At 64.8% G+C, this 230686-nt stretch carries 196 protein-coding genes and 3 riboswitches (2 of these 199 only partly in view); of the genes, 70 read left to right on the top strand and 126 right to left on the bottom strand.

Annotation, left to right across the window (positions count from 1 at the left end; all coding sequences use genetic code 11):
* A protein-coding gene (locus ABIA90_RS02125) for an O-antigen ligase family protein (protein ID WP_354117119.1) crosses the window boundary here: on the bottom strand, positions 1 to 1249 show its 5' portion. The gene continues 38 nt to the left of window position 1, outside the view; only the first 1249 of its 1287 coding nucleotides appear in the window; the start codon lies at positions 1247 to 1249; its stop codon lies off the left edge, out of view.
* 230 nt (positions 1250 to 1479) lie between these two features.
* On the opposite strand from ABIA90_RS02125, the gene ABIA90_RS02120 reads away from it, so the two are divergent.
* On the top strand, positions 1480 to 2616 hold the full coding sequence (locus ABIA90_RS02120) for a GNAT family N-acetyltransferase (protein ID WP_354117118.1): 1137 nt from the start codon (positions 1480 to 1482) through the stop codon (positions 2614 to 2616).
* Positions 2617 to 2644: 28 nt separating this feature from the next.
* Here the strand turns inward: ABIA90_RS02120 and ABIA90_RS02115 are convergent, their stop codons facing one another.
* Entirely contained in the window at positions 2645 to 3868 is a 1224-nt protein-coding gene (locus ABIA90_RS02115) for an FAD-dependent oxidoreductase (protein WP_354117117.1), read from the bottom strand.
* 472 nt (positions 3869 to 4340) lie between these two features.
* Between ABIA90_RS02115 and ABIA90_RS02110 the strand changes: the two genes are divergently transcribed.
* The 3 genes from ABIA90_RS02110 (at position 4341) to ABIA90_RS02100 (ending at position 8655) form a co-directional block, all read left to right on the top strand.
* The gene (locus ABIA90_RS02110) at positions 4341 to 5687 is read left to right on the top strand and encodes a lipopolysaccharide biosynthesis protein (RefSeq protein ID WP_354117116.1); all 1347 of its coding nucleotides are present in this window, start codon (positions 4341 to 4343) and stop codon (positions 5685 to 5687) included.
* A 227-nt stretch (positions 5688 to 5914) separates the two neighbouring features.
* Positions 5915 to 7090, top strand: a complete 1176-nt coding sequence (locus ABIA90_RS02105; protein ID WP_354117115.1) for a glycosyltransferase family 4 protein — start codon at positions 5915 to 5917, stop codon at positions 7088 to 7090.
* 29 nt (positions 7091 to 7119) lie between these two features.
* The gene (locus ABIA90_RS02100) at positions 7120 to 8655 is read left to right on the top strand and encodes a glucosamine inositolphosphorylceramide transferase family protein (protein ID WP_354117114.1); all 1536 of its coding nucleotides are present in this window, start codon (positions 7120 to 7122) and stop codon (positions 8653 to 8655) included.
* A gap of 79 nt (positions 8656 to 8734) precedes the next feature.
* Here ABIA90_RS02100 and ABIA90_RS02095 read toward each other — a convergent pair whose 3' ends face one another.
* The 5 genes from ABIA90_RS02095 to ABIA90_RS02075 all read right to left on the bottom strand — a co-directional run bounded on the left by ABIA90_RS02095 (position 8735) and on the right by ABIA90_RS02075 (position 14848).
* Positions 8735 to 9682, bottom strand: coding sequence for an ABC transporter substrate-binding protein (locus ABIA90_RS02095; RefSeq protein WP_135215839.1), 948 nt, complete (start codon positions 9680 to 9682; stop codon positions 8735 to 8737).
* 102 nt (positions 9683 to 9784) lie between these two features.
* Positions 9785 to 10798, bottom strand: coding sequence for an ABC transporter permease subunit (locus tag ABIA90_RS02090; protein WP_502916622.1), 1014 nt, complete (start codon positions 10796 to 10798; stop codon positions 9785 to 9787).
* Between the two features lie 13 nt (positions 10799 to 10811).
* Entirely contained in the window at positions 10812 to 12335 is a 1524-nt protein-coding gene (locus ABIA90_RS02085; RefSeq protein ID WP_354117112.1) for a sugar ABC transporter ATP-binding protein, read from the bottom strand.
* A 130-nt stretch (positions 12336 to 12465) separates the two neighbouring features.
* Positions 12466 to 13911 carry a xylulokinase gene (xylB, locus tag ABIA90_RS02080; protein ID WP_354117111.1) on the bottom strand — a complete coding sequence of 482 codons (1446 nt, stop codon included), beginning with the start codon at positions 13909 to 13911 and terminating at the stop codon, positions 12466 to 12468.
* 13 nt (positions 13912 to 13924) lie between these two features.
* Positions 13925 to 14848 (bottom strand): LysR family transcriptional regulator, encoded by a 924-nt coding sequence (locus ABIA90_RS02075; protein WP_028147172.1) that lies wholly within the window; start codon positions 14846 to 14848, stop codon positions 13925 to 13927.
* Positions 14849 to 14956: 108 nt separating this feature from the next.
* Here ABIA90_RS02075 and ABIA90_RS02070 point away from each other — a divergent pair, with 108 nt between their 5' ends.
* The 11 genes from ABIA90_RS02070 (at position 14957) to ABIA90_RS02020 (ending at position 25839) form a co-directional block, all read left to right on the top strand.
* Positions 14957 to 15280, top strand: coding sequence for a Dabb family protein (locus tag ABIA90_RS02070; RefSeq protein WP_028147171.1), 324 nt, complete (start codon positions 14957 to 14959; stop codon positions 15278 to 15280).
* Positions 15277 to 16356, top strand: coding sequence for a maleylacetate reductase (locus ABIA90_RS02065; protein WP_354117110.1), 1080 nt, complete (start codon positions 15277 to 15279; stop codon positions 16354 to 16356). Before ABIA90_RS02070 ends, ABIA90_RS02065 begins: the two co-directional genes overlap by 4 nt.
* Positions 16357 to 16360: 4 nt before the next feature.
* Complete coding sequence (locus ABIA90_RS02060; RefSeq protein ID WP_354117109.1) at positions 16361 to 17734, top strand: amidohydrolase family protein; 1374 nt, start codon at positions 16361 to 16363, stop codon at positions 17732 to 17734.
* A gap of 21 nt (positions 17735 to 17755) precedes the next feature.
* Entirely contained in the window at positions 17756 to 18658 is a 903-nt protein-coding gene (locus ABIA90_RS02055) for an NAD(P)-dependent oxidoreductase (protein ID WP_354117108.1), read from the top strand.
* Between the two features lie 14 nt (positions 18659 to 18672).
* Entirely contained in the window at positions 18673 to 19557 is an 885-nt protein-coding gene (locus ABIA90_RS02050; RefSeq protein ID WP_028155718.1) for an intradiol ring-cleavage dioxygenase, read from the top strand.
* A gap of 54 nt (positions 19558 to 19611) precedes the next feature.
* Positions 19612 to 21006 (top strand): FAD-linked oxidase C-terminal domain-containing protein, encoded by a 1395-nt coding sequence (locus tag ABIA90_RS02045; protein ID WP_354117107.1) that lies wholly within the window; start codon positions 19612 to 19614, stop codon positions 21004 to 21006.
* Entirely contained in the window at positions 21003 to 22529 is a 1527-nt protein-coding gene (locus ABIA90_RS02040) for a sugar ABC transporter ATP-binding protein (protein ID WP_354117106.1), read from the top strand. Before ABIA90_RS02045 ends, ABIA90_RS02040 begins: the two co-directional genes overlap by 4 nt.
* A complete protein-coding gene (locus ABIA90_RS02035; protein WP_063984397.1) occupies positions 22522 to 23472 on the top strand; it encodes an ABC transporter permease in 951 nt (316 codons plus the stop codon). Before ABIA90_RS02040 ends, ABIA90_RS02035 begins: the two co-directional genes overlap by 8 nt.
* A complete protein-coding gene (locus tag ABIA90_RS02030) occupies positions 23469 to 24446 on the top strand; it encodes an ABC transporter permease (protein ID WP_014496503.1) in 978 nt (325 codons plus the stop codon). The genes ABIA90_RS02035 and ABIA90_RS02030 overlap by 4 nt, the downstream gene beginning before the upstream one ends.
* Before the next feature lie 42 nt (positions 24447 to 24488).
* Positions 24489 to 25463, top strand: a complete 975-nt coding sequence (locus ABIA90_RS02025) for a sugar ABC transporter substrate-binding protein (protein WP_354117105.1) — start codon at positions 24489 to 24491, stop codon at positions 25461 to 25463.
* Between the two features lie 88 nt (positions 25464 to 25551).
* A complete protein-coding gene (locus ABIA90_RS02020) occupies positions 25552 to 25839 on the top strand; it encodes a YciI family protein (RefSeq protein ID WP_354117104.1) in 288 nt (95 codons plus the stop codon).
* 6 nt (positions 25840 to 25845) lie between these two features.
* Here the strand turns inward: ABIA90_RS02020 and ABIA90_RS02015 are convergent, their stop codons facing one another.
* The 13 genes from ABIA90_RS02015 to hydA (ABIA90_RS01955) all read right to left on the bottom strand — a co-directional run bounded on the left by ABIA90_RS02015 (position 25846) and on the right by hydA (ABIA90_RS01955) (position 41397).
* Positions 25846 to 26823 carry an ABC transporter ATP-binding protein gene (locus tag ABIA90_RS02015; protein ID WP_014496506.1) on the bottom strand — a complete coding sequence of 326 codons (978 nt, stop codon included), beginning with the start codon at positions 26821 to 26823 and terminating at the stop codon, positions 25846 to 25848.
* Positions 26820 to 27809, bottom strand: coding sequence for an ABC transporter ATP-binding protein (locus tag ABIA90_RS02010; RefSeq protein WP_028148435.1), 990 nt, complete (start codon positions 27807 to 27809; stop codon positions 26820 to 26822). Before ABIA90_RS02010 ends, ABIA90_RS02015 begins: the two co-directional genes overlap by 4 nt.
* Before the next feature lie 19 nt (positions 27810 to 27828).
* Positions 27829 to 28752, bottom strand: a complete 924-nt coding sequence (locus ABIA90_RS02005; RefSeq protein ID WP_135215851.1) for an ABC transporter permease — start codon at positions 28750 to 28752, stop codon at positions 27829 to 27831.
* Positions 28749 to 29690 (bottom strand): ABC transporter permease, encoded by a 942-nt coding sequence (locus ABIA90_RS02000; RefSeq protein WP_071915430.1) that lies wholly within the window; start codon positions 29688 to 29690, stop codon positions 28749 to 28751. The genes ABIA90_RS02005 and ABIA90_RS02000 overlap by 4 nt, the downstream gene beginning before the upstream one ends.
* A 17-nt stretch (positions 29691 to 29707) precedes the next feature.
* On the bottom strand, positions 29708 to 31309 hold the full coding sequence (locus ABIA90_RS01995) for an ABC transporter substrate-binding protein (protein WP_354117103.1): 1602 nt from the start codon (positions 31307 to 31309) through the stop codon (positions 29708 to 29710).
* 141 nt (positions 31310 to 31450) lie between these two features.
* The gene (gene nikE / locus ABIA90_RS01990) at positions 31451 to 33121 is read right to left on the bottom strand and encodes a nickel ABC transporter ATP-binding protein NikE (RefSeq protein ID WP_354117102.1); all 1671 of its coding nucleotides are present in this window, start codon (positions 33119 to 33121) and stop codon (positions 31451 to 31453) included.
* A complete protein-coding gene (locus ABIA90_RS01985; protein ID WP_354117101.1) occupies positions 33118 to 33966 on the bottom strand; it encodes an ABC transporter permease in 849 nt (282 codons plus the stop codon). The genes nikE and ABIA90_RS01985 overlap by 4 nt, the downstream gene beginning before the upstream one ends.
* Positions 33963 to 34997 (bottom strand): ABC transporter permease, encoded by a 1035-nt coding sequence (locus ABIA90_RS01980; protein WP_063984406.1) that lies wholly within the window; start codon positions 34995 to 34997, stop codon positions 33963 to 33965. Before ABIA90_RS01980 ends, ABIA90_RS01985 begins: the two co-directional genes overlap by 4 nt.
* Positions 34998 to 35025: 28 nt before the next feature.
* Positions 35026 to 36645, bottom strand: a complete 1620-nt coding sequence (locus tag ABIA90_RS01975) for an ABC transporter substrate-binding protein (protein WP_354117100.1) — start codon at positions 36643 to 36645, stop codon at positions 35026 to 35028.
* 107 nt (positions 36646 to 36752) lie between these two features.
* Positions 36753 to 38189, bottom strand: a complete 1437-nt coding sequence (locus ABIA90_RS01970) for an NAD(P)-binding domain-containing protein (protein ID WP_354117099.1) — start codon at positions 38187 to 38189, stop codon at positions 36753 to 36755.
* Positions 38186 to 38935 (bottom strand): SDR family oxidoreductase, encoded by a 750-nt coding sequence (locus ABIA90_RS01965; RefSeq protein ID WP_354117098.1) that lies wholly within the window; start codon positions 38933 to 38935, stop codon positions 38186 to 38188. Before ABIA90_RS01965 ends, ABIA90_RS01970 begins: the two co-directional genes overlap by 4 nt.
* 1 nt (position 38936) lies before the next feature.
* Complete coding sequence (locus tag ABIA90_RS01960) at positions 38937 to 39911, bottom strand: NAD-dependent epimerase/dehydratase family protein (protein ID WP_354117097.1); 975 nt, start codon at positions 39909 to 39911, stop codon at positions 38937 to 38939.
* 16 nt (positions 39912 to 39927) lie between these two features.
* Positions 39928 to 41397 carry a dihydropyrimidinase gene (gene hydA / locus ABIA90_RS01955; protein WP_354117096.1) on the bottom strand — a complete coding sequence of 490 codons (1470 nt, stop codon included), beginning with the start codon at positions 41395 to 41397 and terminating at the stop codon, positions 39928 to 39930.
* 56 nt (positions 41398 to 41453) lie between these two features.
* On the opposite strand from hydA (ABIA90_RS01955), the gene ABIA90_RS01950 reads away from it, so the two are divergent.
* The gene (locus tag ABIA90_RS01950; RefSeq protein WP_354117095.1) at positions 41454 to 42116 is read left to right on the top strand and encodes an aspartate/glutamate racemase family protein; all 663 of its coding nucleotides are present in this window, start codon (positions 41454 to 41456) and stop codon (positions 42114 to 42116) included.
* Here the strand turns inward: ABIA90_RS01950 and ABIA90_RS01945 are convergent.
* The 12 genes from ABIA90_RS01945 to ABIA90_RS01890 all read right to left on the bottom strand — a co-directional run bounded on the left by ABIA90_RS01945 (position 42113) and on the right by ABIA90_RS01890 (position 60227).
* Entirely contained in the window at positions 42113 to 42781 is a 669-nt protein-coding gene (locus tag ABIA90_RS01945) for a flavin reductase family protein (RefSeq protein ID WP_354117094.1), read from the bottom strand. The two genes, ABIA90_RS01950 and ABIA90_RS01945, sit on opposite strands and share 4 nt — an antisense overlap.
* A gap of 5 nt (positions 42782 to 42786) precedes the next feature.
* Positions 42787 to 43719, bottom strand: a complete 933-nt coding sequence (locus ABIA90_RS01940; protein ID WP_354117093.1) for an N-carbamoyl-D-amino-acid hydrolase — start codon at positions 43717 to 43719, stop codon at positions 42787 to 42789.
* A gap of 106 nt (positions 43720 to 43825) precedes the next feature.
* Complete coding sequence (locus tag ABIA90_RS01935; RefSeq protein ID WP_354117092.1) at positions 43826 to 45508, bottom strand: long-chain-fatty-acid--CoA ligase; 1683 nt, start codon at positions 45506 to 45508, stop codon at positions 43826 to 43828.
* Entirely contained in the window at positions 45505 to 46800 is a 1296-nt protein-coding gene (locus tag ABIA90_RS01930) for a class-III pyridoxal-phosphate-dependent aminotransferase (RefSeq protein WP_354117091.1), read from the bottom strand. The genes ABIA90_RS01935 and ABIA90_RS01930 overlap by 4 nt, the downstream gene beginning before the upstream one ends.
* Before the next feature lie 10 nt (positions 46801 to 46810).
* Positions 46811 to 48391 (bottom strand): hydantoinase B/oxoprolinase family protein, encoded by a 1581-nt coding sequence (locus tag ABIA90_RS01925; RefSeq protein WP_354117090.1) that lies wholly within the window; start codon positions 48389 to 48391, stop codon positions 46811 to 46813.
* A complete protein-coding gene (locus ABIA90_RS01920; protein ID WP_354117089.1) occupies positions 48388 to 50397 on the bottom strand; it encodes a hydantoinase/oxoprolinase family protein in 2010 nt (669 codons plus the stop codon). The genes ABIA90_RS01925 and ABIA90_RS01920 overlap by 4 nt, the downstream gene beginning before the upstream one ends.
* A gap of 425 nt (positions 50398 to 50822) precedes the next feature.
* Positions 50823 to 52370, bottom strand: coding sequence for a MocR-like pyridoxine biosynthesis transcription factor PdxR (gene pdxR, locus ABIA90_RS01915; protein ID WP_354117088.1), 1548 nt, complete (start codon positions 52368 to 52370; stop codon positions 50823 to 50825).
* Between the two features lie 153 nt (positions 52371 to 52523).
* Positions 52524 to 53957 (bottom strand): NAD-dependent succinate-semialdehyde dehydrogenase, encoded by a 1434-nt coding sequence (locus ABIA90_RS01910; RefSeq protein ID WP_038934240.1) that lies wholly within the window; start codon positions 53955 to 53957, stop codon positions 52524 to 52526.
* Between the two features lie 179 nt (positions 53958 to 54136).
* Positions 54137 to 55546, bottom strand: coding sequence for a dihydropyrimidinase (gene hydA / locus ABIA90_RS01905; RefSeq protein WP_354117087.1), 1410 nt, complete (start codon positions 55544 to 55546; stop codon positions 54137 to 54139).
* 12 nt (positions 55547 to 55558) lie between these two features.
* Positions 55559 to 56299, bottom strand: a complete 741-nt coding sequence (locus tag ABIA90_RS01900) for a maleate cis-trans isomerase family protein (protein WP_354117086.1) — start codon at positions 56297 to 56299, stop codon at positions 55559 to 55561.
* Between the two features lie 121 nt (positions 56300 to 56420).
* On the bottom strand, positions 56421 to 57842 hold the full coding sequence (locus tag ABIA90_RS01895; protein ID WP_354117085.1) for a PepSY domain-containing protein: 1422 nt from the start codon (positions 57840 to 57842) through the stop codon (positions 56421 to 56423).
* A 12-nt stretch (positions 57843 to 57854) separates the two neighbouring features.
* Positions 57855 to 60227: a TonB-dependent receptor gene (locus ABIA90_RS01890; RefSeq protein ID WP_354117084.1), complete on the bottom strand. Its 2373-nt coding sequence runs from the start codon at positions 60225 to 60227 to the stop codon at positions 57855 to 57857.
* Positions 60228 to 60342: 115 nt separating this feature from the next.
* Positions 60343 to 60544: riboswitch (cobalamin riboswitch) on the bottom strand.
* A 71-nt stretch (positions 60545 to 60615) separates the two neighbouring features.
* Here ABIA90_RS01890 and ABIA90_RS01885 point away from each other — a divergent pair.
* Positions 60616 to 61188 carry a histidine phosphatase family protein gene (locus tag ABIA90_RS01885; RefSeq protein WP_354117083.1) on the top strand — a complete coding sequence of 191 codons (573 nt, stop codon included), beginning with the start codon at positions 60616 to 60618 and terminating at the stop codon, positions 61186 to 61188.
* 6 nt (positions 61189 to 61194) lie between these two features.
* Here ABIA90_RS01885 and cobT read toward each other — a convergent pair whose 3' ends face one another.
* From cobT to cbiE, 8 genes are all read right to left on the bottom strand, one after another.
* Positions 61195 to 62247 (bottom strand): nicotinate-nucleotide--dimethylbenzimidazole phosphoribosyltransferase, encoded by a 1053-nt coding sequence (gene cobT / locus ABIA90_RS01880; RefSeq protein WP_354117082.1) that lies wholly within the window; start codon positions 62245 to 62247, stop codon positions 61195 to 61197.
* Positions 62248 to 62257: 10 nt separating this feature from the next.
* On the bottom strand, positions 62258 to 63007 hold the full coding sequence (gene cobF / locus ABIA90_RS01875) for a precorrin-6A synthase (deacetylating) (RefSeq protein ID WP_354117081.1): 750 nt from the start codon (positions 63005 to 63007) through the stop codon (positions 62258 to 62260).
* A gap of 46 nt (positions 63008 to 63053) precedes the next feature.
* The gene (locus ABIA90_RS01870; RefSeq protein WP_063984424.1) at positions 63054 to 63731 is read right to left on the bottom strand and encodes an energy-coupling factor ABC transporter permease; all 678 of its coding nucleotides are present in this window, start codon (positions 63729 to 63731) and stop codon (positions 63054 to 63056) included.
* Positions 63732 to 63768: 37 nt separating this feature from the next.
* A riboswitch (cobalamin riboswitch) is annotated at positions 63769 to 63986 on the bottom strand.
* Positions 63987 to 64031: 45 nt separating this feature from the next.
* Positions 64032 to 64763, bottom strand: a complete 732-nt coding sequence (gene cobA / locus ABIA90_RS01865) for a uroporphyrinogen-III C-methyltransferase (protein ID WP_063984425.1) — start codon at positions 64761 to 64763, stop codon at positions 64032 to 64034.
* Positions 64760 to 66070, bottom strand: a complete 1311-nt coding sequence (locus ABIA90_RS01860; RefSeq protein ID WP_354117080.1) for a cobyrinic acid a,c-diamide synthase CobB — start codon at positions 66068 to 66070, stop codon at positions 64760 to 64762. Before ABIA90_RS01860 ends, cobA begins: the two co-directional genes overlap by 4 nt.
* Positions 66070 to 66852, bottom strand: coding sequence for a precorrin-4 C(11)-methyltransferase (gene cobM, locus ABIA90_RS01855; RefSeq protein WP_354117079.1), 783 nt, complete (start codon positions 66850 to 66852; stop codon positions 66070 to 66072). Before cobM ends, ABIA90_RS01860 begins: the two co-directional genes overlap by 1 nt.
* Positions 66849 to 67217: a cobalamin biosynthesis protein gene (locus ABIA90_RS01850; RefSeq protein WP_354117078.1), complete on the bottom strand. Its 369-nt coding sequence runs from the start codon at positions 67215 to 67217 to the stop codon at positions 66849 to 66851. The genes cobM and ABIA90_RS01850 overlap by 4 nt, the downstream gene beginning before the upstream one ends.
* Positions 67214 to 68395 carry a precorrin-6y C5,15-methyltransferase (decarboxylating) subunit CbiE gene (gene cbiE / locus ABIA90_RS01845; protein WP_354117077.1) on the bottom strand — a complete coding sequence of 394 codons (1182 nt, stop codon included), beginning with the start codon at positions 68393 to 68395 and terminating at the stop codon, positions 67214 to 67216. Before cbiE ends, ABIA90_RS01850 begins: the two co-directional genes overlap by 4 nt.
* Between cbiE and ABIA90_RS01840 the strand changes: the two genes are divergently transcribed.
* Entirely contained in the window at positions 68394 to 69140 is a 747-nt protein-coding gene (locus ABIA90_RS01840; RefSeq protein WP_354117076.1) for a cobalt-precorrin-6A reductase, read from the top strand. The genes cbiE and ABIA90_RS01840 overlap by 2 nt on opposite strands.
* On the opposite strand, the gene cobJ is transcribed toward ABIA90_RS01840, so the two are convergent.
* Genes cobJ through ABIA90_RS01805 form a run of 7 tightly spaced genes read right to left on the bottom strand, consistent with a single transcriptional unit; the run spans position 69116 to position 77038 of the window.
* Positions 69116 to 69850, bottom strand: coding sequence for a precorrin-3B C(17)-methyltransferase (cobJ, locus tag ABIA90_RS01835; RefSeq protein WP_354117075.1), 735 nt, complete (start codon positions 69848 to 69850; stop codon positions 69116 to 69118). The genes ABIA90_RS01840 and cobJ overlap by 25 nt on opposite strands.
* The gene (locus tag ABIA90_RS01830) at positions 69847 to 70578 is read right to left on the bottom strand and encodes a precorrin-2 C(20)-methyltransferase (protein WP_071915457.1); all 732 of its coding nucleotides are present in this window, start codon (positions 70576 to 70578) and stop codon (positions 69847 to 69849) included. The genes cobJ and ABIA90_RS01830 overlap by 4 nt, the downstream gene beginning before the upstream one ends.
* Positions 70579 to 70580: 2 nt before the next feature.
* A complete protein-coding gene (locus tag ABIA90_RS01825) occupies positions 70581 to 71210 on the bottom strand; it encodes a precorrin-8X methylmutase (protein ID WP_071915458.1) in 630 nt (209 codons plus the stop codon).
* Entirely contained in the window at positions 71210 to 72373 is a 1164-nt protein-coding gene (cobG, locus tag ABIA90_RS01820) for a precorrin-3B synthase (RefSeq protein ID WP_354117074.1), read from the bottom strand. The genes ABIA90_RS01825 and cobG overlap by 1 nt, the downstream gene beginning before the upstream one ends.
* The gene (cobN, locus tag ABIA90_RS01815) at positions 72370 to 75618 is read right to left on the bottom strand and encodes a cobaltochelatase subunit CobN (protein ID WP_354117073.1); all 3249 of its coding nucleotides are present in this window, start codon (positions 75616 to 75618) and stop codon (positions 72370 to 72372) included. Before cobN ends, cobG begins: the two co-directional genes overlap by 4 nt.
* Positions 75618 to 76667: a cobalamin biosynthesis protein CobW gene (cobW, locus tag ABIA90_RS01810; RefSeq protein WP_354117072.1), complete on the bottom strand. Its 1050-nt coding sequence runs from the start codon at positions 76665 to 76667 to the stop codon at positions 75618 to 75620. Before cobW ends, cobN begins: the two co-directional genes overlap by 1 nt.
* Positions 76664 to 77038 (bottom strand): DUF1636 family protein, encoded by a 375-nt coding sequence (locus ABIA90_RS01805; protein WP_354117071.1) that lies wholly within the window; start codon positions 77036 to 77038, stop codon positions 76664 to 76666. The genes cobW and ABIA90_RS01805 overlap by 4 nt, the downstream gene beginning before the upstream one ends.
* A gap of 96 nt (positions 77039 to 77134) precedes the next feature.
* Positions 77135 to 77356, bottom strand: a riboswitch (cobalamin riboswitch).
* A gap of 40 nt (positions 77357 to 77396) precedes the next feature.
* On the opposite strand from ABIA90_RS01805, the gene cobO reads away from it, so the two are divergent.
* Together cobO and ABIA90_RS01795 are read left to right on the top strand one after the other, a co-directional pair.
* Positions 77397 to 78032: a cob(I)yrinic acid a,c-diamide adenosyltransferase gene (gene cobO / locus ABIA90_RS01800; protein WP_028148472.1), complete on the top strand. Its 636-nt coding sequence runs from the start codon at positions 77397 to 77399 to the stop codon at positions 78030 to 78032.
* Positions 78033 to 78055: 23 nt separating this feature from the next.
* Complete coding sequence (locus ABIA90_RS01795; protein ID WP_354117070.1) at positions 78056 to 79504, top strand: cobyric acid synthase; 1449 nt, start codon at positions 78056 to 78058, stop codon at positions 79502 to 79504.
* Here ABIA90_RS01795 and cobD read toward each other — a convergent pair.
* The gene (cobD, locus tag ABIA90_RS01790; protein ID WP_354117069.1) at positions 79493 to 80458 is read right to left on the bottom strand and encodes a threonine-phosphate decarboxylase CobD; all 966 of its coding nucleotides are present in this window, start codon (positions 80456 to 80458) and stop codon (positions 79493 to 79495) included. The two genes, ABIA90_RS01795 and cobD, sit on opposite strands and share 12 nt — an antisense overlap.
* Positions 80459 to 80469: 11 nt before the next feature.
* Positions 80470 to 81411 carry an adenosylcobinamide-phosphate synthase CbiB gene (cbiB, locus tag ABIA90_RS01785; RefSeq protein ID WP_354117068.1) on the bottom strand — a complete coding sequence of 314 codons (942 nt, stop codon included), beginning with the start codon at positions 81409 to 81411 and terminating at the stop codon, positions 80470 to 80472.
* 121 nt (positions 81412 to 81532) lie between these two features.
* Here cbiB and cobU point away from each other — a divergent pair, with 121 nt between their 5' ends.
* The 3 genes from cobU to bluB are packed head-to-tail and all read left to right on the top strand — an operon-like array spanning position 81533 to position 83455.
* Positions 81533 to 82039 carry a bifunctional adenosylcobinamide kinase/adenosylcobinamide-phosphate guanylyltransferase gene (cobU, locus tag ABIA90_RS01780; RefSeq protein ID WP_063984439.1) on the top strand — a complete coding sequence of 169 codons (507 nt, stop codon included), beginning with the start codon at positions 81533 to 81535 and terminating at the stop codon, positions 82037 to 82039.
* Positions 82036 to 82818, top strand: coding sequence for an adenosylcobinamide-GDP ribazoletransferase (gene cobS, locus ABIA90_RS01775; RefSeq protein WP_354117067.1), 783 nt, complete (start codon positions 82036 to 82038; stop codon positions 82816 to 82818). The genes cobU and cobS overlap by 4 nt, the downstream gene beginning before the upstream one ends.
* A gap of 4 nt (positions 82819 to 82822) precedes the next feature.
* Positions 82823 to 83455 (top strand): 5,6-dimethylbenzimidazole synthase, encoded by a 633-nt coding sequence (gene bluB, locus ABIA90_RS01770; protein ID WP_354117066.1) that lies wholly within the window; start codon positions 82823 to 82825, stop codon positions 83453 to 83455.
* 165 nt (positions 83456 to 83620) lie between these two features.
* Here bluB and ABIA90_RS01765 read toward each other — a convergent pair whose 3' ends face one another.
* From ABIA90_RS01765 to ABIA90_RS01755, 3 genes are all read right to left on the bottom strand, one after another.
* Positions 83621 to 85315, bottom strand: a complete 1695-nt coding sequence (locus ABIA90_RS01765; RefSeq protein ID WP_354117065.1) for a ShlB/FhaC/HecB family hemolysin secretion/activation protein — start codon at positions 85313 to 85315, stop codon at positions 83621 to 83623.
* Between the two features lie 11 nt (positions 85316 to 85326).
* A complete protein-coding gene (locus ABIA90_RS01760) occupies positions 85327 to 102357 on the bottom strand; it encodes a leukotoxin LktA family filamentous adhesin (RefSeq protein ID WP_354117064.1) in 17031 nt (5676 codons plus the stop codon).
* A gap of 71 nt (positions 102358 to 102428) precedes the next feature.
* Positions 102429 to 103184, bottom strand: a complete 756-nt coding sequence (locus ABIA90_RS01755; protein ID WP_354117063.1) for a hypothetical protein — start codon at positions 103182 to 103184, stop codon at positions 102429 to 102431.
* 295 nt (positions 103185 to 103479) lie between these two features.
* On the opposite strand from ABIA90_RS01755, the gene ABIA90_RS01750 reads away from it, so the two are divergent.
* Both ABIA90_RS01750 and ABIA90_RS01745 read left to right on the top strand, forming a co-directional pair.
* Positions 103480 to 104511: an ABC transporter substrate-binding protein gene (locus ABIA90_RS01750; RefSeq protein ID WP_354117062.1), complete on the top strand. Its 1032-nt coding sequence runs from the start codon at positions 103480 to 103482 to the stop codon at positions 104509 to 104511.
* Entirely contained in the window at positions 104508 to 107198 is a 2691-nt protein-coding gene (locus tag ABIA90_RS01745; protein ID WP_354117061.1) for a hybrid sensor histidine kinase/response regulator, read from the top strand. The genes ABIA90_RS01750 and ABIA90_RS01745 overlap by 4 nt, the downstream gene beginning before the upstream one ends.
* Before the next feature lie 131 nt (positions 107199 to 107329).
* Here the strand turns inward: ABIA90_RS01745 and ABIA90_RS01740 are convergent, their stop codons facing one another.
* Together ABIA90_RS01740 and ABIA90_RS01735 are read right to left on the bottom strand one after the other, a co-directional pair.
* Positions 107330 to 107935: a hypothetical protein gene (locus ABIA90_RS01740; protein ID WP_354117060.1), complete on the bottom strand. Its 606-nt coding sequence runs from the start codon at positions 107933 to 107935 to the stop codon at positions 107330 to 107332.
* Positions 107932 to 108846 carry a LysR family transcriptional regulator gene (locus tag ABIA90_RS01735; RefSeq protein ID WP_354117615.1) on the bottom strand — a complete coding sequence of 305 codons (915 nt, stop codon included), beginning with the start codon at positions 108844 to 108846 and terminating at the stop codon, positions 107932 to 107934. Before ABIA90_RS01735 ends, ABIA90_RS01740 begins: the two co-directional genes overlap by 4 nt.
* Positions 108847 to 108975: 129 nt before the next feature.
* On the opposite strand from ABIA90_RS01735, the gene ABIA90_RS01730 reads away from it, so the two are divergent.
* Together ABIA90_RS01730 and ABIA90_RS01725 are read left to right on the top strand one after the other, a co-directional pair.
* Positions 108976 to 109914 carry a ring-cleaving dioxygenase gene (locus ABIA90_RS01730; protein ID WP_354117059.1) on the top strand — a complete coding sequence of 313 codons (939 nt, stop codon included), beginning with the start codon at positions 108976 to 108978 and terminating at the stop codon, positions 109912 to 109914.
* Entirely contained in the window at positions 109911 to 110537 is a 627-nt protein-coding gene (locus tag ABIA90_RS01725) for an alpha/beta hydrolase (protein WP_354117058.1), read from the top strand. The genes ABIA90_RS01730 and ABIA90_RS01725 overlap by 4 nt, the downstream gene beginning before the upstream one ends.
* Before the next feature lie 54 nt (positions 110538 to 110591).
* Here ABIA90_RS01725 and ABIA90_RS01720 read toward each other — a convergent pair whose 3' ends face one another.
* Both ABIA90_RS01720 and ABIA90_RS01715 read right to left on the bottom strand, forming a co-directional pair.
* On the bottom strand, positions 110592 to 111770 hold the full coding sequence (locus tag ABIA90_RS01720; RefSeq protein ID WP_354117057.1) for a glycosyltransferase: 1179 nt from the start codon (positions 111768 to 111770) through the stop codon (positions 110592 to 110594).
* Positions 111771 to 112258: 488 nt separating this feature from the next.
* Positions 112259 to 112786: a cupin domain-containing protein gene (locus ABIA90_RS01715; RefSeq protein ID WP_354117056.1), complete on the bottom strand. Its 528-nt coding sequence runs from the start codon at positions 112784 to 112786 to the stop codon at positions 112259 to 112261.
* Between the two features lie 581 nt (positions 112787 to 113367).
* On the opposite strand from ABIA90_RS01715, the gene ABIA90_RS01710 reads away from it, so the two are divergent.
* Positions 113368 to 115152 carry an adenylate/guanylate cyclase domain-containing protein gene (locus ABIA90_RS01710; RefSeq protein ID WP_247309116.1) on the top strand — a complete coding sequence of 595 codons (1785 nt, stop codon included), beginning with the start codon at positions 113368 to 113370 and terminating at the stop codon, positions 115150 to 115152.
* A gap of 132 nt (positions 115153 to 115284) precedes the next feature.
* On the opposite strand, the gene ABIA90_RS01705 is transcribed toward ABIA90_RS01710, so the two are convergent.
* Complete coding sequence (locus tag ABIA90_RS01705; RefSeq protein ID WP_354117055.1) at positions 115285 to 116859, bottom strand: winged helix-turn-helix domain-containing protein; 1575 nt, start codon at positions 116857 to 116859, stop codon at positions 115285 to 115287.
* 159 nt (positions 116860 to 117018) lie between these two features.
* On the opposite strand from ABIA90_RS01705, the gene ABIA90_RS01700 reads away from it, so the two are divergent.
* Positions 117019 to 117261, top strand: a complete 243-nt coding sequence (locus tag ABIA90_RS01700) for a DUF1127 domain-containing protein (protein WP_354117054.1) — start codon at positions 117019 to 117021, stop codon at positions 117259 to 117261.
* A gap of 246 nt (positions 117262 to 117507) precedes the next feature.
* On the top strand, positions 117508 to 118530 hold the full coding sequence (locus ABIA90_RS01695; RefSeq protein WP_354117053.1) for a methyltransferase: 1023 nt from the start codon (positions 117508 to 117510) through the stop codon (positions 118528 to 118530).
* Positions 118531 to 118745: 215 nt separating this feature from the next.
* On the opposite strand, the gene ABIA90_RS01690 is transcribed toward ABIA90_RS01695, so the two are convergent.
* Positions 118746 to 119447, bottom strand: a complete 702-nt coding sequence (locus ABIA90_RS01690; RefSeq protein WP_354117052.1) for an alpha/beta hydrolase — start codon at positions 119445 to 119447, stop codon at positions 118746 to 118748.
* Between the two features lie 153 nt (positions 119448 to 119600).
* Between ABIA90_RS01690 and ABIA90_RS01685 the strand changes: the two genes are divergently transcribed.
* The gene (locus ABIA90_RS01685) at positions 119601 to 120503 is read left to right on the top strand and encodes a LysR family transcriptional regulator (protein ID WP_354117051.1); all 903 of its coding nucleotides are present in this window, start codon (positions 119601 to 119603) and stop codon (positions 120501 to 120503) included.
* A gap of 74 nt (positions 120504 to 120577) precedes the next feature.
* Here ABIA90_RS01685 and ABIA90_RS01680 read toward each other — a convergent pair whose 3' ends face one another.
* From ABIA90_RS01680 to ABIA90_RS01650, 7 genes are all read right to left on the bottom strand, one after another.
* Positions 120578 to 122218: an amidase family protein gene (locus ABIA90_RS01680; RefSeq protein ID WP_354117050.1), complete on the bottom strand. Its 1641-nt coding sequence runs from the start codon at positions 122216 to 122218 to the stop codon at positions 120578 to 120580.
* A 262-nt stretch (positions 122219 to 122480) separates the two neighbouring features.
* Positions 122481 to 123977 (bottom strand): ABC transporter substrate-binding protein, encoded by a 1497-nt coding sequence (locus tag ABIA90_RS01675; RefSeq protein ID WP_354117049.1) that lies wholly within the window; start codon positions 123975 to 123977, stop codon positions 122481 to 122483.
* Positions 123978 to 124031: 54 nt separating this feature from the next.
* Positions 124032 to 125036, bottom strand: coding sequence for an ABC transporter ATP-binding protein (locus ABIA90_RS01670; protein WP_166351601.1), 1005 nt, complete (start codon positions 125034 to 125036; stop codon positions 124032 to 124034).
* The gene (locus ABIA90_RS01665) at positions 125033 to 126046 is read right to left on the bottom strand and encodes an ABC transporter ATP-binding protein (RefSeq protein ID WP_354117048.1); all 1014 of its coding nucleotides are present in this window, start codon (positions 126044 to 126046) and stop codon (positions 125033 to 125035) included. Before ABIA90_RS01665 ends, ABIA90_RS01670 begins: the two co-directional genes overlap by 4 nt.
* 2 nt (positions 126047 to 126048) lie before the next feature.
* Positions 126049 to 126942, bottom strand: coding sequence for an ABC transporter permease (locus ABIA90_RS01660; protein WP_354117047.1), 894 nt, complete (start codon positions 126940 to 126942; stop codon positions 126049 to 126051).
* Positions 126939 to 127889 carry an ABC transporter permease gene (locus ABIA90_RS01655; protein ID WP_354117046.1) on the bottom strand — a complete coding sequence of 317 codons (951 nt, stop codon included), beginning with the start codon at positions 127887 to 127889 and terminating at the stop codon, positions 126939 to 126941. The genes ABIA90_RS01660 and ABIA90_RS01655 overlap by 4 nt, the downstream gene beginning before the upstream one ends.
* A gap of 84 nt (positions 127890 to 127973) precedes the next feature.
* Positions 127974 to 129395, bottom strand: a complete 1422-nt coding sequence (locus ABIA90_RS01650) for an amidase (protein ID WP_354117045.1) — start codon at positions 129393 to 129395, stop codon at positions 127974 to 127976.
* Between the two features lie 134 nt (positions 129396 to 129529).
* Between ABIA90_RS01650 and ABIA90_RS01645 the strand changes: the two genes are divergently transcribed.
* The gene (locus ABIA90_RS01645) at positions 129530 to 130417 is read left to right on the top strand and encodes a LysR family transcriptional regulator (RefSeq protein WP_354117044.1); all 888 of its coding nucleotides are present in this window, start codon (positions 129530 to 129532) and stop codon (positions 130415 to 130417) included.
* Between the two features lie 12 nt (positions 130418 to 130429).
* Here ABIA90_RS01645 and ABIA90_RS01640 read toward each other — a convergent pair whose 3' ends face one another.
* The 15 genes from ABIA90_RS01640 to ABIA90_RS01570 form a co-directional block, all read right to left on the bottom strand.
* On the bottom strand, positions 130430 to 131365 hold the full coding sequence (locus tag ABIA90_RS01640) for a carbohydrate kinase family protein (RefSeq protein ID WP_354117043.1): 936 nt from the start codon (positions 131363 to 131365) through the stop codon (positions 130430 to 130432).
* Positions 131366 to 131370: 5 nt separating this feature from the next.
* Positions 131371 to 133017 carry an FGGY-family carbohydrate kinase gene (locus ABIA90_RS01635; RefSeq protein ID WP_354117042.1) on the bottom strand — a complete coding sequence of 549 codons (1647 nt, stop codon included), beginning with the start codon at positions 133015 to 133017 and terminating at the stop codon, positions 131371 to 131373.
* 38 nt (positions 133018 to 133055) lie between these two features.
* Positions 133056 to 133829 (bottom strand): SDR family NAD(P)-dependent oxidoreductase, encoded by a 774-nt coding sequence (locus tag ABIA90_RS01630; protein WP_354117041.1) that lies wholly within the window; start codon positions 133827 to 133829, stop codon positions 133056 to 133058.
* Between the two features lie 40 nt (positions 133830 to 133869).
* A complete protein-coding gene (locus ABIA90_RS01625) occupies positions 133870 to 134877 on the bottom strand; it encodes an ABC transporter ATP-binding protein (RefSeq protein WP_354117040.1) in 1008 nt (335 codons plus the stop codon).
* A 15-nt stretch (positions 134878 to 134892) separates the two neighbouring features.
* Positions 134893 to 135723: a carbohydrate ABC transporter permease gene (locus ABIA90_RS01620; protein ID WP_063984465.1), complete on the bottom strand. Its 831-nt coding sequence runs from the start codon at positions 135721 to 135723 to the stop codon at positions 134893 to 134895.
* Positions 135724 to 135727: 4 nt separating this feature from the next.
* Positions 135728 to 136600 carry a carbohydrate ABC transporter permease gene (locus ABIA90_RS01615; RefSeq protein ID WP_063984466.1) on the bottom strand — a complete coding sequence of 291 codons (873 nt, stop codon included), beginning with the start codon at positions 136598 to 136600 and terminating at the stop codon, positions 135728 to 135730.
* Between the two features lie 95 nt (positions 136601 to 136695).
* The gene (locus ABIA90_RS01610; protein WP_502916621.1) at positions 136696 to 137949 is read right to left on the bottom strand and encodes an ABC transporter substrate-binding protein; all 1254 of its coding nucleotides are present in this window, start codon (positions 137947 to 137949) and stop codon (positions 136696 to 136698) included.
* Between the two features lie 346 nt (positions 137950 to 138295).
* On the bottom strand, positions 138296 to 139246 hold the full coding sequence (locus tag ABIA90_RS01605; RefSeq protein ID WP_014496591.1) for a sugar-binding transcriptional regulator: 951 nt from the start codon (positions 139244 to 139246) through the stop codon (positions 138296 to 138298).
* Between the two features lie 6 nt (positions 139247 to 139252).
* The gene (locus tag ABIA90_RS01600) at positions 139253 to 139915 is read right to left on the bottom strand and encodes an HAD family hydrolase (protein ID WP_354117038.1); all 663 of its coding nucleotides are present in this window, start codon (positions 139913 to 139915) and stop codon (positions 139253 to 139255) included.
* Positions 139916 to 139989: 74 nt separating this feature from the next.
* Positions 139990 to 141909 carry a nitric oxide reductase activation protein NorD gene (locus ABIA90_RS01595; protein WP_354117037.1) on the bottom strand — a complete coding sequence of 640 codons (1920 nt, stop codon included), beginning with the start codon at positions 141907 to 141909 and terminating at the stop codon, positions 139990 to 139992.
* Between the two features lie 10 nt (positions 141910 to 141919).
* Positions 141920 to 142732 (bottom strand): CbbQ/NirQ/NorQ/GpvN family protein, encoded by an 813-nt coding sequence (locus ABIA90_RS01590; RefSeq protein WP_354117036.1) that lies wholly within the window; start codon positions 142730 to 142732, stop codon positions 141920 to 141922.
* Between the two features lie 59 nt (positions 142733 to 142791).
* Positions 142792 to 144138, bottom strand: coding sequence for a cbb3-type cytochrome c oxidase subunit I (locus ABIA90_RS01585; RefSeq protein ID WP_085399419.1), 1347 nt, complete (start codon positions 144136 to 144138; stop codon positions 142792 to 142794).
* Between the two features lie 67 nt (positions 144139 to 144205).
* On the bottom strand, positions 144206 to 144658 hold the full coding sequence (locus tag ABIA90_RS01580) for a c-type cytochrome (protein WP_014496596.1): 453 nt from the start codon (positions 144656 to 144658) through the stop codon (positions 144206 to 144208).
* Positions 144659 to 144768: 110 nt separating this feature from the next.
* The gene (locus tag ABIA90_RS01575; RefSeq protein ID WP_085399417.1) at positions 144769 to 145029 is read right to left on the bottom strand and encodes a cytochrome C oxidase subunit IV family protein; all 261 of its coding nucleotides are present in this window, start codon (positions 145027 to 145029) and stop codon (positions 144769 to 144771) included.
* Positions 145030 to 145031: 2 nt separating this feature from the next.
* Positions 145032 to 145607 carry a cytochrome c oxidase subunit 3 family protein gene (locus ABIA90_RS01570; protein ID WP_354117035.1) on the bottom strand — a complete coding sequence of 192 codons (576 nt, stop codon included), beginning with the start codon at positions 145605 to 145607 and terminating at the stop codon, positions 145032 to 145034.
* 172 nt (positions 145608 to 145779) lie between these two features.
* On the opposite strand from ABIA90_RS01570, the gene ABIA90_RS01565 reads away from it, so the two are divergent.
* Positions 145780 to 145935: a hypothetical protein gene (locus ABIA90_RS01565; RefSeq protein ID WP_085965373.1), complete on the top strand. Its 156-nt coding sequence runs from the start codon at positions 145780 to 145782 to the stop codon at positions 145933 to 145935.
* A gap of 29 nt (positions 145936 to 145964) precedes the next feature.
* Here ABIA90_RS01565 and ABIA90_RS01560 read toward each other — a convergent pair whose 3' ends face one another.
* The 17 genes from ABIA90_RS01560 to ABIA90_RS01480 all read right to left on the bottom strand — a co-directional run bounded on the left by ABIA90_RS01560 (position 145965) and on the right by ABIA90_RS01480 (position 165494).
* Positions 145965 to 147170 carry a sensor histidine kinase gene (locus ABIA90_RS01560; protein WP_354117034.1) on the bottom strand — a complete coding sequence of 402 codons (1206 nt, stop codon included), beginning with the start codon at positions 147168 to 147170 and terminating at the stop codon, positions 145965 to 145967.
* A 471-nt stretch (positions 147171 to 147641) separates the two neighbouring features.
* Complete coding sequence (mmsB, locus tag ABIA90_RS01555; protein WP_063984477.1) at positions 147642 to 148832, bottom strand: multiple monosaccharide ABC transporter permease; 1191 nt, start codon at positions 148830 to 148832, stop codon at positions 147642 to 147644.
* Positions 148829 to 150406 (bottom strand): multiple monosaccharide ABC transporter ATP-binding protein, encoded by a 1578-nt coding sequence (gene mmsA / locus ABIA90_RS01550; RefSeq protein ID WP_247308658.1) that lies wholly within the window; start codon positions 150404 to 150406, stop codon positions 148829 to 148831. Before mmsA ends, mmsB begins: the two co-directional genes overlap by 4 nt.
* Positions 150407 to 150507: 101 nt before the next feature.
* On the bottom strand, positions 150508 to 151581 hold the full coding sequence (gene chvE, locus ABIA90_RS01545) for a multiple monosaccharide ABC transporter substrate-binding protein (RefSeq protein WP_166098133.1): 1074 nt from the start codon (positions 151579 to 151581) through the stop codon (positions 150508 to 150510).
* 73 nt (positions 151582 to 151654) lie between these two features.
* Positions 151655 to 152533, bottom strand: a complete 879-nt coding sequence (locus tag ABIA90_RS01540; protein ID WP_354117614.1) for an SMP-30/gluconolactonase/LRE family protein — start codon at positions 152531 to 152533, stop codon at positions 151655 to 151657.
* Positions 152533 to 153609 carry an aldose epimerase family protein gene (locus ABIA90_RS01535; protein ID WP_354117033.1) on the bottom strand — a complete coding sequence of 359 codons (1077 nt, stop codon included), beginning with the start codon at positions 153607 to 153609 and terminating at the stop codon, positions 152533 to 152535. The genes ABIA90_RS01540 and ABIA90_RS01535 overlap by 1 nt, the downstream gene beginning before the upstream one ends.
* A gap of 2 nt (positions 153610 to 153611) precedes the next feature.
* Positions 153612 to 154538: a Gfo/Idh/MocA family protein gene (locus ABIA90_RS01530; protein WP_354117032.1), complete on the bottom strand. Its 927-nt coding sequence runs from the start codon at positions 154536 to 154538 to the stop codon at positions 153612 to 153614.
* Positions 154535 to 155287 carry a FadR/GntR family transcriptional regulator gene (locus ABIA90_RS01525; RefSeq protein ID WP_028150313.1) on the bottom strand — a complete coding sequence of 251 codons (753 nt, stop codon included), beginning with the start codon at positions 155285 to 155287 and terminating at the stop codon, positions 154535 to 154537. Before ABIA90_RS01525 ends, ABIA90_RS01530 begins: the two co-directional genes overlap by 4 nt.
* Entirely contained in the window at positions 155284 to 156264 is a 981-nt protein-coding gene (gene yjfF / locus ABIA90_RS01520; protein WP_071915510.1) for a galactofuranose ABC transporter, permease protein YjfF, read from the bottom strand. Before yjfF ends, ABIA90_RS01525 begins: the two co-directional genes overlap by 4 nt.
* Positions 156261 to 157253, bottom strand: coding sequence for an ABC transporter permease (locus tag ABIA90_RS01515; RefSeq protein ID WP_354117031.1), 993 nt, complete (start codon positions 157251 to 157253; stop codon positions 156261 to 156263). The genes yjfF and ABIA90_RS01515 overlap by 4 nt, the downstream gene beginning before the upstream one ends.
* The gene (locus ABIA90_RS01510) at positions 157250 to 158785 is read right to left on the bottom strand and encodes a sugar ABC transporter ATP-binding protein (protein ID WP_354117030.1); all 1536 of its coding nucleotides are present in this window, start codon (positions 158783 to 158785) and stop codon (positions 157250 to 157252) included. Before ABIA90_RS01510 ends, ABIA90_RS01515 begins: the two co-directional genes overlap by 4 nt.
* A gap of 118 nt (positions 158786 to 158903) precedes the next feature.
* Positions 158904 to 159869, bottom strand: coding sequence for a galactofuranose ABC transporter, galactofuranose-binding protein YtfQ (ytfQ, locus tag ABIA90_RS01505; RefSeq protein ID WP_071915513.1), 966 nt, complete (start codon positions 159867 to 159869; stop codon positions 158904 to 158906).
* Between the two features lie 458 nt (positions 159870 to 160327).
* Entirely contained in the window at positions 160328 to 161500 is a 1173-nt protein-coding gene (locus ABIA90_RS01500; protein WP_354117029.1) for a fumarylacetoacetate hydrolase family protein, read from the bottom strand.
* A 132-nt stretch (positions 161501 to 161632) separates the two neighbouring features.
* On the bottom strand, positions 161633 to 162610 hold the full coding sequence (locus tag ABIA90_RS01495) for a HEAT repeat domain-containing protein (RefSeq protein ID WP_354117028.1): 978 nt from the start codon (positions 162608 to 162610) through the stop codon (positions 161633 to 161635).
* A 2-nt stretch (positions 162611 to 162612) separates the two neighbouring features.
* On the bottom strand, positions 162613 to 162846 hold the full coding sequence (locus ABIA90_RS01490) for a 4Fe-4S dicluster domain-containing protein (RefSeq protein ID WP_008141081.1): 234 nt from the start codon (positions 162844 to 162846) through the stop codon (positions 162613 to 162615).
* 31 nt (positions 162847 to 162877) lie between these two features.
* Positions 162878 to 164620, bottom strand: a complete 1743-nt coding sequence (locus ABIA90_RS01485) for a fumarate reductase/succinate dehydrogenase flavoprotein subunit (RefSeq protein ID WP_354117027.1) — start codon at positions 164618 to 164620, stop codon at positions 162878 to 162880.
* Positions 164621 to 164720: 100 nt separating this feature from the next.
* A complete protein-coding gene (locus tag ABIA90_RS01480) occupies positions 164721 to 165494 on the bottom strand; it encodes a ferredoxin--NADP reductase (protein WP_354117026.1) in 774 nt (257 codons plus the stop codon).
* A 207-nt stretch (positions 165495 to 165701) separates the two neighbouring features.
* Between ABIA90_RS01480 and ABIA90_RS01475 the strand changes: the two genes are divergently transcribed.
* The 5 genes from ABIA90_RS01475 to ABIA90_RS01455 all read left to right on the top strand — a co-directional run bounded on the left by ABIA90_RS01475 (position 165702) and on the right by ABIA90_RS01455 (position 170371).
* Entirely contained in the window at positions 165702 to 165998 is a 297-nt protein-coding gene (locus ABIA90_RS01475) for a gamma-butyrobetaine hydroxylase-like domain-containing protein (protein WP_354117613.1), read from the top strand.
* A gap of 235 nt (positions 165999 to 166233) precedes the next feature.
* Positions 166234 to 167007, top strand: a complete 774-nt coding sequence (locus ABIA90_RS01470; protein WP_354117025.1) for a Crp/Fnr family transcriptional regulator — start codon at positions 166234 to 166236, stop codon at positions 167005 to 167007.
* A gap of 165 nt (positions 167008 to 167172) precedes the next feature.
* Positions 167173 to 168594 carry an ABC transporter substrate-binding protein gene (locus tag ABIA90_RS01465; RefSeq protein ID WP_354117024.1) on the top strand — a complete coding sequence of 474 codons (1422 nt, stop codon included), beginning with the start codon at positions 167173 to 167175 and terminating at the stop codon, positions 168592 to 168594.
* Entirely contained in the window at positions 168591 to 169502 is a 912-nt protein-coding gene (locus ABIA90_RS01460; RefSeq protein WP_176400458.1) for an ABC transporter permease, read from the top strand. The genes ABIA90_RS01465 and ABIA90_RS01460 overlap by 4 nt, the downstream gene beginning before the upstream one ends.
* Positions 169499 to 170371 carry an ABC transporter ATP-binding protein gene (locus tag ABIA90_RS01455; protein ID WP_085400672.1) on the top strand — a complete coding sequence of 291 codons (873 nt, stop codon included), beginning with the start codon at positions 169499 to 169501 and terminating at the stop codon, positions 170369 to 170371. The genes ABIA90_RS01460 and ABIA90_RS01455 overlap by 4 nt, the downstream gene beginning before the upstream one ends.
* 205 nt (positions 170372 to 170576) lie before the next feature.
* On the opposite strand, the gene ABIA90_RS01450 is transcribed toward ABIA90_RS01455, so the two are convergent.
* From ABIA90_RS01450 to ABIA90_RS01420, 7 genes are all read right to left on the bottom strand, one after another.
* Positions 170577 to 171635, bottom strand: coding sequence for a YeiH family protein (locus ABIA90_RS01450; protein ID WP_354117023.1), 1059 nt, complete (start codon positions 171633 to 171635; stop codon positions 170577 to 170579).
* A gap of 110 nt (positions 171636 to 171745) precedes the next feature.
* Positions 171746 to 171964: a hypothetical protein gene (locus tag ABIA90_RS01445; RefSeq protein WP_063984492.1), complete on the bottom strand. Its 219-nt coding sequence runs from the start codon at positions 171962 to 171964 to the stop codon at positions 171746 to 171748.
* A 163-nt stretch (positions 171965 to 172127) separates the two neighbouring features.
* Positions 172128 to 172841: an ABC transporter ATP-binding protein gene (locus ABIA90_RS01440; protein WP_063984493.1), complete on the bottom strand. Its 714-nt coding sequence runs from the start codon at positions 172839 to 172841 to the stop codon at positions 172128 to 172130.
* A complete protein-coding gene (locus ABIA90_RS01435) occupies positions 172838 to 173593 on the bottom strand; it encodes an ABC transporter ATP-binding protein (protein ID WP_354117022.1) in 756 nt (251 codons plus the stop codon). The genes ABIA90_RS01440 and ABIA90_RS01435 overlap by 4 nt, the downstream gene beginning before the upstream one ends.
* Before the next feature lie 2 nt (positions 173594 to 173595).
* Entirely contained in the window at positions 173596 to 174615 is a 1020-nt protein-coding gene (locus tag ABIA90_RS01430) for a branched-chain amino acid ABC transporter permease (RefSeq protein ID WP_354117021.1), read from the bottom strand.
* The gene (locus tag ABIA90_RS01425) at positions 174612 to 175514 is read right to left on the bottom strand and encodes a branched-chain amino acid ABC transporter permease (RefSeq protein WP_063984496.1); all 903 of its coding nucleotides are present in this window, start codon (positions 175512 to 175514) and stop codon (positions 174612 to 174614) included. The genes ABIA90_RS01430 and ABIA90_RS01425 overlap by 4 nt, the downstream gene beginning before the upstream one ends.
* 90 nt (positions 175515 to 175604) lie before the next feature.
* Positions 175605 to 176864, bottom strand: coding sequence for an ABC transporter substrate-binding protein (locus ABIA90_RS01420; RefSeq protein ID WP_354117020.1), 1260 nt, complete (start codon positions 176862 to 176864; stop codon positions 175605 to 175607).
* 173 nt (positions 176865 to 177037) lie between these two features.
* Here ABIA90_RS01420 and ABIA90_RS01415 point away from each other — a divergent pair, with 173 nt between their 5' ends.
* The 4 genes from ABIA90_RS01415 to ABIA90_RS01400 all read left to right on the top strand — a co-directional run bounded on the left by ABIA90_RS01415 (position 177038) and on the right by ABIA90_RS01400 (position 181790).
* Positions 177038 to 178531: an AMP-binding protein gene (locus ABIA90_RS01415; protein WP_354117019.1), complete on the top strand. Its 1494-nt coding sequence runs from the start codon at positions 177038 to 177040 to the stop codon at positions 178529 to 178531.
* A complete protein-coding gene (locus ABIA90_RS01410) occupies positions 178528 to 179169 on the top strand; it encodes a TetR/AcrR family transcriptional regulator (RefSeq protein WP_354117018.1) in 642 nt (213 codons plus the stop codon). Before ABIA90_RS01415 ends, ABIA90_RS01410 begins: the two co-directional genes overlap by 4 nt.
* Positions 179166 to 181076: a flavin-containing monooxygenase gene (locus ABIA90_RS01405; RefSeq protein WP_354117017.1), complete on the top strand. Its 1911-nt coding sequence runs from the start codon at positions 179166 to 179168 to the stop codon at positions 181074 to 181076. The genes ABIA90_RS01410 and ABIA90_RS01405 overlap by 4 nt, the downstream gene beginning before the upstream one ends.
* A gap of 78 nt (positions 181077 to 181154) precedes the next feature.
* Positions 181155 to 181790 carry a 2-hydroxychromene-2-carboxylate isomerase gene (locus tag ABIA90_RS01400; RefSeq protein WP_354117016.1) on the top strand — a complete coding sequence of 212 codons (636 nt, stop codon included), beginning with the start codon at positions 181155 to 181157 and terminating at the stop codon, positions 181788 to 181790.
* A gap of 3 nt (positions 181791 to 181793) precedes the next feature.
* Here the strand turns inward: ABIA90_RS01400 and ald are convergent, their stop codons facing one another.
* Positions 181794 to 182909, bottom strand: coding sequence for an alanine dehydrogenase (gene ald, locus ABIA90_RS01395; RefSeq protein ID WP_354117015.1), 1116 nt, complete (start codon positions 182907 to 182909; stop codon positions 181794 to 181796).
* A gap of 141 nt (positions 182910 to 183050) precedes the next feature.
* Between ald and ABIA90_RS01390 the strand changes: the two genes are divergently transcribed.
* The 6 genes from ABIA90_RS01390 (at position 183051) to ABIA90_RS01365 (ending at position 190430) form a co-directional block, all read left to right on the top strand.
* The gene (locus ABIA90_RS01390; protein WP_014496633.1) at positions 183051 to 183530 is read left to right on the top strand and encodes an Lrp/AsnC family transcriptional regulator; all 480 of its coding nucleotides are present in this window, start codon (positions 183051 to 183053) and stop codon (positions 183528 to 183530) included.
* A 143-nt stretch (positions 183531 to 183673) separates the two neighbouring features.
* The gene (locus tag ABIA90_RS01385) at positions 183674 to 184165 is read left to right on the top strand and encodes a (2Fe-2S)-binding protein (protein WP_354117014.1); all 492 of its coding nucleotides are present in this window, start codon (positions 183674 to 183676) and stop codon (positions 184163 to 184165) included.
* Positions 184162 to 185178 carry an FAD binding domain-containing protein gene (locus tag ABIA90_RS01380; protein ID WP_354117013.1) on the top strand — a complete coding sequence of 339 codons (1017 nt, stop codon included), beginning with the start codon at positions 184162 to 184164 and terminating at the stop codon, positions 185176 to 185178. Before ABIA90_RS01385 ends, ABIA90_RS01380 begins: the two co-directional genes overlap by 4 nt.
* 7 nt (positions 185179 to 185185) lie before the next feature.
* Positions 185186 to 187390 carry a xanthine dehydrogenase family protein molybdopterin-binding subunit gene (locus tag ABIA90_RS01375; protein WP_354117012.1) on the top strand — a complete coding sequence of 735 codons (2205 nt, stop codon included), beginning with the start codon at positions 185186 to 185188 and terminating at the stop codon, positions 187388 to 187390.
* A gap of 97 nt (positions 187391 to 187487) precedes the next feature.
* Complete coding sequence (locus tag ABIA90_RS01370; protein WP_208085830.1) at positions 187488 to 189845, top strand: Orn/Lys/Arg family decarboxylase; 2358 nt, start codon at positions 187488 to 187490, stop codon at positions 189843 to 189845.
* A gap of 6 nt (positions 189846 to 189851) precedes the next feature.
* On the top strand, positions 189852 to 190430 hold the full coding sequence (locus ABIA90_RS01365) for a GNAT family N-acetyltransferase (protein ID WP_354117011.1): 579 nt from the start codon (positions 189852 to 189854) through the stop codon (positions 190428 to 190430).
* A gap of 3 nt (positions 190431 to 190433) precedes the next feature.
* Here ABIA90_RS01365 and ABIA90_RS01360 read toward each other — a convergent pair whose 3' ends face one another.
* The 3 genes from ABIA90_RS01360 to ABIA90_RS01350 form a co-directional block, all read right to left on the bottom strand.
* Positions 190434 to 190646 carry a hypothetical protein gene (locus tag ABIA90_RS01360; RefSeq protein ID WP_028150282.1) on the bottom strand — a complete coding sequence of 71 codons (213 nt, stop codon included), beginning with the start codon at positions 190644 to 190646 and terminating at the stop codon, positions 190434 to 190436.
* A gap of 140 nt (positions 190647 to 190786) precedes the next feature.
* Positions 190787 to 191236, bottom strand: a complete 450-nt coding sequence (locus ABIA90_RS01355) for a flagellar basal body rod protein FlgC (RefSeq protein ID WP_354117010.1) — start codon at positions 191234 to 191236, stop codon at positions 190787 to 190789.
* 117 nt (positions 191237 to 191353) lie between these two features.
* Positions 191354 to 192403 (bottom strand): hydroxyacid dehydrogenase, encoded by a 1050-nt coding sequence (locus ABIA90_RS01350; protein ID WP_354117009.1) that lies wholly within the window; start codon positions 192401 to 192403, stop codon positions 191354 to 191356.
* A 244-nt stretch (positions 192404 to 192647) separates the two neighbouring features.
* Between ABIA90_RS01350 and ABIA90_RS01345 the strand changes: the two genes are divergently transcribed.
* From ABIA90_RS01345 to ABIA90_RS01335, 3 genes are all read left to right on the top strand, one after another.
* Positions 192648 to 193214, top strand: a complete 567-nt coding sequence (locus ABIA90_RS01345; RefSeq protein ID WP_354117008.1) for a decarboxylase — start codon at positions 192648 to 192650, stop codon at positions 193212 to 193214.
* 8 nt (positions 193215 to 193222) lie between these two features.
* Positions 193223 to 193819, top strand: coding sequence for a thiamine pyrophosphate-dependent enzyme (locus tag ABIA90_RS01340; protein ID WP_354117007.1), 597 nt, complete (start codon positions 193223 to 193225; stop codon positions 193817 to 193819).
* 77 nt (positions 193820 to 193896) lie between these two features.
* The gene (locus tag ABIA90_RS01335) at positions 193897 to 194259 is read left to right on the top strand and encodes a VanZ family protein (protein WP_354117006.1); all 363 of its coding nucleotides are present in this window, start codon (positions 193897 to 193899) and stop codon (positions 194257 to 194259) included.
* A gap of 60 nt (positions 194260 to 194319) precedes the next feature.
* Here ABIA90_RS01335 and ABIA90_RS01330 read toward each other — a convergent pair whose 3' ends face one another.
* The 11 genes from ABIA90_RS01330 to ABIA90_RS01280 all read right to left on the bottom strand — a co-directional run bounded on the left by ABIA90_RS01330 (position 194320) and on the right by ABIA90_RS01280 (position 207451).
* Positions 194320 to 194703: a DUF1236 domain-containing protein gene (locus ABIA90_RS01330; RefSeq protein ID WP_354117005.1), complete on the bottom strand. Its 384-nt coding sequence runs from the start codon at positions 194701 to 194703 to the stop codon at positions 194320 to 194322.
* A gap of 112 nt (positions 194704 to 194815) precedes the next feature.
* Positions 194816 to 195703 carry a 2-hydroxy-3-oxopropionate reductase gene (locus tag ABIA90_RS01325; RefSeq protein ID WP_354117004.1) on the bottom strand — a complete coding sequence of 296 codons (888 nt, stop codon included), beginning with the start codon at positions 195701 to 195703 and terminating at the stop codon, positions 194816 to 194818.
* 12 nt (positions 195704 to 195715) lie between these two features.
* Complete coding sequence (gene hyi / locus ABIA90_RS01320) at positions 195716 to 196501, bottom strand: hydroxypyruvate isomerase (RefSeq protein ID WP_354117003.1); 786 nt, start codon at positions 196499 to 196501, stop codon at positions 195716 to 195718.
* A 13-nt stretch (positions 196502 to 196514) separates the two neighbouring features.
* Positions 196515 to 198305: a glyoxylate carboligase gene (gene gcl / locus ABIA90_RS01315; RefSeq protein ID WP_354117002.1), complete on the bottom strand. Its 1791-nt coding sequence runs from the start codon at positions 198303 to 198305 to the stop codon at positions 196515 to 196517.
* Between the two features lie 152 nt (positions 198306 to 198457).
* Complete coding sequence (locus tag ABIA90_RS01310) at positions 198458 to 200260, bottom strand: adenine deaminase C-terminal domain-containing protein (protein WP_354117001.1); 1803 nt, start codon at positions 200258 to 200260, stop codon at positions 198458 to 198460.
* Between the two features lie 85 nt (positions 200261 to 200345).
* Positions 200346 to 201146 carry an NYN domain-containing protein gene (locus ABIA90_RS01305; RefSeq protein WP_354117000.1) on the bottom strand — a complete coding sequence of 267 codons (801 nt, stop codon included), beginning with the start codon at positions 201144 to 201146 and terminating at the stop codon, positions 200346 to 200348.
* A 54-nt stretch (positions 201147 to 201200) separates the two neighbouring features.
* Positions 201201 to 202700: a tripartite tricarboxylate transporter permease gene (locus ABIA90_RS01300; RefSeq protein WP_354116999.1), complete on the bottom strand. Its 1500-nt coding sequence runs from the start codon at positions 202698 to 202700 to the stop codon at positions 201201 to 201203.
* The gene (locus ABIA90_RS01295; RefSeq protein ID WP_354116998.1) at positions 202700 to 203182 is read right to left on the bottom strand and encodes a tripartite tricarboxylate transporter TctB family protein; all 483 of its coding nucleotides are present in this window, start codon (positions 203180 to 203182) and stop codon (positions 202700 to 202702) included. The genes ABIA90_RS01300 and ABIA90_RS01295 overlap by 1 nt, the downstream gene beginning before the upstream one ends.
* Entirely contained in the window at positions 203179 to 204147 is a 969-nt protein-coding gene (locus ABIA90_RS01290; protein WP_354116997.1) for a Bug family tripartite tricarboxylate transporter substrate binding protein, read from the bottom strand. The genes ABIA90_RS01295 and ABIA90_RS01290 overlap by 4 nt, the downstream gene beginning before the upstream one ends.
* 115 nt (positions 204148 to 204262) lie before the next feature.
* Positions 204263 to 205105, bottom strand: coding sequence for an IclR family transcriptional regulator (locus ABIA90_RS01285; protein WP_354116996.1), 843 nt, complete (start codon positions 205103 to 205105; stop codon positions 204263 to 204265).
* Between the two features lie 216 nt (positions 205106 to 205321).
* The gene (locus ABIA90_RS01280; protein WP_071915547.1) at positions 205322 to 207451 is read right to left on the bottom strand and encodes an acetate--CoA ligase family protein; all 2130 of its coding nucleotides are present in this window, start codon (positions 207449 to 207451) and stop codon (positions 205322 to 205324) included.
* 347 nt (positions 207452 to 207798) lie between these two features.
* Between ABIA90_RS01280 and ABIA90_RS01275 the strand changes: the two genes are divergently transcribed.
* The 3 genes from ABIA90_RS01275 to frc all read left to right on the top strand — a co-directional run bounded on the left by ABIA90_RS01275 (position 207799) and on the right by frc (position 211646).
* Positions 207799 to 208494, top strand: coding sequence for a GntR family transcriptional regulator (locus ABIA90_RS01275; protein WP_166105920.1), 696 nt, complete (start codon positions 207799 to 207801; stop codon positions 208492 to 208494).
* Positions 208495 to 208568: 74 nt separating this feature from the next.
* A complete protein-coding gene (gene oxc, locus ABIA90_RS01270) occupies positions 208569 to 210302 on the top strand; it encodes an oxalyl-CoA decarboxylase (protein ID WP_354116995.1) in 1734 nt (577 codons plus the stop codon).
* Between the two features lie 66 nt (positions 210303 to 210368).
* Positions 210369 to 211646 carry a formyl-CoA transferase gene (gene frc, locus ABIA90_RS01265; protein WP_354116994.1) on the top strand — a complete coding sequence of 426 codons (1278 nt, stop codon included), beginning with the start codon at positions 210369 to 210371 and terminating at the stop codon, positions 211644 to 211646.
* Positions 211647 to 211961: 315 nt separating this feature from the next.
* Here the strand turns inward: frc and bioB are convergent, their stop codons facing one another.
* The gene (gene bioB, locus ABIA90_RS01260) at positions 211962 to 212948 is read right to left on the bottom strand and encodes a biotin synthase BioB (RefSeq protein ID WP_354117612.1); all 987 of its coding nucleotides are present in this window, start codon (positions 212946 to 212948) and stop codon (positions 211962 to 211964) included.
* 305 nt (positions 212949 to 213253) lie between these two features.
* On the opposite strand from bioB, the gene ABIA90_RS01255 reads away from it, so the two are divergent.
* Positions 213254 to 213436, top strand: coding sequence for a hypothetical protein (locus ABIA90_RS01255; RefSeq protein WP_063984522.1), 183 nt, complete (start codon positions 213254 to 213256; stop codon positions 213434 to 213436).
* Between the two features lie 206 nt (positions 213437 to 213642).
* Here the strand turns inward: ABIA90_RS01255 and ABIA90_RS01250 are convergent, their stop codons facing one another.
* From ABIA90_RS01250 to ABIA90_RS01240, 3 genes are all read right to left on the bottom strand, one after another.
* On the bottom strand, positions 213643 to 213867 hold the full coding sequence (locus ABIA90_RS01250; RefSeq protein ID WP_028151477.1) for a hypothetical protein: 225 nt from the start codon (positions 213865 to 213867) through the stop codon (positions 213643 to 213645).
* A 54-nt stretch (positions 213868 to 213921) separates the two neighbouring features.
* Entirely contained in the window at positions 213922 to 214164 is a 243-nt protein-coding gene (locus ABIA90_RS01245; RefSeq protein ID WP_247308555.1) for a transcriptional regulator, read from the bottom strand.
* A 97-nt stretch (positions 214165 to 214261) separates the two neighbouring features.
* Positions 214262 to 214471 carry a cold-shock protein gene (locus ABIA90_RS01240; protein ID WP_028151479.1) on the bottom strand — a complete coding sequence of 70 codons (210 nt, stop codon included), beginning with the start codon at positions 214469 to 214471 and terminating at the stop codon, positions 214262 to 214264.
* Positions 214472 to 215013: 542 nt separating this feature from the next.
* Between ABIA90_RS01240 and ABIA90_RS01235 the strand changes: the two genes are divergently transcribed.
* The gene (locus tag ABIA90_RS01235) at positions 215014 to 215703 is read left to right on the top strand and encodes a hypothetical protein (protein WP_354116993.1); all 690 of its coding nucleotides are present in this window, start codon (positions 215014 to 215016) and stop codon (positions 215701 to 215703) included.
* Between the two features lie 148 nt (positions 215704 to 215851).
* Here the strand turns inward: ABIA90_RS01235 and ABIA90_RS01230 are convergent, their stop codons facing one another.
* Together ABIA90_RS01230 and ABIA90_RS01225 are read right to left on the bottom strand one after the other, a co-directional pair.
* Positions 215852 to 216094 carry a helix-turn-helix domain-containing protein gene (locus ABIA90_RS01230; protein ID WP_071917595.1) on the bottom strand — a complete coding sequence of 81 codons (243 nt, stop codon included), beginning with the start codon at positions 216092 to 216094 and terminating at the stop codon, positions 215852 to 215854.
* Positions 216095 to 216105: 11 nt separating this feature from the next.
* Positions 216106 to 216672: a DUF2975 domain-containing protein gene (locus tag ABIA90_RS01225; protein WP_063984524.1), complete on the bottom strand. Its 567-nt coding sequence runs from the start codon at positions 216670 to 216672 to the stop codon at positions 216106 to 216108.
* A gap of 138 nt (positions 216673 to 216810) precedes the next feature.
* Between ABIA90_RS01225 and ABIA90_RS01220 the strand changes: the two genes are divergently transcribed.
* Both ABIA90_RS01220 and ABIA90_RS01215 read left to right on the top strand, forming a co-directional pair.
* Positions 216811 to 217248: a DUF2147 domain-containing protein gene (locus ABIA90_RS01220; RefSeq protein WP_354116991.1), complete on the top strand. Its 438-nt coding sequence runs from the start codon at positions 216811 to 216813 to the stop codon at positions 217246 to 217248.
* 181 nt (positions 217249 to 217429) lie between these two features.
* Positions 217430 to 217873 (top strand): SRPBCC family protein, encoded by a 444-nt coding sequence (locus ABIA90_RS01215; protein WP_354116990.1) that lies wholly within the window; start codon positions 217430 to 217432, stop codon positions 217871 to 217873.
* 42 nt (positions 217874 to 217915) lie between these two features.
* Here the strand turns inward: ABIA90_RS01215 and ABIA90_RS01210 are convergent, their stop codons facing one another.
* Entirely contained in the window at positions 217916 to 219247 is a 1332-nt protein-coding gene (locus ABIA90_RS01210) for an Hsp70 family protein (RefSeq protein ID WP_354116989.1), read from the bottom strand.
* Positions 219248 to 219594: 347 nt separating this feature from the next.
* On the opposite strand from ABIA90_RS01210, the gene ABIA90_RS01205 reads away from it, so the two are divergent.
* The 12 genes from ABIA90_RS01205 to ABIA90_RS01150 all read left to right on the top strand — a co-directional run.
* A complete protein-coding gene (locus ABIA90_RS01205) occupies positions 219595 to 219732 on the top strand; it encodes a hypothetical protein (RefSeq protein WP_166098301.1) in 138 nt (45 codons plus the stop codon).
* A gap of 245 nt (positions 219733 to 219977) precedes the next feature.
* Entirely contained in the window at positions 219978 to 221270 is a 1293-nt protein-coding gene (gene oxlT / locus ABIA90_RS01200) for an oxalate/formate MFS antiporter (RefSeq protein ID WP_354116988.1), read from the top strand.
* A 260-nt stretch (positions 221271 to 221530) separates the two neighbouring features.
* The gene (gene oxlT / locus ABIA90_RS01195) at positions 221531 to 222868 is read left to right on the top strand and encodes an oxalate/formate MFS antiporter (protein WP_354116987.1); all 1338 of its coding nucleotides are present in this window, start codon (positions 221531 to 221533) and stop codon (positions 222866 to 222868) included.
* A gap of 179 nt (positions 222869 to 223047) precedes the next feature.
* Positions 223048 to 223476, top strand: coding sequence for a CBS domain-containing protein (locus ABIA90_RS01190; protein WP_063984529.1), 429 nt, complete (start codon positions 223048 to 223050; stop codon positions 223474 to 223476).
* A 98-nt stretch (positions 223477 to 223574) separates the two neighbouring features.
* Complete coding sequence (locus ABIA90_RS01185) at positions 223575 to 224594, top strand: 2-dehydropantoate 2-reductase (RefSeq protein WP_063984530.1); 1020 nt, start codon at positions 223575 to 223577, stop codon at positions 224592 to 224594.
* A gap of 11 nt (positions 224595 to 224605) precedes the next feature.
* Positions 224606 to 225379, top strand: coding sequence for a fumarylacetoacetate hydrolase family protein (locus tag ABIA90_RS01180; protein ID WP_354116986.1), 774 nt, complete (start codon positions 224606 to 224608; stop codon positions 225377 to 225379).
* Between the two features lie 615 nt (positions 225380 to 225994).
* Positions 225995 to 227401 carry a hypothetical protein gene (locus ABIA90_RS01175; RefSeq protein WP_354116985.1) on the top strand — a complete coding sequence of 469 codons (1407 nt, stop codon included), beginning with the start codon at positions 225995 to 225997 and terminating at the stop codon, positions 227399 to 227401.
* Between the two features lie 271 nt (positions 227402 to 227672).
* Positions 227673 to 227876: a hypothetical protein gene (locus tag ABIA90_RS01170; protein ID WP_354116984.1), complete on the top strand. Its 204-nt coding sequence runs from the start codon at positions 227673 to 227675 to the stop codon at positions 227874 to 227876.
* Positions 227877 to 227935: 59 nt separating this feature from the next.
* Positions 227936 to 228586 (top strand): hypothetical protein, encoded by a 651-nt coding sequence (locus ABIA90_RS01165; protein WP_354116983.1) that lies wholly within the window; start codon positions 227936 to 227938, stop codon positions 228584 to 228586.
* 184 nt (positions 228587 to 228770) lie between these two features.
* Positions 228771 to 229331 (top strand): hypothetical protein, encoded by a 561-nt coding sequence (locus ABIA90_RS01160; RefSeq protein ID WP_166098330.1) that lies wholly within the window; start codon positions 228771 to 228773, stop codon positions 229329 to 229331.
* Between the two features lie 271 nt (positions 229332 to 229602).
* Entirely contained in the window at positions 229603 to 230598 is a 996-nt protein-coding gene (locus ABIA90_RS01155; protein ID WP_071915559.1) for an NAD(P)H-dependent flavin oxidoreductase, read from the top strand.
* 25 nt (positions 230599 to 230623) lie between these two features.
* A protein-coding gene (locus ABIA90_RS01150) for a quinone oxidoreductase family protein (protein ID WP_354116982.1) crosses the window boundary here: on the top strand, positions 230624 to 230686 show its 5' portion. 906 nt of this gene lie beyond the right edge of the window; 63 of the gene's 969 nt are visible here — the first part of the coding sequence; its start codon is at positions 230624 to 230626; its stop codon lies off the right edge, out of view.

The raw sequence follows: 230686 nt of genomic DNA, 5'->3' as shown, positions 1-230686 counted from the left end.
GGAGGAACGCCACGAGGAGCACCGACGTGAACATGGTCGAACGAAGGAACGTCGTCTCGGTGAAATTGGTCTGAAAGCTGAGGGCGACAAATCCGATGATGAGGGCGCAGTGCGCCCGGTGGATCGATCGTGCGGAAATCAAATAGAGAACCTTGTTCGAGAACAGAAGAACACTCGCGGCGAAAAGCACGTAGCCCAGGAACCCTGTTTCCATCAGAATCGCGATATAGCCGCTATGATAGTTGTCGAGCACCCAACCGTGGTTCTGCTCGAAATAATCGTAGATCGACGGGATCGTCCAGAAGCCGTTGATTCCGAAGCCGAGCAGCGGCGCATCGTCGAAATGGCTTATCGCGTAGTGCCAGATGAAGGTCCGCTCGGTGAAATTCACGGTCGCATCGCCAATGTGGATGGCGTCGTATCCCGTCGCGTAAAAATAGACGATCAAGAGGCCGGCCAGAATGCACATGACGAAGGGCAGGATTGCATAGAGCCTCATGCAGCCGACCGACCACATCGACGTCACGAGCAGCGCGCAAGCCGCCAGGGCGACAGCACCGGCGCCGCGCGATTCCGACGCGAGAACGCAGGTCGACGCCAGCAGGAACGCGACGAGGAACGCCAGCCACCCCTGCCCCGTCATCTTCCGGTAGCAGGAGAAAAACATCAGATACGCGCCGACAAAGCCCAGCGTCTGCTTCGATTCATAGACGCCCTGCCATTGACCATTGTGCATCCAGCTATGGTCTACTCCGATATCGGGCACGGCGAGTGCGCAAAGCGCCGATGCGGCGACCAATATGAAGAGCCCGGAGGATGTCGCCTTCACGACATCGTCGATATCGATCCGCGTGATCATACAGAACGCGCCGAACGTCGTCATTGCAAGAGCGGCGCTCTTCATGATGGCTGCGGCATTCAGAGTGGTCCACAACACCGAGACGACCGCCAGCGCGTAGAATGCAAGGAGCGCGATCAGATCCGGGTTGAACGCCAGCTGCAGGCGCGGGCGTACGAACGCGCTTGCGTAGATCAGGACGCTCCACATCAGCAGGGCGACCGCCTGTTGCAGATAAGTCAGTCCAGCCGGCAGTATCGCCGTATTGAATGTCCCCATCGACGCGACGACATTGACGGTGATCGATACGCAGATGGCGAGCCTGGCGATCTTCTCGACGCCGGCACTGCGCGTCTTCCAGATCGCGCTCGTGAGTGCCTCGGAGTCTCTCTCGGTCTGCAGGATGGTCATGCGGTGACTTTCCCTTAAGCTTGGTTAATTATCTACTACTGCGGGTTGATCTCCCGGGCCCCGGCACCACGAAATCTCGAAACTTCGGGGATTGATAACGATACGGCCCCTGCTCGATGCGTTAATGCAAATCGCACCCCGCTGGTGCCTCGGCCGTCACGACCCTGCTATACAAGCGTGGGATCCGGCTCGATCGACTTCTCCGGATTATCTGGTTTCCGTGGTCACGCATGAATAAGCCGAGCAATACATTCGATATCGCCATCGAGCAGGCGTTCGACTTCCTGTCTCCGGAATACGCGGCGCTGTTCGACAGCTCTGCCGCGACCGCGTTTCAGCATCCGCTCTGGCTGGACAGCCTCTACGCCAGGCTCGCATCCCATGCAGGCGCGACGCCGCTGGTCGTCGTGGTCCGCCGCCGTACAACGGGGGCGCTGGCGATGGTGCTGCCCCTGCTCCGAATCCGCCGCGGCCCGATCCGCACTATCGAATTCGCCGATCTGCGCGTATCCGACTATCTGGCGCCGGTCTGCAGTCCCGAGGTGTTTGCCAGCCTGCTGGAGGACGAAGCGGCCTGCGCGGAGATCCGGCGCCTCGTCCGCCCGTTCGATCTGCTCCGCATGACCAAGCTGCCCGACGGACGGCTTCCGATCGAAAGCCTCCTCGGCGCGCCACGCCGGGTCTCGATGGAGACAAACGCCTACGCGACCGTTCTCGTCGCCCCGTTCGAGCAATGGCGCGCCAGCGCGCTGGATCGCTCCTATCAGAAGGAGCTCGCCAAGAAATATCGCCAGCTCCAGAAGAAGGGAGCATTGAGCTTCTCATGCTGCGACGACAGCGCCTCGATCTCCGAGGCGATGGACGCGATGAAGCAATATCGCGGCCCGCGCTTTCACGCCCAGGGCGACGGCGACCTGCTCCAGCGCCCCGAATATTACAGCTTCTATTCTGACGTGGCGGCCCGCGGTCTCGGCTCGTTCGTCCGACTCTACGCCATGAAGATGGACGGCGGCGTGATCGCCGCCGTGCTCGGACTGCGCCATCGCGGCAGCTTCCTCGTCATCATGAGCGCCTTCGATATCGACGGCTACAAGAGCCAATCCCTGGGCTCTCTGATGTTCGAGCAAGTGGCGCGGGATTGCATCGAGCGCGGCGATCAGATGCTCGACTTCACGATCGGCGACGAGCCGTACAAGAAATTGTTCGGCGGCCAGCCTTCGCCGATGTGGATGGTCACGCAGGCCGGCAGCACCGCGGGCGCCATCAGCCTGTTCGCGCTGAAGCAGGCTCCCTGGCTCAAACTGGCGGCCAAGCGGCTGTCGGATTTCAGGCTCCTGCCGGCCCGCACCCCGACGCCCACGCGCTAGCTGAAGCGCAAGCGAGGGAGCTCAGAGCTCAGGCGCGGAGCGCGCCGCGGACGCGGCCGAGCCAGCCCGGATGCATCTGATCGACACGATGCGTGAGACTGCGCCGCAGGAAGTGCAACCGGCGTCGCACATCCCATTCGATATCGTTGCGGGATGTCAGGGCCTGACGGAAGCGCGCCATTTTCAGCGACCGCTGGTCTGCCGCGAGCTTGTCGGGATCGGAATAGAACTGCGAGATCCTCTCCGTGCCCATGCCGGCGCTTGCGAGCCAGCGCGGTGCGTACTCCGTGCAAAGGCGGTCGACGTCCACCAGGAGGCGGGCGACGCCCGTGCCGGCGGCGGGACAATTGGTCTGGAACGCATCGCCGATGAGAACGATTCCGGGCTGAAGGTGTCCCTCCACCACGGTCAGATCCATCACCCAGTTCTGCACCTTGTCGGTCACGTGGAAATCGCCGAGGTAAGGCCGCAGTCCCGGCAGCAGCCGCAGGACGGTCGCTTCCGGTTCGCGGCGCAGCTCGCGCATGATCGGATCGGTCGGGTCGCGGAACATGAACAGATTGGCCCGCATGCCTGATGGCACCGGGAACAGGCTGAGATAGTCGATGCCGTCAGCGGTGCGCTCGCCGTAACAGGTCAGCGCCTCGAAATCGAACGGCGCGCCATCGCGGCGGGCGATCGTGAAGCCGAACGACACCGAATGGCGCTCGGCCAGCACACGCCGCTTGATGCCGAGCTTGTAGCCGAGCGCTCCCGCCATGCCTGTGGCGAGCACGACGAGCCGCGCGTCCAGGCGCCGTCCGGACGCAAGCTCGATATGCTGGACATCGTCGCTGGGTCTGATTGCGGTGACTTCGTCGACGATCAGATTGGACGGATCAGGCAGCTGGCCGCGCGCCATGGCAACGAGGCCGGCATAGGAAAACCCGTAAGCCTGGCCGACGCTGACATCGACGACCTTGCCTTCCCGGATATTGAGCACCCGGTCATACCGGCAGGCGACGTTCTCGAGCGCATGGAGGAAGCCCAGCTTGCGGAACATCTCGAGCTGCTGGCCACCGAGCTTCTCGACCCGGAATTCGTCCGGATGCACCGCGCGCTTGTCGACGAGTGCGACGCGATGCCCCGCCCGCGCAAGCACGGACGCGGCGAGCGATCCCGCAAGGCCGCCACCGACGATCGCGATGTCTGCGACGATCGCCGCAGTCGCAGCTGCAGCGCTCGGCTCGGTCACGGGTCTATCCGTCGTCATGGTTTAGGGCTCCACGGTTAACGGTGGTTCCATGTGCAATTCCCTCGCCTGATGTCGTATCGCAGAGCCAAACGCGATCATTTCCGGCGATTGAGGTTAACGGGTCGCCGGACACATCCGTCCCGGCACGCGCCTTGCTCAGAACGACCTCGAAATACTGCTGTCTCGCCAGACCAAGCGTCCGAATTCGTTCCAGAGAGGCCATTCCAATGCTCGAACAGCCGCAGGCTGGCCGGCTTCGCCCCGCACCTAGCACCGGCACGACATCGCGCCGCTTTTCGGTCGAGCCGGTGCCCGCTCAATCTGGCACATCACGGACGCGGCTGTTCCGCAGTGAAGCAGCGGCGTACGACCTTCGTCGACGACAGACGACGGGACCTGAAGACCGCGCATTAACACTCGCATTTTTCCGGCATGCTAGGCTCTCGCCGTACTTGCAACGCCCATCTTCGGGGAACGCTCAGCATCTTCGATGATCGATTCCATTGTTCAATTTCTGCGGCGTGACGTCACGCGCGGTGTCGTCGGGACCATCCTCCTCAAGGTTGGCAGCGGCGCGCTCGCGTTTGCGTTGTTCTCGCTGGCCGCGCGAACAATGACACCCGACGGATTCGGCATCTTTGCGACCTGGCTTTCGGTTGCCCAGATCGCCGCAGTCGTAGGACTGGTCGGTCAGGAAGCATTGCTGGTGCGATTCCTGAACGAGTATGAGGTCGGCGACAGGCCCGACCTCACCAAGGGCCTCCTGCTCTCCAGCTTCAGGATTTCCGCCATCGCGATGCTGATCGCGATCGCCGCAGTTGCGCTGGTTGCGCACTTCAGAGGGGATTTGTGGCTGCTGATCCTCGCCGTCTCGGCCTACACCGCCGTGAGCGCCGGATTGATGCTCGGCAGCCAGATCGCGCGCTCGCTGGTCAGCATTATCATGGGCGAAGGCAACCGCGAGTTCTTCTGGCGGGTTTTCGTCGTGCTGTTTCTGCTCGCCATGCTGTTCGGGCATCGGCAGCTCGATCCCGCCGAGCTGATCGCCGCAATGACGATTGCGATGTCGGTGGGCCTCGTCGCACAGATCATTGCGATTGTACGGGTGCTGCCGGATTTGCGCACGACAGCAGCGAATTCCGAAGCATCGCGCTGGCGATCGAGCGCGCTGCATTTCTGGCTTGCGTCCATCCTTGAAGTCGCGAACCAGTATTTCGACGTCATTCTGGTCTACTGGATGCTGGATCCGGCGACCGCCGGCATCTACTTCGCGGCGTCACGCCTCGCCAACATCTTCGCCATGCTCTCCGCCGCGCTCTACTCGTTCGGCGCGCGCCGGCTTCCTTCGCTCTACTTCAGCAAAAATCACCAGGAATTCGAGCGGACGCTGCAGCTCATGGCGGAAGTGACCGCGCTTTGCGTGGTCGCAGGCCTCGCCATGATCTGGATCGGCGGCCCCTATCTCCTCAACCTATTCGGGCCTCATTTCACCGAGCAGCACTCGGTGCTGATCGTGCTCGCGATCGGAACGGCCATCCAGGCCGCGGGCGGTCCGTCGGCGGCGATCCTGCAGTTGACCGGCCATGAACGCATCTACGTCCCCGTCGTCGCCGCAAATGTCGCATTGAGACTGGTCGGATTCCTCGTCCTGATCCCCTGGCTCGGCGTGCTTGGCGCGGCAATTGCGGCCACCGTGTCGCTGGCGCTCACGACCATCGCGCTCAATATCTTGTGCCGCCGGCGAACCGGGGTCGATCCTTCGGTTCTCGTGCTGTTGCGCTTCTCGGCGTGGCGACGCGGCCGCTATGCGGTTCGCGGCGCCGACTCCGCCGAATAGGCGTCAACCGTACGAACGGCCTGGTTGATCCGCGACGGCGCGCGCGTCCCGTTGGTTAACGCGCTCGCTGCGCACCATCCGGGAACCGGCAGAATTCCCGCGAGAACGCGGCAATCGGCGGCTCGCGCATTAACTCCGTTTGTTGCTAGTCGGTGTCTGCCCGATGCCTGCATGATAGGTACGGGGTTAAGAAGGTGAAGATTTCGTTTCTTTAGCGGTCGGGATCCGTGCTCCACTACCAGCCGAACAAGGAATTGGGCGAGACGACCGCGACAGAACTCGCGCGGCTGAACGGCAGCGAACGAAAGCTGCACGTCCTTCTCGTACAGACCCAGGCCGAAAACGCGGGCGCGCAGGAGATCTCCAGGCTTCTCGGCGCCGGCCTCTCCGCGCGCGGCCATCGCGTCTCCAACCTGTTTTTCTTCCGCAAATCGGATTCGTTCGACGAGCCGCCCGAGACGTTCTATTGCGCATCGAGCCGGCCGGGCAATCCGGTTGCGCTGCTGCGGATGCTGTGGACGCTTGGCGGTCATATCAGAGCCACGCGGCCCGACGCCGTCCTGACCTTCCAGCATTTCGGCAACGTCATCGGCGCGGGCGTGACGCGCCTCGTCAGCCGCGCCCCTGTCGTCGCCAATCAGGTTTCATCCGCGCTGTCGATGAGCTGGCCGATCCGCACGGCCGACATCGTCATGGGCAGCGTCGGCTTCTTCGACCGCATCACGCTGAACTCAAAGGACATGGAGCGCGAGTATTCGCGCTACCCGCAGGCCTACCGGTCGCGCATGGTGCATGTCCCGCACGGCTTCGAGGACAAGGCCCTCATCCTGCCGAAGAGCGCCGCACGACAGAAATTCAACCTGCCGCCGGACCGCGTCCTGCTCGGCTGCGCGGCGAGGCTGCATCCGCACAAGCGGCTCGATGCGGCGATACGCCTCCTGCCGGACGAGCCGTCGTGGCACCTTGCACTCGCCGGCCAGGGCGCCGACGAAGCGCGACTGCGGCAGCTTGCGGACGATTTGAAGGTCTCGGACCGATTGCATCTGCTCGGCGAAATCGCGCCACGCCAGATCGCGGATTTTCTCGCCTGTCTCGACATATTCGTGTTTCCGACGCAGGCCGAGACCTTTGGCCTCGCCGCCGTCGAGGCCGCCAACGCCGGCGTTCCCTCGGTCGTCACCGATCTTCCCGTGCTGCGCGAGGTGCTGTCCTTCGAAGGAAAGCCCACTGCCCTCTTTGTCGATGCTTCAGATCAAGCGAAGCTGTCGGCTGCCGTCTCCAGACTTCTGACCGACCAAGCACTGAGCGACGAACTGCAAAAGAATGCCAAAGGCCTGAGGTTGCGCTATTCGGTCGATGCGATGGTTGAGGAATACGTTCAAATCCTCAACCGGGTCGTCTGAGCCGATGCGTTGGAATAGGTTGGCTCGACATGATCATCGAGTTTCGCTGCGAACGTGACCATGCGCGGCGGTGGATGCACCGCCAGACGCTGTCGATCGACGGCCGGGACGTTCCGGTTCAAATCGCGTTGACTGCGACGGCGGAGCCACGGCCCGCGGGGCTCGACGCCCTGTTCGAGCTTGAGCGCGTGGTGCTGCGTAAAGGCAGGCACAGCGGCGCCGACGGGCTGAAGATCGATCCGGAACAGACGCAGGCCCGCACCGGCACGGCCGATGTGATCGTCGATTTCACGAGCGCCGCGCGCGATCCGAACTGTTCGGCCCCGCTGTATCTCCGCCCGTTGTTCAACGGAACTGCAGGTGAAAACGCGGCACTCGCCGCGATTCTCGCCGGCGACCTGCCCGTCATCGAGATCGTCAACGAGGTCGACGGTGCGGTGATCGATCGCGGCCATCCCTCCGCAGAAATCGCGGCCGGTTTGAGCGGTGGGCTCGAAACGGTCATGGCGCGAACCCTGACCATGGTGGCGGCCATCCTGTCGGGACGGCCGCGTATCGTGCCGCAGCTGGCACGCCAGGCCCGAGCCGGCAACGGCCGGCCGGCTGCGGCCTACGTCGTGCGCGGCCTCGCCGTATCGATCGCCAAGGAGATCTACCGCCTCTGCTGCTATGCGCCGCATTGGCATGTCGGATGGCGCTTCAATGATGGCGCGGGCGTCTGGCAGACGGGAGATCTCTCCGGGCCTGGCTGGAACGTTCTCGCCGATCCCGGAAATCATTTCTACGCCGATCCCTTCCCGATCACATGGCAGGGACGAACATTCGTCTACTTCGAAGATCTCGATCATCGGGTTGGAAAGGGCATCATTTCGGCAGTCGAGTTCGGCGACGCCGGCCCGGTCGGCGAGGTCGTGCCCGTGCTGGAGGAGCCCTGGCACCTGTCCTATCCGTTCCTGATCGAGGACAATGGCGAGTTGTGGATGATCCCGGAGAGCTCGCTCCACGGGGACGTCGCGCTCTACAAATGCGTTCGGTTTCCGGACAAATGGGAACGACACGCCACGCTGCTCTCAGGCCTCGAACTGGCCGATGTGACCATCACGCAGCACAACGGTCTGAACTATTTGTTCGGAGCCTGGCGAGACGGAACCGGCGGCTATTCGGATTCGCTTGCGATCTATTACGCCGAGCACCTGTTCGGCCCCTGGTTGCCCCATGCCAGCAACCCGGTCCTGATCGATCGCGCAAGCGCGCGACCCGCGGGGAATTTCGTCACCATCGATGGCAAATTGTGGCGGCCGGTGCAGGATTGCGCCGACGGATATGGCGCAGCGCTCGGCCTCGCGGAAGTGATCGAACTGTCTCCGACGACGTTCAAGCAGGTCGTCCGCCACTCCCTCAGACCCGGACCGGCATGGCCCGGCAGAAAGCTGCACACGCTGAACCGCTGTGGCCGGCTCGAGGTGATCGACGGATCGCGTGTTCAACCCAAGACCCGGGCCTTCGCAAGCAAATTTCCATCGGTCGTCTTGTCCCCGCGAACCAGTCCCCACACCGCCTGCTAGCGCGTGGCACGACGGACGGCGTGGATCACAACGCCGCCCGTCATCTCGTGTTCCGACCGCTCCCGCTGGAGGCGGCGTTCTACTGAGAACGATCCGAGGTCCAGCCCTTGTACTCGGCGACGTTGTCCCGGGTCACGAGCTTCGAGGGCAGGAGCTCGACGGTCGAGGCCGGCTTCTGGCCATTGAGAATGCCCACGCCCACCTGCACCGCGCGCCGCGCCATGAAGAACGGGTCCTGGGAAGCGGACGCCTGGACCTGCGGCGCCGCCGGATCCTTCAGCGCGGCCTCGATGTCGGGCGCGCCATCGACCGCGGTGATGACAATGCCGCTGCGGCCTTGCTGGCGCGCCGCGAGATCGGTGCCGATCGCCTGCGGATCGTTGATGGCGAAGATGGCGTCGATCTTGGAAAAGCGCGTCAGATAGCCCTGCGCGATGGTGAGACCGCCTTCACGCGAGCCTTTGCCGTCCTGGTCGCTGGACAACACCTTGATCCCGGGATTCTTCGAGAGAACGTTCTTGCAGCCGACGACGCGGTCGATCACGGCCGAGACCTGCGGCCCGTTCTCGATGATGACGTCGCCCTTGCCCCCCAGCTTGTCGACGATGTACTGACATGAGATCTCGCCGGCCTGCACGTTGTTCGTGGTTATGGTGGCGTCGGCGCCTTCGGCCGCGGTGTCGACCGCGACAACCACGATGCCCGCCGCCTGCGCCTTCTTGATCGCCGGCCCGATCGCCTTGGGATCGCCGGGGTTCAACAGGATCAGGTCGACGCCGGCAGCAATGAAATTGTCGATCTGGGTGACCTGCTTGCCGAGGTCGTATTCGAAGCCGACCGTCGTGATCTTCACATTGGGATTGGTCTTCCTGGCCTCGAACTCGGCGCCCTTCGACAGCGCGACGAAGAACGGATTGCCCATCGACCCCAGCGAGACGCCGATCGACTTGAGTTCCTTGGCGAAGGATGGCGCGGTGCTTAGGGCAAGCGCCATCGCGGCGCCGGCGAGCGTGATCGTCTTCAACATTGGCTTCCTCCCTGGTCTGTATTCTTATCCGGCACGGCAGACCAGTTGCCGCAGCGGAAATTCGCATCACACCATGCGCACTCAGGTGCGCGCCGAACCCATTCAGGTTCTGGCGGAGCCCTGCAGCCGGTAGCGGTCCAGCGCCACGGCGCCGATGATCACCAGGCCCTTGATCACATATTGCCAGATGTCCGAGACGCCGACGAGGATCAGGCCGTTCGACAGGACGGCGATGATCAAGGCGCCGACCAGCGTGCCCCAGATCGAGCCGATGCCGCCGACGAACGACGTGCCGCCGAGGATCACGGCGGTGATCGCATCGAGCTCGTAGGACTGGCCGAGCTGGAGACCGTTGGCCGCATAGAGCCGCGCCGCCTGCATGGCGCCGCCGAGCCCGGCGAAGAGTCCCGAGATGCCGTAGACGAAGATCAGCACGGCCCAGACCTTGATGCCGGCAAGCCGCGCCGCGCTTTCATTGCCGCCCACCGCATAGATGTGCACGCCGAGGACGGTCCGGCGCAGCACCAGCCACGAGACGAGGATGACGAGCAAGGCGATCACCGAGAGCCACGGGATCGACGCGATGCCGGGAACGAGCGTCAGCGAGCCGTTGCCGATGAAGGCGTAGGGAATGGAAGGATTAAAGACGGTGGTGTCGGCCCCGAGCAGTCGCGCCAGGCCGCGTACGGCGGTGAGAGAGCCGAGCGTGACGATGAAAGGCGGCAGGCGGAGGAGCGCAATCAGCGCGCCGTTGATGACGCCGAAGCCGAGGCCCGTGAGCAGCGCGGCCGGCAGCCACAGCATCCCGAGCTCCGGCACCTTGGAGAGCGTCAACCCGGCCATCGCAGACGCCGCCAGGATCGAGCCGACCGAGAGGTCGATGCCGCCGGTGAGGATGACGAAGGTCATGCCTGCGGCGAGCACGGTGTTCACTGCGGCCTGCTGCAACACGATGCCGAGATTTTGTCCGGTGAAGAAGCGGCCCTCCGACAGAAAATGGAAGCCGCCGCACAAGATCAACAACACCGGCAGCATGCCGGCGGCGCGGATCAGAAGCCTTATGCGCTGACGCTTCGTCTCTTGTGCGGCCGCGAGGCCCGCGGCGGCGGTGTCCATCTTTGGAGAGCCGTCATGCATCGAGTTGCTCCATCCCCGTGGCGAGCGCCATGATGTCTTCCTGCTTCAGGGGCGACGTCGCGCCACGCTCGATTTCACCGGCGATATGTCCTGCCCGCATGACGACGACTCGGTCGCAGATGCCGATGATCTCGGGCAGATCGGACGAGATGACGAGGATTGCGGTGCCGGATTTGGCAAGATTGTCGATGATCGAATAGATCTCGGACTTGGCGCCGACATCCACGCCGCGCGTCGGCTCATCGAGGATCAGGACCTTTGGCGTGGTCGCAAGCAGGCGCGACAGCAGCACCTTCTGCTGGTTGCCGCCGGACAATGCGCCGACGGTGACGTTGATGTCGGCGGCACGAATGCCGAGCGCCGCGAACGCCCTGTTGGCGCGGTCGCGGGCCTTGTCGCGGTCGAGGACGTAACCGATCCGGGCGTCCCTTCCGAGTACCGCGAGGTTGATGTTGTCCAGGCATGACATGTCCAGGAACAGGCCGAGCGCCTTGCGGTCCTCGGTCAGATAGGCGACGCCGATGTCGAGCGCCTCACCCGGCGTGCGGATGTCGACCGGGCGTCCTTCCAGCTCGACACGGCCGGAGGTCCTGGGCGCCGCGCCAATGATGAGATGCGCAAGCTCGGTGCGACCCGCGCCGATCAGGCCGGCGAGGCCGACCACCTCGCCCGCATGCACGGTCAGCGAGCACCCCTTGACGCGCCGGCCATCGGCCATGTCGATCGCTGCGAGCACGGGATGCCCCCGCCCCGCCTCCGGATCATGATCCTTCTTGTAGAACGAGGAGACGTCACGCCCGACCATCAGCCGAACGATGGTGTCGGCGCGGATGTCCTTCTTGTCGAGCGCCCCGACCAGCCGGCCGTCGCGTAGCACGGTGACGCGGTCGCCGAGCGCATAGACCTCGTCCATGCGATGCGAGATGTAGATGATGGCAAGCCCCTCGGCGCGAAGCTGGCGGATCAGCGCGAACAGCCGCGCGCTCTCGCCAGCCGACAACGCGGTGGTCGGCTCATCCATGATCAGGATTTTTGATCTGACGTGCAGCGCACGCGCGATCTCGACCAGTTGCCGCTGGCCCATGGAAAGGTGCGCCACCAGCGTCGACGGCAGGAAGTCCGCGCCCAGCCGTTTCAGGATGGGGCCGACGCCCTCGCGCATGGCGCCGCGTGCCAGCAAGCCTGCTCGCGATAGCTCCCGGCCGAGATAGATATTCTCGGCAACACTGAGATTGGGAGCCAACGACAGCTCCTGGTAGATGATGGAGATGCCCGCCGCGCGGCCGCCGAGCGGACCTTCGATCCGTACCGGGCTTCCTTTGATCCGGATCTCGCCGCCGGGATCGGGCCTGTAGGCGCCGGACAAGATCTTCATCAAGGTCGACTTTCCGGCGCCGTTCTCACCCATCAGGGCATGAATTTCGCCGGCATAGACGGTGAGATCGACGGAACGCAGCGCCTTGATGCCAAAGAAGGATTTTGAGACCCCACGCATCTCGAGGATCGGATCGTTCATCGTGCCTCCCGACGCACAATGCGTTTCCTACCCGCGTCTCAATGATTTTGTCAGCGCGGTTCACGCATTAAACAAAAGGCCGCGGCGCAGAGCAATACCGAACACACGGGAATGCAACGTCAAGGCGATGCTAGTGGCGCGGCCGATACAGTTCACGCCACGCGGGAAGCCGCTCGGCATAGGCATCGACCAGCCTTGCGTCGGGTTCGAACGTCTCGATGCGCCGCGGCCGCGTGCACACGGCGGCGATCGCCTCACCGGTGACAGCAAGCCGCCCCAATCTCGCCGCACCGAACGCCGCGCCGGTCTCGCCTCCCGCAAAGCGATGGACCGGAACATTCAGCACGTTTGCCAGCACCGAGAGCCAGAACCCGGACCGTGAACCACCGCCAATGGCGTCGACTTCCGTCATCGCAATGCCGGCATCCGCGAGCGCGTCGCGGCAATCGGCAAGCGCGAAGGCAACGCCCTCGAGCACCGCCTGCACGATCGACCCGCGATCGGTGCCATGGCTCAAACCATCCAGCATGCCGCGCACGGCGGGATCATCGTGCGGTGTCCGCTCACCCGCCAGATAAGGCAGGAAGCTCACAGGCGACGGCGCCTGCGGGCGCAATCCAAGCGGCGCCAGCAACTCGGCCTCGGTGGCGCCGAACAGGCGCGCGATCCAGGCCAGGCAGGAGGCGGCCGAGAGGATCGCGCCGGCCTGAATCCACATGCCGGGAATGGCGTGGCAGAACGTGTGCACCGCGCGGTTCGGGTTGGCGGCGATTCTGCTGGTCGGTGCCAACAAGGCGCCCGAGGTTCCCAGCGACACGAACGCGGTTCCCGGCCGGATCGCGCCGATGCCGACGGCGCCTGCCGGATTGTCGCCGGCACCGCCCGCGATCACCGGCTGTCCGGTCATGCCCCAGCGCCGCGCCAACTCGCCGCGCAGCGTGGTCGCGGGCGCGCATCCCTCGACCAGACGCGGCATGTGATCGCGCGACAGGCCGGTCGCCGCCAGTGCTGCGTCCGACCAGTCCCGGCGCGCGGCGTCGAGCCACAGCGATCCCGACGCATCCGAGACGTCCTCGATGGCCTCGCCGCTCAGCACCAGGCGCAGATAGGCCTTTGGCAGCAGCACGAGTTTCGTCGCCGCAAAGATGTCAGGCTCGTGCGTCGCGATCCAGAGCAGCTTCGGCGCGGTGAATCCCGGCATCGCCTTGTTGCCCGATGTCGCGCGCAAGTCGGGCCAGCGTCGTTCCAGGACTTGGCACTCGGCGGCGGAGCGACCGTCGTTCCAAAGGATGCAGGGCCGCAACGGTCTCGAGCTCGCATCGAGCAGCGTGGCGCCATGCATCTGGCCGGACAGTCCAATACCCTCGACGGCCGCCAACTCGCCGGCATGCGTCGCCTTCAAGGCATCCAGCGTGGCGAAGGTTGCATCGATCCACTGCGCGGGGTTCTGCTCGAAATAGCCTGATAGCGGCGACGCCGTCGTCAACGGCCGGCTCTCGCTCGCAATCACACGCTGGGCGCCGTCGACGAGAACGGTCTTGACCGCCGAGGTGCCGAGATCGATGCCGAGATACATGGCTGCTACCCGCTCACTTCGTCGCGTCCATCCAGATGCCCGGCTCCGAATGCTCGCGGATGTGGGTGACGAGGAAGTCGGAAAAGGCCCTGATCTTGGCGGGCAGCCCGGCGCGGTTCTGGTATGCGATGTTCATGGTGAGCAGCGGCAGCTCCCAATCCACCAGGACCGGGACGAGACGGCCCGCCGCGATGTCGCTTTGAACGATGTAGAGCGGCTGGATGAGGATGCCGAGCCCTGCCAGCGCCGCGCCGCGAATGACCTGGCCGTCGTTGCTGTCGAGCGTCGGCGTGATGCGGACGGTCTGCGCGCCATGGCTTTTGCGCAGGCGCAGCGAATAGGGATCGTTGGCGAGATTGTAGACCAGCATGTTGTGGCGCGCGAGATCGGCGGGCTGCTCCGGCTCGCCGGCGCTTGCGAGATAGGAAGGCGCGGCGGCAAGCACGCGCCGCATCTGGCCGATGCGGCGGACGATGATGTTCGAATCCGGCTCCTGCTCGCGCGTCCGGATCGCGACGTCGATGCCGGCCTCGATGAAATCGGGATAGCGGTTGGCGGTCGTGATCTGCATGTTGAGCTTCGGATAGCGCGCGCGGAAGGCCGGCAGCATCGGCGCCAGATAGATCACCGCGAAGGACAGCGAGCTCGTGACCCGCAGCGTGCCCTGCGGCGACAGCGCGCGATCGCTGACGATGTCCTCGGCCTCCGCCAGTTCGCTCAGCACCCGGCTGGAGCGCTCCAGCAGCTCCTGCCCCGCCTCCGTCAACCACAGCCTGCGTGTGTTGCGCTCGATCAGCCTGACCGCAAGGCGCTCCTCGAGCGCGCTGAGATGGCGGCTCGCCGCCGCATTCGACATGCGCAAGGCCTCGGCGGCTTTTGACAGGCTGCCGAGCTCGGCCGTCTTGGAGAACACCTCCAATTGCAGCAGGCGATCCATTTTTCCACTTTTAGAAAAAGAGACTTACAAATATTGACCTTTATTTCCGCATCCTGCAAGTCAAAATGGTCAGAACACAAGCAAGATAGCAGGCGAGGAAACTGGGAAATGTCGGGCCCGATCAGGCACATCGTGATGTGGCGGCTACGCGGGGAGACGCCCGCGGAGCGCTCCGCGGCCCGTTCCAAGGTCAAGACCCTGTTCGAGGGACTGCGGGGCCGGATTGAGGGCCTCACCCATATCGAGGTCGGCGTCGACGTCAGCGATGTCGATTACGCCTGCGACGTGGTGCTGTTCTCCGAATTTGCCGACCAGGCCGCACTCGCCGCCTATGCCACCCACCCCGAACATTTGCGCGTCCGCGAGGCGCTGGGCGACTTGCGGATCGGACGCTTCCAGGTCGATTATCCCATCAAAGAGACCGGCGCATGATCGGTTCGTTCACCTTTGAAAACCTGCCCTGCCGCGTCGTGTTCGGCAGCGGAACGCTGGCCTCCGCCAAAGCCGAGGTCGAGCGGCTCGGCGGCAAGCGCGCGCTGGTGCTGACGACGCCGCAGCAGGAGGCACAAGGCAAGAGCTTGGGGGCCGCACTCGGCCCGCTCTACGCCGGCATCTTTCCCGGCGCGACCATGCACACCCCGGTCGAGGTCACGGAGCGCGCGCTCGCGGCGATGAAAGCATGCGAGGCCGATTGCGTCGTCTCGCTTGGCGGCGGATCGACCACGGGCCTCGGCAAGGCGCTGGCCTTGCGCACCGGCGTCAACCAGCTCTGCATTCCCACCACCTATGCCGGCTCGGAGATGACGCCGATCGTCGGCCAGACCGAGAACGGCCTGAAGACCACGGTGCGCGACGCAGCGATACTGCCGGAGACCGTGATCTACGATGTCGACCTCACCCTGACGCTGCCGGCGAGCCTCGCCGCAACATCCGGCATCAACGCGATCGCGCATGCCGTGGAAGCGCTCTATGCGCGCGACACCAATCCCGTGACATCGCTGATGGCGGAAGAAGGCATCCGCGCGCTGGCCCGCGCCCTCCCCGCCATTGCCGCGAAGAGCGACGATCGCGAGGCGCGCACCGAAGCACTCTACGGCGCCTGGCTGTGCGGCGTCTGCCTCGGCACCGTCGGCATGGCGCTGCATCACAAGCTCTGCCACACGCTCGGCGGCACCTTCGATCTGCCGCATGCCGAAACCCACACCATCGTGCTTTCGCATGCGCTGGCCTACAACGCACCGGCGGTGTCCGATGCCATGGCGCGGATATCGCGCGCGATCGGCGCGGCCGACGCGTCCCAGGGGCTCTACGACCTCGCGAAGCGGCTGGGTGCGAAGCTGGCGTTGCGCGACATCGGCATGCCCGAGAGCGGCATCGACAAGGCCGCCGATCTCGCGGTCACCAACGCCTACTGGAATCCGCGCCCGCTCGAGCGCAACGCGATCCGCGAGCTGATCGCCCGCGCCTGGGCCGGCGAACCGCCTGTTACCATCAAAGCGGCGGCCTGAAGCGATGCGGCGCACGCTGATCAAATCAGCTGTCATCATCAGCATGGATGACGCGATTGGCGACCTCAACACCGGCGATGTGCTGGTCGAGGGCAGCCGCATCGTCGACGTGCGCCCATCGATCGACCTCGGCAGCGGTGCAGCCGAGACCGAGATCGTGGACGGCGACGGCCGGATCGTCATCCCCGGCCTGATCAACGCGCACATGCACACCTGGCAAACCGCGTTGCGCGGCTATGCCGCGAACTGGACGCTGCTGGAATATTTCCGCCGCATGCATGCCGGGCTCGCGACCGTATTCCGGCCCGACGACATCTACATTGCGACCCTCGTCGGTGCGCTGAACCAGATCAATTGCGGCACCACCACGCTGGTCGATTGGTGCCACAACAATCCAACGCCTGATCATACCGATGCCGCCGTGCGTGGGCTAATCGAAAGCGGCATCCGCGCCGCCTTCTTCCACGGCTCGCCAAAACCCGAGCCGAAGCCCGGCGAGCCGCATTTCTCCGAGATTCCGCATCCGCGCCGCGAGGTCGAGCGGCTTCTGGCAGGTCCCCTCGCCGATCGCGACGGCCTCGTCACGCTCGGGCTTGCTATTCTCGGCCCGCATTATTCGACGCTCGACGTCGCCATGCACGATTTCCGCCTCGCTCGCGAGCTCAAGCTGATCGCATCCATGCATCAGGGCGGCGGTCCGGCCAAGACGCCCGGCGGCTGGGAGAAGCTGATCGAGGCCGGCCTCGTCGGCGCCGGCATCAACATCGTCCATGGCAACGATCTGCCCGACGATCTCCTCGACAAGATCGTCGGCCTCGGCGTCTCCTTCTCGGTGACGCCGGAAAACGAGATGATCCAGGGCCACGGTTTTCCGATCACCGGACGGCTGCTCAAGCGCGGCGTGCGGCCGACGATCGGGATCGACCTGGAATCCGTGCTGGCCGGCGATCTCCTCTCCGTCGCCCGCGTCGCGCTATCGATGCAGCGGGCGCTCGACAATGCGGAGTCACGTAAAGTGAGCGGCACCATTCCTGCGACGACCACGATCCCCGTCCGCGAGGCGCTGCGCTGGATCACGACCGAAGGCGCCCGCATGCTCGGCCGCGAGGGCCAGATCGGCTCGCTGACGCCGGGCAAGCTCGCTGACCTCGTCGTCATCAACGCGTCCGATCTCAACCTTGTCCCGGTGCACGATCCCGTCGCGACCGTCGTGATGCAGACGAGCCTCGCCAATATCGAGGCTGTGATGATCGGAGGCACCTGGAAGAAGCGGGACGGCCGGCTGCTGGTCGAGGGGCTGGAGACGAAGAAGGACCTGCTGGCCCGATCCGGCCGGCGGCTGGTGCAGGACATCGAACGACAGGGACGCGCCGCCTGAAGGCGCCAATGGATGAGATCAATGACCGACGCTTCAAGGAATGTCGCTTTCATCGGGATCGGCAAGATGGGCCTGCCGATGTCGGCGCTCGTCGCCAAGGCCGGCTACGCCGTGACCGCATTCGATCAGAGCGCCGCCCGGATCAACGAGGCGCGTGCGCAAGGCATTTCGATTGCCGCTTCGCCGGTCGAGGCCGTGAGCGGCAAGGCCGCGATCATCACGTCCCTGCCCGATGACGCAGCCTTGCGCGGCGCGCTGCTCGGCCCAGCCGGCCTGATCGCCGCGATGGCTGCTGGATCTGTTCTGATCGAGACCAGCACCGTGAGCGTCGAGGCCTCCACCGAAGTTGCGGCCGCTGCACAAGCTCGCAGCATTGCTTATCTGCGTTCGCCGGTCTCAGGCAATGCCAGCATCGTTCACACGGGTGCCCTGACCTGCTTCGTCTCCGGGCCGAAGGATGCCTTCGACAACGCCAAGCCTCTGTTCGCCGCCTTCACCCGCGCCCAGACCTATCTCGGGCCGGCCGAGGAAGCCCGCTACGCAAAGCTCTCGGTCAATCTGATGATCGCAGTCTCGGCGGCGATGATGGCCGAGAGCCTGGCCCTGGCGCGCAAGGGCGGAATCGCCTGGCAGGACATTTTGAAGGTGCTCGACGATAGCGCGGTCGCCTCGCCAATGGTGAAGTACAAGACCGCGCCGCTGCGGACGCGCGATTTCGAGTCGACTTTCTCGTGCAAGCAGATGGCCAAGGACCTCGATCTCATCCTCGGCGCCGGCCACGCCGTGGGCGTGCCGCTGCAGCTCGCGGCGCAGGTGCGTGAGACCTATGGCTCGCTGGTCGCGCAGGGCGACGGCGACACCGACTTCATCGCGACCGTCAAGCACCTGGAACGTCTGTCCGGGCTTGGCGAACCGAAACTCTGATCGCGGAGACACCGATGCGTAACTTCAACGAGACCACGATCACGGACGCGGTGCTGGAGCGGATCAAGGACGCGACCGATCCGCGCATCAAGGAGGTCAGCGAAGCGCTGGTGCGCCACCTGCACGCCTTCGTCCGCGAGGTCCGGCCGACCCAAAAGGAATGGGAATACGGCATCGATTTCCTGACCCGCACCGGGCACATGTGCGACGACAAGCGCCAGGAGTTCATCCTGTTGTCCGACACGCTCGGCGTCTCCATGCTGGTCGACGCGATCAACCATCCCGTGCCGGAAGGCGCGACCGAGACGACGGTGCTCGGCCCGTTCTTCGTCCAGGCCGCGCCGGAGAAGGACAGCGGCGCGGATATCTCGGGGCCGATGGAAGGCGATCCCATGCTGGTCACCGGCTCGGTCTCGACCGTCGACGGACAACCGCTCGCGGGCGCCATCGTCGATGTCTGGCATTCCGACGATGACGGCTATTACGACGTGCAGCAGCTCGACGACATCGGCGATCTCGCGATGCGCGCGCGCTTCCATACCGACGCCAATGGCCGCTTCCATTTCTGGTCGATTAAGCCGGCGGCGTATCCGATCCCGCATGACGGCCCTGTCGGCGAGATGCTGGAGGTCCAGGGCCGCCATCCCTGGCGCCCCGCGCATGTCCATTTCATGATCTCGGCGCCCGGTTTCGAGCAGCTCGTGACCCATGTGTTCGTCGCCGGTGACAAATATCTCGACTCTGACGTGGTGTTCGGCGTCAAGGACAGCCTGATCCGCGAATTCACTGGCCACCCTGCCGGCCGTGCGCCGGATGGTCGCATGGTGGAGCGCGACTATTTCCACCTCAATTACGATTTCGGCCTGAAGCAGGTCGCGAGCAACGCGAGAGCCGCCTAGGCTAGACGAAGGACCAACAAGAGTCCGGCAACAGGGAGCAGACGGGAGCTAAGGATGGGACCGCGGGTCAGCACGAGCATATTGGCCGATCGCCTCACCGGCATGATCGGCCCGCGCGCGAGCGTTGCGCGCGGCGTGCTCGATCAGCACGGGCAGAGCGAATCGCATTATCGCAATTTGCCGCCGGACATCGTCGTCTTCCCTGAAACCACGCAGGAGGTCGCCGAGATCGTGAAGCTCTGCGCCAGCGCGAGCATGCCGATCGTTCCGTTCGGCGCCGGCACCTCGCTCGAAGGCAATGCGGCCGCGGTCTCCGGCGGCGTCTGCTTCGACTTCGCCCGGATGAACAAGGTGCTGACGGTGCATGAGAGCGACATGGACGTCGTCGTGCAGCCCGGCATCACGCGAAAGCAGCTCAATGCCGAGCTGCGCGGCACCGGACTTTTCTTTCCGATCGATCCCGGCGCCGACGCCTCGATCGGCGGCATGACCTCCACCCGCGCGTCCGGCACCATGGCGGTGCGCTACGGCACCATGAAGGACAATGTCATGGCGCTCGAGGTGGTGCTGGCCGACGGGCGCGTGATCCGCACCGCCAGGCGCGCGCGCAAATCGGCCGCCGGTTATGACCTGACGCGGATGTTCGTCGGCGCCGAAGGCACGCTCGGCGTCATCACCGAAGTCACATTGAAGGTGCATCCCGTGCCGCAGGCGATCTCGGCTGCGGTCTGCAGCTTCGACACCCTGCACGATGCCGTGGACACCGCGATCTCCGTGATCCAGTCCGCGATCCCCGTGGCACGCATCGAGCTGCTCGACGACGTCATGATGCGCGGCATCAACGCCTACGCAAAGCTCGGCTATCGCGAAGCCCCCACTTTGTTCTTCGAATTCCACGGCTCCGAGACCTCAGTTGCCGAGCAGGCCGAAGCCGCGCAGGCGATCGCCGCCGACCATGGCGGCCATGGTTTTGCCTGGGCCAAGGCGCAGGAAGACCGCAGCCGGCTCTGGCACGCCCGCGACAACACGCTTTATGCGGGCCTGGGCCTGCGGCCCGGCGCACGCGCCGTGATCACCGATGTCTGCGTGCCGATCTCTCGGCTGGCGGAATGCCTGACCGAGACCAGGCGCGACGCGGACGAGCACGGTTTTACCGCCCCGATCGTCGGCCATGTCGGCGACGGCAATTTCCACATGCTGATCCTGATCGACCCGACCAAGCCGGATGAGGCCGAAGGCGCCAAGGCGCTGCAGGCCCGCATGGTCGCGCGCGCCATCGCCATGGACGGCACCTGCACCGGCGAGCACGGCATCGGGCTCGGCAAGATCGAATATCTCACCGATGAGCTCGGCGAGGCCGTCGACGTGATGCGATCGATCAAGACCGCGCTCGATCCTGATGGACTGATGAATCCCGGAAAGATCTTCGCGAGCGGAGTGCACGCATGAGCAGCGCCGCATTGGCCATCGAGCCCGCCTCACCCACGCCGCTACTGGAGCTGCGCGGCATCAGCAAGGAATTCCCCGGCGTCAAGGCGCTGGATGACGTGTCCTTTGCCGTCTTCCCCGGCGAAGTCCACATGCTGCTCGGCGAGAACGGCGCCGGCAAGTCGAGCCTGATGAAGGTGCTGTGCGGCGCCTACCGCGCTGATGCCGGCGAGTTCTACTACAAGGGCGACAAGGTCGCGATCTCTTCGACCGCGGACGCGCAGAAGCTCGGCATTGCCGTGATCTTCCAGGAATTCTCGCTGGTCCCCCATCTCGATATCGCCCAGAACATCTTCCTCGGCCGCGAGCCGAAGGGCCGCATTCCCGGCACGATCGACCGCCGCAAGATCCTGGCCGACGCCAGGCGCGTGCTCGGCACGATCGGGTTCGACATCGATCCCTCCACCTCCGTCGACAAGTTAGGGGTGGCGCAGCAGCAGATGGTCGAGATCGCGAAAGCGATCAGCCAGAACGCGCGCATCCTCGTGATGGACGAGCCGACGGCGGCGCTGTCCGACCGCGAGACCGAGCTGCTGTTCGCCCTGATCGCGCGGCTGAAGGCCGACGGCGTCTCCATCGTCTATATCTCGCACCGCATGGCCGAGGTGTTCGCGCTCGGCGACCGCATCACGGTGATGCGCGACGGTCGTCGCATCGACGGCGTTCGCCCCGCTGACGTCACGCCGGACCAGCTCGTCCGCATGATGGTCGGCCGCAACGTCGACATGACCTATCCGCGCAACTTTGCCGACAAGCCCGGCGAACTGCTGCTCGAGGTCAAGGGCCTGAGCGCATCGAGCGGCATCTCCGATATCAACATCGAGGTGCGCCGGGGCGAGATCGTCGGCCTCTGCGGCCTGGTCGGTTCCGGCCGCAGCGAGGTCGCCCGCGCCATTTTCGGCGCCGATGCCGTGACATCAGGCGAGATCATTTTCGACGGCAAGGCCATCTCCGGCGAGCCCGACCTTGCCGCCCGCCGCGGCATCGCGCTGATCCCGGAGAGTCGCAAGAGCGAGGGCCTCGCGCTGTTGCGGTCGGTGAGTGACAATCTGGTGGTGTCGGCACTGCGAAAGCTGTTCCCAAGCGGTTTGTTCGACCGGCGCAGCGCGCAGCGGACGTCCGACGGCTTGATCCGGCAGCTGCGCATTGCAACCCCGAGCGCGCGCCAGACCGTCGGCCTGCTCTCCGGCGGCAACCAGCAGAAGGTCGTGATCGGCAAGTGGCTGGCGGCCGGCTCGAAGCTCTACATCTTCGACGAGCCGACGCGGGGCATCGACATCGGCGCCAAGTCCGAGATCTTTGCGCTGATCGACCGACTGGTCGCCGAAGGCGCGGCGGCCTTGATGATCTCGTCCGAGCAGGTCGAGATCTGCCATGTCTGCGACCGCGCCTATGTGATGCGGGAGGGCCGCATCGCCGGACACCTGACCCGCAACGAACTGACCGAGGAGAACATCGTGCGACTGGGGATGCATCATGCGTGAAGCCGCAGTCGTCTCACAACCCAATCCGCTGCAGCGCATTCCCGGCGTTGCCATCGTCTTGGTGCTGCTGATCGCCCTGTTCAGCGCGATCGCGCCCGGCTTCCTGTCGGTCGCCAACCTCTCCAACGTGCTGGTGCAGTCGACCATCCTGACCATGCTGGCGCTGCCGATGACCTTGATCATCATGACCGAGGGACTGGACCTGTCGATGGGCGCGGTGCTGACGCTGACCTCGCTCTGCGTTGCCATCGTGTCGCTCGCGACCAAGTCGATGCTGCTGGGCCTCGGCGCCGGGCTGCTCGTCGGCGCGGCCTTCGGCTTCGCCAACGGCTGGCTGGTTGCCATCGTCGGCATTCCGCCCTTCGTCGCGACGTTGGGCACGCTCGGCATGGCGCAGGGCCTGTCGCTGATCGTCAGCGACGGCCAGAGCGTGGTCGGCATCCCCCACAGCGTGCGCGACATCTATTCGGCGACGCTTCTGGGCGTGCCCGTGCCGATCGTGATGGCGCTGGTGACCTATGCGGCCTTCCACGGACTGCTCTACCACACCCGCTTCGGCACCTACATCTTCGCACTCGGCGGCAACCGCGAGGCGCTGCGCTATGCCGGCCTCTCGCCGAACAAGCTGCTGATCGCGGTCTACGCGATCGGCGGCGCCATGGCCGGCATTGCCGGCCTGCTGATGACCGCGCGCATGAATTCCGGCCACCCCACTGCCGGGCTTGGCCTCGAGTTCGACGCCATCGCGGCCGTCGCCGTCGGCGGCACCTCGTTCGAGCGCGGCAACGGCTGGCTGCTTGGCACGTTGCTCGGCGTGATCGCGGTCGGCGTGCTGCGCAACGGGCTCAACCTGATCTCGATGCCTTCTTCGGTGCAGGTCGCAAGCGTCGGCGTCCTCGTCATCGTTGCTCTCTTCCTCGACGGCCTCCGGAGCCGAGCATGACCGACATCTCCAAAGAGGCCCTCTCTCCGCCCCGCTCGTTCCTGTCGCAGGACGCGATCCAGGTCTTCTACCGCCTGCTCGCAGCGCTGCTGATCTGCGCGGTGCTCGCCGTGCTCAGCGATTCCTTCCTGAGCCTCGGCAATATCCTCAACGTGCTGAGACAAGCGAGCCTGACCTTCTTCATCGCGTCCGGCTTGACGCTGGTCGTGCTCACCGCCGGCCTCGATCTCTCCGTCGGCGCCAACGTCGCGCTGTCCGCCTGCATCGCCGGCACCGTGATCCACAAGACCGGCTCGCCAGCGCTCGGCATCCTCACCGGGCTCGCCTGCGGCGGCATCGTTGGCCTGCTCAACGGTATCATGGTCACCGCGCTGCGCATCCCCTCCTTCATCGCCACCTATGGCATGCTCTGGGTGCTGAACGGCCTCACCTACTGGTACATGGCGGGCGAAACCCTGCACGGCTTCCCGGCAGGATTCCGCCAGATCGGCAGCGGCTATCTGTTCGGCCTGCCGATCCCGGTCTATCTGCTGCTGGTGTTCCTCGGGATCGGAACGCTGTTTGCGCAGCGCACGATCTGGGGCCAGGAAATCTATGCGATCGGCGCCAATCCGGTCGCCGCCCGCCTCTCCGGCATTCCGGTCGCGCGCCGCCTGCTGCTGGTCTACGCGGTATCAGGCACCATGGCGGGACTGGCCTCGATCATCTTCCTGTCGCGGCTCAATTCGGCGGAAGCCGACATCGGCGAAAGCCTGACGCTGCCCGCGATCGCAGCCGTGCTGATCGGCGGCACCTCGCTGTTCGGAGGGGTCGGCACCGTGTTCGGCACCTTCATCGGCGCGCTGATCCTGACGCTGGTGCTGAACGGCATGAACCTCTTGTCGGTCAGCGCCAACTGGCAGCCGCTCGTCACCGGCATCATCGTCATTCTCGCGGTCTGGCTCGACATGAAGACCCGCCGCCGCGCGCAATGAGCTCTTAGAAATCCAACAAGCAAAATGAGGGATGGAGGCAACATGAAACAGAAAATGGGTTATTTGGCGCTGCCGCTGCTGATGGCGGCCGCGTTCACGACACAGGCGCGCGCCGACGGCGAGACCATCGCCGTGTTCACCAAGAACCAGACCAATCCGTTCTTCCAGACGGTGCGGGTCGGTGCCGACAACATGGCGAAAGCGCTGAACGCGAAGACGCTGCAGTACATCCCGACCAAGCCGGACTCGATCCCCGAGCAGCTCAGCCAGATCGAGGACGTCGTGGTGAAGAAGCCGAGCGCGATCGTGTTCACGCCGGTCGACTACAAGGCGATGGTGCCGGGCGTCGAGAAGATCAACGAGGCGAAAATCCCCGTCGTCAACATCACCGACCGCTCCGCCGGCGGCAAGTTCCTCTCCTTCGTCGGCGCCGACGATTACAGCCTTGGCTTCGAAACCGCGCGCTTCCTGCTCAAGACGCTGGGCGGCAAGGGCAACATCGTCATCATCGAGGGCGTCAAGGGCTCGCTGACCAATGTCGACCGCGTCCGCGGCTTCAACGACGCGCTGAAGGAGAATTCGGGCGCCAAGCTGCTGGCCTCGCAGCCCGGCAACTACCAGCGGCTGCAGGCGCTCCAGGTCATGGAGAATTTGATGCAGTCGAACCCGCAGATCGACGGCGTTCTCGCGGCCAACGACGCCATGGCGGTCGGCGCGATCGAGGCCCTCGACGGTGCCAACCGCAAGGCCCAGGTGATCGGCATCAACGGCACCAAGGAGGCGATCGACGCGATCAAGTCCGGCAAGCTGCTTGCGAGCGGCGACTACAACGGATTTGCGCAAGGGTGCCTCGGCACCATGATGGCGATCCGGAGCTTACGCAACCAGCCTGTCATTTCCGAGATCGTGCTGAAGCCGACCGTCATCACCAAGGACAATTACCAGCCGTTCGACGTGCCGCTGGAGCAGCGGACCTGCCCGACCTTCGAGGACGCCGGCAAGCTCGGCGCCAAATAGCCCAACCGATCATCACAAGCACGGACGGCCGCCTTCGCGGCCGTCCCAAGAAACGTCCCAAGAAAGCCGACACGTCAACGGAGACATCATGCTGTTCGCCATTCACGCCCTCGACCGCGCCGGCGCGCTGCCGACCCGGCTCGCCAATTACGACGCCCACAAGGTCTTCCTGAGCGACACCTCGCGCTTCGGCGTCAAGATCGTGATGTCGGGCCCGCTCGTCTCCGACGACGGCGCGAACATGATCGGCAGCCTGTTCCTGATCGAGGCGCCCGGCCGCGCCGAGGTCGAAGCCTTCAACCGCGCCGATCCCTTCGCCGCAGCCGGCATCTGGGAGAAAGTCACGATCACGGGCTTCCTGCGCCGCCAGGGCTGAAGGGGGCTACGGCGCCTCTTCGAGGTGACAGGCCACCCATTGCTCGGGTCCGGTCGAGCGCAGCGTCGGCTCCTCCGTCCGGCAACGATCGAAGACGTATGGGCAACGGGTGTGGAAGCGGCACCCGCTCGGAGGATTGATCGGGCTCGGCACGTCCCCCTTGAGGATGATCGGATTGCGCTGGGCGCCGGGCTCGGGCAGCGGGACTGCGGAGAGCAGCGCCTTGGTATAGGGATGCCTTGGCGCGGCAAAGATCTCGCGGCGCGGCGCCACCTCGACGATCTTGCCGAGATACATCACCGCGACACGATGGGTCATGTGCTCGACGATTGCGAGGTCATGGCTGATGAACAGCAGCGCCAGGCCGAACTCGCGCTGAAGATCCTGCAAGAGATTGACGATCTGCGCCTTGACCGAGACGTCGAGCGCCGAGACCGCCTCGTCGCAGACGATCAGCTCGGGCTCGGCTGCGAGCGCCCGCGCGATACCGATGCGCTGACGCTGGCCGCCGGAGAATTCGTGCGGCCTGCGGTTGAGCGCCTCGCGCGGCAGCCGCACGGTGTCCATCAGCGCCGTCACACGGGTTTCGAGATCGGCGGCGGATTTGGCGAGGCCAAAATTGCGGATCGGCTCGGCCAGGATGTCGCGCACCCGCATGCGCGGATTGAGGCTCGAGAACGGATCCTGGAACACCACCTGCACGCGGCGGCGCATCTGGCGCATCGTGCTTGGATGCGCGTCGTCGATGCGCTGGCCATCGAGGATCACCTGGCCCGCGGTGATGTCGAACAGCCGCAGGATGGCGCGGCCGACCGTCGACTTGCCGCAACCGGACTCGCCGACCAGCGACAGCGTCTCGCCCTTCGCGATTTCGAACGAGACACCGTCGACGGCATAGACATATTCGGACTTGCGGCCGAACAGGCCCTTTTTGACCGGAAAATGCTTCTTGAGGTCGTTGACCTGGAGCAGCGGAGGACTCATGCCGCGATGGCCCCCTTGGCGGCGTAGTGGCAGGCGGCGACGTGGCGAGGCGCCTTCTCTTCGAGCCCAGGCGCATATTGGCGGCAGAGATCGGTCGCGAGCGCGCAGCGGCCGGCGAAGACGCAGCCGATGATGGGCTTGCGCAGATCAGGCACCTGCCCCGGGATTTCGGCCAGACGCCGCGCGGTGCCTGTTAGCGAGGAACCGAGCCGCGGCACCGCGCCGAGCAGGCCCTGCGTATAGGGATGGCGCGGCGAGCGGAAGAGCTCGGCTACCGGAGCCTCCTCGACCTTGCGGCCGGCATACATCACCATGACGCGCTCGGCGATCTCGGCGACGACGCCGAGATCGTGGGTGATCAGGATGATCGCGGCGCCGACCCGGCGCTTGAGATCCAGCATCAGCTTCAGGATCTGCGCCTGGATCGTCACGTCGAGCGCGGTGGTCGGTTCGTCCGCGATCAGGAGCTTTGGATTGCAGGCCAGCGCAATCGCGATCATCACGCGCTGGCGCATGCCGCCGGAAAGCTGATGCGGATATTCGCGCACGCGCCGCTTCGGCTCGGGAATGCCGACCAGCGTCAGCATCTCGATCGCATGCGCCTCGGCCGCCTGCTTGTCGAGGCCCTGATGGATCATCAGCGTCTCGCGGATCTGGCGGCCGACCGTCAGAACCGGGTTGAGGCTCGTCATCGGCTCCTGAAAGATCATCGAGATGTCGTTGCCGCGGATGGCGCGCATCTCGCGATCGGACAATTGCAGCAGGTCCCTGCCCGCAAAACGGACGGCGCCTGCGATCCTGCCCGGCGGCTCCGGAATCAGCCGCATCAGCGACATCGAGGTCACCGACTTGCCGCAGCCGGATTCGCCGACGATGGCGAGCGTCTCGCCTTCGTTGACATGAAAGGAGACGCCGTCGACCGCGCGGTTGATGCCGCCGGGGGTGCGAAAGTGGGTCTGGAGATTCTCGACTTCGAGCAAGGCCATCGCGATCAACCCCTCGACGTCAGAGGCTCTTGGCCATGCGCGGATCGAGCGCATCGCGAAGGCCGTCGCCGAGCAGGTTCACGGCGAGCACGGTGACGGAGAGGAACGCCGCCGGGAAGAACACGATGTAGGGCTTGACCTGCCACAGCGCGCGGCCTTCGGCCATGATGTTGCCCCAGGACGGAATGGTGGGCGGCGTGCCCGCCCCGATGAAGGACAGGATCGCCTCCGTGATCATGGCGCTGGCGCAGATGTAAGTCGCCTGGACCAGCATCGGCGCCAGCGTGTTGGGCAGGATGTGGCGCAGGATGATCATCGGCGTCCGCGTGCCGCAGGCGACCGCGGCGTCCACATAGGGCTGCTCGCGCAGCGACAGCACCACGCTACGGACAAGACGGGAAACCCGCGGGATCTCGGCGATGGTGATGGCCAGGATGACGTTGCCGACGCTGCCGCGCGTCAGCGCCATCAGCGCGATTGCGAGCAGGATCGGCGGGATCGACATCAGGCCGTCCATGAACCGCATCAAGATGCCATCCGCCCAGCGGATGAAGCCGGAGACGATGCCGATGGCGAGGCCCGCCGCGGATGCGAGGATCGCAACCGACAGGCCGACCGTGAGCGAGACCCGCGCGCCAAAGAGCACGCGCGAATAGATGTCGCGGCCCAGCACGTCGGAGCCAAACCAGAACGCGGCGGACGGCGCGCGGGTGCGCTTGGCGGGCGCAAGTGCCGTCGGATCGACCGTCCCGAGATAGGGCGCGAAGATCGCGATCAGAACGAGCGTCAGCAGCAGCGCGCCGCCGATCGCGACCGTGGGATGGCCACGCAAGAGGCCGATGAAGCCGCGCCGGATCCTAACCGGCCGCAGGATTTCAGGCAGTTGCGGCGCGAGAACGAAGCCCGCCGGCAGCGCTTGCGGATTGACGGTCGTATCGGTCAATAGCGGATCCTCGGGTCAACGAGCGTGTAGACGACGTCGATCATCAGATTGACGAGGACGTAGACGAAGCTGAAGAGGAGCACGATGCCCTGGATGACGGGATAGTCGCGGCGCAGGATGGCATCGATCGTGAGCCGGCCGAGGCCGGGGATCGCGAACACGCTTTCCGTGACGACGGCGCCGCCGATCAGGAGTGCGATGCCGATCCCGATCACCGTGACGATCGGCACCGCGGCGTTTTTCAGCGCGTGAACGAAGAGGATGCCGCCTTGCCCGAGGCCCTTGGCCCGCGCGGTGCGGATATAGTCCTGCTGCAAGACTTCAAGCATGGTGGCACGCGTGATGCGCGCGATCAGCGCGATGTAGACGCAGCCGAGCGCGATCGATGGCAGGATCAGGTTTTGCAGCCACGGCCAGAAGCCCTCCGTGAGCGGCGTATAGCCCTGCACCGGAAGCCATTCGAGCTCGAGTGCGAAGACATAGGCGAGGATATAGCCGACGACGAAGACGGGCAGCGAGAAGCCGAACACGGCGAATGCCATGATGACGCGGTCGATCAGGCTCCCCGCCTTCCACGCGGCCACGACGCCAAGCGGCACCGCGACCACGATGGTGAGTAGCAGCGTGACCATCATCAGCGACAGTGTCGGCCCGAGACGCTGTCCGATCATCGTCGAGACCGGAAGGTTGGTGAAGATCGAGGTGCCGAGATCGCCGTGCAGAATGCGCCAGACCCAGCTTCCGAACTGGATCAGGAAAGGACGGTCGAGACCCAGACTCTGGCGAATGCGCTCCACATCCTCCGGGCTCGCCTGGTCGCCCGCGATCACCACGGCGGGATCACCCGGCGCGATATAGAGCAGGCTGAACACGAACAGCGCGACGATTGCCATCACCGGCAAGGTCGAGACGATGCGACGGAGGATGTAAGAGAGCATCTGGCTTCAGCGTACCATCATGCGGATTTCGACACGTTCCAGAAGAACGGCAGCGGCCCCTTGGTGATGCCGGAGACGTTCTTGCGCCATGCCGTGTAGGTCAGGAAGAAACCGGTCGGCGCGTAGACGACATCCTCGAGCGCCGCCTTGTTGACCTGCCCGATCGCGGCCTTCTCTTCCTCGAGATTCTTGGCGTCGAACCAGGCCGTGATCTCCTTCTCGGTATTCGGGCTGTTGGGCCAGCCGAACCAGGCCTTGTCGCCATTGGCGCGGATGGCGGTGTAGGCGGCCGGATTGATGCAATCGGCGCCGGCGTGCCAGCTGTGGAACATATTCCAGCCGCCCTGCCCCGGCGGTGTCTTCATCGCGCGGCGCGCGCCCACCGTGCCCCAATCGGTCGCGACGAAATCGACATTCATGCCGAGCTTCTTGAGCAGATCCGCGGTGACGTCGCCCTGCGCCTTCGTGATCGACTGGTCCTGCGCGACCACGCATGTGACCGGCTGGCCGGAATAGCCGCTCTCGGCGAGCAGCTTCTTGGCCGCATCGAAATCGCGCTTTCCTTTCAGGATCTCGCCGCCCAACTCGGTGTAGAGCGGTGTGTCCGGCGTAAAAAAGCCGGGCAGCGGCTTCCACAACGTATCGTCGTCGCCGACAAGCGCACGCATATAGTCTTCCTGGCTCAACGCCATCAGCACCGCGCGCCGTGCCTTCACATTGTTGAAGGGTGGGTGCAGATGGTTCATGCGGAAGGAGCCGATATTGCCGAGGGGATCGCCGATATCGACGCTGATGTTCTTGTTCTTCTTCAGCACGGGCACGAGATCGGAGATCGGGTTCTCCCACCAGTCGACCTCACCGTTCTGCAAGGCGGCCGCAGCGGTGGCCGGATCCGGCATCACCAGCCACTCGACGCGATCGACCAGGATGTTCTTGCCGCCGGCAAGCCACGACGCCTTCTCCTGGCGCGGCACGTAATCGGTGAACTTCTCGAACACCGACTTGGCGCCGGGCACCCATTCGCTCTTGGCGAACTTCATCGGACCCGAGCCGACATATTCGGTGATCTGCTTGAACGGATCGGTCTTCGCGATGCGCTCGGGCATGATGAAGGAGCACGGCGCGTTGTTCTTGGCCAGCGCGTACAGCATTTTCGGGAAAGGCTGCTTCAGGACCCATTTGAAGGTGCGGTCGTCGACCGGAGTCAATTCCTGCTGGATAGCCAGGATCATCAGACCCATTGGATCGCGCGCGGCCCAGCGCGACAGGCTCGCGACGACGTCCTTGCTCAGCACCGGCTCGCCGTCATGGAACTTGAGACCCGGGCGCAGCTTGAAGGTCCAGGTCTTGCCGTCGTCGGTGGTCTCCTCGGACTCGACCATCTGACGCTGCGGTTGGAGCTTGGCATCGACGCCGTAGAGCGTGTCCCAGACCAGCGCCGCGGCATTGCGCACGACATATTGCGTGCCCCAGATGGGATCGAAATTGGCGAGGTTGGCTTGCGGCACGAAGCGCAGGGTGCGCGCAGAGGCGCCTTGTGCGATCGCCGGGGCCGAGAGGCCGGTCAATGCCAGACCGCCCGCGCCGGCCAGTCCCTTCAAAACGGTCCTGCGATCCATGAAATCCTCCCAGTAGTGCCGTGATGCCGGCCATCGTTGGCCAAAGGCAGGTGAAACCAGAACCCATTGGCGTGCAAATGGTATGCCACTAACCGGGCCTTCGCCAGCGGGATCTCATCTGGATTACGACCGGTTCAGGCGTCAAAGCGCGGCCGCCAGTGCCGGTCCGGTCTCGATATGCGGAATCGCCTCGACCAGCTTGCGCGTGTAGTCGGTCTTGGGATTATCGAACAGCGCCCGGCTCTCCCCCTGCTCCACGATGCCGCCGTTGCGCAGCACGATGGTGCGGTCGCAGAGCATGCGCACGACATTGAGGTCGTGGCTGACGAACAGCAGCGCGATGTCGTTCTCGCGCCTGAGACGGTCGAGCAGTTGCAGCACCACCGCCTGCACCGAGACGTCGAGCGCGGCGGTCGGCTCGTCCAGCACCAGCAGCCGCGGCCGGCAGGCGATGGCGCGGGCAATGCCGACGCGCGCCTTCTGGCCGCCGGAGAGCTGGTGCGGAAAACGCGGCAGCAGATCGAGCGGCAAGCCCACCCGCTCCGCACACTCTTCCACCCGCTTGCGCAGCGCATCGCCCGCCCGCATGCCGTCGAGCCGCATCAGGGGATGGGCGATGCAGTCAAAGGCCGTGAAGCGCGGGTTGAGGCTCTCGTTCGGGTCCTGGAAGACCATCTGGATGTCTTTGCGCAGCGGCGAGCGATGGAAGTCGCGCGAGGCGACATGGCCGATCGACTGCCCGTCGAACACGATATCGCCTTCGCTCGGGTCGATCAGACGGCAGATCATCCGCGACGTCGTGCTCTTGCCGGAGCCGGACTCGCCAACGAGCCCGACGCTCTCGCCGCCGGCCATCGTCATCGAGAAATCCGCGACCGCCGCGGAGCCCTGGTCAAAACGCTTGGCGAGCTTGCGCACCTCAAGGAGCGGCGGCGTCCCGTGCGGGAGCTGTTGCCTTGGCCTGCTGACGATCGTCGCGTGCCGCTCCCGCTCCTCCTCCGTCACGAGATCCTCGATCCGCGACGTCGCGGTCGGCGATGCCGCAACGAGGCGGCGGGTATAGGCGTGTTGCGGTGCGCTGAAGAGCTTTTGTGGGCTCGCTTCCTCGACGATGCGTCCGCGCTCCATCACGGCGATGCGGCGGCAATAGCGCGCCGCGAGGCCGAGATCGTGCGTGATCAGGATCGTGGCCATGCCGCGCGCGGCGGCAATGTCTGCGAGCAGATCCATCACCACCTTCTGGGTCGTGACGTCGAGCCCGGTGGTCGGCTCGTCGGCGATCAGCAGCGCGGGATTGCAGGAGATCGCGATCGCGATCATCACGCGCTGGCACATGCCGCCGGAGAGCTCGTGCGGATAGGCGTTCATCCGCGTCTCGGGGTCGCGGATCTGGACCGCGCGCAGCAGCTCGAGCGCCTCGGCGCGCGCGGCGCCCTTCGATATCTTCTTATGCGTGAGGATCGCATCCGCGATCTGCAAACCGATCGCGCGGATCGGGTTGAGCGCCGCCCGCGGATTCTGGAAGATCATCGACATCGCGGCGCCCTGGAGCTGACGGAGGTCATCGCCCCTGAGTTTTGTGACGTCCTGCCCGCGAAACAGGATCTTGCCGCCGGTGACGCGCCCGGCCGCATCGAGCAGCCGCGTGGTCGCGAAGCCGGTGACCGACTTGCCCGAGCCGCTCTCGCCGACGAGGCCGAGCATCTCGCCCTTCTCGACCGAGAGCGTCACGCCGCGCACGGCCTCGACCATGCCACGCCGCGTCGAGAACGAGACGTGGAGGTCGTTGATCCCTAGCAGCTCCTCGCTCATGTGCGCATCCGCGGGTCGAGAATGTCCCGCATCCCGTCGCCGAGGAGATTGAAGCACAGCACGGCCATCATCAGCGCAAGGCCCGGAAAGGCCACCAGCCACCAGCGCCCGGTCGAGATGAAGCGCGCGCCCTCCGCGACCATGATGCCCCATTCCGGCGTCGGCGGCTTGACGCCGAGACCGATGAAGGAAAGGCCGGCGGCATTGAGAATGGCCCAGCCGAGATTGAGCGAGATCTGCACCGCCATCGCCGGCAGGATGTTGGGCAGCAGGAAGCGCAGCACCACCGAGAAATGGCTCTCGCCGCAGGCGCGCGCGGCCTCCACCCAGCCGACATTGCGGCGGACGTTGACCTCGGCGCGCGCGAAGCGGATGTAGAACGGAAGATTGATGATCGCGGTCGCGATCACGATGTTCTCGATCCGGTTGCCCAAGGCGGCGACCATCGCCATCGCCAGTACGAACAGCGGAAAGGCCATCATCACATCGACAAAACGGCCGACGCCGCGATCGAGCTTCCCGCCGGCGTAGCCGCAGAACGCGCCGACGACGGCGCCGATCACGAAGGAGATTCCGACCGCGGAGACGGCGATGGCAAGATCGAGGCGAGCCGCGATGACGAGACGGCTGAACACATCGCGCCCAAGCTGGTCCGTGCCGGCGAGATGCGCCGCGCTCGGCGGCAGCAATGCCTCCGAGACATTGGAGACCACGGGATCATAGGGCACGATCCACGGCCCGAAGATCGCAATGAGAACGAACAGCGCAACGCCGGCCGCGGCAACGGCGGTGAGCGGGTTGCCGCGCAGGATCCAGAACGAATGGCGGAGAGTTGCGCTGGTCATTCGATCGACACCCTGGGATCGGCGATGCCATAGCAGATGTCGACCACGAGATTGACCAGCACGAACAGGCTGGCCATCAGCAGCACGAAGCCCTGCACGGGCGCATAGTCGGAGGATAGGAGCGCATCGAGCGCATAGGAAGCGACGCCCGGCCAGGAGAACACTTTCTCCACCAGGACATTCGCGCCCAGCATGGTCGAGAACACGATGCCGGCGATGGTGATGACGGGCAGGATCGCGTTCCGCAGCGCATAGGTCACGACCACCTTGTGCCAGGACAATCCGACCGAGCGCGCGGTGCGGACGAAATCGCTGCCGAGCGAGACCAGCATCGAGGCGCGCGTGATCCGCGCCAGCGGCGCGATCACGAACAGGGCCATGCTCACCGCCGGCAGGATCAGCTGCTTGCAGGCCGCCCACCAGCCCTCGATATCTCCCGCAAGCAGGAAATCGATCGACAGGAACCCGGTCCGTTGCGGCGGAAGCGAAGTGAACACGTCGATCCGCCCGGTCGGATCGGGCGCCAGCCCGAGCAGATAGTAGAAGACATAGATCAACAGCAGGCCCGAGACGAAAGTCGGCACGCAGACGCCGAGCGCGCAGAACAGCCGCACGCCGTGATCGACGATCGAGCCGGGCTTCAAGGCCGCGACCACGCCAAGCGGTACCGCCGCGATCAGCGCGATCAGGAGCGCCGTGAAGGTGAGTTCCAGCGAGGCCGGCAGCCGCTCGCGCAGGTCCTTCAGCACCGGCTGTCCCGTCATCATGGAGCGGCCGAGATTGCCGTGGCCGATGTCGGAGAGATAGAACACGAGCTGCTCCGGCACCGACCTGTCGAGCCCCATCTGCTTGCGGATCTGCTCGATCTCCTCCTTGCCGGCATTGGGCCCCGAGGCGAAGAACACCGCGGGGTCGCCGGGCAACACGCGCATCAGCAGAAAGGTGAAGACCAGCACACCGAACAGCGCCGGCAGTGATGACAGAAGCCGCCTGCCCGCCCGCACCATGGTTGCACCAAGACCGGTCGTCACCTCTGAGAGCTCCTCTCGTTGTCCGATGTCACTTGCGGCTGACGTCGCGATAGTCGACCTGGCGGTGGAACTCGTAGGTGTAGCCTTCGACCGACGACGCCATTACCGCATCCTGGTTCGGCTGCCACAGCATGATCTGCGGCATCAGATCGACATGCATCGCGTTGAGCTTGCGGCCGGCTTCCTCATACTTGGCCTTGTCCGGCTCGAAACGCGCCTCCTGCGCGATTGCGGCAAGATCCGGGTTGTTGATCGAGCTGTAATTCCAGCGCTGATTGCCGGTGTAGAAGTTGCGGTAGAAGTAATCGGTCGACGGCAACCACGCTACGATGCCCTCGGTGTAGAAGGGAAGCTTCTTCTCGTTGATCTGCGTGGACATCTGTGCGTCCGGCAGCTTCTGGATGTCGACCTTGATCCCGATCTTGCCGAGTGACTCCTTCACCAGCGCGGCCATCGGCTCAGCGGTCGAGGACTGGCCGACGTTGAAGCTGAAGGTAGTCGAGAAACCCTCGGGGAGCCCGGCCGCCTTGAGATATTCCCTTGCCTTGTCGAGGTCGACCTTCACGGGCTGCTGGAACGGATAGATGCCGTTCAGCGGCTTGCCGTCCGGCCAGGTCGCGCCGAACAGCGGCGCGCCGCGGCCGAACAGGGCGGCCTTGAACATGTCGTCGTAGGGCAGCGCGTAAGCGATGGCACGGCGGACATTGACGTTGTCGAAGGGCGGCATCTGGTTGTTCATCGAGACATAGGTGATCGCATTGTACTGCGGGGTCGAGACCACCTTGAGCTTGCCCTTGGCCTCGAGCGACTGCACGTCGCTGGCCTGGAGATCGACGACGAGGTCGGCATCGCCGCGCTCGACCAGGTTGGCGCGGGTCGCCGGCTCCGGCACGGACTGAATAATCACGCGCTTGAAGAACGCGGGCTTGTTGGCCGAACCGCGATTCCAGGCCTCATCCCGTTTGATGATGACCTGCTCGCCCGGCTTGAAGGTCTCGACCACGTAAGCGCCGCTGCCGGCGGTGTGCTCCTTCAGCCATGCGGTCGCCCAGGGATCATCAGCCGTCGCGTGCTCTTTTGCCACCTTCGAGTTGATGATCATGGGATAGACGGTCGCCAAATTCGGCAGCGCGAGTTTGTCGGGCTTTGGCAGCGTCACCTCGATGGTGAGGGGATCGATCACATTGAACTGGTCCGCCGACGTCAATGATCCCGTCAGGAGCTGGGCCTTGCCGAGGATCGGCGCGGTGACACAGCGATCGAGCGACCATTTCACGTCTTCGGCCGTGACGGGCGAGCCGTCCTGGAATTTTGCGTCCTTACGCAGGCGGAAGGTGATCTTCAGGCCATCGGGGCTGACGTCGTAGGATTCAGCGAGCTCGCCGGTGATCGTGTCGAGATCGAACACCCATTTGTCGTTGAGCTGCTTGCGGCCGAACGCCACCAGCCGGTCATAGGTGCTCATGCTCAGCGCGAAGGACTCGCGCGTCGAGCCGGGGATGTTGGGATCGAGCGTGTTGACCGCTGATCCCGTGACATAGCGCAACGTCTCCGCCCTGGTCTGTGCCTGCGACGGCGCGGTGGCAATGAGCAACAGCGCAGTGGTAGCGAGGACTGAGGCCGCGGGCCTGAAAGACACAAAACGCATTCGTTTTCCCCAAAATTTCGACGAGAACACCAGCAAGGCAGGTCAAGAAGGAAGCAAGTTGCGCGCCAATCCCGCAGAGGCGCTTCGTCGCGGCGGTGCATGGATGATCATCGCGATTCCTCCATTGTTCGCGCGGTCCGCGCAACCACGGCCTGCGGCACGTCATAGGCGCTGAGCGAAGCCCAGTGGCGTTCAACATCGGCGCAAAACAGGCCGCGCGTCAGGCCATTCACCAGCTTCGGAACGGCCGTCGTCATCGCATTGATCGACGATCCTGACGGACCAAAGCTCATGGTGGAGGCGATGGCGAAGAGATGGACGTCCGAGATCCACGGCGTCTCGCCCGGCACGCGCTCGGTGAAGGCGTAATCGTCGGCGAGATAGGGAAAGCGACCGAGCCGCGCGTTGCGCTCGCTCGAAGGCGGCTGGTAGCGATCCGCCCAGGTCGCGATGTTGCCGGCAAATTTGGCGAGCTCGCCGCGGCCGGCGAAGTTCATGTCGATGCCGGTGCCGCAAATGACGAAATCCGCGGTGATGGCGCCGCGTGGCGTGTGCAATTCGACACCGCCATCGGTCTGCCTGGTGCCCTCGACCGGCGCGCCTTCGTGCAGTGTGAAATTGGCGTGACGCGCGCAGCGGTCGTAAGTCGGCTGCGGAAATCCCTCGCGCATCTCAAGGATCTTGCGCATGAAGCGCCAGCGCCAGGCATCGTCGAGATCGCTGAGATGGCGCAGGAAGCCGCGAAAGGTGAGCCAGCGATAGGGCTGGATCACCTGGATCTGCGCGCGGCGGCAGAGCAGATGCACTTCGGCCGCGCCCGCCTCGAGCGCGGTCGCCGCATTGTCGAAGGCGGACGCGCCGGCGCCAACCACGGCGACGCGCTTGCCGCGCAGGCTTTCGAAATCGATGTCGTCGGCTACGGTTGCGACCGAGCTCTCCGGCAGATCGCGCAGCGGCTCGGGGATCATCCAGTCGCCCATGCCCTCCTGCCCCGTCGCCAGCACGATCTTGCGCGCATAGAGCGTCTCGACGCCATCGGCGCGTCTCACGCGCGCGGCGAGCAGACCGTCTGACGCAGGCGCGATCTCCAGAAGCTCGCAGCCGTTGCGCACGGGCAGACCGATCGTGCGTCGCAGCCAGAGCAGATAGTCCGCCCAATGCTCTCTCAGGATCAGATTCAGCTCCTGCCAGCTCTCCTTGCCGAAACGGGCTTCGTGCCAGGACTGATAGGTCAGGCTGGGAATATCGAGGTCCGGGCCAGTGTAATCTTTCGGGCTGCGCAGCGTCGGCATGCGGGCATAGGTGAGCCACGGGCCCTCCTTCCCTTCCTCGGCCTTGTCGAGCAGCAGGATGTTGCCGACGCGCGAGCGCATCAGGCCGAAGCCGATGGCAATGCCTGATTGGCCGGCGCCGATGATCAGCACATCCAGCGCAGGCTTGCCGTCCGGTCCGGTCTTCGGTTCGAGCCACGCGGCGCCGGGATGCGCGATCCTGGCGAGATCGGCGCGAACGTCCGCTTCGAGCTCTGTCAGCGTGACGCTCATGCCGCGAGCCAGCCTCCGTCCACCACCATCACGGTGCCGGTCGTGAACGAGGACGCATCGCTCGCGAGATGCAGCGCGGTCTGAGCGATTTCTTCCGCCTGACCGAAGCGCTTCATGGCGTGGCGGTTGCGGGAGGCTTCGCGCACCTCGTCCGAATTGGCGTGGCGGGCAAAGCTGCGGCGAAGCATCGGCGTGTCGATTGCGCCGGGCGCAATCGCATTGACGCGGATGCCGTCGGTGGCGAAATCCACCGCCATGGTCCGCGTCAGGCTGACGATCGCGCCCTTGGCGGCGATGTAGGCGCTGTTGCCCTTTCCGCCGGCGATCGCAAGCTGCGATGCCAGCGTGATGATCGAGCCGCTCTTCTGCCGCTGCATCTGCGGCACTGCGGCCCGCGCCCACAGCCAAGTGCCGCCGACATTGGCGCGGAACACCGCGTCCCAGTCTTCCAGGGTCGTCGTCAGCACCGTGCCGCCGCAGGAGAAGCCCGCAGCGGTCATAAGGATATCGAGACGGCCGTGGCGCACGATGACGTCGTTCACAACGGTCTCGGCGAAATCGGCATCGCCGACATCGCCGACATGCGTCGTCGCCTCTCCGATCAGGCTCAACGTCTCCTGAAGGGCCGCGGCATCGCGATCGACAAGGGCGAGATGCGCACCTTCCTCCGCAAACAGCTTTGCGCTGGCGCGGCCAATGCCCGAAGCTGCTCCCGTGATGATGGCCGTGCGCCCCTGCAGCCGCATCTCAGATCCACTCCTTGTGCTGCTTCAGCCAGCCGCTCATCGCGGCGGCGGACTCGGCACAGCCGAACCGCGCACGCCAGCCGAACTCATCCGCCATCCGCGCGACCGAGAGCGGTGCGCGATGGCGCCCATGCAGCTTGATGGCGGTCGTCTCTCCGGCCGCCGCGAGCCTGCATTGCAGGCCGGGATTTAGCGCCGCAAAGGTCTTGCCCCATTCCAACGCCGGCCATAGCCCGCCGCTGGAGATGTTGTAGAGCCGATGGCGCGGCCGCTCGGCTTCGATCAGCATTGCCACGGCTTCGGCGGCATCCGGAGCGTAGATCCAGTCCTTCATGCCCGTGTCGGGCATGATCGCCGGCTCGCCACGGGCAAACGCAGCTAGGATCTGGAACTGGAGGCTCGGCGTGTCGCGTACCGAGCTGGGTCGCTCCCACGGACCGAACAAGGCGCTTAAGCGCACACTGAGGAAGTCGCCGCCAAAGAGCTCGGCATGGCGCGCCACCGATCGCTCGGAGGTGAACTTGCTGATGGCGTAAAACGAGACCGGATCGCAAGGCGTTTCCTCGTCCAGAACCTCGACCCGCGCGCCCGCGGCGCCATAGGCCGAGGCCGACGACAGATTGACGACACGGCGAACGCCATGACGGATCGCCGCGAGCAGGATCGGGATTTGCGCCATCACATTGATCTCGAGAACGCGCGCGGTCGACGCTCGCTCGAGTTCATCGCCGGCCGTCACCGCGGCGCCCAGCACGATCGCATCGAAGCCCGCGGCAATGAGAGCGTCGATGGCGTCCGCGTCGGTGATATCGCCCTGCACGGCGTTGAGCCCTGCGCCGTAATCCGTGAGAGTTCGCCGCACTGATGGCGGCAACTCTGCGCGGTCATACAGCGTGACGTCATGCCCGCGCGCGAGCAGCACCTCGGCAAGATTGAGGCCGACAAAGCCGGTGCCGCCGAAGATGACGATCTTCATCGCGCGCGATCCGCCGTCACAGCAGTTTTGCCCCAAAATTCCGCTCGGGATCCATGTCGGCGACGAGCCGCCCCGTCGGCTTTGCCGCCTCGCCGCCGCTGCGCGCCAGGAATTTGCCGCTGCCGGCCTCCGCGAGGCACTTGTTGCCGTCGATGATCACCCGGCCGCGCGAGAGAACGCTAACCGGCCAGCCCTTCAGCTTGCGGCCCGCGAACGGCGTGTAGCCGGCGAGGTCGTGCATCATCTCGTCGGCGATCACAGTCTCGCGATTGGGATCCCAGATCGCGATATCGGCATCGGCGCCGACCGCGATCGAGCCCTTGCGCGGATGCAAATTGTAGATCTTGGCCGGCGCCGTCGAAGTCAGCTCGACGAACTTTTCCAGGCCCAGCCGCCCTTTCGACACCATCGCGTCGAACAGCAACGGCAGCCGTAGCTCAAGTCCCGGCAGGCCGTTGGCGACCTGCTTGAAGTTCGGATTGGGACCGGCGCGCAGCTTGCCGGTCTCGTCGTAGCGATACGGCGCATGGTCCGACGAGATGGTCTGGAGATCGCCGAGCGACAGCGCCTGCCACAGGGCTTCCTGGTCGGAATGCGTGCGCGGCGGCGGGCTGCACATCCACTTGGCACCCTCGGCGCCCGGCTTGTCGAGATCGTTTGCGGTGAGGAACAGATATTGCGGACAGGTCTCGGCAAAGACCTTCAACCCTTGCCCGCGCGAATCGCGGATGACCTTGGCTCCTTCGGCCGTGGACACATGGAAGATCATGATGGGCTGGTCGATCAGCGCCGCCATGCCGATCAGCCGGGTAAAGGCTTCCGCCTCCGACACGCGGGCATGGCTGACGGCGTGGTATTTCGGCATCGTGTAGCCGCGCGCAAGCAGGCGCTTCACCATCCAGGCGATGATGCCGTGATTTTCGGCATGGGCGCACAACATCGCGCCGGACTGGCGCGCGGCCAAGAGAATGTCGAGCAGCGGCTCGTCGTCGACCTTGAGCCGGTCATAGGTCATGAAGATCTTGATCGAGCCATGGCCCTGCTTCACCAGCGCCGGAATGTGCTCCTCGACCGTCTCTTTGGTCGCGTCCGCGATGATCATGTGAAAGGCGTAGTCGATCACGGCGCCCTTCTTCGCCAGCGCGTGATAATCCTCAACCACCTGCGGCAGCTTCATGCCGACATGCTGGGCAGCAAACGGGATCACCGTGGTGGTGCCGCCGAACGCGGCAGAGACGGTCGCGCTCTCGAACGTGTCGGCATTCATGATGCCGGCCGCGGACAACTGCTCGATATGCGCATGGCTGTCGACGCCGCCGGGCAGCACGAGCTTGCCGCGCGCATCGATCTCGCGTTTCGCCGCCGGAAGCCCGCGGCCGATCGCTGCGATGGTCTCGCCGGAGATCGCGACATCGGCCTCGAACACGTCGGTCGTGGTGGCGACGCGGCCGCCGCGGATGATCAGGTCGTATGTGGGTTCAGTCATGAGGCACTCCATGATATGCCTGAGCTACGTGATCGCCATTTCAAGGGAAGACCAACATGCCCCGGCCGCGCATTCTCGTCATCAATCCGAATTCCAACCCTGCGGTCACGCAAGGACTGGAGGAGGCGCTGAAGCCGCTCGGCTTCGAGGCTGGGCCGGAACTGGTCTGCCAGTCGCTGGCAGAGGGTCCCTTCGGCATTGAAAGCCAGGCCGATGTCGACGGCGTTGCGATGCCGCTGCGCCGGCTGGTCGAAGGCGACAACAGCTCGGCTGCGTTTGTCATCGCCTGCTACAGCGATCCCGGTCTTCAGGTCTGCCGCGAAGGCACCGATCGGCCGGTGTTCGGCATCGCCGAGTGCGGCGTGCTGACGGCGCTGGCCCGTGCCGAAACCTTCGGTGTCATCGCGATTGCCCAACGCTCGATCCCGCGCCACATGCGCTATCTCCGGCAGATGGGACTGACCGAACGTCTTGCCGGTGAGCGCCCCCTCAACATGAGCGTTGCCGAGACGGCGTCTGGCGAAGGAACGCTGGCGAAGATGATCGAGGTCGGCCGCGCGCTGCGCGACGAGGATGGCGCCCGCGCCATCGTGATGGGCTGCGCCGGAATGGCGCGCCATCGCCGTCCGCTGGAGGACGCGCTTGGGGTTGCCGTGATCGACCCGACGCAGGCGGCCGTCACCATGGCACTGGGTACGGTGCAGTTCTCGACTCACTAGGCGTCCTTCAGCTCTTTGGCGTCCTGCCGCGCGAGCCATTGCGCGTGGCTCTCGCGCACAAGCGCAAACGTATCCCGCTGCGTCGTGTAGAGATTGCCGAACATGCGCCCGATCGGCCGGTAGGCGTCGAGATCGACATACATGTTGGTCTCGTCGACGAGGCCCTCCCGGGCATGAACCCGGAGCACCTCGCCGACCAGCAGTTCGCGATCGGGCGAGAAATTCAGTACGACGTGACGGCGGCATTCGAGAGCAAATGGTGCAGCCGCAAGGCGCGGCACCTTCACGTCAACTGAGGGAAACGTCGCAAGCCCGGTCGCCGCGACCTCGCTGTCACCAGAGGGAAAATCGACCGCGCAATCATTCATCGCGGCAGACAGCGCCTCATCCACCATGTGAACCACGAACTCGCCGTCGCGATGGATGTTGCGGGTGGTGTCCTTCGGGCCGTGATCCGGCTTGTGCTGGAGCCCGAGCACGATCAGTGCAGGGCTTTCGGAGAAGACATTGAAGAAGCTGAAGGGCGCGGCATTCACCGCTCCGTTCGCGTCCAGCGTCGTCACCAGCGCGATCGGCCGCGGCACGACCACGCCGCAAAGCAGCTTGTAGCGGTCGCGCGGATCGAGCTCGCGCAAGGAAATGCCGGATGTGCCGTTGCCTGCCATCGGCGTCACTTCTCTGGCGGCGGCACCGCGCCGGTCTGGCTGGTGATCAGGCCGTAATGCTCGATGCGGCGATGCTGGGCAAAATTGAAGATCGTGGTCTTGCCGAACGTCGTGGCGTCGAGGTCGCAGGCGTGAACCAGGACCTCGTCGCCCTCCGTCTTGGCCTCGGCGACGATCTCGCCATCGGGATCGACGATCAGACTGCCGCCGAACAGCGGATGGCCGTCCTCGACACCCGCCTTGGCCACCGCGACCACCCAGGTCGCGTTCTGATAGGCGCCGGCCTGCACGGAGAGACGGTTGTGGAACAGCCGCTTCTCGACGCCCTCCTCGCTCTTCTCGGCATTCACCGACGGCGTGTTGTAGCCGATCAGCACCATCTCGACGCCCTGCAAGCCCATGACGCGATAGGTCTCGGGCCAGCGCCGATCGTTGCAGATGGCCATGCCGATGATGCCGCCCAGCTCGCGCCAGACGTTGAAGCCGAGATCGCCAGGCTCGAAATAGCGCTTCTCCAGATGCTGGTGCGAACGCTTGGTGTCGTAGTCCACATGGCCCGGCAAATGGACCTTGCGATATTTGCCGACGATCTTGCCGGACTTGTCGGTGAGAACAGCGGTGTTGAAGTGATGCCCGTCCGGCGTCAGCTCGGCATAGCCGAAATTCATCGCCATCTGATGCTGCGCCGCACGCTCGAACAGCGGCTTGGTCGCCGCATTCGGCATCTCGCGCTCGAACCAGATGTCGGCGTCCGCCCGGTCCTCCGAATACCAGCGCGGGAAGAACGTCGTCAGCGCCAGTTCCGGATAGACGATCAGATCGGCGCCTTTTGCTTTCGCCTCATCCATCAGCGTGATCATGCGCTTGACCACGGCCTCGCGGCTGTCGGCCTTCTGGATCGGGCCCATCTGGGCGGCGGCAACGGTGACGATACGCATCAGCGAGTTCCTGATTTCCTGGTGAGGCTGGGGATCGCAGCTTGAGGGGCGTGCCGGCGCGCGCAGCATAACGCGGTCTTGCGCCGTTTTTCCAGCCAAGCAGCTTTCATGCCGTCCGCCCCCATTCGGCATCCTGCAAAAGCCGCCAGTTGATCTTGTTGCTGGCGGTGCGCGGCAGCTCATCGACGAAGACGACGGCGCGCGGCGCCTTGTAGCTGGCCATCGCGCCGCGAGCCCAACCGACGATGTCGTCCGCAGACGTCGTCGCGCGCGCGGCTTCGTCCAGCACCACCAGCGCCTTGACGGTCTCGCCGCGGTAGTCGTCGGGGGTCGAAACGACGCAGCATTCCCGGATAGCGCGGTTCTGGTACATCGCGGCTTCCACCTCGGCCGGCCACACCTTGAAGCCGCTGACATTGATCATCCGCTTGAGGCGGTCGACCGCGAAGAAATAGCCATCGGAATCGCGATAGCCGAGATCGCCCGTGCGCAGGAACCGCTTTCCCGAGAGCTCGATGAAGGATTCGGCGTTGGCCTGCGGCCTGTTCCAGTAGCCTTGCAGCACTTGTGGCCCGTGCACGACAATCTCGCCGACGACATTGTCGTCGAGCTCGATCAGGCTTTCGGGATCGACGACCCTCGCATCGGTCTCGTGCACGGCAATGCCGAGACACTGGCGCTTCGGCGCAGCCATCGGATTGAGATGGGTCGGCGACATCGTCTCGGTCATGCCGTAGCCCTCGACGAAATCGAGGCCGAAGCGGCCTTTGAGCCGTTCGGCCACCACGGTCGGCATTGCCGCACCACCTCCGGTCAGCACCTTGAGTTTTGCAAAGCACCGATCGCGGAACCGGACGCTTGCGAGCACGTCGACGATCATGGTCGGCGCGGCGTTCCAGAACGTGACGCCGTAGGTCTCGAACAGATCCGGCAGCAGATCCTTGTCCCAGCGCGCCATCAACAGCAGTGTAGCGCCTGTCACCACCGCGGCATTCATCGAGCCCTGCATGCCCGCGACGTGGAACAGGGGCATGAAGCCGGTCATCACGTCGTCGCCGTCGAGCCCATACCAGCGCGCCTGCAGGACGGCCGTGAACAGCGCGCTGCGATGCGTATGCATGCAGGCCTTGGGCTTGCCTGTCGTCCCCGACGTATAGGGCAGGATCATGAGATCGTCCGGCCCCGCGGTCATTGCGCCTGGCTGCACGCCTTGCGCGATCGCAGACGACCAGGAATGCCAGCTCGGCGACGGCGGCGCCTCCGACGGCGCTTCAGTCACGCAGGACGGCAACGTGTAGGGCGTCGCGTCCGGGATCTCGTCGCGATACTGCGCGACGATCGTATGAGTGATAGCTTCGCCCGCCAGCGGCGCAAATATGTCGTTGAGCTCGCTTCCGATGATCGCGACCCTGGCGCCGCTGTCGGCGGCGAGATACTCGATCTCGGCCGTCTTGTTCATGGGATTGACCGGCACGATCACGGCATCCGCCCGCATCACCGCGTAGTAGGCGATGACATATTGCGGCGAGTTTTGCAGCGCGATCATGACGCGGTCGCCGCGCGTTACGCCGCACACACTTTGCAGGAAACCGGCCATAGCGTCGACCCGCTCGCGTAGCTCGGCATAGCTCAGGCTCGCACCATAAAACACTGTCGCCGGATGAGATGGGCGATCCTTCGCCGCACGCGCCAGCGCATCGTAAAGCGTCCCCTCCGGCATCGCGAGATGCCAGGGCTCGTCCGCCGGCCAGGCCGGCGAGCGTTGAGGTGTTGCGGGGTCTGCGCTCACCCGTGCTCCTCGTCTGCGATGTCGAGGCCGTGGTCGAGCGCATCCAGCAGCTGCTCGGCTTCGTGCTCGGAGATCACCAGCGGCGGCGCCAGGAACAGCGAGGTCTGCTCGCCGCTGGTGCCGATCACGGCACCAGCCTCCAACGCCCGCTCTGCGACACGCGAGGCGATCGGCACCTCGGTGGTGTCGGCATGCCAGGCGCGCCAATCCGGGCCGTGCAGCTCCACCGTCCAGTGCAGCCCCTGCCCCGCCACGCGCTGCACGCTCGGATGCTTTTGCGCGATCGCGAGCAGGCGGCGGGTAAAGAGCTTTTCAAGGTTCCTCACGTGCTCCAGAATCTTCTCTTCGGAGACGACCTTCAGATAGGCGCTGACGGCAGCCATGCTGATGGGATGGCCGCGCAGCGTGCCGTAGTTCTGCCAACTCGTGCCCTTGAGCCGCCCGACGATGTCTTTCGACACGACGACCGCCGCGACCGCCGCCGCACCGCCGCCGAGCGATTTTCCGAGCGTCACGATATCGGGGCGGCTTTCAGCGCCCTGGAACGCGAACCAGCGCCCTGCGCGGCCCGCGCCGGTGACGACCTCGTCCGCGATCCAGTAGGAACCTGCCTGCCGCGCGCAGCGGGCCAGCTCGTCCTGATAGGCACCGTCGTAATAGATGCCACCCTGGGTGTAGTCGATGATGGTCGCCGCGGTGTCCGACAGCAGGCGCGTGGCATCCGCCAGATATTCGCTCGGCGGGGTGTTGTTGGCCGGAGCGCCGTAGATGGCGCCATCCGGCGCCGGGAGAATCCGTACCGGTGCCATCGGCGCCGGCAGCTTCGAGCCGCCTGAATGCACCGCGAGGCCGCCATGCCATTGCGGCTGCACCGTCATGCTGCGCGACAGGCCGGTGATGCCATGATAGGCACGCTCGCGCGTCGCCAGCGCCGACCGCTGCGTCAGCGCCTGGCAGAGCGACAGCGCCATGTCGTTGGCCTCGCTGCCACTGATGCAGAAGCGCACCGCGCCGACCCAGTCCTCTTCGCCCTTGAACGCCGTAGCCATCAGATCGTCGGCTGCCTGCTCGCGGCCGACCCAGGTCCAGCCTTCGTTCACGACGGGCGTATCGGCCGCGCGGCGGATCGCCTCCACCATCGCCGGGTGACGATGGCCGAGTCCGCCGCCGGTGTTGCTGCCGTCGATCAGCTTGCGACCATCGGACAAGTGAAAATAGACGCCCTCGCCGCCGACGACGGCCATCGGCGCGGCTTCGCCTGCATTCAACCCGGTTCGCAACAATTTGCTCATCGCAATCCCCTCACTCCGCGGCCACGGCGCCATAGCCGCCGCCGCCGCACATCTCGATCGTGACGAGATCGTCTTGCTGCAACACCAGGTTCGATTTTCCGTCGATCGCGACGTTCGCGCCCTGCCTGACCAGCGAGATACGGCAAGCCTTGCCGGATTCGCCGCCCTGCATGCCGAACGGTGCAATCACCATGCGCTCGATGCAGGTGGTCAGATGCATCGAGGGCGCGAGGATGCGATAGGTGCGAATGGAGCCGTCACCGCCGCGATGGGCGCCCGCGCCGCCGGACTGCCGGCGAATGGCCTGCTGCTCCAGGCGGATCGCGTAGCTCGCCTCGATCACCTCGACCGGCGTGTTCGACGTATTGGAGAGATGCACGCGCGTCGCCGACATGCCGGCCCGATCATGCCGCGCGCCCTCACCACCGCCGTGAACCTCGTAGAGCATCTTCCACGAACCGTTCTGCCGCGGCTCGGCAAAGAACAGCACGCCCGCCGTGGTCGCCCCGCCCGCCGACAGACGCTCAGGGATGGTGTCCCGCATCGCGCGAAAAATCGCATCGACGATGCGCATGGAGGTCTCGTGGTTGCCGGCGGCAACGGACGCCATCCAGCCCGGCTCCAGGATCGAGCCCGGGCGCGTGATGATGGTCAAAGGCCGGAGCGCGCCGGCATTCTGGTGCATGTCGCGCCCGCTCATGATGCGTGCCGCATAGGCGACGGCCGAGCGCGCCATGAACGGCGTCGTGTTGCAGAAATTGGAGACGCGATCGCAGCTTCCGGAGAGGTCAAAGGTCGCCTCGTCGCCGCGAATGGTGATTTTCACATGGATGCGCGCAGGCGCGTTGTTGACGCCGCCGTCGTCGAGATAGTCTTCACCCTCGTAGACGCCATCAGGCAGATCGCGGAGCGCCTCCCGCATCTCGATTTCGGAGAGGTCGTGCAGGCGCGATTGCGTCGCCGTGAACACCGCCTTGCCGTGCTCGCGGCAAAGCTCGACGATGCGCTTCTCGCCAGCTTTCGTTGCCGCGATCTGCGCGAGCAGATCGCCCTCGCAGGATTCGGGATCCCGGACGTTGGCCTTGAGCAGCTGCACGATCGGCGTGTTGACGCCGGCTGACGTGGCGATCAGCACCGGCGGAATCCGCATCGCCTCCTGAAAAGTGTCGATCGCCTTGGCAAAATAGCTGCCGGGCCAGGTGCCGCCGATGTCGGGCCAATGCGCGAGGCTCACCGCGAACGCCACGATCTCGCCGTCAACGAAGACGGGGCGCACCACCTTGACGTCGTTGAGGTGATTGCCGCCGAGCGCGCCGACATTGTAGATCACCACGTCGCCGTCGTTCAGGCTCTCGACCGGCACGACCTTCAGCAGTTCCGGGATCGTGTAGGCCATCGCGCCGAGATGGATCGGGATATCGCGGCCCTGCCCGACCAGGCCGCCGCGGCCATCCGTGATGGCGGATGACAGGTCGCCGGCCTCGCGCAGCAGCGGCGAGCGCGCCGAGCGCGTCATCACCAGGCTCATTTCCTCGGCCGCGGCCGAGAGCCCGTGCCTGATCACCTCGACGACGAACGGATCGAGCTTCATGCCGCCCTCCGCGTCAGGAACAGATTGCCTGATACATCGGCTTTAGCTTGCCAGCCGGGCGGGACCACCACTGTTGACCATGCGTCTTCGATGATCGCGGGGCCGCTGACGACATCGGCCAATTTGGCGCGATCGATGATCGCGGTCGGGATATCCTGGAAGCCGTCGAATGAGCAGGCCCGCTTGCCTGACGACACCGCCCTCACCGCAGTCGCCGGCCGGCTCACCACCGTCGTCGACGGGCGCCGCGCCTGCACGCGCACGGATTCGATGACGCAGGGCTCGCTGGTCGCATAGCCGAATAGCTCGTGATGCCGCGCCAGAAAGTCCTTCTTCAGCTTGGTCACGTCGAGCGGCAACGTGAACGGCACCGGAATGGCATCATTCTGCGCCGCGTAGCGCATCAGCGCCACCAGCTCGACCTGGATCTCCGCCTGCGCAACGCCGTTGGCGATCAGCGGCGCCGAAGCATCGTCCATCAGCGTCCCGATCCGCTCCGACACCCGGGCGAGATCGATACCGTCGAGGGCGGCGCGAAGGGTCTGCTGCTGGAGGAAGCTGAAATCGGCGGTGAGACAGCCCAGCGCCGAAAAGGCGCTGGATGCGCTCGGCACCACGACCGCTGCAATCCCGTAGAGATCGGCAAGGCCTGCGGCATGCATCGGGCCGCCACCGCCGAAGGCGAGCAGCGTGCAGTCGCGGCCATCGATACCGCGCTCGACCGTGACGCGGCGAAGGGCACGGGCCATGGTCGCGTTGGCGACCTTGATGATGCCGAGCGCGGTTTCGGTCAGGCTCAGCCCCAAGGCGCGCGCAATCGGCTCGATGACGCGCTCCGCGGCCTTGATGTCGATGCCGATGCGGTCGCCAAGCTTGGTCTCGGGATTGAGATAGCCGAGCACGGCATTGGCGTCGGTGATGGTCGGCTCGGTGCCGCCGCGGCCATAGCAGGCCGGCCCCGGCTCGGAGCCGGCGCTCTCCGGGCCGACCGTCAAGCCGCCGGGACCGTTTCGCACGATCGATCCGCCGCCGGCCCCGATGGAATGGACCGCAAGCATCGGCTGACGCAGCGGCTTGTCGCCGAGCATGCGGCCGTCGGTCATCTCGGCCTGGCCGTCGACGATCAGGCAGACGTCCGTCGTGGTGCCGCCCATGTCGAAGGTGAGCATGCGCGATGTGCCGAGCTGGCGCGCGATGCTGACCGATGCGGAGACGCCGGCCGCCGGCCCCGACATCGCCATCACCAGCGGCCGCCGCTTCACGGCCGAGATCGGGACCATGGCTCCGGCCGAATGAAACACCTGCAAGCCGGCGCCGATCGGCAGCCGCTGCTCCAGCTCGCTGAGATATTCCACCGCGATCGGCATCGCGGCCGCGTTGAACACGGTCGCCGACGTCCGTTCGTATTCGCGCGCCTCAGGATTGACCTCATGCGACAGCGAGACGTGGGCGACGACGCCCTTGAGGCGCTCGCCCAGCATCTTTTCGTGCACGGGATTGGCATAGGCGTGAAGCAGCGCCACGGCGACGCTCTGCACGCCGGTCTGCTTCAGCCAGACCACCAGACGCTCGATCTCGGTCTCATCCAGCGCCTTCAGCACCCGGCCCTCGTGATCGAGGCGCTCGGCGAGCCCAAAGCATCGTTCGGGCGGCACCAAAGGCGGTGATTTCGGCGGAATGTCGAGACGATAGAGATCGCGGCGGCGATAGCGCGCGATCTCCAGCACATCGGCGAACCCTTCGGTCGCGACCAGCGCGACCTTCGGCAGCCGGTTCTCGACGATGGCGTTGGTGACGCGCGTGGTGCCGTGCACGAAGCGCTTGACCTCGCTCTTGCGCAAGCCGACCGCCTCGATCGCCTCCAGCATCGCCTGAACCGGCGCGTCGGGGCGCGACGGCACTTTTGCGATCCGCGCCTCCGCGGAGTCACGCCTGATGGCAATGATGTCGGTGAAGGTGCCGCCGATATCGGTGCCGACTTCCCAGTGATTTTCGGAGGAGCTCATGTGCGGGGTCAGTTACGAATGACGTCCGAACCGGACGCCGGGTGCTTGCCGTCCATCGCAACGTCCAATGCCAATCCGAGAGCGCTCATCATCATCCCCTGTCATGCCACCGCCTGCGAGCGTGCGACAGAGCGATGGGCTCGGGATAGGGCCAGAGTTGTCGCAAACCACTAGACCAGCGCAGGGCCGGTATCACGCGGTGCAACACCGGCTGCACGTTTTGGTGCAGCACTGCACGCGCAGAGAGCACACGAACGCGAACCGTTCCGCGCGACAAACGTGCAGTGCACCACGAGTTTCTCCGTGCAAATCGTGACGCCCGCTGCACTGCAATCGGAGCACTCAAAAACGTCTGTCTAATTTGCAGGCGATTGAACGGCGATGCGGGATAGCCGCATGCCTACGAGCTATGCACGACGGTCGGCTCAGCTTCTCTTTATTGTACGAACAGTAAGAGAGGATATTGCCGGGTCGGATGGTGTGTTGCGGCGACCGCTGCCGATGCGAGCCGCGATTCTCGCAAGCAGCGGCGCGGCGTCCTCGACCCGCAGCCGCCCGTAGCCGAACACCAGGCCCTGCCGCGTCGGCTGCTCCAGAAAGTTTTGCGAGAGCGGCTGGACGTGGATGCCGGCCTGCTTCAGGACCGCGGCCGCCTCGCGGTCGCTCATCCGCGCCCGCATCGCGTCGGTGAACAGCGCCACCAGATGCAACCCGGTAACGGCGGAGGATACGGTGAGATCGTCAGGCATCAGCGCTGCGATCGCATCGATCAGAGCCTTCCGGCGTGCGGCGTAGATCCGTCGCATCCCGCGCAGATGCCGCAGCAGGTGCCCTTCCCGCATGAACTCGGCCAGTGCGAGCTGTCCGATGCCGGAGGTGTGCACATCGATGCGCGCGCGGCCCTTGGAAAAGCCCTCGATGAAATGCCTGTTGGCGACGATGTAGCCGAGCCGCAAATTCGGCATCATGATCTTCGAGAAGGTGCCGAAATAGATCACCCGCCCCTCGCGATCGAGCGAGCGCAGCGAGGCGATCATGCTGTCCTGGTGCCTGAACTCCGAATTGTAATCGTCCTCGATCACCCAGACGTCGTTCTTGTTGGCCCAATCGAGCAGCTCGAGCCGCCGCTCCAGCCCCATGCTGACGCCGAGCGGATATTGATGCGACGGCGTCACCACGATCAGTTTTGCGCCCGGTGCGCGCCGGATTCCTTCGGAGACGACGAGGCCCTTGTCATCGACGGGAATTGGAACGAGCTTCGCGCCAGCGGCCGTGAGCGCCCACCGGGCCTCGACAAAGCCGGGCTCCTCGACCCAGACCTCGTCGCCGGGATCGAGGATCATGCGGCTGCAGAAATCAAGCGCGCCCGATGTGCCCGAGGTGACCACAACTTCCTCCGGCGAGCAGACGAGCCCCCGCACCGAGCCGAGGAAGTTCGCGATCTCGCTCCGCAATCGCGGATGGCCTTCCGAGGGAAGATCGAGGCATTCCTGCTCTTTCGGATTTTGCCAGGACTGGCGCAGCAGGCGCGACCATTCCTTGAACGGGAAGGTCGAGACGTCGGGTGCGCCGGGCGCGAACACGGACGGCCAATTGGTCTCGTAATCCAGACCAAGCAGCGATCGCCAACGCTCCGACATGTGGGCGGGCTTGCTCGCAGGCGACGTAACGGACGAAAGCTCCGCATGCGGGGCTGCAACGGCGGCCACCATGACGCTGCCCCGCGGCGTCGATTCAAGATAACCCTCGGCGTAGAGCAGATCCCAGGCGGTCAACACCACCGTACGCGAGCAGCCCAATTCGCGCGCGATCTCGCGCGATCCGAGAAACTGCGTTCCGGCCGGAAAGACACCGCGCAGAATGCCGTCGCGGATGTGCGCCGCGATCTGCAAGTGCAGCGGCACGGCCGAATTCCGGTCGATATGCATCCCGGCAAGGGACACGCGCTTGCTCGGGTGACGGCTGTTGTCCATGTCTCGCCCGTCAGGCAACGCAGGTCCTATCCACCGCCATTCCGGGGCGCGCCACTTGGCGCGAGCCCGGAATCCATTTTCCCTCTTTACGCGCTGTACGATGGATTCCGGGTTCGCGCTTCGCGCGCCCCGGAATGACAACGCGACTTTTCTTTACGCGCTCGCCTGGGTCACGAACTTCGTATTCAGGTAACCCTCGATCGCCTCGAGGCCGCCCTCGGAGCCGTAGCCGGAATCCTTGATGCCGCCAAACGGCACTTCCGGCAGCGCGAGGCCGTGGTGGTTGATCGACACCATGCCGCTCTCGATGTCGGAGCCGATCGCCTGCATCGTCTTGGTCGAGGTCGTGTAGGCGTAAGCCGCAAGGCCGTAAGGCAGACGGTTCGCCTCGGCCACCACCTCGTCATAGCTGCGGAACGAGGTGATCGGCGCAAGCGGGCCGAACGGCTCCTCGTTCATGATGCGGGCATCGCGCGGCACGTCAGTGATCACAGTCGGCTCGAAGAAGAAGCCTTCGTTGCCGATACGCTTGCCGCCAGCCTGCACCTTGGCCCCGCGCTGCACAGCGTCGGAGACCAGACCCTCCATCGCGTCGACGCGTCGCGGGTTCGCCAGCGGACCCATGCGGGTGTCCTTGTCGAGGCCGTTGCCGACCTTCAGGCTCTTGGCCGCGGCGACGAACTTGTCGACGAAGGGCTGATACACGCTCTCATGCACCAGGAAGCGCGTCGGCGAGACGCAGACCTGGCCGGCATTGCGGAACTTGTTGGCCGAGAGAATCTTGGCGGCGTTGTCGAGATCAGCGTCCGCGAACACGATTGCCGGCGCGTGGCCGCCGAGCTCCATGGTGACACGCTTCATGTGCAGGCCGGCGAGTGCGGCCAGATGCTTGCCGACCGCGGTCGAGCCCGTAAAACTGATCTTGCGGATGATCGGGTGCGGAATGAGATATTCCGACACTTCCGACGGCACGCCGAACACCAGCTGGACGACGCCGGCCGGAATGCCCGCGTCGGCGTAGGCGCGCACCAGCTCCATGCAGCTTGCCGGGGTTTCTTCCGGGCCCTTGACGATGATCGAGCAGCCGGCGGCGAGCGCGGCCGAGATCTTGCGGACCGCCTGGTTGATCGGGAAATTCCAGGGCGTGAACGCGGCGACCGGGCCGACCGGCTCCTTGGTCACGAGCTGGGAGACGTTGCCCATCCGCGGCGGCACGATGCGGCCATAGGCGCGGCGGGCTTCTTCCGAGAACCAGTCGATGAGGTCGCCGGCGAGCATGGTCTCGCCCTGGGCTTCCACGACCGGCTTGCCCTGCTCCATGGTCATCACGGGGGCGATCTCGGCGGCGCGCGAGCGGATGATGTCGGCGGCCTTGCGCATCAGCTTGTAGCGGTCGAACGGCGAGGTCTTGCGCCAGATCTCGAAGCCGGCCTTGGCGGCCTCCAGCGCGCGGTCGAGGTCCTGGCGCGAGGCGTGCGGGGTCTTGCCGATCGGCTGGCCGGTGGCGGGGTTGAGGATGTCCTCCGACTTGCCGGAGGTGCCGTCGGTCCACTCGCCGGCGATGAACATCTGAACTTTCGGGTACATCCCTGGTGTCTCCTGCATGATTTCGGCGGCGATCAGCTTGGGTGCCCGACCGCCTAACAAGTGGGCGCAGAGCTACACCGAAAGGCGACCCGCGAAAAGGGATCAATGATGCCGCAGCAGCGCGAGCATGGTATGCGCAACAAACGACATGGCGTCGCCCCGATGCGATTATTTTTCCGTCACACCAGGCTCGACTTGCCGCGGCTAAGTACCTCGCCCGCACCCTTGTCGCCGACGATCTTGCCCTGCTCGTACACCACGCGGCCCCGCGCGATGGTGGTGACAGGCCAGCCGGTGACATCAAAGCCCTCCCACGGCGTATAGTCCGCGCCGTGGTGCAGGTCGGCCTGCCGGATCGGCTTCGTCAATTTGGGATCCCATAGAACGATGTCGGCGTCGAAGCCGACGCCAATCGAGCCCTTGCGCGGATAGAGACCGTAGATCCGCGCATGATTGGTCGCAGTCAGCTCGACGAATTTCTGCAAGCTGATCCGCCCCTTCGAGACGCCCTCCGAGAACAGGATCGGCAGCCGGGTCTCGATGCCGGGGATGCCGTTCGGCACCCAGCGGAACGAGGTGCGGGAATTCGGCGCCAGCTTACCCTTGGGATCGTCGTAGCGGAACGGGCAGTGATCGGACGAAAAGGTTTGGAACACGCCGGTGGTGATGCCTTCCCAGATCGCCTGCTGGCTTTCGGCATCGCGCGGCGGCGGCGAGCAGACATACTTTGCGCCTGACATGTCCATGTTCAGGCCTTTCATGTCGTCGGCCGTCAGCGTGATGTATTGCGGACAAGTCTCGGCATGCACCGGCAATCCGCGCTGCTGGGCCCAGCGCACCTGCTCCATCGCCTCGCGCCCGGAGACGTGGACGATCATGATGGGAACGCCGATCACCTCGGCATGGCTGATGGCGCGATGCGTCGCCTCGCGCTCGACGGCCTGCGGCCGCGACACGCCGTGATAATAGGGCGCGATATGGCCCTCGCGTTCGAGCTTGGCGGCGAGGAAACGGATCGCGTCGTAGCCCTCGCAATGGACCATGACCAGCGCCTCCTCGCGGCGCGCGACGTCGAACACTTCCAGCAACTGCTTGTCGCTGAGCACGAGGTCGTCATAGGTCATGAACACCTTGAACGAGGTGTAGCCGTCCTTGACGAGAGCCGGCAGCTCCTGCCCGAGCACGACCGCGGTGGGGTCGGAGATGATGAGGTGGAAGGCGGTATCGATGTAGCATTCGCCCTCGGCGAGCTTGCGGTAGTTCTCGACGCAGGTGCGCAGCGACGTCCCCTTCTCCTGGAGCGCGAAGGGCAGCACCATGGTGTTGCCGCCGGCCGCCGCCGCGCGCGTTGCCGAAGCAAAATCGTCGGCCATCACGACGCCGGGGCCGGAGGCCTGGGAGATGTGGACGTGGCTGTCGATCCCGCCCGGCAGCGCCAGCAGGCCCGTTGCGTCGATCTCGCGCGCCGCGCCTTCAATGCGGTCGGCGATGCTGACGATGCGTCCGTCGCGAATGCCGATATCGGCGCGAAACTCGTCGCTGGCCGTCACGATGGTGCCGCCGCGAATGGCGAGATCGAGCTGCGTCACAGGAGGGCTCCGTCACTTGATGATCGCTGATGTCTGGAAGATCCGGCCCCACGCCGCAAGGGCCGCGATGTCACCACCGGCGAGTTCGAGCGTCCGCCACAGCGTGACCGCAACCGAGTCCAGCACGGCGATGCCCAACTCCCGTTCGAGCGAGGCCGCCAGCGCGGCGCCGTCGAGATTGGTGCAGAGAATGACGACGGCATCGGCGCCGTCCGCCGCGACCGCGCGGATCATGTCGGCGATCGTCGCGGGCGTGACCTCACCGAAGGAAAAGTTATCGCGCAGGCCGAGATGCCGCTCGGCGCGAGGGGCGATCCCCTCCTCGGCCCAGACATCGCCGATCCGCCGTTGCACGTCGTCCGTATAGGGTGAGACCAGGCCGACGCGTCCGGCGCCGAGCGCGCGGACGGCGTCGATGCAGGCGAGCGTGGAGGTCGTCGCCGGGATTCCGGTCCGCGCCGCGATCGCCTCGCACAGGCTCCGGTCGTGGCCGATACCGAGCCAGCTTGCCGACGTGCCGTTCCAGGCAATGGCATCGACCTTGGCGTCCGCCAGCAGATCCGCCGCCGGCAGCATCACCGAGGCATCGAACTGGTTCAGCGCCGCGGCATCGAGCGCGATCTCGGTAACGCGGAAGCGCGAGAAATGAGCGGTGACGCCGGCCACGCCATGCAGCATGGAACAGGTGACGGGCTCCAGCACCGAGTTGGACGACGGGGTCATCATGCCGAGGCGCTTGCGCTGAATTGACATCGATCACGATCGCCCGATTGAGAGAGCGCACCGCTGCGCCCCCTCGGACGATCATCCGCGCCTGCTATCGCCCGCGCAACCCGCAATTTGCATGGCGCATATGATTTGTTCGATACTCAGCTCAAGCCGCGAAGGTCGACCGCAAGCGCCGCCAGCCGATCACGATGCCGGTGACGGAAAATGCCAGCCCGAGCAAGCAGAGCCCGACGACCAGGATATCGCGCAGACGCGGATGCGCCATGAGAACGGGAAAATCGAGCGTGTGAAGCGCGCTATAGAACCAGCGATAGGCGCGCCGCGAGGCATCCAGTCTTTGCAGCACGCGGCCGTCGGCACCGTCGATGTCGAACCAGAGGTCGCCGCATCGGGAGCGATAAACCGGGGCTCTCGGGACAACGGAGTACGCGGGATAATCGTCATTGTCGGCAAGAACGGACGGGGCGCCACAGCCCGGCGCAAGGCGCGTCGTCAGGTCATGGACATCCTTCTCGCCGAGGAATGCCACCTGCCGGCTGCGGATCGCCTCCCCCGTTTTGGTCAAGGTCTGACTGGCGAGGCCAGTCCGGTCGCGCCGGTAGACAACACCGTTGACGTCGAACCATTCGACTTCGCGAGCCGATGGCTGACCGACCGGTGGGGGCGTCGTCCAGTCCGGCGCGGCATACACCACGCCTGCTTCGGTCGGGGTCAGCTCCCCGCGCGAGAACAGCCGGCCGTGATCCATCGAGAGCCAGCCACTGAAACTCCAGGTCAGTACGAAAACGGTCGCGACGAGACCAATGATGTGATGCAGTGCGTGCCAGCCGCGATAAGGCGACGAGACCCGACGCCCTCGAATCCTGATCCTGGTAATTCCGAGCACCGCGCCGAGCGTCGCGGCGATAAAAGCCACCAGCGACAATGTCGAGACCACCTGATCCCAAAGGGACCAGTTGCTCCTCAGGACCGTCGGATAGATCCAGTGCAGGACGCTGCCGGCCCAATTCCAGCCGCGCTCGCCGCGGGTCGTATCCAGCACGACTTCGCCGGTGCGCGAGGAGACATAGACCTCGGTTCCGGCCGCATCGCCAAGAGCGACGCGCAACAGAGGCCGGTGTCGATCAAAGCCGTTGGGTACGCTCCATTGATCATAATCCGCGCCCGAAATCATCGCCGCCCGCGCGGCATCGAGCCCGCGTTGCCGGGCATGATCCCGCGCGATACCGACCGCGACGTCGGCGGACGTCACCGATGCATCCCGTCCGTCGGAGGCATGGACCGCGCGCACACGCGACGGGTCCGACACGACATAGACCGGCCCGTCGCTCCGCTGGACCAAGCGAACGCGCGTGGCGTCCGCGACCCCGCTCGCGGCGACGGCATCCGCGACCGCAATCCTCACCTCTCCGCCAGCCACCGGCGCGAGCCCGGAAAAACGTTCCGCTTCCGTCAATGACGGAAACGGGACGAAGTGCATCACGATTCCGCTCGCGAACCACATCGCGAACAGCAGGCAGAACGCGATCCCGAGCCAGCGATGCAGCAGGACAATCGCGTTCATCATGTGATCAGCGCCCTACCATTTGAACGCGGCCGAGAGCTCATAGGTCCTGGGCGCACCGAGCAGGATCTGGTCGGGATAGAACGGATCGCCCCAGATCGCGTAGCGCTTGTCGGTGATGTTGCGCACGCGGAAGCCCAGACGGGCCTGGTCGACCGCGTTGAACACCGTCTTCGGGATGTCGACGAAGGCGTAGACGTCGGCGACGGTGTAGGCCTTCATCGTCACGACGTTGGCATCGGTGTTGTAGCGGTCGCCGACATAGCGGCCCGTGATGCCGAGCTCCACCGGCCAGGGCGTGAAGAACCGGTACGACGCACCGGCATTGGCCACGACACGCGGCACGTTCGGCGGCGTGTTGCCGGAGAACGAACCACCGGCAAAATTGTAGTCGGCATAGCGTGCATCGACATAGGCGATGTTGCCCCAGAGCCGCAGGGGATCGATCGGGCGTACGGCCGCGGCGAGCTCGACGCCCTTCGACTCCTGCTGGCCTGCGATGTTGAGCTGCATGCCGCCGGCCGCTGCATAGACGTTCTTGCGCTCGATATCGTAGGCCGAGAACGACCATTCCGCCCTGTTGTTCCACAACAGATGCTTGACGCCCGTCTCATAGGTGCGCGAGGTCGTCAGGTCGAGCGGCTGGGCAGGCCCAAGCAGGAAGATGTTGTTGGCGGAGACGTCGGCGCCGGTGGCGTACTGGCTGAAGAAGGTCACGCCGGGAACGGCGTCCCAGGTGTAGCCGATGCGCCCCGTCACTGGTGCCCAGGACTTCGAGAACGGGAAGTTCGCCTTTTCCAGCCCGGCGGAGTCGGTCGAGTTGCGGTCAAGCCCGATATGCTCGACGCGCAGGCCGCCGACCAGCGCGAAGGTTCGCGTGAGCTTCAGCCGGTCCTCGAACGACAGCGCCTCGTTGTCGATGCGCGCGGTCTGCTGCTGCGTCGTGAGCAGGCCGTAAAGGCCACGTTCGGGATTGATGAGCGAGACGTAATCGTCCGGGAAGTTGGCCGCGCCTGGCCTGACGAAATCGAGATAGCTGGACGAAAGTGTCGTGACCAGGCGGTTGTCGAAGCCCACGATATTAGCGTCCCAAATCAGGTCGGTAATGTTGCCGACAAGGCGTTGGCTATGTGCAACATAGAAGCGCTCGCGATCGACCATGTTCGAGTTGGGCAGGCCCGTACTGGCATTGAAAGCCTCGATCTCGTTGTTGAACCAGGTACGCTCCGCGCCATAGGCATAGGCTTGGCTCTTCAGCGTCAGGTCAGGCGCCAGCTTCAGTTCGAAGCCGCCGCGCAGCCACACCTCTTGTGCCACGTTGCGGTTGTCGAGAACGTTGTAATTGGTGTTGAAGGTACGATCGTCGATCGTGATCGCACCGAGATTCGTTTTGTTGAAGTTCGAGACGTAATTGCCCGAAACAATGCCGCTCGTCGCATGCGAGCCGCTGAAGGCGATCGGTACCAGCGGTGCGCCCCAATAGGCCTTCGAGCGATCTTCCCGGTACTCGATCGCGCCCCAGATCTTGAGGCTGTCGGAGATGCGGTAATTGAGCTGGCCAGACACATCCAACGTCTTGGTATTGGTGTCGTCGGCAAAGCCATTGAGCGAGGCGCGGCTGATGTCGAAGCGGTAGTCGAGCCCCTGCAAATTGGTGCTGCCGCCCGAGCCGTAATGGACGCCGAACGAGTTGAGCGAATCCCAGGAAAAGTCAGCTTCATTCCGGATCGGCCCGGTGTGTGGCTGCTTCGTGATCAAGTTGATTGCGCCACCGGCGGCACCTTCGCCCGACATCAGCGAGGCCGGACCTTTCAAAAATTCCACGGCTGCGAGATTGGCCGTATCCGTGATCCGCGAGGTCATGTTCTGCGGACCGATCTTGATGCCGTTGTAGAGCATGTTGATCTGGCTGTTGGTGAAGCCACGCATGGAGAAAGCCGCGGGCTCGGCCGGATTGTCGCCCGAGGTGACACCGACCGCGCCCTGCGCAACCTCCGACACGGTGCGATAGCCCTGCTCCCGCATGGTCGCGGCCGAGATGACTTCGACGGTCGCGGGTGTCTCCTGCACGGTCAGGCCGAGGCGCGAGGCGCTCTCGGCAACCACATTGGTGTTGAGCGGCGTCTGCGCCGCCGCGGTCGGCACGACGGGCTTGGCCGCGGCCGATGCGGCCGCTGGCCTGCGCGATGCTGCGCGGCGTGGGCTCTGCGCGTCCCGGGCCGCCGGCTTTGCCGGTTTGCGGGATTGGGCGGGCGACACCTCGACCGGCGGCAGCGGTTCACGAGCCTGCTGCGCCATGGCGGCAGGCAGATCGAGGGCGGCAAAGGATGTGAGCGCGGCGGAAGCGAGCAGGAAGCAACGCGGTCGTACAAGACGAATGGAAGACACAGTTCGGGACCTCGGTATGACGTCAGTGGCACGTCACAGCGAACCAGGTCCCACCTTCGGCCTTTGAGCCTTCCGATGAAGCCGAATGTCTGTACTCCCCGACCGACATCTTCGCGTGTGACCACGGCTGACGGCAGGTCTCCTGGCTCGCGGGTCAGTACCTTGCATCGCCTTCCCGGGACCGAGATACCCAGTGGCTCGTGACGCAAGATTCGCCGCTTACAGTTGCGGGGGCAGCCGCGGCATTGGGGACAAAATCCCCGCACCGCATTCCCTTTTCATCCCCACTCGGGGAAACCGTCAAAGCCATCTAGGATTACCGACAAGACAGAGTCAATGTGCCGGTGCGACGTTATTACCACGGTGACCAACTTCCTTGGAGATAGGCATGGAAGGCGAGACCTTCCTCTGGCTGATACGGCATGCGCCCGTCGACGGCGTCAAAGGGACGATCCATGCGGCCGACGCGCCCGCCGATCTCGGCGATCGCGTGCAACTGGAGGCGTTGCGGCGGAGGCTCCCGCCAGATGCTGCGAGCTTTGCGAGCCCGGCGCGACGTACGGTTGAGACGGCGCGCGCGCTGGGACTCGAACCCGCGTTGGTGCCCGAATTTGGCGAGCAGGATTTTGGCGACTGGACCGGCCGGCGGCATGACGAACTCGCCGCGACCGGCGGCGAGGCCTATGCGCAGTTCTGGAGCGATCCGGCGCACGGTCGGCCGCCGGGCGGCGAAAGTTTTGAGGATCAGGTCGCGCGCGTCCGGCTGGGTCTCGCGCAAATCGGCGCCGGCTCGGCAACGCTCGTCGTTCACTCCGGCACCATCCGCGCCGCGCTCTGCATTGCGCTGGATCTGACACCACAAGCGGCCCTGCGCTTCGTGATCGATCCGTTGTCACTGACCCGGATCGACCGGCTCGCCACCGGCTGGCGCGTCGTCGCGGTCAATCAGCGCGCGGCTTGAGCTGGATCAGGCCGGGCGATCCGGCACGTTGGCCTGCGCGAAGGTCGCCATGCCGTTGTGAAGGCTGCACGCGAGCCGCACCAGCGGCAGCGCGATGGCCGCCCCCGATCCTTCGCCGAGCCTGAGATCGAGGCTGATCAACGGCTGCACGTTCAGCGCGCGCAGCACCAGCCGATGTCCCTGCTCCGCCGATTGATGCGACGGCAGCAGGAATGGCTGGCACGACGGGTTCAGCCGCACCGCCGCCAGCGCCGCCACGGATACGATGAAGCCATCGATCAACACGGGAATGCGGGCTTGCGCAGCCGCAATGATGGCGCCGCAGATCGCCGCGATTTCGAGGCCGCCGACGGCGCACAGAATCTTTTCCGGCGAAGCACCTGCAACGCCGTGACGCGCGATCGCAGCGTCGATCACGCGCGCCTTGTGCGCGCGGCCGGCCGCGTCGACGCCCGTACCGCTGCCCGCGATCTCCTCGGCGCTGATGCCGAGCAGGCTCGCCGCAATCGCGGCCGACGTCGTGGTATTGCCGATGCCCATCTCGCCGAAGATCAGGAGATCGGGCCTGCCGGCTGCCGCGCGCGCGACTGCGCGCTGGCCGGCTTCAAAGGCGAATGCCAGCTCCGTGGGAGTGAGCGCGGCCTCCACGCTGAAATCGCGCGTGCCGCTGCGCGGCTTGTCGGTGACGATTCCTGCCATCGCCTCCTGTGCCAGCGTACCGGCGTCGACGACCTCAAGGTTTGAGCCAAGCTCACGCGCCAGCACCGAGATCGCGGCACCGCCCGAGGCAAAATTCGCCATCATCGCGATGGTCACTCCTTGCGGATAGGCCGACACGCCCTGCGCGACGATGCCGTGATCGCCGGCGAAGACGATGATCGGCACTCGCGCGGCGCGCGGCTGCTCGGTCGCCTGCAGGCCCGCAAGCTCGACCGCAAGCTGCTCCAGCCGGCCGAGCGCGCCGGCCGGTTTTGTGAGTTGCGCCTGACGCGCGAGCGCCGCCTCGCGGTGGACAGCGGAGACATCGGGGCATTTCCGGGTGACCCAATCGGGGAGCATGCTGCCTCGCTTACGGCCTGCGCTTGAGAATGTAGCTGTCCATGATCCAGCCTTGCCGCTCGCGCGCATCCTGTCGTGCGGCGACGATGCGCGGGCCGATTTCGGCCAGAACGCCCGACATGACGATCTGATCGGGCATGCCGAGATAGGCGCCCCACCAGATGTGCAGCCCGGCCGGATCGAGCGACTGGAAGGCGGTGGCGCCGTCAAGCATCACCACCACGGTGTCGACGCCCTGCGGCCAGCCGCCCTCGCGCAAGCGGCGCCCCGTCGTGACGAGGAAGGGCTCGCCGATGTCGTTGAGCGGCAGCTCATGCGCCGCGCACAGCGCCTGGATCGAAGTGATGCCGGGCACGACGTCGATATCAGGCAAGGGATCGAGCCGCCGCGCAATGCGCAGCGAGGAATCGTACAGCGAAGGATCGCCCCAGATCAGCAGCGCGACCTTGCCTTCACCTTCGAGATGGCTGGCGATCGTCCGCGACCAGGCCGCGGCCACGGCGTCGTGCCAATCGTCCACGCCCTTGTGATAGTCCGCTTCACCGGCATCGCGCACGGGAAGGTCGAACTCGGCAATGCGCGTCGTTTGATTGGTGAGTACATCCGCGCAGATCGTCCGCCTGAGATCGGCGAGATCGGACTTCGCCGCCCCCTTGCGCGGGATCAGGATGAGATCGGCCGCGTTGATGGCTTGAACGGCGGCGCGCGTGAGCTGCTCGGGATCGCCGCAACCGATGCCTATCAGGGAGAGTGTCAGCATCGTGAGTGCGAAGGGCGGCCATCACGGCCGCCCGTTCGCTTGTCTCTCAAGCCGCGTTATGCAAACGCGGGGTAACGAGGCCGGGCGCGGTGACGCCGCGCAGCGACTTCGCCAGCGCCAGCACACCGAGGTCGGCCAGCGGCTCGATCACGATGACGAGCGCGTAGGAGGCCGCGAAGGTCGCGATGTTGACGAGGTTGGTCGCACCGAAGCCCGAGCCATAGAGCGCCCAGAACGCGACCCAGGCGATGACGCCGGCCTGATACGTGGTCGACAGCGCCAGCGCCTGGCGATACCTGAGATCGACATAGGCGGTGTTGCGGGCAATGATCCGCGCGGCGATCGCCTGGATCCCGAACAGCGGCACCAGCAGCGTGGTGACGTTCATGCCGAATTGCGGCAGATCGGGCGGCTCGAAGAAGATGCCCTGGAACAACAGTCCGAACGCGAGGCCGAAGGCCGCGGGCGCTGCCCCAAACAGCAGGAACAGGGTCGAGCCAAGGATGAAGTGCACCTCGGAGACGCCGACCGGGAAGTGCGGCAGGATCTCGAAGAAGACGAACACGAGGCCCGTGGTGGCGAGCGTCCGCGCCGCGAACGACGTGATGCCCTGCTCGCGCACGGTCTCGACCGCGAGCTTCAGCGCAACGCCGCCGACGGCGATGCCGGTTGCGTAACTCAACACGAGCTTGGCGCCCGATACGACTCCGGGTTCGATATGCATGGTTCAGTTCCTTCCTGCCGTCACACCCGACGGCCTTGGCCACAAAACATGCACGGCCGGTCTCCTGGCTCGCGGTTCACTGGGGTTCTCCGGCCTTCCCGAGCCTCGCGGCCCAGTGGCGGTTCGGAGCCCCTCACCGCTTACAGTCGCGGGGGCGGCTGGGGTTTTGGGCGGCGCAATTGTCCGCCCACCCCCATTCCCGATTATGCTCCGGCGGTTTGCGCCGCCTCGAGCACCATGCGTCTCCTGTGTGCCCCTTTCGCCAGCCGGGCGTCAAGGGGCGAAGGGCGGCCGGGACGGTCATGACGGATAATCGCCCGCCAGCGCGCCAAACAGGATCACGGCGGCCGTCGAGGCTGCGCCGCCCCGCGCAAGCTGTTCGGCCAGCTCGGCAATGGTGGTGCGGACCAGCCGCTCGTCGGGACGACCGAGGGATTCGGCGAACAGCGCCGGGGTATCAGGCGCGAGGCCGTGCTCGATCAATTTTGCGACAAGCGCCGGAAAGGTGCGCCGGCCCATATAGACCACGGTGGTCGCTTCGGGATCCGCCAGCGCCGCCCAGTTCAAATTCTGCGGCAGCTCGCCGGTGACATCGGCCCCGGTCACGAACTGCACCCGGCGCGAGGTGTGGCGCCGGGTCAGGGGAATGCCGGCTTGCGCGGCGGCGACACAGGCCGAGGTGATTCCGGGAATGATCTCGTAGCCGATGCCGGCTTCGCGCAGCGCCTCCAGCTCCTCCTCGAGCCGGCCAAAGATACCGGCATCGCCCGATTTCAGCCGCACCACACGGACGCCAGCCGCGGCGTAGTCGACCAGCAGGCGGTTGACGTGGTGCTGCTTGGTCGAGGGCCGCCCTGCCCGCTTCCCCACCGCGACGAGATTGGCGCCGGGCCGGGCCAGATCGAGAATCGCCCCGGAGGCGAGATCGTCATAGAGCACGACGTCGGCATCGCGCAGCCGCGCGGCGCCTTTGAGCGTGAGGAGCTCGGGGTCGCCGGGGCCGGCCGAGATGAAAGTGACAAAACCGCTCACCGATCCTCCGCGATCAGATGGAAGAACGTGCCGGTGGCATGACCGCGGCGCGAGCCGGTCTCGGCGATGATCGCGCCTGTTGCATCGTGCACGACCGCCAACGGCGTGTCCGGCTGCGCGACAATCGTCGAATAGTGGAACTCATGACCGCGCAGGCGCGCGCCAACCTGATGGCCCGGCATCGGCGCGGCGAGCGCAGCGAGACGATAGCCGAGATGCATGCGGCGCTTGGCAAAGCTCGTCTCCAGTCCGAGCAGGCCCGTCATCTCATGACGAATGCCGTCGGCGTCGGTCAGAGCGGTTCCCAGCACCATATAGCCTCCGCATTCGCCGTGCACCGGCCGTGTGTCAGCGAAGGCGCGCAAGCCGCTGCGAAAGCGGGCATTGGCCGCGATCTTCCCCGCGTGCAGCTCGGGATAGCCGCCGGGCAGCCAGCAGACGTCGGCGCTCGCGTCGGGCGCTTCATCGGCAAGCGGCGAGAATGTCGAGATCTCGGCGCCGGCCGCGCGCCAGGCCTCCAGCATGTGCGGATAGATGAAGGAGAACGCGGCATCGCGGGCCAACGCAATGTGCTGCCCGGGCGGCGTCACATTGATGCCGTTTGCCGCCGGTTGCGGCGACCAGCTTGCTGCCGATCGCAGCACCGCATCGAGATCGACGTGTTCGGCGACGAAGCGCGCGGCTTCGTCGATCAGCTTGCCGATCTCGGCTTGCTCTTCGGCCTGCACCAGGCCGAGATGCCGTTTCGGCAGGCTGATCTCGGCATGGCGCGGCAGCGCGCCGAACACGGCGATGCCGGCGTCGTTCAGTGCACGCCGCACGAGATCTTCATGCCGCGGGCTGGCGACGCGATTGAGCACCACGCCGGCAAGCCGCACGCCGGCACGATAGTCGCGAAGGCCTGCGGCGATCGCCGCAGCCGTCTGCGCCTGTCCGGAGGGATCGATCACCAGCAGCACCGGCCAGCCCAGCATCTCCGCAATGTCGGCGGTGGCGCCGGTGCCAGAGACGCCGCGCGCGGCGACGCCGTCGAACAGACCCATCGAGCCCTCCGCGAGCACGACATCGGCATCAGTGCCGCGACCGACGAGATGAGCAATCGTCCCGCGATCCATCGCCCAGCTATCGACGTTGACGGAAGCGCGACCCGTCGCAGCGGCATGGAAGGCGGGATCGATATAGTCGGGTCCGCTCTTGAAGCACTGCACGTTCAATCCGCGATTGCGCCAGGCGCGCGCGAGCGCCAGCGTCAGCGTGGTCTTGCCGACGCCGGAGGCCGGCGCGGAGATGACGAGCCCTGCCGGCATCACGATGCCTCCGGAAAGCGCGGATCGGCGCCGACCGGCCGATAGCGCCGATCGTAATCGGCGGCATAGAGACGGCTCTCGTCAAAGTCCGCAGCGCCCAGCGTCTTGCCAACCAAAATGAGTGCGGTGCGCTCCATCTCGGTGCCGACGGCGGCATCGAGCGTCGCCAGCGTGGCGCGAACGATGCGCTGGTCCGGCCAGCTCGCGCGCCAGACGATCGCGACGGGGCAATCCGCGCCGTAATGCGGCGTCAGCTCGGCGATGACGTTGTCGAGCAGATGGATCGACAGATGGATCGCGAGCACCGCACCGGTGGCGGCAAACGCTGCGAGCTTTTCGCCCTCAGGCATTGCGCTGGCGCGGCCCGGCGTGCGCGTCAGCACGACTGACTGGGCAAGACCGGGCAGCGTCAACTCGGTCTCCAGCGCGGCGGCAGCGGCCGAGAAGGACGGCACGCCCGGCGTGACCGTGTAGGGAATACCGAGCGCGCGCAGGCGGCGGAGCTGCTCGCCCATCGCCGACCAGATCGAGAGATCGCCGGAATGCAGGCGGGCAACATCCTTGCCGGCGGCATGCGCGGCGGCGATCTCCGCGATGATCTCGTCAAGCGACAGCGGCGCGGTGTTGACGATCCGCGCGCCGGGCGGGCAATGCGCCAGCACGCCCTCGGGCACCAGCGAGCCCGCATAGAGGCAGACCGGACAGGCCGCAATGAGGTCGCGTCCGCGCAACGTCAGCAAATCCGGAGCGCCCGGTCCTGCACCGATGAAGTGCACCGTCATGCGCCGTCTCCCTCTGCGATCGCGGCGGTCGCGGTGCGATCCCGCGAGACCGCCCGCGTCGCAATCAATCGCGCGCGAGGGCCAGCCGCAACGAGCGCCGCGGCTTCAGCGACCGAGCCCGTGCCGAACTTTTCCCCGACGAGTTTTGACTGCGTCGGCGTCTCGATGCCGGCCAGCATGTCCGCAGGAACCGGCTTGATCGGCACGCCGCATTCGCGCGCGAGCTGTTTGAGCGGCTCCGCGTCGGCCTTGTCGCTGACGGTCGCGACCGCTGCGAGGCCTTCGAAACCACCGGCCGCCAGCAGCGCCTCGCGCAGCGAAGCCAGCGTGACATCCTTCTTGAATCCGAGTCCGGCGACTTTCATCGAACCACACTCCATTGCACCACGGGCCGCGACGCTTCCCAGGACCTGTAGCGGCCGAGCGGGCCGGCATGTGCGATCTCAACCCGCATCAATTCGCCGCCGTGGCGCTGGTGCAGTTCGCCGAGCAGCGCCTCCGTCTCCAGCGTCACCGCATGCGCGACGAGCCGCGCACCCGGCACAAGCCGTGACCAGATGGCATCGAACATTGCGATATCGAGACCGCCACCGATGAAGACGGCATCCGGCGCTTCCAACGCAGCAAAAGCTTTCGGCGCACTCCCCGTGATGACGGTGATCCGATGCGCCAATCCGAACGCCGCAGCATTGCCGCGGATATTCGCGGCACGATCCTCGCGCGCCTCGATGGCGGCCGCCGTCCCGCCGCACAGCGCCCATTCCACAGAGATCGAGCCAGAACCCGCGCCGATATCCCACAGCCGCTCGCCGGGACGCGGCGCCAGTGCCGAGAGCGCCAGCGCGCGCACCGGCCGCTTGGTGATCTGGCCGTCGTGAGCGAAGAGATCGTCGGACAGGCCGGAGCTGCGGGGAATGCCTTGCCCGCCCCTCGCCTCGACGGCCACTGCGACCAGGTTCTCGGCGAGATCGCCCGCAAAGCTGTCGGCACGATGCTCGGCGATGCTTTCGCGCGCCCCGCCTAGCGCGGCGAGAGTCCAGAACGCCGAGGCGCCCCACCCGCGCTCGCTCAGCCATTTGGCGAGCTCACCGGCCGCCTTGCCGTCGCGCACGAGGCAAATGATGCGCGTACCGGGCGCCAAATGCGGCACGAGACGCTCGAACGGCGCGGCATGAAGCCCGAGACAGGCGATGGCTTCGAGGCGCCAGCCGAGCCGCGCGGCCGCGAGCGAGAAGGTCGATGGCGCCGAATGCGCGATCCACTCGTTGGCATCGAGCTTCTCGGCGAGACTTGCACCGGCACCGTGCCAGAACGGATCGCCGGAGGCGAGCACCACCGTCGGCCGGCCGCGGCAGCTCAGCACGATGTCTGCGTCGAACGGCACCGGCCAAGGGCGACCGCGCCCCTCCACATCAGCAAGCGCGAGATGACGCTCGCCACCAAAAACAGTTTCTGCCTTCGCGAGCGCCTTTCGGCTTGCCTCGGACAGCCCGGCAAGGCCATCTTCGCCGATACCGATGATGGTCAACCAGGGATCAGCCATGACGCGCGCCCTCATTCTGGGCGGAACCGCCGATGCGAGTTTGCTCGCCGCGGAAATCGCACGCGCGGGCATCGACGCCGTGTATTCCTATGGCGGCCGAACCCGCGCGCCCGCCGATCAGCCGCTGCCGACCCGCATCGGTGGCTTCGGCGGCGTGAGCGGGCTTGCCGACTATATTCGCCGTGAGCGCATCACGCATGTGATCGACGCCACGCATCCCTTCGCTGCCGAGATGAGCCGCCACGCGGTCCAGGCGTGCGCGCAAACGGGCACGCCGCTGATCGCGCTCGAGCGCGCGCCTTGGACGAGGGCGCCCGGCGACACCTGGATCGAAGTCGCCGACGTCACCGCCGCAGCCGCCGCGCTGCCCGAGTCGCCCGCAAACGTGTTCCTCGCCATCGGCCGGCAGCACATCGCGCCATTCGCGAGCAAGCCACAGCACACCTACACGCTGCGGTTCGTCGATCCACCCGAAGCACCGCTGCTCTTCGCTGCGGACGTGATCGTCTCGCGCGGGCCGTTCACGTTCGACGGCGAGCTCGACATGATGCGCGCGCGCGGCATCGCGTGGATCGTCGCCCGCAATTCCGGCGGCGATGGCGCACGCGCCAAGATCGATGCGGCCCGCATGCTCGGCCTGCCCGTGATCATGATCGCGCGGCCAAAACTGCCCGAACGGCTGCGGGTTGAGAGCGTGGCCGAGATCATGCAGTGGCTCGGTCATCGCGCCTGCCTCGGGGCGTAGACCCAGCGGCCGATGCGGCGCGTCTGCGAGTTGCCGACGATCACAAGCGTGCGCATGTCGGCCATCTCAGGCGTCGCTTCGTTCAGCGTGACGGTCTCGATCCTTTCATCAGCGGCGCTGATCGCGCGCGCGAAGATCACGAGGCGCTCGCCGCAGCCGGCGTCCTTCAACACCGCAAGCGCGCGGCCAAAACCCTCCGGCCGGCTTGCCGAGCGCGGATTGTACATCGCAATGGCAAAATCGGCTTCTGCGGCCAGCCGCAGGCGCTTCTCGATCACCGCCCACGGCTTGAGATTGTCGGAGAGATTGATCGCGCAGAAGTCATGGCCGAGCGGCGCGCCGGCGCGCGCAGCCGCCGCCAGCATCGCGGTGATACCGGGTAAAACGCGAATGGAAAGCTCGCGCCATTGCGGCGCCTGTTCGAGCGCCTCGAACACGGCCGACGCCATCGCGAAGACGCCGGGGTCGCCGGAGGAGACGACGACGACCTGCCCGCCTTCGGCCGCGAGCCGCAGGGCCTCGCCCGCGCGCTGCAGCTCTTCGCGATTGTCGGAGGGGTGCAAGGTGAGCCCTGCCCGCGGCGGCACGCGCGCAACATAGGGCGCATAGCCCAGAATGTCGGTGGCGGCAGCAAGGGCGGCGGAGACCTCGGGCGTCACGAGCGCATCGCTGCCCGGCCCGAGGCCCGCGATGGTCAGCGTGCCCGTCATTCGGCGGCGTCCAGATGCCGGCCCTTGCCGTGCACGAGCACGATCGCGAAGTAAGGACAGTCGGCGGCATCGATCTCGGCGAGCCGCACCACGCGCTCGCCCGGCATGGTACCGCGCTCAACCAGCCAGGCATCGTCCAGCCGACCCGCGGAAGCCAGCGCGCGACGCACCTTTAAAAGATTGCGGCCGGTCTTCATGACGACAAGCGCATCGGAATCGCGCATGCGCCGTTCGAGCTCGTCTTCGGGAAGCGTACCCATCAGCACCGTCGTCACGTCGTCGCCAAGCGCGATCGGCCGGCCGACGCCGTTCCAGCAGCCGACCATGCCGGGAATCCCCGCGATCACCTCGATCTCGACACGGCCTTGCAGGCGCGTGTGCAGATGCATGAAGGAGCCGTAAAAGTAAGGATCGCCCTCGCAGAGCACGACGACGTCCACCGCACGTGCCAGCCGCGCCAGCCGCTCGGCCCATTCGTCGTAGAAGCCGGCGAGCAGCTGCACATATTCCGGGCTATCGAAAGCGAGCTCCGTCGTAACAGGATATTCCATTGCGTATTCGGTAACGTCGGAGGCCAACATGCCTTCGACGATCCGCCGAGCCTGTCCGGGCCGGCCCTTCTTGCGGAAATAGGCGACATGCTCCGCAGCCCGCACCGTCCGGTCGGCGCGCACGCTCATCATATCAGGATCGCCGGGGCCGAGACCGCAGCAGATGATGCGTCCCATGGCTATTCGCTCCGGCTCGCCAGTGCATTCACGGCGGCGACCGTGATCGCGGAGCCGCCGAGGCGCCCCTCGACCGTCAGCGCCGGCACCGGCGGATCGGCCATCAGCGCGGCCTTGGATTCGGCCGCGCCGACGAAGCCGACGGGGCAACCTATGATCGCCGCAGGCCGCGGGCAGCCCGGGTCCTCGAGCATGTTGAGGAGATGAAACAGCGCGGTCGGCGCGTTACCGATCGCAACGATTGCGCCGTCGAGATGCGGCCGCCACAACTCCAGCGCCGCTGCGGACCGCGTGTTGCGCATGGACTGCGCGAGCGCGGGAACGGCTTCGTCGCCGAGCGTGCAGATCACGGCGTTGGCCGCCGGCAGTCTCGCGCGCGTAATTCCTTCCGAGACCATGCGCGCGTCGCACAGGATCGGGGCGCCCTTCTGCAAGGCCGCGCGCGCGGCAGTCGCCATGCCTGATGTGAAGCGGATGTGGGCTTCAAGGCCCACCATGCCGGCGGCGTGGATCATCCGCACCACCACCTGCTCCTCGTCAGGCGAAAAGCGCGCAAGGTCCGCTTCAGCCCGGATGGTAGCAAAAGACTGCCGATAGATCGCCGCACCGTCGGTCTCGTAGGTGTGCGGCATCAGTGGCCTCCGACCAGGATGGAGGGATCGCTGACGATGTCGGCACCATTCAGGCCGCGCAGAACCGGCTCGTCGCGGGTCGAGCCGTCGCGGACGAGATCGAATCCGGCGCTGGTCGCAACCAGCGTCACCGCGGACGCGCCGGAACGCGCGCAGCCCTTGGCGCAGCCGGAGACGTGAAGGCGCGTATCGAGGGCGATGCGCGGCGCAAGGGCGGAAGCGAGTGCGCGGGTATCGGCATGCGCCTCGCGGCAACGCGGCGCGCCGCTACAAGCAATCACGCGCAACGCCGGATCGTAAGGCTCGGTGATGAGGCCTGCCCCGCTCGGCATCTCGCGCTTGCCCTCGCTCAGCACCATCCGCCATGGCGTCATGCGCAGCGCATGTCCGCAGCCGGAAAATTGATGGAGCGTCGTGTGCAGCATCTGCCCGAACGCGACGCCGACCAGGGCGCCATGCGGATAATGCCCGGGTCGTGACGCGGCCATGACCGGAGCAGGCTCGGTTTCGCCGCTCAACGACTGAGGCAATTCCGCGCCGGCCGCGATATGGGCTGCCATGCGCCCTCGCCCGCCCTTCGCACCGCCGGACGAGATGAACCAGTTCGCGAGCGCGAGCGCCGTGCTCACGGCCTCCCCGCGTGCGACCGAGCGGCCGAGCCTTGCGCCATCGGCCCGCACCACGAGCCGGCCGTCGCGATCGCGTTCGATGCGCACGTCGGCGGAATCGCCGGCGAGTACGCGCGACTTTCCATCGTCGATGGCGAAGCCGAACTTTGTGGGAAGATCGAGCGCGCTGTCGGCGAGCGCTTCCTCAAGCTCCGCGGCGAGCGCCTGTGTCTCATCACCGCTGTTCCAGAACGGCGTCACCAAAATGTTGCGTCGGGCTTCGATGTCGGAATCGGGGTCGAGCAGCCGCAGCAACGCGAGTCCATCGAGCAGCCGGCGATGGCCTTGCTCGCTGACGCCTCTGATCTGGAGGTTGGCGCGGCTCGTCACATCGATGAGACCATTGCCGTAGCGTTCGGCGAGCTCGGCAAGGCCGGCGACTTGCGCGGCTTCAAGCCTTCCGCCGAACGGGCGCACGCGAACCACGAGCCCGTCGCCCGATTGCATCGGGCGCAACGCGCCGGGACACCAGCCCTTGATCGCGGCCGCACTCATGAAGCCTCCTTCAGCGCAGCCGCGATCGAATTGCGGCGCGTTCGCCAGAGCGAAGCCTCATGCAGGCGCGTGAAGCAGGTCTCCATCGCGGCGAGCGCAGCCGGATTTTCGCGGGCCATGAAGGTGCGGACGTCGGCGTCGCCGAGCGTCGCGTCATAGTAGAGATCGAACAGATGCGGTGGCACGGCGCCGGCCAGATGCGCGAAGGCGGCCATGTGCTCCAGCGTCGCGGTGATCTCGGCAGCGCCACGAAAACCGTGCCGCATCATGCCGGCGATCCAGGCCGGATTGGCCGCGCGTGCACGGACGACACGGGAGATTTCCTCGGTCAGCGTCCGCGCGTGCGGCTGCTCGGGCCGCGTCGTATCGAGGTGATAGAGCGATGGTCCTGCCGCACCGAGATGCGCTGCAGCCGCCGCGATGCCGGCTTCATGCGCGGCATAGTCGGCGGCAAGCAGAAGATCGGTTTCCGGCAAGTCCTGGACGTGCACGAAAGCATCGGCGGATGCGAGCCGCGTCTCGATGCCGGCACGATCCGGCTGCATCGCACCGTCCGCCGAGAACGCCCAGGACGACGCCGACAGCCAGGCTTCGCCGGCGGCATCACGCGTCTCGGCCGTGAAGGCATCCGGGATCGCCGAGAGGCCGACGCCGTATTGACCGGGGCGCGGCGCGAACACGCGCGAGGCGCGGTGGCGATAGGGATTCTCGTCGCCCTCCTCCTCGCGCGACGCGAGCGCCTCGGCGGCGGCCTCGAACAATTGCGCGAGGCCGGAGAAGACATCGCGGAACAGGCCCGACACGCGCAGCGTAACATCGATGCGGGGGCGCCCGAGCTCGGCCGGCGCGATGATGTCGTAGCCGGTGACGCGGCCTGAGGCGTGGTCCCAGTGCGGCGCAAGGCCGGCGAGATGCAGCGCCATGGCAAACTCCTCGCCGGCGGTCCGCATCGTCGCAGAGCCCCAGAGATCGATCACGAGGCCTTTCGGCCAGTCTCCGTGATCCTGCAAATGGCGACGCAGCAGCTCTTCCGCGAGCCTGATGCCTTGCGCATGCGCCGACGGCGTCGGCACCGCGCGCGGATCGACGGCAAAGAGATTGCGTCCGGTCGGCAGAACGTCCTGGCGCCCGCGATACGGCGAGCCCGACGGCCCCGGCGCAACGCGCTGCCCCGCGAGCGCGGTACGCAACGCATCGCGCTCCGCATCGGCGCAGGCGCCGCGGCCGAACACGTGCAAGCCGTCGCCGAACTGGCTCTCCTTGAGATCGCAGACGAAGCGATCGATCCGCGGGATCGCTTCCGCCGGTGCAGCCGATGCATCGAGACCGAGATCGTCCTCGAGGCCCGCCGCACGCGCTTCGTCGCGAATCGCGGCGATCAGACGCTGACGTCTGGCGGGGTCGAGGCCATCGGCGGTCGAATATTCGTCCAGCAGACGTTCGAGCCGGCGCAGGCCGTCCGGCACCGCAGATTGTTCCAGCGGCGGCGGCAGATGGCCGATGGTGACGGCACCCAAGCGCCGCTTGGCCTGCGCGGCCTCGCCGGGATCGTTGACGATGAAGGGATAGATGACCGGCAGATCGCCGATCAGGGCTTCCGGCCAGCAGTGTGAGGACAGCGCGACGGATTTCCCGGGCAGCCATTCCAGCGTACCATGGGCGCCCATGTGCACAACGGCATCGATGGTCTGCCCGCGGAGCCAGAGATAGAACGCGACATAGGCATGGCGCGGCGTGCGGGCGAGATCGTGATAGTCGGCATCGCGCGTGGTCGCATCGCCGCGCTCGGGCTGAACCGCGATGATCGATTGGCCGCATCGGATCCCAGCGAAATGGAACGCGCCGTCGCGGCAGCTCGGATCGGTCTCCGGCGCGCCCCAGGCCTGCGCGAGATCATCCTGCAAGGCTTGCGGCAGGCGCGAGAGCGCCGCGCGGTAGTCGGCGACGCTCCAGGTCAAGTTCTGCTTGAGCAGCGTCTCGCCGAGCGCCTGGACCGGCGCAACATCGAAGCCGGCCTCGGTCAGGTCAGACAGCAATGCCTCGACCGACGCCAGCGCATCAAGACCAACCGCATGCGCGATCTGATGTGGGCGGCCCGGATAGTTCGAGAGCACGAGCGCCACCCGCTTCCCGGCGGCTGGCGTCTCGGCGAGGCGTCGCCAGGCTGCAACGCGCGCAGCGACGGCCTTGACGCGCTCCTCATCGGGCCGGTGCGCCAGATGCGAAAATTGCAGATCGGGATCACGCTCCGCCGCCGATTTGAAACTCACCACGCCTGCGAACAGGCGGCCGTCGACCTCCGGCAGCACCACATGCATCGCGAGATCGCCGGGCGACAGGCCGCGCAGCGATTCCGCCCAGTCCTCGCGCCGTGCCGATGAGAGCGCGACCTGGAAGACGGGACATGATGCAGCATCGAACGGTGTCGTGCCGTCGTCGCCCATCGCCGAGAACGCCGTCGCGTTGACGATCGCGGCCGGAGGACTCGCCGCGAAATACGTCCGCAGCCAGTCCGCAACGCCCGAAGCCTTCAGCGAGGTGACGAACACGCCGTACGCGTCAAAGCCGCGCTCGCGCAGCGCCGCGATCAGGGCGTCGACCGGCCCGGTATCCGCGGCGGTGAGATAGGAACGATAGAAGGTCACGAGCGCGAGCGGCTTTCCCTCGCCTGCCATCGGCGCAGCAATGACGCCACGCGCGGGATCGTAAAAGCCCATCTCAGGCAGGTTCATCTCGCCGACGACCGGGCCCGCGTAAAGGCCCGAGGCCAGCGCGAGCTGCGCGATCGCGGCCTGGGCTGCAACGGGACCGCCGGTGTCGCAGAGCACCTTGAGCCGGCGCAGCGTCGAAACCGGCAGGGTCGAGTAGGCATCGAGCCGCGTGTCGTCGCGGCCGTCGGCCGGCAACACGGCCAGCACGATGTTGCGGTCCTTCGCCAGCTGCTGCAGGGCCGCGAGCCCGTACGGCCAGTAGGATTCACCGCCGATCAGGCGCACCAGGATGCCGCGTGCCTGCGACAGCGTGCGCTCGATATAGGTGTCGACCGACAACGGATGCCGCAGCTCCGCGAGATTGGCGAGCCGCAGCGACGGCAGGTTGTTGCGGCCGCGCCGCCAGCCGGCCGCGAACGCGGCAAGGTCGGAATCCGAGTACGAGAGCACCACGAGATCGGCCGGGTCCTGGCCGATGTCCCTTGGCGTCGCGGTCTCCTCGAGACCGCGACTCTCGCGGAAGACGACGTGCATCAGATACCAGATCCTGAAAGCCCAAGTCCGACCTTGATCGCGGCCTCGTCGATATCGCCGTGCTCGCCGATCACGACGAGCTTCGACTGCCTGAGAGCTGCGCCCCAGGGCTTGTCGAACTGGTGGCGCACGCGCTCGCCGACCGCTTGCAGCAACAGGCGCATCGGCTTGCCCGCGACCGCGATATAGCCCTTGACGCGCAGCACGTTCTGCTCGCGCGAAAGACGCTGCACCGACGCGACCAGCGCGTCGATGTCGCTGATTTCAGGAAGATCGATCACGACGGAGGCGAAATCGTCGTGCTCGTGATCCTCCTCGCCGTCGTGATGCGAGGGGCGCGCGGCGAGATCGTTCTCTGCGGCGGCGCCGAGGCCGAGAATGACACGCGCATCGATCACGCCATCGGTGACGGATAGCATCGGCACGCGGCGCGGCATCTCGGCGGTGATGGCGGCTTTGGCCGCTTCGATCCCTGCAGCGCCCGCAAGATCGGCCTTGGTCAGCAGCACGATATCGGCGCAGGCGATCTGGTCCTCGAACACTTCCGACAGCGGCGTCTCGTGATCGAGATTTCCATCCGCCGCGCGCTGCGCTTCCACCGCAGCCGGGTCCGGCGCAAAACGACCGGCGGCGACAGCCTCGGCATCGGCGAGTGCGATCACGCCGTCGACCGTGATGCGCGAGCGGATCTCCGGCCAGTCGAACGCCTTCAGCAGCGGCTTCGGCAGCGCCAGGCCCGAGGTCTCGATCAGGATGTGATCGGGCCTCACCGGCCGCGCCAAGAGCTTTTCCATGGTCGGGATGAAATCGTCCGCAACGGTGCAGCAAATGCAGCCATTGGCGAGCTCGACGATGTTCTCTTCCGGACAATTGGCATCGGCGCAGGATTTCAGGATCTCGCCGTCGACGCCCTCGCTGCCGAACTCGTTGACGAGCACGGCGAGCTTCTTGCCGTCGGGGTTTGCGAGCAGATGCTGGATCAGCGTCGTCTTGCCGGAGCCGAGAAAACCCGTGACCACCGTCACAGGGACTTTTGCGAGCGAGTTCATTCGGCGGCCTCCGGCAACACGGCAATGGGGGGAATGCGGGCAAGCGATTGCTTGCGGAAGATTTCGGGACGGCTGCGCCAGGGCACGAGGCCGTCGGGCGCGGCGGCATAGGCCGCAGCACCCGCGACCACGTCGCTCGCATGGGCCTCTGAGAGACGGCCATAGACATAGGACCAGCGGCCGGGCGCGCTGAGCGCAACCGAGCAACCCTGGCTGCATGCCGACAGGCATTCAACGGGAACCACATTGACGCCATCCGGCACGCCGGCGTCGAGGATCGCGCCATGCAGGCGCTTGCCGGGCGTCGTCTCACCCTCGTCGAGCGTCTGGCCGGCACGGCAGGTAATACAGACGTGAAGTGTGACGGTCATCGCCTCTTCCAGGATAAACAGCGGGAGGCGAAGAGGCACACGGACCATTCCCCCGAAGGTCCGTTTCCCCGTCGCGGAACACCCCGTCCGCCGGTCCAAAACTCGTCCGCGCTGGCAGGTCTCCCGGCTTGCGGAGCAGGGCTTTTGGCCCTTCGATCCCCGCCTTCCCGATCCCCTGGGGGATCAGTGGCTTCGGGCATCTCTCCGGTCACGGTCGCGGGGGCGGCTGCAGTTTGGAGCCGAATCTTGTCGATTCGGACCCTATCGCATTCCCTCTTCGCCTGTCATAGGACAGGAACCAACGCCGGGCCACCATTTGCCCCCGGCCGCCTCTTGTCAAGCCGAAGGACCCTGTCAGATGACGCCTGAACCGGATACCCAAACGGCCGAGGAAACCGACGCCCGCCACGCCGCGAAAATGGCGAAAATCAAGGTTGCCCGCGACAAGATCATGGCGACCAAGAGCGGCGAGAAGGGCCTCATCATCGTCCACACCGGCGCCGGCAAGGGCAAGTCCTCCTCCGCTTTCGGCATGATCGTCCGCTGTGTCGCCCATGGCTTCCCCTGCGCGGTCGTGCAGTTCATCAAGGGCGCCTGGGACACCGGCGAGCGGCGCCTGCTCACCGGCCATTTCGGCGAGCTCTGCCAGTTCCATGCGATGGGCGAAGGTTTCACCTGGGAGACGCAGGACCGCGCCCGCGACATCGCCGCGGCGCAGGCCGGCTGGGCGAAGGCCAAGGAGCTGATATCGGATTCCAATCTGCGCATGGTCGTGCTCGACGAGATCAACATCGCGCTGCGCTACGACTATCTCGACATCGCCGAGGTCGTCGACTTCCTGAAAACGCACAAACCGCCGATGACGCATGTCGTGCTCACCGGGCGCAATGCGAAGGACGAGCTGATCGAGATCGCCGACCTCGTCACCGAGATGACGCTGGTCAAGCACCCCTTCCGCTCCGGCATCAAGGCGCAAGCCGGCGTCGAGTTCTGACGACGCCAGGTTCTGAAAACACCATGGCGCGCGCATTGATGATCCAGGGGGCCGGCTCGGACGTGGGCAAGTCGCTCATCGTCGCCGGCCTCGCCCGCGCCTTCACGCGGCGCGGCCTGCGCGTGCTGCCCTTCAAGCCGCAGAACATGTCGAACAACGCGGCCGTCACCGTCGACGGCGGCGAGATCGGTCGCGCCCAGGCGCTTCAGGCGCTGGCCGCCGGCGTCGAACCGCACACCGACATGAACCCGGTGCTGCTGAAGCCCGAGACCGATGTCGGCGCACAAATCATCGTCCAGGGAAAGCGCATCGCGACCGCACGTGCGCGCGAATATGCGGCGATGAAGCCTTCGCTGATGGGCGCGGTGCTGGAAAGTTTCGAGCGGCTGAAAGCGCGCGCCGATCTGGTGCTGGTCGAAGGCGCCGGCAGCCCGGCCGAGGTGAACCTGCGCAAGGCCGACATCGCTAATATGGGCTTTGCGCGCAAGGCCGACGTGCCGGTCGTGCTGGTCGGCGACATCGACCGCGGCGGCGTCATCGCCCAGCTCGTCGGCATCAAGACGGTGATCGACCCCGACGATGCCGCGATGATCCAGGGTTTCGTCATCAACAAGTTCCGCGGCGACCCCTCGCTGTTCGATGACGGCTACAAGCTGATCGAGCAGAAGACCGCGTGGCGCGGCCTTGGCGTGCTGCCCTGGTTCGCGCGCGCCGGCGAGCTGCCGGCCGAGGACGCGCTGGGCCTGAGTGATGCGCGAAAGCCGGGCCAGTGCAAGATCGCCTGCCTCGCGCTGTCGCGGATCGCCAATTTCGATGATCTTGATCCGCTGAAACTCGAACCTGGCGTCGATCTCGTGATGGTGCGGCCGGGCGAAGCCATCCCCGGCGACGTCCGCCTCGTCATCATCCCCGGCTCGAAATCCACCCGCGGCGATCTCGCCTTCCTGCGCGCGCAGGGCTGGGACATCGATCTCCTGGCGCATCATCGCCGCGGCGGCCATGTGCTTGGCCTCTGCGGCGGCTATCAGATGCTCGGGCGCAGCGTCGCCGACCCCGATGGCATCGAAGGCCCAGCCGGCGACACGCCGGGCCTCGGACTTCTGGACGTCGCCACAATGATGAGCCCGCAGAAGACGCTGACGCGCGTCGCGGCCGTGCATGCCGCCACGGACCAGCCTATCGAGGCCTACGAAATCCACATCGGCCGCACCGATGGGCCGGATCGCGCGCGCCCGTTTGCGAAACTGAACGGCGAGCCCGAAGGCGCGATCTCGCGCGATGGCCGCGTGCAAGGCAGCTATTTGCACGGCCTGTTCACGTCGGATGATTTCCGCAAGGCGTATCTCGCAAAGCTCGACATTCCGGCAGGCGACGAGCCTTATCACAGCAGGGTCGAGAGCGCGCTCGACGCCCTCGCCGATCACATCGAACAGCATCTCGACGTCGGCGGCCTGCTCGCGCTAGCGCGCTAGCGCCTCGGCAAGGCGCGTCCATTCGGCTTCGCTGCCGGGAAGTCCGAGACGCAGCCATGTTGGCTCTCTCACGAACACGCGCGACCAGATCTGGCTACGCGCCAGTTTCGCCTGCGCGGCAAGCGCATCAGGCGTCTCGTAGAGACGAAACAACGGTGCACCACCGACGAGCCGCCAGCCTTGCGAATGCACGATGTCGTCGAGGCGGACACAGTCGCGCGCAAGCCGCGCGGTCGTGGCCTCGGCCCAGGCGTCGTCGCGCAAGGCGCGGCAGCCGATCGCGATCGCCGCTCCCGACACCGGCCATGGCCCCGACATCGCCGCGAGCTTGGCGATGTCGGCCGCGTTGCCGAGCGCAAACCCAAGCCGCAGGCCGGCAAGACCATAGAACTTGCCGAAGGAGCGCAGGACCAGCAGTCCAGGCCGATCCGCCTCGGATGCGAGCGACAGCTGCGGGGCAGCATCGGCAAAACTCTCGTCGATGACGAGACGGCCGACGCGCGGCAGCAGCGCCAGCAAATCCTTTGGCGCAAAACGCCGGCCATCGGGATTGTTGGGATTGACGACGACGGCGATATCCGTGCCCGCCAGCGCGTCGAGCTCGCCGACCTCCTGGACATCCCAGCCCGCAGCCGACAAGACCCCGGCATATTCATTGTAGGTCGGCGCAAGGATGCGCGCGCGGCCGGCTGGCGCGAGTTGCGGCAGCAATTGAATGGCGGCCTGGGCACCGCCCATCGCGACGATCGGCGCGCTTGTGCCGTAAGCGTGCTGCGCCGCCTGATGCAGGCTCTCGATCTCGGCGCGCGACGGCAGCGCGTTCCATGCGCGCGGGCTCACCTCACCCACGGGATAAGGCAGCCGGTTGATCCCGGTCGACAGGTCGATCCAGTCTTCCGCGCGCCCGCCAAAACGCTGCTGGGCCAGATCGAGATTTCCACCGTGCTCGCGCATATCCCGTTCTTTCACGCGAAGGCCAGGATCGCAAGGAGGCCGGCGAGCAGCAGCATGGCGCGGCGGTAGATCGTCAACCCCTGGCTGATGTCCGCGGCAAGCGGATCGCGCGCGCCTTCGTTGAGCCAGGGCTCATCGGTCGCGCTGCCGTGATAGATACGGGGGCCGCTGAGCCGCACGCCAAGCGCGCCCGCCATCGCCGCCTCCGGCCAGCCGGCATTGGGCGAGCGGTGACGGCGGGCATCGCGCGTCATGCACGACAGCGCCTCCGATCGCCGCGACGCCAACAGGACGAACAGAAAGCCGGTCAGGCGCGCCGGAATGAAGTTTGCGACGTCGTCGATGCGTGCGGCGGCCCAGCCAAAAGCTTCGTGGCGTTCGTTGCGATGACCGATCATGGAGTCCAGCGTGTTGATCGCCTTGTAGCCCAAAATGCCGGGCAGTCCGAACAGCGCGCCCCAGAACACCGGCGCCACGATGCCGTCGGAGGCGTTCTCCGCAAGGCTCTCGATCGCCGCGCGCGCGATGCCGGCTTCGTCGAGGGTCGCGGGATCGCGTCCGACGATCCGCGAGACCGCATCGCGCGCAGCAGCGATGTCGCCGGCCTGCAACGGCTTCGCGACGGCAGCGACGTGATCATGGAGCGAGCGCAACGCAACCAGCGGCCAGGCCAGGACGCCGGCCAGCACGATCTCGATCCAGCCCCGCGGGAGCAAGGACTGAAGCATCCAGCCGAGCGCAACCGAGAACACGATCACCACGAGCGCGCCGACAACACCGGCGGCGCGGCGAAATGCCCGCGGATCGGACGCGCGATTCCAGACGGCATCGATGGCGCCGATCAGCCGGCCGAGCCAGGTCACGGGATGGCCGATCCGCGCGAACAGCCACGACGGCCAGCCCAGCAGGGCATCCACCGCCATCGCCACCGCCATCGCCCCCGCAAAAACCACGCCCACCTCCTGTCCCGCCCCTGTTGCGCAAAGCACGGCCCGAGCGCAAGCCCCCGGCCGCCTGATTTCGGCTTTGTCTTTGGCCGCGATTGGTGATTAGTCAGGCCCACAGGAGACCTTTATGGCCGTCATCTTGATCACGGGCGGAGCACGATCGGGCAAGAGCGCCCACGCGGAAAAGCGCGCGCGCAGCTTTCCGGGCCAGCCCATCTACATCGCGACGGCCGAGGCGCTCGATGCCGAAATGGAGGTGCGCATCGCCAAGCATCGAGCCAAGCGCGCGGCCGTCGACTGGATCGAGCGAGAGGTACCACTCGATCTCCTGCAAGCTCTGATCGAGACCGATGGCGCCGGCCCAAGGCTGGTGGATTGCCTGACCTTGTGGCTCTCCAACATCATGCATGCGGGGCGTGACTGGGAACACGAACTCATGAAGCTCGCCGCTTTCATGGGCGGCCAGAAGAGCCCCGTCATTTTCGTCACCAACGAGGTCGGCCTCGGTATCGTGCCCGACAACGCGCTGGCGCGCAGCTATCGCGACGCCGCCGGAATCATGAATCAGGTCATCGCGGCGGTTTCCGACGAAGTCGAGTTCGTCGTGGCCGGCCTGCCGATGAAACTGAAATGATGCCGCGCGCCGAGCTTTTCAAAGAGATTATCGCCGATCTCAGGATGGCGGCATCGTTCGTGACGGTCCTCCCCGTTGCATCGTCGAAGTCCGCGGCTGACGGCGCCGTCGCGCGCGCAACCTGGGCACTCCCCGTCGCGGGACTGATGGTCGGCCTGGCGGGTGCCTTGGTCTACAAGATTTCCAGCCGGTTCGGACTGACACCGAACCTCGCCGCCCTGCTCACGCTGGCCGCGACCGCGCTCATCACCGGTGCGCTGCATGAGGATGGCCTTGCCGACACGGCCGACGGGCTCGGCGGCGGCCGGACGCGCGAACGCAAGCTCGAGATCATGCGCGACAGCCGGATCGGCACCTATGGCGTCTGCGCGCTGATCCTCTCGTTCGGTCTGCGCTGGAGCGCGCTCGCGGCAATCGCCAATCCCTGGGCCGTCGCGCTCGCGCTGTGCGCCGCGCACATTGCCGCCCGCGCGGGCGTGCCGGCTTTCATGTCGCTGGTCCCGCCGGCACGATCTGATGGACTGTCGGCAAGCGCGGGATCGCCGCCGGGCCGCAGCGTCGCCATCGCCTTCGCTGTTGGAACGCTCGCCCTCGCCCTCGCGCTCGGGCCTGGCAAGGCGCTGGTCAGCCTGATCCTGCTGTCGCTCGCCGGCTTGATGCTGGCGCGGCTTGCCATCCGCCAGATCGGCGGGCAGACCGGCGACATTCTCGGCGCATTCGAGCAGACCGGCGAGATCCTCATTCTGCTGGTGGCGGCATCCTTCCGGACGGGAGGCTGATCTCATGGTCGAGTTCGACGACACCTTCCGTCAGCACTTGCGCGAGCTGTTCGTATGGCGCCGCGACGTGCGCCGCTTCCGCGCCGATCCGCTGCCGGCCGGCGCCATCGATCGCCTGATCGAGACGGCCTGTCTCTCGCCCTCGGTCGGCCTGAGCCAGCCCTGGCGCTTCGTTGTCGTTGAAGATGCCGCACGACGCCGCGCCGTGATCGACGACTTCAGGGCATGCAACGCCGATGCGCTGAACTGTTACTCCGGTGAGCGCGCCGCGCGCTATGCGACGCTAAAACTGTCCGGTCTCGAACAGGCCCCCGGCCACCTCGCCGTGTTCGCGGACAAGGCGAGCGACATCGGCCACGGCCTCGGCCGCGCGACCATGCCGGAGACGACGGAATATTCCGTGGTCGCCGCGATCACCGCGATGTGGCTCGCCGCGCGCGCCGACGGCATCGGCATCGGCTGGGTGTCGATCCTCAATCCGGAGCGCGTTCACACCACTCTCGACGTGCCTGAGACCTGGAAATTCATCGCCTATCTCTGCATCGGCTATCCGGAAGTCGAATGCGACCAGCCTGAGCTCGAGCAGGCGAAATGGGAACACCGGCGCGGCGCGGACGAATTCACGCTGCGGCGTTGAGGCGCCGCGCCCCCGCTCCATCCTCCGTCATTGCGAGCGTAGCGAAGCAATCCAGGCTGTCTCCGCGGAGGGATTCTGGATTGCTTCGTCGCACCAGCGCAAAATTGCTTTGCAATTTTGTCGCGGGCTCCTCGCAATGACGACGGAGAGAGAGGCGGCTTGTCGCTACGACCTGCTCTTGCCGGCGGCAGCCACCACCGGCGCAGGGCTCTCCTGCTTCTGGAACATCAACAACGGCCGGAAGATGACGCGGCCATAGGCCTCGTAATGGTTCTGGGTCGAGACGGCCATCTTCAACGGCGTCGCGTAATTCGCCTCGAACGTCATGAACGACGCATAGGTCCATGAGAAGCCGACGCCGACCGAAGCGAGCTCGGTGACCCCCGGGAATGTCGAATAGACCGCACCCCAGTCGGTAAAGATGTAGGTGTCGAACCCCTTGAGCCACGACGACCAATTGTAGTGCAGCTCGGCGTTGAAATAATAGCCGCTGTCGCCGGATGCCGAGTTGGAGGGATAGCCGCGCACGGTGGTGGGACCGCCGATCGAGAAGATCTGGTCACCCGGCAGCAGCTTTTCCTGCGTGTACTGCCAGCTCGCCAGCACGTTGGCGCTGAAATTCTGCGGCCCCGCCGCGCTGGTCGCGATCAGCGAGCCGGTATAGGTGTTGAACGCGCGGTTGTTGCCGAGCACATAATCATGCCAAGTGATGTAGTTCACCGCCGGCGAGACCGTGATCGAATAGGTGTTGCCGGAATTGGTCACCGAGAGCCCGGCGGTGGCCTTGTCGTAGTGGTCGTCGGTCACGGAGACCGTGGCGAAGCGGCTGACCGTCTTGCCCTCGGTCTCGGCGGCGTTGAGCAATATCAGCCAGTTCTGCGTCACCCAGACCGGCTGGCTGAAATTGACCGCGGCCTGGCTCGAGCGTCCTGTGACGTCGAGCGCGACGAACGGTCCCTGGATGATCTTGATCTTGCCTTCGGTATAGCTGACGCCGACGCGGCCACCCCAGGGATTGACCGGAATGCTGTAGGCGGCGTTGCCGTTGAGATTGCCGTCGGCGCGGACGCCGTAGAAGGTCAGGCGGTCGTCGACGCCGAACAGGCCGTGGCGCTTGTAGAAGGCTCCGCCCTCCCAGCGCCCGGTGTTCTCCGCGCCCTGGTTGTCGGTGAAGAGTTGCAAGGTGTCGACCGGCGGCTCGATCACGGCGAACTGGAGATCGGTCAGGCCAAAACTCGTGCCAGGCTGGAGCAGCGCCTTGATCTGCACGTCGTTGGTCCGGTTGAACCAGATCACGTCGCGATTGAGTTTTGGAACGTCGAGGACCTCGCCTTCGGGCTCCTTCACGCGCTGAAGGATGTAATCGGTGCGGGTCTGCTTGTTGCCCTCGATGGTCGTCTTCTGGAGCCGGCCCTCGGTCAGCTTGATCTTGACCACACCACCTTTGGCGTCTTGATCGGGCAGCGTCGCGATGCCCGTGACGATGCCGCGCTCGGTGTAGATGGCGTTGATGTCGGCAACGAGCTGCAATAGCGCGGCGATGTCGACGTTCTTGCCGACATATTTCTTCGCGATCTCGTCCAGCTCTGCCGGCGTGATGAACTTGGATGCGTCGAACTCGACCTTGCGCAGGCGGAATTTCGGCCCCCCCGGCTTCAGCAGCTGGGACTTTTCCCGCTCACCGCCGATCACCGCGGGACCGGTGAGCTTGGGCGGCGCGCTCTGCCGTTCGAGCTGGCGGCGCTGCCGGTCGACGTCGTTCTGGATCACGCCGGGATTGATCGAGGGCACTTGCGCGCGCGAAGGGGCGATGCAGCAAGCTGCAAGCCCCACCCCCAACGCTGCCCCCCAAATCCGCATCCCGAATCTCGTTACCATGCCTGTGCGAGACGGCCAACGGACGGCTTCGCCGTCTCGACCGCCGCATCCTTCCAGCCCGGGCGACCCACGCGCTGCCCCTGACGGCGCAGCTTGCGCAGGTCGCTCAGTCCCTCGATGTTGACGGCGGGACCGGAGCCGATGGTCTCGACCGGACGCGGCGTCAGCAGCGCATCGAGCCGCGCCTGGCCGGAGAGACCGAGCAAATAGAACGTCCCGCCATCCTTCTTCGCGAGCCAGGTCTCGATGCTCTCTTTGCCCTCGCCGTCGACCGGGATGTTGCGCACCATGCTGGCGCCGGTGAAGTCGTAGCAGCAGGTGTGCGTCGGCCCGTAATTGGTGACGCTCGCCGAGACGTCGCCGGTGTAGAACACCACGTAGGCGTTGCTGACATTGGCGTTGCCGATCTGGCTCATCGTGAACACGCCGCCCGGCTGGTAGAGCTGGAGCGTCGGCCCGTTGGTCGGCGCCAGCGTCCGGTTGTTCAGGAACACCTGCTGGGTGGCGGTGGTGAGCATGAGCTGGCCCGGGACATAGCCGTTCAGGATCGTGACCGCATGCGCGTCGGTCCAGAAGTTCGCGTCCACCACCCTGAACTGGTTGACGATGATGCTGTCCGGGTCGATCGAGATGTTGGCGGACTTCGCGACGCCGCCGTTATAGCCGGTGATGTTCATGATCAGCGGGATCGCCGGATTCGAACGGATCTGCTCGCCCCTGACGTTGATCGTGTCTGCCGCCAGGTCGAGCTCCCGGACGACGCTGACCCAGTTGATCGTCAGGTCACCCGACGACGTCATCTTGACGATGTCGCCACTGATCCGGTCGAACGAGACCGATCCGGCCACATCGAAACGCGTCTCGCCGTTGGCGGTGATCGATCCGCCGCGGAGCGAGCCCGTGTCGGATTTGACGTTGAGGTCGCCGGCATCGCCCGGGATACCGGTCGTGGTGAGCTGGCTGAAGACGATATCGTTGACGGCATGCAGGGTCTGCGTGCCGCCGCTGATGGCGGTGCCAACGGTGATCCCTCCGGCCGTCGCGGTGACGTCGAGCGTGCCGCCCGCGTTGAGATTATCCCAATGAACGACCGTGCCGCTCAGGACTGCGTTGCCGGTCGAGGCCGTGAGTTTGTGACCGGTGTTGGTCCCCGCGGCGATCAGCCTCGCCGAGCCATTGGCGGAGACCGAGCCCAGCGTTGGCACGCCGCCCGACATCACCGTTTGCGCCAGGATGAAACCGTTATCCGCATTGACGTTGATGCTGCCGGCGTCGCCGTTGATGCCCGTCGTCGTCAGCGCGTTGAACGTCACGTTGTCATGGGCGTGGATGGTCTGCGTGCCGCCGCTCTGCGCCGTCTGGAACGTGATGCTGCCCTGGCTTGAAGTCACGCCCAACGTCGTGCCGACATTGAGGACATTCCAGTTGACCGGACCGCTCGCGGTCAGCAGGCCCGAGCCGGTCGTGGCGGCGAGCGTGTTGCCGGTGATGGTCGTGGCGGCAAGCAGCGTCGCCGAGCCGTTGGCCGAGACCGAGCCCTGGCTCGTCACGCCGCCAGACGTCACCGTCTGCGCCAGGATGAAGCCGTTGTCGGCGGTGACGTTGATGCTGCCGGCATCGCCGGTGATACCGGTCGTCGTCAGCGCATTGAACGTCACATTGTCATGGGCGCGGCTGGTCTGCGTGCCGCCGCTCTGCGCGGTCTGGAAGGTGATGCTGCCTTGGCTTGCCGTCGCGCCCAGCGTCGTCCCGACGTTGAGTGTGTTCCAGTCGATCGGGCCGGTCGCGGTCAGCACGGCCGAGCCGGTCGTGGTGGCGAGCGTATGGCCGGTGATGGTCGTGGCCGCCAGCAGCGTCGCCGAGCCATGGGCCGAGACCGAGCCCAGCGTCGTCACGCCGCCCGACGTCACCGTCTGCGCCAGGATGAAGCCGTTGTCGGCGGTGACGTCAATGTTGCCGGCGTCGCCGGCATTTCCGGTCGTCGTCAGCGACTTGAACGTCACGTTCTGGCTGGCGTGGACCGTCTGCGAGCCGCTGCTGTCGGCGGTCCCGATGACGATGCTGCCGTTGTTCGCGACGGCACTGAAGCTGCCGCTCGCGCCGGTCGCCGTGCCCGCCAGCACCTGGTCGAGCGTCAGCGCGCCGGTGCCGATGATGTCCACGTTGCCCTTCACCGCGGAGAGCAGGCTCGCCTCGGTGTCGGTCAGCGCCTTCAGGTAGATGCCCCCGGCGCTCGCGCTCGCCGACAATTGTACGGCGTTGAAGGCGAGCCGGCTCGTGGCACTTCCGATACCGTTCGATGCACTCAGCGACAGCTCGGCGCCCGCGCCGGACGCGACGAACCTGGTCTGGCCGTCGCCATTGTCGAGGATCGCGCCAAGCGAGGCGACGCCACCGGCGGTGACAATGATCGAGGGCGCGTTCGAGGCCGCCGCATAGGACAGCGATGAATTCAGCTGGCCGATCGTCGCATCGCCCGTGGTGGTCACCGAGATCAGGCCGCCCGCGTTGATGGCCGAATAGGCGCCCATCGTCAGCGTCGCGGCAACCAGGGTGACGCCGTCCGAACTGCTGGTCGCAACCACCGGCGCAGCGCTGGTGCCGGCAGCGAAATTCATGCCGCGGTTGGCAAGCAGCTGCATCAGGCCGCCGCTGGTGATGTCGGCATTGACGGTGAGCCCGCCGCGCGCAGCGTTCAGCGTCAGCGCACCGCCGGCCGTCAGCGTCCCATAGGTGCCGCTCGTGCCGACTATGAGATCGCCGGTGACGGCGAGGATGCTGAGGTCGCCGACCGCCGAGCCGGTCACCGCGCCGGAGATATTCACCTGCAGCGGCTGGAAGGTCGAGCCGTTGAAGCCGATGTTGCCGCCGGCGCGCAGATCGAGGTCGGCGCCGAGGATATGGATCGCCGAACGGTCGGTGAAGCCGGCTTCGGCATAGATGCTGCCGGTCGCAGCGAGCTGGATCGCATTGCCGGCGGCAATGTTGCCGAGAATGAGATCGCCGGTGGTCTGCTTCAGGTAGATGCCCTGCGCCGACGAAACCTGGTCGAGCTGGTCGTTGGACGGATCCGCGAACGCGATCTGGAGCGCGTTCGTATTGTTCGCGGGGTTGCTTCCGGCGGTTCCCGAGGGGGCACCGACATTGCCGTGCTCGGCGATCAGGGTCAGGTTGCCGATATCACCTGATATCACGGCCCCGCTTGCGTTGGCGGAGATGCTGTTGACGGCGTCGAGCTTGACGTCGCCGCGGCCGGTCACCTCGATGCCGTTGGCCTGCGCGGCCGCGATCGGGCCGTAGTTCGCAGTGACGCCGCCGAGCGCGAGGCTGTTCTTGCTGCCGAGATAGATATTCGACAGCGCCTTGGCCGAGATCGCGATCGGGTTGTCGACGACGACGAGGTTCTGCTGCGACAGGCTGACCGTATAGGTCGTGACATGGGTCGTCGGGTCCGTGACCGCGCCGACGGTGAGCTGGCCGGGACCGGCCGTGGCGAGCAATCCCCTCTGCTCCGGCGTCAGCGACGAGGAATCGACGCTGGTGAAGGTGAACGTCTGGGGCGCGGCCGAATTGCCGACCGAGCCGCGCGGCGCGTACAGCATGATCTGGTTGGCGTTGACATTGGCCACGACGTTCTCGTCGATCGGCGGCGGCGCCGCGCCGACGGCCGACGACGACACCGTGTAGGCGAGCTGGCTCTGCGTCCACTGCGAGCCCGCGGTGATGATGCTATAGACCCGCTCGGTCGACGCCAGCGTATAGCTGTAGCTCGCATTGTAGGTATTGAGCGCCGTTTGCAGCGCCGTGTTGCTGGGCATTCGCTGATTGGCGGTTGCCACGCCGTCGAACAGTTTCGTGAACAGCGTCGTCGAAAGCGAAGTGCCGAACACCGTCCCCAGCGGATCCGCCGGCGCGGTGCCGAGCAATGTCGTCAGCGAGCTCTTGAGCTGGTCGGTGGTGATCTTGCCGAGCAGGAACTGGTCCCGCAGGAACCGCGTCGTGGCCTCGACCTGCATCTGCGTGGTCGTGACATTGGCGGGATCGATGATGCCGAGCTTGGCAGCCACCTGCGCCCGCAGCACCGTCAGCCCCACCGAGGTCGGATTGTAGGTGCTGCCGTCCTGGAACGCGATGTTCTTGAGCTGGAAGTAGTCGTTGTAGGCCGACGTCACCATCGACTGGTAGCTGTTGACGGCATTGGTGGCGGCGTTGCCGCTCAGCAGGTCGAGGCTCGCCCAGACGTCCTGCAGATGCTGGCTCTGCGCCTGGGTCAGACCAACCGCCGCGCGTCCGTTCAGGATGTTGGCTTGGTTGCCGTCGGAGCCTGCCGCCTCGAGGAACACCGGACCGCCGGTCGACTGGACCGTGCCGAGGCGCAGATCGCCCTTGGACTGGATGATGTAGGTGCCGGTGGCCGAGGCGCTGTCGAGAACGCCGCCATCGACAGTGCTGTTGGCCTGGACCGTGCCGGTCGCCTGGATCACCAGCGGATTGATGTTGGTCAGGGTGGACGCACCGTTGACGACGGCGCTGGTCGCGCCGATCGCGCCGGAGGTGGAGTTGATCTCGATGTTCTTGCCGATCACGACGGGATTGGCGACGTTGTAGGCGGACGCCGAGTTGATGTCGCCGGTCGCCGAGAGGAAGACGCTGCCCTGCGGCGTCGCGCCTGCCGAGTTCACCTTCACCTGGTTGATCGACAGCGCGCCGATGGCCGAGATCGCGATGTCGCGGTCGATCGAGCTCGCGGTCAGGCTGCCGCCATAGAGCTGCACCTGGACGGGCGCCTTGGTGGTGCCGAGCGTGCCGATACCGCCGTCACCCCGAAGCGTCACGCTCGTCCCCGAGATCACCGGGTTGTTGGCATTGGCGGCGACCGTGATGGACGAGTTGGCGCCGGTGGCGGCAAGCGTCGTCGTGCCCTGCTGGTTGTTGATCGACCCGTTGATGACGATGCCCGAGGTCGAATTGACCACGACGTCGCTGCTACTGCCGCCGATGAACTTGATGTTGATCGGGTTCGACGCCTTGACCGTGTTGGTCAGCGTGAGCGTCAGGTGATCATAGATCGCCTGGTACCAGTTGTACTGGGCGTCCGCGCCGCAGCACGCGTTGGAATGGGTGTTGAGTCCAACGGGGCTCCCATCCGGGTTCACGCCTCCCGCCCAGTGATAGCTGCCTGTGGCGGTGGTGACTTTCTGATAGTTGCTGCTCTGCGTGCCTGAAACCAGGCTGGTCGAGCGGGTCCAGTTCTCGCCGGTGACCTGATTGGGCGTGAAGCTCCAGCCGTAGTCGAACTGCGTGCTGGTGGGTAGACGATCCAGCGTCGCGGTGTCGACCCATTGATAGAGCATGTTCTCCTGCGTCCGGTACTGGACGCCCGCCGTACCGGTCCTGGCCGTAAGCATCGACGGGTCGATCGCGGCCGCAGTGACACTGTTGGTCTCGTACCGCGACACCTGCTGACTGCTTGCAGCCTTGGGATCGTAAACCCACCACGTCGTCTTCCCCTTGAGCTGGTCGACGATCTCGACCACGCTCTGGGCAGTGACGCTGGTATTGATGGTGTTGGTGACCAGCTGGAGCCCGCTGGTGTTGTTGACGGTGACCGTGCCGGCGCCGCCTTTGATCTCGATGTTACCCTGGGTCTGGGTGCTGTCGGTCGAGGTCGAGATGATCTTGCCGTTGAGGTAGACGTAGCCGCCGGCGCCCTGCGCCACGCCATTCAGGATGAGCTGGTCGGTGAGAGCGTTGTACCTGACCCCGATCTTGGCGTCGCCGCTGGCCGACGCCGTCACGGAGCCCGAGATGTCGTAATAGACGCCGTTCCGCGCATTGGCCTGGGCCGCGGCAAAATCCGCGCCGCCGTTGCGGTTCTTGAGGCCGTTGCTGCCGTAGATGGCATCGTACGCCGCGGCGCCGATGTCGACCGAGTAATTGCTGCTCGAGCCGGCCTGGATGGTGCCGTTGATGTTGATCACCGACGCCGAGATGATGACCGCCTGGCCGCTGATGGTCCGGGTGGCAGTCGCGGTGGCCGGCGCGTCCGCGGTCTTCGGCGTGATCGCATCCGGCTGGATGTTGATCACCTGGAAGAAGCCCGAGCTGTCGCAGGCTGACGCACAGTTGAACGGCGTCTTGTACGGACCGCTATCGGTGTAGACGTTGCGGCCGTCATAAGTCGTTTTCTTCCACTGCGCGAGCACGACATTGGACGAGTCCTGCGACTGCCCCTCGATGATCTTGAGGGTCGCGATGTCAGGCACGCTGCCGGCATCGGGAGTGCTGGTGTTCCCAGGCGTACCCCTGCCCACCGGCAGGAAGATCGATGAATAGAGCGAGGTGCCGTCGTAATACGTCATCAGCATGCGCGCGGTGAAGATCGTGCTGGCGTCGGCGTTGCCGACGGGTTGATACACGCCGTGGCTGCCGTCGGTGCAGCAGTAATAGAAATAGGGGTGATCGGTTCCCGAAGCGATATGCGGAGCGGTATAGTAGTCGCCGTAGGCGCCGAGATAGGTCGCCGCCGTCATCACCGCGGTCAGCGTGTCTTCCGGCCTGTTTTCGGTGGCGGCCCATTGCGAGGTGACTGCGCTGCCGCTGTCGTAGAAGCTCCCGATACCGCCGAGGAAGGTGAACGTGCCTTTGGGCACCACGATCTGGACGGTCGCGGCACTGAGCGACTGCGATGCGACGACGCTGCCGAGATTGTTGATGATCTTGAGCAGGCCGTTCGCGTTGTTGACGGCGCCGTTGAAATAGATGTCGGGCGTGCGGGTCAGCACGTTGCCGTTCTGGTCGATGCCCTGGCCGCTGTCGGGATCCAGGCGGTTGTAGGTGGCCGAGACGTCGATGACCGGCGTCGCGCTCGGCATCGCGGTGAAAGTCACATTGGAGTGCGAATCCGGGTCGACATGGTCGATCTGGCGGTAGGTGATGTTGCCTCCGGTCACATCGGTGACCGTGAGGTTGGCCAGGCTCATGAAGTCGAGGCCCTTGTTCTCGATCTTGATCAACGGCGAGCTGCGCGCGATGACCGCCGGCGCCGCGGGATTCGATCCGCTGTTGCCGGTGAGCTTCTGGGCCAGGATCGAGACGTTGCCGGCGGACACCATGATGTCGCCGAACGCGAAGGCGTTGCCGGGCGCGTCGGAGGTAAACGGCGCCTGCTTGATCAACGTGTCGATCTGGCGCTGCTTGTCGCCGGTCGGGTCGGTGCCGGTCGGCGACATGCTGGCGGGCGCCGTGGGCGTCGCCGCCGCGAGCTGGGAGCGGACCTGCGACTCGGTCAGTCCGGTCAGCGACGCCAGCTGGTTGACCACCAGCTGGTAGGGATTGAAGTTGCCGACGACGGCGTACTGGACCGTCTGGTGGTTCCAGCTCATCGCCGGGCTCAAGTGATTGACGTCGGAGACGAGCTCGAGGACCGACGAAGAGCCGTTTGTCAGTAGGGAATAGGGACTGGTCGTGCTCAGTGTCGGCGCGGTCGCACCGAGCTCGATCGTAATCGTCAAATCGTTATTGACGCCCGCCACCACCAAGCCGTTGAGCGCGACATCGCCGGTTCCGCTGGTGTGGCTGTGATTGTCGCTGTTCTTGGCGCTGAAGATGTCCAGATACGGATTGTAGTTGCTGCCGTTGCCGGCCGCCGTGACTTGCCCCTGGGTTGCGCCCAGGTAGATGTCGCGCACACCGAGCACGCTCGAGGTGGGCGCAAGCGTCAGGCTCGTGGTGTCGTCGGCGTTGGCCGTGCCGCGATAGAGCGCGGAGATCGGAATAGCGGTGTTGTTGTAGACGACCGTCGTTGCCGTCGCCTGCACGCTGCTGAAGACGCTGCCGTCGCCGGCGAGGCCCGCGTAGATGGTGATGTCGCGCCAGGCCGCGATCTTCGCGCCGGCGCCGACGTTGACGGCCTGGTTGGCGTGAACCCAGGTGTTGGTGCTGGCGCCGACGCCGGCGATCGCGCCGTAGAGGCTGGCATTGGCGTTGTTCGCCGCCGCCATCTTTGCAGCCGTGCCGATATAGATCTTGCCGACGCTGAACAGCTCGCGGGCATTGATATTGACCGCGAGCGTCGCGTTCGCGGTCATGTTGGATTCGGCGCCGCCGCCGGCGAAGAAGCTGGCCGTGGCGAGGCTCGCCGTATCGTTGGTGTTCAGCGTGTTGTAGGCCTCGATATTGATGAACGCCGCCGACGTCCGCGGATCGCCGTTGAGGCTCAGCACCGTGCCGGCCCCGATATTGGTGGTGACGGTCTGGGTGACATGGGAGTCACTGAGCGCAGCAGCACCCGAGAACGAGCCGCCTGAGCCCGAACGTGCGCCGCCGCCGCCCTGGGTGACGATGTCGTTGGAGATGACGACCATGTTGCCGCCCGCCGAATTGATGATCAGGTGGGTTCCGATCTCGGCAGTGGTGGTCGAGTTGACGTCGTTCTGCGCCTTGCCGGCGGAGACACCGGCCGTCGAGGCCTGATAGGCGTCGCCGCTGGCGGCGTAATTCGTGGTGTGCTTGGCATTGATGCGGAGGCCGCCGAAATAGAGCGTGTCGTCCGTCGTGCCGCCGTCGAACCGTGCGTTGGTCACGGCGGTCGAGCTGGTCGTCGCGACCGCCGCGGCGCCGGCATAGGTGCCACCCGCGCCGACCGTCGCGTTGGAGACGTTGGTATCCGTACCGGTGGCCGTGATCCGGAGGATGCCCGTGTAATTGCCGTGATTGAGATTATCCATGTCCGCCGGCGCACCCAGATAGGCGTAGGTGTGCGCGTTCGACGACGTCTGCGCGACGGTAGCACCGAGTGCCAGGAAGCCGCTCGAAAGGCCCGTCCCCTCGGCGTATTGGGCGCTGTCGTTCTCGGCCGCGATGGTGACGTCGGCGTTGGGAAGCCGGATCCCCGTCCCGCCATAGGCGCTCACCGTCGCGTTCTCGGACGCCTGGGCCAGGCTGCCCTGCGCGCCGATCAGCGAGCCGCCGCCACCGGCGAGCGCCTTGGCCCAGGTCGTCGTGCCGCTAACTGGAACCAGCGCCATGGCGGTCACAGCGAGCGCACCGCCCGCGAAGGTGACGTTGTCGCCGACATCGGCCGTCACCGTGGCGCCGACCGTGGACTTGGCGATGGCGATGCCGACGGCACCGCCGCCGACCGAAACGCCGATCGCCTCGCTCGAAAGATCGGGTGTGATCGACGCCGACACCAGCGTGCCGACGCCGGACGCGGACGTCGTGATCGAGGCACCGGAGCCGATCTCCGCCAGCACGGACGAGTTCTCGTGGGCTTCCGCATCCGCACCGACGCCCGCGACGATGCCGCCGCCGAGCGCGGTGGCCGTGGTGGACAAGGTGCCGGCGCCGCTGGCGCCAACCGCCAGATTTGTGACGTTGACGGTGGAGCCGTCCAGAACCCGTGCCGCGACCGAGCTCGTCCGGCTTGCCATTGCGACCGAAGCGCCGACAGCCGCGGCGCCGGCGGTGACGCCGCCGGTGAAGACCACCTGGGTCGTTGAATCCATCGCCATGACGGTGGCGCCAGTGCCGGTGCCGCCCGTGCCGGTGATCTGGCCGCCAAGCATCGCCACCACGGAGTTGCTGACATTGCCGACCGCGACAGCCGCATCGGCGCCGAAGTAAAGCGCGGCACCGCCGGCGATCGCCTCGGTGTCGATGGTCTTGCCGGCATACGGTCCGGTGGTTGCGTCCTTGACCACCGCCGCAACGGTGACAATCGGTGCCGAGACGGCCAAGGGCGTATCTGCGGCCACCAGCACGCCGGAGCCGTTGCGTCCATAGTCGCTCAAATTGGCGAACACGGTGCTGTTGACGCTGGTGTAGCCAATGCCGGCTCCTATGCCGACATTCTTCGCAAAGCCGGCACCGAGAAGATACATCTTGGCCGCATTGGCGCTGGTGGCCGTGACGTTGACCTGCGTGCCCGTGACGTTGCCACCCGCGATCTGCGCGACGACGGCGTCGTTGCCTCCGCTCAGCACGCTGCTGACGTCGTAGGTCGAGCTGACATTGGCGCTGTTCGGATTGCCGGCCGTGCCGCTGGCGACCGCGTTGCTGCCATGCGCATTGTTGGTGCCGCTGTTCACGGACGCGATGGTGCCGTTGTTGCCCTGATTGAGCTGACCGGTCTGCTGGCCCTGGGTGTCGGCATCGGCGGTGTTGGTGCCGATGATGATGACGCCGACCGTCGCGCCGATACCGACGCTGCCGCCGATGCCCGCGGTGACCGCGTAGGACAGCACCTCCTTGGTGCTGAGCGCATTGACGTTGATCGCGCCGGCCGAGTTCAGATTGCTGTTGCGGCTTTCCGCAATGGTCTGGCTCTTGAAGCTGATGACGTTGGCGGCGGCGCCGATGCCGACCCCTGCCCCGCTGGCGCCAACCGCGAGCGCCCCCGCGATCTCCTTGATCGCCACGTCCTCGGTCGCGTTGATGGTGACCGCGCCGGCCGCACCACCCGTCACCGATTGCAATGTGGTGTCGTAGACGCCGGCGATGGTGGTGTTGTTGGCGATCTCGATGTTCGCCATGCCGGCGATCGCCGCCGTGCCGGTCGAGAGCGCACCGCCGATCGCATAGGCCTCGAAGCGGTTCTTGGTGGTGGCCTCGACGTCGAGCGCGCCGCTCAGATTGAGCGCGGTCGTGTGTGCAGCGCCATTGCCCTGATAGTGGAATTCGTCGCCGACATAGGCCTCGGTCCGGTTCGAGGAGACCTGGACCAGGAACGCCGCGCCGATCGCGGCCTGGCTGCCATAGGCCCCGGAGCCGTTCGCGGAGAAGATGCCGGTGTTGTTGGTGGCGTTCACCGTCAGCGATGCGGCCGTCAGCGCGCCACCGTCGACATAGGCTTCAGTCGTCGCCTGGAAGACGTTCAGCCCGACCGAGCCGGTGTTGAAGCCGATCGCGATCGAGGACGCGTCCTGCTCGGCATTGGCCTTCACGGTGACGGCGCCGACCGTCGCGCTCGACGACTGCGCGCCGCCGACAGTCGAATTGGTGATGTAGGCAAACGTACCGCGCTGCATCGTGGTGCTGATGATGGTGGCGCCGCCGCCGCCGTTGCCGGTCGGAGCCACGATGCCGGCGCCGAACGCGCCGGAATAGGAGAAGCTCGACGCCGCGACCTCGATCTGCGGTGCCAGCGTCGACGAGGTCAGCCGTGTGTCGATCGCGGCGCTGTCGATATAGGCCCTGGTCTCCCCGCTCATCACGTTGGTGATCGGGTTGATCATGATGGCGATGCCGCTGCTCGCGGCGACCGACGCGACGTTGGTCACGACCGCCTGGTGCGAGCTCGCGACCACGGCAAGGCCGCGCACGGTGTCCTGGGTCTCGGTGAGGTCGGGCGTGGTGTCGGTCGGCGCGTGGGCGGTGCCGAGATCGAAGGCGTGCGCGAGCGTGCCGCTGTTGACCGACAGCGTATCGGTGCTGCTGGTCCCGAGCGCGTCGACCTTGGTGTTCGCGCCGCTGATATAGGCCGCGGTGGTTCCCGTGATCTGGTTGGTGACCAGCGAGCCCGCGCCGCCGGCGGCGCCCTTGCTGATCGACACGGCACCGGCAAACACGGCCGCCTTGTCATTGTTGCCGGCGGTCACGCCGACATTGTTGGTGGCGGTGACGTCGGCGCCGTTGATGCCGTTGGTGCCGGCGGCGGTGATGCTGGCGGTGACGTTGGTCCCCATCAGATTGGTGGCGACCGAACCGGCCAGCCCGACCTGCGAGGACATCGCGATACCGACGGCGACGGTCGAGATGCTGGCATTCGAGTTCGCACCGACCGCGACGTTGCCCGATGCGGTCAGCTTGGACCCGATGACGCCGGCGCTGACATTGTTGGCGATGCTGCTGTAGACGAGCGCAAGGCCCGCGGCGCTGCCTTGCGTCGAGGCGCCCGCGACGGCGGCGGTTCCGGTGATGCTGGAATTGTCGGTCGCGTTGACGGAAATGTTGCGGGCCGTGACGGACGATTGCGTCGTGCTGGACAAATTGTTGCCGATCGCCGCCGAAACGGTGTTGGCAATCGAGCTGATCGTGGTGCCGCCGACGCCGGCGAACTGGCCGGTGGCAAGGCCGAAGCCAATCGTGACCGCCTGGATCTTGGAGGAATCCACCGCGCTCACACTGACATTGCCGTTGCTGCCGGCGGTCATCAGGACGTTGGCGATATAAGCCGAATGCGTGGTTGCGATGGTGTTGTAGACGATCGAGGCGCCGACATTGTTCTTGCCCGCCTGGATGAGACCCGCAACGGAGACGATGCTGGCTCCCGGACCGTTGCCCGTGCCGCCGTTGAGCGCAGCCGCGCTGAAGTCGATGCAGTTCTGCCCGCCCGTGCCACCGGCGACCGTGCAGGTATCCGACGCGAGAAGATTGTTGTTCGACTTCTTGACGAGGTTGCCGAGCGCAGTGTCGAGCGCCGACACCGCGCCGCTGTCCGCCAGCACCGTCACGCGGCCGACATTGATGCTCACCGTCGAGCCGCTGTTGATATAGGCTGTCGTGGTCGGCGTGATCTCGCTGACGACGATCGCGCCGGCAAGTCCGTTGGCGCTGGCCCCGCCCCCGCCTGAGGCCGCACCGGCCGCAATCACGCTGGCGCTGTCGGCCATCACCAACAGGGTGTCGTAATTCGAGATCGCCGTGCTGCGGATATGCGCGTCGGTCGCGTTTCCGCCCGTGGGATCGGCGATCGAGGCATAGGTCAGCCCGATGCCGACTCCGGCCTGGCCGCCCGATATATAGAGAGAGCCGCCGCCGATCGCGATGTTCGTGGTCTGGTAGGCGTCGACCTCGAGCGCGCGATTGACGCCGCTCGCCTGCCCCGTGATCGTCGAGCTCTCGATATAGGCGTTGGCGCTGTCGGTGATGATGCCGACCGAGGCCGACAGCGACGCCGAATTGGATTTCGATCCCGCCACGCCGATGGCAACGACGGTCTCCGAGCCGCCATTGAGCGCCTGCACCGTCACCGAACTCTGGTTGTTCATGGTGGTGCCGTAGATATAGGCGAGCGTCGCATTGTTCGACATCGCCGCCGCGATCGCGCCGCCGATCGCAGCCCCCGTGGCGGACCCTCCGGCCAGATTGAGCGCCGCCGAGCCCGAACCATTGTTGAGCATGGTGTCGTTCAGCGCCTGAACGATCGTGTTGGTCAGCACGGCGCCGGTCGTGGTGTACTTGTTGACCGTCGTGTTCCTGATATAGGCGCTTGTGCCGAGCGAGACGTCGCTCACCGACGAGCTGCCGGCGAGATCGAGGCTGAAGCCGCTGGTGCTCGATCCCGAGGTCGAACCGATCTTGCCCGCCGCCGTCGTCACGCCGGCTGCGCCTCCGGTCGAGGCGGCGCCGGCAGCGCCTGCCTTGTCGGAGAAGCTGGACGATGCCGGATCGGAGACGGCTGCTGCGACGGCGGCCGCGGTGATGCGTCCCGAAGTGGTCGCGCTGAGTGTCAGATTGTCGACATTGACCGCCCCGCTTCCGCCGCTGGTGCCGGCGAACGGATCGTTGGCGCTGAACACGCCGGGCCGGATGTCGGAATGGTTGTCGCCGATATAGGCGGAGGTGTCGGTATTTGCGCCGAGATAGGCGACCGACAAGCCGACCGCCGAACCGCCGCTCCCGTTATAGCTCATCGCGCCGGACAGCGTCACGACCGACAGATCCTGCTGCGCCAGGATGCCGACGGTCGGGGCATAGACGGTGGCCTGGCTCGAGATCGAGGCGTGCGTCGTGTTGTTCAGGAAACCGAGCGAAGTGATGCCGTTCAGCGCCAGCGTGCCGGCAGCCTTGCCGGACGACGGTGCGACAGCGACGAACCGGTCGGAAGTGATCGCGTTGACGGCGATGTCGTCCGCCGCACGCAGCGTCGCACGGTCCGAAACGCCGGCGATGGTATTGGTGTTGAACTGGACGAGATTGAGCGCGCCGCCGACGGAGGAGCCGCCCGAGGTGTTGCCGAACAGGAAGCCGAGCGTGCCGACATTGCCGGCGGCGTCGATCGACGCCGTGGTCGTGGTGGCCGCGATCTGAATGCTGGCGTTGTAGGTATGGACGTCGCCATTGTCCATGCCGGCCGACCAGCTGCTGCCGCAGGTCGCGGTCGTGCAGGTCGCAGTCAGGCTGGCGGAACCGGCCACCCACGCCGTCGTGTTGTTGTTCACGACGAAATGGTTCAGCGAACCTGCGATGCCGATCGTGTCTCCGGCGTCGGCCGTGGCGTTGGCATAACTCGTCAGGATGTTGCCGCCGACGCCGAGATTGCCGTTGAGATGGCTCAGAACCGCACCCAGTCCATCCCACTTCAGCCAGGTGTTGGTGATCGGCAATTCGGTGGTGGCATCGACGGCGATATTGGCCGCGTTGATCAGCGTGCCGTTGCCGACATAGGCGTTCGAATTGTGGGTGAAATTGCCCCAGGCAACGGCCGCGCTGATCGCTGTCCCCTCGCCTGTCGACACGTCCTTCGTGATCGCGCTGGACGTCGCATTGCTGCGAACGCCGCGATCGATGACGTTGCTGGCGACAGCGACGTTGCCGCTGGCATAGATGCTCGGCGCGCCGCCGCTCGGATTCTGCGCGATCGCAGCGGTCGCGCTCTGCGTGCTGTTGGCAAGCGAGAGTGCGCCTGCGACCTTGAAATCAAAGCTCAGCGGCACCAGCGAGGTCATGTGGTCCATGACGAAGTGCGTCGGCGAAGCGACGTTCGAGACCGCGAATTCCTGGATGGCCGCGACCAGCGCCGGCAGGCCGGCGATGGCCGAGGCCATCGTGGAATTGCTCGTGGTGTCGGAGGTCGCCTCGACCAGAACGGAACCGTTCATCCGGTCGCCGGCACTGATTCCGAGCGATGCGCCGAGCGTCGCGGTCGCAGACGTCGTGACGTCGCTGATGGCGACCGCGGCGCCGACAGCGCCGCTCGCATTCGGCCCGCTCGCCGCAACCGACGTTGCGCTGGTCGAGAACGAATTGTTGTTGATCGCGCGGACCTTCAGGGTGCTGCCGCTCGTGTTCACCGTGCCCGCCGCAATATGCGCGCCGGTTGCAACGTTGGCGGTCGTCGTCACCGATCCCGTGGAATAGGCCACCGTAGGGACGATCTGCGCGCTGGTCGACGCTGCGACGGCGGAGACGGCGATGGTCGCATCATTGAGCGCCTTGATCTCGAGGTTGCCGCCGGCGTTGACCGTCGCACCCGAGGCCACGTTGGTCGTGGCAGTGCCGTCGATCTTGCCGACGACCACACCGGCCGCGACAGGCGTGAGGCTGCCGAGCAAGGTGGTCGCGACCGCCGGATCGGACACGGTCTCCGTGGCGTGCGCCGAAATGGTCACATCGCCGCGCCCGTTGATGTCGGCATGGCTGTTGATGTTGATGGTCGCCGTAGCGCTTGCGGCGAGATAGCCGCCATTGAGCCCGAGCACCGAGGCGGCAAGCGTCGAGCCGACGAGCGCGAAATCACCGGCCACCGAACCGTTCAGGAAGCTCGACACGGCCGTCGAGGTCGCGGTGATCGAGATGATCCCGCCGGTGATCTTGCCGTCGACCGTCATCGCCGTCGCGGCGGTGGCTTGGCCGGACAGCTTGATGTCGCTCGCCGTTGCCCTCAGCGTCACGTTGCCGTCGGCGTAGGTGGTCCCGCCGAAGTTGACCGACTGGGCCAGGATCTGCGCGCCATTCATGATCTCGATGTTCGGCGCGTCGATGATGACGTTGTTGGCGTTGCCGGTCGAATGGCCGGAGCCATCGAGACGGCGGGCATCGATCATCGCATGCGCGGCGAGCGTGATGGAATGATCGGCCTGGATGAGGTAGTCGGCACCGGCGCTGAGCCCGGCGAGCGCATTCACGATGGAGCTGTTCGACAGCGTCACGCCGGTGTCGCCCTGAGCGGCATCACCCACGACCACGTCGGTCGGGTCGATCAGCAGCGTGCCGGCCTTGCCGTTGTCCGCACTGAGATCGACCTTGATGCCTTTCCCAATGTCGATGATCCCGTTCGCGCTGAAGTCGACGAGACCGGCATTGCCCGTCTTCGCACTGGCATCGAACCTGGCGCCGCCCGCGACGGTCAGGTTCTGCGCCGCCTTCAGGCGGATCTCTCCGGCATTGCCGTTTGCGCTTGCGATGTTGAGATTGGCCTTCTTGCCGACATCGATGTTGTTGCCGGCCTGAACCGTGATGTTGCTCGGCGTCGCGCTCTTGCTCTGCGCAGTGAGGCGTCCGTTGATCCTGGCGTTGTTGACGGCGCCGATATGGATCGAGCCGTTGCTCACGGTGATCGCGCTGGCGCTGCGCAGGCCCTTGGAGTTGACGGAGGCTGCGAACTTCGCGGCGTGGTCGAGATTGGCGATGTCGCGCTGGCTGGCGCCGCCGACAAAGACGTTCTGCCCGGTCAGGCGCACACCGTCGATCGCGTTGATGCGGCCATAGATACGGATGTTGCCGTCGGGCGAGACAGGGAACGAGCCCGCCATCAGATTGCCGACCGCCGACTGGTTGATCTGCCCGCCTGCGCCGATCAGGCTGTCGGTGAACTCGCGTGTCGGCGTCGAGACGTTGAGGCTGCCGACATTCACCGTGCCGCTGCGGCCGACCACGAACCCCTTGGGGTCGGCGAAATAGACGTTACCGCCGATCGCGCCGTTCATGTAGGAGTTCAGCGTGCCGTTGACGTAGACCGGGGCGTCGCGAACGATGTTGACGAGGTTCTGCGTGCCGGTCGGCAGCTGCAGATTGACGGTGTTGCCCTGCCCGACGCTGAACTGCGAGAACGAGTTGAAGGCGTTGTTGCCCGAAATCGTCGACGTCGTGACGTTGGTCACGCTGCCTGATGTCTGAAGGCTCGTCCCGGTGCGGCCGTCCGGGGTGATCACGTTCGCCGTCTGCGCCTGCAGGCGGACGCTGAACACCGGCAGGAAGACCATCTGCATCGCGCAGAGCAGCGACATCGAGCGGAAGCGTGCCAGCCTCCGCAGCGTCGTCAGCTCGTCATTGTGTCGCGTCGCAGATGGTCCGCGCATTTCATATCCTCTTCATCGGCATTCGCGCCGATCCACAACCGGGTGGGAGAATGTCGTGAGGTCGTCCGGCATCAGAACTGGCCGGGCGGCAGCTTGAAGATGTCGGGGCTCTTGGCGTCGGCCACGTAGAACAGCAGCAGGCTGGTCGGGGTCAGCACACGCTGGTTGTTCTCCTTGTTCTCGAACGTGCCCTGCAGAAGCAGGATCACCGAGCGATCCTTGGCGTCGCTGCCACGGAACATCACGATGCCGCCGGCGACGGGCATGTTCATCGCGATCGAATCGGGCTTGAAGCCTTCGCCCATGAAATGGGCGCGCAGGATGTTGGCGTTGGAGAACAGCTTCTCCGGCGTCATCGCCGTGTCGGTCCCCTTCGACCAGACCGCGCCGATCTGGATCAGCGACTTGGACTTGTAGCCGAACACATAAGAGAGCTCGGCAGTCCCGCCGTTCGGCAGCAGCTCGGGAACGGAGAGCAGCAGACTGTGCGTCAGCTCGGACGCGTTGTCCTGCGCCCTGATCGCGTCGGGCTTGGCGCTGAAGTCCTTGGTCATCGCCGCGCGCACGTCGGATTCGTTCATGCCGAATTTGGCGGAGCGAAAGCCGTCGATCGCCTTGGTCGTCTTGTCGTCCGCACCGGTGGTCGGCGTCTCGGTCGCAGCAGCGACCGGCGCACCGGCGGCGGCAGCTGGCGCCGCACCGGCAGCGGCGGCTCTGGGTGCCGGCGCAGCCTTCTGCTTCGGCACCACTCCCTGAGCCGCGAGCGGCCCGGCTGCAACAGAGGTCAGCAGGCCCACGAGGGCCGGAAGAAGATAGATTTTGCGCATCGAAAACCTTCGAAACAAACCTGAAACAACGCTTCAAAAAATCAGCCGCTCAGAAATCGACTTCTCCGAACCGTCGTCTCAACGAGACGGAAAATGTTGCAACGCCACAATGCGTTGCAGATCGTCACGGAGCAGACAAAGCTCGAAACAGCGACTCTTTGGCGGGGTAGGAATACGGTATCGGACTGCCGAATGCTGCGAATGAACATTCATAAGCGCATTTTTTCATCAATTGTGGACACCGCCCTTTCGCGTTAAGCATCCGGCTGGGACAGACCATCGTGCAAAGAATTCCATGACCGAACGGCCTTCCGCGTTCGCGCTCGATCGCCGCGGCTTCATTCGCCTCGCAGGCACAACCGCCGCAGGCTGGATTGCGCTCGGCGCAACGTCAGATCGCATGCGGATCGTTGCCTCGCTGACGGGATTGCCGCTCGACGACGAACTGACCAGACGGAGCATGACCGACAGCCCGACCTCCCGCCTGGGTGGTCTCATCGTCGGCTTGAGGCAGCGAGGCTGGGTCGAAGGCGTCAACTTCCGCCTCGAACTTCGTTCGACCTTCGGCGGACCGGACAAGCTCAAGACCGCGGTCCAGGAGTTGCTCGAGCTCAAGCCGGACGTGATCCTGACCGGCTCGACCATCGAAACCGCCGCAGTCTTTGCCGCCACCAAAACCATCCCGATCGTTTTCGCGACCGCCAACGATCCCGTCGGCAACGGCTTCGTCGAAAGCCTCGCGCATCCCGGCGGCAACGTCACCGGCTTCACCAACAGCACCGCCGAAATGGGCGGCAAATGGCTTCAGCTCATCAGGGAGGCGGTGCCGGGTCTCGCGCGCGTCGGCGTCCTTTTCAACCCGGCGACCACGCCCCGCGCCGGGCGCTTCTTCCTCGACTCGATCGAGCAGGAGGCCGCGACATCAGGGGTGTCCGTGACCCCCGCGCCCGTCAATGCGCCAACGGACATCGACGAAACCATCAGGCGCTTTTCCGAATCGCCCATGGCGGCGATGGTTGCGCTGGTCGACAGCTTCCTCGTGATCCACCGTCAGGCGGTCGTGGCGGCGGCGGCCAAGCATCGCGTCCCCACGATCTATCCGTTCCATTATTTCATGGATGCGGGCGGACTGATGAGCTACGGGCCGACGCTGGAGGTGCGCTCGGCCGACTACGTCGATCTCATCCTGCGCGGCACCAAGGCCGGAGACCTGCCGGTGCAATCGCCGCGGAAATACGAACTGCTGATCAACCGCACGGTCGCCCGCTCGCTCGGATTGAACATTCCATTCACGCTGCTGGCGCGCGCCGACGAGATCCGCGAGTGAACGAGGCGATCGACCAGGGACATTTGCGGACGCCCCCGGGCCGGTTGTTCCGAAAATATCTCTACTCGATCGTCGCCCTCGCCTTTGCCGCACTCGCCATCAACACCGGCTTCGACGTCTGGTTCTCCTATCGCGAGCAGAAGCAGCTTCTCGCGGCGACCCAGCGCGAGCAGGCAGCGAGCGCGGCCATCCAGATCGGCCAGTTCATCGGCCAGATCGAAAGCCAGATCAGATGGCTCTCGCGGTTGCCTCCGGAGCTGTCGAGCAACGAAGACGACCGCCTGAACGCGATCCGGCTCCTGCGCCTCTCGCCCGCGATCGCGGAAATTGCCGAGCTCGATTCGCAGGGCCGCGAGCAGGTGCGCGTGTCGCGCCGCGTCGCGGACAGGGTCGGCAGCAAGGCCGACCTCTCGGCCTCGCCCGCCTTCCGCGGTGCCAATGAAAGCCGGGCCTATTACGGGCCGGTCTACTTCCTCGGCGACACCGAGCCGTTCATGACGCTCGCCACGCGCGGGACCGGGCGGAATCCCAATGTGATCGTGGCCGACGTCAATCTGCGCTTCATCTGGGACCTCGTTGCCGGGATCAGGGTCGGCAACACCGGCAAGGCCTATGTGGTCGACCGCATGGGAGTCCTGATCGCGCATCCCGATCTGTGGCCGGCGCTGCAACGGACCGATCTCTCCGGGCATGCCGACGTGCGCGCCGCGCTCGACGGCGTGGGGCCGCCTTCGGGCGGCCTGGTCAAGGGGGATCTGTCAGGCCAGCGCGTGCTCTCGACCTATGCGACGGTCCCCTCGCTCGGCTGGCTAGTGTTCGTCGAGCTTCCGCTCAGCGAAGCCTACGCCCCGATCTATGCATCGATCGGACGCGCGACGTTTCTCCTGGTCGTCCTGCTGGCCTGCGCGGTCCTGGTGTCCCTCTGGCTCAGCCGGCGCATGACCGTGCCGATCCAGATCCTGACGCAGGGCGCGCGGCGGATCGGCAGCGGCGATCTCGGCCTGCGGCTCGCGATCAAGACCGGCGACGAGCTGGAGGCGCTCGGCGACCAGTTCAACCGGATGGCCGCTCACTTGCGCGAATCCTACGCGACGCTCGAGCGCAAGGTGATCGAGCGCACCTCGGAGCTCGAAAAGACCCGCGACCACGCCCTGGCCGAGCATGACGCGGCCGAGCGCGCGCGCAGGGCCGCCGTGCTGGCCAACGAGACCAAGTCGCGCTTCCTCGCCGTCGTCAGCCACGAGCTGCGCACGCCGCTGAACGGCGTCATGGGCGTGCTGCAGCTGCTCGACGACGGCAGCCTCGGCGAGGCCCAGCGCCGCCACCTCGCGACCGCGGAGGCATCGGGCGAAACGCTGATCGCGCTGGTCGATGCCATCCTGGAATATGCCCGCCTGGAGGCCAGCACCGAAACGCTGGAGACGCGCGACTTCCGCCTCCACCAGCTGATCGAGACCGCCGCGGAGCTGATGTGTCCGCAAGCCTTCGGCAAGGGCCTGACCTTCGACCTCGCCTGCGATGCGACGGTCGACACATCGGTGCACGGCGATCCGGTCAGGCTCAACCGCATCCTGCTCAATCTGATCGGCAATGCCATCAAGTTCACCCCGCACGGCGGGATTGCGCTCGCGGCGGCCGCCGAGCAACGCGACGATCATGTCCTGCTGCGCATCACGGTTCGCGATACCGGCATCGGCATTGCGCCCGACATGCACGAGCGCATCTTCGACGATTTCGTCCAGGCCGACGACAGCATCGCGCGGCGGTTCGGCGGCACCGGCCTCGGACTTGCGATCGCGCGCCGACTCACGCGCCTGATGCGCGGCGAGCTGACGGTGGAGAGCACGCCGGGCGCGGGCAGCACGTTCACGCTTCAGGTGCCGCTGGGCCTCGCCGCAAGCGGCGTCGCGCAAGGCGCGGTCCCGCCGCCGTCGCGGCAGCTCCGCGTGCTGCTGGTCGACGACGATCCCGTCAATTGCGAGGTCGGCGAAGCGATCCTGAACCGGCTCGGCCATCGCGCGACGATTGCGAGAGACGGCGCGTCGGCCATTGCGCTCGCCCGCAATCAGGCGTTCGACATCATCCTGATGGATCTGCACATGCCCGACATGGACGGCGTCGAGGCGGCATCGCGAATCGGCAAGCTCGGTCTGCCGAAAATGCCGCGCATCATCGCCGTGACCGCCGACGTCTCCACCAGCGCCCGCGAGCGGCTCGCCGGCGCCGGCATCGCCAAGGTCGTCAGCAAGCCGATCCTGATCAACGCGCTGCGCGAGGCGATCGAGGACGCCCCGGACGAGCCGGCCGCCGCGCAACTCGCTGCAGGCGCATTGATCGACCGGCATTTCCTCGACGACCAGCGCGAGTTGCTCGGCCCCGCGCAAATCGCAAAGCTCCATCATTTGCTGGGGGAGACCAGCGGCAAATTGATCGGGGACATCAAAAAGTCAGCAGTGATCGGCGATCATGTGCAGCTGGCGCGGCTCACGCACCAGCTCGGCAGCGCCGCCGGCGCGCTCGGCCTCGTCCGCCTATTGGAGCGCAGCCGCGAGATCGAACTGGCGGCGCCCTCGATGTCGCCACCCGAATGCCAGAGCGCCGCGCGCGATCTCGCCGCACTTCGTGATGCCTCGATGAGCGCGCTCGACGATCTGCTCCGGCTGGCCGAGCAGCGTTCGGCCAGCTAAGCCGTGTTCCCATAAATCGGGGTGCTTGGGTCAGGCACGGCTGATGACCGCTAATCTGCCAATAGTGGTGGAATGGTGGATCTCGCCAGAGGTCGCAGAAGAGCCACAAGCGGACGGCAGGGAAGGCCCGCTCAGTCGAAAGTTGAAGTAAACCTTCGAACAATCTCCGCAATCCGAGGCCGCGTAAATCTGTCTACCGGGTTGATGCTGCGGTCGTCATCACGATAGAACTCGCCCGCGTCGAAGGCCAAGTAAACGTCCCAAAATAGGGGAGGCAAATCCGGCTCCCGCCCCATAAGGCCCATCAGTTCGTTTACGACCCGATCACAGAAATCGAAATCAAGGGTACCTTTGTTAAATCCTGACGCCAGTTCGAGCGCCAACGCATCGTACAACACATCCCTAGCTAACCCGCTCTGCCCGCTCCATTGATCCAGAACGGTATGGTTCAACAAGGGCTGCGGCTCAGGCCCTTCAAGCACATTCTCAGCCTTATGGCTTGCGTTAAGCGAAGCAATCATTTCCTCTATGATGGACATCTGCTGGATGGCCCCGCACGAATTTTCAGCTAAGGCTACCCTGTACCATAAGAAAGCAGGCTTGGAGCTTAACGTCCGTTTCGGGTCAAAATGCGAAGAACTCAGCGCGAGCAAATCCAGTCGGCTACGCCCAAATAAGCAGACGCTGATGGCGAGCGGAGCCGACATATCTCGGCCCGGCTCTTCCGCGCGGATCATTTCGGCCGGCCTGACGCCGCCTCCTCCTCGCGCCCAAACCGCTCCACCAGAAAATCAATAAACAGCCGCACCTTCACCGAGAGGTGCCGCGTCGGCGGATAGACCGCATAGAGCGCGAGCGGCGGTGCAGAATAATTGTCCAGCACCGTCCGCAGCTCGCCCTTCTTCAACGCATCGGCCGCGATGAACTCCGGCAGCAGCGCGAGCCCCCTGCCCTTGATCGCGACGTCGCGCAGCACTTCGGCATTGTTGACGCAGAGCGACCAGGCCGGCTGGATCCAGTGATCGCCATCCGTGCCGGTGAGCTTCCACTGATTGCCTGTCAGCAGGAAGCCGTAGGTCAGCGAAACATGCTCGCGCAGATCCTGCGGATGCCTTGGCGTGCCGTGACGCGCGAGATAATCCGGCGAAGCGCAGATCATGCGCGCCACCGGCATGATTTTTCGCGCGATCAAACTCGAGGATTCCAATTCCGCGATCCGCAGCGTCACGTCAAAGCCGTCCTGGACGGGATCGAGCAGATCGTCGCTGAGCACGATCTGGAGCTGAAGCTCGCCATAGCGCGCCATGAAATCGGCCAGCACAGGACCGAGCCGCATGGTGCCGAACGACATCGGCGCGTTGACCCGCAACAATCCCCGCGGCGCCGACTGGGCCTGCGCCACCGCCTGATCGGCGGCCTCGATCTCCGAGAGGATCACGACCGCGCGCTCGAAATAGCGCTGGCCGTTCTCGGTCGGGCTGGCGTGGCGCGTCGTCCGGTTCAGGAGCTGGACGCCGAGACTCTCCTCGAGGTCGGCGATGTATTTGCTGATCGCCGAGCGCGACAGCCGCAGCTGCCGGCCCGCCTCGGCAAAACTGCCGCTTTCGACCACCTTCACGAAGGCCCGGAGGCTGACGACCTTATCCAGGGGCCGGCCCCGGCGATTGTTTCCAAATCGTAGACATAGACGTCATATTTGCATGGATTGTCTCCAATCCAAAGCGGAACGATATTTCCACCCAGAGCAAGACCGCTCCCCGAATTCTGGAGGACGACAATGTCTGGACTGCACCATGTCACCGCGATCGCCGGCGATCCCATCCGCAATTTCGGCTTCTACACCCGGGATCTCGGCCTGCGCTTCGTCAAGAAGACGGTCAATTTCGACGATCCCGGCACTTACCACTTCTATTACGGCGACGAGACCGGCCGCCCCGGCACCATCCTGACCTTCTTCCCCTGGGCCGGCGTGCCCGCCGGTCGCCGCGGCGTCGGCGAGACCCATCAGACCGCCTTCCGTGTGCCGCAGCGCTCGCTCGGCTACTGGACGCAGCGCTTCACCGAGAAGGGCATCGCCTACGAGGCGCTGGAGAAGCGTTTTGGCGAGTCCGTCCTGCCGTTCACCGACCCTGACGGCATGGCGCTCGCGCTTGTGGGTGTCCCCGGTGCCGAGAACGAGCCCGGCTGGAGCAATGGCGACGTCCCGGCCGAGCACGCGATCCGCGGCTTCCATGGCGTGACCTTGCTGCTCGACAGCGCCGCGAAGACGGCTGCCGTCCTCACCGACGTGTTCGGCTTCAAGGAGACCGGACGCGAGGGCTCGGTGATCCGCTTCAAGGCGCCGGGCGATGCCGAAGGCAGCGTCGTCGACATCTACGAGGCCAAGGGCTTCTTGCGCGGACATCAGGGCGGCGGCTCCGTCCACCACATCGCCTTCCGCGCGGCCGATGACGCCGAGCAGGGCAGGATGGCGCAAAAGCTCGTGAGCAATCACGGCCTGCATCCGACCGAGCAGAGGGACCGCAACTACTTCCGCTCGATCTACTTCCGCGAACCCGGCGGCGTGCTGTTCGAAATCGCGACCGATAGCCCCGGCTTCGCCGTCGATGAACCGGTCGCGACGCTGGGACGCGACCTGAAGCTGCCGAGTTTCCTCGAAGCGCAGCGCAAGCAGATCGAAAATGTTCTGCCGAGCCTGGAAGAAAGCGCGTCATGACCGAGAGCACATTCATCCATCGTTTCGAGCCCGCGACCAGCGCGGGCTCCCCTCCGCTGCTGCTGCTGCACGGCACCGGCGGTGACGAGAACGACCTGCTCGGGCTCGGCAAGATGATCTCGCCCGGCTCCGCGCTGCTCTCGCCGCGCGGCCGCGTGCTCGAGCACGGCATGCCGCGCTTCTTCCGACGCCTCGCCGAGGGCGTGTTCGACGAGGACGACGTGCGCCGGCGCGCGCTGGAGCTCGGCGACTTCGTCGCGGATGCGCGGAAGCAATACGGCATCGCCGCGCCGGTTGCGGTCGGCTTCTCCAACGGCGCCAACATCGCAGCCGCGCTGTTGCTGCTGAAGCCGGACGTCCTGGCAGGCGCGATCCTGCTGCGTGCCATGGTGCCGCTGTCGGATCCGCCGAAGGCGGAGCTTGGTGGCAAGCCGATTCTGCTGCTGTCCGGGCAAGCCGATCCGATCGTGCCGGCGAGCAATTCGGCAAAGCTTGCGGCGCTGTTGTCGGAAGCCGGCGCGCGTGTCGACCACAAGGTGCTCCCCGTTGGCCATCAATTGTCGCAGGCCGACGTGACGCTGGCCCGCAACTGGATCGGCAGCGTCGACGCCAAAGCGGCATGAACCAACGAGCGGCGCATCGTTTACGAACGGTGCGCCGACCCGCCTTGCGAAAGGTCAGGCAGATTTTCGAAGCGGTTGTTTCTTCGGTTGCGGTCTCGCCGCGCGGCCAATGGCGGCGATCGCCTCCATCTCGTCGACGAGGCCGGACCGATCGATATCGACTTTCATGGCCTCGCCGAGCAGACGGGCCGCCTTCCTGAATTGCGGCTCTGCAATCAATCGGTTCACCGCCGCGGCAATTTCCGCTTCGGAGGCGGTTGGAGGCAATTGAAGCCCTGCCCCCTTCGCCTCGACGCGCGCGGCGTTGGCAGCCTGGTCCCGCCCCATTGGCAGGATGAGCTGCGGCAGTCCGTTGATGAGTGAACGCGTGGTCGTTCCGTGGCCGCCTTGCGAGATCACCACGGAAACATCCTTCATGACGAGGTCATGGGGAGCGCCGCGGACCAAATGCACATTGTTCGGAGCCCTGAGATCGGCGACGTCGACATTGGGACCGGCTGTTGCAAGGGCATCGATCTCGACCGCCTCCATCGCGGTGATAATGCGCTGAAACAGCTCACGCTGACCTTGCGCGCCCGTACTGCATGCGATCAGCCCGCGAGGACGACCCGACTGAGCCGACCATGGCGCTCGCCACGCCTCCGTCTGCCGAGATTTGGACCAATTCGGTACATCGAGCAGCGGTCCGACGTAGCGGAAATTGTCGGGCAGCGAGTCAGCTTGAAAGTCGAACGTTCGACTGGTCGCGAGCAAAAGCCGGTTGGCCCGATCGAACAGATCGTAGACATCTGCGAGAGGCGGAAGACCCAGATCGGCACGCGCGCGGTTGAGACTTGGCAGAAACACATTGAGTGTTTCGGTAAGCCTGGCATTGGCGGCGTCGACTTCGGCGCGCTCTTCCGGCGTTTTCGGTTGCCTCAACCCGCTGGTGGCCGGCGGCATTCCCGGCAGGGGCCGAATGCTGACATGAGGGGACAGCAGAGCGAAAGGCACGCCTGACGCCTCCGCCCCGAGCGCAGCACCAAACAGCACGTCAAGCACGAGAACGGCATCCGTCGGCATACGGCCGATCTCATCCCGTACATCGGCCGCATAGAGCGCCGCAGGATCAAAGACGGCCTGGCGTAGAAAGTCTTTCACATCCGAGACGTCCACCGGATCCGCAGCCTTTCCGGTCGGGGCGCGGCGCCATGCGACAAATGCAAAGCCGGAGGCCTCGACTTCAGAGCGCATCGCCGGATCCGCCATCACCCGGATATGATGTCCATTCCGGTGCAATCTCCGCGCCGCAGTCAGCAGCGGGCTCAAATTCCCGAGGGTCCCCCACGACGCCAGCAGAAAATGATAAGACATCGGAGAACCTCTTTCGCCACAGGGATGAATTCGCTGGTGCAATCCATCCTGGGCGCAGGCTTCCGGACGGACGCTTGGCCGCGCCTGTGTCCGCGCGGGCCACGCCAAGAATGGCGGGGCGCGCGCTACCGAACGATGTCTCCTCAGAGTGAGATGGTTACAGCTGTAGGGAGAGGAAGGCCGCTTAAGGGCGCATCGGGTGGGGGCAAACGTAGTCCATCAGTTCAGAACGCGAATTTGTCCGCTAAGGGCCAGGACCGGAAGTGGGCCGACGTGCGCTTGCGATAGTGCTTAGCCACTCGTTTCGGTTGCCCGCCCCTTCTTCAGTGCAATAATTCAGGGCGTCCAGCACGAGGCAGGAACCGCAGTCAGTCGCCGCCCCCGCTCCAATTGACAGTCAATCCGACCGCTGAGTTTTCCTCCGGGCTCGCGAGCCAATACCCGTTTGCCTGGACGAGCTTGAGGAAGCGTCGCGCTTGCTCTTCCGGCAAAGAGCCGGCAGCTGAACTCGATATCTCCTGCAGAAACCGCGCCATCTTTGTTGTTGTCACGCATATGATCGGAGCAGCCAGTTGCGACGAGTTTCTCCAAGCGTGCTTGGCACCGTCTCGCACATCGAAGACATCGCCCGGTCCAAGCTCCTCCCAGCGGTCTCCGTGAAGAGCATTTATGCTCCCGAACACCACGTAAAACGTCTCTCGATCGGCGTGACTATGCATCGGCACCACCGCGCCCGCGGGCAGGGTACATCGGATGAGACAGTAGTCTCCTGCATTATCGGAAACCTCAGTGAGATACTCGTTCATCGGACGCAAGTGTTGCTGCGGGGAAAACACTTCTTGAGCATTGATTGCGCTCGTCGAGCGACGATCATTCGGATTGAGATTGTCAGGCATCGCCAGAGACCTCTTACATGATGCTGCAGGCAAGACACTTGCAGATGACGCTCGGCTTGTTGACCGCAGCAGTTTGACACCATCGCCACCAGAGCGCCGTCAGATCGGCACAAGGATTGCTGTGCTGGTCCAATCACTCTCTCGAGCGGTTGACATCTAGAACAATGAGGAATGAACGTGGAGTGGCTGGCGCTCCCTTTCCGATGCGGTGACGCGCACTCCTTCAACGAACAGGAGCGCGTCATTTCCCAGCAACGGCTGGGAACACATTTTTGTGTGCCGCTGTTGCGGCATTCAGACTTGTGCGCACTTGCGGTAAAGAGGTCGCCTCATTCCTTGGTTGCGAAAGGGAAAGCGAGATGCCCTACGCGCATTTCTCCCGAATGTTCCGCCTTCGATTTGGGTGCAGCCCAAGCGTAGCCTCGGCCGCGCATGTCCGAGCTGGTTCAAATTGAGAAGACATCGGTGCGAGCAAGTGTTTTCCGGCTAGCCCTCGAACGCAGAGATTTCAACTGACGGTCGGCATGTCTCAGAAGAACCCAGGAACGGTCACCAGTTTGAGCGGGCATTCAGTCAAAGCGATGTTGGCGCCAGTCCGGGTTGAGCGCAGGTTGGCGGCGATAGTGGCTGCTGACGTGGCTGGCTATTCGCGGCTGATGCACGAGAATGAAGAGGCGACCTACGCCAAGGTGACGGCGCTCCTCGCGGACGCTGTCGCACCGGCAGTCGCCGAACACGGCGGCCGCATCGTGAAGAACATCGGCGACGGCTTCTTGGCGGAGTTTCCGAGCGCTGTCGAAGCCGTCCGAACTGCGGTGCAGTTTCAGACCCGCATCGGGGAACTGACAATCGATGACGCGGAAGACAGGCGTATTGCTTTCCGTGTGGGTGTCAACATCGGTGACGTCATCGTTGAGCCTCATGACATCTTTGGAGACGGCGTTAACATCGCTGCGCGGCTTGAGGGCATCGCTGAGCCCGGCGGTATCTGCATCTCGTCCGCCGCCTACGATCAAATCCGAGACAAGGTCGAGGTTGAGTTTGCCGATCTTGGCGAGCAGAACCTCAAAAACATCGACCGTCCAGTGCGAGCCTACGCTGTGCTCCAGGAAGGACCTAACCCGCCGGTACAAGCCGACCGCGCGAGACCGGCCGTGCTTCCAGCGCCACGACTTTCGATCGTCGTCCTGCCTTTCATGAACCTCGGGGGCGATACCGAGCAGGATTATTTTGTCGACGGTGTGACTGAGAACCTCACGACGGACCTGTCGCGCATCAGTGGCGCATTTGTAATCGGCCGACACACCGCATTCACCTATAAGAACAAAGTGATTGATCTCAAACAGATCGGTCGCGAGTTGAATGTTCGCTATCTGCTCGAGGGCTCCGTGCAGCGTGGCGGCAATCGGCTTCGAGTAAATGTGCAGCTGATTGACGCGGAAACCGGGTCGCATCTATGGGCCGAACGCTTCGACAAGCCTGTCACCGACCTTTTCGATACGCAGGACGAAATCGTAGCAAGGCTCGCCAATGCGCTGGACGCCCAGCTTATCGCGGTTGAGGCGCGCCGAGCGGAACGTTCGCGGCATCCCGATGCGATGGACTTCTATTTCCGAGGCGTGGCCTTGTGGAACAAGGGGATCACGTCCGAATCGATGGCACAAGCCCGCAGCTTTTTTGAACGAGCCTTGGCGCTCGATCCCGGAAATATCGGAGCGATGGTCGGTGTGGGGTTGGTGGATGCGTCCATCGGAGCGATCTTCCTGGCCGACGACCGGGCCGCGCATCTCGCGGCAGCCGAGACGACGTTGACAAAGGCGCTGTCTCTCGCGCCGAACCACGCCTTGGCCCACATGATATTAGGGGTAGTCCAGATTTTTACGAATCGTGCGATTCAAGGCATCGCCGAATGCGAGCGAGCGTTGGCGTTGGATCGAAATCTGGCTAACGCGCACGCGGCCATCGGTTTCGCCATGAATTCTCTCGGTCGCGGCGCAGAGACTGAGGCCCATGTCAACGAAGCGCTCCGCCTCTCTCCTCGCGACATCTCCGCCTTCCGGTGGCTGCAGATGGTCGGCTTCGCCAAAGTGCAGCTCAATGCCGACGCCGAAGCAGTAACTTGGTTCCGTCGAAGTCTCGAGGCCAACCGAAATTATCCGATCACGCATTTTGGATTCGCCGCCGTCCTGGCGCTGCTCGGCTCGCTGGATGAGGCTCGGGCCGCTGCGAAGGCAGGACTTGCGCTTGATCCAAGCTTTACCATCCGCCGGTTTCGCCTCGGCGCAGCGAGTGATAATCCCACCCACCTCGCCGGACGCGAACGCGTCTATGAAGGTATGCGTTTGGCCGAGGTACCGGAGGGATGATGTCTGGTATGGGTCCAAGCCGAAATCAGCATCGAGCAACGCCACGTCCGCGAAGGGCCACAAGCCGACATTGCATACTGCGCCGTTGATGGGAATTGGAATGAGACCAGTATTTCCCGGCAACCGCAGCACTCATGGGGGGAGACCCATGATGGAGCAAGCTCGCATGACCCTTTCGAGGTGTTCCGGCCTGTAAAATCGAGCGAGCTTTGGAACGAGTGTGGAGACGCGGAGAGCCGGCCTCGCTTCCACCAGGCGTGCACCGATCATCCGGGCTTCCTCGACCCTTCCAGACATTGCGTGGCATGCCGCCAGAATGAATTGTGCGTTGAGATAGTTGGGCCGGTGCAGCACAGCCGACTTGGCCCATGATGCCCCGTCCTCGTATCGATCCGTCAGGAAATGCGCAAACGCTATGCCGGTCTGCGTCAGAAAAAGAAACGGATCCATCGGGCTTAGACGCCCCCCGGCGTGGAACTGCTTAAGCGCCGCCTCTATGTCGCCGCGCCGTATGTGTTCCCAGCCGATGGTATACCGTGCGACAGCCAGGTTCGGGTTAAGTTCATACGCTCGGGAGACGAGGGCCACGCCATCGTCCATCTCATATAATACGGCGCCAATTGCCTGCCCGGCTCTCACGAGTACGGTTGGATCATCCTTATCGAGCTCGATCGCACGCCTCGCCAACCGTCGGGTGTCGTTCAGTTCCTGATCAGCGTCGATGGTCCAGCCGAAGATCTTTCGTTGCAGATAGCAATAAGCACCAAGCGCGTATGCTGAGGCCAATCCGGGATCGATCTCGACCGCAAGACGGATCAGTCTGAGGGCTTCAATGTTTTGTTCGCGCGTGAATTCATAGAAGCTCGAGAGTGCACGCAGATAGTAGTCGTAGGCCTGAAGATTTTCGGTTGGCTTGCGTTTTGCGCGCTCTATCTCGGCGCGCTCCAATTGAGGAAAGAGTGCGCTAATCACGCTACTCGTCACTTGGTCCTGCAGATCGAAGATATCTTTGAGCTGGCTGTCGAACCGGTCCGCCCAGAGATGAGCACCCGTCGTGGCCTCGATCAACTGCCCGGCAATGCGAACCCGATCGCCGGATTTGCGCACACTGCCTTCGAGCACATACCGAACGCCCAGCTCGCGCCCGACCTGCCTGATGTCGATAGCCTTGCCTTTGTAGGTAAAAGTGGACTGTCGCGCGATGACGAACAACGATTTGGACCTTGAAAGGCCAGTGATGATGTCCTCGACCATGCCGTCGGCGAAATACTCCTGCTCCGGATCGGAGCTCAGGTTGGTGAATGGCAGAACGGCCAGCGACGGTTTGTCGGGAAGTGGGAGGGCGGGTTTAGCCGTCTCCCTCTGGATTTCCGTGACCGCCACAGTGGGGGCGCCGTCAGCCTCCTGCACCATACCGATAAAGCGATAGCCCTTCCTTGGCAGCGTCTTGATCAACCGCTGTTTCTCCCCGGAATCGCCAATTGCGGACCGAGCGGCATTCAGGCGGGTCGTCAGCGCGGCATCCGACACGCACCGCCCCTTCCAGATGGCTATGATGAGCTCATCCTTGCAAACCACGCGCTCGCGGTTGCGGATGAGGTAGTCCAGAAAGTCAAAGGTCTGTGGCGCCAGGGCGACGACGTTTGTGTCGCGGTACAGCTCGCGGCGGCCGGAATCCAGTTGGTAGTCTTCGAAGAGATAGCGCAAGACGCGAAATCCCTTGGACGGTCTCCGGTCAGGCCCGGCAACACCTTGGAAAATAAAGAATAAGCTGTCCGTAAGGAAAATGTAAGCAGCAGATCAAGCGCGCTGGGGCGGATTTTGGCAGCATGCCAGGGTGGAAACAAGGTGCCCGAGGATGCTGCGATGAGCATGATTTATCAGACAACGGGCTTGGTCCAGACGACAGACTCTCAGCGACGCAATGTCAGCGTTTTCGAGAATTGCTGGAACGCTTTTCAGGAGTGGCGGAAATGGGAGCGGCTGCGGCGCGATCTTTGCAGCCTAAGTGATCAGGAACTGAAGGATATCGGGATTACGTATGGCGAGATCGACTACGTGGCCTCGAACCGAAATACTGACCCGCGAGGCATCCGATCGGTCGGATGATGTCGGCCTCCGGCAGCGGTGGAAGGTCCGTCGGAAATTGGTCGACGCGAGCCGCTTAGCGGCCCAGATACCGGCTCGCGCTCAGAGTCAAAAGCCGACACCGCGCCAACGCCCCAACACGCCAGCTTGGGATCACAAGCCGAAATCAGCATCGAGCAACGCCACGCCTGCGACGGGCCACAAGCGGAAGTAGTCAGCTACCCAACAGCCGTGTATGCTGGTTGTTTTTCGCTTTGGAGAATTGCCATGACCGCCAATACTCCTGAACAGCTGCCGCCGCACATCCAATTGATCCAAATGGGAGCGGCGATTACCTCAAGAACCGTTTGCGTCGCTGCAAAGTTGGGACTAGCCGATCAGCTCGCATCTGGGCCGAAGAGCGCTTTGGAACTAGCTGGTCCGATGCAGGTGCATGCACCATCACTGCATCGATTGATGCGCACTCTGGCGAGCCTGGGCATCTTGACAGAGCAATCGGCGCAGCGATTTGCATTGACTAGCTTAGGCGAGGCTCTGAAGACCGGTGCGCCGGGCTCGGCAAGATCGTCCCTACTTGTTTTCGGGAGTGCCTGGCAGCGTGGTGCTTGGGATAATATGGAATACTCTGTTCAAACGGGCAAACCAGGCTTTGACAAAGCGCATGGTGTGCCATTCTTCGAATATCTCGCACATCATCCAGAACAAGCATCGCTGTTTAGCGAGACAATGATCGGCCTCCACAATCAGGAACCTCCTGCCGTCGCAGCTGCATATGGATTTGCGGCTTTCAAGACCATCGTTGACGTTGGCGGTGCGACCGGCAACATGTTGGCCACTGTGCTTTCCCGTCATGAGGGACCGCGCGGCATCCTGTTCGATCGTCCGCATGTCGTGACTGACGCGCCGGCATTGCTAACTGCCAGGGGTGTAAGCGACCGGGTGACAATAGTGTCTGGTGATTTCTTTCAGAGCGTGCCTGCCGGGGCGGACGCTTACATTCTTTCGCACGTCATTCACGACTGGGACGAGGACCAGTGTCTCACGATCCTTGGCCACGTCCGCAAGGCAATGAACCCCGCCGGACGGCTGCTTGTCGTCGAAATGGTTCTTCCGTCCGGCGATGCAGCACATCAGGGAAAGATGCTCGATTTGGCGATGCTAGTGCTATTGGGCGGGCAGGAAAGAACGGAGTCCGAGTATGCGTCACTTCTTGACAAAGCCCGTTTTGGCCTTGCCCGGGTCGTACCCACCAATTCAGCTGCAAGCATCCTCGAAGCAGTGGCGGCTTGAGCGAGAGAAGTTTGACCGACGTCCGCTGTGGGTCAAAGGCCGACACCGCGCCAACGCCCCAGCACGCCGGCTTGGGGTCACAATCCGAAATCAGCATCGAGCAACGCCGCGCCTGCGAAGGGCCAAGAGCGGTCGTTGCACACCAGCCCATGAACAAGAGAGGTCGCCTCGCGAACGACCTCTCCTTCGTGTCCGGCAATGTATGCTTGTTGCGATCAGCTTTTTTGAACCGCGGCCGCGGCTTTGCGTATCACGTCGATCACCACATTTGGCTGGGAGAGCATCGGCACGTCGCTGCTCACCACCTCGGTGACGGTCGCTCCCATGCGCTTCGACACCCAGCGTTGCAGATCCGGATGCACAGTATGGTCTTGCGTGGCCAGAATGTACCAGCTCGGCTTCGACCTCCACGCGATCTTGTCGGCGCTGAGCTTCTGTTGCTGGAACAGATTGTAGACGGGCGCATAATGGGTGGCCCAAACCAGCTTCTGGTCTTCCGCGGAGAGGTCTCCTGCGAAGAACTCGGTGCCGCTCGGAAGCATCCAGGCACGCCCATCGGCGACCTCGACGCGTGAGAAGATATCCGACGGATACTTGTCGAGCTGGTCCTGCACGGTCTCGCCGGCATCGGGCGCGACCGCTGCAATGTAGACGAGACCGACCACGCGTTCATCGGTGCCCGCGCCCGTGATGGTGGCGCCGCCATACGAATGGCCGACGAGAAGGACCGGGCTGCCAACACGATTGAGTGTGCGCTTCACCGTCGCCAGGTCCTCCTCGTAGGAGTCCAGGCCATATTGAACGGCGATCACTTCGTACCCGTCGGCCTGCAATGCTGGAATGACTTTGCTGAAACAGGAGCCATCGGCCCAAATGCCGTGACAGAAAACGATCGTTGGCTTGGTTTGCGCAGACATACTGCTTTTCCTTTTTTGCACGAACTTCAGCGATGGAGGGCATTGGAAGACTAACTCGGTTGCCGGGGCCCCCATTGCGAAAGTCAGACTATTCGTTCATAAATGGCCGATTAGCCGTCTTTCGTTCGGTTCTTTCGCGATCAAAAGTCCTGAATGACAACGATTCTAGAAAGAACGGCCGGCCTGCTGGCCTTTGTGCGGACGGTTGACGCGGGTTCTTTCGCCGGCGCCGCGCGATCGATCGGCGCCAGTCCCTCAGCGGTATCGAAAAGCGTTTCGCGCCTCGAACAACGCCTCGGTGTGCGCTTGCTGCAGCGCTCGACACGCACACTCAGCCCAACGTCCGAAGGCGCCGCTTACTACGAGCACGTCGCTCCCCATCTGCGCGCGATAGAGGAAGCCGACGACATCGTGCAGGTTCCAGGAAACGTCCGTGGCCTGCTTCGGGTCACTGTGCCGAGTACATTTGGGCGCCCGTTGATTTCCGCATGGGCGGGCTCGTTCCTGGAGCGCTATCCGGACATCAAGCTGGATCTCAGCGTCACGGATCGCCGTGTCGATCTCATCCGCGAGGGTTTCGACCTCGCTGTCAGAATTGGCGAATTGGAAGACACAAACCTGATCGGCCGCTCGTTAGGTGTCCTGCAATATGTTCTGGGTGCATCGCCGGAATACCTTCAGCGGCGAGGAATCCCGCAGTCGATCGACGATCTCACGCAGCATGCCTGCCTTCGCCATCTGCTTGGCGGCCGGCCGCAAGCATTTACTTTTGCGGACGGCACACGGGTCATCCCCAATGGCCCCTTCGATAGCGACGATGCTCAGTCGTTGATTGAGGCGGTCATAAAAGGCGTTGGCATCACGCAGTTCATGCGCATCGCTATCGAGGACGAGCTTGCCGCCGGGCGATTGAATGTCGTGCTGCCGGGCATACCGATGTTCACCACACCGGTCTACGTCCTGCACGCATTCGGACGACAACTCCCCCTGCGAGCCCGCCTGTTCATCGATTTTCTTGTCGACGCCTTGGGCGTGTCGCGCAATCTGTCACTCTGAACTTTAGGAACTGGCCAGAAACGGGTCCGATGCGCGAGCAGGGATTTCCGCCTGATCCTCTCGGCCAGTGACATCTAAAGCGCGGGCAAGCCGGGCGGCGGCTTGCGCATGTTGGAGGCCTGCTCATAGGCGTAGGCCAGACGCAGCAGCTTGTGCTCGCTCCAGGCACGGCCTGCGAAGGTAACGCCGAGCGGATAGTCAGGCGTGTCCTTGTCGTCTGCTCCCGAAATGAAACCGCCCGGCACCATGACGCTGGGATATCCCGCCTTCGCTGATATCACGCAGCCTGCGGCGTCGGGAAACAGCACCGCGTCGAGCTTGTGCTGGTTCATGTAGGCGTCCATGCCGCGCGTCTTGGCGGAGAGCAGGTCCATGGCCCGCGCCGATTTGTACTCGCGCTCGCTGAGATCGCCTCTGGTCATGTTGGCGGCGAGGAACAGGTCCTGGCCGAACTGCAGCGCCTTCTCCGCATGAGCCTCGTTGAAGGCCACGATGTCGGCCATGGTCTTCATCTCTGTGTTCGTCGCCCAATCCCTGAGGTAGAGATTGAGGTCGCGCTTCAGCTCGTAGAGGAAGACGATCGGCGGCGTCGCCAGATTACCCTTGTTGCGACTCAGGGGATTGCGGTTGAGCACACTCATGCTCGTACCAGGGCCGCCGATCCAGCCGAGTGTCGGCATGTTGGCGCGCACGATGATCGCGCCCAGATCCTCCAGCACCTTGATCGCGTCAGCCATCACCTTGGCCGACCTGGGCGGCAGCTTGCCGTAGTAGCGATCGTTCAGCGGATCGGCCGGGTCGCTCGGCACGCCGATGCGCGCACCTTTCATCGCGTCGGTTGCGAGGTCGGCGGTGTAGTCGGCCGGCCGCCGCTGCCGCTCGGTCGCGGGGTCGAGTGGGTCTTCGGCTGCCAGCACGTTCAACAGCATCGCCGCGTCGCGCACCGTGCGCGTCATCGGCCCTGCAGTGTCCTGGCTGTGCGAGATCGGCAGGATGCCGGCGCAGCTGACCAGCCCAACGGTCGGCTTCACGGTGACGAGGCCGTTTTGGCTTGCGGGATACAGCAGCGAGCCCGACGTCTCGGTGCCGATCGAGGCCGCGCACAGGCCGGCCGCTACGGCGACGGCCGAGCCCGCGCTCGATCCGCCCGGCGGCACGACCGGGATGCCGCGATCATCCATCAGCGCCGGCGCGTAAGGGTTCTTCACCTGACCGCCTAGCGACGAATAGCCCGCGGGCATGTCGGCCGCGAGAATGTTGGCGAACTCCGTCAGGTTCGCCTTGCCCAGGATCACCGCACCGGCCTTTCGCAGCAGCTTGACGATTGTCGCGTCTCTCCTGGCGCGCGCGCCCTCCAGCGCCAGCGAGCCCGCCGTCGTCGGCTGCTTGTCGCCGGTCGCGATGTTGTCCTTCATGAGGATCGGGATGCCCGCCAACGGCCGCTTGGCCGATGGTTTTGTGCCGTCGAGCTTGCCCGCGATCCCAAGCGCGTCGGGATTGAGCGCGCGCACGGAGTTGAGCGCGGGCCCGTTGCGGTCATAGGCTTCGATGCGCGCGAGGTAAGCTTTGGTCAGCGCCGTGGCAGTGACCTGCCCGCTGGCCAGCGCATGAGCGATATCGCTCATCGGCGCATTGTCGAGCTTCAGGGTGATCGGTGCTTCAGCGCTGACGACAGCCGCGGCGATACCGGCATCGCGGCGGGATGGCTTCTTCATGGCGTGCCTCGCCTGACGGCGCGTCCCGAACCATGACGCCGCGATGATCGTATATTGCCGGTGTTTTGCCCGACGGGTCAACCGCATCGCATGGCTCAGCAAGCCATCGAGCGGACCGTGCAAGCCATTGAAATATCTAACCCCGGCTACTGTGCATGGGGTTGTTTTTCAGGTTCTTGTTTTGGGTTGCCCAAAAAGATTGACCTCTCCCTCGATGGGGAGAGGTCAACGTTGCAGCAGGTTCGACTTGATCGAACGGCCCCTACTCCCAGGACCAGGTCGAAAAATCGTTCTCGTATTGTGGGACGTCCTTCCAGACGCCCTTGAGCTTCTTGTTGGTGATGGTGATGAGCTGCGGCTGGTACAGGAAGCCCGCGACCGCGTCGGTGGCCAGCATGCGCTGGGCATCGCCGAGCAGCTTGGCGCGGCCGGCCTCGTCCGGCGTCGACACGATCTGCTTGTAGAGCGCGTTGAAGGCCTCGTTGTTGTAGCCGAGATAGTAGTCCGGCTCGGTGATCTTGACGAGGTCGAACGGCTCGACATGGCTGACGATGGTGAGGTCGAAATTATGCGGGCCGTTGCCGGCGAACACCTGCGACAGCCACTGCGCCCATTCGACATTCTCGATCTTGGCGATGATACCGACCTTGGCGAGCTGCGCCGCGAGGATCTCGCCGCCCTGCCGCGCATAGGACGGCGGCGGCAGCTTCAGCGACAGCTCGAGCGGAGTGGTGACGCCGGCTTCCGCCAGCAGCTTCTTGGCCTTCTCGGGATCGTAGGGGTTGATGCCGGTGGTGTCGACGAAGCCGAGCGCGCCGGGCACGTAGAAGCTGCCGATCGGCGTGCCGAAACCGTCAGCTGCGCCGTCGATCATCGCCTTGCGGTCGATCGCGGCGAGGATGGCACGGCGCACGCGGACGTCGCCCAGCGGCTTCTTGCGCTCGTTGATGCCGACGATGGTCTTGGCACGGGAGCCGCCGACCATGACGTTGAAGCGCGGATCGGCCTTGAACTGTCCGATGGCGCGCGCTGCCGCAACGCGCGGGAACGCATCGACGTCGCCAGAGAGCAGCGCCGCGGTCTGCGCGGCCGGGTCGGAGATGAAGCGGATCGTCACCTTCGACAGCTTGATCGCGGCGGCGTTGCGATAGTCGGCCCATTTGTTCAGAGTGAGCGAGGATCCCTTGGCCCAGGCCCCTAACTGATAGGGCCCGGTCCCGACCGGCTGTGTGCCGTTGGTGGCTGCGCTCTTCGGCTCGACGATCGAGCCGCTCGCCTGCCCGAGCAGGAACGGCAGGTTCGGCTCGGAATATTTCACCGAGATCACGACCGTGTCGGCGTCGGGCGCGTCGACCTTCTCGAAAGCCTGGAACAGGCTCTTGTCCTTGTTGGTGCTGGTCGCGATCGCGTTGCGCTCGAACGAGAACTTCACCGCCGCGGAATCGAACGGCTCGCCGTTCTGGAATTTGACGCCCTTGCGCAGCTTGAACGTGTAGGTCTTCAGGTCGGGCGAGGCGGTCCAGCTCTCCGCCAGCAAGGGCGAGACGGAGCCGTCCTCGTTGATCTTGGTCAGCGTCTCATAGATGTTGTAGAGCGTCACTTCGGCGATCGCCGCCGCGGCGGCGATGGTGGGATCGAGCCCCGGCGGCTCCAGCGCCATCGCCATGACGACGCTGTCCTTCTTGCTCTGCGCCAGCACCGGCAGCGGTGCTGCGACAAGCGCGGCGGCAAATGCGACGATCGACAATTTCCTGAACATGCGTAACTCCCCGGCCTTCTCTTGTCTCAGCCTACGCCAATTCCATGGGAGACACTAACCTTCCATGGCCGCGTGCGGCAATGCCATCACCGCCTCCGCCTTGTGGCAGGCGGCGAGATGGGCTTCTCCGACCTTGCGTAGCAAGGGCGGAACCTCGCGGCAATGCTGGTCGGCCAGCGGACAGCGCGCGACATAGGGGCATCCGGCAGCAGTCACCGATTGCGAGGCGATCGCCTGGGCCCCGCGCCGTCGCCGGCCCCCGCCGGCGCGCGCCCGCGGCACTGCATCCAATAGCGCCCGCGTATAGGGATGGGCACAGCGCTCGAACAGGTCCTCCGGCCTGCCCTGCTCGACGATCCGGCCGAGATACATCACCGCGACCTCGTCGCAGAGATAGTCGACCACGGCGAGGTCGTGGCTGATCAGGATGTAGCTCAGGCCGAACTGCTCCTGGAGGTCCTGCATCAAATTGAGCACCTGCGCCTGCACCGAAACGTCGAGCGCGGAAACCGGCTCGTCGGCGACGATCAGCTTCGGCTGGGTGATCAGCGCGCGCGCGATCGCGATGCGCTGGCGCTGGCCGCCGGAAAATTCGTGCGGATATTTGTCCATGTCGGCATCGCGCAGGCCGACCTGCCGCAGCACCGCGGAGACGCGGGCGCGGAACGTGGTGCGGTCGGCATCTTCCAGCACGGTGAGCGGCTCGGCGACGATGCGCGCGATGGTCTGGCGCGGATCGAGCGATCCGTAAGGATCCTGGAACACCATCTGGAAATCGCGGCGCGCGCGGCGCAGCTCGTCGGCCGAGATGCGGTTGAGATCGCGCCCGAGCAGCGCGACCTGCCCCGACGTCGGCCGCTCCAGCGCCATCACCACCCGCGCGAAGGTCGACTTGCCCGAACCGGACTCGCCGACGACGCCGAGACTCTTGCCGGCATCGACCCGCACGCTGACGCCGTTGAGCGCGCGCACCTGGCCCGGCGGACGGAACAGGCTTTCGCGCGGCAGCGTGTAGCGCTGCTCGAGATTCTTGACGTCGAGAAGCGGCGCTGCGGTCATGCGGGCAGCGCTCCGACATTCGCGGCCATGGAGACATCGGTGCGCACACAGCGCACGCCGTGACCGGGACCGACTTCGATCATCGGCGGCAGCGCCACGCGGCACCTGTCCTCGACCAGCGGACAGCGGTCGCCGAACGTGCAGCCGGCAGGCAAGTCCGCAAGTTCGGGCACCGTGCCCGAGATCGTCGTCAGCCGCGTCCCCTTGCGCGCGCCGAGCTTCGGCCGGGCGCGGAACAGGCCTTGCGTATAGGGATGGCCCATGCGGCGGAATACCTCGTCGGTCGGCCCGCTCTCGACGACCGTGCCGCCATACATCACCATCATGCGCTGCACGTTCTCGGCGATGACGCCGAGATCGTGCGAGATCAGGATCATCGACATGCCGCGCTCCTCGACGAGATCGGCGATGAGGTCGAGGATCTGGCCCTGGATGGTGACGTCGAGCGCCGTGGTCGGCTCGTCCGCGATCAGGAGGTCGGGCTCGCAGGCCAGCGCCATCGCGATGGTGACGCGCTGGCGCTGACCGCCGGAGAACTGATGCGGATAGGCGTCGATCCGCTTTGCGGGATCGGGCAGCCCGACGCGGTCGAGCAAGGCGATCGCTTCACGCCGCGCCTGCGCCGCCGAATACTTCTTGTGACGCCGCAGCGGCTCGGCAACCTGATGGCCGATCGTGTGCATCGGGTTGAGCGCTGTCATCGGCTCCTGGAAGATCATGCTGATGCGGTTGCCGCGCAGCTTGCAATAATCCGCATCCGACAGACCGGCGAGCTCGCTGCCATCAAGCTTGATGCTGCCGGTCACGACAGCACTGTCCGGCAAGAGGCCCATCAGCGACAGCGCCGTCACCGACTTGCCGCAGCCGGATTCGCCGACGAGACCCAGTGTCTCGCCGCGCTTGAGGGTGAAGCTGACGCCGCGCACGGCCTGCGCCGGTCCGCGGCTGGTGTTGAGGCGAACGCCGAGATTAGCGACCTCGATCAGCGGCAGGGTTGAGCGCTCCCCCATCGTCATCGCTCCCGCGCCAGTCGCGGATCGAGCAGATCGCGCAGTCCGTCGCCGAGCAGATTGAGCCCGAGCACCGCGATGGCGATCGCCGCGCCCGGATAGACCGCGAGCATCGGCGACTGGAACAGCAGCGTCTGCGCATCGTTCAGCATGCGGCCCCAGGACGGTTGCGGCGGCTGCGTGCCGAGGCCGAGATAGGACAGCGCGGCTTCGGCCAGGATCGCGAGCGCGAACTGGATCGTGACCTGCACGATCAGGATCGACAGGATGTTGGGCAGCACATGCTCGATGGTGATGCGGAATTTGCCCTTCCCCGAGGCGCGCGCGGCCAGCACGAATTCGCGCGCCCAGATCGCGTTGGCGGAGCCGCGCGTCAGCCGGGTCAGCGTCGGGATCTGGAAGATTCCGATCGCGATGATCGAGGTCACCATGCCCGGCCCGACGACGGCGGCGAGCATGATCGCGGAGAGCACCGCCGGAAACGCGAAGGTGAAATCGGAGAAGCGCATGATGATCTCTTCGGTCCAGCCGCGCTTGGCCGACGCGACCAGGCCGAGGCAGACGCCGAAGGTGAGACCGATGCTCACGGCGATGATGCCGACCAGAATGGTCGAGCGCGCGCCTGCGAGCAGCAGCGAGACGATGTCGCGGCCGAAGGAATCGGTGCCGAGCCAGTGCGCCGCCGACGGCGGCCGGAGCTTCGAGGCGATGTCGATCTCATAGGGCGACCACGGCGTCCACACCAGCGACAGCAGCGCCGAGGCGAGCACCAGAAGGCTCAGCGCTCCGCCCAGCACAAAGCTGCGGTGACGCAGCGCGCGGGCCCAGAAGGTGCGGGCCGGCAGCGGACGCGTTGCGATCGGGGCGTCGACCGAAGTGGCCAGGGGCGCGCTCACAAATCGTGGACCTTGATGCGGGGATCGATGAAGGCGTAGAGCACATCGACCACGAAATTCACGATGACGACCATGGCCGCAAGCAGCATCACGCAATTGCGCACCACGATCAGGTCGCGGTTGGCGATCGACTGGAAGATCAGGCGGCCGAGGCCCGGCAGGTAGAACACGTTCTCGATCACGATGGTGCCGGCGAGCAGATTGGCGAATTGCAGCCCCATCACCGTCATCACGGGGATCATGGCGTTGCGCAGCACGTGGCTCCACAGCACCTCGCGCTTGCCGAGACCCTTCGCGCGCGCCGTGCGGACGAAATCTTCGCGCAGCACTTCGAGCACGGCCGAGCGCGTGACGCGCGCGAGGATCGCGGCCTGCACCACGGCGAGCGAGATCGCCGGCAACAGCAGCGACTTGATGCCGAGCCAGATGCCATCCTCCCAGCCGGGAAAGCCGCCCGCCGAGAGCCATTGCAGCCGCACCGAGAACAGCAGGACCAGCAGGATCGCGAACCAGAAATTCGGCAGCGCGATGCCCACTTGCGTCAACGACATCACGCCGACGTCGCCGAGCTTGTTGTGGTTGGCCGCGGTGTAGATGCCGGCCGAGAGCGCCAGCGTCACCGTGATCAGCATCGACATGATCGCGAGCGGAACGGTCAGCACCAGCCGCTCCGCGATCAGGCTCGCGACCGGCGTGCCATAGACATAGCTGTTGCCGAGCTCGCCGACGAGGAGGCCCTTGATCCATTGCAAATAGCGAACCGCCAGCGGCTGGTCGAGCCCAAGCTTGACGGTGAGCGCGCGCACCGCGTCGGCCGAGGCATCGGCGCCCATCAGCATCTGCGCCGCGTTGCCCGGAAGAGCGTCCAACACCAGGAAAATGATCACGGATGCGCCGACCAGCGTCGCCAGCAAGGTCAACAGACGTCGAAGAAAGAATACGCTCATGCGCGCTCGGCTTCAGGGCTCATCCGCCGCACGATCAACATGTCCGGGCGCCGGAGGCAAGTCCTTTGCGGCATGTGCCTCACCTCAGCCGGGCCGGCGGGACAGAAGATCGTGCGAGGCCTCGAACAGCGCGCTCACCCGCAGCAGTTCGGCATCGGCACGAAAGCGCCCGACGAGCTGAAGCCCGATCGGCAGGCCGTCGCCGCCGAAGCCGCTGGGAAGACTGATCGCGGGGTGTCCGGTCATGTTGAACGGCATGGTCCAGGGGAACCAGTGCGGCCGGACGCTGTCGAAGTGCTTGCCGTCGATCTCGATGGTGCCGAACAGGTCCTGGTCGATCGGCAGCGCGGTGCGGGTAAGGGTCGGCATCGCCAAAAGATGCCCGCGCGCAAGCAGGGATTGCACGCGGCGGAACAGCGCGGTGCGCGCGAACATCGCCTCCTGATAGGCGACGCCGCTGACATTGGTCGCGAGCGCGACCTGCTTGACGAAGGCTTCGCTAAGGACGTCGCCATGCTCGGCCACCAGCTTGGCGAAACGCGTGCGCCAGACGGTGTGGTTGATGGCGCGCCAGATCGGCTCGATGTCAAACCCCTCGCCGGAGAACTCCTCGAGCTCGGCACCGAGACCGGCCAGCCGGTCGAGGCTCGCCTTGAAGCTGGCCGCGACATCTGACGACACCGGGCGGCCGGGCGGCGACGCACAGAACAGGATCCTTTGCCCGCGCAGATCGCCGCGCGGCAAGGCGGTGCCAATGAAATCGGGCACGGGCACGCCGATCGACCAGGGATCGCAGGAGTCCTCGCCGGCCATCGCCTGCATCATCAGCGCGGTGTCGGCGACCGTGCGCGTGGTCGGCGTGACATAGGTCTGGTTGCCGAAGGCGTCGAGCGCCTGGCTGTGCGCGATCACGCCGTTGCTCTGCTTCAGCCCGACCACGCCATTGCAGGCTGCGGGAATTCGCGTCGATCCGCCGCCATCGGTCGCAATCGCAAGGGGCGCGATGCCGCTCGCCACCGCCACCGCAGCGCCGCCGCTGGAGCCGCCGGAGGAGCGCTCAGCGCTCCACGCGTTGCGGGTGCGGCCGAACAGCGGCGAGTCGGTCAGGCATTTGCTGCCGAATTCCGGCGTGGTCGTTTTGCCGATCAGAATCGCGCCTTCCGCGCGCAGCTTTGCGACTGCGACGGCGTCCTCGGTGGGCACATTGTCCTTGTAGGGAACGGCGCCAAAGGTGGTCCTCACACCCTTGGTGTTGACGATGTCCTTGACGGTGACCGGAAGCCCATGCAGCAGGCCGAGCGGCTCGCCGGCCATCACCTTGCGCTCAGCCGCACGCGCCTGCGCCATCGCCTCGTCGCCGCAGAGCGTGATGAAACAGTTCAGCTCGGGCTGAAGCGCCTCGGCGCGCGCGAGCACGGCGCGGGTGACTTCGACAGGCGAAATCTTCTTCGTGGAAATGAGGCCGCGCAACTCGGTTGCGGACAGCAGGCAGGGATCGCCGTTCATCGTCAAATCATCGCTCCGAAGCCGGCCCTCGTTGGCCCAAGCATTGACAAGGCATTGACAGCGAGAATGACACTTCTGTTAACTCAGCGTCCAATACCATTTTAGTGGTCAACCCATACGTTTTCGGTATGCCAATGGATCTTCACCGGCTTCGCTATTTCGTCGCCGTGGCCGAGGCGCGCAGCGTCGGCAAGGCCGCCGAACGGCTGCGGATGGCGCAGCCGCCGCTGTCGGTCCAGATTCGCAAGTTGGAGGCCGAGGTTGGCGCGCCGCTGTTCCGCCGCGGCACGCGCGGCATGGACCTGACCGAAGCGGGCCAGGCCCTGCTGGTGCGCGCCGGCGAGGCGCTGGCGCTTGCGGCCGACGGGGTCGAAGCCGCGCGGGCGGTCGCGGCCGGGAGCCGCGGGCGGATTTCGGTCGGATACATGTTCGTGCTGGCGAACGCCATGCTGCCGCGCCTGATCCCCGAGCTGCGGCGATCCATTCCCGGCGTCGACCTCGACTTCGCCGAGCTCAGCGCCTCGACGCGCGAGGCGCGGCTGCTCGACCGCAGCGTCACCGTCGCGCTGTGCATGCCGGCGATCCACCATCCCGAGATCCAGGTGGCGCGGATTGGCGCACAACCGTTCATGCTGGCGATGCCGAAGCGCTCGCCGCTTGCGCGCCTGAGCGCAGTGCCGATGGCGCGACTCCAGGGCCGCCCGCTGATCGCGCTGCCGCCGCCGGAGCAAGACCCCGCCTCCTCCGCGGTCGCAGCCCTGCTGCGGCGGCATCAGATCGTGATGCCGATCGCGAGCCGGGTGGAGACGGTGCATTCGGCGATGAGCCTCGTTCTCGCCGGCGAGGGGCTTGCGATCCTGCCGGCCTGCGCGAAGCTCGGCGCGCCGCAGGGCATCGTGTTCAGGCCGCTGCGGGATGCCGCCGACTCCATCGATATCGCCGCGTGCTGGCGGCGGGATTCGCAGAGCCCACTGATCCGCACCTTCCTCAAATGCGCCGAGAAGGTCGTGGCACGGCTGTGATGCGCAGCCGCGCTAGACGCTCCACGTGACTTCATGGCTCCACGGCGGATTGGCACCTGGGCGGGTACAGGTCATGCCGGCACATTTGGCGGCAAAGGACAGCGCGCGGCGAAGCTCGTCCGCGCCGATGTCTTTCAGTTGCTGCCGGCTGATGCGGCCCTGCTTGTGCAGGGCGAACAGGAGCGCAGCCTGAAAACTGTCGCCGGCGCCGATGGTGTCGGCGATCTCGACCTTCGGCGCCTGAACTTCGATCTGCCCTGCTCCCGCGTGCCAGGCAATGGCCCCGTTGTTGCCGCGGGTGATGACGACGAGGCTCGTGCCCTGCCCCAGCAACGCGTTCGCACGTTGCTGATATGGCTCCTCGCCGAAGAGATACGCGAAATCGACATCCGACATCTTGATGAGATCGGCTTGGCCTGCGAACTCGGCCATGCGCGCGAGATAGGCCGGCTTGTTCTTGACCAGATTGGGGCGGCAGTTCGGATCGAACGAGATCGTCGACGACGCGCGCGCGTCCACGATGATCGCCCTGGTCTCGGCCGCGCCCTGGTCGTTCACCAGCGTGGTCGAGCCGACATGGACGGCCTCGATATTCGCGAACGGAATTGTGCCACGCCGGTAGGTCCAGTTCCGTGTCGCGGTTTCGGCATCGTAGAACGCATAGTGCGACTCGCCCGCGACGATGCGCACGAAGGCGAGCGTGGTCTGGCGGTCGCTGCGGGTGGCCAGCCCCAGCTCGACGTTCGACGCCGTCGCATGATCTGCGATCATTCGTCCGAACATGTCGGTCGAGACGCCGCCGACAAATCCTGTCGGCGCGCCCAGCCGCGCCATGCCGATCGCGACGTTGAGGCAGGAGCCGCCGACCGCAGGCATCACCGCCTCTCGCCCCTCCGCGCTTCGCGTCGGCACGAAATCGATCAGCGCATCGCCGCAGGAAATCAGCATCCGTTTCAACCTCTGGCGATGTCGCGCATCGCCGCACGGCTACCGCGATCGACCTCGCGGAGCAGCTTATAGACGCCGCGCTTGCGTGTGTGAAACGCGGCCATCTCGGGTACAGTCGGTTCGCTCAGTCGCCCCAGCGCCGACATCTTTGCCATGGTCTCGCCGATCGAGGCATAGGCGCCGCCGGCCACCGCCCCGAGCATCGCGGCGCCCAGCAGCACGGGTTCTTTCGTTTGCGGCAGCGCGACGGTGAGCCCGGTGGTATCCGCCATGATCTGCCGCACCAGCGGACTGCGGCTCGCGCCGCCGCCCATGATCATGATGCTGGAATGGACGCCATGCGCGGCAAAGGCCTCGATCACCTCGGCGAGGCCATAAGCCAGACCGCAGAGGCCAGCGACGAACAGCCGCTCCATCGCACCAACGTCGCTGTCGAGATCGAGGCCAGCGATCACCGCGCGGGTGTCAGGATCGGCGTAGGGCGAGCGGTTGCCGATGAATTCGGGAAGCACATGGACGTCGCGGGCGAGCAGCGCGGCACGGCTGGCGTCACCGGCGCGCGCGATGATGCGCCGCTCGAGATACTCGATAAGGTCGACGCCCTCGTTGCGCGCCGCCGCGCTCGCCTCGGCATGGCCGGGATGCGACTTGAGGAGATGGTCGATCGCCGCGCCCGCGGCCGACTGGCCGCCCTCGTTGAGCCAGAAGTCAGGTACCATGCCGGAATAATAAGGGCCCCATACGCCGGGCACGAAGCACGGCTCCTTCGTCGTCGCCATGATGCAGGCCGACGTCCCCATGATGTAGGCGAGACGGTCGCTGACATCGCTCGTTCCGCCCGATCCGTCGCGCCCGCCGATCGCACCGATGCCGCCGGCATGGGCATCGATCAGCGAGGCGCCGACCGGCGTGCCCGGCGACAGACCGAGTTCCGCAGCCGCAGCTCGGGTGAGGCCTTCGCCGAGCCGCGTGCCGGGCGCGACGATCTCGGTGCCGATGCGGGCGTAGGTCTCGCTGACGAAATCGGAGAGGCCGATTCGTTTGAAGAACGGCGCGCTCCAGCCACCGCCGTCGTGTGCGAGGTAGTTCCACTTGCAGGTGACCGTGCAGGTCGAGCGCCGCAGCGAGCCGGTCGCGCGCCAGGTCAGATAATCTGCCAGATCGAAGAAATGACCGGCGGTATCGAAGCTCGCGCGCATGTGCCGCTTCAGCCACAGCAGCTTCGGCATCTCCATCTCGGGCGAGATCGAGCCGCCGACATAACGCAGCACCGCGTCCCCGGTCTCGTTGATCAGCCGTGCCTCGGCCGTAGCGCGATGGTCCATCCAGACGATGACATTGCGCTGGCGGTCGCCGGAGGCACTGACGGTGACCGGCTCGCCTTGCCGATCGAGGACGACCAGCGAACAGGTGGCGTCGAAACCGATTCCGCCGACGCTGTCGGGCGCGATGGCAGCTTCCGCCATCGCGGCCCGCACCGACGTTACGCAGGCGTCCCAGATGTCGGACGACGACTGTTCGACGATGTCGCCGGCCTCGTGCCAGATCCTGATCGGATGCTTGGCGGTGGCAAGGAGGGCGCCGGCCTCGTCAAACACCCCTGCTCGCGTGCTCGTGGTCCCCACGTCGACGCCGATATACGCTCGCGGCATTGTCGCTCCCGGTCGCTCTCGTCAGTTTTGACGCAAGCCTACCAGCAAGTGTAGCCGCCATCCACCAGCACGATGCTGCCGGTCATCAGGCTCGCGGCCTCCGAGGCCAGGAACAGCACGACGGAGGCGATCTCCTCGACCTGCCCCATCCGCGCCATCGGGGTTCCGCCGATCCAGGCGTCATACATTTTGGGGGTGCTTTTCACGAAAGCATTGAGCGGCGTGTCGATATAGGTCGGCGCCACCGCGTTGACGCGGACGCCGCGCGCGCCCCATTCGGCGGCCAGCGACTTGGTCAAATGGTGCACGCCGGCCTTGGAGGCGTTGTAGAAGCACTGCTCCTGCGGCTTGTTGACGATGAAGCCCGACATCGAGCCGACATTGACGATGGCACCGCTCTTGGCCTTCAGCATGTGCTTGCCGAATTCGCGGCAGCACCAGAAGGTGCCGTTGAGATTGACGTCGATGACGTTGAGCCAGTGCTCGTCGGTGACGGTCTCGGCCGGCGTCTCGCTGCGGGCGATGCCGGCATTGTTGACGAGGATGTCGACCTTGCCGTGGCGGGCGACGAGGTCGGCCGCCACCTCCGCCACGCGCTTCGTGTCGGTGACGTCCATGATCGCCGTCTCGATGTCAAAACCCTTCGCCTTCAGGCTGGCCTTCGCGCTATCGGCAACCTTGCTGTCGCGGTCGCCGATGATGACCTTCGCGCCGGCTTCGGCCAGCGCTTCCGCGCAGGCGAGGCCAATGCCTTGCCCGCCGCCGGTGATGAACGCGGTCTTGCCGCTCAGCTTGAATTTTTCGAGGTACATGGTGGTCTTTCCGTTTCTCGCCGTTTCTTGCCGTTTCTTGTCAGCCCCGAAGCGCGTTGCCGCTGTCGTCGAAGCGATGGATGCGCGCGGGATCCGGCACCAGCGACACGCGGTCGCCGGCATGCAGGCTCAATTCGCCGATGTAGCGCGCCGTCAGCATCCCGAGCGGTCCGGCATCGACATAAAGGAAGGTGTCGCTGCCCAGATGCTCGGCGACCGCGATCGTTCCCTGCCAGCCGCCGGCGCCGTCGCGCTCGATCTTGAGATGCTCCGGCCGCACGCCGATCGTCGCCGCGCCCTTCTGCAAGGCGTGCTCGCCAGTGACGAAGTTCATCTTCGGCGAGCCGATGAAGCCGGCGACGAAGAGATTGGCGGGCCGCTCATAGAGCTCCAGCGGCGAGCCATATTGCTCGATCTTGCCGCCGTTGAGCACGACGATCTTGTCTGCCATGGTCATGGCCTCGACCTGATCGTGGGTGACGTAGATCGCGGTGGTGCCGAGCTGCTTCTGGAGCCGCGTGACTTCTATCCGCATCTGCACGCGCAAGGCCGCATCCAGGTTGGACAGCGGCTCGTCGAACAGGAACGCCTTGGGCTCGCGGACGATGGCGCGGCCGATCGCGACCCGCTGGCGCTGGCCACCGGAGAGCTCGCGCGGCTTGCGGTCGAGATATGGCGTCAGGTTCAGCGTCGCCGCCGCCGCCTCGACCTTGCGGTTGGTCTCGTCCTTGGAAAGACCCGCCATCTTGAGGCCGAAGCCGATATTGCCGCGTACACTCATATGCGGATAGAGCGCATAGGACTGAAACACCATCGACAGCCCGCGCTTGGCCGGCGGCGTGTCGACGACGTTCTTGCCGTCGATCAGGATCTTGCCGCCTGAGACGTCCTCGAGCCCGGCGATCAGCCGCAGCAGCGTGGTCTTGCCGCAGCCCGAGGGACCGACGAACACCACGAAGGAGCCGTCGGCGATGTCGAGATCGGCGCCCTTGATGATGTGCACGGGACCGAAGGATTTCTGCACGTCTTGAAGTGTGATCTGACCCATGATCCGCCGGCCCCTTTACTTCACCGCGCCGAAGGTGAGCCCGCGTACGAGCTGCTTCTGGCTGAACCAACCGAGGACGAGAATGGGCGCGATCGCCAGCGTCGAGGCCGCCGACAGTTTTGCCCAGAACAGCCCTTCCGGGCTCGAATAGGAGGCGATGAACGTGGTGAGCGGCGCGGCGTTCGAGGTCGTCAGGTTCAGCGTCCAGAACGCCTCGTTCCAGGCCAGGATCAAGTTGAGCAACATGGTCGAGGCGAGGCCCGGGATCGCCATCGGCGTCAGGACGTAGACGAGCTCGCGGCCGATGGTGGCGCCGTCCATGCGCGCGGCTTCGAGGATGTCGCGCGGGATCTCCTTGAAGTAGGTAAAGAGCATCCAGATCACGATCGGTAAGTTACCGAGGCAGAGGATGAAGATCAGTCCAGCGCGGGAATCGAGCAGGCCGAAGGTCTTGAAGATCAGATAGATCGGCACCAGCACGCCTACCGGCGGCATCATCTTGGTCGAGAGCATCCAGAGCAGGATGTCCTTGGTGCGTTTGGTCGGGGAGAACGCCATCGACCAGGCCGCGGGGATCGCGATCAACAGCGCAATGAGCGTCGAGCCGCCGGCGATGATGATCGAGTTCAGCGCGTGATGCAGATAGTCGCTGCGCTCCTGTACGGTGGCGTAGTTTTCCGTGGTCCAGTGGAAGAACAGGAAGGACGGCGGAATCGCGAAAGCCTCGAGCTCAGTCTTGAAGCTCGCCAGCACCATCCAGAGGATCGGGAAGAAGATCAGGAAGCCGAAGAACCACGCCCCGATCGTCGATACCACCACCCGCTGCGTCGTCGCCATCCGCGCCATGCTCTCATGCCTCCAGGTTGCGGCCGACGATGCGGACGAGGAAGAAGGCGACGATGTTGGCAATCACAACAGCAACGAGGCCGCCGGCGGAGGCACTGCCGACATCGAACTGGATCAGCGCCTGCGAATAGATCAGGAAGGCGATGTTGGTGGTCGACAGTCCGGGACCACCGCCGGTGGTGACGTAGATCTCGGCGAACACCGTGAGCAGGAAGATGGTCTCGATCAAGATCACCACTGTGATGGGACGCGCCAGATGCGGCAGCGTGATGTAGATGAAGGCCGAGAGCGCGCTGGCGCCGTCCATCTCGGCCGCCTCCTTCTGCTCCTCGTCGAGCGATTGCAGCGCGGTGAGCAGGATCAGCGTCGCGAACGGCAGCCATTGCCAGGCGACGATCAGGATCACCGCGAGCAGCGGCGCGTCAGTGAACCAGTCGATTGGCGTCAGCCCGAATACCTTGGCGAGCCAGGCGAACAGGCCGGACACCGGATGCATCAAGAGGTTCTTCCAGACCAGCGCGCTCACCGTCGGCATCACGAAGAACGGCGCGATCACCATCAGCCGCACGATGTTGAGGCCGATCACGGGTTGATCGAGCAGCACCGCGAGGGGGATGCCGAGCAGGATCGTCAGCGCCAGCACCGAGCCGACCAGCACCAGCGTGTTCCGGAGCGAAGCGAGGAAGGCGGGATCGGTGAGGAAGTAGCGGAAATTCTCCAGGCCGACGAACGCCTCGGAGCCGGGATCGAGCAGGCTGTAATGCAGGGTCGAGAAATAGATCGTCAGCGCCAGCGGAACGATCATCCAGATGAAGAGCAGCCCGACCGCAGGCGTCAGGAGCGAGCGCGCAAGAAACTGCGTCTGCCGGGTTGCCATCCTTGGCGTCTCCGCTGGGAGGAAGAAGGCGGCCATCCATTCGGGGCTGGCTGGTGGATGGCCGCCAGTTTGAGCTCAGGAGGGAGAGCTCGGGTTCACTTGATGTAGCCGGCGCGCTTCATCTCGCGCTCGGTGGCGGACTGCGCCGCGGCAAGCGCGGCATCAACCGTCATCGATCCCGCGAGCGCGGCGGAGAACTGCTGGCCCACCTGGGTGCCGATGCCCTGGAATTCGGGGATCGCGGCGTATTGCACGCCGACGTAAGGCACCGGCTTCACGGTGGGCTTGTTCGGGTCGGCAGCATCAATCGAGGCCAGCGTCAGCTTCGCGAACGGCGCGACTTTCAGATAGTCCTCGTTCTGGTAGAGCGAGGTCCGCGTGCCCGGCGGCACGTTGGCCCAGCCCTCCTTCGACGCCACGAGCTTGGTGTAGTCCTTGCTGGTAGCCCAGGCGATGAACTTTTCGGCGGCTTCCGTCTTCTTGGAGCCGGCGGGGATCGCGAGGCTCCAGGCCCACAGCCAGTTGGCGTTCTTGCCGAGCCCAGTGTTCGGCGCCAGCGCAAAGCCGACCTTGTCGGCGACCTTGGACTCCTTCGGATTGGTGACGAAGGACGCCGCGACCGTGGCGTCGATCCACATCGCGCACTTGCCGGCGTTGAACAGCGCCAGATTCTCGTTGAAGCCGTTCGAGCTCGCGCCGGGCGGGCCGGCCTCCTTCATCAGATTGACATAGGTCGTGAGCGTCGTCTTCCATTCCGGCGTATTGAACTGCGGCTCCCACTTCTCGTCGAACCAGCGCGCGCCGTAGGAATTGGCCATGGCCGACAGGAACGCCATGTTCTCGCCCCAGCCGGCCTTGCCGCGAAGACAGATGCCGTAGGTGCCGGCGCTCTTGTCGGTGAGCTTCTTGGCGGCATCGATGACGAAATCCCAGGTCGGCTTTTCCGGCATCTTCAGGCCGGCCTTCTCGAACAGGTCGGTGCGATACATCACCATCGAGCTCTCGCCATAGAACGGCGCGGCGTAGAGCTTGCCGTCGACAGAGACCGCGTCCCTGATCTTCGGCAGCAGGTCGGCGATGTCGTAGTCGGCGCCGAGATTGGCAAGCGGCACCAGCCAGCCCTTCTTGGCCCAGATCGGCACCTCATAGGTGCCGATGGTCAAAACGTCGAACTGGCCGCCCTTGGTGGCGATGTCGGTGGTGACGCGCTGGCGCAGCACGTTCTCTTCCAGCGTCACCCATTTGACGGTGATGTCTGGATTTTTCTTGGTGAATTCGCTGGTCAGCCCCTGCATTCGGATCATGTCGCCATTGTTGACGGTGGCGATGGTCAGGGTCGTTTCGGCCATCACAGGGACGGCCAGCAACAGGCAAGACGCGCCGCAGACGGCGCCGAGGACGTGTTTCACGGTGACCTCCCTAGATCGCGCTTCTGAGCATATGCCCACGCGTTGGGCGTATGTTCGGACGAGGTGCAGCGCTTGTCAAGCAGGCGCGCGGGCGTTCCCGCAACTTATGAGTGCTGCGGTGCGGGAGGGCCGGAGCTTTTCCTCCGCCTTCGCTGTCATGCCCCGCGAAAGCGGGGCATCCAGTACACCGTGTCGTGAGTTGGTTTCGCACCGGATAGGCCGCGGCGTACTGGATCATCCGCTTTCGCGGATGATGACATTGGCGCAAGTGGCTGTAGCGCCCGCCCTACCGCTCCAGAATCGCCCTTGCGGTCGCCTCGTCCGTGATCAGGCCGTTGATCAGGTGCCCGTTCAGCGCGGCCGCGATCGCCGGCACCTTGGCCGCACCGACCGCGGCGCCGATCGTGGTGGTCTTGGCCGGCACCTCCGGCGGAATGCTGGTGAGGCGCTTGTTGGTGCCGGCCTTGAGCAGACGGCCCTTGGAATCATAGGCCCAGCCGGTGATTTCGCCGATCGCGCCCTGCCGCATCATCTCGAACAATTCGTCGCGGGTGACGAAGCCGTCGATGTGGATTTGCGCCTTCTGGTCCATCTGACCGATGCCGACGAGGCGCAAGTCCGCCTTGGCGGCGACCGCCTTGACCTTCGCGATCGGTTCGATCCGCACCATCTTGTTGCGCTCGTCTTCCGACGACATCAGGAACGGCAGCGGCATCGGGTAGTGCCGCGCACCGGTGCGGTCGGCGAGCCGGCCGACGGTGTCGTAGAAGCTCGCCGAACCGTCGGCGGAGATGTTGCCGACCAGCGAGACGATCTGGTGGTTGGGCCGGTCGATCGGCGTCACGCGCTCGACCGCGGCGCGCACCGCCCGCCCCGTGCCGAGCGCGACGATGACGGGCGTTTCCGAACGCAACGTCGAATCCAGCAGATTGGCGCAGCGCTCGGCGATGCCCGCCGTGGCCTGCGGCGCGGCAGGATCGGCCGGCACCACCTCGCAATGGCTGAGGTCGAAGCGCGCCTTCAGGCGTGCCGCCAGTTCCATGCAGGCGGCGATGGGATGTTCGAGACGGAAGGTGATGAGACGCTCGGCCAGGCACAGCGAGACCAGCCGCTGCGCGGAGGCCCGCGAGACCTGAAGCATCTTTGCGATCTCGTCCTGGGTGTGACCGGCAATGAAATAGAGCCAGCCGGCACGCGCGGCATCGTCGAGTCTGGACTTTTCGTTCTCGACGGCCATGGCGGCCTATGCCTCCCAGAAATCGCTCATTTGCGCGAAGACCCGATCGGCCCCGGCGCCGGACAATATAGCCTGCCCGTCGCGCCCGCGATAATGGCTGCCGCCGATAAATCCCCAGACGGTCATGCCGGCAGCCTTCGCGGCCAGCACGCCACTGACACTGTCCTCGATCACCAGTGTGCGCGCAGGGAGCGCGCCCATTTTCTCCGCCGCGTGGAGAAAGAGATCCGGCGCGGGCTTGCCATGCGTGACCATCTGCGCCGTGTAGATCCGGTCGCCAAAATGCGGCGTGAGACCGGTCACCCTCAGCGACAGCGCAACGCGGTCGAGATCACTCGACGAGGCCACGCAATTCGGCACGCGCAGGCCGGACAGGACGGTATCGGCATCGGGAATCGGATGGAGCGCCTTCTTGAAGGCGGTCAGCACGCGCGCCTTCAGCCGGACGGGAAAATCGGCCGGCACCGCCTGGCCGAGTTCGCGATAATGCTGCGTGACCGCGCTCGTGCTTCGTCCGAGAAACAGCTCGAGCGCCTGCGCAAGTGTCAGCGATATCCCAAATCCGGACAGCTCGTCCACAAGGCACTGGCAGCTCACGAGCTCGCTGTCGACGAGCACGCCGTCGCAGTCGAAGATGACGAGATCGGGCCTTTGCCGGCTTCGGTCCATCCGGCCATTCGATCATATACCCATGCTTTGAGCAATAGTTCACCGAAGAGGACGCGTGGCGGGCTCTCCGGGGGTCAATGGGCGACCTGTCGATAGATCGCCGGCAGCGCCGCAGGCAAGCGGCGGATATTGCCGACGATGGCGTAGCCGCTGCGGCCGAACAGCGTCGGGACGTAGGATTGCGCCGTCGCATCAACCGTCACGCCGAAGACCGCGATGCCGAGCCGCCGCGCCTCCTGCACGGATTTGCGGGTGTCCTCGACCGCAAAGCGCCCCTCATAATGATCGACGTCGTTCGGCTTGCCGTCGGTGAGAACGAGCAGCAACTTCTTGCGCTGCGGCTGGCGCGCCAGCTCGGCCGAGGCGTGGCGTACCGCCGCACCGATCCGTGTGTAATAGCCAGGCTTCAGCGCGCCGATCCGGCGCTCGATCGCGCCACTCATCGGCTCGCCGAAGGCCTTGACCGTTTCGAGCCGAACCCAGGAACGTCGGCGCGAGGTGAAGGTGAGGATACTGTGGTGATCGCCGCAGGCCGACAGGCCGTGCGCAAGCACCAGCAACGCCTCCTTCTCGACGTCGAGTACCCGATAACCGTCGACCCAGGCGTCCGTCGAGAGCGAGACGTCCACGAGCAGCGTGACGGCAAGATCGTCCCCTCGCGGTCGCATCGCCACATGGACGCGATCGCGACCGCCTCCGCCACTTCCGGCGCGGAGATCGCATCGCGCACGCACGAGCGCGTCGAGGTCGAGGTCGTGGCCATCGGCCTGGGCGCGCATCAATTCATGACGCGGCCGCAACACCTCGAAGCGGCGGCGCACCTGGCGGATGTGCCGACGCATGGCGTCATCAGGCCTCCAGCCCTCACCCAGCTCGGAGGCCGCACCCGCGAGCACGCGGCAATGATCGGGCAGATAGGAGCCGCTGCGATAATCCCATTCGGGATAGCTTAGGTCCGCGTTCAATGGCGAGGCATCGAGGGCTTCCGGCGGCAGGTCGAGATCGAATTTGAGCCGGCTCGCCGGCTTGCCGCTGCGGCGGCTGAGCGTGATCTCCTCGAGGTCGTCGGCTGCCTTCTGCGCATCCTCGTCCTCACTGTCGTCAGCCGGGCGGTCGACATTGATCATCTCGGCCATCGCGAGGATCTTTTCAAAGCGATTGAGCACGAAAGGATCGCGGCGATCGGTACCGTCTTCGCGCTCGCGGACGGCGAAACGCTTGCGATCGTCCGATGGCACTGGCGCAGCGGTCGGCACGCACGCGTCGTCACCCGCATGTGCGGGCGACAGCGCCCGTGTCCAGCAATCGCCCCAGAGCGGGCATGGCAGGATCGAACGATAGCCGGGCGGCGCCTTGTCCGGCAGCGGCCCCGTCCCCATCATCGCCGGCCACAGCTTTCCCACCGGCGGCGTATCGGCGCCGAGCAGAGCGAGCATGATCTGCTCCAAGTCCTGCTCGATGCGCGGCAATGGCCGGTGCGGCCGCGCCATGGCCGTGGCGGCGGCCAGCCGGGCGTAGTCCTCGGCAAGGCCGGGACATTCCGTCAGCACAAGCACCGCGATCTCGCTGGCCCGCCGCAGCGTCAGCAGATCGCGCCGCAGCGGATCGGCCTCCGCGATCACTTCGACCGGTGCAAACGCAAACCACGCGGCCAGCCACCGGTACAGCGCAGCATTCAGCCCGCGATCGGCGAAGATCGCGATGTTGTCGGGCAGGAGGATCGTCGCGGCGTCACGCCCTGGTTGCGCGAGCCGCTCGTCGCCGAGCCCGATGCGCTGCCGCCATCCAAGCCGATGCCCGGTACGGCGGGCACTCGCGCTCGCGATCTGCACGCCCGTCTCCCCACCAAGCGCGCGGAACATGATCGCGATCCGGCTGCGCACCTCCGCGAGCGACACCGCGTATTCGGCATAGGCCGGATAGCTCGCGGTACCCCCAACCAGGCGATGCCAGGCACGGCCGACGGTTTCTTCAAGCTCGAGGAAATCGAGCATCGCATCACCCTCAGGACATCACGGCGCGCGCGACGTCGAGCAGCGCCGCCTTGACGTCTGCGTCATCGGTGAGCGGTTCGATCATGCCGGCCAGCACCGCATCCGTAATTGAGGCTCCCGCCGCAATCAGGGTAGCGCAATAGACCACGAGACGGGTCGAAACGCCCTCCTCCAGGTCGTGCCCCTTCAGTGCGCGCAGCCGGCCGGCCAGCAGGACCAGCGGCCGCACATAGTCGGGCGCGAGCCCGCTCTCGGCCGCCACCACCGCGATCTCCTGCTCCGGGGCTAAGAAGCCGAACTCGATGGCAACGAAGCGCTGACGCGTCGACGGCTTCAACGCCTTCAGCAGCGTCTGGTAACCGGGATTGTAGGAGACCACGAGCATGAAGCTCTTCGGCGCGACCAGCTCCTCGCCGGTCCGCTCCAGCGGCAGGATACGGCGGTCGTCGGTGAGCGGATGCAGCACCACCGTGACGTCCTTGCGCGCCTCCACGACTTCGTCGAGATAGCAGACGCCGCCTTCCCGCACCGCGCGTGTCAGCGGACCGTCGGTCCATACGGTGTCGCCGCCCCTCAGCAGGTAGCGGCCGGTAAGATCGGCGGCGGTGAGATCGTCGTGGCAGGCGACGGTATGAAGCGGCAATCCCAGCCGCGCCGCCATGTGGGCGACGAAGCGTGTCTTGCCGCAGCCGGTCGGTCCCTTCAACAAGACCGGGAGCTGATGCCGCCAGGCGTGCTCGAACAGCGCGCATTCGTTGCCGCTCGGAACGTAAGCCGGGAGCACGAGCGCGGGTGCCGACAAGGCGTGAAGTGCTGCTGTCATGGTTCTTCTCCGGAAATCACTCTGGAACGGCGGCCGCGACTCGCGCGGCCGCCTTGTGTTTATTCGGCCGGTTGCAGGGCGCCTGGGATAGTCGCCTGCTTCTCGCGGCCGGGCACCAGTACCGCCCAGACGAACATCAATGCCGAGATCGCGACGAACACGCCGGAGCCGAGCCGCACCCAGTAGAAGAAGGCAAGCTGGTCCTGCACGTCCATGTAACTCTGGCCAAGTACGCGCTGGAGATGGACCTGAATCACGCCGGCAAAGGTCAACGCGAAAGTCATGGTCATCATCGCCGTGCACATGATCCAGAAGCTGGTCATGCTGAGCCACTGGTTATAGGGCGCACGTCCCTTGATCTGCGGGATCGCATAAGCCATCACCGACAGGTTCAGCATCACATAGGCGCCGAAGAAGGCGAGATGGCCATGTGCGGCGGTGACCTGCGTGCCGTGGGTGTAGTAGTTCACGGAGGACAGCGTGTGCAGGAAGCCCCAGACGCCGGCACCGAGGAACGCCATCACCGAGCAGCCGACCGACCACAGCAGCGCGGCGCGGTTCGGATGCTTGCGGCCGGCCTTCCAGGTCATCTGCACCGTGAAGATCACCATGGTGAAGAAGGGCGCGACCTCGAGCGTGGAGAACAGCGAGCCGATCCACTGCCAGTAGCCGGGCGCGCCGATCCAGTAGAAGTGGTGGCCGGTGCCGAGAATGCCCGAGAACAGCGCAAGGCCGATGATGACGTAGAGCCACTTCTCGACCACCTCGCGGTCGATGCCGTTGAGCTTGATCATCAGATAGGCGAGCACGGACGCCATGATCAGCTCCCAGACGCCCTCGACCCAGAGATGAACGACGTACCACCAGTACATCTTGTCGACCGCGAGATTGGCGGGATTGTAGAAGGCGAACAGGAAGAAGATCGCGACGCCCCACAAACCGAACAGCAGGATGTTGGTGACCGTGGTCTTGCGCCCCTTCAGCGCCGTCATCGTCACGTTGAACAGGAACATCAGGCAGACGACCACGATGCCGACCTTGATGATGAAGGGCTGCTCGAGGAATTCGCGGCCCTCATGGTAATGGAAGAGATAGCCGACCACGGCCACCCCCGCCGCGCCAAAAAACATCCAGAACTGGATCTTTGCGAGCAGCGGGCTGTACAGCTCGGTCTCGGTTTCCTCCGGTAACAGGAAGTAGGTCGCGCCCATGAAGCCGATCAGCGACCACACGATCAGCGCGTTGGTGTGGATCATCCTGACGATGTTGAACGGCAGCAGCACCGACAGCGTGTTCGGCAGGACGTAGATGGTCCCGGCGAGGAGGCCGAACAGGACCTGCGCCAGGAACAGGGTCAGCGCGCCGTAGAAATACAGCATCGCGACTTTCTGGGTCTGATATTTCATTTCGGGTTCTCTCTGTCTTGAAAGAGGCAAGGCCTTGAAGGAGGCAAGGCCCTGAAAGAGGAAGGCGTCAGCCGGCCTTGTTCGGCGGCCACTCCTGGCGCTTGATCTTGCTGGTCCATTGCAGGAAGTCGGCGAGATCGTTGAGCTCCTGGTCGGTGAGATTGAACTGCGGCATCTGGCGCCGGCCCTCCGCGCCCGAGGGCTGTGACTGCATCCAGGCCTTCAACGTCTCGCGCGCACCGGCCGGATCCTCATTGCCGCCCCAGCGATCCCAGACATTGCCGACTTCAGGGGCGAAATACGCGCCCTCGCCCAGCAAGGTGTGGCAGTTGATGCAGGAGTTCTTCTCCCAGACATGCTTGCCGCGCGCGACCGACGATGTCAGCGTCGTCGCGTCCGTCGAGGTCGTCGCCATATAGTAGTGGCTGTGCGCCGTCAGCCCGATGAAGATGGCGAAGAAGAAAGCCGAGCCGCCGTAGAAGACGTTTCGCGCCGCCGACTTGGTCAGGCGTTCAGCCATTGCCAGTCCTTTCCGTTGTGAGTCCAGTAATGAGGAGCAGTGATGCTGTATCTTGCCGATCGGTGCCGACGGGTCTTTGTTCGGGCGCAATGAGCGCTGCGTTGGCGGCGTCAGATCAATGCGACGACGGCGGAGGCGAGCCAGGCGAACAGCACGACGATGAAGATCCATGCGCTGACGAGGCCGCGCCAGAGCGCCGGCACCGCCCGAAGGTCCATGAAATCGAGCGCGATTCGGCGGCCCTTGATGGCGGCAAGGACCAGGAGAAGTGCATTGGCGAGCAGCGGACGCGGCATCAGTGGCGGAAGCAGGATCGTCGCGAGCGCGAGGCCGATCAGCACGAGCCAGGTGATGTCGAGACGGCCGGGCATGATCAGCGCACCAGATAGAGGATCGGGAACATGACGATCCAGACCAGATCGACCATGTGCCAGAAGGCGGCGCCGGTCTCGACGCCCGAGATCTCGGCGCGGCGGCAGACCACGGCAAGGATGATGATGCCGAGGCAGACGTGCAGGAGATGGAAGCCGGTCAGGAGGAAGTAGAGCGTGAAGAACGGGCTGGTTTCTAGGCCGATCCCGCGACCGATCTCTTCGGCATATTCGGTCAGCTTGATCGCGATGAAGAGGCCGCCGAGCGCCATGGCAATCAGTAGCCAGCGGCGCGATGCCCGCTTTTCACTGGCGCGCGCAGATCTGGTCGCCCTCGCCGCGGCCCAGCCGCTGGTCACCAGCACGATTGTGTTGAGGCCGGCGAGATTCGCGTTGAGCGCCGCCTGCCCCGCCGCGAACACAACGGGATGGATCGCCCGGGCAACGACGAAGGCGCCGAGGAACAGGCCGAAGGCGACGAGCTCGCTGAAGATCAGCACCCAGATCATGGGATCGCCGGGGAGATCTTCCAAGATTCCCCAGCCAGTTCCCTGTTGTTCGCAATCGGCCGCAGACATCGTCTTTCCGGATCAGGACACCGGCCAGACTTAGCTCAACCGTCCAGTTCGGAATTTGTCGCAGGACAAACTGGGAGGCCACCGGCGGAGATGTTTGCGCCGACGCAACGTCCCGCTCGCCGGAGCGCGGTACGAACAGACTCAGGGTTCGCAAAGAGCGGTGAGCAATGACATGAGCGATGCACAGATCGGGCTAATGACCGCGACACCCATCATCATCGCCTTCGCCATCGCGCTCCGGCGCATGGGCGTGCTGTCGACGGTGGCGACGGTATCGGCGGTGAGCCTCTCCGTCGCGATCGCGACGGTGCTGTTCACGACGCAGTAGCCGGGCGCTACCGATGAGGAAACGATCAGCTATCGCCGGTCGGGCGCCGTTCTCGGCAGGATGAGCTGAAACCGCGTCCCCGCGCCGGGCAGGCTCTCGAGCCGGAGCTGCCCACCCAGCCGGTCGACGACGATGCTGTGCACGATATGCAGACCGAGGCCGCTTGCGCCGTCGTGCCGGCGCGTGGTGAAGAACGGGTCGAAGGCCCGCCGTTCCACATCGGGAGCCATGCCGCAGCCGTCATCAGCAAACAGCAGCTCAACGTGGTCATCATTGACCGCACGGAGCGAGACGTTGATCGTCCCGGTCTCACCATCGGAGAACGCGTGCGTCATCGCATTGACTGCGAGGTTGGTGAGCACTTGGCCGAAAGGCCCGGGATAGCTGTCCATGGCGAGATTCGCTTCGCAGTGGAGGCTGAACGCGATGTCGCGCACCCGCAACTGCCGCTCGAACTGCGACAGAACCTGGCCGGCCAGCTCGCCTGCGTCGAAGCTGCGCCGAAGCGACTCGGTCTGGTCAGCCGCCACCTGCTTGAAGGATTGCACCCGCTCGGCGGCGCGACCGAGATTCGTGACCAGCTGCGCCGACGCATCGCTGACCAGTCCCAGAAACCCTGTCAGTGTCGAGCGCTTGAGATTACCCCGCGCGACCTCCGCCGCGAACTGCTCCGCCTTGCGCTGGAGCGTCGATGCCACCGTCAGACTGCTGCCGAGTGGCGTGTTGATCTCGTGCGCGACACCGGCAACCATGCGCCCGAGCGCCGCCAGCTTTTCCGCCTCGATCAGGGTGTCCTGGATATCGCGCAGATGGCGAAGCGCGGTCTCAGCGGCGTCCCTGGCGCTGCGAATCTCCCGCTCGGCGCGCTTGCGTTCGGTGATCTCCTCCGCCGCCACATTGACCGCGACAATCTCGCCATCCGGCATTCGCAGCGGGTGCCAATAAGTAACCCAGGAACGCTCCTCGACCTGATCGGCCCGCTGTCCCGCCACCTCGATACCGATCACGGGCTCGCCCGTCGCGACGATCGAGCGCACAATCTGCTCGACGGAATCCGCCAGGGCCGGCACGCAGTCCCTGACCGTATGTCCAAGATGGCCTTCGACGGATATGCCGCAGATCTCGGTCAGACGCTGGTTGATCAGCAAATAGCGGCAGTCCGGCGACAGACAGGCCAACCCGATCGGGGCGGTGTCGTAGATCAGCTGCAACGCCGGCAAAGTCGAGACCAGCATCAACTCCGAAGCCGGCGATGACCTCACTGTACTCGTCACTCAGGTTCCCCGTGGTCCCTTGCGTCGACCACATGAGATTAGCACGGAATTGACGATCGGTTGATCTAGATCAAGAAGACGCGCCGGCGCCTCTCGTTCCGAGGCTCTGGCGTGAATCGCCTCGTTCAAAACAGAACAAAGGCCCCGATCAATAAACCTGCAGCAAAGGAGCCTAGCCCGAGGGTGCAGACGGAAACGATGCGCAAGAGGATGCGAAGCCGGCCCTCAAATTCATCGTCTGTCATCTCGTGGATATGAGCCGCCACTGGTGCTGCCCTGCCCGTGCCCTGCTCGGCCCCCCCGGATCTAGTCCCCAAATCATGGTCATCGCGAGGCATCGGTTCCGGTCGCGATGCCGTGATCGAAATTGACGAAAATGGTAGTCGCCTGGCGGGGCGGCGCCAGAGCCTCCCCCGCGACGTGATTTTGCGCCTACCGCCGCTGGTTATACACGTCGATGCACACCGCCCCGAGCAGCACCAGGCCCTTGATCACCTGCTGATAGTCGATGCCGATGCCGAGGATGGACATGCCGTTGTTCATCACGCCCATGATCATGGCGCCGACCACGGCGCCGCCGACGCGCCCCACCCCGCCATAGGCCGAGGCGCCGCCGATGAAGCAGGCGGCGATGACGTCGAGCTCGAAGCCGAGGCCGGCCTTGGGAGTTGCGGTATTAAGGCGCGCGGCAAAGACGAGGCCGGCGAGCGCGGCCAGCACGCCCATGTTGACGAAGGTGAGGAAGGTCAGCCGCTCGGTCTTGATGCCCGACAGGCTTGCCGCCTTGGCGTTGCCGCCGACGGCATAGATCTGCCTGCCGATCACGGTGCGGCGGGTGACGAAGCCGTAGAGCGCGATCAAGGCGCTCATGATCACCAGCACGTTCGGCAGGCCGCGATAGGTCGCGATCAGGTAGGTGAAGTAGAGCACGGCGCAGGCCAGCACCACGCTCTTGCCAAGGAAGAACGCGTAAGGCTCGACCTCGATGCCGTGCGACTGCTCGCGCGCGCGGCTCTTGGCGCTGGCATAGACCAGCCCCAGCGCCAGCACCGCGCCGATCAGCATCGAGGTCGGATGCAGCGTGCCCGCTTCGGGCAGGAACTCCGGAATGAAGCCCGACGACAATTTCTGGAAGGTCGGCGGAAACGGCCCGAGCGACTGCCCCTGCAACACCGCGAGCGCAAGTCCCTTGAACACGAGCATGCCGGCCAGGGTCACGATGAAAGACGGTATCTTGAAATAGGCGACCCAATAGCCCTGCGCCGCGCCGATCGCAGCGCCGACCACGAGGCAGGCGATGAAGGCGAGCGTATAGTCGACCTTGTACGTCACCATCAGCAGGGCGGCGACCGCGCCGACGAAGCCCGCGACCGACCCCACCGAGAGGTCGATATGGCCGGTGACGATCACAAGCAGCATGCCGAGCGCCATGATGACGATGTAGCTGTTCTGGAGCACCAGATTGGTCAGGTTGAGCGGCTGGAGCAGCGTGCCGCCGGTCATGACCTGGAAGAACAGCATGATCGCGATCAACGACATGAGCATGCCGTAATTGCGCAAATTGTTCTTGATGAAGCTGCCGGTCCGGCGCTCCTCGGGCAGCGAAACCGTCTTGTCGGTCATGGCTGCAATCCTCCCATCTCCGCGGCCTCAGGCACGCCGTTTCCGTTGCTTCGTTCGTTGCGCATGATGGCGCGCATGATCTTCTCCTGCGTCGCCTCTGCCCCCTTGAACTCCCCGACGAAGGCGCCGTCGTTCATGACGCAGATGCGATCGCAGATACCGAGCAGCTCGGGCATCTCCGAGGAGATCACCACAACGCCGCGCCCGGCCTCCGCAAGCTCGTTGATGATACAGTAAATCTCGTATTTGGCACCGACATCGATGCCCCTTGTCGGCTCGTCCAGGATCAGGACCTTGGGATCGGTCATCAGCCATTTCGACAGCACCACTTTCTGCTGGTTGCCGCCGGAGAGCTGGCCGGTCTCCTGGTACACGTCGGAGCAGCGGATGCGCATGCGGCTCCGGTAGTCGCTGGCAACCTTCAGCTCGGCGATGTCGTCGATCACCCGGCCGGGTGCGACCTGGTCGAGGCTGGCGAGCGTGATGTTCTTGCGGACGTCATCGGCCAGGATCAAGCCCAGCTGCTTGCGGTCCTCGGTGACATAGGCAAGGCCGGCGTCGATCGCAGCCGCGACGCTCGGCAGCACGATCTCCCTGCCCTCGAGCCGGATCCGGCCGCTGATAGTGGTGCCCCAGGAGCGGCCGAACAGGCTCATGGCAAACTCGGTGCGGCCGGCGCCCATCAGCCCGGCAATGCCGACGACCTCGCCGCGCTTCACGCCGAAATTGACGTTCTTGATCACCTGCCGCTCGGGATGAATGGGGTGATAGACCGACCAGTTCTCGACGGTCAGGACAGGCGCGCCGATCTTCGCGCTGCGCTCGGGAAAGCGATGGGCGAGATCGCGGTTGACCATGCTGCGGATGATGCGGTCTTCCTGGATCGGCTCGCTGCGGCAGTCGATGCTGTCGACGGTGCGGCCGTCGCGCAGCACGGTGATGTGGTCGGCGACCTTGGCCACCTCGTTGAGCTTGTGCGAGATCAGGATCGAGCCGATGCCCTGCTCGCGGAAGGCCATCAGGCGTTCGAGCAGCGCGGCGCTGTCGGCCTCGTTGAGGCTCGCGGTCGGCTCGTCCAGGATCAGCATCCGCACCCGCTTGGACAGCGCCTTCGCGATCTCTACCAGCTGCTGCTTGCCGACGCCGAGGTCGGTGATCAGCGTATCCGGCGATTCCTTCAGGCCGACCTGCGCGAGCAGCTCGCGCGTGCGCCGGTAGACCTCGTCGCGATCGATGACGCCGAATTTTGACGGCGGATGCGACAGGAAGATGTTCTCCGCGATCGACATCAGCGGGATCAGCGCCAGCTCCTGGTGGATGATGATGATGCCGAGCGCCTCGGAATCGTTGATGTCGCGGAAGCGGCGCTCCTCGCCCTCGAAGACGATGGTGCCCTCGTAGCTGCCGTGCGGATAGACCCCGCTGAGCACTTTCATCAGTGTGGATTTGCCGGCACCGTTCTCGCCGACAAGCGCGTGGATCTGCCCGGCCTCGACCGAGAAGTTCACGTCACGCAGAGCCTGCACGCCTGAAAAGCTCTTGCTGACGTTGCGCATCTCCAGCATGGCGGTCATGATTTCACATCCCTCGATCGCTGCTAGTTCACCTCTCCCCGCTTGCGGGGAGAGGGAGAAGAGGCTCTCCCCGCGGGCGGGGAGAGTGGAAGGAAAGAAGCTTACTGGAACTGCGACTTCTTGTAGTAGCCGCTGTCGACCAGAGTCTTCTCCCAATTGTCCTTGTAGACCACGACCGGCTTCAAGAGATAGGACGGCACCGTCTTGGCGCCGTTCTCGTAGGTCTTGGTGTCGTTGACGGTGACCTGCTTGCCGGCGAGTGCGGCGTCGACCATGTCGGCGGTCACCTTGGCGAGGTCGCGGGTGTCCTTGAAGATGGTCGAGTACTGATCACCGCGCAGCATCGCCTTGATCGAGGGCACCTCGGCATCCTGGCCGCTGATGATCGGCATCGGCTGGCCGGCGCTGCCATAGCCCACGCCCTTCAGCGACGAGATGATGCCGATCGACAGGCCGTCATAGGGCGACAGCACCGCGTTGACCTTCTTGTTGCCGTAGTAGGCGCTGAGCAGATTGTCCATGCGCGCCTGTGCGGTGGCGCCGTCCCAGCGGAGCGTCGCGACCTTGTCCATGCCCATCTGGCCGGAGACGACGACGAGCTTGCCGCTGTCGATGTACGGCTTCAGCACGCTCATCGCGCCGTTGTAGAAGAAGTAGGCGTTGTTGTCGTCGGGCGAGCCGCCGAACAGCTCGATGTTGAATGGGCCCTTGCCGTCCTTGAGGCCGAGCCCCTGCACGAGCGATTCCGCCTGCAGCACGCCGACCTGGAAATTGTCAAAGGTCGCGTAATAGTCGACGTTCGGCGTGCCGCGGATCAGGCGGTCATAGGCGATCACGGTGATGCCTTTTGCTTTCGCCTGCTTGAGCACGTCGGACAGCGTGGTGCCGTCGATCGCGGCGATCACCAGCGCTTTCGCACCCTTGGTCACCATGTTCTCGACCTGCGAGAGCTGGTTCGGGATGTCGTCCTCGGCATATTGCAGGTCGGTGTTGTAGCCGCGCTCCTTCAGCACCTTGACCATGTTGTTGCCGTCGTCGATCCAGCGCGCCGACGATTTCGTCGGCATGGCTATGCCGACCGTCGCCTTGTCCTGGGCGGAGGCGGTGACGCCTGAGGCCATCGTCGCTGCGCCGGCCAGCGCCAGCGCGAGGAATGTCGTCTTCAGTTTCAGCATGTTTTACTCCCTTGGGTGTCAGACTGTTTCTTCGTTTCGTCGAGAACGTTGGTCGTGTGCGGCTTCGAGCCTCCTATGCGAGCGTGACGTCAGGCTCCGCGCGACCACGCGCGGATGCCTGCAACAGGAAAGTGCAGCCGGCTTGCGGATCGGCGGCGCGCGCCGCGGCGTCCATATCCTGCCAGGCCGACGTGACGAGGAGGCGCGACAGATCAGGGCCGACGAAGGCCGGGCAGCTCGACTGCCTTGCCGGCACGCGCAGCGAGCGCAGGCGCTCGCCTTGCGGAGAGTAGACATCGATCCGGCCCGCACCCCAGCAGGCGTTCCAGATCTGCCCGTCGGCGTCGCACACCGAGCCGTCGAGGCCCCCGATGCCGGTGTGGCGCAGCAGAACGTCCGGCTCGCCTCGCGGCAAGCCGGTCGCCGGATCAAGCGGAACGGCGTAGAGCACGGCGCGCGCGGTGTCGGCGAAGTAGCCGGTCGCACCATCAGGTGAAAAGCAGATCGAATTGGGAATGGTGATGCGGGGGAACAGCATCGAGATCTTGCCGCGATGGAATGCGTAGATCGCGCCTGCTCCTGCCTCCGCATTGCGGCCCATGGTGCCGATCCAGAACGTGCCGGACTGATGCACACGGGCATCGTTGGAGCGCGTCGCGGGATTGTCGGCTTCAAGCGGACAGACCAGCGTCAACGCGCCGTCGGCGAGCTTGCGGATGTAGATGCCGTCTTCGGCGACGATCAACTGGCGCTCGGCGTCGATGCGCCCGAGACCGCTCGCCATCCGGCCGAGCGCGTGGACACGAATGCTGCCGCTGCCGAGATGCGCCTCGAACAGCCGCCCCTCGCGGATATCGAACCACCAGGCCGTGTCGGTGCTCAAATCATAGGTCGGCCCCTCGCCGAGATGGCACGGATCGTCCGAGAGCACCGAGGTCGGCACCTCTTCCATCATGGCGTCCTCACTCCAAAGCGATAGACCGTGTGATGGCGGTAGACCTCGCCGGGATTGAGGCGCGGGCTCGGGAAATCCGGCCGGTTCGGCGCATCCGGCCAGATGTGCGGCTCGAGACACATGGCATCCGACTGCCGGATCAGCTTGCCGCCCTTGCCCGAGATCGTGCCGTCGAGATAGTTGCCGGAATAGACCTGAAGGCCGGGCTGATTGGTCAGGAGCTCCATGATGCGCCCCGAACGCGGCGCCTCCAGCCGGGCCGCGAAAGCAAGCTTGCCAACACGCCCGAGACAGTAGGTATGGTCGTAGCCCTTGCCGTTCCGCAATTGCTGATCGCTCTCGCGGATGCGCGCGCCGACGGCCTCGCCGTCGCGGAAGTCGAACGGCGTTCCGGCCACCGCGCGCGGCGGCTCAGGCAACGGAATGGCGGTGGGATCGATGGCGAGGAAATGCTCGGCGGCGACCGTCAGCTTGTGGTCGAGAATGGGCGTGCCTGAGGTCGCGCCTTCCAGATTGAAGAAGCTGTGATTGGTCAGGTTGACGATGGTCGGTCGGTCGGTTCGCGCCTCCATCGTCAACGACAGCTCGGCCGGGCCGGTGACGCAATAGGTCAGACGTACGTCGAGCCGGCCGGGATAATTTTCTTCGCCATGCGGACTCGAATAGGTGAGCGTGACGCCCGGCTCCGCGCCGTCGTCGATGGCGGCGATCTCCCAGAGCTTGCGATCGAACCCGTCGAGGCCGCCATGCAGCGCATTCGGACCGTTGTTGACCGGAAGCTGCACCGTTTCGCCGTCCAGCGAAAATCGTCCGCTGGCAATGCGGTTGGCGTAGCGGCCGACGGTGGCACCGAAGAACTTTCGTTCGGCGAGATAACCGGCGAACGCGTCATGGCCGAGCACGACGTCGTCGTAACCGCCTTTGGCGTCCGGCGCGATGAGCGCCTGGATCACCGCGCCATGGGTGATGATGCGGGCTTCGAACCCGCCCTCCCCGCGCAGCGCGATGCGCTCGACGTTGCGACCGTCCGGCAGCGTTCCGAAGATGTCTTTTGTTATTTTTGAGCCAGCCATGTTCAGTCCACAAACGGTTCGACGATGTTGCGCTTGCCGAGCAGGAAGGCATCGGCAACGAGACGCAGCGGCGCCAGGTCGACGTCGCGCGCGCCGGTCGCGGTGAGCTTGACGAAGCGCCCGTACAGCTCGCGATATTCCTGATCGGGCGCCTCGGCAACGGTCTCGCCGTCGATCGCCATGCGCCGGCCGCCACCCGACAACGTCATTCGGCCCTGGTCCGTCTCGACGAGAATATCCCAACTCTGCGGTCCGGTCTGGCGGAAATCGAATTCGGCGGTCACAGGCAGGCCGCCAATGTCGGTCAGCGTCAGGTTCGCGGCGATCGGGGCCTGGCAATTGGCTGGAAAGGCCAGCTCGGCCGCGGTGACGAACACCGGCCGGGGCAGAATACGGGTCAGGATCGAGAGCGCGTTGATGCCGGGATCGAACACGCCGAGCCCGCCCGGCTCCCAGATCCAGCCCTGCCCGGGATGCCAGACGCGAACGTCTTCCTTCCAGTTGATGTGCACAGACTTGATCCGCCGCGTGAGAAGCCACGCGCGCGCCGGCTCGACCGCGGGCGCATAGCGCGAATGCCAGGTCGCAAACAGCGTTCGCTTGGCTTCCTCCGCCATCGCGATCAGCGGGTCGAGCTCGGCGACGCCGGTGCCGGGCGGCTTCTCCAGCATCACGTGCTTGCCGGCAGCGAGCGCCGCGGCGGCCTGGGCGCGCCGTACCTGCGGCGGCGTGCAGAGCGAGACGGCATCGATCGGCGGTCCCTTTTCCAGCAGTTCCTCGATGGTCGCAAAATGCGGCACGCCCGGCAGCGATGCGTTGCGGCTCGCGACGGCCGCGAGCGTCGCGCCCGCCGTCGCAGCAATCGCACCGACATGCTGGTCGCGCGCGATCTTGCCGAAGCCGACGATGGCAATGCGAAGTTCGGTCACGCTTTTTCTCCAATATCCGCGGACGGCAGCGCCTCGGCCTCGTGGCGGCGCATACCGTTGTGAATGACATAAACCATCGCTTCCGAGGCGGTCTGGGCGTCGCCGGCGGCGATGCCATCGACGATCTTCTGGTGCCAGAGCAGCACGGTGTCACGGTCCTCCGGCTCGACCGGTGCACTGAGCAGGAAGGAGGCGCGCAGGGCGGCCTCGATGACGTGGCCGATCGAGCGCATGAACAGATTGCCCGACGCGCGCGCCACCGCAACATGGAGCGCGAGGTCGGCGTCGGCAAAGCCGACGGAATCGGAAGCCTCAAACCGCATGCGGTCCATGCAACGACGGAGCTCGGCGAGGTCGTCCTCGGACCGCTGCGCCGCAGCCAGCATGGCCGCGCGCGGCTCGACCGCGAGGCGAATCTCGGCGAGGTCGTTGAGGAAGCGCTTGTCGATGCCGGCGTCCAGATGCCAGGCCAGCACGTCGGCGTCGAACATGTTCCAGGCGGCGCGCTCGCGCACGACCGTGCCGACGCGGGCCTTGGTGGTGAGCAGGCCCTTGGCGACCAAGGTCTTCACGCTCTCGCGCAGCACCGGTCGCGACACGCCGAACATCGCAATCATCTCGGCATCACCAGGCAGGCGCGTTCCCTCGGCGTAGCGGCCGGCGATGATGTCGACGCCGATCGAGCGGGCCACTTCCGCATGGTTGGAGTGAGCCCGGCGCGTCGGGATGACGACGATGCGCGACGTCATGTGGCTGCTCCTGCGCGCTTCGCCGCCGGCCGCCGCGCGAGCGCGACCAGCCCCTGCTGCAAGGCGATGAAGGCAAACAGTAGCACGCCGGTCGCGATCTTGGTCCACCAGCTCGACAGCGTTCCGTCGAAATTGATGTAGGTCTGGATCAGGCCCTGGATCAGCACACCGAGGAAGGTGCCGATCACCGAGCCCTGCCCGCCCGTGAGCAGCGTGCCGCCGATCACGACGGCCGCGATGGTGTCGAGCTCGACGCCGACCGCGGAGAGCGAGTAGCCGGCGCTCGTGTAGAAGGAGAACACGATGCCGGCGATGCCCGCGAGCAGGCTCGACAGCATGTAGATCCTCACCGTCATCTTGCCGACGGCAACGCCCATCAGGCTCGCGGTCGCCCGGCTGCCGCCGAGCGCGTAGACATTGGCGCCGAACCGGGTGAGATGCAGCAGCAAGGCGCCGCCGATCACGATCACGAGCATGATGATGGCAATCGCCGTCAATCGCCCTCCGCCGGGCATCCGCAGCGCGAAGTCCGACACGGTGGAATAGACCGGCGCGGTGATCGGCACCGATTCCGTCGAGAGCAGGAAGCTCGCGCCGCGGGCCAGGAACATCCCCGCCAGCGTCACGATGAACGGCGGCAGGTCGAAGACATGGATCACCGCGCCCATCGCCGCTCCGAAGGCCGCCGAGAGCGCGAGGATCGCGACGAAGGCAAGCAGCGGCGGCACGCCCCAGCGCTCGATCGCAAGCGCCACGAACACCGTGGTGAAACCGATCACCGAGCCGACCGAGAGGTCGATGCCGCCGGAGATGATGACGAAGGTCATGCCGGTCGCGACGATGCCGAGAAAGGCGTTGTCGGTGAGGAGATTGCCGACTACGCGGGTCGAGGCGATGTTGGGGAATTGCACGGCGCAGAGCGCAAAGCCGGCAACCAGCACGATGGCGGTGATGAGGACGGGCGGCAGGCCTTTCATGCTTTGGACCTCCGCAGCCGCGCGGCGATCCCGGCAATCCCCGAAAATTTCGACGATTGCAGCAGCAGCACCGTCATCACCACCACCGCTTTGACCAGCAAATTGAACTCCGGCGGGTAGCCCGACAGCAGAATGCCGGTGTTCATGGTCTGGATGATCAACGCACCGAGCACGGCCAGCACGAGGCTGAAACGGCCGCCGAACAGGGAGGTGCCGCCGATCACCACCGCGAGGATGGCGTCGAGCTCGAGCCAGAGGCCGGCATTGTTGGCATCCGCGCCCATGATGTCGGCCGCCGCGATCACGCCGGCGAGCGCGGCGCAGACGCCGCACCAGACGTAGACAGCCAGGATCATCGCACGCGTGCCGACGCCGGCAAGCTCGCTCGCCCGCGCGTTGCCGCCGGTCGCCTCGATCAGCAGTCCGAGCGCCGAACCGCGCACCACCGCGCCGGTGAGAATCAGCATGCCCAGGGCGATCACGACCGGCATCGGCACGCCGAGCACCGCGCCATTGCCAAGCCAGACCAGATCCGGCGAGGAGAAGGTCACGATACGCCCCTCGGTAATGAGCTGCGCGATGCCGCGTCCTGCCACCATCAGGATCAGCGTCGCCACGATCGGCTGCATGCCGAGCACCGCGACGAGAAATCCGTTCCACAATCCGCAGATCAGGCCAGCGCCGAGCGCGGCCGCGAGGACCACGGCCAGACTGTGCGTGTCGGCAAGGCTCGCCGCGATCGCGCCCGAGATGGCCATGACCGCACCGACCGACAGATCGATGCCGCGCGTCGCGATCACCAGCACCATGCCGAGCGAGAGCAGCGCCACCGGCGTGCCGCGGTTGAGTACGTCGATCAGGCTGCCGAACAGCCGGCCGTCCTGGAGGCGCAGATCGAAGAATTGCGGTGACACGATGCGATCGACCGCCAGGATGACGATCAACGCGAGGATCTGGGCAAGTCCGCGGCGCGGCAACAGCGCTGTCATGCCCGGCCCTCATGCGCGCCATCGGCGGCGATGGCCGCGAGAATGTTGCCGACGTCGATCGCCTCGCCCGCGAGCACCTCGACATGGGCGCGGTCGCGCAGCACGACCACGCGGTCGGAATAGGTCACGATCTCATCCAGCTCGGAGGAGATCACGAGCAGCGCCAGTCCGTCGTCGCAGAGCTCGCGGATCAGGCGGATGATCTCGGCATGCGCGCCGACGTCGATGCCGCGGGTCGGCTCGTCCAGCACCAGGAGGCGCGGCGAGGTCGCGAGCCAGCGCGCCAGCAGCACCTTCTGCTGATTGCCGCCGGACAGCAGCCCCACGGCGCGCTCCGGATCGGGCGGGCGGATGTCGAGCATCTTGACGTAGCGGCTTGCGATCTCGTCCTGCTCGCGGCGCGACAGCGGCCGGTGCAGGCCGCGCTTGGCCTGGAGCGCGAGCACGATGTTCTCGCGCACGGTGAGTTCGGCGACGATGCCGTCGGTCTTGCGTTCCTCCGGGCAATAGCCAAAACCGTGGCGCACGCCGTCGCGTGGCGATTGCAGCCGCACGGGCGCCCCCTCCACCCTCGCCTGCCCCCCATCGGCGCGCTCGGCACCGAACACCAACCGCGCCGTCTCGGTCCGGCCCGAGCCGAGCAGGCCGGCGAGACCCACGACCTCGCCATGGCGCAGCTCGAGATTGAACGGCGCGACATAGCCGGCCTTGCCGTAGTTCTCGAAACTCGCGCAGACCTCGCGCGCCTGATGCTCTCCCGCCGACGCGCGGGCGCTAGTGGTCTCGGCCAGCTCGCGGCCGAGCATCATCCGGATCAACTCGAGCCGCGGCAACGATGCGGTCTCGCGCTCACCGACCAGGCGGCCGTTGCGCAACACCGTGATGCGGTCGGAGATCTCGTAGACCTGATCGAGGAAGTGACTGACGAATACGATGCCGATGCCGCGCTTGGCGAGCTGACGCATGATGCCAAAGAGAATCTCGACCTCGTGACGGTCGAGGCTCGCGGTGGGCTCGTCCAGGATCAGCACGCGCGCGGAGAGATCGACGGCCCGCGCAATCGCGGTGACGTGCTGGATGGCGACGGAATAGCTACCGAGCGGCGCGGCGACGTCGATATCGAGGCCGAAGTCCGTGAGAAGCGCCTTGGCGCGGCGCCGCATCTCGCCTTCACGTACGATGCCGAAGCGCATCGGCTGCCGGTCGAGGAACAGGTTCTGCGCGACCGAGAGATTCGGCAGCAGATTGACCTCCTGGTAGACGGTGGCGATACCGGCCTCGAGCGCGGCCTTGGCCGAGCGCGGCGCGACCTCCTCGCCGCCGAGCCGGACGATGCCGGCATCGCGGGGGAATACGCCGGTGATCACCTTGATCATCGTGGATTTGCCGGCGCCGTTCTCACCGAGCAACGCATGAATCTCGCCGGCACGAAGCGTGAAGTCGACCTCCTGCAACGCACGCACAGCACCGAAGCTTTTGCTGATCCCGCGCACCTCCAGCAGGGAAGGAGCAGGATCGGGGCTGTTCTCCATAACGACGTCACTCCCACCGGCGTCCGCTTATGCTGCGGACACCCAGCCTATTCGTTCGCGCAGCGGTTTCGAAGGGGGCTGCCGGACCACAACGCGCGGTCCGGCGCGGCACCCCGCCTCAGTAACCGAGGCCCTTCTTGCTGTCGTAGATCTTCTGCGGATCGTCAGCCGCTGTATAGAGCTTGGAGTCGGTCTGGATCCACTTGGGCGGCACCGTGCCCTTGTCCTTGAAGGCCGCGATGGCATCCAGCGCGGGGCCGGCCATGTTCGGGGTCAGCTCGACGGTGGCGTTGGCTTCGCCGGCGGCCATGGCCTTGAAGATGTCGGGGACCGCATCGATCGAGACGGTGAGGATCTCCTTGCCCGGCTTGAGGCCGGCTTCCTTCATCGCCTGGATCGCGCCGACCATCATGTCGTCATTGTGCGCGTAGACGGCGCAGATCGACTTGCCGCCGCCTTCGGCCTTGATGAAGCTCTCCATCACCTCCTTGCCCTTGGCGCGGGTGAAGTCGCCGGTCTGGCTGCGCACCACCTTGAGGTTCGCATGCTTGGCGATGGCGGTGTCGAAGCCCTTCTTGCGGTTGGCGGCGACGCTGGCGCCGACCGTGCCCTGCAATTCGACGACGTTGCAGGCCTTGCCGCCAACGGTCTTGGCCAACCAGTCGCCGGCAACCGCGCCTTCATGCACGCTGTCGGAGGTCACGGCGGTGAGATAGAGCTCCTTGCCGGAGGGATCGATGTCGCGGTCGAGCAGCACGACCGGAATCTTGGCCTCCTTGGCTTCCTTCAGCACCGAGTCCCAGCCGGTCGAGACCACAGGTGCAAGGAAGATCGCATCGACGTTCTGCGCGATGAAGGAGCGGATCGCCTTGATCTGGTTCTCCTGCTTCTGCTGCGCGTCGGCGATCTTGAGATTGACCTTTCGCTTGGCAGCCTCCTGCTTGGAGACCGACGTCTCGGCCGCGCGCCAGCCGGATTCCGATCCGATCTGCGAGAAGCCGATGGTGAGCTCGGCGGCGCTGGCCGGCAGCGCGAGCAGCAACGCGGCCGTGGCGCTGGCCGCAAAGAGGGCTTTGAGGGTCATCAGGCGTATCTCCCAAGAAGTCATCTTGTGTTATCTCGAGCGCCGATCGGTAGCATGGCACCCGCAGGCCGGCCTTTGAGGCGGCGGGAGGGACTATTTCACGGAAGATGAGTTCCGACTAGTCATATTATTTGACTATTCGCGCGAAACTTCGATTTGGCGGGATGGACGGTTCAATGACACGCCCAGCGCGATTTTGTTCCGTGGATGCAACGGGGAGATGAAGGAATATGTGCGGCCCGCAATCTCTCCTCCGCGTCATTGCGAGCGCAGCGAAGCAATCCAGAAACTGTCCACGCAGGGACTCTGGATTGCTTCGCTACGCTCGCAATGACGGTGTGGATAGAGTTCGGCGTAGGTCGACCAAATCGACTCGCGGAGAGTCCGCGTCACCCGGATTGCATCTTCGATGCAATCCGGCTCTCCCCGCGTGCGGGGAGAGGCGAAGGGTAGCGGAGCTAAATCAGCTTCCGTTGCGCGAGGTTCTTCATCAGCGCGCCGATTCCAAACGTCCAGGGCTCGCACTCGTCGCTGGTGCGCATGCGGTTGATGAGCTTGCCGAGCTGTGGTGCTGCGATCGTGACGATGTCGTCGCGCTTGTGGGTGAACCCCTGCCCCGGCGCATCGCGATCCTTGACGGGTGCGAACATCGTGCCGAGGAACAGCACGAAGCCATCGGGATATTGATGCACCTTGCCGATCGTCTGCTCGACGAGGTCCGTGGGATCGCGACTGATCATGCTGATCGAGGAATGGCCGTCGAGAACGAAACCGTCCGCGCCCTTCACGTTCAGGCTGATGTCGAGCTTGCGGGCGTCGTCGAGTGTGAAGGTGTCGTCGAACAGGCGCAGCAGCGGCCCGATCGCGCAGGAGGCGTTGTTGTCCTTGGCCTTCGACAACAGCAGCGCTGAACGCCCCTCGAAGTCGCGCAGATTGACGTCGTTGCCGAGCGCGCCGCCGACGATCTTGCCGCGGCTCGAGACGAACAGCACGAGCTCGGGCTCGGGATTGTTCCAGGTCGACTTCGGATGCAGGCCGGCATCCATGCCGGTGCCGACTGACGACAGCGTCGGCGCCTTGGTGAAGACCTCGGCATCCGGACCGATACCGACTTCGAGATATTGGCTCCAGGCGTTCTGATCGATCAGCACCTGCTTCAAATGCATCGCCTGGTCGGAGCCCGGCTTGAGCTTTGACAGATCGTCGCCGATCAGCCGCGTCACTTCTTTCCGGATCGCTTCGGCCGAGGCCGGATTGCCCTTGGCCCGCTCTTCGATGACGCGCTCCAGCATCGAGATGGCAAAGGTGACGCCGGCGGCCTTCAGGGTCTGGAGATCGAGGGGCGCAAGCAGCCACGGCTTTTTCGGATCGCGCCCATCCGGCGCCGTGTTGGCCACGATCGCTTCGAGATCGCCGATGCGCTCGCCCTTGACCGCGGCGAGCGCCTTGGCCGGATTGTCTTCCTCGCAGAGCGCGCTGACGGTCGGAAACCGGGCGGTGACGTCGAAGACGCCGTCTCCATGGACGGCGACAACGGCCGGACCGTTCGCCTGCGGCAGCAAGACGCGGCCGACCAGCGTCCCCTTCGTTCCGTCCTCGGGGAGAAGATCTCTAACAGACAGTGTCGTCATGGCCGCGTCCTCGCTCTTTCTCGGATCGGCCACGCTGAAATAGCAGCCGATCCCATTGGCGAAGACCAATAAACGTCTGGCAGGGGAAGTCCAGACCGGCAGCGAAGAGCCGCTATGCCCCTGCCCGGGCCTTCATGCGCCTGCTCGCGCTTTGCGCGCCGCGATCTGCTGGAGCGCCCAGCGCGCGTTCTTGCGGACGTCAGGGTCGGCATCGTCGGCAATGACGGCCAGGAACGCCTCGCCGTCGGGATGGGCGATCTCGCCGAGCGCCGCCGCCGCCTCCTTCCGCAAATTGGCCTGGTCGTGGTTGATGCAATTGCCGATCGGGCGTACCGCGCGCTCGATCTTCATCTTGCCGAGGCTGCGGATCGCCTTCAGCCGCACCTGCCAGAATTCATCGGCGAGCGAGCCGACAAGCTGATCGGCCGCGAGCGAGCCGTTGACGTTGAGGCCCAGCGTTTCCGCGGCCATCTCGCGCACCATCCAGTCCGAGTCCTTCAGCCCGCGTGTGATCGTCTCGGCCGCGGGCTTCAGCTGCGAGAACGCCAGCGCGCTCACCGCGGCGCGCCGCACATGCGCATCGGGATCGTTGATCAGCGCGGTCAGCGCGGGAATGGATTCCTCCAGCTTGAGGAAGCCGATCACGCCGATCGCCTGCACGCGAACGGCGGCATCCTGATCCAGGAGCGCTTCCAGCGCCGGCTTCAGCGTGTCCTTGCAGCGCAGCTCCTTCAACGCGCGCAGCGCGCCCATGCGGACGAAGGCGTGGGCGTGCTTGACCAGCGGCAGGATGATCTCGGCGCAGGCCGGATCCTTGAACTCGGCCATGCTGTCGGCCGCGGCCGCCGCCACGATTCGTTCGGGATCGACCAGCAGCTTGACCAGCCCACTCGCGGCTTCCGGCCCGTCGAATTCGCCGAGCGCCATCGCCACCTGCTGGCGCACGCCGGCGTCGGGATCGGCGACCATGTTGGCGAGATGCGCAACCGCCGCGGGATCGCCGGAATGCCCGAGCGCGATGATGGCGACGCGGCGCTCGGCGGGATCGGCGGCCTGAAGCCGCTCATCGGCGTCTTCGAGGTCGTCATAGGACTCGAACGGGCTCGACATGATCACCTCAACAGATAGGGAATGTTGACGGTGACGGCGCCGGTCGGGCAATCGGCCTCGCAAGGCATGCAGTACCAGCACTCGTCATAGGCCATGTAGGCCTTGCCGGTCATGTCGCTGATGCGGAGCACATCGAGCGGACAGACGTCGACGCATACGGTGCAGCCCTTGTCGGCGATGCATTTGGCGTCGTCGACGACCACCGGAACCGATGTCTGATAGGACGCGAGAGGCATTTTATGTCTCCTGTTGCGATGTTGCGGTGGATCAGGCGGAGGCGCGGATGCGCTGCTTGTCGTAGAGGTCCTTCTCGTCGTCGGCGATCGGCACGACATAGGGCTCCACGGCGCGCTTCTCGCTGGTCATCTTGCCGTTCTGCTTGGAGAGCAGCGTGTGGCAGAACCAGTTCTCGTTGTCCTTCTCCGGGAAATCCGTGCGCCAGTGATAGAGGCCCCAGCGGCTCTCCTCGCGGTACAACGAGGCGTGCACCGCCATGTCGGCGCAGTCCATGATCGACTGCACTTCGAGCGCACGAAGCAGCTCGTGCGCATTGCGCGCGATCATGTGCTCCTGCATGTCCTCCCGCGTCTCGGCGAGGCGGCGCATGCCGAGCTCGTATTTGCGGGTGACCTTCGGCGGCTGGAGATAGTCGTTGACGAGGCGGCGGGTCTTGTACTCGACCTGGTTCGGCGGAATGCCGTCCTCGCGTTTAGTCGGCGCCAGCACGCGGTCGCGCTCCAGCGCGACATCGGCGGCATCGAACTCCGCAAAGTCGTGGTTCTCGGCGAACTCCATGGCATCGATACCGGCGACCGAACCGTTGGTGAAGGCGCCGAGCATGTAATTATGCGGCACGCTGGCCATATCGCCGGCGGCATAGAGGCCGGGCACCGTCGTGCGGGCATTGTCGTCGACGAACACACCGGAGGCGCTGTGGCCGGAGCAGAACCCGATCTCGGAGATGTGCATCTCGATCGACTCGCTGCGATAATCGACGCCGCGCCCCTGCTGGAACAGGCCGCGCGTCGGACGCTCGACCTTGTGCAGCGTGGATTCGATCTCCGAGATGGTGTCGGGATGGAGATGCTTGAGCTGGAGGAACACCGGGCCCTTGCCTGACAGCAACTCGTTGTAGAATTCCAGCATCATCTGGCCGGACCAGTAGTCGCACTCGATGAAGCGTGATCCCTCGTTGTTGGCGGTGAAGGCGCCGAAGGGACCGGCGACATAGGCGCAGGCCGGGCCGTTATAATCCTTGATCAGCGGATTGATCTGGTAGCATTCGAGGTTCGCGAGCGCGGCGCCGGCGTGATAGGCCATGGCATAGCCGTCGCCGGAATTGGCGGCGTTCTCGTAGGTGCCGAACATGTAGCCGGAGGTCGGCAGGCCGAGGCGGCCGGCGGCGCCCATGCAGAGGATCACGGCCTTGGCCTTGATCACCAGGATCTCGGCAGTGCGGGTATTGACGGAGATCGCACCGGCGATGCGGCCGTCGCTGGACTTCAGCAGCCGCGTCGCCATGTAGCGGTTGGAGATCAGGATGCGGGCGCGGCGGAGCTGGCGGTACAGCGCTTTCTTCACGGTCTCGCCGTTCGGCATCGGCAGAACATAGGTGCCGATGTGATGCACCTTCTTGACGGCGTAATCGCCGTTCTCGTTCTTCAGGAAGCGGATGCCGAAGCTGTCGAGCTCTTCGATGATCTTGTAGCAATTTTGCGCGTATTTGTAGACCGCCTTCTGATCGACGATGCCGTCGTTCGCAATGGTGATTTCCTTGGTGTACTGCTCCGGCGTGGCGTAGCCGGGGATGACGGCGTTGTTGAGCCCGTCCATGCCCATCGAGATCGCGCCGGAGCGCTTGACGTTGGCCTTTTCGAGCAGGACGACATTGGCCTTCGGGTTCTTCAGCTTCGCCTTCAGCGCCGCCATCGGGCCGGCCGTGCCGCCGCCGATGACGAGCACGTCGCAGGAAACCTCCGAAAGTCCGTCGACGATCTCATCTAGTGCCATCACTTGCTCCTGGTTCGCCGGTCCGGCGCCTTTGCATCAGATTTGTTCAGGTGGTTGTCCGGCGATAGCAATTAGTTGTCGCCGGGACGCGATTTGCGCCTCAGCGCTCGACGAAGGCCTTTTCAATGACGAAATGGCCGGGCTGGCTGTGGTTACCCTCGACAAAGCCGCGCGCGGCAAACATCGCGGGGAGTTCCTCGAGCATCGCCGGGCTGCCGCACAGCATGATGCGGTCGGTCTCGATATCGAGACCGGATTGGCCGATGTCGTCGAACAGCTGATTGGAGGCGATCAGGTCGGTGATGCGGCCGCGGTTTTTGAACGGCTCGCGGGTGACGGTCGGGTAGTAGACGAGCTTGTCGCGGATCAGGGGGCCGAAGAATTCGTGATTGCGCAGGTCGTCGACGAGGTGCTCACCATAGGCGAGCTCCGAAACCTGGCGGCAGCCATGGGCGAGCACGATGGTCTCGTAATTCTCATAGACGTCGGGGTCCTTGATCAGGCTGGCGAAGGGCGCGAGGCCCGTGCCGGTCGAGAGCAGCAGCAGGCGCTTTCCAGGGATGAGGTTGCCGGTGATCAGCGTGCCCGTCGCCTTGCGGCCGACCAGGATGATGTCGCCCTCCCGGATCTTCTGGAGGCGCGAGGTCAGCGGGCCGTCCTGCACCTTGATCGAAAAAAATTCGAGCGCCTCCTCGTGATTGGCGCTCGCCATGCTGTAGGCCCGCATCAACGGCTTGCCCTCGACTTCGAGCCCGATCATCGCGAACTGGCCGTTCAGGAAACGGAAGCCCGGATCGCGCGTCGCCGTGAAGCTGAACAGGCTATCGGTCCAGTGCCGGACCGACAAAACCGTTTCCTTCTGAAATGCGCTCATGCTCTCTCCTCAGCCGTCGTTGGCGCACAAGGTTTCGGAGAGAGCAGAGCCCGGCAATTCGGAAGTGAAATTCCCGGTCGATTAGTTTCACATTTTGTGGGCGGTGACTGAAGAGGAGGCCGACGGCCACGCGTTCGCGCTGGCAATTAGTTGCTATTCGTGCGCGCCCGCGCCGACATAGAAGGAAGCTGGAGGTTCGTCATGACCATGACCTTGGTGGCGCCGACTGTGGCGGCCTATGAAGCCAGCGCCGATCTCGCGACGCTCGTCGTGCGCACCACGCAGGACGATGTGGTCGGGATCGGTGCCGAGCAGCTCCGTCTCTCCTGCAAATGCGCCCACTGCACCCGCGCCCGCTTCGACGATCGCTTCCCTGAACGCTTTCCCGGCATCGCCATCACCGAGATCGGCGATCTCGGCTATGGGCTGAACATTTCGTTTTCGGATGGGCATAATCGGGGGATTTATCCCAAGCCGTATCTGCTGAGTTTGGCGGGGCGGTAGACGAAGATGCCTTCGAGTGGGGCCACGGATCGTCCCACCAACTCCGCCGTCATTCCCCGCGAAAGCGGGGAATCCAGTACGCCGCGCCCCCTCCGTATCCCATTGACGTCTCTGGAATACTGGGTCGCCCGCCCCAGTGCGCACAAGGCGGGTGATGACACCGGTGTGAGTGGCCCCCCATCTGGCACGGACATTGCTCCTCTTTAGAACGATTTGAACGTTCCGGAGGCAAACGATGTTGCAGGCGGCCAATGTGGTTCGCGGGACGGTTCCCGCAACGGTCCGGCCTGCCGGAGGCTCCTCGCTGCTGCTGACCGAGAACCAGCAATGGATCGGCGGACCGCCACCGCTGATGGACAAGCTGTCACCGCGCGAGCGAGATCTGGTGCTGAAGCAGGGCCGGCGAAAGGTGCTCAACCGCGGCCAAACGCTGTTCAGCCAGGGCGGCAAGCATGACGGCATCTGGCTGATCGAGAGCGGCCGCATCCGCGTGTTCTACACTTCGCCGCTCGGACGCGAGATCACGCTGGCCTATTGGCACGTCGGCAATTTCGTCGGCGGGCCCGAAGTGTTCGAGGGCACCGTGCATCAATGGTCCGGCGTCGCATCCAGCAATTGCAGCGTCGTGCACCTGCCCGGAAAGGAGCTGCGGTCGCTTGCCGTGGAGATCCCGAACCTCGCCATCGGCCTCATTGAAGGCCTCACCTTCAAGGGCAAATGCTATTCGGCGCTGGCGCAGATGCTGGGAACGCGCTCGATCACCCAGCGCCTCGCGCATCTTCTGCTGCATCTGGTCGAACTCTACGGCGTAGAGGATGCCGACGGCCGGGTGATCGCGGCGGCCTTCACCCATGCCGACATCGCCCACATGGTCGGCGCGACCAGGCAATGGGTCACGATCAGCCTGAAACGGATGCAGGAGAAGGGAATCGTCGTCACCAAGCGCTCGCAGATCGTGGTGTGCCGGGCCGACGCTCTCGAGGAGATGCGCGGCCAGAGCGGCGACTAGGGTCGATGCACAGGCAGGTGGCTTTATAGTGCAGGACTGCCCAAGGAGTATGCAATCAGCTTTTCCCGGCAACTAATCGACTGCGGCGGTCACTCCGGATTTGCCCTGCCCGCGGCCTCACCCAATCATGGCAACCACAGCACATCCAACCGAATGAGGATGAGAATGGTCCGCCATCTTCCCACGCTCTCGATCGCGATGTCGGTGACCTCGCTGGCGCTACTCCTGGCGCAGCCGGCCTTGGCGGAAACCGTCACGCTCGGCATTGGAACGCAGGACACCACGACCAACACGGTGACCGCCGGCGTCGTCATCCGGCAGCTGCATCTCCTCGAGAAATATCTGCCGAAGGACGGCAAATACGCCAACATCAAGTTCGAGCTGGAGTGGCAGAATTTCACCTCAGGCCCGCCCGTCACCAACGCGATGATGGCGAACAAGCTCCAGATCGGCATGATGGGCGACTATCCGCTGATCGTGAACGGCTTCACCTTCGAGAGCAATCCGGAGAGCAAGAGCCGCCTGATCGGCGTGGCCGCCTACAGCCTGTCCGGCTCCGGCAACGGGCTCGTCGTCCACAAGGACTCGCCCTATTACGATCTCGCCGATCTCAAGGGCAAGCTCGTCAGCGTGCCGTTCGGCTCGGCCGCGCACGGCATGGTGCTGAAGGCGATGCAGGACCGCGGTTACGCCTCCGATTTCTTCCAGCTCGTCAGCCAGAGCCCGGAGGTCGGCTCGACCAATCTCCAGGAGAAGAAGATCGACGCCCATGCCGACTTCGTCCCCTTCGCCGAGCTGCTGCCGTTCCGCGGCTTCGCACGCAAGATTTTTGACGGCGTCGAGACCAATCTGCCGACCTTCCACGGCATCGTAGTCCGCACCGATTTCGCCGAGAAATACCCTGAAGTCGTCGTTGCCTACTTCAAGGCGCTGATCGCCGCCAACCAGTGGCTGCGCGACGATCCCAAGCTCGCCGCGGAAAAGATCCAGGAGTGGACCGGCATCAACAAGGAAGTCGTCTATATCTTCCTCGGTCCTAGCGGCAACATGACCACCGATCCCACAGTGAAGCCGGCGCTGATCGACGCGGCCGCGACCGACGTCAAGGTGCTGCAGAATCTCGGCCGTATGAAGGAGTTCGATCCGAAGAAGTGGGTGGATGATTCTTACATCCGCAAGGCCTATGCCGAGATGAAACTCGACTATGACGCGCAGCTTGCGAGCACCAGGAATTACGAGATCACGGGCGAAGACTCGTTCTGCAAGAAGCCGATCACCGACCCGCGCAAGGCCGGCGAGGTCTGGGTCGACGATGCCGGTATCCTGCCGTTTGCGTCCGCAGCGTGCACGTTAGGGGCCTATGCCGACTACAAGGCCAAGGGCAAGAAGATCAATGTCGCCTACATCTTCGACACCACCCGTGGAATCAAGCTGTTCGCCGACCAGGCCTTCTTCGCGGTCGGCAACGGCGAGGTCGCGCCGTTCCTGCTGAAGAAGGACGCGGAAGGCTATGCCGCCAAGATCAATGGCAAGGTGCTCGGCTTCGAAGACGCGGTGAAGGCGGCGGTCGGCGGAGGCAAGACGTGAGCAGTCCCGCCCTCGCCAGACATCCCGAGGACAGCATGCCGGCAGCAACTGCAATCGCCGAGGCGGGCCCCGTGCCCGCCCCTTCCCCGCCCGCGACACCGCCTTCCTTCGGCACGCTCGCGCTGCGCTGGTACCGGCTCAATCGAGCGGGGCTACGCGCGACGGCGATCGGCATCATATCGCTGCTCGCCTTCCTGCTGGTCTGGCACCTGCTCACGACCTATCGCGTCGTGTTCTTCGTGCGCTTCACCAACGTGCCCTCGCCGCTCGCGGTTTATGCGAGCTTTACCAAGGCGATCCACGACCCCAAATTCCTGCTGCACATCCTCCTGAGCTGCCGGCGCATCCTTTTCGGCTTCTCGCTCGCGGCGGTGGTCGGCGTGCCGCTCGGCCTGATCATGGGCCGCTTCAAGCTGGTGCATGAGATCATCTTCCCCGTGGCCGAGGTGCTGCGGCCGATCCCGGCAATCGCGTGGGTGCCGATGGCGATCATGCTTTGGCCGACCAACGAGCAGAGCATCGTCTTCATCACCTTCCTCGGTGCGTTCTTCCCGATCCTGGTCAACACGCTGCATGGCATGTCGCTGGTCGATCCAGTGCTGGTGCGCGCCGCGCAATGTCTCGGCGCGCGAGAACGGTCGATCTTCCGCGAGGTGTATTTTCCAGCTTCGATGCCGCACATCTTCACCGGCCTCACCGTGGGTATGGGCGTGGCCTGGGTGTCGCTGATCGCCGCCGAGATGATCTCGGGTCAATACGGCATCGGCTACTTCACCTGGGAGGCCTATTCCCTTGTCCAATATGCCGACATCGCGCTCGGCATGATCGCGATCGGCGTGCTTGGCCTTGGATCGAGCCTGCTTATCAGGGGCGCCGGGCAGTTGGTGATGCCGTGGAGGCTAAAATGAACGAAATCCTGACCAAAGCACCGCAGGGCCATATCGAAGTCAGGAATTTCTCCCTCAGCTATGAGAGCATCGAGGGACCGGTTCAGGCCGTCACCGATACGCAGATTCATGTGAAGCCCGGCGAGTTCGTCTCGATCGTCGGCCCCTCCGGTTGCGGAAAGTCGACGCTGCTCAACGCAGTCGCGGGTTTCCTCAAGCCAACCACCGGTGTAGTCACCGTCGACGGCGAGCGGGTCAACGGCCCCAGCGCCGAGCGCGGCATGGTGTTTCAGCAATATTCGCTGTTTCCGTGGAAGACGGTGCGGGAGAACGTCGAGTTCGGCCTGAAGATGCGCGGCATGGCGCGCTCCCAGCGCGAGCGCGCGGCGCGCACGCTGCTCGGGCTCGCGGGGCTCGAGGCCTTCGAAAAACATTATCCGGAAAAACTCTCCGGCGGCATGAAGCAGCGCGTCGGCATCGTCCGCGCGCTCGCGACGGGACCGAAGGTGCTGCTGCTCGACGAGCCGTTCGGCGCGCTCGACGCGCAGACGCGCGTCATCATGCAGCAGATCCTCACCAACATGTGGCAACGGCTGAAGATCTCGGTGCTGTTCGTCACCCACGACATCGACGAGGCCATCTTCCTCTCCGACCGCGTCTATTGCATGACCGCCCGCCCCGGCTCGATCAAGGCGGAAATCCCGATCCCGCTGGAGCGGCCGCGGCAGCAATCGATGATGATGTCGTCGGAGTTTTTGGCGCTCCGTCGCGGGCTGATGTCACTAATCCGCGAGGAGAGCCTGAAGGCGATGGGCGGCGAGATCAGCGACATGGGCATGCAAGGGCTCAACATCGAGCTGCATGGGCATTCGCTGGCGGATGTGATCTAGCGCCCCATCTCGACGATTGCGCTCTTACTTCCCTTCTCCCCTTGTGGGAGAAGGTGCCTTGCCGAAGGCAAGGCGGATGAGGGGTCTGCTTCGGCAAACTCCCCTCTCAGTTCGGACTCGCGGATAGAACCCTTCATCCGGCGCTTCGCGCCACCTTCTCCCACAAGGGGAGAAGGAAGAGGAGTACGCAGCCGCTGTGCTCCCCTCACTTGAACCAGTGCACCAGCGCGATGCTGATCCCGAGCAGCAGCATCAGCGATAGTGTCACGGCGGCCGTCACCCGGCCCCCGACATTCGCCAGCACCTTCACATCGACGCCCAGCCCCAGCGCGGCCATCGAGACCACCGTCAGGAAGCTCGTGATCTTCGTCACCGGCCCGACCACCGTGCCCGGCACGATCTCCAGCGAGCGCAGGGTCGCCAGCGCAAGGAAGCCGAGGATGAACCAGGGGACCAGGCGGAAGAAGCCGACATTGGATTTCTTGGCGCCGGTCTGCCAGCGCGAGGCCGCGAGCGACAGGCCGACCACGACCGGCCCGAGCATCAACACGCGCATCAGCTTCACCAGCGTGCCGATCTGCGTCGAGACGAGCCCGGCCGGGACCGTCGCCGCAAGCACTTGCGGCACGGCGTACACGGTGAGGCCTGCGAGGATGCCATATTGCGTGGCAGACAATTGCAGCAGGGGAATCAGCAGCGGCAGGCCGAGGACCATCATCACGCCGAGGATCGCCGTAAAGGAAATCGAGGACGCGATCTCGTCGTTGTTGGCGCCGATGATCGGCGCGACGGCGGCGATCGCGGAATTGCCGCAGATGGAATTACCGCAGGCGATCAGGATCGAGAGCCGCGTCGACAGGCCCAGCATGCGACTGAGGCCGAAGGAGACGCAGAGCGCGATCACGACGACCGCGGCGATCGATGCCAGCAGCGCCACGCCGGAAGCCGCGATGGCGGCGAAACTGATCGAGGCCCCCAGCAGCATGACCGCGACTTCGAGCAGCTGTTTGGCGCTGAAGGCGATACCGGCCTGCCAGCGCGGCGCCGGTTTCCAGAAGCTGCGCAGCGCCATCCCGAGCAGGATCGCCATCACCAGCGCTTCGACATAGGGGTGCTCGAAGACACCCAGCTCGGCCCGTTCGAGCAAGGCCGAGATACCGGCCACGGCGATGCACAGAAGGATTCCCGGAATCAGCGCCGCGATACGGCTCACGACAGTGGTTGGCTTGGCGTCGGCCGGGCTGGATGCTTGATTCTGCGACACAAATCTCTCCCAGAGGAGAAATATTTATACGCAGTGCTGGTCGATTGGGGAATAAGTTTTCAGCATATCAGGGCCGAGGGAAGTTCTATGCTCAGCCCGGAATAATCGGCTCAGAAGATCAGGCTTTTGGCGAGCGAGGCGACGCGGCTGAAGCTGTCATAGACGCCCGGCTCGAAGAAGGCCGCACGCGCGAGCACGATCCCCGCGACCAGCGACCAGAACACCGTGGTGCCGGCCCGCAGCAGGAGCTTTGACGCGCGCGATCGCGGCTGGGTGTCCGTTGCGGACACCAGCTGCTCGCCGAAGGGCTCAAATCCAGTGCGTTCCATGACCGTCAATCCATCAAATTCTGAATGGAATGTCGTCGTTTCGGCCCCAAACGGCAATGGAAGCGATTGGCGTTTTTGGCCCTCGACGGGGAAACTCCTTCCGTCTGACGAACCCGAGACAACAGTTTTCTTCTTTGGACCGGTTTGGCGGTCCGGAACCCGGTTAAAGCGCCAGATAGCGGCGACGGATCGCGTCGTTGGCCTTCAGCTCGTCGATCCCGGCGGCATAGACGATCTGGCCCTTGTCGATCACCGTGGCGTGGCTCGCAAGCCCGAGGCAGAAATGCATGTTCTGCTCGGCGATCAGGACGGTCGATCCGAGCTGGCGGAGCTGCCGCAACAGCTCGCCGATCCGCTGCACGATGATCGGCGCGAGGCCCTCGCTCGGCTCATCGAGCAGCAACAGCGCCGGGTTGCCCATCAGCGTGCGTGCGATGGCGAGCATCTGTTGCTCCCCGCCCGAGAGACGTCCGGCGATGCGATGGCGCAGCGGCTCCAGCAGCGGGAAGACGTCGTAGATGCGCTTGATCGGCCACTCGTCCTGGCCTTCCGGCCCCTTCTTGCGACCGATGACGAGATTGTCCTCGACCGTGTGCTCCGGAAAGATCTGGCGATCCTCCGGCACGAAGCCGAGACCGGCGCGCGCGATATGGTGCGGCTTCTGGCCCGAGATCACCGCGCCGCGCAGGCTGATCCTGCCCCGCCGCGGCGGCGCCAGCCCCATGATCGCCTTCATGGTCGTCGATTTGCCCGCGCCATTTCGGCCGAGCAGCGCCATGGTCTCGCCCTGCCGCACCGAGAGGCCGACGCCGAACAGGATCTGGCTGGTGCCGTAGTAGACGTCGAGATCGGCGACCTCGATAATGGTCGCGCTCATGCGGCGGCCCCCGCATGTTCGGTGCCGAGATAGGCCTCGATCACGGCGCTGTTGCTTCGGATTTCGTCAGGCGTTCCGGTTGCCAGGATGCGGCCGTAGCAGAGCACGACGATCTTTGGGGCGATCTTGAACACGATGTCCATGTCGTGCTCGATGAAGACGACGGTGATTTTCTGCGTCTCCCAGAGCTCGCGCACCTTGTCGATCATGCGCCAGCGCTCTTCCGGGCCCATGCCGGCAGTCGGCTCGTCCAGCAGCAGAACCTTTGGTTCGAGCACCAGAGCGAGCGCAATGTCGAGTAGCTTCTGGTCGCCATGCGACAGTGTCGCGGCCGTGCGATTGCGTTTTCCCGCGAGGCCCAGCAACTCCATCACGTGCTCGGCGCGGTCGCGCGTCTCGGGCAAGGGAAAGCGCTTGTGCAGCACCGCGGAGGAGCGCTGGTCGGCGCTGACGGCGGCAAGCATGGTCTCCTGCACCGTCAGCGATTTGAAGATGCTCGCAACCTGGAAGGCGCGACCGATGCCGTGGCGCACGATCTCCGGAGGCGAGCAGCCGGCGAGATCGATGCCGTCGAGCAGAACCTGGCCGGAATCCGGCCTCAAGGCGCCCGTAATCAGGTTGAAGAACGTGCTCTTGCCCGCGCCGTTCGGTCCGATCACCGCCGTGAGCGAACCGTCGGGAAAGTCGAGCGTGACGTCGTTGGTCGCCTTCACGCCACCGAAGGATTTTGCGAGGTTGCGGATCTCGAGCATCGCTAGCGCCCCTCGCCTGCGTCACGCCGGTGCGCGAACCAGTCGGCAACGAAATCCAGCAGGCCTTTGCGCAGGCCCAGCGCGAAGAACAGGATGACCACGCCGAGCACGATGCCGTGGTACTCGGTGAAGCGCGTGACGGTGTCGTTAAGCAGAAGCAGCAGCACGGTGCCGACCATCGGCCCCAGGAAGGTCGAGACACCGCCGAGCATGTTGATGAAGATGCCCTCGCCCGAGATCGTCCAATAGGCGAATTCCGGATAGGCGCCGGAGACGAACAGCGCCATCACCATGCCGCCCATCGCGGCAAACAGCGCCGCCAGCACGAAGACTGTCAGCTTTGCCCGCCAGACGTCGATGCCGAGAAAGCTCGCGCGCGCGGCATTGTCGCGGATCATGCGCAAGGTGTAACCGAACGGCGATTGCGCGATCTGGCGCATCGCGAGCAGGCCGAGGATGAGAAGCGCGCAGCTCGCGACATAGAGATGAACGTGGTTCGCAAGATTGATGCCGAGGAATGTGGGGCGCGGAATGCCGCCACGCAGGCCCTGGTCGCCGCCGGTGAAGGAGGCCCAGGACAGGATGGTCGAGTGGATCAGCATCTGAAACGCGAGCGTGACGAAGGCAAAATAGATATCCTTCAGCCGCACGCAGATCGCGCCGATGATTGCGGCGATTACCGCCGTGATCGCCAGCGTCGCGACGAACGCCACGGGAATCGGCACGCCCAGCTTCTGCATGATCAGGCCTAAACTGTAGGCGCCAAGGCCGAAGAACATGCCGTGGCCGAACGAAGTCAGGCCGGTGTAGCCGACCAGCAGGTTCAGCGAGGTCGCGAACAGGCCGTAAGCCGAGCAGCGGATGACGAAATCGAGCAGCGCCTTGCTGCCCGTCAACAGCGGCAGGCTCGCCAGCACGGCGAACGCGATCACGGCAATCAGGACGTCGCGATAGCGTAGAAACGCCGCACCGCTGCGCACCGGCGCCAGCGTCTCGGCGCGTCCAGCCTCGAGCTCGGTCATGCCGCCTCCTTGCCGAACAGGCCGGTGGGCTTGGAGACCAGCACGATCACCATGAACAGGTACATCAGGCCTTCCGTGAACAGGGGAAAGCCGAGCGAGCCGAAGGACCTGATAAGGCCGAGCAGCAGCGCACCGATCAGCGCCCCCAGGATCGAGCCCATGCCGCCGATCACAGTGACGATGAAGGATTCGATCAGCACCGAAAATCCCATGCCGGGGGTCAGCGAGCGCACAGGCGCCGCGAGCGCGCCGGCAAGGCCCGCCAGCATGCCGCCGAGCGCGAACACGCCCCCATAGATCAGGCCGGTGTTGATGCCGAGCGCCGAGACCATGCCGGGATTATGTGCCGCCGCCCGGATCACCTTGCCGATCCGGCTGCGCGACAATCCGATGCCGAGCACGATCGCCACAACGAGCGCGACGCCGATCAGCAGCAGGTAGTAAGGCGGCACCACGCCGCCGGCGATGAACAGCGGCATCACCTGGAACGCCGCGGGCATGCCCATCGACTTGAATTCCGGCCCCCAGATGATGCGCACGACATCGTCGAAGATCAGCACGAAGGCGTAGCAGACGAGCAGCTGCATCAGCACGTCGGCGCCATAGACGCGGCTCATGAAGACGCGCTCGAAGATCAGACCAAGAATCGCGGTCCCGGCCGCGCCCGCGAACATCGCCAGCGCGAAGCTCCCGGTGAGCTGATAGGCCGTCATCGCGAAATAGGCGCCGAACATGTAGAAGGCGCCGTGGCTGAAATTGACGACCTTGAGCACGCCGAAGATCAGCGTCAGCCCGACTGCAACCAGGAACAGGAGCATGCCGATGATGAGGCCGCTGGTGGTTTGCGTCACCAGGCAGGCGGAACTGGAGAGGCAGCCGGCGAGCGCGTCGAGATCCACGGGAGCACTTTCATTGCGACGCGCCGAACTTGGCGCGGAGAGCCAAATAAAAACGGCAGAGACGGCCGCCCGTCTCCGCCGCGCGTCACATCAGGTGTAGCCCTTGCTCTTCTTCCACTCGGCCTCGAGCTCGAAGATGGTCTTCCAGTCGCCGGCCTTGACCTCGGGCACATAAGGCTCCTGCGGGATCGTGGTGCCCCAGCCGATGGCGTAGCCGACCAGCGTGTGGTCGTCGCCGCGCATCGTCACGGTACCGTCGGCGCCGAAAGGGCACTTGATGGTGAGGCCCTTCAGCACCTCCGCGATCTTCTTGCCGTCGGTGGAGTTCGCCTTCTTCGCGGCCTCAGCGAGGAACATCACGGCCGTCGCGTTCTGCCACGACCAGTTGGTCGGATATTCGTTGTACTTCGCCTTGTAGGCATCGCCCCAGGCCGCGTTCTCCGGCGTGGTCGGGAAGGTCTTGATGTAGCGGTTGCCGGAGTGAATGCCCTTCGGCAGGTTCTTCACCACGGTAAGTGCGGTGTAGTCGGCCATATTGACCGCGAACACCTCCATCTGGCCGAACATCGCGTAGATGTTGGCCTGGTCGATATAGGAGGTGAGATCGCCGCCCCAGAGGCAGGAATACAGTGCCTGCGGCTTGGCCTGGAGGATCTTCGTCACGACTTCGGTGTAGTCGGGCTGGAACAGCTTAGGCCAGGACTCGCTGATGATTTCGACGTCGGGCGCAAAGCGCTTCAGGTACAGCGTGAACTCGCCGGTGGTGTCGCGGCCATACGCATAGTCCGGCGAGCAGGTCGCCCACTTCTTCAGGCCCTTGGCCTTCGCGATCGAGGCGGCATAGCTGGCGCCGACGATGGAATCGTGGATGCCCTGGCGCACGCAACGGAATGCGTTCGGGATGTGTTGCTTCGGATCGGCCGTGAGCGAGGACGCCTCCGAACAGGTGTGGACGCAGAGCACACCGAGATCGCGCGCGACTTCGTGAACCGCAAACGATCCGGACGACGCCTCGCCGTCGATCAACCACTCGCAACCATCGGTGTTGACGAGCTCGCGCGCGACGCGGGCGGCTTCCTGCGGCTGCCCCTTGGAGTCGCGGATCACCATCTCGATCTGACGGCCGGCAAGTCCGCCGGCGGCGTTGACCTTGTCGACCTCGAGCATCACCGCATTGCGCGACGACGTGCCGAGCTGCGCGACGCGGCCCGACAGAATCGTCGGCATGCCGATCTTGATGGTCTTGGCTTGCGCGCGCGCCACCCACGGTGCGGCAACACTCATCGCACCGGCGCCCATCAGCGCCAGCGTTGAACGGCGGCTGATGCCCGGCATGCGGGTTCTCGTCATTTTCCCCTCCCTCTTTCGGGTCGGCGTTTCCTGGTCCCTTGCCGGAGATCGTCTCGTCTCCGTGTTCCCAACAATTTCAGAGGCAGGGGGGTGACGTCAAGCCAAAGATGAATTACGAGTCATAATTCATCAAAGGAGGAAACGAGGCCGGTAATCGGCCCAAAACCCGCAAAATGATCAATCTTTCGAGCTTCATCACCTTTCATGCCCAGCGCACGCCGGACCGGCCCGCGCTGAAATATCGCGGTGAGGAGATCTCCTACGCCGATTTCGATGCGCGCATCCGGCAAGCGGCCGGCTGGCTCGCCGCGCAGGGCATCGGCGCGGGCGACGTCGTGGCCGTGCTGATGAAGAACAGCGCGGCGTTCCTGGAGCTCGTCTTCGCCACCAGCCATCTCGGCGCGGTGTTCTTGCCGATCAATTTTCGTCTTTCACGCGACGAGGTCGGCTACATCGCGGGCAATGCCGGCGCGCGGTTGTTGATCGTCGATGACGAATTGGCTGCGAACGCCGCGGGCGCGAAGGTCGTGGTGCTGAAAGAGGCCGCGCAGCAGAGCGTCACACGGCTTGCGAGCGATGCGTCGCCCGCGTCAATGCACGTGCACCAGCCATCCGACCTGATGCGGCTGATGTACACCTCGGGCACGACGGACCGCCCCAAAGGCGTGATGCTCACCTACGATAATTTCTACTGGAAGTCCGCCGACCAGACGATTGCGCTCGGCATCAGCGCCGAGACCCGACTGCTCGTCGTCGGCCCGCTCTATCACGTCGGCGCGCTCGACCTGCCGGGTATCGCCGTGCTCTGGCATGGCGGCTTCATCCGCATCGAACGCAATTTCGAGCCGGAGACCGCGCTTGCGGCGATCGCGGAGGACAAGCTCAACGCGGCATGGTTCGCGCCTGTGATGACCACGGCGATGCTCACCTGCCCCACCCGCGATCGTTACGACGTCTCCAGCCTGCGATGGGCGATCGGCGGCGGCGAGAAGACGCCGGAGGTGCGCATCCGCGCGTTCTCGGAGTTCTTCCGCAATGCGCGCTACATCGATGCCTATGGCCTCACCGAGACCGTCGGCGGCGACACCTTCATGGAAGCCGGCCGCGAGATCGAGAAGATCGGCTCAACCGGGCGCGCCATCGCCCACGTCGAGATCGAGATCCGTGACGAGGACGGCAAGACGCTGCCGCCGAACGTCAATGGCGAGATCTGCCTGCGCGGACCGAAAATCACGCGCGGCTATTGGAAGGATCCGGAGAAGACGGCGGCGGCCTTCTTCGGCGACTGGTTCCGCAGCGGCGATGTCGGCTATCTCGACGAGGAAGGCTTCCTGTACCTGACCGACCGCAAGAAGGACATGATCATCTCTGGCGGCGAGAACATCGCTTCCTCCGAGGTCGAACGCGTCATCTACGATTTGCCCGAGGTGCGCGAAGTCGCGGTGATCGGCCTGCGCGATGCGCGCTGGGGCGAGCGGCCGGTCGCGATCGTCGTGCTGGCCGAAGGCGCGAGCCTTGAACTCCCTGCCCTCACCGAGCACTGCCGTACGCGCCTGGCGAGCTTCAAGGTGCCGAAGGAGCTCGTCATTCGCGACAGCCTGCCGCGTAATCCGAGCGGAAAGATCCTCAAGCGCGTGCTGCGCGCCGAGCTGGAGACGTCTGAATGACGCAAGCGAATGCCAAGGTCACAAAGCTTAACCGCGTCGAACGCAACGCCTGGACCAAGCAGAAGATCTTTGACGCCGCGACCAAGGTCGTCGGCAAGCATGGCTATGCCGAAGCCTCCGTCGCCCGCATCACGGAAGAAGCCGGCGTCGCGCAAGGCACCTTCTACAATCATTTCGAGAACCGGCAGGAGCTGCTCGACCAGTTGCTGCCGAAGATCGGCCTCGACATGGTGGAATTCATTCGCGCCCGCACCGGCACTGCCGATGCCGCGCGGCAGGAGATCGCCCGCTTCTCCGCCTTCTTCGACTTTATCCGCGAGGTGCCGGAGTTCCTGCGCATCCTCAACGAGGCCGAATTCTTCGCGCCGATCGGCTACCAGAAACATCTCGACAACATCTCGGTCGCCTATGTCCGCATCTTGCGCCGCGCACGAGCGGCAGGCGCGATCGAGGATTACAGCGACGAGGAATTCGAGGCCATCGTCCACATGCTGATGGGCGCGCGCGGCTATCTCAGCCGCCGCTACTCCTATTCGGCTGACGGCGTCACCGCCGTGCCAGACCACGTCATCTCCGCCTATCGCAAGCTGATGACGCGCGGCCTCTTCAGTGCATCCGGAGATCAGGACACGCCATGAACATCGCATCTCCACAAAAGCCGCTCGATCTCGTCTCCGCGATCGCCGAAGGCGATATCCGCTGCCTGCTGATGGTGCTGGTGCACATGACCGGCGATGAGCGCTGGCTCGAGCCGCCGTACTTGCCCAAGCGCGACATCCGCCTCATTCCCGATCCGGAAGCCGGCGTGCCCCGGGAGGTCCAGGACGAGATCCGCGCCGCGGTGGTCAGGCTTTTTGCCGACGGCACGCCAAAACCTGTCATCACCGATCCCGGCGAAGCGCTGCTCTTGAAGATGATGCGCGCCTGCCTCGGCGAGAACGTCGCGCCGGAATACGCGCCGCTGATGCGCGAGGAGATGGGATTTGTAGCGCGTGAGCCGCAATGGACGCAGCGCCCCTCCGCCGAGAAGCTTGCCGGCCAGCACGTGCTGATCGTCGGCGCCGGCGTCTGCGCCATCGCGCTCGGCGTCGCACTCGGCCATCTCGGCATCCCCTACACCATCGTCGAGAAGAACGCCGAGCTCGGGGGCACCTGGTGGATCAACCGCTATCCCGGCTGCGGCGTCGATACGCCGAACCATTCCTATTCCTACTCGTTCGGCTCGGGCAATGCATGGACGCGCTATTTCTGCCAGCGCGAGGAGCTGCTTGCCTATCTGCTGAAGGTCGCCGAGGAATACGGCATCCGCGAGCATCTGCGGGTCAATACCGAGCTGACAGCGTCGCGCTGGGACGAAGGCAAGCGACGCTGGATCTCAACGCTGAAGACGAAGAGCGGCGAAGAGATTTTTGAATCCACCGCGCTGGTCTCGGCCATCGGCCAGCTCAACGATCCCTCGCGCGCGCATTTCAAGGGCGAAGACAGTTTCAAGGGAACGATCCTGCATTCGGCGCTGTGGTCAGGCGATATCGACCTCGACGGCAAGCATGTCGCCGTGATCGGCACCGGCGCAACATCGATGCAACTGGTGCCGTCGATCGCCGGCCGCGTCGCCTCCGTCACGGTCTATCAGCGCAGCGCGCAATGGGCGCGGCCCGTTAAGGGCTATTCCGATCCGATCAGCGAGGGCGCGCGCTGGCTGCTCGCGCATCTGCCGTTCTATGTGCAGTGGTATCGCTTTAACATGTTCTGGCGCTACGGCGACGGCCTCTTGCCGTTCCTGCGCAAGGACCCGGCCTGGCCGCATCCGGAGCGCGCCGTCAACAAGGGCAACGACCGGCATCGCCAGGAGCTGACCGATTTCATCCTCACCGAGCTGAAGGACCGCCCCGACCTGATCGCCAAATGCGTGCCGACCTATCCGCCCTATGGCAAGCGCATCCTGCTCGACAACAACTGGTTCAGGACGCTCACGCGGGACAATGTCGAGCTCGTCACCGACACGATCGATCATTTCGATCGCGACGGCATCGTCACCGCTGACGGCAAGCACCGCCCCGCCGACATCATCGTCGTCGCCACCGGTTTCAAGGTGACGGAGATGGCGGCACGCCTCAACATCAGCGGCCGCGGCGGCAAGGATCTGCGCGAGGCCTGGGCCAACGACAATCCGACGGCGTTCCTCGGCCTCACCGTGCCGGACTTTCCGAACTTCTTCTGCATGCTCGGCCCGAACTCCGGCCCCGCCCATGGCGGCAGCGTCATCTTCCAGTCGGAATGTCAGAGCCGTTATGTTTCCGCCTGCCTCGCCGACATGATCGAGCAAGACGTCGCCGCCATCGACGTCCGTCAGGACGTGCTCGACGACTACGTCCGCAAGGTCGATGCCGAGCACGAGGCGATGATCTGGACCCATCCCGGCATGAGCACCTATTATCGCAATTCGAGCGGCCGCGTGTTTTCCGCGATGCCCTGGCGGTTCGTGGACTACTGGCGCATGACGCATGATCCGGATCTGGGGCAGTATCGGCTGACGAAGGGGTAGGTCGTGATCGGTTGATCGCGCCACGATGACGGTGCACCTTCTCCCACAAGGGGAGAAGGAAGAAAGAGGAAGCCGCCAATGCCCAAGCCGCTTGTCCGCGTCTACACCGACTACAAAAGCCCCTACGCGTTCGTCGCCAACAAGCGGCTGTTCTCGCTCGAGGAGACGCACGGCGTCGAGCTCGAATGGCTGCCCTATACGCTGCGCGTCGCCGAATTCATGGGGACGGTCGAGGAGCGCACGCCGCATTTCTGGCGCAAGGTGCGTTACGCCTATATGGACGCGCGGCGCTATGCCAATGCGCAAGGGCTCGTCATGAAGGGGCCGCGCCGGATCTACGACGCCTTCTATTCCAGCGTTGGAATGCTGTTCGCACAGCGGCACGGCTTCTTCCGCCCTTATCACGACACGGTGTTCCGCGAATTCTGGAGCCATGAGCTCGAGATCGACGATCTCGCCGCAATCACGGACGTCATCACCGCGTGCGGCGGCTCGGCGAGCGAGTTCGAAGCCTACGTCAACGGCCCTGCCCGCGCCGAGCACGATCGCATCATCGACGAGGCCGAAGCACTCGGCGTGTTCGGCGTGCCCACCATGGTGTTCAACGGCGAGCTGTTCTGGGGCGGTGATCGCATCGACATGCTGATCGAACGGATCGAGCGTCCGGAAACGATCGAGGCCGCGCTAGGGAGCCGCCACCGCAAATCAGTGTAGCCGTTACGCGGCGAGGCCGCTCTCGACCGGGGCAAATTCCAGCCCGAGGCTCTCGGCAACCGCCTTGTTGGTTATGCGACCACGATGGACGTTCAGTCCGTTGCGCAAATGCGGATTTTCCAGGACCGCGGCAAAGCCCTTGTTCGCGAGCATCAGGCCGAACGGCAGCGTCGCGTTGTTCAGCGCCTGGCTCGACGTCACCGGCACCGCGCCCGGCATGTTGGCGACGCAATAATGCACGACGCCGTCGACCTGATAGGTCGGATCGGCGTGCGTGGTCGGATGCGAGGTCTCGAAGCAGCCGCCCTGGTCGATCGCGACGTCGACCAGTACGGCGCCTGGCCGCATCGACTTGAGCATCGCGCGCGTGACGAGCTTTGGTGCGCTGGCGCCCGGCACCAGCACCGCCCCGATCACGACGTCGGCGGCGAACACCTCGTCCTCGACCGCTTCGATGGTCGAGAAGCGGGTGCGCACCCGCCCGAGAAACACATCGTCCAGCTCGCGTAGACGGGGAATCGAGCGGTCGATCACAGTGACTTCCGCACCGAGGCCCGCCGCCATGCGCGCGGCCTGCGTTCCCACCACGCCGCCGCCGAGCACGACGACGCGCGCCGGCTGCACGCCGGGCACGCCGCCGAGCAGCACCCCGCGGCCGCCGGCCGATCGCTTGAGCGCGGCGCCGGCGGCTTCGACGGCGAGGCGGCCGGCGACTTCGCTCATCGGCGCAAGCAGGGGGAGGTGACCGGCCGCGTCGGTGACGGTCTCATAGGCGACCGCAGTGCAACCGGAAGCGAGCAGACCCTTGGCCTGTTCGGGATCCGGCGCAAGATGGAGGTAAGTAAAGAGGATCTGGCTCTCGCGAAGCTGGGCCCATTCGCTTTTCTGCGGCTCCTTCACCTTCACGATCATGTCGGAGCTGGCGAAGATGTCGCGGGCGCTCTCCGCGATCGCGGCCCCTGCCCGCTGGTACACCTCGTCGGAAGCGCCGATGCCGCTGCCGGCGCCGGTCTCGACCGTCACCTGGTGCCCGGCCGCGACATATTCGCGGACCGCGCCCGGGGTGAGCCCGACGCGATATTCCTGCACCTTGATCTCCTTGGGCACACCGACGCGCATTTTGGGCTCCTTCCAACGTCCTGATTCACCCCGTCATCGTAGCGATCGGGCCAGTTTGGTTTCGTGCAAATATCCGCTAGCTTCGACCTCCCCGCGCCGGTTTCCGGCGTGCAAACGCCCTTTCACGCTGGAAACGAAACCTTGGCCCTCGACCGGAAAGATCTCGCCATCCTCGCGGAACTCACCACCAATGCGCGGGCCAGCCACACCGAGCTCGCCGCGAAGGTCGGGCTATCAAGCACGGCGCTGGCGCGGCGGCAGAAGGCGCTGGAGGACGACGGCTACATCCAGGCCTACCAGGCCGCGCTTGATTTGGCGCAGTTCGGCCTCACCACGACCGTGCTGGTGCGCATTGCGTTGGAGAGCCAGAGCGACGAGGCGCTGAAGGCGTTCGAGGCGGAGGTAGTGAAATGTCCGTCCGTCGTGCGCTGCTTCCTGATGTCGGGCACCGACGACTACATCCTGATCGTGCTCGCCCGCGACATCCAGGATTTCGAGCGCATCCATCGCACCGAGCTGTCGCGCCTGCCGCGTGTGGCGCGGGTGCAATCGAGCTTTGCGCTGCGCGAGATCGTCAACCGCGCGGTGCCGACGGTGGTCTTCGGCGAAGCCAAGCGCTGACACTGTGTCGCGGGCGCCATAATTCCCGGCAGGGAACCAAGCGGCCGGTTGTAAGTTGGAGGCCATTGGCAAGCGGAGGCAACGGTGCCTCCGCGTCAGCTCGGCTGACGTCTCGGCTCAGTCGCCGTCGCAGGGAGCAGGACATGAGCGATGTCACGCACGAGATTCCCGAACGCATTCGAGTTCATATCGTCGTCAATGGCGTCGGCCACACGCTCGATCTCGTGCCCTGGACCACGCTTCTGGATGCTCTGCGTGACCATCTTGCGCTGACCGGCACCAAGAAAGGCTGCGATCACGGCCAATGCGGCGCCTGCACCGTGCTGGTTGACGGTCGGCGCGTCAATTCCTGCCTGACGCTCGCCGTCATGAAGGACGGCGCCGAGATCACGACGATCGAAGGCCTTGCCAAGGACGGAACGCTTCATCCTGTGCAGCAGGCGTTCATCGACCACGACGCCTTTCAGTGCGGCTATTGCACGCCGGGACAGATTTGCTCGGCCGCGGGCCTTCTGGCCGAAGGCCGCGCCCGGGATGCCGACGAGATCAGAGAGCTGATGAGCGGAAATCTCTGCCGTTGCGGCGCCTATCCGAATATCGTCGCCGCGATCCAGCAGGCAATGGGCCGGCCATGAACAACTTCCAGTATTCCCGCGCCACCGACATCGCCGATGCGATCCGCCTGCTGGCTGCCGATCCCGGCGCCAAGCTGATTGCCGGCGGCACCAATCTGATCGACCTGATGAAGGAAAATGTCGAGCGGCCCTCCCGGCTGATCGACATCTCCCGCCTGCCGCTCCGCGACATCGAGGAGACGGCCGACGGAGGCCTGCGCATCGGCGCCTTGGTGCCGAATTCGGACCTCGCTTACCATCCGCTTGTCGAGCAGCGTTATCCCCTGCTCGCCGGCGCCATCCTCGCCGGCGCTTCCGCGCAATTGCGCAATATGGCCTCCGTTGGCGGCAACCTGATGCAGCGCACGCGCTGCGCTTACTTTTATGACACGGCGACGCCCTGCAACAAGCGAGAGCCCGGCAGCGGCTGCTCGGCAATCGACGGCCTCAACCGCAACCACGCAATCCTCGGTACGAGCGCGTCCTGCATCGCGACCAACCCGTCCGACATGAGCGTCGCACTTGCTGCGCTCGGTGCGCTCGTGCACATCGCAGGTCCCTCCGGCCAGCGCACGATCGCATTGACCGATTTCCATCGACTCCCAGAGGACAAACCCCATGTCGATACAAATCTCGGCACCGGCGAGATCATCGCGGCCGTTGAACTTCCTCCGCGCGGCTTTGCCCGCAACTACAGCTATCTGAAAATCCGCGACCGGCTGTCCTATGCTTTTGCTTTGGTCTCGGTCGCGGCCGCGCTCAAACTGGATGGCAACGCGATCAGCGAAGCCCGCCTGGCGCTCGGCGGCGTGGCTCACAAGCCCTGGCGCAGCCTTGAGGCCGAAGCGGCGTTGCGCGGGCGGGCGGCGACGCCCGATCACTTCTCGCGCGCGGCCGATCTGCTGCTGCACGGGGCAACGGCCCGCGCACATAACCGCTTCAAGATCGAGCTCGCACGCCGCGCCATCGTGCGGACGCTGATACAGGCTGCCAGCGCCACGCCACAATCACAGGCTCACAAGAAAATCGCGTGAGGGACCGATGAACGCCTATGTCGGAACGCCAACGTCCCGCGTCGATGGCCGCGCCAAGGTCACCGGAGCCGCCAAATATGCCGGCGAATTCCCGGCAGACGGCCTCCTCCATGGCTTCGTCGTCGAGGCCACGATTCCGCGCGGACGTATCGCTCGCCTCGACGCCAGCGACGCGCTGCAAGTGAAGGGCGTAGTGGACGTGCTCACGCATGCGCATCGTCCGCCCCTCGCCGACAATGACGATGCCTGGAAGGACGAGGTGGCGCCGGAGAACGGCTCGCCTTTCCGCCCGCTCTATGACGACAGGATCTGGTTCAACGGCCAGCCGATCGCGCTCGTCGTGGCGGATGACTGGGAAACCGCCAAATTCGCCGCGACCCGCGTGCGCGTTGAATACGACCGGGAGGCATTTGCGACGGACCTCGAATCCGAACATGGCAAGGCCGGCAAAGTGGATCGGCCGCACAAGCCGCGCGGCGACGCCGCCGCGGCGCTGGCTGGGGCCGCTGTGCGGCACCAGGCGGATTATGTCCTGCCGACCGAGCACCACAACCCGATGGAGCTCTATGCGACCACGGTGGTCCGCGACGGCAGCGGCAGGCTTACCGTCTATGACAAGACGCAAGGTGTCCAGAACGTCCACAAATATCTATGCAGTGTGTTCAACAAGAGGCACGATGACCTCCGCGTGGTCTCGCCCTATGTCGGCGGCGCCTTCGGCTCCGGATTGCGGCCGCAATACCAGGTGGTGCTGGCGACGCTTGCCGCGCTCGAACTCAAGCGATCCGTTCGTGTCGTCCTGACACGGCAGCAGATGTACGGTCTCGGCTATCGGCCGATGACCATCGAGCGCGTCGCGCTCGGCGCAAGGCCCGACGGCACGCTCGATGCCGTCGCGCACGAAGCCACTGCTATGACCTCGCGCTACGAGGATTTTTCGCGCAATGACAGCGGCTGGGCGGAACAGCTGTACAAGAGCCCGAACAGCCTCTTCTCCCACAAGCTCGTCGATCTCGACGTCTCCACACCCTGCGACATGCGCGCGCCCGGCGCCGCCTCCGGCGTCTGCGCGCTCGAATGCGCCATGGACGAGCTGGCCGTCGCGCTCGAGCTCGACCCGATCGAGCTGCGATTGAAGTGCTATTCGGACCGCGACCAGAGTGAAGACCTGCCCTACACCAGCAAGCAGCTGCGCGAATGCTACGCCCGCGGCGCGGAAGCGTTCGGCTGGAGCCGGCGCAATCCTGCTCCGCGCTCCATGCGTGATGGCAAGGACCTGGTCGGTTGGGGCATGGCGACGGGGGTATGGGAGGCGCTTCAGATGCCGGTCGCCGTCCGCATCGTGTTGACGTCGAACGGCCATGCCGAGGTATCCTGCGCCGCGTCCGATATCGGCACCGGCACCTACACCATCGTGGCCCAGGTGGCCGCCGACGCCCTCGGGCTGCCGATCGAGAATATCGACGTGAGGCTTGCCGATTCGACCTTGCCGCAGGCCCCCGTCGAAGGCGGTTCCTGGATGGCGGCGTCGGCCGCGCACGCCGTGCTGGGCGCGGCCGAAGACATTCGCCAGGAGCTCGCACGGCTCGCCAAGGCGATGCCCGCCTCGCCCCTCGGCGGCGTCGATGCGCCCGATGTGATCCTGGTCGACGGCACGATCGCCAAGGCCGGCGACAAGGCCCGTGCCGTCTCGATCGCGGACGCGATGCGTCACGGCAAGCTCGAGCGGATCGAGAAGCAGAAGCTCAATCATTTCGCGGAGGACAAGTCGCACGCGCGCAACACCCATTCGGCGGTCTTCGCCGAGGTCAAGGTCGACGAAGACCTGGGCGTCATCCGCGTCACGCGCGTCGTGAGCGCGGTCGCAGCCGGACGGATCCTCAATACCAAGACCGGCCGCAGCCAGATCATGGGCGGCGTGGTCTGGGGCATCGGAATGGCGCTGCACGAGGAGACGGTGATGGATCACCGCTTCGGCAGGATCATGAACGCGAACATCGCCGAGTACCACATTCCCGTGAATGCCGACGTTCACGACATCGACGTCATCTTCGTCGACGAACCCGACGACCGGATCAACAAGCTGGGGGTCAAGGGCATTGGCGAAATCGGCATCGTCGGCGTACCTGCGGCGATCGCGAACGCAGTCTATCACGCCACCGGTAAGCGCATCCGGCGCTTCCCGATCACGCTGGACAAGTTGCTGGATTGATCGCCCGTCACACGATCCCCGCTGGATCGGGCGATTGTCATAGAACTGTCATCGAAAGTGCAGAGACCTGCCAGTCTCTGTAGATTCGGGACACACCATGGATTATTTCAAGCGCTTCAACTTCCTGTTCGCCGCACCTGTGTTCGACGCCGACGATCTGGAAGGCATCCGCTTCAACCAGATTATCGAGGAGATCCAGCGCTCCGGCTTCGAGGTCGTGAGGGCCCGCAGGTTGGAGGACGCCGAGATCGCGGTACAGACCGACGCCGCGATCGGCTGCATGGTGGTGGACTGGGGCAAGAAGGGCCTCGAGGGGAAGACCTCGGCGCTGATCAACCTGATGCGGCGCCGCGGCCTCGACTTCCCGATCATCCTCCTGATCCGGCGCAAGCGCTTCGAGGATTTGCCGGTCGAGGTGCTCGACTTCATCGACGGCTATGTCTTCCTGTCCGAGGAGACGCCGACCTTCATCGCCAAGAATTTGATCAGCCGGCTCAAGCAATATGCCGAGACGCTGAAGACGCCGTTCTTCGGCGCGCTGGTCGATTATGCCGAGGAAGGCAACCAGCTCTGGACCTGTCCGGGTCACAATGGCGGCGTGTTCTACAACCGCAGTCCAATCGGCCGGGTCTTCGTCGAGCATCTCGGCGAATCCGTGTTCCGCGATGACCTCGACAATTCCGTGCTCGACCTCGGCGACCTCCTCACCCATGAGGGTCCCGCGCTGAGGGCGCAGAAGGAAGCGGCGCAGATTTTCGGCGCGGAGAAGACCTATTTCGTGCTCAACGGCACCTCGACCTCGAACAAGGTCGCGCTCGGCGCCCTCGTCACCGACGGCGACCTCGTTCTGTTCGACCGCAACAACCACAAGGCCGCCCATCACGGCGCGCTGATGATCAATGGCGGCATCCCGATCTACGTGCCGACCATCCGCAACGCCTGGGGCCTGATCGGCCCGATGCGCTGGGACATGCTCGACGAGAAGGCCCTGCGCGAGGCGATCCGGAACCATCCGCTGGTGACGGACAAGGACGCCTGGCGCAAGGAGCGGCCGTTCCGCGTCGCCGTGGTCGAGCAGTGCACCTATGACGGCTCGATCCACAGCGCCGAGATGATCCTGAAGCGCATCGGCCATCTCTGCGAATACATCCTGTTCGACGAGGCCTGGGCCGGCTTCATGAAGTTCCACCCGCTCTATGCCGGCCGCTTTGCCATGGGGCTGGCGAACCTTCCCCCCGAAGCGCCCGGCATCATCGCGACGCAATCCACCCACAAGCAGCTCGCGAGCTTCTCGCAGGCCTCCCAGATCCACATCAAGGACCGCCATATCCGCGGCCAGAAGCGGCGCGTCGAACACCGCCGCTTCAACGAGAGCTTCATGCAGCACGCCTCGACCTCGCCGTTCTACCCGCTGTTCGCCTCCCTCGACGTCGGCGCGCAGATGATGAAGGGCCGCTCGGGCGAGGTCCTCTGGGACGACACGATCCGGCTCGGCATCGAGCTGCGCAAGAAGATCCGCGCCATGCGCCGGGAGTTCGAGGAGAAGGAGCAAAATCCGGATCGCCGCTGGTTCTTCGAGCCCTTCGTTCCCGATCGCGTCGCCATTCCCGACGTCAGCCGCCCCGGCGCCGCGCACAATGTCGCCTGGGAGACCCTCTCCACCGATGAGCTCGCCACCAATCCGGCGCTGTGGCAGCTCTCGCCAGATACCAACTGGCACGGCTTTCCCGATCTCGCGGAGGGCTTTGCCATGACCGACCCGAACAAGCTGACGCTGCTGACGCCCGGCTTCGATCGCACCACCGGCGCCTATGCCGAGCACGGCATTCCCGCGCCTGTGGTCGCGCAGTATTTGCGCGAAAACCGCATCGTCCCTGAAAAGAACGACCTCAACTCCCTGCTCTTCCTGCTCACCCCCGGCGTCGAGGCGAGCAAGGCCGGCACGCTGATCTCCGGTCTTGTCGCATTCAAAAGGCTGCATGACGACAACGCGTTGCTGGCCGACGTCATCCCCGAATTCTACCAGCGGCGTCAGGCGCGCTATGCCGGCGTGCGGCTGCGCGATCTCTGCGGCGACATGCACCGCTTCTTCCGCGCCGCCGATGTCAGCGCCCTCCAGGCCCGGCAGTTCATGCCCGAGCACATGCCCGAGATCGCGATGTCGCCCCGCGATGCCGCGCGCTATCTGTTCAAGAACGACGTCGACTATTTGCCGATCGAGGCGATCGCGGGCCGCATCGCCACCACGCCCTTCGTGGTCTACCCGCCCGGCATCGCCACCATCGTGCCCGGCGAACGGCTGACGGAGCGGGCCAAGCCCATGGTGGATTATCTCAAGATGTTCGAAACCTGCTTCAACACGTTCCCGGGGTTCGATGTGGAAATCCAGGGCGTCTATAAGGAGATCGATGCACAGGGCCGCATCGGCCTCTATACTTACGTCGTTGCCGAGTAGGTGCCGATGAACGAAACAGCGATTGCGCGTACAGATGACGAACCGGTTCTGGTCCGCCCCTCACGGGAGAGCGATGTCGAGGCGATGCTGGCGATTTACCGCCATCACGTCCGCAATGGCGTGCCGCGCGATGTCGAGGGAACCGGCGCGCCCGAACCGGACGACCTGCGCGACCGCCGCAAGAACCTGAAGCAGACCCGCCTGCCGCATCTGGTCGCGACCTATCGCGGCGAAGTGGTCGGCTATGCCTATGCGGTGCTGTTCCGCAAGCGCCCGGCCTACCGCTACACCGCCAAGCACTCGATCTACGTCCACCACGAGCATCTCGGTCGCGGGGTCGGACGGCTGCTGCTCCAGGGAATGATCGATGCGTGCGCGGCGGTCGGCTTCCGCCAGATGATCGGCTATATCGATGCCGACAACGCGCCCTCGCTGGCGCTGCACGAAAAGTTCGGCTTCGCGCGCGCCGGCCTGCTCTGCGGCGTCGCCTATCGCCACGGCCGCTGGTCGGACACGGTCATGGTGCAGCGATCGCTCGGCGCGGGCGTCACCGCTCCGCCGACGCTACCGGCACCGGGCCGTTAAACCTTACGAGGGAAAGTCAGCCGGCTTGACCTGGATCCGGTCGGCATGCAGCGACCAGTGATGCAGCGCCTGGTCCTTGCAAAACCTCGCCTTCGCCCGCTCCCTGGCTTCGTCCTCGTCGGTGGCGTCGATTTCGAGCGTGCCCTGGCAAACCTCGATCTGCCGGCCGTACTGGCCGAGCACGTCCTTCATGAACCTGACGACATAAGTTGACATGGGACCTCCTGCCTGCGCCAGCGTGCCCCGGCGGCACTTTAATCCCATTTAGCCTGAACCGGGAAAGGAGATTTTGACGCGGATCAAGATCGGTGACGGTTCCCGCCGCCAATGCAGGCGTCGATACAATCCGTCAGCGATCACGTCTTGATATCGAGGAGGGTCTGTTCTGTCTCGGCGTAGGCTTGAATGACCTTCGCATTGGCGATGAAGCTGTACTTGGCGGCCGCCATTTGAACGAACTCGCTGGCGAGATCGACGTTCGGCGCGGCGACCAGGCCGTCCTCGTTTGCGAAGGGAGCGCTGGGGTCGGATTGTGCGGTATAGCTCGGCGAAACCGTCGACACGGTCGCGACCGTACCGCCTGGCGTCGAGCCGCTCGATTGGGAGACCTGATCGACGCGCAACGGCACATAGGCCGCTGGAAATGTCGGGCCAATGCTCGAGCTGCCCGCACCGGCCGATGTGCTCGATCCGCTTGAGGCGGGTAGCGGGCCGGTCGTGCGGACATTGGCGATGTTGCTCGCGGCCACGTTCACACGCAAACTCGCCGCTGAAAGTCCTGATGTCGCAATCGAAAATATGCTCATGGACTTTCAACTACAGGACAAGTGATACGCGTTCATTCACGCCATCAGTAAAATCCGCAGCTTTCTATTTTCATCCTCGTAACCAACAATCGGAGCGCGATCGGGGTTCGCATGCCCCTACCCCGGCGTCACGCCGAACGCCTGCTTGAAGCGCTCGGCGTAGCGCGGCCAGACCTCGGGATTGATGATGCGCGGCGGGCGTTTGCCGTCGAGCGTGTCCAGCACCTGCTCGGCGGCGATGCGGCCCATGTTCTGGCGCGCCTCGATCGTCACGCCTGCGGTATGCGGGCTCGCCAGCACATTGTCGAACTGGAGCAGCGGATGCTCGGGCGGCGGCGGCTCCTTCGACCAGACGTCGAGGCCGGCACCGGCAATGCGCTTGTCGCGGAGCGCCTGGAGCAGCGCATCCTCGTCGTGGATGAAGCCGCGCGCCGTGGTGATGAAGTACGCATGCGGCTGCATCAGCGCGAATTCGCGCACGCTGATCATGTTGCGGCTGCCCTTGTTCAACGGGCAGGAGATCGAGACGAAATCGGCGCGGCGCAGCAGCTCGTCGAGCTCGACCTTCTCCCCGCCCCGCTCGGCCATCACCTCGGCCGACAAATACGGGTCATAGGCCAGCACCTTCATGCCGAGCAGGCCCTTGCACAGCGCGGCAATGCGGCGGCCGACATTGCCGAGGCCGATGATGCCGACGGTCTTGTGCTCGACCTCGTTGCCGACGAGCTCGTTGCGGTTGACGTTGGCCTCCCTGCGGAGCTTGCGGTCGGACTGGATGATGCGCTTGGACAGCGTCAGCATCATCGCCAGCGCATGCTCGGCGACGGAATGGGCATTGCCGCCGGACTGGTTGACGACCAGCACGCCCGCATCGGTGCAGGCCTCGACGTCGACAGGGTCGAAGCCCGCGCCATTGCTGGAGACCAGCAACAGGTTTGGCGTGCGCTTCAGGAAGGCGGCATCGACATGGAAATGCGGGGCAAGTTCGTCGCGGGCGGCGCCGATCTGGTAAACATGCGCCGCGTTCAGGATCGGGGCATAGAAATCTTCGGGGCTCTCGTTCTCGATGCGATCGAGCCGGACGTCGGACCGCGCCTTCAGGATGTCGATATAGATCGGATTGGCCAGGTATTTGACGTAGAAGACGCGCTTGCTATTGACGGACATCAGGACCCTTCCGGCTCTCTCAAGGAGACCCGCAAGGCCAGCGCACCCCGCGCTCCGTCCATGCGTTCCTCCCGTTTTTGCATTATCGCCGCTTATGACATGGCGGTGCCGGCCACGGCAGGCCGTCTGGCGCAGATCACGGTGCTGGCCCGGACATGTTGACAATCCCGCCCGCCGCGTCAAGTTCGGCAGACCGCCGCGACGGCCAGAACCAAGAAGCATGCGCGGCTCAAGGGAGAACGTAATGGCGCTTGCGGAACAGCAGACCTCGCCCCAGGCGGCACAAGGCGCCAGCGACAGGAGCTGGCACGGCATCGTCCTGCAGACCCTGAAGCGGAACGAGATCAGCCTGATCCCTTACGTGCCCGACCGCGTGCTGACGCCGCTGATCAAGAACCTGCACGCCGACCCCTTCTTCACCACCTTTGCCACCGCCCGCGAGGAGGAGGCCGTCGGCATCGTCTCCGGCGCCTGGATGGGCGGACGTCGCGGCGCGGTGCTGATGCAGACCTCCGGCTTCGCCACACTCGCCAACGTGCTGGCCTCGCTCGCGGTGCCCTACCAGATCCCGCTGATCATGTTCGTCTCCGAGCGCGGCACGCTTGGCGAGTTCAATTACGGGCAATCGCTGGTCTGCCGGACCATGCGCCCGGTGCTGGATTCGCTCGCGCTGGAGCACCACACCATCACCCGGCTCGACGAACTCGAATTCATCGCCGACCGCTCGATCAAGCAGGCCGTCACCACGCAAGCGCCGGTGGCGTTGATCCTCAACCCGCTGCTCACCGGCGGCAAGACGTTCGACAAGTGAGGTCGGCGATGAACACGCGCAATACCAAGGTCATGAACCGCTTCGACGTTACCTCGCGCCTGATCGGAAAGCTCAAGCACGAGGAAGCCGTGGTCGGCGGCATCGGCAACACCAATTTCGATCTCTGGGCTGCCGGCCATCGCCCGCAGAACTTCTACATGCTCGGCAGCATGGGGCTGGCTTTCCCGATTGCATTGGGCGTCGCGCTGGCCCAGCCCGATCGCCGCGTCTTCGCGCTCGAAGGCGACGGCTCGCTGCTGATGCAACTCGGCGCGCTCGCGACGATTGCGGCGTTGAGGCCGAAGAACCTCATCATGATCGTGATGGACAACGGCATCTACCAGATCACCGGTGCGCAGCCGACACCGGCCGCTGGCGTCGCCGACATCGTCGCCATAGCCACGGGCTCGGGACTTGCCAACAGCGTCTGGGCCGCGGACGAGGAGGATTTCGAGCGGCTGGTCGACGAGGCCCTGTCCGCCTCCGAGCCGAGCCTGATCGCGGTCCGCATCGACGACAAGCCCGGCGTCGGCACCACCCGCAGGGATCCCGTCCAGATCCGGGAACGCTTCATGCACGGCCTCGGCGTGCGCGAGCCACTTTAACGTTTCGTCATTAACTACACGGCGATCTGATCCCTGCCCCGTAACAGGCCGTTGCAAATCCGTGCTATCGGCACCGGATGCCCATTTTTATTCGCTTTTTTGCCTGGCTGCTCGCGGCCGCCGTCACTTTCGCAACCCTCGGCCCGCCCGGCCTGCGGCCCCATTCCGATCTCGGCCAGGACGGCGAGCACGCCCTCGCCTTCATCCTGGTGGGACTGGCCTTCGGCCTCGCCTACCGGAATCGCCGCTGGGCCGTCGCGGCCTTCGCGGTGGTCCTGATCGGCGTGCTCGAGCTGATGCAGTTCTGGGCACCGGGACGGCATGCACGGCTGGACGATTTCTTGGTCGATGCCGGCACCGCCTGCATCGGCTTTGCGCTTGCCGCCGTCGCCGATTGGATCATGACGCGCTTCCGCGCCAGTTCGGCCCTGACGAACTAAGGCCCCGCGGAGTGATGCTCCGCGAGGCCCGGCTCTTCAAAGCCTTCACGCTCTGACCGATCAGTCGATGATCTTGACGACGCGGCGCGTGCGCGGTTCGACGATGACGCGGCGATCGTTCACGACCGCGTAGCGATACTCGGTATAGTTCGGCACGGGGCGCAGCACCACGGTCGGGGGCAGCGGCTCGCCGACGACGACGCGCTCGTGGATCACGACGGAATCGTCGCGCGGGATTCCGCCGAGCACGGCATTCGGAATTTCGAGGCCCGCGCCGACGGCCGCACCGACGGTGCCGCCGACCATCGCGCCGATCGGTCCGCCGATGTCGCCACCCGCACGTGCGCCGTCCCTGGCGCCCTGTTCGGTCGTCGACTGGGCAAAGGCTGCACTCGACGCCAGCAGCGACACGGCAGCCAGCGAAATCGCAAGACGGTTCTTCATGTCCACACTCTCCAGTGATTGTTCTGCGCCTTCAACCGCGGGGGCGGACCATTGTTCCGGTTCCCGCACGACGAAAGACAGACCAGATCTGGAGAGTGTTACTGCGTAACACTTACGCTGCGGCGATCTCGTGTCCCGCCATCAGTTCCAGTGCCCGCACCATCGCGGAATGATCCCAGGCCTTGCCGCCATGCGCGGCGCAGGACGAGAACAATTGCTGCGCCAATGCCGTGCTCGGCAGCGACAGGCCGAGCGCGCGCGCACCTTCCAGCGCGAGGTTAAGGTCCTTCTGATGCAGCTCGATGCGGAAACCCGGCTCGAAATTGCGCTTCACCATGCGCTCGCCATGCACTTCGAGAATCCGCGACGATGCAAAACCTCCCATCAGCGCCTTGCGTACGAGAGCGGGATTGGCCCCCGCCTTGGATGCGAACAGCAACGCTTCGCTTACCGCCTCGATCGTCAGCGCGACGATGATCTGGTTGGCGACCTTCGTCGTCTGGCCATCGCCATTGGCGCCGACATGCGTGACGTTCTTGCCCATCTTGTCGAAGATCGCCTTCATGGTGCCAAAGGCCCGCTCCGGGCCGCCGACCATGATGGTGAGGCTCGCTGCTTTCGCCCCGACCTCCCCGCCCGACACCGGCGCGTCGAGATAGTCCGCGCCCAGCGCCTCGATCTTCTTGGCGAATTCCTTGGTCGCCAGCGGCGAGATCGAGCTCATATCGACGACGATCTTGCCCTTGGAGATGCCGCTCGCAACGCCGTCCTTGCCGAACAGCACCGCCTCCACATGCGGGGTGTCAGGCACCATGATGATGACCGCATCCGCCTCCTCCGCGACTTCCTTCGCCGATTTGCAGGCGATGCCGCCCGCGGAAATCAGCTCAGGCGCGACCGGCGCGACGTCATGCAGGAGCACGCGATGGCCCGCGGCCAGAAGATGGCCGGCCATCGGCCGTCCCATGGTGCCAAGTCCGATGAAGCCGATGTCGATCATGTCTACGTTTCCTCAGGTCTCAAATGTCTGCGCGGCGTGCCAGGACAGGCCTTCCAGCGTCGTGGTGCGCGGCTTGTATTCGCAGCCGATCCAGCCGCGATAGCCGATCGCGTCGAGGTGGCGGAACAGGAAGGGATAGTTGATCTCGCCGGTGCCGGGCTCGTGGCGACCGGGATTGTCGGCGAGCTGGATATGGGCGATTTGGGGGAGATATTCCTGCATGGTCCGGGCGAGATCGCCCTCCATGATCTGCATGTGGTAGATGTCGTACTGGACGAACAGATTGTTCGACCGCACCTCGGAGATCAGCTGCACCGCCTGCTCGGTGCCGTTGAGGTAAAAGCCGGGAATGTCGAGCGTGTTGATCGGCTCGACCAGGAGCTTGATGTTCTCGCGCGCCAGCGTCGAGGCGGCAAAGCGAAGGTTGCCAACCAGCGTTTCGTTGAGCTCGCGCGGGTCGGCATCGGCAGGCGCGATGCCGACGAGGCAATTGAGCTGCTCGCAATCGAGCGCCTTGGCATAGTCGATGGCCCGGAACACACCGTCGCGGAATTCACTGACGCGATCGGGCAGGATCGCGATGCCGCGCTCGCCCGCTGCCCAGTTTCCCGCTGGAAGGTTGTGCAGCACCTGCGTCAGCCCGTGAGCCTCGAGTTGCTCGCGCAGCAGCGCCTTGTCGAAATCATACGGGAAGAGATACTCGACCCCGGAAAAGCCCGCCGCTTTCGCCGCGGCGAAACGGTCGATGAACGGCATCTCGTTGAAGAGCATGGTGAGGTTGGCGGCAAATTTCGGCATGATGCTGTTCCCCCTATTCCGCCGGCTGAAGCACGCCGGGCCGCGCGGTCGAGACCTCGTCGAGCGGCAGATCCAGCACCTCCTCGAACTCGACGATGTTGTCGATCTCCGTGCCCATCGCGATGTTGGTGACGCGCTCGAGAATGAACTCGACCACGACAGGCACGCGGTGCTTCGCCATCAATTCACGGGCGGTCGCAAACGCCGCCTGCGTATCCTTGGGATCGGTGACGCGGATCGCCTTGCAGCCCAGGCCTTCGGCGACCGCGACATGGTCGACACCGTAACCACCGAGCTCCGGTGCGTTGACGTTCTCGAAGGAGAGCTGGACGTGGTAATCCATGTCGAAGCCGCGCTGGGCCTGGCGGATCAGGCCGAGATAGGAATTGTTCACGACGACGTGGATGTAGGGCAGATTGAACTGCGCGCCGACCGCGAGCTCCTCGATCAGGAACTGGAAGTCGTAATCGCCGGACAGCGCGACGATCTCGCGATCCGGGCATGCCGCACGCACCCCGAGCGCGGCAGGCAGCGTCCAGCCGAGCGGGCCGGCTTGCCCGGCATTGATCCAGTTGCGCGGCTTGTAGACGCCCAAGAACTGCGCGCCGGCGATCTGCGACAAGCCGATCACGGTGACATAGGTGGTGTCGCGGCCGAAGGCCTTGTTCATCTCCTCATAGACGCGCTGCGGCTTGATCGGGACGTTGTCGAAATGGCTCTTGCGCAGCATCGTCTTCTTGCGATCGCGGCAGGCCGCGGGCCACGCCTGGCGCTCGCGCAACCTGCCTGACCGGCGCCACTCCCTGGCGACGGTGACGAAGAGCTCGAGCGCGGCCTTGGCGTCCGAGACGATGCCGAGATCCGGATTGAACACGCGCCCGATCTGGGTCGGCTCGATGTCGACATGCACGAAGGTGCGACCCTTGGTGTAGGTCTCGACCGAGCCGGTGTGACGGTTGGCCCAGCGGTTGCCGATGCCGAGCACGAAGTCGGATTCCAGCATGGTCGCATTGCCATAGCGGTGGCTGGTCTGCAGGCCGACCATGCCGGCCATCAGCACGTGGTCGTCGGGGATCGCACCCCACGCCATCAGCGTCGGCACGACCGGCACGTCGGCGATCTCGGCGAATTCCACCAGCAGGTCCGAGGCGTCGGCGTTGATGATGCCGCCACCGGCGACGATCAGCGGCCGCTCGGCGGCATTGAGCATCTCCAGCGCCTTCTCGACCTGCTTGCGCGTCGCGGTGGGCTTGTAGACCGACAGCGGCTCATAGGTCTCGTCGTCGAACTCGATCTCGGCGAGCTGCACGTCGAGCGGCATGTCGATCAGCACCGGACCCGGCCGGCCCGAGCGCATGATGTGAAAGGCCTGGCTGAACACACGCGGCACCAGGGCCGGCTCGCGCACGGTCACAGCCCATTTGGTCACGGGCTTTGCGATCGACTCGATGTCGACGGCCTGAAAGTCTTCCTTGTAGAGCCGTGCGCGCGGCGCCTGCCCGGTGATGCAGAGGATCGGAATGGAATCGGCGATCGCCGAATAGAGCCCGGTGATCATGTCGGTGCCGGCCGGCCCCGACGTGCCAATGCAGACGCCGATATTGCCGGCCTTCGCCCGCGTATAGCCTTCGGCCATATGCGAGGCGCCCTCGACATGGCGCGCGAGAATGTGGCGGATCGACCCGCGCTTCTTCAGCGCCGAGTACAGCGGATTGATCGCGGCCCCGGGAACGCCGAAGGCAGTCGAGATGCCTTCCTTCTCCAGAATTCGCACGGCAGCATCGACGGCTCGCATCTTCGCCATATCGGACCTCGCTTGAGTTGCGTCAGCGAGCGTGATCATCAGGCGTGCAAGATGCGATCTCAACGAGATCGATTTTATTTTCCACGATGCGGCAGCCGTGGAAAAACCGCGGCGGTCTCAAGCGGTTAGATCGACATCGGCGTGAAAGCCGCTCACTCGAACAACGGCGCGAGCTCCATCTGCGGCACCAGCACGAGGCCCTTGTCGGTGATGCGAATTTCCGGAATGACCGATAGCGGAATCAAATTGAAGCCCATGTAGGGGATGGTGCAGCCGGCTTCGGCCCATTCCTTCTTCAGCACCTTGACCGCTTCGGCGACCTCGGTGACCCGTTTGTCGGAGAGCAGGCCGGCGATCGGCAGCGGAACCAGCGCCCTCACCTTGCCGTCGGCGACGACGCAAACGCCGCCCTGCTCCGCCTTGATGGCCGATATCGCCGCCTGCATGTCGCCCTCGTTGGTGCCGGCGACGATGATGTTGTGGCTGTCGTGCCCGACGCTGGAGGCGACCGCCCCGCGCTTCAGGCCGAAATCCTTCAGCAGGCCGTAAGCGACATTGCCGGCCGACTTGCCGTGGCGCTCGACCACCGTGACGAAGCACAGGTCGTAGCGCTCAAACAGCGACGGCCAATCCTTGGCCGGTTCGATCGCGACCTTCTCATGGATCAGCGTAATGCCGGGCAGCGCGGTCTTGATGGCATTGACGGTACACGCCTTCGCCGGCAATTCCGGCGTCAGCTTGACCTTCTCCGGAAGCTTCACCGTCGCATAGGCCGCCTTCGGATATTGATAGCGCTGCGACAACGCCTGATCGAGCCGCGGCGTAATCTTGCCATGCTCGACCACCAGCTCGCCGCCATACCAGGTGCATTGCGGCTTGAGCTGATCGTCCATCAGCACGAGATCGGCGCGGCGGCCGCCGCCGAGCCCGCCGATATCGCCCTCCATGCCGAAGCGTGTGGCGCCATGCAGCGAGCCCATCGACCAGGCCTGCTCGGGCGACATGCCGGCCTTTACGGCCTCGCGCACCACCCAGTCGAGACCGAACAGCAGAAGATCGTCGGCATCACGGTCGTCGGTGCACACGGCCGTACGTTTGTGCGACGCCCCGAGTTCGGTGATGGTGCGGATCGCCTGCGGCAGCGAGTGCCAGGGCGTGGTCGGCGGACCGCCGCGCAGGAACACCCAGACGCCGGCGTCGAGCAGATCGTCGGCGATGTCGCGATCGATCGCCTCATGGGTGTCGGTGACGCCGGACGCCGCATAGGCCGCGACGAATTCACGGCCGTAGACATGGCCTGACACTGGCCGTCCTCGCTTCAAGGCAGCGGCAAGGATGGCATGGCTGCGCTCGTCGCCCATCGTGACAGGCACGAAATCCATCTTCTCGCCGAGCGCGACCGCTTCGGGCCAGCGGTCGAACAGGCCGGCGATCTTGTCCGGCGTGAGGTCGCCGCCCGCGGTCTCCAGTTCCGCCGACGTGGCCGGCACCGTGCTCGGCACCGTCAAAAAGATCGAGAGCGGCGCCTCGCGCGCGTCCTCCAGCATTGCCTCGACACCGGCGACATCCATGACGTTGCCGATCTCGTGGCTGTCGCAGAAGATCGTGGTGGTGCCGTTGAGGAGCGCAGCCTCGGCATAGGCGCAGGCCGTCACCATCGAGGATTCGATGTGGATGTGCGGATCGACCAGCCCCGGTGCGATGATGCCGCCGGCGGCGTCGTAAAGCGGCACCCCGCCCCAGACCTTCTTCGCCGTCCCGGCCGGTTTCACCGCTGCGACGCGGCCACCGGTGATCCAGACCTCCCGACCGGGATGGATGCGCTCCGAATAGGTCGAAAGCACCCGGGCCCCCGTGACCACGAGATCCGGTGCGACGCGCGCGGAGGCGACATCGGCCAGACGCCGGGTCATCGAATGCAGCGGTGCGACGGCGAAGCGGGTAAGTCTGGTCATCGGGACCCTCGCGTGGCGTTACGGCCCAGCGATGGTTACGCCCTGCGCCATAGCGGGCAAGCGCAAATATAACGGCAGGCCCTGCTTACGCCTTAGGCGCCGAACCGCCCGCCGTCCCCGCCCTTGCGGGCCTGCGCGGGTTCCGCCTTCTCGGCGGTGCTGCAGCATCGGGCTTGACCCGAATTCGCATCGACCGGCCCTTTGGCTCATCGATCTCGAACGAGTTCGTCTTGCGCACGAGGTCGCTCAGCTTGCGGAACCCGAACGTTCTCGGATCGAAATCGGAGGCCAGATTGGCGAGCTGCCGGCCGACTTCGCCGAGCGCGACCCAGCCGTCCTCGCTCTCCATCTGGGTGATGACCTTCTTGATGATGGGTGTGGCTGCATCGGGCGGCTGAAGCGACGTCGATCTTGAGGCGGCATCCTGGGTGGTCGCCGGGACGGAGACCAGGTTCTCGGTGTAGACGAACCTTCGGCAGGCCTGCCTGAAACTTTCGGGCGTCTTCTGCTCGCCGAACCCGAAGACGTCAACGCCCTGCTCACGGATGCGGGCGGCCAGACGGGTAAAGTCGCTGTCGGACGAGACCAGGCAAAAGCCGTCGAACCGGCCGCTGTGAAGCAGGTCCATGGCGTCGATGACCAGGGTTATGTCGGAGGCATTCTTTCCCGTCGTATAGGCGAATTGCTGCTGCGGGATGATGGCGTGCTTGGACAGGATGTCGGCCCAGCCCCTGGACCGCGCATTGGAGAAGTCGCCATAGATGCGGCGGACGCTGGCCTCGCCGATCTTGGCAATCTCCTCGAACAGCCCATCCGCGATCTTGGCGGAGGCGTTGTCGGCATCGATCAGGACGGCGAGACGGGGCGAGCGAAGTTCCGACGGCATGGCGTTTCCTCAACGAGCTGGACGCAGCATTAGAGGACGCGCGCGCCGGGACGGCTAGTCCTCGTTCGCCTTGAAGCGCCCCATCCCCTTCAGCACGAACGGGGCCAGCAGCGCAACCAGCGCGATGCCGAGCAGCGTCGCCGAGATCGGGCTCTGGAGCAGCGTCATGGGATCGCCGAGGCTGATCGCGAGCGCGCGGCGCAGCTGGCTCTCGGCGATCGGTCCGAGGATCAGGCCGACGACGACCGGCGCGATCGGAAAGTCGAACCGGCGCATCAGGAAACCGAGCACGCCGAAGCCGGCCAGCATCGACAATTCGACCACCGACGGCTTTGCGGCGATGGTGCCCATGGTCGCGAACACGAGAATGCCGGCATAGAGCCAGGGCTGCGGGATCGCGAGCAGCCGCACCCACAGGCCGACCAGCGGCAGATTGAGCACCAGCAACATGCAATTGGCGATGAAGAGACTGGCGATCAGGCCCCAGACAAGGTCAGGCCGCTCAGCAAACAGCAGCGGCCCCGGGTTGAGGCCGTACTGCTGGAACCCCGCCAGCATCATCGCGGCCGTCGCCGAGGTCGGCAATCCCAGCGTCAAGAGCGGCACCAGCGTGCCGGCGGCGGAGGCGTTGTTGGCGGCCTCCGGTCCCGCGACGCCTTCGATCGCGCCCTTGCCGAATTCTTCCGGATGTTTTGTGAGCCGCTTCTCAGTGGAATAGGACAGGAAGGTCGGAATCTCCGCGCCGCCCGCGGGCAGCGCGCCGATCGGGAAGCCGAACATGGTGCCGCGCAGCCAAGGCTTCCACGAGCGCTTCCAGTCTTCTTTTGTCATCCACAGCGAGCCGCGCACCGGCTCGAGCTTTTCCTCGGTGTGGTGGCGCCGCGATGCGACGTAGAGCGCCTCGCCGACCGCGAACAGACCGACCGCAAGCGTCGTCACCTCGACGCCGTCGAGCAATTCAGGGACGCCGAAGGTAAGCCGCGCCTGCCCCGTCAGCTTGTCGATGCCGACGAGGCCGAGCGTCAAGCCGATGAACAGACTGGTCAGGCCGCGGATCGGGGAATCGCCAAAGGTCGCCGACACCGTGACGAAGGCGACGCACATCAGCGCGAAGTAATCCTCAGGACCGAAGCGCACGGCGAAATCGACCAGCCATGGCGCGAGGAACGCAAGCCCGATGGTGGCGATGGTGCCGGCGACGAAGGAACCGATCGCGGATGTCGCAAGCGCCGGCCCGCCGCGGCCGGCCTTGGCCATCTTGTTGCCCTCGAGCGCGGTCGCCATCGAGGCGCTCTCGCCGGGCGTGTTGATCAGGATCGCGGTGGTCGATCCGCCATACATGCCGCCGTAATAGATGCCGGCGAACATGATCAGCGAGCCGCCGGGGTCGAGCTTGTAGGTCACCGGCAGCAGCAGCGCGACCGTCAGGGCCGGGCCGATGCCGGGCAGCACGCCGACGGCCGTGCCGAGGAACACGCCGATCAGAGCATAGAGCAGGTTCATCGGCTGGACGGCGACCGCCATGCCGTGGGCCAGCGCGGCAAAGGTGTCCATCACAGCAGTCGCTCCAGCGGACCGGTCGGAAGGCTCAGCGTCAACAGCCGGTCGAACGCGAGATAGATGAGGGTGGACATCACGAGGGCGATGATGCTGTCGACCAGGATGGCGCGGCGCCCAAACGCCGCCGACGTCGTCACGAACAGCGCCGACGTCGCCAGGATGAAGCCGCCGCCGAAGCCGATGATGGCAATGAGGAGCGCAAGGCCTACCAGGATCAGAATCACAGGCACGGGATCGGCGCTCTCGCGCGCCGGCAGATTGCCGCGCAGCGCGTCGATGAAATTGCCGATCGCGAGCAGCGCGAGGCCGGTGGCGACCACGACCGGCATCGCCTCCGGTCCCATCCCGTACATCGCAGTGGATTGCAGCCCGCGCGCGTCCCAGACCAGCACCGCGGCGAGACCTGCGAGCAATACAGCTATGACGATGCCGGCGCGATCGACGCGCCGCGGCTGGGCGGGATCGCCTGAGGTCATGACTTGACCAGGCCGACCGATTTCAGCACGTCGGTGACGCGCACGGTTTCCTTCTTCAGGAAGTCGGCGAAGGCGTCGCCGCCGAGATAGGCATCCTCCCAGCCCTTCTGCTTGAGGATCTCCTTCCAGGCGTCCGACTTCACCATCTTCTCGACCGCATCGCTCAGCGTCTTGCGCTGCTCCGGCGTGATGCCGGGAGGCGCGACCACCGAACGCCAGTTGGCGATCACGAGGTCGATGCCTTGCTCCCTAAAGGTCGGGATGTCGCTGCCGGCGATGCGCTTCTCCGAGGTCACACCGATCGCGCGCAGCTTGCCGGACTTGATCTGCCCGTCATATTCGCTCAGCCCCGAAATGCCCGCGGTGACCTTGCCGCCGAGGATTGCCGCCAGCGATTCGCCGCCGCCGGAGAACGGGATGTAGTTGATCTTCTTCGCGTCGGCGCCGACTGCGCCCGCGAACAACGCGGCCATGACATGGTCGACGCCGCCGGCCGAGCCGCCGGCGAAGGTCACCTTGGCGATATCGGCTTTCACCGCGGCGGCGAGATCCTGCGCGGTCTTGATCGGCGAATTCGCCGGCACCACGATCACCTGGATTTCCTCGGTGAGGCGCGCGATCGGCGTCACCTGCTCGAGCGTGACAGGCGATTTGTTCATGGCGAGCGCACCCACCATGACGAAGCCGTTGACCATCAACTGGTTGCCGTCGCCCTTGGCGCCGTTGACGAACTGCGCGATGCCGACGCTGCCGCCGGCGCCGGGAACGTTGACGACCTGCACGCTGCGCGCGACGCCCGAAGCGACCAGCGCCTGCTGCATCGAGCGCGCGGTCTGGTCCCAGCCACCGCCCGGGGCCGCCGGCGCCATCAGCTTGAGCTCGAGCTGCTGGGCAAAAGCGGGCGCAGCTGCCGCAAGGGTCAGCGCGACGGCTGCGCCGACAAGGCGCGCGGGAAATTTGAACATGGGGGGCATTCTCCAGGGCTCGTGCGGACGTCGTTGATCGGTTGCCGCATTGTGTCGTTTGGTCGCATATCAGCCAAAACGGCCGATGCTGTCCAGCGACAGGCCCGGTTCCTTGTTAGCCAGATTTCGGCATCACCCCGCCGAGCGCGACGGTCAATTCGCCGGCGACGTCGCGCACGATTTGGCCGATTTCCGGCAATCTGTCGTCGGTCAGGCGGCTGGTCATGCCCGAGACGGAAATCGCCGCGAGCGGCTCGGCGCAGTCGTTATAGACCACTGCGGCAATACAGCGCAGGCCCATACAGGCTTCTTCATCGTCGAGCGCAAAACCCTGCTTGCGGATCTTCTCGAGCTCCTTGAACAGGTCGCCCGGCCGCACGATCGACTTCTCGGTCAGGCGGGGCATGCCGTGATGGCGGATGACCGCGCCGACGTCCTCGTCCGAATAAGTCGCGAGCACTGCCTTGCCGACGCCTGACGTCACCATGGCGACGCGGCCGCCGACCTGGGTCAGCGAGCGCATGATCTCGCGGCTCTCCATGCGGGTCAGCACGATGATGAACTCGTCGTCGACCACGGCGAGGTTGGCGGTCTCGCGGGTGAGATCGCGCAGCTTGCGCAAGTAAGGAATCGCCTGCGTGGAGAAATTACGCCGCCGGGCAAAGCTCGCGCCGACCGTGAAGCTGCGCACGCCGACATGCCATTTGGACTGGGCGCGGTCGAACTGCACGAAGCGGCGGCTCTCCAGCGTCGCCAGCAGGCGGTGCACGGTCGAGGCCGACAGGCCGGTGCGCACGGCGAGGTCGCTGAGGCGATAGCCTTCGTCGTCTTCGGCCAGCGTTTCGAGGATCGACAGCGCGCGGTCGACGGACTGCACGCCGCCATCGCGCGCGTCGTGGTCGGCCTCCGATGGCGATCGAGGCTCGAGCGATTTGCGCCGGATCACGTTCTTGCTCATCGCGACCTGACCGTTCTCCCTCGCCCTATTCTTATTTCCCTCTCCCCGCTTGCGGGGAGAGGGTCAGGGTGAGGGGGAGTCTCCGCAAGGACGGTGACAGTTAGACTCGTGGAGAGTCCCCCTCACCCGAATTGCTTCGCAAGTCGACCTCTCCCCGCGCGCGGGGAGAGGTGAATAACCACCCGCTCCGGATCATACCGAAGCGTCTTCGTCGTCTCAGAGCAGCCCCGCGCCGCGCGCCCACTTGTACTTGGCGCCGAGCACCTCGACCGGCAGCTCGGTGGAGTACGCGTAGGCCGGGATGCCGTTCTGGTAGAGATATTCGGCGGCTTCCTCGACCTCGACGTCGCCGGCGAGCGAGGCGACGATCGGCTTCACGAAGCCCTTGGCCTCCATCTCCTTCTTCACCTCGACCATGTTGCGGGCGAACACCATCGGGGGCGTGACGATGGTGTGCCAGTAGCCGAGGATCAGCGAATGGATCCGCTCGTCCGACAGGCCGAGCTTCACCGTGTTGACGTAGGTGATCGGCGGCTCGCCGCCGGTGATATCCACAGGATTTCCGGCCGCACCGAACGGCGGGATGAACTTGCGGAAGGCCGCATCCAGATCCGGCGGCATCGACATCAGCGACAGGCCGTTGTCGACGCAGGAGTCCGACAGCAGCACGCCCGAGCCGCCCGCACCGGTGATGATCAGCACGTTCTCGCCCTTCGGCGTCGGCAGCACCGGCACGCCACGGGCGAATTCGAGCAGCTGCCGCAGCGAGCGGGCCCGGATCACGCCGGACTGCGCCAGGACGTCCTCGTAGATCTTGTCGTTACCGGCGAGCGCGCCGGTATGCGACGAGGCCGCCTTTGCGCCGGCCGAGGTGCGGCCGGCCTTGAGCACGATGACCGGCTTCTTCTTGGAGACGCGCTTGGCGGCTTCCGCGAAGGCGCGGCCGTCCTTGAGGTCTTCGCAGTGCTGCGCGATCAGGTTGGTGTTCGGGTCCTGCTCGAAAAAGGCGAGCAGATCGTCCTCGTCGATATCGGACTTGTTGCCGAGGCCGACGATCGCCGAGACGCCCATCTTCGCCGAGCGCGAGAAGCCGATGATGGCCATGCCGATGCCGCCCGACTGCGACGACAGCGCGGCGTGACCCTTGACGTCATAGGCCGTACAGAAGGTCGCGCAGAGATTGGCCGGCGTGTAGTAGAAGCCGTAGATGTTCGGCCCCATCAGGCGGATGTCGTACTTCTTGCCGACCTCGACGATCTCGGCCTGAAGCTCCGGCGCGCCGGCTTCGGCGAAGCCCGACGGAATCAGAACCGCGCCCGGGATTTTCTTCTCGCCGCATTCGGTGAGCGCCGCCGCCACGAACTTCGCGGGGATCGCGAACACGGCCGTGTCGATCACACCCGGAACGTCCTTGACGCTCTTGTAAGCCTTGTAGCCGAGGATCTCGGCGGCCTTGGGGTGGATCGGATAGATGTCGCCCTTGTAGCCGCCGTTGATGAGGTTCTTCATCACGGAGTTGCCGATCTTGCCGTCCTCGGCGGAGGCGCCGACCACGGCGACCGCCTTCGGCTGCATGATGCGGCTCATGGCCGCGACGATCTCTTCGGTCGGGCGCGGCTTCGGCTTGGGCACATAGGCGAAGTCGACGACGATGCGCACGTCGGCGGCGATCGCGTCCTTGGCCGTCGCGAACACCGGGTTGAGATCGAGCTCGACGATTTCAGGGAAATCGGTGACGAGCTGCGAAACCTTGACGATGACGTCGGCGAGCGCCGTACGGTTCACCGGCTCGCCGCCGCGAACGCCCTTCAGAATCTCATGCGCCTGGATGCCGTCGAGCATCGACAGCGCGTCTTCCTTGGTCGCGGGCGCGAGACGGAAGGTGATGTCCTTCAAGACTTCGACCAGCACGCCGCCGAGGCCGAAAGCGACCAGCTTGCCGAACGAGCCGTCGGTGATCGAGCCGACGATGACTTCGGTGCCGCCGGCCAGCATCTGCTGCACCTGGACGCCCTCGATCTTGGCATCGGACTTGTACTTCTTGGCGTTGGAGAGAATGGTCTCGTAGGCCTTCTCGGCATCCTCGGCCGTCTTGAGGCCGACGATGACGCCGCCGGCTTCGGTCTTGTGGAGAATGTCCGGCGAGACGATCTTCATCACCACCGGGAAGCCCATCGAGGAGGCCATTTTGCCGGCCTCACCCGCCGACCTCGCCACGCCCTCCTTCGGCACCGGAATGCCGTAGGCGTCGCAGACCAGCTTGCCTTCCGGCGCGGTCAGGCTGGTGCGGTTGTCCGCCTTGACCTGGTCGAGCACTTTGCGGACGGCATCTTTGGAATTGGACATATGGCTTCTCCCTTGACCTCAGTTCGTTCTTTCAAAGCGCGCGCGTGTAGCGGCTGCCCGTGATGCTTGCCATTCGCCGCGCTCTGTTCCATGTCGCGGAACGGAGTGGCATAAAGCCCACATTACTCCGCCGCTTTGGATCAAAAATGGCTGGCGATGGCATTTGGTATGCCAGAAGCCAACTTGTCAAGCTGCTGCATGACTTAGAACGCCGCAAAAAATAGCCAGCTTGACATTCTGGCATGTGGTATGCCAAAAACTTTCCCGTTAATAATCCTGTAAAAGACGACTCCCACTGGAGGAGATTCGTCGTGTCACTGCGGAAACCAACCAAGGCGTTGCCGAACATGACCGAGGCAGATATCGCAATCGTTCGTATTGCCCCGGAGAGCAGCTTCAAGAACAAGGCGTATGACGCCTTGAAGGAAGCCATCCTCAAGATGGACATCTACTCGACGCCCGAGCCGGTGATGCTCGACGAGCGCGCGTTGTCTGAACGCCTGGGTGTGAGCCGCACCCCGATCCGCGAAGCGATCGCGATGCTCGAGCAGGACGGGTTCGTCAAAACCGTTCCGCGCCGCGGCATCATGGTGGTGCGCAGAACCAAGAGCGAGATCGTCGACATGATCCGCGCCTGGGCGGCGCTGGAGAGCATGGCGGCCCGCCTGATCACCACCACCGCACGCAAGAAAGACATCACGGCGCTGCGCGACTACTTCAAGGATTTCGGCAAGGACCGCCTGCCCGAGGATCACGTCGAGGAATATTCGCGCGCCAACATCGCCTTCCACCAGGCGCTGATCTCGCTGTCGGAATCGCCGGTCCTGGTCGACCTCACCAACGATCTGCTGCTGCACGTGCGCGGCTACCGCCAGCTCACCATCGGACGCAAGGATCGCACCGCCACTTCGCTGCCCGAGCATCTCAGCATGATCGAAGCACTGGAAGCGCGCGACACCGAGCTCGCCGAGAAGCGCGCCCGCGACCACACCCTTGGCCTTGCCGCTTACGTCGAAGCGCACGGTCAAGAACTGTTCACCTAGCAACGTTCACCAGAAGGGCGAGCCATTCGCCCACAAAGCCTAAAACGGCATATGAGACCAGGGAGACAAGGCCCATGCTGAATACCGCGACCAAGTCCGAAGCACCGGGCACCGAGCAGGAATTGACGGATGGCTTTCATCTCGTCATCGACGCGCTCAAGCTGAACGGCATCAACACCATCTATAATGTGCCGGGCATCCCGATCACGGATTTGGGCCGCATGGCGCAGGCCGAAGGCATTCGTATGATCTCCTTCCGCCACGAGCAGAACGCCGGTTACGCCGCAGGCATCGCCGGCTACCTCACCAAGAAGCCGGGCATCTGCCTCACGGTGTCCGCGCCCGGCTTCCTCAACGGTCTCACCGCGCTCGCCCACGCCACCACCAACTGCTACCCGATGATCCTGATCTCGGGCTCCTCCGAGCGCGAGATCGTCGACCTCCAGCAGGGCGACTACGAAGAGATGGACCAGCTCGCGATCGCCAAGCCGCTGTGCAAGGCGGCCTATCGTGTGCTGCACGCCCAGGACATCGGCATCGGTCTCGCCCGCGCCATCCGCGCCGCGGTCTCGGGCCGTCCGGGCGGCGTCTATCTCGACCTGCCGGCAAAACTGTTCGGCCAGGTGATGAACGCCGATGCCGGCCAAAAGTCGCTAGTCAAGGTGATCGACGCCGCGCCCGCGCAGATCCCCTCGCCCGCTTCGATCAAGCGCGCGCTCGACGTGCTCAAGGCGGCGAAGCGTCCGCTCATCATCCTCGGCAAGGGCGCGGCCTACGCGCAGGCCGATGAAGAGATCAAGTCGTTCGTCGAGAAGAGCGGCGTGCCGTTCCTGCCGATGAGCATGGCCAAGGGCCTCCTCCCCGACACCCATCCGCAATGCGCCGGTGCTGCCCGCTCGACCGTGCTGAAAGAATCCGACGTCGTGCTGCTGATCGGCGCCCGGCTGAACTGGCTGCTCTCGCACGGCAAGGGCAAGAGCTGGGGCGAAGCGCCCAAGAAGTTCATCCAGGTCGACATCGAGCCCAGGGAAATGGATTCCAACGTCGAGATCGTCGCGCCCGTCGTCGGCGACATCGGCTCGGTCGTATCAGCCTTCAATCAGGCGATCAGCACGGGTTGGACCGCGCCGCCGGCCGAATGGACCAAGGCCATCGTGTCCAAGCGTGACGAGAACGTCGCCAAGATGGCGCCGAAGCTCATGAACAACAAGTCGCCGATGGACTATCACGGTGCGCTCGGCGTGCTGAAGAACGTGATCAAGGATCACCCGGAGGCGATCCTCGTCAACGAGGGCGCCAACACGCTCGACCTCGCCCGCGGCGTCATCGACATGTACAGGCCGCGCAAGCGTCTCGACGTCGGCACCTGGGGCGTGATGGGCATCGGCATGGGCCAGGCGATCGCGGCTGCGCTCGAGACCGGTCACCCCGTGCTGGCGGTGGAAGGCGACTCGGCCTTCGGCTTCTCCGGCATGGAGGTCGAGACCATCTGCCGCTACAACCTGCCGATCTGCGTCGTCATCTTCAACAATGACGGCATCTATCGCGGCACCGACGTCAACAGCGTCAACGCCGATCCGGCGACGACGGTGTTCGTCAAGGGCGCGCGCTACGACAAGATGATGGAAGCCTTCGGCGGCGTCGGCGTGAATGCCACCTCGCCTGACGAGCTCAAGCGCGCCGTCAACGAGGCGATGGCCTCGGGCAAGCCGACGCTCATCAACGCGGTGATCGATCCGGCCGCGGGCTCGGAGAGCGGCCGCATCGGCAACCTCAATCCGCAGAGCGTTCTGCAGAAGAAAAAGTAAGTCCTCCCCTTCAACCCTTAATTCCCTGCGGTTTGCGGGGGCAGACAGAGTATACGGAGCAACACGATGACCAAAGCGCTCAAGGGCGTTCGCATTCTCGACTTCACCCACGTCCAGTCCGGACCGACCTGCACGCAGCTGCTGGCATGGTTCGGCGCCGACGTGATCAAGGTGGAACGTCCGGGCGTGGGCGACATTACCCGCGGCCAGCTGCAGGACATCCCGAACGTGGACAGCCTGTATTTCACCATGCTCAACCACAACAAGCGCTCGATCACGCTCGACACCAAGAACCCCAAGGGCAAGGAAGTCCTCACCGAGCTGATCAAGAAGTGCGACGTGCTGGTCGAAAACTTCGGCCCCGGCGTGCTCGACCGCATGGGCTTCCCCTGGGAGAAGATCCAGGCGATCAACCCGAAGATGATCGTCGCCTCGATCAAGGGCTTTGGCCCTGGCCCCTACGAAGACTGCAAGGTCTATGAGAACGTCGCGCAGTGCACCGGCGGCGCCGCCTCGACCACCGGCTTCCGCGACGGCCTGCCGCTCGTCACCGGCGCGCAGATCGGCGACAGCGGCACCGGCCTGCACCTGGCGCTCGGCATCGTCACCGCCCTCTATCAGCGCACGCATTCGGGCAAGGGCCAGAAGGTCACCGCCGCGATGCAGGACGGCGTGCTCAACCTCGCGCGCGTCAAGCTGCGCGACCAGCAGCGCCTCGCGCATGGTCCGCTTAGGGAATACAGCCAGTTCGGCGAAGGCATTCCGTTCGGCGACGCCGTGCCGCGCGCCGGCAACGATTCCGGCGGTGGTCAGCCCGGCCGCATCCTGAAGTGCAAGGGCTGGGAGACCGATCCCAACGCCTACATCTACTTCATCACCCAGGCCCCGGTCTGGGAGAAGATCTGCGACGTGATCGGCGAGCCCACCTGGAAGACAGATCCGAACTACGCCAAGCCGGCCGTCCGCCTGCCGCGCCTCAACGAGATCTTCGCCCGCATCGAACAGTGGACGATGACGAAGACGAAATTCGAGGCGATGGAAATACTCAACAAGGACGACATCCCCTGCGGCCCGATCCTGTCGATGAAGGAGATCGCCGAAGACCAGTCGTTGCGCGCCACCGGCACCGTGGTCGAGGTCGATCACCCGACCCGCGGCAAGTACATCTCGGTCGGCAATCCGATCAAGCTGTCGGATAGCCCGAGCGAGGTGGAGCGCTCCCCGCTGCTCGGCGAGCACACCGACGAGATCCTGCGCAGCGTGCTCGGCTTCAGCGATCACCAGGTCGCCGACATCCACAAGTCCGGCGCGCTCGAGCCGCCGCAGAAGCAGGCCGCTGAGTAAGCGGATCTAGTTCAAGCCAAGACGAAAGGGCCGCCCGAAGGGGCGGCCCTTTTTGCTTCAGAAGACCGTGCGGTCGCGGCTGTGACTAAAAAATGGAAAAACAACCCCATGCACAGTAGCTAACCTGTTGGTCATAAACGATTTCGTATTTCACGAAATGTCTTTTGCCGCGTCGGGCAAAACAGAGGCATTATGCCATGATCCGACAAAGCCAATATCCTGCCCGGCGAAGAGCGGCCGAGGGGTTGTTCGTCGGACAAACGACCTAACGGCCAAGGCATGATCGGGAAAGAGGCTCAGCGGCTTGCAAAAAGGTCAGAGCGCCTCCAGTCCGAGCCGGCGGAACAACTTTCGATCGGCTTCGTCCTGCGGATTGCCCGCCGTCAGCAGCGTGTCGCCGACGAAGATCGAGTTTGCACCGGCAAAGAAGCACAGCGCCTGCATCTCGTCGGTCATCGCCGACCGCCCCGCCGAGAGTCGCACGAAAGAGGCCGGCATCATGATACGCGCCAGCGCGACAATGCGCACGAACTCGATCGGACCTATCGGCGTCGCCTTCGCCATCGGCGTTCCCGGAATCGGGATCAGCATGTTGATCGGCACGCTCTCCGGCGCTTCCGGGAGGTTGGCGAGCGTGACCAGCATGTCGACGCGGTCCTGTTCGCTCTCACCCATGCCGAGAATTCCGCCGCAGCACACTTTCATGCCGGCATCGCGGACATGCTCCAGCGTATCGAGACGATCGGCGAACGTGCGGGTGGAGGTAACGCTCGGATAGAAGCGCTCCGAGGTATCGATATTGTGATTGTAGTAATCAAGCCCGGCAGCACTCAGCCGGTCGGCCTGATCCCGGTCGAGCATGCCGAGCGTCATGCAGGTCTCGAGCCCGAGCTCCTTCACGGCTCCGACGACCTCGATAATGGCATCCATGTCGCGCGGCTTCGGATTGCGCCAGGCCGCGCCCATGCAATAACGCGTCGCGCCGCTGTCTTTTGCCTTGCGTGCCTCGGCAACGATCTTCCCGACCTCCATCAACTTGGAGGCTGCAAGAGCGGTCGCATGATGCGACGACTGGCTGCAGTAACCGCAGTCTTCCGGACAACCACCTGTCTTGATGTTCAGCAGCCGGCTCAACTGCACGCGATTTGGGTCAAAATGCTCCCGATGTACGGATTGTGAACGGAAGAGCAGATCGTTGAAGGGAAGCTGGTAAGCCGCCCATGCATCTTCACCAGTCCATCTTTGAGACCTTTGCGGCCTTTCCTTTGCGGGGATTGTCTCCCCGTCGTTCACACCGAGCATTACACATCTCCTGACATTGCGGCGGGACAATCGCACTATCGCAAACCTGGTGCCAGTCCGCAGGGTCCTTGGAACAAAAGCGGCGGCGTGCCATTGTTGTCTAAGCCGGCGTGCTATCCCGACGTACGAGCAACGCAGCCGCCAAGGCGAGGGACTGAAACACATCGCAAAAGCATCTGCGCAACGCTGCAGAATTGGCCTTCTTCTCGCCCCGAAAGGTAGCAAGCCCACGCACAGCGTTTGCGGGTGGGAGGCGTCGGCCAGCACCTGTCCTGTCACAGCTTGTTGATCAAAACGAGGTCGAAATGTTGAGAGATCAATCCTCGGATCGGGCCAAGCGTGAAGCCAACAAGGCGTTCAAGCCTGTCAAAACGCAGAAGCCGATCAATGACTATGCGAAGGACCAGCACTCCTTCAACGAGAATCGCGAGCGGCTGAAAGCGGAGCGACTGGCCCGCGAGGCCGAGCCGAAGGACCGCTCTGAATAGGACGCGTTCCCTGCCGGGTCACGATGTTGCATCCGCGCGATGAAGGCTGGCGCTGAGCGCGTCGCGTCGAAATCGACGCCTGACTCAAAGTGCGATGAGATCGGAATGAATCGTCATCGCGCTTTAGGTTATTGTCTGAGCATGATCTTTTCGGAAAACCGCTTCGCACTTTGCGCTAACGCGGCCCGTCGGGTCCGTATCATGCTTTAGAGCATCGAAAGCACGACGATCCCGTCTTCGAGCTCCCCGGAGGCCAGTCGGCTCCGCGCGATGCGCTCGAATTCCGTCCGGTACTTCTGAAGATAGCTGAAGGCCTGCTTCTGCGTCTGAAACGTGGTCGCAAGGCGGCACATCTGCCGGCCGGCGCCAAGCGCAAGAAAGAAGGTGATTGTACCACCGCTGTCCGACTTGATCCTAGGCACGATCCGCACTCTTTGGCATGTGACCGGCCCTCTCCAGATTTTCGTCGACGCAGTTGAATTCGACTATGGCGTCAGCTTTCTCTTGCGCTTCGTCAGGGTTGGTGCCGGCAGCGATGCTTGAAGAGTTGCGTCGGCCGCTTCCTTGGCTTCGCGCAGTTCGCGAAGCCGCGCCATGTTCTTGCGAACATCGACGGCCTGTCTCTCGACGTCCGCCATTGCCCGCGTTCCCTCCTCGGCAGCCAAACGCTGACGGTTGGTACGCGCAATGCTTTGGGGTGACGGTTCAGCCGACTTCTTGCCGCTCATGCTTCACCCACTCCCGCAACGGACAAAACCCGCTCAATCCCTGGGATCGAGCGGGCAGCGTGGCCGTTTCAGTACATCCGTGAAACGGCGCAGGATCTTAGGCCAGCGAGAGATTCTCTGCGCTGACCTTGCCTCGCATCTTGTCGGTCTTGGCCTCGAAGTTGACCTTCTGGCCCTCGGCGAGACCTGAGAGACCAGCCCGCTCGACTGCGCTGATGTGAACGAACACATCGTTGCCGCCGTCGTCGGGCTGAATGAATCCAAAGCCCTTTTGGCCGTTGAACCACTTCACGGTACCTGTCGTCATTATTCTTCTCCAAAGCGCATACGCGCACATTCCGCGTGACACTCACGCAGAACCAGATTCAATTCGTCGATGTCTCTGGAAAAGGAGCCCGCGGGCGCATTCAACAAGGCACAGCGGCTGAACGAACAGCACCAACGTATACCTCATCGGCGCCAGTTGCAAGGCTTGGCGGGATTTAATGCCCCATGGGCTTCGGCGGAACAATTCGGACTTTGCGAATTCAGGCTCGAAAGGCGCCTAAGGCAAGGTGAGTTGCGCGTTCGCAACCGCGATTTGGTGCCAATAACTGTGTTGCCCCGAGAGCGTCGACGCGATGTCGGGCTATCGAGCGCTCACCCGTACACCACCAGCAAGCTGCTCTCGGAAGAACCGCACCACTCTCCCTCCAGCCAATCGACTGCGGGCAACGAAAGGCTGCCAAGCGCCTCCGCCGCGCTGAGATAGCAAATCGCACCTGACAGTGCGGGGTCGGATTGGAAGCGTGAACGACTTGCTCCCGGCGTCGGCGTCAAGGCAAAGTGCTGGAAAACAGGGAGGTCAGCATGTCACTGCTCGGTCAGGCCGCCGTCGCGATGTGGTGGAGCGTCCGCCGCGAGCAGCGCGCGGAGTTCGGCGACTGGCATTCCCACGAACATTTTCCCGAGCGGATGAGCATTCCCGGCTTCCGGCGCGGATCGCGCTGGACCAGCACGACGGACACCGACGGCTTCTTCGTGCTGTACGAGCTGGAGCGGTACGAGGTGCTCACGTCGAAGGGCTATCTCGACCGGCTCAACGCGCCGACGCCGTGGTCGACCAAGATGATGCCGCACCATCTCGGCATGGTTCGCAGCCAGTGCCGCGTCGCCGCCAGCTTTGGCGGTGGCGTCGCGACCTCGCTCGCCACCATCCGGCTTTCGCCGGAGGCCGGGCGCGAGGCGGAGTTGCAGACACATCTCTCGGAGACGCTCGGCACATTGGCGCAGATGCCGGGACTGACCGGCGCCCACCTCCTCCTCACCGACACACCCCGGACCAGCTCGCCCACCACCGAGCAGCAGATCCGCGGCAAGGACGGCGCCGCCGACTGGATCATGCTGCTGTCGGGTTACGATGCCGACGCGATCGAGCAGGTGACCGCCGACCGACTTTCGCCGGCGGCGCTTGGCGCCCTGGGCGCGCAAGACAATCCGACGATCGGCCGCTACCGGCTCGCCTTCACGATGACGCCGCAGGATGTGGCAACGATCTGACGGATCGGTCGTCCGGCCGGCCGCGAGGTTAGATCTCGCACCTGGCGAACTCGATTCGATTGAGCGCGCAAACGGCCAACCATTGCACATGGGGGATGTGTGTTCTCGCGTGGAGCACGAAGGCGGACAAGGCTCGCCAGGTGTAAGCTCAGCTCCCCTCGCCTGCATCCTCATCGCTGCCCTCCTCGCCTGCGACATATTCGAGGATGTCTCCGGGCTGACAATCGAGCTCGCGGCAGATCGCGGCCAGGGTCGAGAAGCGCATCGCCCTCGCCTTGCCCGTTTTCAGGACCGACAGGTTCTGGATGGAAATGCCGATTGCGTCGGCGAGGTCCCCGAGGCGGCGCTTCCGCTTCGCAAGCATGACATCGAGGTTCACGACGATCGGCACAAGCATTCACCTCAGATCGTCAGCTCGTTTTCGGACTGCAGCAGGATGGCGTGCTCGATGACGAATTTCAGCGCCATCAGGAACATCCCGCCCGCGATCGTGCCGATGTCGACGTTGTAGGACGGCAGGAAGAACTTGACGTCGCCGATCTCGTGCAAGGCATAAGCCACCGCGTTGCTGGTGATCAGGTCGATGAACGGCCAGATCACCAGAATGATCCCCATCCACCACACGCCCTGAAGCGTCTCGGACGCGAAGATCCGGCCGCGTGCGAATCGGTGCACCATACGGTGCAGGATGCCGATCAACACGGCGAAGAACGAGAGCTGAAGCGCAAATAGCGTCCAGAACAACAGCTGTCCCGGGCGCGACATCTCGAGCGGATTGGCGACAAGGCCTGCGCATTTCACCTGGTCGGGACCAAGGCTCGCCGCGATCGAGGCGGAGGCGGTCGTGCTCCGGAGATAGGCGAGCCACACCACCACCGGCAGTGCCGCCCAGATCGCCCAGAACGCAAGATCGAGACGCCGGAACCAGCTCTGCCGGGCCTCACGTACCGATATCTCCACCACACCCATCTCCAAGCACTCCGCAATTTCCAGGCAGCCACCCTCCCCCAATATGCATGTTCCGCGCGATTGACTCAACCTTAAGCGCGATATATTGATCGTTTATCATGAAATATTTCATGACAATTGATCCAATATGGAGCCCCCATGCGTTCCACGCTCGTCCGGCACCTGCTCGCAGCGCTGTTGTCCATCTCCCCGCTTGGAAACGCCGAAGCCGCAACGGCCAGCGGTCCTGCCGGCGTCTGGCTGACACAGTCTGGCGACGCGAGGATCAAGGTGAGCCGTTGCGGCAATGCGCTATGCGGCCGGGTCGTCTGGCTGAAGGAGCCGATCGATAAGAAGACGGGCAAGGCGCAGCTCGACGACCATAACGCCGATCCTACATTGCGCGGCCGGAAGATCGTCGGCATCTCCCTGTTCATCGACATGCAGGCTGCCGGCGCCAATCAATGGTCGGGCAGGATCTACAATGCCGACGACGGAAAGACCTATGCGAGCACCGTCACCTTGCTGCCATCCGGCAGTCTCAACGTCCGGGGCTGCATGGGAACGTTGTGCGCAGGTGAAGACTGGACGCGGTGAGCGGCAACCCGATCCAAAACAACTTCCAACAACTTCAAAGGCAACATCAAAGGCCGCCGGTTTCGGCGGCCCTCGTTTATCTGCAATGCCATGTCGGATCGGCGGCATCCCGGTCGTCCTTGAGACATGAATGGGCCGTAGACGCCAAGGTCGGCCCATCAATGCAAGAGGATGAAGGAACATGCCCAGCACTGTACGTCTGCACCGCGTTCTCTCGACCAGTCCGGAGAAAGTCTATCGCGCCTTCCTCGAGGCGGATGCGCTGGCGAAATGGCTTCCGCCGAACGGCTTTACCTGCACCGTCCATCACCTCGAGCCCAAGGTCGGGGGCACGTTCAAGATGTCGTTCCGGAATTTCACGACGGGCAACAGCCACGCCTTCGGCGGCGAATATCTCGAGCTCGTCCCCGGCGAACGTCTCCGCTACACCGACAGGTTCGACGACCCCAATCTGCCCGGCGAAATCCAGGTGACCGTGACGCTGAAGAAGGTCTCGGTCGGCACCGAGGTTGACATTACCCAAGCCGGCATCCCTGACGTCATCCCGCCGGAGGCCTGCTATCTCGGCTGGCAGGAATCGCTGCGAAACCTCGCAAGGCTCGTCGAGCCCGATATCAAGCAATAGCTTCCAGACCACGCGAAAGGGACGGCTGCGTGATGGTGATGCTCACGCGCCCGCCTTCGACTTGAGCCCCCCGTCCGCGGTCCAGCGGTCCGGATCGGGACTGTGTCCAATCAGCGCGAGGCCGTAGGCGATCGACTCGAACTGGTCGCCCGACATCAGCCGTTCGTTGCCGAACCGGTCGGCGAACAGCTTTCTGACGGCCGGAACGAAGGAAGTCCCGCCGGTCAAGAACACCTTCTCCACCTCGCGCGCGGTGATGCCCGCTTCGCTTAGCACCTTGTCGACGGTGGCACCCAGCCGGGCGATGTCGTCGGCAATCCAGGATTCAAAATTCTTCCGTGTGATGGTCGCACCGATGTCGACGCCGCCCCCCTTGAAGCGGAAGTCCACCTCGTCCCGCGCCGACAGCGCGACCTTGGCGTCAGATACCGCGCGGTAGAGCGAAAAGCCGAGGTCGAGATCGACGATGGTGATGAAATCTTCAAGAAGCTTCGGCTTCAGCGCGCTGCGCGCAAGCTCCCGAAGCTCGCGCAGATCGCCATTGCTCTTCATCATCGCGAGCTGATGCCAGCGCGCGAGGTTGGTGTAGTGGCCGGTGGGGACCGGCAGCACCTTGTCGAACGAGCGGAAGCTGGAGCCTTTTCCCAGCCGCGGCGAGACGACGTGGTCGACGATGCGGTAATCGAAGGTGTCGCCGGCAATGCCGATGCCGGCGTGTCCAAGCGGCTCGGCGCGCAAGGCTCCTCCCGCGCGCGAAAAGCGCATCACCGAGAAATCGCTGGTGCCGCCGCCGAAATCCGCAACCAGCACGGTGGCATCACGCTCCAGCCGTCGGGCGAAGGAGAACGCCGCGCCCACGGGCTCGTAGACATAGCGCGCGTGGCCGGCGCCGAGGCGTTCGAACGCGGCCCGATAGCGCTGCATCGCCAGCTCTTCGTCGGGATTGCCGCCGGCGAACCGCACCGGGCGGCCGACCGTGATGTTGGACGTCTCGAAGCCGAACTTTTCGCCGCCATGGCGCGCCAGCGTGCGCAGGAACGCCGCCAGAATGTCCTCGAACTTGAAGCGCTGCCGAAACACTTGCGTGGTGTTGAAGCTGGAGCTCGCCGCAAACGTCTTGAACGACTGCAGGAAGCGGTAGACGTGGCGGCCTTCGAGGAACGTCTCGATGGCCCATGGACCGCCTTCGGCCTGGGCGCCGGCGCCCGGCCGATCCTCCCAGAAGCACAGCGCCGAGACGTAGACGCTGTGGCGCTGGCCGCCGTGATCGAAGCGGATGGCCTCGACCCGGCGATCGTCCGCCGCGATCGCGACGACCGTGTTGCTGGTCCCAAAATCGATGCCGATCGAGACGGCGGGCGAGGCGCTCGACATGAACCACTCTGACAGTTGATTGGAAAAGGGGGCAGACCACTAACGGCTTTGGCTGGGCCTGCCAAGACCTTGAATGTTGCAGTGCGGTTGGATTTGGAACCCGCGCGCCGCTCTGTCCGCGCTCTTTTGCCTCCGTAATGGGGGCCTTTTGGGGCCGATCTCGCAATTCCAGCAGCCCGGCTGGCAATTTTGAGCTCGGTTCGGTCCCTTTAACGGATCATTATGCTGCAATGCGGGAGCATGCATGCTGCTATGCAATGGCATGCATGGACACTGGAATCTGGTATACGTAGATTGCCCTTCGAAATGAGACAGCATCACTGACCGTCTCGAGAAAGGGAATTCAGATGTCCAAGACCGCTTCCGTCGCGCTCGCCCCCTCCGCCTCGCTGTTCACCCGCTTCCTGGCCGCGGTCGATCGCTTCCTGATGGCGAGCGCCGAGATTTCGAATCACAACGGCGACCTGCCCCGCTTCGGCCTGTAAGCAGCGCCTCCCGCGCGGCAAGCGCGACGCGCCGGTTTCAGAACCGTCCACATACTACTTTTGATGAATGGCCCCGCAGGACGGGGCCATTTCTATTTGCGTTGTCCCGAGTCACAGCGGCAACCGATGAAGGTCCTGCGGCATTTGCGCACGGTGATCGGACCAGCGCTTGAACCTTGGCATAATGAATACAAGAATGCCCCTCCAGCGCTCGCAGAAAAATTAGAGGCGCCACGGGAGGCTTTATGACGGACATGGTGCAGGCAACGGTTCCAACCGCCGCGCGGGTTAGCGACACGTATCGCTGGGCGCAATTGGCGGTCGGTGTAGCGGCGATGGTGATGATCGCCAATTATCAATACGGCTGGACGTTCTTCGTCCCCGACATCCAGAAAAAGTTCGGCTGGGATCGCGCCTCGATCCAATGGGCCTTTACGCTCTTCGTACTGTTCGAGACATGGCTGGTGCCGGTCGAAGGATGGTTCGTCGACAAATACGGCCCGCGCATCGTCGTGCTCGTCGGCGGCGTGCTCTGCGCCATCGGTTGGGCGATCAATGCGCAAGCCACCACGCTCAACGGCTTCTATCTCGGCATGATCATCGCGGGCATCGGCGCCGGCGGCGTCTACGGCACCTGCGTCGGCAATGCGCTGAAATGGTTTCCCGACAAGCGCGGTCTTGCTGCCGGCATCACGGCGGCCGGTTTCGGCGCGGGCTCCGCGCTCACGGTTGCGCCGATTCAGGCCATGATCAAGGACAGCGGATTCCAAACCACCTTCCTGTATTTCGGGCTCGGCCAGGGCATCATCATCTGCATCCTCGCCTTCTTCCTCTACGCGCCGAAGGCCGGACAGGTGCCTCCCGTTGTGCAGAACGCTGCGTTGCAACAGACCCGCCGCAACTATCAGCCAACCGAAGTGCTGCGCCAGCCGATCTTCTGGCTGATGTACTTCATGTTCGTGATCGTCGGCGCCGGCGGCCTGATGGTGACGGCGAACCTGAAGCCGATCGCAGTCGACTGGAAGGTCGACAGCGTTCCGGTGACGCTGATGGCGGTGACGATGACCGCGGTGACGTTCGCAGCCACGATCGACCGCGTGCTCAACGGTCTGACGCGTCCGTTCTTCGGCTGGATCTCCGACATGATCGGCCGCGAGAACACGATGTTCATCGCCTTCGGCATGGAAGGCTTCGGCATCTGGATGCTCTACCTCTGGGGACACGACCCGCTCTGGTTCGTGTTGCTGTCGGGCTTCGTGTTCTTCGCCTGGGGTGAGATCTACTCGCTGTTCCCCTCGACCTGCACCGACACGTTCGGCGCCAAGTTCGCGACCACCAATGCGGGCCTGCTCTACACCGCAAAGGGCACCGCCGCGCTGCTTGTCCCGATCGCCAACTACATGCAGCAATCGTCGGGCACGTGGGACAGCGTGTTCATCATCGCGGCCGGCGCCAACATCCTGGCTTCGTTGCTGGCGATCATGGTGCTCAAGCCCTGGCGCAAGGTCGTGGTCGCGAAATCGACCGTCGCCGCCTGACGCACTCCACCACTCCTTCAAGCACGACGCCCGGCCTCACGGCCGGGCGTTTTCGTTTTTTCAGAACCCGCCTTGGCTACCGCTGACCTGAAGGGAACCGTGCACTTTTCTTGCGCTGCGTCACAAGATTGGGCTTGCCTTCTGGAATATGGTATACCAATGTCCCCGCCGCGCTTGCGACGATAAGCCACAATATTTGCGACACTGGGTCATCTTGCAATCCCAGGTCGCATTCAATCAGGCGCGTTGGGAGGTTATTGATGATTTCCAGCACGGACGGCGCCGTCACAGCTGCGCCTCTTCGCACCGGTTTCCGTTGGTTCCAACTCGCCATGGGCATCGTCTGCATGGCGATGATCGCCAATCTGCAATACGGCTGGACGTTGTTCGTCGATCCGATTGACGCCAAGTATCATTGGGGCCGCGCGGCGATCCAGCTCGCTTTCACCATCTTCGTCGTCACCGAGACCTGGCTGGTGCCGATCGAGGCCTGGTTCGTCGACAAATACGGTCCGCGCATCGTCATCATGTTCGGCGGCGTCATGATCGCGCTGTCCTGGGTGCTCAACTCCTACGCTGACTCGCTCGCCCTGCTCTACGCCGCCGCGGTCGTCGGCGGCATGGGCGCCGGCGCGGTGTACGGCACCTGCGTCGGCAACGCGCTGAAATGGTTCCCCGATCGCCGCGGTCTCGCCGCCGGTGCGACCGCTGCCGGCTTCGGCGCGGGCGCCGCGCTCACCATTGTGCCGATCGCGACCATGATCGTAACGAGCGGCTACCAGCACGCGTTCCTCACCTTCGGCATCGCCCAGGGCCTGATCGTGTTCGTGCTCGCCTTCTTCATCCAGCCGCCGCGGATCTCGATCCCGCCGAAGAAGAAGCAGCTCAATCTGCCGCAGACGAAGATCGACTTCACCCCGCCGCAGGTGCTGCGCACCCCTATTTTCTGGGTGATGTATCTCGTTTTCGTCATGGTCGCCTCCGGCGGCCTGATGACCGCGGCACAGATCGGCCCGATCGCGCACGACTTCAAGATCGCCGACACGCCGGTGACGCTCGCGGGCTTCCAGATGGCGGCATTGACGTTCGCGATCTCGCTCGACCGCATCTTCGACGGTTTCGGACGTCCCTTCTTCGGCTGGGTCTCCGACACGATCGGCCGCGAGCACACCATGTTCATCGCGTTCGGCACCGCGGCGGTAATGCTGCTGACGCTGTCGGCCTATGGAAACATCCCGATCGTGTTCGTGCTCGCGACCGCGGTTTACTTCGGCGTGTTCGGCGAAATCTACTCGCTGTTCCCTGCGACCTGCGGCGACACCTTCGGTTCGAAATACGCAACCACCAACAACGGCATGCTCTACACCGCGAAAGGCACGGCATCCCTGCTCGTCCCTCTCGCCAGCGTGATCTCGGCAACGTACGGCTGGAAGGCGGTGTTCGTGGTCGCAGTGGCGCTGAACGCGACGGCGGCGCTCACGGCGCTGTTCGTGATCAAGCCGCTGCGCCGCTCCTTCATCCTCGGCAAGGAAGCCGAGAGCGCCAACGCCGCGACCGGCACCGCCAAGACCGGCAACGCCAAGACCGAGACAGCGTAGCGACCACACGCCTTTCAATCGGTCGAAAGGGGCGCAGCGATGCGCCCCTTTTCCTTTTTGGCACGATGACAAACGTCAGTATTGCTGCCGCAAGAATTTTCGGATCAGCCAAATCGAATGCTTGACGATTGGCATTATGTATACCACACTTCGCCTGTCATTCACCTAGGGAGGTTGCAATGCTGGTCGGAGACATTCTGCGCAAAAAGACACCGCGCGTTGTCACGGTGCGAATGAACGAAACGGTGGGTATCGCCGCCAAGCTGATGCGCGCCAACAACATCAGCGCGCTGGTGGTCAAGGACGTGGTCCGTTCAGAAGGCAACACCGCGGTCGGCATGTTCACCGAGCGTGACGTGGTGCGCGCCGTCGCCGAGCATGGTGCCAACGCCATTAACGTCAAGGTCTCGCAGCTCGTGTCGGTGCAGCAGCTGGTGTCCTGCAGCTCCTCAGACACGATCGAGCACGTCCGGCATCTGATGAACCGCAATCACATCCGTCACCTGCCGGTCATCGACGATTACAGCCTCGTCTCCGTCATCAGCATGCGCGACATTGCTGCTGCCGTTGACGAAGCGATCAACGGCTCGCCGCAAGCAGCAGCTTAAAGCGTCACACTTCCCCTGCGACTACCGGCCCCGGCTCGGACCTCTCCGAGCCGGACCGGATCTTTCGTCCCAAAATTCCGGACACCCGCGAGGATTTCATGAAGATCTGCATCTACGGCGCCGGCGCGATCGGCGGATATCTCGGGGTTCAGCTCGCACGCGCTGGCGCCGACGTCAGCCTGGTCGCGCGCGGCGCCCACCTTGCCGCGATGCGCGAGCGCGGGCTGACCCTGCTCGCGGGCGAGGAGAAGCACACCGTGCATCCGCGCTGCACCGACGATCCCGCCGAGCTCGGCGTGCAGGACTACATCATCATCACGCTGAAGGCGCATTCGATCACCGGCGTGATCGAGAAGATGCAGCCGCTGCTCGGGCCGCACACCCGCATCGTCACCGCCGTCAACGGCATTCCCTATTGGTATTTCTACAAGCACGGCGGCCAATACGAGAATTCGACGCTGGAGAGCATCGACCCCGGCGGACGGCAGTGGCGCGAGATCGGCGCCGAGCGCGCCATCGGCTGCATCGTCTATCCCGCCACCGAGATCGAAGCGCCCGGCGTGATCCGCCACGTCTACGGCAACAATTTCCCGCTCGGCGAGCCTTCCGGCGAAATCACCTCGGACGTGCAGCGCCTCGCCGATCTCTTCGTCGCCGCCGGGCTGAAAGCGCCGGTGCTCGACCGCATCCGCGACGAGATTTGGCTGAAACTCTGGGGCAATGTCTGCTTCAACCCGATCAGCGCACTGACCCATGCAACGCTCGACGTGATCTGCACCGATCCCTCCACGCGTGCGCTGTCGCGCGCGATCATGGTGGAGACGCAAGGCATCGCCGAGACGTTTGGCGTCAAATTCCGCGTCGACGTCGAGCGCCGCATCGAGGGCGCCCGCAAGGTCGGCGCGCACAAGACCTCGATGCTCCAGGATCTCGAGCGCGGCCGTCCGATGGAGATCGACCCGCTCGTCACCGTGGTGCAGGAGATGGGCCGCCTCACCGGCATCGCCACGCCCGCGCTCGACTCGGTGCTGGCGATGGTGACCCAGCGCGCCCGCATCGCCGGCCTCTATGACGGCGTCTCAGCGCCTGCCGATCCCCGTGCACTGGCGGTGGCGTGATGGCGGGCGAGATGAAACAATGGCTGCGCTTCCGCCATGCCGGTGCGACCGGCTTCGGCACCCTGACGCCCTCAGGCATCAGCGTGCATGAGGGCGAGATGTTCGGCCGCCATGCAGCCACCGGCAAGATTCTGGCACTGTCGGAGGTCGAGCTGCTCGCGCCCTGCGCGCCCAGCAAGATCGTCGCGCTCTGGAATAATTTCCACGCGCTCGCCGCCAAGCTGAACCAGCCCGAGCCGCCGGAGCCGCTCTATCTGTTGAAGGCGACCACGACGATCACGACGCCGGGCGCCGTGATCCGCCGCCCCTCTTATTACGACGGCAAGACCACCTATGAGGGCGAGCTCGGCATCGTCATCGGCAGGACCTGTGCCCGGGTCTCGCCGGCGGAAGCGGACAGCTTCATCTTCGGTTACACCTGCGTCAACGACATCACCGCCAACGACATCCTGACCAGCGATCCCACCTTCCCGCAATGGGCCCGCGCCAAGGGCATCGATGATTACGGCCCGTTCGGCCCCGTCATCGCAACCGGCCTCGATCCGGCCAAGCTTGTCGTGCGCACCATCCTCAACGGCGCGGAGCGGCAGAACTATCCGATCTCGGACATGATCTTCACCGCGCAGGAGCTGGTCAGCAAAATCTCCCACGACATGACCCTGCTTCCCGGCGACCTCATCGCCGTCGGCACCTCGGTCGGCGTCGGGGTGATGAAGGAGCCGGTGAATACAGTGACCGTCGCGATCGACGGCATCGGCGAGCTCACGAACGAGTTTCGGCTGTAACTCGCTGCGTCATTCCTAGGCCGCAAATCCATCGTGGGCCCGGAATGAAGGCTCGCCGGCCATTTGCGCCGCAGCCCGGCAAAAATTGATCCTGCGCAAATCGGCGGTCGCGGCTGCCGCTATCCTTCCCGGCAACAGATCGATTTCTGATGCAAGGGAGGATGTCATGTCGAACGCCAGTAATGCACTTCTCTGGGCGGCTCTGTACTTCGCTCTTTCGTTCGCTGCGATCTTCGTGGTCTGGTTCGCCGACAAGATGCGCACGAACTTCCTCGGGAAATGATAGCCCGAGGTTCGCCGGCTCGCGCCGACGCCTGCTGCTAGCCTCCCCGAAAGGGGTCCACGCAGTGCCGTAGCCCGGATGGAGCGAAGCCTAATCCGGGACGGGCGTTTCTGCGCGCGCAGACCCCGGATTGCGCTTTGCTCCATCCGGGCTTACAGGCCTTGCCCCGCTCCCCGGGAAAACCTGGCACCCTGCTCTCCGCTAATCGACTGACGCAACCAGCAGTGGATCGCGCGACCGGAAACATCTGGCAACCCCGCCCGCCCCTTGATCTCGGTTCCGCTCTCCAATAGCAACTATGGCGAGAATGTGTCCCGGGTGGGGAAGTCACGATGTGGCTGTTTTTCGTGGTTGCCTGGTTTGTCCTGCTAGCCGCGATCGCGATCCTCGCCCAACAGGCGTTTGGTTATGACGTCGCGCACTTGCCTGCCCTGTTTGCGGACCTGCCTATGCCGCAGCGTATCGCAACCGGCGCGATCGTGACGCTCGGGCTGGCGCTGATCGGCGCCCCCGCCTGGCGGCTCTCGCGTCAGGATCGCCGCCTCAATACCCTGCGCGACCGCCTCAAGAAGACCCGCGAGGATGTCGTCGTCGCCCACGCCCTGCAAAACCACCTCGACGCCACCGTCCAGCACCTGATCGAAAGCGATCCCCGCGAGGCCGTCTCCGCCCTCCATGACAAGCTGGGCGAGACTGAGCAGCGCGCCCTGCTCCAGCAGGGCCGTAACGAATCCACCGACATGCACGACCAGCTCGCCGAGATCCGCCGACGCCAGCAGGGGGTGCGAGAGATGGTCGGCAAGGTCGCCGATCAGCGGCGCGCGGTCGAGCCTGTTTTCACCGAGGTCCGCGACCGCCAGAACCAGCTCGAACGCTCCCTGCTCGACCTCGAGACCGACGACCGCAAGAACAACCTCGCCGACCGCCTGAAAGATGTTGCGCGCGACGTATCGGCGCTGCTGTCACGGGTGAACGCGGTCCAGGACACTTTCGTGACCCTCAGCCAGTACAAGGAAGATCTGGCGAAATCCCATGCCGAGCTGATCCCGCTGCGCTCGTCGGACGCCGGCATCAATGCCCTGATCGGCGAGCTCGGCCTCAGCCATGACCGCCTGGCCAAGAGCATCGACGAGCTCGAGACCGGCGGAGAGGCGCCGCTCGACACTCGCGTCGAGACGCTCTCGAAGAACAAGATCGAGATCGCGCAGCGCCTCGCCCGCATCGACGACAGCTTCAACATCCTGAAAGCGATCCGGCTCGATTTCGAGGAACTCGGCCAGCGCCAGGCCCAGCTCGAACGCTCGCTCGCCGACGTCGAAACCGACCCCGACGGCAAGACCCTCGTCGACCGCCAGAACGCGCTGAACGATTTCGTCCTCCAGTCGCGCCAGCGGCTCGGCGCGTTGCAGGAGACGCTGGCGACGCTGAACGCCTTCAAGACGGAGTTGTCGAAGTCGCAGGCCGACCTCGTTCCGCTGAAGGCGCCGGTGTTCGGCATCGAGGCCATGATCGCCGAGGTCGGCGCCACCCGCGATCTCCTTGCGAACACCGTCGGCGAGATCGAGGCGAACGGCGACGTCACCCTCGCCTCGCGCGTCGATGCCCTCGCCAGGAGCAAGCGCGAGGTCGAAGACCGCCTCGCCCGCATCTTCGACAATTTCAACGCGCTCGATGCCTTGCGCAAAGACATCGGCGGCATCTTCTCGACGATCCGGAACAGCTTGAACAGGATCGGGTGAGAGACGCGTAGCAGCAGCGTAGGATGGGTAGAGCGCAGCGAAACCCATCATCGCTCCCCGCGCAGATGGCCGATGGGTTTCGCTTCGCTCTACCCATCCTACCGACCAGGCCGCGCACCCCGAAACATCCAGACACATCACATCCCTGTACACCCGATCAATGCCGCCAACATGTCCCGCGGGTGCCGCAACTTGGACGCATTCGGCCCCCTTCTATGAGGCGTGTCTGGGGGCACGGCCGTGCCGTGTTTGGACCAAACCTTCTAGGGGTATGACTGTGAAGAAAATTGCAATTGCTTTGGGCGCCACGCTTGCTCTGGTGACGGCTGCGAACGCTGCGGATCTGCCGCGTCGCCAGCCCGTTCCCGTCTATCCTGCGGAGCAGGCGCCGATCGGCAAGATGCCGATTGGCAAGAGCCCGATTGGAAAGGCCCCGATCGGCAAGGCGCCCGGCCCGGTCGCTGCGCGCTACTGACGCGCAACGGAAATACGCGCAAGAATCTGCGTAAGCGGCCGGTAGTCGAGGGGCACAACGTGACGAACACATCTGATCGATCGGGATCCTGCATCCTCGCGGGATTCGCTCTCGCGGCGATGCTCGCCTGCACCACCCCCTCGGCCTCGGCCCACGAAGCGAACAAGCGCGTTGCCGATGCCAATGCGCTTGCTACGACCGACGCCGCATCACAACCGGCGCCGCAATCGACGCGGCGCTCCGTCGTGCGCGCGGAGAAGGGTCCCTACTACGTCGACTTCCGCGCGCGGACGGCGGCGAGCTGGGGCCATGCGTTCGTCTGGTACGGCAAGACCAGCGAGCGCGCCGTCGAAGTCGCGGGGCTCACGCCCGCCGGCGACACTTGGGCCTATGTGCTCGGTCACCTCACCTGGGTGCCAGCCGAAACCGGCGCGAGCTACGGCGACCTCGATCCGGACTATCTGACCGCGAACTATCGCGTCTATCTGAACGAAGCCGACGCCAAGCGCGTCTTCGCCTATATCAAGAAATTGCAGGCGAGCTCGCCGGTCTGGAACGCTGAGACCACCAACTGCACCGGCTTCATCGGCGACATCGCCGAGTTCATGGGCCTGCAGGTCCCCTACCGCTGGCAGCGCCCGGAAAAATTCGTCAACAGCCTCAAGGAAATGAACGGCGGCCGCCAGATGGTGCGGCTGTCGGCGGAGTAGCCGTTATTCGCCTTTGACATGATTGGCGAGCATTCCTCGACAGTGCTATTGTAGGTGGTGAGCAGGCGCTGCGGGAAAGCGTCTGGCGTAGCGTAATCAAAACTCAATCGAGGCAAGACCGAGGACTATAAGCAACGCGCCCAGGTGCCGCTCATCCGTTCCACAAACCTTCACGGAGGTCGAGATGGCTAACAATCAGACGGGCTCAAGTGCTGACCGGTTGAAGCATCCATTTCTCGAAAAGCTCGGCGCGATACCGGCCGCAGCCGAGGGCCTCTTCGCATACAGCGCGAAGATCGTATGCGGCAAGCAATCCGAGGCAAGCTGCTGTTGTGTCGCCGGCGCCCGGCCGGGCGTGTATGCGACCGAGGTCAACATTCAAAATCTCAACCTGGTGACGGCACCGGTTCTGAAGTTCGTCGTGCCCTTGATCAACTCGGGCGCTGTTGTTGCGCGTGAACCCGACGTCGCCGACCCGACCACGTTCGCTGCACGTCAGGTAGAGGTCATCAAGCTTCCTCCGTTGGGGGCGACGATGGATGATTGCTGCCGTATCGCAGAGATGCTGCTGGGCGCGGCCCCGAGCGGAGACACCGCGCTCACCATCGCTATCTTGACGATTGTCAGCCAATTCGAACTGTCTGTCTCCGTCGTCTACACCGCGAACCCGTTGAGCGGAGACGGCATCAGCATCGACGTTGAGTATATTCCATCGCGACTCCTGCGGCTTCGTGGCCAAGGTTGACGCGGGATCCAGTTGGCGCTCGGCCTTCCGGGCACCCTTGGAGCAGCACTTTTGCTACCTCTCCGCCGTCGCCCCTTTTCGCCAGGACGACGGCAGGAGAATACGCCAAGCGCCCCGCACCAAAATTATCCGCCCCACGGAATCCCCTCACGCCTCGCATGATCGCCCTGCCCCCACCGCACGGCGGCGCAATAGACATTTCCCGACCCCGGCGGCATCCTGCCGCCATCAACCGATAACAGAGCGCCACGCGAGGCGGGGGAAACAGATCATGCTGCAGACACGGTTCACAAAGCTCGTCGGCGTCGAGCACCCGATCGTCCAGGGCGGCATGCAATGGGTCGGACGCGCCGAGCTGGTCGCCGCGGTCGCGAACGCCGGCGCGCTCGGCTTCATCACGGCGCTGACCCAGCCGACCCCGGAAGACCTGACCAAGGAGATCGCGCGCTGCCGCGACCTCACCGACAAGCCCTTTGGCGTCAACCTCACCATCCTGCCCGCGATCAAGCCGCCGCCCTACGCCGAATACCGCGCCGCCATCATCGAGGCCGGCATCACCGTAGTCGAGACCGCCGGCAACAAGCCGCAGGAGCATGTCGACGAGTTCAGGAGGCACGGCGTCAAGGTCGTGCACAAATGCACCAGCGTCCGCCACGCGCTCTCGGCCGAGCGCATGGGCGTCGACGCCATCTCGATCGACGGCTTTGAATGCGCCGGCCACCCCGGCGAGGACGACACCCCCGGCCTGATCCTGATCCCGGCCGCCGCCAACAAGGTCAAGATCCCGATGATCGCCTCGGGCGGCTTTGCCGATGCCCGCGGCCTCGTCGCCGCCCTTGCGCTCGGCGCCGAGGGCATCAACATGGGCACCCGCTTCATGGCGACCAGGGAAAGCCCGATCCACCAGCTCATCAAGGAGAAGATCGTCGCCAATGACGAGCGCGAGACCGAGCTGATCTTCCGCACCATGCGCAACACCTCGCGCGTCGCCAAAAACGAGATCTCGACCAAGGTCGTCGCCCTGGAGAAGGAAGGCGCCAAGTTCGAGGACATCCGCGAGCTGGTTGCGGGCGCCCGTGGTAAGATGGTCTATGCGACCGGCAATTCGGACGAAGGCATCTGGTCGGCGGGCCAGGTGCAGGGCCTGATCCAGGACATCCCGAGCTGCGCCGAGCTGATCTCCCGCATCGTGCGCGAGGCCGAAGCCATCATTCGCAGCCGGCTCGAAGGCATGATCGCTCATCCGAGCGCACAAGCCGCTGAATAATCACTGCAAGAAGCGAGAGTAATTCATGAAGGCTTATGTCTACGGCCCTGACGGCGCTCAGATTTCCGACGTCGCTCAACCAAAGCCT

This window comes from Bradyrhizobium sp. LA6.8, assembly GCF_040547935.1.
Lineage (GTDB): Bacteria > Pseudomonadota > Alphaproteobacteria > Rhizobiales > Xanthobacteraceae > Bradyrhizobium > Bradyrhizobium barranii.
Note: the sequence above shows the minus strand (reverse complement) of the source record. Positions and strands in the feature narration are given on the sequence as shown.

Bases quoted from the DNA above. Each gene is read 5' to 3' on its own strand.
- ABIA90_RS02120 (WP_354117118.1), top strand. From the start codon at position 1,480: ATGAATAAGCCGAGCAATACATTCGATATCGCCATCGAGCAGGCGTTC.
- ABIA90_RS02115 (WP_354117117.1), bottom strand. From the start codon at position 3,868: ATGACGACGGATAGACCCGTGACCGAGCCGAGCGCTGCAGCTGCGACT.
- ABIA90_RS02110 (WP_354117116.1), top strand. From the start codon at position 4,341: ATGATCGATTCCATTGTTCAATTTCTGCGGCGTGACGTCACGCGCGGT.
- ABIA90_RS02100 (WP_354117114.1), top strand. From the start codon at position 7,120: ATGATCATCGAGTTTCGCTGCGAACGTGACCATGCGCGGCGGTGGATG.
- ABIA90_RS02095 (WP_135215839.1), bottom strand. From the start codon at position 9,682: ATGTTGAAGACGATCACGCTCGCCGGCGCCGCGATGGCGCTTGCCCTA.
- ABIA90_RS02090 (WP_502916622.1), bottom strand. From the start codon at position 10,798: ATGGACACCGCCGCCGCGGGCCTCGCGGCCGCACAAGAGACGAAGCGT.
- ABIA90_RS02085 (WP_354117112.1), bottom strand. From the start codon at position 12,335: ATGAACGATCCGATCCTCGAGATGCGTGGGGTCTCAAAATCCTTCTTT.
- xylB (WP_354117111.1), bottom strand. From the start codon at position 13,911: ATGTATCTCGGCATCGATCTCGGCACCTCGGCGGTCAAGACCGTTCTC.
- ABIA90_RS02075 (WP_028147172.1), bottom strand. From the start codon at position 14,848: ATGGATCGCCTGCTGCAATTGGAGGTGTTCTCCAAGACGGCCGAGCTC.
- ABIA90_RS02070 (WP_028147171.1), top strand. From the start codon at position 14,957: ATGTCGGGCCCGATCAGGCACATCGTGATGTGGCGGCTACGCGGGGAG.
- ABIA90_RS02065 (WP_354117110.1), top strand. From the start codon at position 15,277: ATGATCGGTTCGTTCACCTTTGAAAACCTGCCCTGCCGCGTCGTGTTC.
- ABIA90_RS02060 (WP_354117109.1), top strand. From the start codon at position 16,361: ATGCGGCGCACGCTGATCAAATCAGCTGTCATCATCAGCATGGATGAC.
- ABIA90_RS02055 (WP_354117108.1), top strand. From the start codon at position 17,756: ATGACCGACGCTTCAAGGAATGTCGCTTTCATCGGGATCGGCAAGATG.
- ABIA90_RS02050 (WP_028155718.1), top strand. From the start codon at position 18,673: ATGCGTAACTTCAACGAGACCACGATCACGGACGCGGTGCTGGAGCGG.
- ABIA90_RS02045 (WP_354117107.1), top strand. From the start codon at position 19,612: ATGGGACCGCGGGTCAGCACGAGCATATTGGCCGATCGCCTCACCGGC.
- ABIA90_RS02040 (WP_354117106.1), top strand. From the start codon at position 21,003: ATGAGCAGCGCCGCATTGGCCATCGAGCCCGCCTCACCCACGCCGCTA.
- ABIA90_RS02035 (WP_063984397.1), top strand. From the start codon at position 22,522: ATGCGTGAAGCCGCAGTCGTCTCACAACCCAATCCGCTGCAGCGCATT.
- ABIA90_RS02030 (WP_014496503.1), top strand. From the start codon at position 23,469: ATGACCGACATCTCCAAAGAGGCCCTCTCTCCGCCCCGCTCGTTCCTG.
- ABIA90_RS02025 (WP_354117105.1), top strand. From the start codon at position 24,489: ATGAAACAGAAAATGGGTTATTTGGCGCTGCCGCTGCTGATGGCGGCC.
- ABIA90_RS02020 (WP_354117104.1), top strand. From the start codon at position 25,552: ATGCTGTTCGCCATTCACGCCCTCGACCGCGCCGGCGCGCTGCCGACC.
- ABIA90_RS02015 (WP_014496506.1), bottom strand. From the start codon at position 26,823: ATGAGTCCTCCGCTGCTCCAGGTCAACGACCTCAAGAAGCATTTTCCG.
- ABIA90_RS02010 (WP_028148435.1), bottom strand. From the start codon at position 27,809: ATGGCCTTGCTCGAAGTCGAGAATCTCCAGACCCACTTTCGCACCCCC.
- ABIA90_RS02000 (WP_071915430.1), bottom strand. From the start codon at position 29,690: ATGCTCTCTTACATCCTCCGTCGCATCGTCTCGACCTTGCCGGTGATG.
- ABIA90_RS01995 (WP_354117103.1), bottom strand. From the start codon at position 31,309: ATGGATCGCAGGACCGTTTTGAAGGGACTGGCCGGCGCGGGCGGTCTG.
- nikE (WP_354117102.1), bottom strand. From the start codon at position 33,121: ATGAGCGAGGAGCTGCTAGGGATCAACGACCTCCACGTCTCGTTCTCG.
- ABIA90_RS01985 (WP_354117101.1), bottom strand. From the start codon at position 33,966: ATGACCAGCGCAACTCTCCGCCATTCGTTCTGGATCCTGCGCGGCAAC.
- ABIA90_RS01975 (WP_354117100.1), bottom strand. From the start codon at position 36,645: ATGCGTTTTGTGTCTTTCAGGCCCGCGGCCTCAGTCCTCGCTACCACT.
- ABIA90_RS01970 (WP_354117099.1), bottom strand. From the start codon at position 38,189: ATGAGCGTCACGCTGACAGAGCTCGAAGCGGACGTTCGCGCCGATCTC.
- ABIA90_RS01965 (WP_354117098.1), bottom strand. From the start codon at position 38,935: ATGCGGCTGCAGGGGCGCACGGCCATCATCACGGGAGCAGCTTCGGGC.
- ABIA90_RS01960 (WP_354117097.1), bottom strand. From the start codon at position 39,911: ATGAAGATCGTCATCTTCGGCGGCACCGGCTTTGTCGGCCTCAATCTT.
- hydA (WP_354117096.1), bottom strand. From the start codon at position 41,397: ATGACTGAACCCACATACGACCTGATCATCCGCGGCGGCCGCGTCGCC.
- ABIA90_RS01950 (WP_354117095.1), top strand. From the start codon at position 41,454: ATGCCCCGGCCGCGCATTCTCGTCATCAATCCGAATTCCAACCCTGCG.
- ABIA90_RS01945 (WP_354117094.1), bottom strand. From the start codon at position 42,781: ATGGCAGGCAACGGCACATCCGGCATTTCCTTGCGCGAGCTCGATCCG.
- ABIA90_RS01940 (WP_354117093.1), bottom strand. From the start codon at position 43,719: ATGCGTATCGTCACCGTTGCCGCCGCCCAGATGGGCCCGATCCAGAAG.
- ABIA90_RS01930 (WP_354117091.1), bottom strand. From the start codon at position 46,800: ATGAGCAAATTGTTGCGAACCGGGTTGAATGCAGGCGAAGCCGCGCCG.
- ABIA90_RS01925 (WP_354117090.1), bottom strand. From the start codon at position 48,391: ATGAAGCTCGATCCGTTCGTCGTCGAGGTGATCAGGCACGGGCTCTCG.
- ABIA90_RS01920 (WP_354117089.1), bottom strand. From the start codon at position 50,397: ATGAGCTCCTCCGAAAATCACTGGGAAGTCGGCACCGATATCGGCGGC.
- pdxR (WP_354117088.1), bottom strand. From the start codon at position 52,370: ATGGACAACAGCCGTCACCCGAGCAAGCGCGTGTCCCTTGCCGGGATG.
- ABIA90_RS01910 (WP_038934240.1), bottom strand. From the start codon at position 53,957: ATGTACCCGAAAGTTCAGATGTTCATCGCCGGCGAGTGGACCGACGGC.
- ABIA90_RS01900 (WP_354117086.1), bottom strand. From the start codon at position 56,299: ATGTCAATTCAGCGCAAGCGCCTCGGCATGATGACCCCGTCGTCCAAC.
- ABIA90_RS01895 (WP_354117085.1), bottom strand. From the start codon at position 57,842: ATGATGAACGCGATTGTCCTGCTGCATCGCTGGCTCGGGATCGCGTTC.
- ABIA90_RS01885 (WP_354117083.1), top strand. From the start codon at position 60,616: ATGGAAGGCGAGACCTTCCTCTGGCTGATACGGCATGCGCCCGTCGAC.
- cobT (WP_354117082.1), bottom strand. From the start codon at position 62,247: ATGCTCCCCGATTGGGTCACCCGGAAATGCCCCGATGTCTCCGCTGTC.
- cobF (WP_354117081.1), bottom strand. From the start codon at position 63,007: ATGCTGACACTCTCCCTGATAGGCATCGGTTGCGGCGATCCCGAGCAG.
- ABIA90_RS01870 (WP_063984424.1), bottom strand. From the start codon at position 63,731: ATGCATATCGAACCCGGAGTCGTATCGGGCGCCAAGCTCGTGTTGAGT.
- ABIA90_RS01860 (WP_354117080.1), bottom strand. From the start codon at position 66,070: ATGCCGGCAGGGCTCGTCATCTCCGCGCCGGCCTCCGGCGTCGGCAAG.
- cobM (WP_354117079.1), bottom strand. From the start codon at position 66,852: ATGACGGTGCACTTCATCGGTGCAGGACCGGGCGCTCCGGATTTGCTG.
- ABIA90_RS01850 (WP_354117078.1), bottom strand. From the start codon at position 67,217: ATGAAAGTCGCCGGACTCGGATTCAAGAAGGATGTCACGCTGGCTTCG.
- ABIA90_RS01840 (WP_354117076.1), top strand. From the start codon at position 68,394: ATGACGCGCGCCCTCATTCTGGGCGGAACCGCCGATGCGAGTTTGCTC.
- cbiE (WP_354117077.1), bottom strand. From the start codon at position 68,395: ATGGCTGATCCCTGGTTGACCATCATCGGTATCGGCGAAGATGGCCTT.
- cobJ (WP_354117075.1), bottom strand. From the start codon at position 69,850: ATGACGGGCACGCTGACCATCGCGGGCCTCGGGCCGGGCAGCGATGCG.
- ABIA90_RS01830 (WP_071915457.1), bottom strand. From the start codon at position 70,578: ATGGGACGCATCATCTGCTGCGGTCTCGGCCCCGGCGATCCTGATATG.
- ABIA90_RS01825 (WP_071915458.1), bottom strand. From the start codon at position 71,210: ATGCCGCACACCTACGAGACCGACGGTGCGGCGATCTATCGGCAGTCT.
- cobG (WP_354117074.1), bottom strand. From the start codon at position 72,373: ATGAGTGCGGCCGCGATCAAGGGCTGGTGTCCCGGCGCGTTGCGCCCG.
- cobN (WP_354117073.1), bottom strand. From the start codon at position 75,618: ATGCACGTCGTCTTCCGCGAGAGTCGCGGTCTCGAGGAGACCGCGACG.
- cobW (WP_354117072.1), bottom strand. From the start codon at position 76,667: ATGAACTCGCTCGCAAAAGTCCCTGTGACGGTGGTCACGGGTTTTCTC.
- ABIA90_RS01805 (WP_354117071.1), bottom strand. From the start codon at position 77,038: ATGACCGTCACACTTCACGTCTGTATTACCTGCCGTGCCGGCCAGACG.
- cobO (WP_028148472.1), top strand. From the start codon at position 77,397: ATGACGCCTGAACCGGATACCCAAACGGCCGAGGAAACCGACGCCCGC.
- ABIA90_RS01795 (WP_354117070.1), top strand. From the start codon at position 78,056: ATGGCGCGCGCATTGATGATCCAGGGGGCCGGCTCGGACGTGGGCAAG.
- cobD (WP_354117069.1), bottom strand. From the start codon at position 80,458: ATGCGCGAGCACGGTGGAAATCTCGATCTGGCCCAGCAGCGTTTTGGC.
- cobU (WP_063984439.1), top strand. From the start codon at position 81,533: ATGGCCGTCATCTTGATCACGGGCGGAGCACGATCGGGCAAGAGCGCC.
- cobS (WP_354117067.1), top strand. From the start codon at position 82,036: ATGATGCCGCGCGCCGAGCTTTTCAAAGAGATTATCGCCGATCTCAGG.
- bluB (WP_354117066.1), top strand. From the start codon at position 82,823: ATGGTCGAGTTCGACGACACCTTCCGTCAGCACTTGCGCGAGCTGTTC.
- ABIA90_RS01765 (WP_354117065.1), bottom strand. From the start codon at position 85,315: ATGCGGATTTGGGGGGCAGCGTTGGGGGTGGGGCTTGCAGCTTGCTGC.
- ABIA90_RS01760 (WP_354117064.1), bottom strand. From the start codon at position 102,357: ATGCGCGGACCATCTGCGACGCGACACAATGACGAGCTGACGACGCTG.
- ABIA90_RS01755 (WP_354117063.1), bottom strand. From the start codon at position 103,184: ATGCGCAAAATCTATCTTCTTCCGGCCCTCGTGGGCCTGCTGACCTCT.
- ABIA90_RS01750 (WP_354117062.1), top strand. From the start codon at position 103,480: ATGACCGAACGGCCTTCCGCGTTCGCGCTCGATCGCCGCGGCTTCATT.
- ABIA90_RS01740 (WP_354117060.1), bottom strand. From the start codon at position 107,935: ATGATCCGCGCGGAAGAGCCGGGCCGAGATATGTCGGCTCCGCTCGCC.
- ABIA90_RS01730 (WP_354117059.1), top strand. From the start codon at position 108,976: ATGTCTGGACTGCACCATGTCACCGCGATCGCCGGCGATCCCATCCGC.
- ABIA90_RS01725 (WP_354117058.1), top strand. From the start codon at position 109,911: ATGACCGAGAGCACATTCATCCATCGTTTCGAGCCCGCGACCAGCGCG.
- ABIA90_RS01720 (WP_354117057.1), bottom strand. From the start codon at position 111,770: ATGCGCTCTGAAGTCGAGGCCTCCGGCTTTGCATTTGTCGCATGGCGC.
- ABIA90_RS01715 (WP_354117056.1), bottom strand. From the start codon at position 112,786: ATGCCTGACAATCTCAATCCGAATGATCGTCGCTCGACGAGCGCAATC.
- ABIA90_RS01710 (WP_247309116.1), top strand. From the start codon at position 113,368: ATGTTGGCGCCAGTCCGGGTTGAGCGCAGGTTGGCGGCGATAGTGGCT.
- ABIA90_RS01700 (WP_354117054.1), top strand. From the start codon at position 117,019: ATGAGCATGATTTATCAGACAACGGGCTTGGTCCAGACGACAGACTCT.
- ABIA90_RS01695 (WP_354117053.1), top strand. From the start codon at position 117,508: ATGACCGCCAATACTCCTGAACAGCTGCCGCCGCACATCCAATTGATC.
- ABIA90_RS01690 (WP_354117052.1), bottom strand. From the start codon at position 119,447: ATGTCTGCGCAAACCAAGCCAACGATCGTTTTCTGTCACGGCATTTGG.
- ABIA90_RS01685 (WP_354117051.1), top strand. From the start codon at position 119,601: ATGACAACGATTCTAGAAAGAACGGCCGGCCTGCTGGCCTTTGTGCGG.
- ABIA90_RS01680 (WP_354117050.1), bottom strand. From the start codon at position 122,218: ATGAAGAAGCCATCCCGCCGCGATGCCGGTATCGCCGCGGCTGTCGTC.
- ABIA90_RS01675 (WP_354117049.1), bottom strand. From the start codon at position 123,977: ATGTTCAGGAAATTGTCGATCGTCGCATTTGCCGCCGCGCTTGTCGCA.
- ABIA90_RS01670 (WP_166351601.1), bottom strand. From the start codon at position 125,036: ATGACCGCAGCGCCGCTTCTCGACGTCAAGAATCTCGAGCAGCGCTAC.
- ABIA90_RS01665 (WP_354117048.1), bottom strand. From the start codon at position 126,046: ATGGGGGAGCGCTCAACCCTGCCGCTGATCGAGGTCGCTAATCTCGGC.
- ABIA90_RS01655 (WP_354117046.1), bottom strand. From the start codon at position 127,889: ATGAGCGTATTCTTTCTTCGACGTCTGTTGACCTTGCTGGCGACGCTG.
- ABIA90_RS01650 (WP_354117045.1), bottom strand. From the start codon at position 129,395: ATGAACGGCGATCCCTGCCTGCTGTCCGCAACCGAGTTGCGCGGCCTC.
- ABIA90_RS01645 (WP_354117044.1), top strand. From the start codon at position 129,530: ATGGATCTTCACCGGCTTCGCTATTTCGTCGCCGTGGCCGAGGCGCGC.
- ABIA90_RS01640 (WP_354117043.1), bottom strand. From the start codon at position 131,365: ATGCTGATTTCCTGCGGCGATGCGCTGATCGATTTCGTGCCGACGCGA.
- ABIA90_RS01635 (WP_354117042.1), bottom strand. From the start codon at position 133,017: ATGCCGCGAGCGTATATCGGCGTCGACGTGGGGACCACGAGCACGCGA.
- ABIA90_RS01630 (WP_354117041.1), bottom strand. From the start codon at position 133,829: ATGTACCTCGAAAAATTCAAGCTGAGCGGCAAGACCGCGTTCATCACC.
- ABIA90_RS01625 (WP_354117040.1), bottom strand. From the start codon at position 134,877: ATGGGTCAGATCACACTTCAAGACGTGCAGAAATCCTTCGGTCCCGTG.
- ABIA90_RS01620 (WP_063984465.1), bottom strand. From the start codon at position 135,723: ATGGCGCGGATGGCGACGACGCAGCGGGTGGTGGTATCGACGATCGGG.
- ABIA90_RS01615 (WP_063984466.1), bottom strand. From the start codon at position 136,600: ATGGCAACCCGGCAGACGCAGTTTCTTGCGCGCTCGCTCCTGACGCCT.
- ABIA90_RS01610 (WP_502916621.1), bottom strand. From the start codon at position 137,949: ATGGCCGAAACGACCCTGACCATCGCCACCGTCAACAATGGCGACATG.
- ABIA90_RS01605 (WP_014496591.1), bottom strand. From the start codon at position 139,246: ATGGCCGTCGAGAACGAAAAGTCCAGACTCGACGATGCCGCGCGTGCC.
- ABIA90_RS01600 (WP_354117038.1), bottom strand. From the start codon at position 139,915: ATGGACCGAAGCCGGCAAAGGCCCGATCTCGTCATCTTCGACTGCGAC.
- ABIA90_RS01595 (WP_354117037.1), bottom strand. From the start codon at position 141,909: ATGCTCGATTTCCTCGAGCTTGAAGAAACCGTCGGCCGTGCCTGGCAT.
- ABIA90_RS01590 (WP_354117036.1), bottom strand. From the start codon at position 142,732: ATGACAGCAGCACTTCACGCCTTGTCGGCACCCGCGCTCGTGCTCCCG.
- ABIA90_RS01585 (WP_085399419.1), bottom strand. From the start codon at position 144,138: ATGAAATATCAGACCCAGAAAGTCGCGATGCTGTATTTCTACGGCGCG.
- ABIA90_RS01580 (WP_014496596.1), bottom strand. From the start codon at position 144,658: ATGGCTGAACGCCTGACCAAGTCGGCGGCGCGAAACGTCTTCTACGGC.
- ABIA90_RS01575 (WP_085399417.1), bottom strand. From the start codon at position 145,029: ATGCCCGGCCGTCTCGACATCACCTGGCTCGTGCTGATCGGCCTCGCG.
- ABIA90_RS01570 (WP_354117035.1), bottom strand. From the start codon at position 145,607: ATGTCTGCGGCCGATTGCGAACAACAGGGAACTGGCTGGGGAATCTTG.
- ABIA90_RS01565 (WP_085965373.1), top strand. From the start codon at position 145,780: ATGAGCGATGCACAGATCGGGCTAATGACCGCGACACCCATCATCATC.
- ABIA90_RS01560 (WP_354117034.1), bottom strand. From the start codon at position 147,170: ATGCTGGTCTCGACTTTGCCGGCGTTGCAGCTGATCTACGACACCGCC.
- mmsB (WP_063984477.1), bottom strand. From the start codon at position 148,832: ATGACCGACAAGACGGTTTCGCTGCCCGAGGAGCGCCGGACCGGCAGC.
- mmsA (WP_247308658.1), bottom strand. From the start codon at position 150,406: ATGACCGCCATGCTGGAGATGCGCAACGTCAGCAAGAGCTTTTCAGGC.
- chvE (WP_166098133.1), bottom strand. From the start codon at position 151,581: ATGCTGAAACTGAAGACGACATTCCTCGCGCTGGCGCTGGCCGGCGCA.
- ABIA90_RS01540 (WP_354117614.1), bottom strand. From the start codon at position 152,533: ATGGAAGAGGTGCCGACCTCGGTGCTCTCGGACGATCCGTGCCATCTC.
- ABIA90_RS01535 (WP_354117033.1), bottom strand. From the start codon at position 153,609: ATGGCTGGCTCAAAAATAACAAAAGACATCTTCGGAACGCTGCCGGAC.
- ABIA90_RS01525 (WP_028150313.1), bottom strand. From the start codon at position 155,287: ATGACGTCGCGCATCGTCGTCATCCCGACGCGCCGGGCTCACTCCAAC.
- yjfF (WP_071915510.1), bottom strand. From the start codon at position 156,264: ATGAAAGGCCTGCCGCCCGTCCTCATCACCGCCATCGTGCTGGTTGCC.
- ABIA90_RS01515 (WP_354117031.1), bottom strand. From the start codon at position 157,253: ATGACAGCGCTGTTGCCGCGCCGCGGACTTGCCCAGATCCTCGCGTTG.
- ABIA90_RS01510 (WP_354117030.1), bottom strand. From the start codon at position 158,785: ATGGAGAACAGCCCCGATCCTGCTCCTTCCCTGCTGGAGGTGCGCGGG.
- ytfQ (WP_071915513.1), bottom strand. From the start codon at position 159,869: ATGACCCTCAAAGCCCTCTTTGCGGCCAGCGCCACGGCCGCGTTGCTG.
- ABIA90_RS01500 (WP_354117029.1), bottom strand. From the start codon at position 161,500: ATGACGACACTGTCTGTTAGAGATCTTCTCCCCGAGGACGGAACGAAG.
- ABIA90_RS01495 (WP_354117028.1), bottom strand. From the start codon at position 162,610: ATGTCGAGCCCGTTCGAGTCCTATGACGACCTCGAAGACGCCGATGAG.
- ABIA90_RS01490 (WP_008141081.1), bottom strand. From the start codon at position 162,846: ATGCCTCTCGCGTCCTATCAGACATCGGTTCCGGTGGTCGTCGACGAC.
- ABIA90_RS01485 (WP_354117027.1), bottom strand. From the start codon at position 164,620: ATGGCACTAGATGAGATCGTCGACGGACTTTCGGAGGTTTCCTGCGAC.
- ABIA90_RS01480 (WP_354117026.1), bottom strand. From the start codon at position 165,494: ATGAGCGCATTTCAGAAGGAAACGGTTTTGTCGGTCCGGCACTGGACC.
- ABIA90_RS01475 (WP_354117613.1), top strand. From the start codon at position 165,702: ATGACCTTGGTGGCGCCGACTGTGGCGGCCTATGAAGCCAGCGCCGAT.
- ABIA90_RS01470 (WP_354117025.1), top strand. From the start codon at position 166,234: ATGTTGCAGGCGGCCAATGTGGTTCGCGGGACGGTTCCCGCAACGGTC.
- ABIA90_RS01465 (WP_354117024.1), top strand. From the start codon at position 167,173: ATGGTCCGCCATCTTCCCACGCTCTCGATCGCGATGTCGGTGACCTCG.
- ABIA90_RS01455 (WP_085400672.1), top strand. From the start codon at position 169,499: ATGAACGAAATCCTGACCAAAGCACCGCAGGGCCATATCGAAGTCAGG.
- ABIA90_RS01445 (WP_063984492.1), bottom strand. From the start codon at position 171,964: ATGGAACGCACTGGATTTGAGCCCTTCGGCGAGCAGCTGGTGTCCGCA.
- ABIA90_RS01440 (WP_063984493.1), bottom strand. From the start codon at position 172,841: ATGAGCGCGACCATTATCGAGGTCGCCGATCTCGACGTCTACTACGGC.
- ABIA90_RS01435 (WP_354117022.1), bottom strand. From the start codon at position 173,593: ATGCTCGAGATCCGCAACCTCGCAAAATCCTTCGGTGGCGTGAAGGCG.
- ABIA90_RS01430 (WP_354117021.1), bottom strand. From the start codon at position 174,615: ATGACCGAGCTCGAGGCTGGACGCGCCGAGACGCTGGCGCCGGTGCGC.
- ABIA90_RS01420 (WP_354117020.1), bottom strand. From the start codon at position 176,864: ATGACGAGAACCCGCATGCCGGGCATCAGCCGCCGTTCAACGCTGGCG.
- ABIA90_RS01415 (WP_354117019.1), top strand. From the start codon at position 177,038: ATGATCAATCTTTCGAGCTTCATCACCTTTCATGCCCAGCGCACGCCG.
- ABIA90_RS01410 (WP_354117018.1), top strand. From the start codon at position 178,528: ATGACGCAAGCGAATGCCAAGGTCACAAAGCTTAACCGCGTCGAACGC.
- ABIA90_RS01405 (WP_354117017.1), top strand. From the start codon at position 179,166: ATGAACATCGCATCTCCACAAAAGCCGCTCGATCTCGTCTCCGCGATC.
- ABIA90_RS01400 (WP_354117016.1), top strand. From the start codon at position 181,155: ATGCCCAAGCCGCTTGTCCGCGTCTACACCGACTACAAAAGCCCCTAC.
- ald (WP_354117015.1), bottom strand. From the start codon at position 182,909: ATGCGCGTCGGTGTGCCCAAGGAGATCAAGGTGCAGGAATATCGCGTC.
- ABIA90_RS01385 (WP_354117014.1), top strand. From the start codon at position 183,674: ATGAGCGATGTCACGCACGAGATTCCCGAACGCATTCGAGTTCATATC.
- ABIA90_RS01380 (WP_354117013.1), top strand. From the start codon at position 184,162: ATGAACAACTTCCAGTATTCCCGCGCCACCGACATCGCCGATGCGATC.
- ABIA90_RS01375 (WP_354117012.1), top strand. From the start codon at position 185,186: ATGAACGCCTATGTCGGAACGCCAACGTCCCGCGTCGATGGCCGCGCC.
- ABIA90_RS01370 (WP_208085830.1), top strand. From the start codon at position 187,488: ATGGATTATTTCAAGCGCTTCAACTTCCTGTTCGCCGCACCTGTGTTC.
- ABIA90_RS01365 (WP_354117011.1), top strand. From the start codon at position 189,852: ATGAACGAAACAGCGATTGCGCGTACAGATGACGAACCGGTTCTGGTC.
- ABIA90_RS01360 (WP_028150282.1), bottom strand. From the start codon at position 190,646: ATGTCAACTTATGTCGTCAGGTTCATGAAGGACGTGCTCGGCCAGTAC.
- ABIA90_RS01355 (WP_354117010.1), bottom strand. From the start codon at position 191,236: ATGAGCATATTTTCGATTGCGACATCAGGACTTTCAGCGGCGAGTTTG.
- ABIA90_RS01350 (WP_354117009.1), bottom strand. From the start codon at position 192,403: ATGTCCGTCAATAGCAAGCGCGTCTTCTACGTCAAATACCTGGCCAAT.
- ABIA90_RS01345 (WP_354117008.1), top strand. From the start codon at position 192,648: ATGGCGCTTGCGGAACAGCAGACCTCGCCCCAGGCGGCACAAGGCGCC.
- ABIA90_RS01340 (WP_354117007.1), top strand. From the start codon at position 193,223: ATGAACACGCGCAATACCAAGGTCATGAACCGCTTCGACGTTACCTCG.
- ABIA90_RS01335 (WP_354117006.1), top strand. From the start codon at position 193,897: ATGCCCATTTTTATTCGCTTTTTTGCCTGGCTGCTCGCGGCCGCCGTC.
- ABIA90_RS01330 (WP_354117005.1), bottom strand. From the start codon at position 194,703: ATGAAGAACCGTCTTGCGATTTCGCTGGCTGCCGTGTCGCTGCTGGCG.
- ABIA90_RS01325 (WP_354117004.1), bottom strand. From the start codon at position 195,703: ATGATCGACATCGGCTTCATCGGACTTGGCACCATGGGACGGCCGATG.
- hyi (WP_354117003.1), bottom strand. From the start codon at position 196,501: ATGCCGAAATTTGCCGCCAACCTCACCATGCTCTTCAACGAGATGCCG.
- gcl (WP_354117002.1), bottom strand. From the start codon at position 198,305: ATGGCGAAGATGCGAGCCGTCGATGCTGCCGTGCGAATTCTGGAGAAG.
- ABIA90_RS01310 (WP_354117001.1), bottom strand. From the start codon at position 200,260: ATGACCAGACTTACCCGCTTCGCCGTCGCACCGCTGCATTCGATGACC.
- ABIA90_RS01305 (WP_354117000.1), bottom strand. From the start codon at position 201,146: ATGCCGTCGGAACTTCGCTCGCCCCGTCTCGCCGTCCTGATCGATGCC.
- ABIA90_RS01300 (WP_354116999.1), bottom strand. From the start codon at position 202,700: ATGGACACCTTTGCCGCGCTGGCCCACGGCATGGCGGTCGCCGTCCAG.
- ABIA90_RS01295 (WP_354116998.1), bottom strand. From the start codon at position 203,182: ATGACCTCAGGCGATCCCGCCCAGCCGCGGCGCGTCGATCGCGCCGGC.
- ABIA90_RS01290 (WP_354116997.1), bottom strand. From the start codon at position 204,147: ATGTTCAAATTTCCCGCGCGCCTTGTCGGCGCAGCCGTCGCGCTGACC.
- ABIA90_RS01285 (WP_354116996.1), bottom strand. From the start codon at position 205,105: ATGAGCAAGAACGTGATCCGGCGCAAATCGCTCGAGCCTCGATCGCCA.
- ABIA90_RS01280 (WP_071915547.1), bottom strand. From the start codon at position 207,451: ATGTCCAATTCCAAAGATGCCGTCCGCAAAGTGCTCGACCAGGTCAAG.
- ABIA90_RS01275 (WP_166105920.1), top strand. From the start codon at position 207,799: ATGACCGAGGCAGATATCGCAATCGTTCGTATTGCCCCGGAGAGCAGC.
- oxc (WP_354116995.1), top strand. From the start codon at position 208,569: ATGCTGAATACCGCGACCAAGTCCGAAGCACCGGGCACCGAGCAGGAA.
- frc (WP_354116994.1), top strand. From the start codon at position 210,369: ATGACCAAAGCGCTCAAGGGCGTTCGCATTCTCGACTTCACCCACGTC.
- bioB (WP_354117612.1), bottom strand. From the start codon at position 212,948: ATGCTCGGTGTGAACGACGGGGAGACAATCCCCGCAAAGGAAAGGCCG.
- ABIA90_RS01255 (WP_063984522.1), top strand. From the start codon at position 213,254: ATGTTGAGAGATCAATCCTCGGATCGGGCCAAGCGTGAAGCCAACAAG.
- ABIA90_RS01245 (WP_247308555.1), bottom strand. From the start codon at position 214,164: ATGAGCGGCAAGAAGTCGGCTGAACCGTCACCCCAAAGCATTGCGCGT.
- ABIA90_RS01240 (WP_028151479.1), bottom strand. From the start codon at position 214,471: ATGACGACAGGTACCGTGAAGTGGTTCAACGGCCAAAAGGGCTTTGGA.
- ABIA90_RS01235 (WP_354116993.1), top strand. From the start codon at position 215,014: ATGTCACTGCTCGGTCAGGCCGCCGTCGCGATGTGGTGGAGCGTCCGC.
- ABIA90_RS01225 (WP_063984524.1), bottom strand. From the start codon at position 216,672: ATGGGTGTGGTGGAGATATCGGTACGTGAGGCCCGGCAGAGCTGGTTC.
- ABIA90_RS01220 (WP_354116991.1), top strand. From the start codon at position 216,811: ATGCGTTCCACGCTCGTCCGGCACCTGCTCGCAGCGCTGTTGTCCATC.
- ABIA90_RS01215 (WP_354116990.1), top strand. From the start codon at position 217,430: ATGCCCAGCACTGTACGTCTGCACCGCGTTCTCTCGACCAGTCCGGAG.
- ABIA90_RS01210 (WP_354116989.1), bottom strand. From the start codon at position 219,247: ATGTCGAGCGCCTCGCCCGCCGTCTCGATCGGCATCGATTTTGGGACC.
- ABIA90_RS01205 (WP_166098301.1), top strand. From the start codon at position 219,595: ATGTCCAAGACCGCTTCCGTCGCGCTCGCCCCCTCCGCCTCGCTGTTC.
- oxlT (WP_354116988.1), top strand. From the start codon at position 219,978: ATGACGGACATGGTGCAGGCAACGGTTCCAACCGCCGCGCGGGTTAGC.
- oxlT (WP_354116987.1), top strand. From the start codon at position 221,531: ATGATTTCCAGCACGGACGGCGCCGTCACAGCTGCGCCTCTTCGCACC.
- ABIA90_RS01190 (WP_063984529.1), top strand. From the start codon at position 223,048: ATGCTGGTCGGAGACATTCTGCGCAAAAAGACACCGCGCGTTGTCACG.
- ABIA90_RS01185 (WP_063984530.1), top strand. From the start codon at position 223,575: ATGAAGATCTGCATCTACGGCGCCGGCGCGATCGGCGGATATCTCGGG.
- ABIA90_RS01180 (WP_354116986.1), top strand. From the start codon at position 224,606: ATGAAACAATGGCTGCGCTTCCGCCATGCCGGTGCGACCGGCTTCGGC.
- ABIA90_RS01175 (WP_354116985.1), top strand. From the start codon at position 225,995: ATGTGGCTGTTTTTCGTGGTTGCCTGGTTTGTCCTGCTAGCCGCGATC.
- ABIA90_RS01170 (WP_354116984.1), top strand. From the start codon at position 227,673: ATGACTGTGAAGAAAATTGCAATTGCTTTGGGCGCCACGCTTGCTCTG.
- ABIA90_RS01160 (WP_166098330.1), top strand. From the start codon at position 228,771: ATGGCTAACAATCAGACGGGCTCAAGTGCTGACCGGTTGAAGCATCCA.
- ABIA90_RS01155 (WP_071915559.1), top strand. From the start codon at position 229,603: ATGCTGCAGACACGGTTCACAAAGCTCGTCGGCGTCGAGCACCCGATC.